This is a genomic window from Shewanella sp. YLB-07 (genome assembly GCF_009377275.1).
On the sequence record NZ_VOQB01000012.1, the window covers coordinates 1 to 216,902 of the forward strand.

The 216,902-nt window shown below is 45.9% G+C and carries 190 protein-coding genes, 1 rRNA gene and 1 pseudogene; 74 read left to right on the forward strand and 118 right to left on the reverse strand.

Annotation, left to right across the window (positions count from 1 at the left end; genetic code table 11):
- The first annotated feature begins 220 nt into the window (after positions 1-220).
- Both rrf and FS373_RS22495 read left to right on the forward strand, forming a co-directional pair.
- A 5S ribosomal RNA gene (rrf, locus tag FS373_RS22490) occupies positions 221-336 on the forward strand.
- Between the two features lie 1,144 nt (positions 337-1,480).
- Positions 1,481-3,988, forward strand: coding sequence for a putative bifunctional diguanylate cyclase/phosphodiesterase (locus FS373_RS22495; protein ID WP_227993153.1), 2,508 nt, complete (start codon positions 1,481-1,483; stop codon positions 3,986-3,988).
- A 15-nt stretch (positions 3,989-4,003) separates the two neighbouring features.
- Here FS373_RS22495 and FS373_RS22500 read toward each other — a convergent pair whose 3' ends face one another.
- From FS373_RS22500 to FS373_RS22615, 23 genes are all read right to left on the reverse strand, one after another.
- Complete coding sequence (locus FS373_RS22500; RefSeq protein ID WP_144044332.1) at positions 4,004-4,288, reverse strand: hypothetical protein; 285 nt, start codon at positions 4,286-4,288, stop codon at positions 4,004-4,006.
- Positions 4,289-4,336: 48 nt separating this feature from the next.
- Complete coding sequence (locus FS373_RS22505) at positions 4,337-4,771, reverse strand: hypothetical protein (RefSeq protein ID WP_144044333.1); 435 nt, start codon at positions 4,769-4,771, stop codon at positions 4,337-4,339.
- A complete protein-coding gene (locus FS373_RS22510; protein WP_144044334.1) occupies positions 4,768-5,778 on the reverse strand; it encodes a flagellar motor protein MotB in 1,011 nt (336 codons plus the stop codon). The genes FS373_RS22505 and FS373_RS22510 overlap by 4 nt, the downstream gene beginning before the upstream one ends.
- Positions 5,778-6,635, reverse strand: coding sequence for a flagellar motor stator protein MotA (gene motA / locus FS373_RS22515; RefSeq protein WP_144044335.1), 858 nt, complete (start codon positions 6,633-6,635; stop codon positions 5,778-5,780). Before motA ends, FS373_RS22510 begins: the two co-directional genes overlap by 1 nt.
- A gap of 16 nt (positions 6,636-6,651) precedes the next feature.
- A complete protein-coding gene (locus FS373_RS22520) occupies positions 6,652-7,374 on the reverse strand; it encodes an RNA polymerase sigma factor FliA (RefSeq protein WP_144044336.1) in 723 nt (240 codons plus the stop codon).
- 11 nt (positions 7,375-7,385) lie between these two features.
- Entirely contained in the window at positions 7,386-7,844 is a 459-nt protein-coding gene (locus tag FS373_RS22525; protein WP_144044337.1) for a flagellar basal body-associated FliL family protein, read from the reverse strand.
- Between the two features lie 14 nt (positions 7,845-7,858).
- Entirely contained in the window at positions 7,859-8,896 is a 1,038-nt protein-coding gene (locus FS373_RS22530; protein WP_152830676.1) for a flagellar hook-length control protein FliK, read from the reverse strand.
- Complete coding sequence (locus tag FS373_RS22535) at positions 8,886-9,212, reverse strand: hypothetical protein (protein ID WP_144044339.1); 327 nt, start codon at positions 9,210-9,212, stop codon at positions 8,886-8,888. Before FS373_RS22535 ends, FS373_RS22530 begins: the two co-directional genes overlap by 11 nt.
- On the reverse strand, positions 9,181-9,561 hold the full coding sequence (fliS, locus tag FS373_RS22540) for a flagellar export chaperone FliS (RefSeq protein WP_077750680.1): 381 nt from the start codon (positions 9,559-9,561) through the stop codon (positions 9,181-9,183). Before fliS ends, FS373_RS22535 begins: the two co-directional genes overlap by 32 nt.
- Before the next feature lie 18 nt (positions 9,562-9,579).
- Positions 9,580-10,941 (reverse strand): flagellar filament capping protein FliD, encoded by a 1,362-nt coding sequence (fliD, locus tag FS373_RS22545; protein WP_152830677.1) that lies wholly within the window; start codon positions 10,939-10,941, stop codon positions 9,580-9,582.
- A gap of 365 nt (positions 10,942-11,306) precedes the next feature.
- Entirely contained in the window at positions 11,307-12,113 is an 807-nt protein-coding gene (locus FS373_RS22550) for a flagellin (RefSeq protein WP_144044341.1), read from the reverse strand.
- A gap of 494 nt (positions 12,114-12,607) precedes the next feature.
- A complete protein-coding gene (locus FS373_RS22560; protein WP_227993156.1) occupies positions 12,608-13,651 on the reverse strand; it encodes a hypothetical protein in 1,044 nt (347 codons plus the stop codon).
- 14 nt (positions 13,652-13,665) lie between these two features.
- Positions 13,666-14,583 carry a flagellar hook-associated protein FlgL gene (gene flgL / locus FS373_RS22565; RefSeq protein WP_152830678.1) on the reverse strand — a complete coding sequence of 306 codons (918 nt, stop codon included), beginning with the start codon at positions 14,581-14,583 and terminating at the stop codon, positions 13,666-13,668.
- A 63-nt stretch (positions 14,584-14,646) separates the two neighbouring features.
- On the reverse strand, positions 14,647-16,011 hold the full coding sequence (flgK, locus tag FS373_RS22570) for a flagellar hook-associated protein FlgK (protein WP_144044344.1): 1,365 nt from the start codon (positions 16,009-16,011) through the stop codon (positions 14,647-14,649).
- Positions 16,012-16,069: 58 nt separating this feature from the next.
- On the reverse strand, positions 16,070-16,522 hold the full coding sequence (locus FS373_RS22575; RefSeq protein WP_077750685.1) for a rod-binding protein: 453 nt from the start codon (positions 16,520-16,522) through the stop codon (positions 16,070-16,072).
- On the reverse strand, positions 16,522-17,562 hold the full coding sequence (locus FS373_RS22580; protein ID WP_265575351.1) for a flagellar basal body P-ring protein FlgI: 1,041 nt from the start codon (positions 17,560-17,562) through the stop codon (positions 16,522-16,524). The genes FS373_RS22575 and FS373_RS22580 overlap by 1 nt, the downstream gene beginning before the upstream one ends.
- A gap of 184 nt (positions 17,563-17,746) precedes the next feature.
- A complete protein-coding gene (gene flgH, locus FS373_RS22585) occupies positions 17,747-18,409 on the reverse strand; it encodes a flagellar basal body L-ring protein FlgH (protein ID WP_077750687.1) in 663 nt (220 codons plus the stop codon).
- A gap of 34 nt (positions 18,410-18,443) precedes the next feature.
- Positions 18,444-19,229, reverse strand: coding sequence for a flagellar basal-body rod protein FlgG (gene flgG / locus FS373_RS22590; protein ID WP_144044346.1), 786 nt, complete (start codon positions 19,227-19,229; stop codon positions 18,444-18,446).
- A 41-nt stretch (positions 19,230-19,270) separates the two neighbouring features.
- Positions 19,271-20,005: a flagellar basal body rod protein FlgF gene (locus tag FS373_RS22595; RefSeq protein WP_077750689.1), complete on the reverse strand. Its 735-nt coding sequence runs from the start codon at positions 20,003-20,005 to the stop codon at positions 19,271-19,273.
- Positions 20,006-20,016: 11 nt separating this feature from the next.
- A complete protein-coding gene (gene flgE / locus FS373_RS22600) occupies positions 20,017-21,225 on the reverse strand; it encodes a flagellar hook protein FlgE (protein WP_144044347.1) in 1,209 nt (402 codons plus the stop codon).
- A 57-nt stretch (positions 21,226-21,282) separates the two neighbouring features.
- Positions 21,283-21,990 (reverse strand): flagellar hook assembly protein FlgD, encoded by a 708-nt coding sequence (locus FS373_RS22605; RefSeq protein ID WP_144044348.1) that lies wholly within the window; start codon positions 21,988-21,990, stop codon positions 21,283-21,285.
- A 1-nt stretch (position 21,991) separates the two neighbouring features.
- Positions 21,992-22,411: a flagellar basal body rod protein FlgC gene (flgC, locus tag FS373_RS22610; protein ID WP_144044349.1), complete on the reverse strand. Its 420-nt coding sequence runs from the start codon at positions 22,409-22,411 to the stop codon at positions 21,992-21,994.
- 11 nt (positions 22,412-22,422) lie between these two features.
- A complete protein-coding gene (locus tag FS373_RS22615; RefSeq protein ID WP_077750693.1) occupies positions 22,423-22,773 on the reverse strand; it encodes a flagellar basal body rod protein FlgB in 351 nt (116 codons plus the stop codon).
- A 190-nt stretch (positions 22,774-22,963) separates the two neighbouring features.
- Here FS373_RS22615 and flgA point away from each other — a divergent pair, with 190 nt between their 5' ends.
- The 3 genes from flgA (at position 22,964) to FS373_RS22630 (ending at position 24,476) form a co-directional block, all read left to right on the forward strand.
- Entirely contained in the window at positions 22,964-23,608 is a 645-nt protein-coding gene (gene flgA, locus FS373_RS22620; protein WP_227993158.1) for a flagellar basal body P-ring formation chaperone FlgA, read from the forward strand.
- Between the two features lie 122 nt (positions 23,609-23,730).
- Complete coding sequence (flgM, locus tag FS373_RS22625) at positions 23,731-24,015, forward strand: flagellar biosynthesis anti-sigma factor FlgM (RefSeq protein WP_152830679.1); 285 nt, start codon at positions 23,731-23,733, stop codon at positions 24,013-24,015.
- 14 nt (positions 24,016-24,029) lie between these two features.
- On the forward strand, positions 24,030-24,476 hold the full coding sequence (locus FS373_RS22630) for a flagellar protein FlgN (RefSeq protein ID WP_144044352.1): 447 nt from the start codon (positions 24,030-24,032) through the stop codon (positions 24,474-24,476).
- A gap of 24 nt (positions 24,477-24,500) precedes the next feature.
- On the opposite strand, the gene FS373_RS22635 is transcribed toward FS373_RS22630, so the two are convergent.
- The 8 genes from FS373_RS22635 to FS373_RS22670 all read right to left on the reverse strand — a co-directional run bounded on the left by FS373_RS22635 (position 24,501) and on the right by FS373_RS22670 (position 32,480).
- The gene (locus tag FS373_RS22635; protein WP_144044353.1) at positions 24,501-24,917 is read right to left on the reverse strand and encodes a flagellar FliJ family protein; all 417 of its coding nucleotides are present in this window, start codon (positions 24,915-24,917) and stop codon (positions 24,501-24,503) included.
- Positions 24,914-26,251 (reverse strand): flagellar protein export ATPase FliI, encoded by a 1,338-nt coding sequence (gene fliI, locus FS373_RS22640; protein WP_144044354.1) that lies wholly within the window; start codon positions 26,249-26,251, stop codon positions 24,914-24,916. Before fliI ends, FS373_RS22635 begins: the two co-directional genes overlap by 4 nt.
- On the reverse strand, positions 26,244-27,035 hold the full coding sequence (fliH, locus tag FS373_RS22645; protein WP_152830680.1) for a flagellar assembly protein FliH: 792 nt from the start codon (positions 27,033-27,035) through the stop codon (positions 26,244-26,246). Before fliH ends, fliI begins: the two co-directional genes overlap by 8 nt.
- Positions 27,036-27,102: 67 nt before the next feature.
- Positions 27,103-28,089 carry a flagellar motor switch protein FliG gene (locus FS373_RS22650; RefSeq protein ID WP_152830737.1) on the reverse strand — a complete coding sequence of 329 codons (987 nt, stop codon included), beginning with the start codon at positions 28,087-28,089 and terminating at the stop codon, positions 27,103-27,105.
- A gap of 86 nt (positions 28,090-28,175) precedes the next feature.
- Entirely contained in the window at positions 28,176-29,888 is a 1,713-nt protein-coding gene (gene fliF, locus FS373_RS22655; RefSeq protein ID WP_152830681.1) for a flagellar basal-body MS-ring/collar protein FliF, read from the reverse strand.
- 90 nt (positions 29,889-29,978) lie between these two features.
- Complete coding sequence (fliE, locus tag FS373_RS22660) at positions 29,979-30,317, reverse strand: flagellar hook-basal body complex protein FliE (protein WP_077750702.1); 339 nt, start codon at positions 30,315-30,317, stop codon at positions 29,979-29,981.
- 38 nt (positions 30,318-30,355) lie between these two features.
- The gene (locus FS373_RS22665; protein ID WP_152830682.1) at positions 30,356-31,657 is read right to left on the reverse strand and encodes a sigma-54 interaction domain-containing protein; all 1,302 of its coding nucleotides are present in this window, start codon (positions 31,655-31,657) and stop codon (positions 30,356-30,358) included.
- Positions 31,647-32,480, reverse strand: a complete 834-nt coding sequence (locus tag FS373_RS22670; RefSeq protein ID WP_227993161.1) for an OmpA family protein — start codon at positions 32,478-32,480, stop codon at positions 31,647-31,649. Before FS373_RS22670 ends, FS373_RS22665 begins: the two co-directional genes overlap by 11 nt.
- A gap of 737 nt (positions 32,481-33,217) precedes the next feature.
- On the opposite strand from FS373_RS22670, the gene FS373_RS22675 reads away from it, so the two are divergent.
- The 8 genes from FS373_RS22675 to flhA all read left to right on the forward strand — a co-directional run bounded on the left by FS373_RS22675 (position 33,218) and on the right by flhA (position 39,744).
- Positions 33,218-34,096 carry a FliM/FliN family flagellar motor switch protein gene (locus FS373_RS22675; protein WP_144044359.1) on the forward strand — a complete coding sequence of 293 codons (879 nt, stop codon included), beginning with the start codon at positions 33,218-33,220 and terminating at the stop codon, positions 34,094-34,096.
- Positions 34,097-34,175: 79 nt separating this feature from the next.
- The gene (gene fliN, locus FS373_RS22680) at positions 34,176-34,532 is read left to right on the forward strand and encodes a flagellar motor switch protein FliN (protein WP_077750706.1); all 357 of its coding nucleotides are present in this window, start codon (positions 34,176-34,178) and stop codon (positions 34,530-34,532) included.
- Position 34,533: 1 nt separating this feature from the next.
- Positions 34,534-35,262 (forward strand): flagellar type III secretion system pore protein FliP, encoded by a 729-nt coding sequence (gene fliP / locus FS373_RS22685; RefSeq protein ID WP_144048762.1) that lies wholly within the window; start codon positions 34,534-34,536, stop codon positions 35,260-35,262.
- Between the two features lie 59 nt (positions 35,263-35,321).
- The gene (locus FS373_RS31625) at positions 35,322-35,465 is read left to right on the forward strand and encodes a hypothetical protein (protein WP_185976928.1); all 144 of its coding nucleotides are present in this window, start codon (positions 35,322-35,324) and stop codon (positions 35,463-35,465) included.
- Between the two features lie 4 nt (positions 35,466-35,469).
- Complete coding sequence (locus FS373_RS22690; RefSeq protein ID WP_077750707.1) at positions 35,470-35,739, forward strand: flagellar biosynthetic protein FliQ; 270 nt, start codon at positions 35,470-35,472, stop codon at positions 35,737-35,739.
- Between the two features lie 2 nt (positions 35,740-35,741).
- Positions 35,742-36,521, forward strand: a complete 780-nt coding sequence (fliR, locus tag FS373_RS22695; protein WP_077750708.1) for a flagellar biosynthetic protein FliR — start codon at positions 35,742-35,744, stop codon at positions 36,519-36,521.
- Entirely contained in the window at positions 36,518-37,651 is a 1,134-nt protein-coding gene (gene flhB / locus FS373_RS22700; protein WP_144044361.1) for a flagellar biosynthesis protein FlhB, read from the forward strand. The genes fliR and flhB overlap by 4 nt, the downstream gene beginning before the upstream one ends.
- Positions 37,652-37,662: 11 nt before the next feature.
- Positions 37,663-39,744, forward strand: coding sequence for a flagellar biosynthesis protein FlhA (gene flhA / locus FS373_RS22705; RefSeq protein WP_144044362.1), 2,082 nt, complete (start codon positions 37,663-37,665; stop codon positions 39,742-39,744).
- A gap of 85 nt (positions 39,745-39,829) precedes the next feature.
- Here the strand turns inward: flhA and FS373_RS22710 are convergent, their stop codons facing one another.
- The 7 genes from FS373_RS22710 to FS373_RS22740 all read right to left on the reverse strand — a co-directional run bounded on the left by FS373_RS22710 (position 39,830) and on the right by FS373_RS22740 (position 47,740).
- Positions 39,830-40,825: an alpha/beta fold hydrolase gene (locus tag FS373_RS22710; protein WP_152830683.1), complete on the reverse strand. Its 996-nt coding sequence runs from the start codon at positions 40,823-40,825 to the stop codon at positions 39,830-39,832.
- Between the two features lie 137 nt (positions 40,826-40,962).
- On the reverse strand, positions 40,963-42,762 hold the full coding sequence (locus FS373_RS22715) for a DUF885 domain-containing protein (protein WP_144044364.1): 1,800 nt from the start codon (positions 42,760-42,762) through the stop codon (positions 40,963-40,965).
- A 197-nt stretch (positions 42,763-42,959) separates the two neighbouring features.
- Entirely contained in the window at positions 42,960-44,336 is a 1,377-nt protein-coding gene (gene hemN, locus FS373_RS22720) for an oxygen-independent coproporphyrinogen III oxidase (protein WP_144044365.1), read from the reverse strand.
- Positions 44,337-44,560: 224 nt separating this feature from the next.
- On the reverse strand, positions 44,561-45,028 hold the full coding sequence (locus tag FS373_RS22725; RefSeq protein WP_144044366.1) for a DUF2489 domain-containing protein: 468 nt from the start codon (positions 45,026-45,028) through the stop codon (positions 44,561-44,563).
- A gap of 76 nt (positions 45,029-45,104) precedes the next feature.
- Positions 45,105-45,650, reverse strand: coding sequence for a Der GTPase-activating protein YihI (gene yihI, locus FS373_RS22730; protein ID WP_144044367.1), 546 nt, complete (start codon positions 45,648-45,650; stop codon positions 45,105-45,107).
- A 48-nt stretch (positions 45,651-45,698) separates the two neighbouring features.
- A complete protein-coding gene (locus FS373_RS22735; protein WP_144044368.1) occupies positions 45,699-46,376 on the reverse strand; it encodes a class I SAM-dependent methyltransferase in 678 nt (225 codons plus the stop codon).
- Positions 46,377-47,119: 743 nt separating this feature from the next.
- Complete coding sequence (locus tag FS373_RS22740; RefSeq protein ID WP_144044369.1) at positions 47,120-47,740, reverse strand: c-type cytochrome; 621 nt, start codon at positions 47,738-47,740, stop codon at positions 47,120-47,122.
- A gap of 168 nt (positions 47,741-47,908) precedes the next feature.
- On the opposite strand from FS373_RS22740, the gene yihA reads away from it, so the two are divergent.
- On the forward strand, positions 47,909-48,610 hold the full coding sequence (gene yihA / locus FS373_RS22745) for a ribosome biogenesis GTP-binding protein YihA/YsxC (RefSeq protein WP_144044370.1): 702 nt from the start codon (positions 47,909-47,911) through the stop codon (positions 48,608-48,610).
- A 1,080-nt stretch (positions 48,611-49,690) separates the two neighbouring features.
- Here yihA and polA read toward each other — a convergent pair.
- Entirely contained in the window at positions 49,691-52,444 is a 2,754-nt protein-coding gene (gene polA / locus FS373_RS22750) for a DNA polymerase I (protein ID WP_144044371.1), read from the reverse strand.
- Between the two features lie 424 nt (positions 52,445-52,868).
- Here polA and elbB point away from each other — a divergent pair, with 424 nt between their 5' ends.
- Positions 52,869-53,522, forward strand: coding sequence for an isoprenoid biosynthesis glyoxalase ElbB (gene elbB / locus FS373_RS22755; RefSeq protein WP_152830684.1), 654 nt, complete (start codon positions 52,869-52,871; stop codon positions 53,520-53,522).
- Between the two features lie 35 nt (positions 53,523-53,557).
- On the opposite strand, the gene glpG is transcribed toward elbB, so the two are convergent.
- The 5 genes from glpG to FS373_RS22780 form a co-directional block, all read right to left on the reverse strand.
- Positions 53,558-54,397 (reverse strand): rhomboid family intramembrane serine protease GlpG, encoded by an 840-nt coding sequence (gene glpG, locus FS373_RS22760; RefSeq protein WP_144044373.1) that lies wholly within the window; start codon positions 54,395-54,397, stop codon positions 53,558-53,560.
- A gap of 26 nt (positions 54,398-54,423) precedes the next feature.
- A complete protein-coding gene (gene glpE / locus FS373_RS22765) occupies positions 54,424-54,732 on the reverse strand; it encodes a thiosulfate sulfurtransferase GlpE (RefSeq protein ID WP_144044374.1) in 309 nt (102 codons plus the stop codon).
- Positions 54,733-54,827: 95 nt separating this feature from the next.
- On the reverse strand, positions 54,828-55,853 hold the full coding sequence (tdh, locus tag FS373_RS22770) for an L-threonine 3-dehydrogenase (protein WP_144044375.1): 1,026 nt from the start codon (positions 55,851-55,853) through the stop codon (positions 54,828-54,830).
- A complete protein-coding gene (locus FS373_RS22775) occupies positions 55,854-57,047 on the reverse strand; it encodes a glycine C-acetyltransferase (RefSeq protein WP_144044376.1) in 1,194 nt (397 codons plus the stop codon). It lies immediately after the preceding gene.
- A 301-nt stretch (positions 57,048-57,348) separates the two neighbouring features.
- Positions 57,349-58,005 carry a TetR/AcrR family transcriptional regulator gene (locus FS373_RS22780; protein ID WP_144044377.1) on the reverse strand — a complete coding sequence of 219 codons (657 nt, stop codon included), beginning with the start codon at positions 58,003-58,005 and terminating at the stop codon, positions 57,349-57,351.
- 131 nt (positions 58,006-58,136) lie between these two features.
- Between FS373_RS22780 and FS373_RS31630 the strand changes: the two genes are divergently transcribed.
- Both FS373_RS31630 and waaA read left to right on the forward strand, forming a co-directional pair.
- The gene (locus tag FS373_RS31630; protein ID WP_185976929.1) at positions 58,137-58,313 is read left to right on the forward strand and encodes a hypothetical protein; all 177 of its coding nucleotides are present in this window, start codon (positions 58,137-58,139) and stop codon (positions 58,311-58,313) included.
- Positions 58,314-58,317: 4 nt separating this feature from the next.
- Positions 58,318-59,604, forward strand: coding sequence for a lipid IV(A) 3-deoxy-D-manno-octulosonic acid transferase (gene waaA, locus FS373_RS22785; protein WP_152830685.1), 1,287 nt, complete (start codon positions 58,318-58,320; stop codon positions 59,602-59,604).
- Between the two features lie 356 nt (positions 59,605-59,960).
- On the opposite strand, the gene FS373_RS22790 is transcribed toward waaA, so the two are convergent.
- The 4 genes from FS373_RS22790 to rfbC form a co-directional block, all read right to left on the reverse strand.
- The gene (locus FS373_RS22790) at positions 59,961-60,704 is read right to left on the reverse strand and encodes a 3-deoxy-D-manno-octulosonic acid kinase (RefSeq protein ID WP_144048763.1); all 744 of its coding nucleotides are present in this window, start codon (positions 60,702-60,704) and stop codon (positions 59,961-59,963) included.
- Between the two features lie 121 nt (positions 60,705-60,825).
- Positions 60,826-61,692 (reverse strand): dTDP-4-dehydrorhamnose reductase, encoded by an 867-nt coding sequence (gene rfbD / locus FS373_RS22795; RefSeq protein WP_152830686.1) that lies wholly within the window; start codon positions 61,690-61,692, stop codon positions 60,826-60,828.
- Entirely contained in the window at positions 61,689-62,759 is a 1,071-nt protein-coding gene (rfbB, locus tag FS373_RS22800; RefSeq protein ID WP_322619556.1) for a dTDP-glucose 4,6-dehydratase, read from the reverse strand. Before rfbB ends, rfbD begins: the two co-directional genes overlap by 4 nt.
- Before the next feature lie 2 nt (positions 62,760-62,761).
- On the reverse strand, positions 62,762-63,307 hold the full coding sequence (gene rfbC, locus FS373_RS22805; protein WP_152830687.1) for a dTDP-4-dehydrorhamnose 3,5-epimerase: 546 nt from the start codon (positions 63,305-63,307) through the stop codon (positions 62,762-62,764).
- Between the two features lie 184 nt (positions 63,308-63,491).
- On the opposite strand from rfbC, the gene FS373_RS22810 reads away from it, so the two are divergent.
- Entirely contained in the window at positions 63,492-64,523 is a 1,032-nt protein-coding gene (locus FS373_RS22810; RefSeq protein WP_152830688.1) for a glycosyltransferase family 9 protein, read from the forward strand.
- Between the two features lie 123 nt (positions 64,524-64,646).
- Here FS373_RS22810 and FS373_RS22815 read toward each other — a convergent pair whose 3' ends face one another.
- Positions 64,647-65,627 carry a WavE lipopolysaccharide synthesis family protein gene (locus FS373_RS22815; RefSeq protein WP_194165924.1) on the reverse strand — a complete coding sequence of 327 codons (981 nt, stop codon included), beginning with the start codon at positions 65,625-65,627 and terminating at the stop codon, positions 64,647-64,649.
- Between the two features lie 93 nt (positions 65,628-65,720).
- Positions 65,721-66,542 (reverse strand): glycosyltransferase family 2 protein, encoded by an 822-nt coding sequence (locus FS373_RS22820; RefSeq protein ID WP_152830690.1) that lies wholly within the window; start codon positions 66,540-66,542, stop codon positions 65,721-65,723.
- A gap of 140 nt (positions 66,543-66,682) precedes the next feature.
- Between FS373_RS22820 and FS373_RS22825 the strand changes: the two genes are divergently transcribed.
- Both FS373_RS22825 and FS373_RS22830 read left to right on the forward strand, forming a co-directional pair.
- On the forward strand, positions 66,683-67,756 hold the full coding sequence (locus tag FS373_RS22825) for a hypothetical protein (RefSeq protein WP_152830691.1): 1,074 nt from the start codon (positions 66,683-66,685) through the stop codon (positions 67,754-67,756).
- The gene (locus FS373_RS22830; protein WP_152830692.1) at positions 67,753-68,844 is read left to right on the forward strand and encodes a glycosyltransferase; all 1,092 of its coding nucleotides are present in this window, start codon (positions 67,753-67,755) and stop codon (positions 68,842-68,844) included. Before FS373_RS22825 ends, FS373_RS22830 begins: the two co-directional genes overlap by 4 nt.
- A gap of 58 nt (positions 68,845-68,902) precedes the next feature.
- On the opposite strand, the gene FS373_RS22835 is transcribed toward FS373_RS22830, so the two are convergent.
- The 3 genes from FS373_RS22835 to FS373_RS22845 are packed head-to-tail and all read right to left on the reverse strand — an operon-like array spanning position 68,903 to position 71,826.
- Positions 68,903-69,889, reverse strand: coding sequence for a WavE lipopolysaccharide synthesis family protein (locus tag FS373_RS22835; protein ID WP_152830693.1), 987 nt, complete (start codon positions 69,887-69,889; stop codon positions 68,903-68,905).
- A 12-nt stretch (positions 69,890-69,901) separates the two neighbouring features.
- Positions 69,902-70,969, reverse strand: a complete 1,068-nt coding sequence (locus FS373_RS22840) for an HAD hydrolase family protein (RefSeq protein WP_152830694.1) — start codon at positions 70,967-70,969, stop codon at positions 69,902-69,904.
- Positions 70,966-71,826 (reverse strand): phosphotransferase, encoded by an 861-nt coding sequence (locus tag FS373_RS22845; RefSeq protein ID WP_152830695.1) that lies wholly within the window; start codon positions 71,824-71,826, stop codon positions 70,966-70,968. Before FS373_RS22845 ends, FS373_RS22840 begins: the two co-directional genes overlap by 4 nt.
- Positions 71,827-72,584: 758 nt before the next feature.
- Between FS373_RS22845 and hldE the strand changes: the two genes are divergently transcribed.
- Genes hldE through FS373_RS22860 form a run of 3 tightly spaced genes read left to right on the forward strand, consistent with a single transcriptional unit; the run spans position 72,585 to position 75,989 of the window.
- Positions 72,585-74,015, forward strand: a complete 1,431-nt coding sequence (hldE, locus tag FS373_RS22850) for a bifunctional D-glycero-beta-D-manno-heptose-7-phosphate kinase/D-glycero-beta-D-manno-heptose 1-phosphate adenylyltransferase HldE (protein ID WP_152830696.1) — start codon at positions 72,585-72,587, stop codon at positions 74,013-74,015.
- A gap of 2 nt (positions 74,016-74,017) precedes the next feature.
- Positions 74,018-74,497, forward strand: coding sequence for a pantetheine-phosphate adenylyltransferase (coaD, locus tag FS373_RS22855; RefSeq protein ID WP_144044389.1), 480 nt, complete (start codon positions 74,018-74,020; stop codon positions 74,495-74,497).
- 7 nt (positions 74,498-74,504) lie between these two features.
- The gene (locus FS373_RS22860) at positions 74,505-75,989 is read left to right on the forward strand and encodes a capsule assembly Wzi family protein (RefSeq protein ID WP_152830697.1); all 1,485 of its coding nucleotides are present in this window, start codon (positions 74,505-74,507) and stop codon (positions 75,987-75,989) included.
- Between the two features lie 141 nt (positions 75,990-76,130).
- On the opposite strand, the gene mutM is transcribed toward FS373_RS22860, so the two are convergent.
- From mutM to FS373_RS22905, 8 genes are all read right to left on the reverse strand, one after another.
- Positions 76,131-76,946: a bifunctional DNA-formamidopyrimidine glycosylase/DNA-(apurinic or apyrimidinic site) lyase gene (gene mutM, locus FS373_RS22865; protein WP_152830698.1), complete on the reverse strand. Its 816-nt coding sequence runs from the start codon at positions 76,944-76,946 to the stop codon at positions 76,131-76,133.
- A 48-nt stretch (positions 76,947-76,994) separates the two neighbouring features.
- Positions 76,995-77,483 (reverse strand): hypothetical protein, encoded by a 489-nt coding sequence (locus FS373_RS22870; protein ID WP_152830699.1) that lies wholly within the window; start codon positions 77,481-77,483, stop codon positions 76,995-76,997.
- A gap of 340 nt (positions 77,484-77,823) precedes the next feature.
- Positions 77,824-78,810, reverse strand: coding sequence for a GTP 3',8-cyclase MoaA (moaA, locus tag FS373_RS22880; protein ID WP_144044394.1), 987 nt, complete (start codon positions 78,808-78,810; stop codon positions 77,824-77,826).
- An 80-nt stretch (positions 78,811-78,890) separates the two neighbouring features.
- Positions 78,891-80,690, reverse strand: a complete 1,800-nt coding sequence (locus FS373_RS22885) for a bifunctional molybdopterin-guanine dinucleotide biosynthesis adaptor protein MobB/molybdopterin molybdotransferase MoeA (protein ID WP_144044395.1) — start codon at positions 80,688-80,690, stop codon at positions 78,891-78,893.
- A gap of 14 nt (positions 80,691-80,704) precedes the next feature.
- Positions 80,705-81,295: a molybdenum cofactor guanylyltransferase MobA gene (gene mobA / locus FS373_RS22890; protein ID WP_144044396.1), complete on the reverse strand. Its 591-nt coding sequence runs from the start codon at positions 81,293-81,295 to the stop codon at positions 80,705-80,707.
- Positions 81,279-81,998 (reverse strand): energy-coupling factor ABC transporter ATP-binding protein, encoded by a 720-nt coding sequence (locus FS373_RS22895; protein ID WP_144044397.1) that lies wholly within the window; start codon positions 81,996-81,998, stop codon positions 81,279-81,281. The genes mobA and FS373_RS22895 overlap by 17 nt, the downstream gene beginning before the upstream one ends.
- Positions 81,999-82,001: 3 nt before the next feature.
- Positions 82,002-82,709 (reverse strand): ABC transporter permease, encoded by a 708-nt coding sequence (locus FS373_RS22900; RefSeq protein WP_144044398.1) that lies wholly within the window; start codon positions 82,707-82,709, stop codon positions 82,002-82,004.
- A 94-nt stretch (positions 82,710-82,803) separates the two neighbouring features.
- Positions 82,804-83,616 carry a substrate-binding domain-containing protein gene (locus FS373_RS22905; RefSeq protein ID WP_144044399.1) on the reverse strand — a complete coding sequence of 271 codons (813 nt, stop codon included), beginning with the start codon at positions 83,614-83,616 and terminating at the stop codon, positions 82,804-82,806.
- 272 nt (positions 83,617-83,888) lie between these two features.
- Between FS373_RS22905 and FS373_RS22910 the strand changes: the two genes are divergently transcribed.
- Both FS373_RS22910 and FS373_RS22915 read left to right on the forward strand, forming a co-directional pair.
- On the forward strand, positions 83,889-85,271 hold the full coding sequence (locus FS373_RS22910; RefSeq protein WP_144044400.1) for a sigma-54-dependent transcriptional regulator: 1,383 nt from the start codon (positions 83,889-83,891) through the stop codon (positions 85,269-85,271).
- 1 nt (position 85,272) lies between these two features.
- Positions 85,273-87,390: an ATP-binding protein gene (locus FS373_RS22915; RefSeq protein ID WP_144044401.1), complete on the forward strand. Its 2,118-nt coding sequence runs from the start codon at positions 85,273-85,275 to the stop codon at positions 87,388-87,390.
- Positions 87,391-88,699: 1,309 nt separating this feature from the next.
- On the opposite strand, the gene FS373_RS22920 is transcribed toward FS373_RS22915, so the two are convergent.
- A complete protein-coding gene (locus tag FS373_RS22920; protein WP_144044402.1) occupies positions 88,700-89,356 on the reverse strand; it encodes a 7-cyano-7-deazaguanine/7-aminomethyl-7-deazaguanine transporter in 657 nt (218 codons plus the stop codon).
- Positions 89,357-89,597: 241 nt separating this feature from the next.
- On the opposite strand from FS373_RS22920, the gene FS373_RS22925 reads away from it, so the two are divergent.
- On the forward strand, positions 89,598-90,341 hold the full coding sequence (locus FS373_RS22925; RefSeq protein WP_144044403.1) for a substrate-binding periplasmic protein: 744 nt from the start codon (positions 89,598-89,600) through the stop codon (positions 90,339-90,341).
- 39 nt (positions 90,342-90,380) lie between these two features.
- Here FS373_RS22925 and FS373_RS22930 read toward each other — a convergent pair whose 3' ends face one another.
- Positions 90,381-91,739 carry an isochorismate synthase gene (locus FS373_RS22930; RefSeq protein ID WP_152830700.1) on the reverse strand — a complete coding sequence of 453 codons (1,359 nt, stop codon included), beginning with the start codon at positions 91,737-91,739 and terminating at the stop codon, positions 90,381-90,383.
- A gap of 544 nt (positions 91,740-92,283) precedes the next feature.
- On the opposite strand from FS373_RS22930, the gene FS373_RS22935 reads away from it, so the two are divergent.
- Positions 92,284-93,462, forward strand: a complete 1,179-nt coding sequence (locus FS373_RS22935) for an HD-GYP domain-containing protein (RefSeq protein ID WP_144044405.1) — start codon at positions 92,284-92,286, stop codon at positions 93,460-93,462.
- An 89-nt stretch (positions 93,463-93,551) separates the two neighbouring features.
- Positions 93,552-94,193 (forward strand): paraquat-inducible protein A, encoded by a 642-nt coding sequence (locus tag FS373_RS22940; protein WP_144044406.1) that lies wholly within the window; start codon positions 93,552-93,554, stop codon positions 94,191-94,193.
- A gap of 11 nt (positions 94,194-94,204) precedes the next feature.
- On the opposite strand, the gene FS373_RS22945 is transcribed toward FS373_RS22940, so the two are convergent.
- Positions 94,205-97,393, reverse strand: a complete 3,189-nt coding sequence (locus FS373_RS22945; RefSeq protein WP_152830701.1) for an ATP-binding protein — start codon at positions 97,391-97,393, stop codon at positions 94,205-94,207.
- A gap of 397 nt (positions 97,394-97,790) precedes the next feature.
- Here FS373_RS22945 and FS373_RS31635 point away from each other — a divergent pair, with 397 nt between their 5' ends.
- Positions 97,791-97,940 carry a hypothetical protein gene (locus FS373_RS31635; RefSeq protein WP_185976931.1) on the forward strand — a complete coding sequence of 50 codons (150 nt, stop codon included), beginning with the start codon at positions 97,791-97,793 and terminating at the stop codon, positions 97,938-97,940.
- A gap of 50 nt (positions 97,941-97,990) precedes the next feature.
- On the opposite strand, the gene FS373_RS22950 is transcribed toward FS373_RS31635, so the two are convergent.
- Both FS373_RS22950 and FS373_RS22955 read right to left on the reverse strand, forming a co-directional pair.
- A complete protein-coding gene (locus FS373_RS22950) occupies positions 97,991-98,947 on the reverse strand; it encodes a YeiH family protein (RefSeq protein WP_152830702.1) in 957 nt (318 codons plus the stop codon).
- A gap of 312 nt (positions 98,948-99,259) precedes the next feature.
- Positions 99,260-100,216, reverse strand: coding sequence for a LysR family transcriptional regulator (locus FS373_RS22955; RefSeq protein ID WP_227993164.1), 957 nt, complete (start codon positions 100,214-100,216; stop codon positions 99,260-99,262).
- A gap of 96 nt (positions 100,217-100,312) precedes the next feature.
- Here FS373_RS22955 and FS373_RS22960 point away from each other — a divergent pair, with 96 nt between their 5' ends.
- The gene (locus FS373_RS22960) at positions 100,313-101,434 is read left to right on the forward strand and encodes an MBL fold metallo-hydrolase (protein ID WP_144044409.1); all 1,122 of its coding nucleotides are present in this window, start codon (positions 100,313-100,315) and stop codon (positions 101,432-101,434) included.
- A gap of 452 nt (positions 101,435-101,886) precedes the next feature.
- Here FS373_RS22960 and FS373_RS22965 read toward each other — a convergent pair whose 3' ends face one another.
- From FS373_RS22965 to FS373_RS22980, 4 genes are all read right to left on the reverse strand, one after another.
- Positions 101,887-102,813, reverse strand: a complete 927-nt coding sequence (locus FS373_RS22965) for an ecotin family protein (RefSeq protein ID WP_152830703.1) — start codon at positions 102,811-102,813, stop codon at positions 101,887-101,889.
- A gap of 661 nt (positions 102,814-103,474) precedes the next feature.
- Complete coding sequence (gorA, locus tag FS373_RS22970; RefSeq protein ID WP_144044411.1) at positions 103,475-104,830, reverse strand: glutathione-disulfide reductase; 1,356 nt, start codon at positions 104,828-104,830, stop codon at positions 103,475-103,477.
- A 146-nt stretch (positions 104,831-104,976) separates the two neighbouring features.
- Entirely contained in the window at positions 104,977-105,516 is a 540-nt protein-coding gene (locus FS373_RS22975) for a hypothetical protein (RefSeq protein ID WP_144044412.1), read from the reverse strand.
- A gap of 217 nt (positions 105,517-105,733) precedes the next feature.
- Positions 105,734-106,510 carry a hypothetical protein gene (locus FS373_RS22980; protein WP_144044413.1) on the reverse strand — a complete coding sequence of 259 codons (777 nt, stop codon included), beginning with the start codon at positions 106,508-106,510 and terminating at the stop codon, positions 105,734-105,736.
- 270 nt (positions 106,511-106,780) lie between these two features.
- Here FS373_RS22980 and prlC point away from each other — a divergent pair, with 270 nt between their 5' ends.
- The gene (gene prlC / locus FS373_RS22985) at positions 106,781-108,823 is read left to right on the forward strand and encodes an oligopeptidase A (protein ID WP_144044414.1); all 2,043 of its coding nucleotides are present in this window, start codon (positions 106,781-106,783) and stop codon (positions 108,821-108,823) included.
- A 168-nt stretch (positions 108,824-108,991) separates the two neighbouring features.
- Here the strand turns inward: prlC and FS373_RS22990 are convergent, their stop codons facing one another.
- Entirely contained in the window at positions 108,992-109,429 is a 438-nt protein-coding gene (locus FS373_RS22990; protein WP_144044415.1) for a hypothetical protein, read from the reverse strand.
- A gap of 258 nt (positions 109,430-109,687) precedes the next feature.
- On the opposite strand from FS373_RS22990, the gene FS373_RS22995 reads away from it, so the two are divergent.
- Complete coding sequence (locus FS373_RS22995) at positions 109,688-110,218, forward strand: thioesterase family protein (RefSeq protein WP_144044416.1); 531 nt, start codon at positions 109,688-109,690, stop codon at positions 110,216-110,218.
- Positions 110,219-110,244: 26 nt separating this feature from the next.
- Here FS373_RS22995 and FS373_RS23000 read toward each other — a convergent pair whose 3' ends face one another.
- Together FS373_RS23000 and FS373_RS23005 are read right to left on the reverse strand one after the other, a co-directional pair.
- The gene (locus tag FS373_RS23000; RefSeq protein WP_144044417.1) at positions 110,245-110,895 is read right to left on the reverse strand and encodes a glutathione S-transferase family protein; all 651 of its coding nucleotides are present in this window, start codon (positions 110,893-110,895) and stop codon (positions 110,245-110,247) included.
- Positions 110,896-111,106: 211 nt separating this feature from the next.
- A complete protein-coding gene (locus FS373_RS23005) occupies positions 111,107-112,000 on the reverse strand; it encodes a LysR family transcriptional regulator (protein WP_152830704.1) in 894 nt (297 codons plus the stop codon).
- 212 nt (positions 112,001-112,212) lie between these two features.
- Between FS373_RS23005 and FS373_RS23010 the strand changes: the two genes are divergently transcribed.
- The gene (locus FS373_RS23010; RefSeq protein WP_152830705.1) at positions 112,213-112,902 is read left to right on the forward strand and encodes a DNA-3-methyladenine glycosylase I; all 690 of its coding nucleotides are present in this window, start codon (positions 112,213-112,215) and stop codon (positions 112,900-112,902) included.
- A gap of 150 nt (positions 112,903-113,052) precedes the next feature.
- On the opposite strand, the gene FS373_RS23015 is transcribed toward FS373_RS23010, so the two are convergent.
- Both FS373_RS23015 and FS373_RS23020 read right to left on the reverse strand, forming a co-directional pair.
- The gene (locus FS373_RS23015; RefSeq protein WP_144044420.1) at positions 113,053-113,454 is read right to left on the reverse strand and encodes a hypothetical protein; all 402 of its coding nucleotides are present in this window, start codon (positions 113,452-113,454) and stop codon (positions 113,053-113,055) included.
- 9 nt (positions 113,455-113,463) lie between these two features.
- On the reverse strand, positions 113,464-114,804 hold the full coding sequence (locus FS373_RS23020; RefSeq protein ID WP_152830706.1) for a DHA2 family efflux MFS transporter permease subunit: 1,341 nt from the start codon (positions 114,802-114,804) through the stop codon (positions 113,464-113,466).
- 310 nt (positions 114,805-115,114) lie between these two features.
- Between FS373_RS23020 and FS373_RS23025 the strand changes: the two genes are divergently transcribed.
- Positions 115,115-116,017, forward strand: coding sequence for a LysR family transcriptional regulator (locus tag FS373_RS23025; RefSeq protein ID WP_144044422.1), 903 nt, complete (start codon positions 115,115-115,117; stop codon positions 116,015-116,017).
- A 199-nt stretch (positions 116,018-116,216) separates the two neighbouring features.
- Here FS373_RS23025 and FS373_RS23030 read toward each other — a convergent pair whose 3' ends face one another.
- On the reverse strand, positions 116,217-116,975 hold the full coding sequence (locus tag FS373_RS23030) for a TorF family putative porin (RefSeq protein ID WP_185976932.1): 759 nt from the start codon (positions 116,973-116,975) through the stop codon (positions 116,217-116,219).
- Between the two features lie 443 nt (positions 116,976-117,418).
- Between FS373_RS23030 and FS373_RS23035 the strand changes: the two genes are divergently transcribed.
- The 5 genes from FS373_RS23035 to FS373_RS23055 all read left to right on the forward strand — a co-directional run bounded on the left by FS373_RS23035 (position 117,419) and on the right by FS373_RS23055 (position 123,299).
- A complete protein-coding gene (locus tag FS373_RS23035) occupies positions 117,419-118,594 on the forward strand; it encodes an efflux RND transporter periplasmic adaptor subunit (RefSeq protein WP_152830707.1) in 1,176 nt (391 codons plus the stop codon).
- A gap of 15 nt (positions 118,595-118,609) precedes the next feature.
- The gene (locus FS373_RS23040) at positions 118,610-121,753 is read left to right on the forward strand and encodes an efflux RND transporter permease subunit (RefSeq protein WP_144044424.1); all 3,144 of its coding nucleotides are present in this window, start codon (positions 118,610-118,612) and stop codon (positions 121,751-121,753) included.
- Positions 121,754-121,942: 189 nt separating this feature from the next.
- Positions 121,943-122,374: an RDD family protein gene (locus FS373_RS23045; protein ID WP_152830708.1), complete on the forward strand. Its 432-nt coding sequence runs from the start codon at positions 121,943-121,945 to the stop codon at positions 122,372-122,374.
- 7 nt (positions 122,375-122,381) lie between these two features.
- Entirely contained in the window at positions 122,382-122,780 is a 399-nt protein-coding gene (locus tag FS373_RS23050) for an esterase/lipase family protein (protein WP_152830709.1), read from the forward strand.
- 213 nt (positions 122,781-122,993) lie between these two features.
- On the forward strand, positions 122,994-123,299 hold the full coding sequence (locus FS373_RS23055) for a hypothetical protein (RefSeq protein WP_152830710.1): 306 nt from the start codon (positions 122,994-122,996) through the stop codon (positions 123,297-123,299).
- Between the two features lie 149 nt (positions 123,300-123,448).
- Here the strand turns inward: FS373_RS23055 and FS373_RS23060 are convergent, their stop codons facing one another.
- A complete protein-coding gene (locus FS373_RS23060) occupies positions 123,449-125,035 on the reverse strand; it encodes an AbgT family transporter (protein ID WP_185977036.1) in 1,587 nt (528 codons plus the stop codon).
- Between the two features lie 1,084 nt (positions 125,036-126,119).
- On the opposite strand from FS373_RS23060, the gene FS373_RS23065 reads away from it, so the two are divergent.
- From FS373_RS23065 to FS373_RS23075, 3 genes are all read left to right on the forward strand, one after another.
- Positions 126,120-126,689, forward strand: coding sequence for a LemA family protein (locus tag FS373_RS23065; RefSeq protein WP_144044428.1), 570 nt, complete (start codon positions 126,120-126,122; stop codon positions 126,687-126,689).
- Between the two features lie 57 nt (positions 126,690-126,746).
- Positions 126,747-127,757 carry a DUF3137 domain-containing protein gene (locus FS373_RS23070; RefSeq protein ID WP_152830711.1) on the forward strand — a complete coding sequence of 337 codons (1,011 nt, stop codon included), beginning with the start codon at positions 126,747-126,749 and terminating at the stop codon, positions 127,755-127,757.
- Positions 127,758-128,063: 306 nt separating this feature from the next.
- On the forward strand, positions 128,064-128,753 hold the full coding sequence (locus FS373_RS23075; protein WP_144048768.1) for a lytic transglycosylase domain-containing protein: 690 nt from the start codon (positions 128,064-128,066) through the stop codon (positions 128,751-128,753).
- A 122-nt stretch (positions 128,754-128,875) separates the two neighbouring features.
- Here FS373_RS23075 and FS373_RS23080 read toward each other — a convergent pair whose 3' ends face one another.
- Positions 128,876-130,309: an MATE family efflux transporter gene (locus FS373_RS23080; protein ID WP_152830712.1), complete on the reverse strand. Its 1,434-nt coding sequence runs from the start codon at positions 130,307-130,309 to the stop codon at positions 128,876-128,878.
- A gap of 147 nt (positions 130,310-130,456) precedes the next feature.
- Here FS373_RS23080 and FS373_RS23085 point away from each other — a divergent pair, with 147 nt between their 5' ends.
- Positions 130,457-131,353: a LysR family transcriptional regulator gene (locus FS373_RS23085; RefSeq protein WP_144044430.1), complete on the forward strand. Its 897-nt coding sequence runs from the start codon at positions 130,457-130,459 to the stop codon at positions 131,351-131,353.
- Positions 131,354-131,397: 44 nt separating this feature from the next.
- On the forward strand, positions 131,398-131,775 hold the full coding sequence (locus FS373_RS23090) for a DUF4440 domain-containing protein (protein WP_144044431.1): 378 nt from the start codon (positions 131,398-131,400) through the stop codon (positions 131,773-131,775).
- A 98-nt stretch (positions 131,776-131,873) separates the two neighbouring features.
- On the opposite strand, the gene FS373_RS23095 is transcribed toward FS373_RS23090, so the two are convergent.
- Positions 131,874-132,716 carry a 23S rRNA (adenine(2030)-N(6))-methyltransferase RlmJ gene (locus FS373_RS23095; protein ID WP_144044432.1) on the reverse strand — a complete coding sequence of 281 codons (843 nt, stop codon included), beginning with the start codon at positions 132,714-132,716 and terminating at the stop codon, positions 131,874-131,876.
- 183 nt (positions 132,717-132,899) lie between these two features.
- Between FS373_RS23095 and FS373_RS23100 the strand changes: the two genes are divergently transcribed.
- Complete coding sequence (locus FS373_RS23100; RefSeq protein ID WP_144044433.1) at positions 132,900-133,676, forward strand: class I SAM-dependent methyltransferase; 777 nt, start codon at positions 132,900-132,902, stop codon at positions 133,674-133,676.
- A gap of 68 nt (positions 133,677-133,744) precedes the next feature.
- On the opposite strand, the gene FS373_RS23105 is transcribed toward FS373_RS23100, so the two are convergent.
- Both FS373_RS23105 and FS373_RS23110 read right to left on the reverse strand, forming a co-directional pair.
- A complete protein-coding gene (locus tag FS373_RS23105) occupies positions 133,745-135,661 on the reverse strand; it encodes an FUSC family protein (protein ID WP_152830713.1) in 1,917 nt (638 codons plus the stop codon).
- A gap of 2 nt (positions 135,662-135,663) precedes the next feature.
- Entirely contained in the window at positions 135,664-136,518 is an 855-nt protein-coding gene (locus FS373_RS23110; RefSeq protein ID WP_144044435.1) for an HlyD family secretion protein, read from the reverse strand.
- Positions 136,519-136,987: 469 nt separating this feature from the next.
- On the opposite strand from FS373_RS23110, the gene FS373_RS23115 reads away from it, so the two are divergent.
- A complete protein-coding gene (locus FS373_RS23115; RefSeq protein WP_144044436.1) occupies positions 136,988-137,464 on the forward strand; it encodes a peroxiredoxin in 477 nt (158 codons plus the stop codon).
- Between the two features lie 71 nt (positions 137,465-137,535).
- Here the strand turns inward: FS373_RS23115 and FS373_RS23120 are convergent, their stop codons facing one another.
- From FS373_RS23120 to ompR, 4 genes are all read right to left on the reverse strand, one after another.
- Positions 137,536-138,411 carry a hypothetical protein gene (locus tag FS373_RS23120; RefSeq protein ID WP_194165925.1) on the reverse strand — a complete coding sequence of 292 codons (876 nt, stop codon included), beginning with the start codon at positions 138,409-138,411 and terminating at the stop codon, positions 137,536-137,538.
- 82 nt (positions 138,412-138,493) lie between these two features.
- A complete protein-coding gene (locus FS373_RS23125) occupies positions 138,494-140,458 on the reverse strand; it encodes a methyl-accepting chemotaxis protein (protein ID WP_152830714.1) in 1,965 nt (654 codons plus the stop codon).
- Between the two features lie 135 nt (positions 140,459-140,593).
- Complete coding sequence (gene envZ, locus FS373_RS23130) at positions 140,594-141,904, reverse strand: two-component system sensor histidine kinase EnvZ (RefSeq protein ID WP_144044438.1); 1,311 nt, start codon at positions 141,902-141,904, stop codon at positions 140,594-140,596.
- A 64-nt stretch (positions 141,905-141,968) separates the two neighbouring features.
- Positions 141,969-142,694 carry a two-component system response regulator OmpR gene (ompR, locus tag FS373_RS23135; RefSeq protein ID WP_144044439.1) on the reverse strand — a complete coding sequence of 242 codons (726 nt, stop codon included), beginning with the start codon at positions 142,692-142,694 and terminating at the stop codon, positions 141,969-141,971.
- Positions 142,695-143,212: 518 nt separating this feature from the next.
- Here ompR and greB point away from each other — a divergent pair.
- The 5 genes from greB (at position 143,213) to FS373_RS23160 (ending at position 151,386) form a co-directional block, all read left to right on the forward strand.
- Positions 143,213-143,698: a transcription elongation factor GreB gene (greB, locus tag FS373_RS23140; RefSeq protein ID WP_144044440.1), complete on the forward strand. Its 486-nt coding sequence runs from the start codon at positions 143,213-143,215 to the stop codon at positions 143,696-143,698.
- Positions 143,691-144,584, forward strand: a complete 894-nt coding sequence (locus FS373_RS23145; RefSeq protein WP_144044441.1) for a class I SAM-dependent methyltransferase — start codon at positions 143,691-143,693, stop codon at positions 144,582-144,584. The genes greB and FS373_RS23145 overlap by 8 nt, the downstream gene beginning before the upstream one ends.
- Before the next feature lie 181 nt (positions 144,585-144,765).
- A complete protein-coding gene (locus tag FS373_RS23150) occupies positions 144,766-146,574 on the forward strand; it encodes a thiamine pyrophosphate-binding protein (protein ID WP_152830715.1) in 1,809 nt (602 codons plus the stop codon).
- Positions 146,575-146,668: 94 nt separating this feature from the next.
- Positions 146,669-149,011 carry a Tex family protein gene (locus FS373_RS23155; RefSeq protein ID WP_227993166.1) on the forward strand — a complete coding sequence of 781 codons (2,343 nt, stop codon included), beginning with the start codon at positions 146,669-146,671 and terminating at the stop codon, positions 149,009-149,011.
- Between the two features lie 320 nt (positions 149,012-149,331).
- Entirely contained in the window at positions 149,332-151,386 is a 2,055-nt protein-coding gene (locus FS373_RS23160) for an LTA synthase family protein (RefSeq protein ID WP_152830716.1), read from the forward strand.
- On the opposite strand, the gene FS373_RS23165 is transcribed toward FS373_RS23160, so the two are convergent.
- On the reverse strand, positions 151,383-151,892 hold the full coding sequence (locus FS373_RS23165; RefSeq protein ID WP_152830717.1) for a hypothetical protein: 510 nt from the start codon (positions 151,890-151,892) through the stop codon (positions 151,383-151,385). The two genes, FS373_RS23160 and FS373_RS23165, sit on opposite strands and share 4 nt — an antisense overlap.
- Before the next feature lie 78 nt (positions 151,893-151,970).
- Positions 151,971-152,756 (reverse strand): pimeloyl-ACP methyl ester esterase BioH, encoded by a 786-nt coding sequence (gene bioH, locus FS373_RS23170; RefSeq protein ID WP_322619557.1) that lies wholly within the window; start codon positions 152,754-152,756, stop codon positions 151,971-151,973.
- Between the two features lie 25 nt (positions 152,757-152,781).
- On the opposite strand from bioH, the gene FS373_RS23175 reads away from it, so the two are divergent.
- Complete coding sequence (locus FS373_RS23175) at positions 152,782-153,558, forward strand: ComF family protein (RefSeq protein ID WP_152830718.1); 777 nt, start codon at positions 152,782-152,784, stop codon at positions 153,556-153,558.
- 67 nt (positions 153,559-153,625) lie between these two features.
- On the opposite strand, the gene FS373_RS23180 is transcribed toward FS373_RS23175, so the two are convergent.
- Entirely contained in the window at positions 153,626-156,172 is a 2,547-nt protein-coding gene (locus FS373_RS23180; RefSeq protein WP_152830719.1) for a M14 family zinc carboxypeptidase, read from the reverse strand.
- A gap of 251 nt (positions 156,173-156,423) precedes the next feature.
- On the opposite strand from FS373_RS23180, the gene nfuA reads away from it, so the two are divergent.
- Positions 156,424-157,002 (forward strand): Fe-S biogenesis protein NfuA, encoded by a 579-nt coding sequence (nfuA, locus tag FS373_RS23185; protein WP_144044447.1) that lies wholly within the window; start codon positions 156,424-156,426, stop codon positions 157,000-157,002.
- Between the two features lie 107 nt (positions 157,003-157,109).
- On the opposite strand, the gene FS373_RS23190 is transcribed toward nfuA, so the two are convergent.
- Positions 157,110-158,447 (reverse strand): MATE family efflux transporter, encoded by a 1,338-nt coding sequence (locus FS373_RS23190; protein WP_144044448.1) that lies wholly within the window; start codon positions 158,445-158,447, stop codon positions 157,110-157,112.
- A gap of 21 nt (positions 158,448-158,468) precedes the next feature.
- Here FS373_RS23190 and FS373_RS23195 point away from each other — a divergent pair, with 21 nt between their 5' ends.
- On the forward strand, positions 158,469-159,530 hold the full coding sequence (locus tag FS373_RS23195; RefSeq protein WP_144044449.1) for a polysaccharide deacetylase family protein: 1,062 nt from the start codon (positions 158,469-158,471) through the stop codon (positions 159,528-159,530).
- Positions 159,531-159,578: 48 nt separating this feature from the next.
- Here the strand turns inward: FS373_RS23195 and FS373_RS23200 are convergent, their stop codons facing one another.
- From FS373_RS23200 to FS373_RS23255, 12 genes are all read right to left on the reverse strand, one after another.
- Complete coding sequence (locus tag FS373_RS23200; RefSeq protein WP_152830720.1) at positions 159,579-160,619, reverse strand: protein-glutamate methylesterase/protein-glutamine glutaminase; 1,041 nt, start codon at positions 160,617-160,619, stop codon at positions 159,579-159,581.
- A 73-nt stretch (positions 160,620-160,692) separates the two neighbouring features.
- A complete protein-coding gene (locus tag FS373_RS23205; RefSeq protein WP_144044451.1) occupies positions 160,693-161,529 on the reverse strand; it encodes a CheR family methyltransferase in 837 nt (278 codons plus the stop codon).
- Positions 161,530-161,779: 250 nt separating this feature from the next.
- On the reverse strand, positions 161,780-164,968 hold the full coding sequence (locus FS373_RS23210; RefSeq protein WP_152830744.1) for a methyl-accepting chemotaxis protein: 3,189 nt from the start codon (positions 164,966-164,968) through the stop codon (positions 161,780-161,782).
- 206 nt (positions 164,969-165,174) lie between these two features.
- Positions 165,175-165,750, reverse strand: a complete 576-nt coding sequence (locus tag FS373_RS23215; RefSeq protein WP_144044452.1) for a chemotaxis protein CheW — start codon at positions 165,748-165,750, stop codon at positions 165,175-165,177.
- Positions 165,751-165,818: 68 nt separating this feature from the next.
- Positions 165,819-167,918 carry a chemotaxis protein CheA gene (locus FS373_RS23220; protein ID WP_152830721.1) on the reverse strand — a complete coding sequence of 700 codons (2,100 nt, stop codon included), beginning with the start codon at positions 167,916-167,918 and terminating at the stop codon, positions 165,819-165,821.
- 40 nt (positions 167,919-167,958) lie between these two features.
- Positions 167,959-168,321: a response regulator gene (locus tag FS373_RS23225; RefSeq protein WP_144044454.1), complete on the reverse strand. Its 363-nt coding sequence runs from the start codon at positions 168,319-168,321 to the stop codon at positions 167,959-167,961.
- A gap of 2 nt (positions 168,322-168,323) precedes the next feature.
- On the reverse strand, positions 168,324-168,689 hold the full coding sequence (locus FS373_RS23230) for an STAS domain-containing protein (RefSeq protein ID WP_144044455.1): 366 nt from the start codon (positions 168,687-168,689) through the stop codon (positions 168,324-168,326).
- A gap of 343 nt (positions 168,690-169,032) precedes the next feature.
- Entirely contained in the window at positions 169,033-169,725 is a 693-nt protein-coding gene (locus tag FS373_RS23235) for an SCO family protein (RefSeq protein ID WP_152830722.1), read from the reverse strand.
- A gap of 69 nt (positions 169,726-169,794) precedes the next feature.
- Positions 169,795-170,709: a heme o synthase gene (gene cyoE, locus FS373_RS23240; protein ID WP_152830723.1), complete on the reverse strand. Its 915-nt coding sequence runs from the start codon at positions 170,707-170,709 to the stop codon at positions 169,795-169,797.
- Positions 170,710-170,771: 62 nt separating this feature from the next.
- A complete protein-coding gene (locus FS373_RS23245; RefSeq protein ID WP_144044457.1) occupies positions 170,772-171,755 on the reverse strand; it encodes a COX15/CtaA family protein in 984 nt (327 codons plus the stop codon).
- The gene (locus FS373_RS23250) at positions 171,755-172,300 is read right to left on the reverse strand and encodes a hypothetical protein (protein ID WP_152830724.1); all 546 of its coding nucleotides are present in this window, start codon (positions 172,298-172,300) and stop codon (positions 171,755-171,757) included. The genes FS373_RS23245 and FS373_RS23250 overlap by 1 nt, the downstream gene beginning before the upstream one ends.
- A 149-nt stretch (positions 172,301-172,449) precedes the next feature.
- Positions 172,450-173,286 carry an SURF1 family protein gene (locus FS373_RS23255; protein ID WP_152830725.1) on the reverse strand — a complete coding sequence of 279 codons (837 nt, stop codon included), beginning with the start codon at positions 173,284-173,286 and terminating at the stop codon, positions 172,450-172,452.
- A 132-nt stretch (positions 173,287-173,418) separates the two neighbouring features.
- On the opposite strand from FS373_RS23255, the gene FS373_RS23260 reads away from it, so the two are divergent.
- The gene (locus FS373_RS23260) at positions 173,419-173,637 is read left to right on the forward strand and encodes a DUF2909 domain-containing protein (protein WP_144044459.1); all 219 of its coding nucleotides are present in this window, start codon (positions 173,419-173,421) and stop codon (positions 173,635-173,637) included.
- Between the two features lie 107 nt (positions 173,638-173,744).
- On the opposite strand, the gene FS373_RS23265 is transcribed toward FS373_RS23260, so the two are convergent.
- From FS373_RS23265 to lexA, 6 genes and pseudogenes are all read right to left on the reverse strand, one after another.
- The gene (locus FS373_RS23265) at positions 173,745-174,620 is read right to left on the reverse strand and encodes a cytochrome c oxidase subunit 3 (protein ID WP_144044460.1); all 876 of its coding nucleotides are present in this window, start codon (positions 174,618-174,620) and stop codon (positions 173,745-173,747) included.
- Positions 174,617-175,186, reverse strand: coding sequence for a cytochrome c oxidase assembly protein (locus FS373_RS23270; RefSeq protein WP_144044461.1), 570 nt, complete (start codon positions 175,184-175,186; stop codon positions 174,617-174,619). The genes FS373_RS23265 and FS373_RS23270 overlap by 4 nt, the downstream gene beginning before the upstream one ends.
- A gap of 2 nt (positions 175,187-175,188) precedes the next feature.
- Positions 175,189-176,778, reverse strand: a complete 1,590-nt coding sequence (gene ctaD / locus FS373_RS23275) for a cytochrome c oxidase subunit I (protein ID WP_227993194.1) — start codon at positions 176,776-176,778, stop codon at positions 175,189-175,191.
- Between the two features lie 57 nt (positions 176,779-176,835).
- Positions 176,836-177,948 (reverse strand): annotated as a pseudogene (gene coxB, locus FS373_RS23280) (cytochrome c oxidase subunit II); the annotation flags it as partial.
- 433 nt (positions 177,949-178,381) lie between these two features.
- Positions 178,382-178,894, reverse strand: a complete 513-nt coding sequence (locus FS373_RS23285) for a cell division inhibitor SulA (protein WP_144044464.1) — start codon at positions 178,892-178,894, stop codon at positions 178,382-178,384.
- 32 nt (positions 178,895-178,926) lie between these two features.
- On the reverse strand, positions 178,927-179,544 hold the full coding sequence (gene lexA, locus FS373_RS23290; RefSeq protein WP_144044465.1) for a transcriptional repressor LexA: 618 nt from the start codon (positions 179,542-179,544) through the stop codon (positions 178,927-178,929).
- 481 nt (positions 179,545-180,025) lie between these two features.
- On the opposite strand from lexA, the gene plsB reads away from it, so the two are divergent.
- From plsB to bluB, 3 genes are all read left to right on the forward strand, one after another.
- The gene (gene plsB, locus FS373_RS23295; protein WP_152830726.1) at positions 180,026-182,449 is read left to right on the forward strand and encodes a glycerol-3-phosphate 1-O-acyltransferase PlsB; all 2,424 of its coding nucleotides are present in this window, start codon (positions 180,026-180,028) and stop codon (positions 182,447-182,449) included.
- The gene (mtr, locus tag FS373_RS23300; protein ID WP_152830727.1) at positions 182,449-183,705 is read left to right on the forward strand and encodes a tryptophan permease; all 1,257 of its coding nucleotides are present in this window, start codon (positions 182,449-182,451) and stop codon (positions 183,703-183,705) included. The genes plsB and mtr overlap by 1 nt, the downstream gene beginning before the upstream one ends.
- A 95-nt stretch (positions 183,706-183,800) precedes the next feature.
- Complete coding sequence (gene bluB, locus FS373_RS23305) at positions 183,801-184,451, forward strand: 5,6-dimethylbenzimidazole synthase (RefSeq protein ID WP_152830728.1); 651 nt, start codon at positions 183,801-183,803, stop codon at positions 184,449-184,451.
- A 3-nt stretch (positions 184,452-184,454) separates the two neighbouring features.
- On the opposite strand, the gene FS373_RS23310 is transcribed toward bluB, so the two are convergent.
- Entirely contained in the window at positions 184,455-185,465 is a 1,011-nt protein-coding gene (locus FS373_RS23310; protein ID WP_227993169.1) for an AraC family transcriptional regulator, read from the reverse strand.
- 214 nt (positions 185,466-185,679) lie between these two features.
- Between FS373_RS23310 and FS373_RS23315 the strand changes: the two genes are divergently transcribed.
- Both FS373_RS23315 and FS373_RS23320 read left to right on the forward strand, forming a co-directional pair.
- On the forward strand, positions 185,680-186,033 hold the full coding sequence (locus tag FS373_RS23315; protein WP_144044469.1) for an MFS transporter: 354 nt from the start codon (positions 185,680-185,682) through the stop codon (positions 186,031-186,033).
- A complete protein-coding gene (locus FS373_RS23320; protein WP_144044470.1) occupies positions 186,026-187,249 on the forward strand; it encodes an HlyD family secretion protein in 1,224 nt (407 codons plus the stop codon). The genes FS373_RS23315 and FS373_RS23320 overlap by 8 nt, the downstream gene beginning before the upstream one ends.
- A 70-nt stretch (positions 187,250-187,319) precedes the next feature.
- On the opposite strand, the gene FS373_RS23325 is transcribed toward FS373_RS23320, so the two are convergent.
- Entirely contained in the window at positions 187,320-188,525 is a 1,206-nt protein-coding gene (locus FS373_RS23325; protein ID WP_152830729.1) for a sensor domain-containing diguanylate cyclase, read from the reverse strand.
- Between the two features lie 162 nt (positions 188,526-188,687).
- Entirely contained in the window at positions 188,688-189,101 is a 414-nt protein-coding gene (locus FS373_RS23330; RefSeq protein WP_144044472.1) for a globin family protein, read from the reverse strand.
- A 163-nt stretch (positions 189,102-189,264) separates the two neighbouring features.
- Between FS373_RS23330 and FS373_RS23335 the strand changes: the two genes are divergently transcribed.
- Positions 189,265-190,074: a VOC family protein gene (locus FS373_RS23335; RefSeq protein ID WP_144044473.1), complete on the forward strand. Its 810-nt coding sequence runs from the start codon at positions 189,265-189,267 to the stop codon at positions 190,072-190,074.
- Positions 190,075-190,245: 171 nt separating this feature from the next.
- Complete coding sequence (locus FS373_RS23340; RefSeq protein ID WP_144044474.1) at positions 190,246-192,276, forward strand: methyl-accepting chemotaxis protein; 2,031 nt, start codon at positions 190,246-190,248, stop codon at positions 192,274-192,276.
- Between the two features lie 85 nt (positions 192,277-192,361).
- Here FS373_RS23340 and FS373_RS23345 read toward each other — a convergent pair whose 3' ends face one another.
- The 6 genes from FS373_RS23345 to FS373_RS23370 all read right to left on the reverse strand — a co-directional run bounded on the left by FS373_RS23345 (position 192,362) and on the right by FS373_RS23370 (position 199,598).
- The gene (locus FS373_RS23345) at positions 192,362-195,493 is read right to left on the reverse strand and encodes an efflux RND transporter permease subunit (RefSeq protein ID WP_152830730.1); all 3,132 of its coding nucleotides are present in this window, start codon (positions 195,491-195,493) and stop codon (positions 192,362-192,364) included.
- A gap of 94 nt (positions 195,494-195,587) precedes the next feature.
- Positions 195,588-197,111, reverse strand: coding sequence for an efflux RND transporter periplasmic adaptor subunit (locus tag FS373_RS23350; protein ID WP_144044475.1), 1,524 nt, complete (start codon positions 197,109-197,111; stop codon positions 195,588-195,590).
- Positions 197,112-197,133: 22 nt separating this feature from the next.
- Complete coding sequence (locus FS373_RS23355) at positions 197,134-197,547, reverse strand: heavy metal-binding domain-containing protein (protein WP_144044476.1); 414 nt, start codon at positions 197,545-197,547, stop codon at positions 197,134-197,136.
- 261 nt (positions 197,548-197,808) lie between these two features.
- Positions 197,809-198,249 (reverse strand): hypothetical protein, encoded by a 441-nt coding sequence (locus FS373_RS23360; protein ID WP_144044477.1) that lies wholly within the window; start codon positions 198,247-198,249, stop codon positions 197,809-197,811.
- A 216-nt stretch (positions 198,250-198,465) separates the two neighbouring features.
- Positions 198,466-198,897: a DUF2057 family protein gene (locus tag FS373_RS23365; RefSeq protein WP_144044478.1), complete on the reverse strand. Its 432-nt coding sequence runs from the start codon at positions 198,895-198,897 to the stop codon at positions 198,466-198,468.
- Between the two features lie 191 nt (positions 198,898-199,088).
- Positions 199,089-199,598, reverse strand: coding sequence for a hypothetical protein (locus FS373_RS23370; RefSeq protein ID WP_227993173.1), 510 nt, complete (start codon positions 199,596-199,598; stop codon positions 199,089-199,091).
- Positions 199,599-200,014: 416 nt separating this feature from the next.
- Between FS373_RS23370 and FS373_RS23375 the strand changes: the two genes are divergently transcribed.
- The 8 genes from FS373_RS23375 to FS373_RS23410 all read left to right on the forward strand — a co-directional run bounded on the left by FS373_RS23375 (position 200,015) and on the right by FS373_RS23410 (position 210,428).
- A complete protein-coding gene (locus FS373_RS23375; protein ID WP_144044479.1) occupies positions 200,015-200,578 on the forward strand; it encodes a NapC/NirT family cytochrome c in 564 nt (187 codons plus the stop codon).
- A gap of 241 nt (positions 200,579-200,819) precedes the next feature.
- A complete protein-coding gene (locus FS373_RS23380) occupies positions 200,820-201,722 on the forward strand; it encodes an AraC family transcriptional regulator (RefSeq protein WP_144044480.1) in 903 nt (300 codons plus the stop codon).
- 266 nt (positions 201,723-201,988) lie between these two features.
- The gene (locus FS373_RS23385; protein ID WP_144044481.1) at positions 201,989-204,157 is read left to right on the forward strand and encodes a TonB-dependent siderophore receptor; all 2,169 of its coding nucleotides are present in this window, start codon (positions 201,989-201,991) and stop codon (positions 204,155-204,157) included.
- A 58-nt stretch (positions 204,158-204,215) separates the two neighbouring features.
- Positions 204,216-204,932, forward strand: a complete 717-nt coding sequence (locus tag FS373_RS23390; protein ID WP_185976934.1) for a siderophore ferric iron reductase — start codon at positions 204,216-204,218, stop codon at positions 204,930-204,932.
- Complete coding sequence (locus tag FS373_RS23395) at positions 204,925-205,692, forward strand: ABC transporter ATP-binding protein (protein ID WP_144044483.1); 768 nt, start codon at positions 204,925-204,927, stop codon at positions 205,690-205,692. Before FS373_RS23390 ends, FS373_RS23395 begins: the two co-directional genes overlap by 8 nt.
- On the forward strand, positions 205,686-206,684 hold the full coding sequence (locus FS373_RS23400) for an ABC transporter substrate-binding protein (RefSeq protein WP_221937452.1): 999 nt from the start codon (positions 205,686-205,688) through the stop codon (positions 206,682-206,684). Before FS373_RS23395 ends, FS373_RS23400 begins: the two co-directional genes overlap by 7 nt.
- Positions 206,684-208,687: a Fe(3+)-hydroxamate ABC transporter permease FhuB gene (gene fhuB, locus FS373_RS23405; protein ID WP_152830732.1), complete on the forward strand. Its 2,004-nt coding sequence runs from the start codon at positions 206,684-206,686 to the stop codon at positions 208,685-208,687. Before FS373_RS23400 ends, fhuB begins: the two co-directional genes overlap by 1 nt.
- Before the next feature lie 313 nt (positions 208,688-209,000).
- Positions 209,001-210,428, forward strand: a complete 1,428-nt coding sequence (locus FS373_RS23410) for a tetratricopeptide repeat protein (RefSeq protein ID WP_152830733.1) — start codon at positions 209,001-209,003, stop codon at positions 210,426-210,428.
- A gap of 177 nt (positions 210,429-210,605) precedes the next feature.
- Here FS373_RS23410 and FS373_RS23415 read toward each other — a convergent pair whose 3' ends face one another.
- Both FS373_RS23415 and rsmD read right to left on the reverse strand, forming a co-directional pair.
- On the reverse strand, positions 210,606-210,899 hold the full coding sequence (locus tag FS373_RS23415; RefSeq protein ID WP_152830734.1) for a DUF1145 domain-containing protein: 294 nt from the start codon (positions 210,897-210,899) through the stop codon (positions 210,606-210,608).
- A gap of 77 nt (positions 210,900-210,976) precedes the next feature.
- Positions 210,977-211,558, reverse strand: a complete 582-nt coding sequence (gene rsmD / locus FS373_RS23420) for a 16S rRNA (guanine(966)-N(2))-methyltransferase RsmD (protein WP_185976935.1) — start codon at positions 211,556-211,558, stop codon at positions 210,977-210,979.
- 388 nt (positions 211,559-211,946) lie between these two features.
- Here rsmD and ftsY point away from each other — a divergent pair, with 388 nt between their 5' ends.
- The 4 genes from ftsY (at position 211,947) to rpoH (ending at position 216,608) form a co-directional block, all read left to right on the forward strand.
- Entirely contained in the window at positions 211,947-213,566 is a 1,620-nt protein-coding gene (gene ftsY / locus FS373_RS23425; RefSeq protein ID WP_144044487.1) for a signal recognition particle-docking protein FtsY, read from the forward strand.
- Between the two features lie 49 nt (positions 213,567-213,615).
- A complete protein-coding gene (gene ftsE, locus FS373_RS23430) occupies positions 213,616-214,311 on the forward strand; it encodes a cell division ATP-binding protein FtsE (protein WP_144044488.1) in 696 nt (231 codons plus the stop codon).
- 35 nt (positions 214,312-214,346) lie between these two features.
- A complete protein-coding gene (gene ftsX / locus FS373_RS23435; protein ID WP_144044489.1) occupies positions 214,347-215,312 on the forward strand; it encodes a permease-like cell division protein FtsX in 966 nt (321 codons plus the stop codon).
- 435 nt (positions 215,313-215,747) lie between these two features.
- The gene (gene rpoH / locus FS373_RS23440) at positions 215,748-216,608 is read left to right on the forward strand and encodes an RNA polymerase sigma factor RpoH (RefSeq protein WP_144044490.1); all 861 of its coding nucleotides are present in this window, start codon (positions 215,748-215,750) and stop codon (positions 216,606-216,608) included.
- Positions 216,609-216,902: the final 294 nt, after the last annotated feature.

Sequence of the window (216,902 nt, forward strand, 5' to 3'; positions counted from 1 at the left end):
GAGGCGTTGAGCTAACCTGTACTAATGACTCGTGAGGCTTAACCATACAACCCAGATGGGTTTGTGTAGTTAGTGTGTGTATTACTTCATAAGCACAAAAGAATACGAACTTGATTTAAGTCGAACCTAATTATTTATTATTTAGAGAAATCTAGATACAGCTTTCTAAATTCTTTTACCTTTAGCTTTTTTAAAAAGCTGAAAGTAATCGTCAAATTAGTCTGGAAACCATAGCATTGTGGCCCCACCTGAATCCATCTCGAACTCAGAAGTGAAACGCAATCGCGCCGATGGTAGTGTGGGGTCTCCCCATGTGAGAGTAGGTCATTTCCAGGCGCTCATTAAGTGAAAAAGCCACCTGAATAAGGTGGCTTTTTTGCGTCTGGGATTTAATAAAGTTTGGCTGAATAGCTCGAACTTACCGGTACAGATATCAGGTGACTTATCCACTTAGGAAGGCATGAATGCCTACCCCCGATGTCGCCCCGCCGCTGAGCGGGCTCTCCCGCTACGAAACGAAGTTTCTCCGCGTTCAATTAGGGCTGAATACTACGTATTCAAATCGCCGTAATTTCACCCCCATGTGTCCACTTCGTGGACTACGAGAGTAGGTCATTTCCAGGCGCCTAATTTCTCGTAAAGAGAGTCGATAAATCCTCAGCACTTAGTGTTGGGGATTTTTCGTATATACGCTCCGCGAAGGAGCTACTTCACATGCAGCCCAAAGCTGTTAATGCAGTGTGGCCGTTAATTGCATCCATGCATTAACGGCATTTCCGCCATCCCTGGCGGTCAGGGTCTCCAGTTCGATGACTACGTCATCTCTCGCTGCAAAGTAGCTGAATGCTACGCATTCAAAGCGCTACTTTTCCACCCCCATGTGGTTCGGCCTTCGGCAAGTATCACGACGATTTCAAGTTGAGCCATTGGAAGGCGCCTTCGCTCTTTGTTCTACGCATATACGCTCCACGAAGGAACTACGCTTGATGTCGCCACGCCACTGAGCTTGGTCAGAAATTGCATCCATGCATTTCTGACATTCACCACATTCATGTGGCTTGCTCCGCAGCTTGATGACTACGTCATTACGCGCTACAAAGCAGCTGAATGCTGCGCATTCAAAAAAGAACTGCTTTTTGGCCTCGGCCCTCATGTAAAAGGTTGAGGTTTGCGTCTTGGCTCTAGCATCCTGCTCTACCTTGTATGTCCTGCGGATACAGTTTGGCTATGTACCAGGCCTATACAAGGGAGTCATCACTGGATATTTGCTGTCTGTTTAACTTTATCTGTAACATTTTAATCGATAAATAGTGTATCTTGCTAAAGCTTAGCTTGTTAAAATTTACAGCTTCTCAGTAGATTGTTTGCTTGATGCACTTGTCTATTTGGTTTGATGTTTTCCTATTTTTATTCTGGAAGACTAACATCATTGATATAAGGCAATTGTCTGTTTTTACTTTAGGTTTAGGTGCTGTTGGATTTGTTTAAAATCAATCGACCGTCTTTGGTCTTTGTTGTGCCCATATTCACGTTTATTCTATATCTCTGTTTAATGTCTGCAGAATTTGTTTATGAGCGTAGTGAAAGCCAGGCGGAAGCCCTATCTCAGACTCAGGCTAGAATTGAGCAGCATTTGATTCGAATGAAGTATATTGTCGAGTCGGCATTGGCGATTCAGGATACTGGGCGTATAGAGCAAGAGATATCCTTGGCCGCTACAGATCTGGATGTCATGGTTTTCACTGTTTTATATCAGGAGGGCGAGATTAGGTTCGCTAATCATTTGGTATGGCGCGGGAGTCAGGCAAATTATGTCATCGATGGCTATGAGCCGAGTATTCACAGTAAAACCATTAAAGCAGATACACCGACTATTCAGTTTAATCCTGCTCGTTTATCAATTCAGGCATATTACCCTATTGATAACATCACGGCTCTGGAGAAAGACCAAGGCAATATTATCTATCTGGAATATGATGTTTCTCCTCTACTTTCAGAAGTTAAAGAGGCTCGTTTTCAGAGTGCAATTCGTTCATGGGGGGTGAGTCTTCTTTGTTTGGCTATATTTCTGTTTTTACTTCATTTTTATCTGATACGCCCCTTGAGACTTATGGCCAAGCAAGCTAAAAAGGCGAGTTATATCGTAAAAAATAATGGGTCTTTCCCTAAGTGGAAAGCTTCTCCTGTTAATGTGGTATTTAGTGAATTAGAGGCGATTAGAAATCATCTTATCAATTTTTCGGACAAGCTTGAACGTAGTGAAAAGCAATTAAGGGATAGCCAACAGAGGTGGTTATTTGCTATTGAGGTGTCTAGAAATGGTATATGGGATTGGAATTTTGCCACCGGTGAGGTGTTCCTCTCTGATCGCTGGAAAGAGATGTTAGGTTACTCTGAAGATGAATTAGCCAGCGAATTGTCGACCTGGGAAAATTTATTACACCCGGAAGACAAGAAGGATGCATTGCTTACCCTAAACCAATATCTAAATAACGAGCTGGATGAATTTGAGAGTGTCCATCGACTTCGACATAAGCTGGGTCATTATATATGGGTTTTAGATAGAGGCATGATTGTTGAGTGGGATGATAAAGGTAAGGCCACTCGAATGATCGGAACACATGCCGATGTAACCAGTGACATGAGAAATAAACAGGTTCTTCTCCATCAGGCAAAGCATGATTTGTTAACAGATTTACCAAATCGTAGCAGCTTACTCGATGCACTCTATTCTCTGAATGAGAGTAAACAAAAGGTATCAGCCGGTCTGTTTCTTATCGATTTAGATAATTTTAAGATGATCAATGATGCACTAGGGCATCACTACGGTGACAGGTTACTGATCCAGGTCGCGGCGCGTCTCTCCAGCTTTTTTGCTACTAATTCATTGATAGTTAGATTATCTGCCGATGAATTTGTCGTCCTGGCTAAGAATCTCCCTCAGGATAAAAACTCTGCTAAGCGGAAAATTCATGCGTTGGCCAGCCAAGTGCGTCAGATTATCGGCCGTAGTTTTCATATTAATAATCAGACCTTCAGTGTATCTGCCAGTGTTGGAGCTTGCTTCATCGATAGTCAGATTGAAATTGAGCCTGAGCTGTTACTCAAACAAGCAGATGTGGCCATGCATCAGGTGAAGGAAAGGGGAAGAGATGGGTACCTACTTTATAGCGCCGAGATGGAGGAGGTTGCCCAACATAGCCTGTTTATAGAGAGTGAGTTGCGAGGTGCTATTGCGGCGAATCAACTTTCTTTGGTCTACCAACCCATTGTCGATTTCAGAGGTCAGGTCGTTTGCGTAGAAGCCCTACTCAGGTGGAGTCACCCTCAGATGGGCAATATTCCACCATCGACCTTTATTCCTCTTGCCGAAGGCAGTGGTTTAATTGAAGAGTTGGGAGAGTGGATCCTGCTAGAGGCCTGTGGCTTCATCAATAAGCTTCATGCCAAAGGTGTGCAGCTAGATGCGGTAGCTATCAATGTCAGCGCCAGACAGTTTAATCAGGGGGTATTTGCTGAAAACCTGCTGAGGGTAATTGAGGGGCTCGGAGTAAAAGCAAATTCTATCGAATTAGAACTGACCGAGTATGCCCTATTGAGTAATTTAGACGTCGTTAAGCAGGCGATGGATAAGTTGAGTCTGGCTGGAATATCCATCGCGATAGATGATTTTGGCACCGGATACAGTTCATTAAGTTATTTGCAGAGTATTCCGTTATCTAGATTAAAACTTGATGCAACATTTGTCAGTAAGATCGATGTTAATGAGTCATCCAACGCCATAGTTAAGGCGATTATCGACATGGCCCATGGTCTGAATTTAAAAGTGGTGGCAGAGGGAGTTGAGACCCAAGCGCAATATGATTTTTTACTGCAGCATGGATGCGATTCATTTCAAGGCTATCTCTTCTCTCGGCCATTAAAGGAAGCTGACCTTGTTAATTATATAGAGTCGGTTGCTGTTAATGGGCCTATAGCTGTGAGTTAATATTAATTCACAGCATTAGAAAAAGAAGAAGTAGCTCATAAGGACAAATGAGAAAAGCGCTCCAGCTATCACAGGATAAATTAAGTAGCTATCTCCTGAACGACGCGCGCGGCGGATGCATAGGTTAACCAGAATCAGATTAAATACTGCTAGCATTAGAGATGCCATTGCACCGTGTCTGAATGGCATGTGTCTGATGTCCGTAGAAACGTAGAGCAATATAAACCAGTCGAGCAAAATGAGGTAGAGGAAGATTTTTTGTAGACCGTCCGGTCCTTTGCGCTTGTTGGGGCGTGTCATTGAAACCTCTTAAACAAAATCATGATCCGTTATGCATGTTTAATTGAGCTAGATATCTACAGACTTGTATGTGTTGTGTGGCGTGATGATATTGAGCATAGTGATAATCTCATTTTCATCCTGAGTAACCCAAGTCGCGCCGACAAAGTGGAGTCTGCTATTGATTGGCCAGCTTCTTGCCACTCGAATTTTTAATTGAGAGCCTAGATACTCGATATGTATCTCTTGAGCGGACGTCAAAGGAACTGTAGTCAAGAGTCCTAAACCTCCCAAGCCTATGTCCTTTATATTGGCCACACCTAACTTATGCTTTCGCCACCAACTTTTACGGATCAGATCTACTGTCACTCCATCGCAAGCCAGAGTCAGACATTCTTCCTCATTGGCTCTCAGGCTCAATCGAGTGTGAAGCCTAAGATTACTATCTGACTCTTTTGGCTGTTGTTTTTTGTCTGCGGGAATAAACTCTTCAAACAGCATCATTCGGTTGTCCACTGCTCTGGGTAACGTGTTCTGGGTCGATTGTCCTCGGCAGCCTTTTTAGCTTGGCTCAGCTTTGAGTCTGTGTCTGGCACTTTTTTAGTTAGTCCTGCCATCTCTCTTATTTGTGATTCAGCTGCACTGGTCAACACCAGCATTTCGATACGTCTATTAGCTGCGGCAGCAGGGTCATCACTGATATACGGCACTTGATCGGCCATCCCTGTAACCTGAATGACCTGATCGCGCTTTACACCACCATATTCCAGGACTCGTCTGGCTAATAGCGCCCGCTTGCTGGAAAGCTCCCAGTTAGTGAAAGTTTTTCCTGCGTAGGGGGTAGAGTCTGTGTGACCGGATATACTGATTTTATTTTCAACTTTTCCCAGAAGAGGACCTAAAGCTAGAAGGAGATCTTCAAAGTAAGGTGTCATGTTTGAGCTTCCTCGGGTAAACATAAACTGATGGACATTGTCGTGGATCAGAATTCTTATGCCTTGAGGTACGATTTTGATCTCAACATTGGCACTTAAATTTACTTGGGTGATGACTTCATTAACCTCTCTGGCTAAAAACTCCAGTTGAGATTGAGTCTCAAATTGTCCTGGCACTAAGGAGTTAAGCTCCGGGCCTCGGCCTGCCTTGGGGTTACTTTCGCCTGCAGGAATATGGTTATGCATGGCTTGACCCGCTCTTTCGACCCCAGTCCCCGTTGCCGGAATTATGGCTTGTTGTAGGGCGACAGAACCTTGTAAATCGATCATTGAAGGAGATTGGCTCAGATCGAAAGGATTTATAGAACCATCAGAAAACATATCACCTTTTAGATATTGAACAATCAATGTTCGCTCTTGCTGGTCGGCGATTTGTAAAATCCACAGCACCATAAACAGCGCCATCATGGCTAAGGTGAAGTCTGCAAATGCAACTTTCCAGGCGCCGCCATGTGAGCCTTTTGACTTTGTTCGCTTGCGGCGCTTGATGATAATTGGCTCGTTCTTTATTGCCATTAGCTTTTCTGCTCCACCATCCAACGTTCTAGCTCTACAAAGCTAGGTCTGTTTTCACTCTGTATCTGTTTTCTACCCGCATCAATGGCTAGCATGGGAGGCTTACCTTTGGAAAATGAGGTTAGTATTGCGGCGACACAGCGAAGTTGTGCTGATTTTCTATCGACTAAGTGCTCTAACGCTTTAGAAGCGGGTTCAAACAAACAGTAACAGGCAAAAATACCGATGAAAGTGCCGACGAGTGCCGCTGCTACCTTGACGCCAATCATAGTAATTGGACCATCTATGCTGGACATGGTGATAATGATGCCCATGACCGCGGCAAGAATACCAAACCCAGGCATAGCTTCGGCAACTCTAGCCAGTGCATGGGAAGGTCGTAACCTGTCTTCCTCAATTCGGTAAATCTCTTCTTCCAAAATATGTTCAAGATCGTATGATGAAATCTTGCCTATAGATTGCAGACGCAGGTTATCGATAAGAAATTGCAGCACATTCGGGTGCTCTAACACTGTGGGATACATTAGAAATAATGAGCTTTCTCTAGGCTTTTCTACATGTTCATCCAGCACTTTCATCCCTTGAGACTGGATCTGGCTCATTAACATCCCCATTAAACCAAATAGTTGAGGATAGAGTTCCGGATCTTCTTTTTCTACAGATATTAGTTCCTTTAACTGTGAAACCATATCTATCAGTACGGGTCTAGGGTTAGCAATAATAAGAGCACCAGCACCAGCACCAAAGATGATAAGTATTTCTGCGGGTTGCCAGAGGGAGCTCAGATTTCCACCTGCCCAAACATAGCCTCCAAATACCGAAAATAAAATAATCGCTAAACCTAATATCTTACTCATGTTCTCTTACCTGCCTCTACCGCTCCCAAAGTTGGTAAATCTCCTTAAGATGCTTCACCGCCTGTTTATGTAGCTGGCAGATCCGCGTCTCAGTCAATCCTAAGGTCCCGGCAATTTCTTTTAAATTGAGTTCATGTTGATAATAAAGCGACAGGATCACCTGTTCTCTTTTACTTAATTTAGATATTGCCTTTTTTAATGTTTGTTTGGATGAAAACTGCTCAATAACATTAGTCTTATCGGCGAAATGGCTACCTGCACTTAGCATGTCATCTAAGCTTTTCATGGACTCAGATTGAGAGGCATAGAGACGTTCTCTATATTGGTCTCTGCTTATCCCCATCGAATCAGAGACTTCTATATCTGTCGGATCACGCCCCAGCATTCGGGTGAGTTTACGCACAGCGTCATTAAGCTCGTGAGCTTGCTGCCTAACGGGCCTAGGACGCCAGTCCTGGCGTCTAAGCTCATCAAGAATTGAACCGCGAATTCGCTGTCCAGCAAATGATAAGAAGCCATTGTCAAACTCTCCGGGGTAGCGTCTCGAGGATTCGAGTAGAGCCATCATGCCAATCTGCTCCATATCCTCGACAGCAAGTACGGCTCCGCAGTGACTTCTAAGCTGAGAGACTGATCGCTTTACCAAAGGTAAATACTGCTTCATCACCTGGCTCTCACTGAGTCTGTTTACTGTCTTTTCTTCATTGGTCTCTTGGTATGCGAGTTGAGCAGAGTTCATGATGTCATTCCCTATTGTATAACCATGCGAGTAAATAGGACTTCATCGAGCTCTATCTCATAATTGTTCTCTGTCAATACGTTGGAGAGCAAGACAAGAGCTTCTCGTTGAAGATTTTCCAGTTGTTCAGAGTCATTGAGCTGATTGAAGTGCTTACGAGAGAACATCTTCATTAGTGAGTTTCTTACTAATGGATCCGCTTCTTTAAGAATTCTACTGACATTGGTCGAACGGCTTTTTAGCGCCATTTCAAGTAAGAGGTAGTGAGGTAAATTATCACCGGGCACAGAGATAACAAATCTATCTAAGGGATAGAATTTTGCTTTGTTGGCTTCTTCATCTTGTGTGACAAATGGACCACCGATAATACTTGGTGATTGCCAACCGACCCAAAATATAGTGGTACTCCAAAGGATAATGAGTAGTGAAAAAGACAGTTTTTTGCTTACGCTTGTTTTACCAAAAGCCATTAAATTACTCCTAGTTAGGCTAATAAATCGATTTGATTATTTTGCTGATCTTGTTGTTCGGTCTCAAGTTCAATAAGATCAACTTGAGAATTGGAAATGTTTACTGCATGCCTCTCATCCTGATGCTCACGTTTGTCGCCCTGACTGATATCCAGATCTATCAGGCCTCCATGATCCATAGCTAGCTCTTCTCTTAATCGGTCCAACCCCATTAATAGTGAATCTCTCACTGAAGCGTTAGCTGCATGCATTTGAATGTGTAAGCGGTCACCATCGAGGCGGATGTTGAGTTCTACTTTTCCAAGTGAAGGGGGATCTAACCTAATCTCCGCCTGTTTAATTTTCTGATCGATCTGGAATCTAAGCTGTTCTCTCAAAGGGGTTAGTATCTCTTGAGCTTGCATCGCCAGAGGTGCATTGGTTGTAACGGGGACTGGTCCCCACTGGCTAACCGCGGCATGAGTACGGTTGGCAGTGGTGATGGCCAAATGGTTTGTTTCGCCCTCAGTAATCTGCGTCGTAGCCTGAATAAGCTGGCTAGTAACCAAGTTAGCCTGCAGGCTTGCCTCACCTTTTTGAGTTTTTATTACTTGGTTCATATTAGGTATTGGCAAAGACAACTGCTGTGTTTGGGGTTGTGTAGCCCCTTTCTCAAGTTTCCCTAGTTGTAACTGCTCACTCTGACTTGTTGGCGGAGTGTGAGTGGGATTAGAAGATACGTTCAGTGGTTTATCAGGAATCCCTTCTCTGGATACGATAGGCTGAAACTGAGTCGATGTTTCTAATTTACTGGTTAGCTGTTCTGCATCCTGAGTTAGATTTGCCAAGGAGCTACCACTAACCTTTGTCCTCTCTTGAGCTATATCACTATAAATAGAGCTTAAGCTTGTATTGCCGCTGAGCTTCTCTAACTGAGATAGGCTGGCTGAGGCATATATGGCAAATTCAGCGGACTCTATGGAGAAAAGCTCTTCGTTAGCATCTGAAATATCACCTGTTAATTTCTCTGAATTATCTCTAGGTGAATGTAGATTAATAGAATTAGATATCATCACGCTCTCCACTCAGGCTAGTGAGTTGATAAGCTGCGATGCCATCTTGTTGGCTTTGGAACTGTTTCATCTCAACTTCCAACTTATCCTTCTCCTTTTTGAGCTGAGCCAATATGGCGGCATGGGTCTTTGCAAGTGCTTGTCTGGCGGTAAATTGAGGGCGTGTGTTAGCTTTACCCTCTCTCTGGAGCGCTTTGATCATGACTTCATTGATCATCACGACCTTGTCCCAATCCTTTGACTCTGAGTGCTTATTCAAAGCTGTTTCAAACTGGCCCCACTGCTCAATTGAGATTGGTCCAACCTTCTCTGACATCGCTAATTACCTTTATTATGGGATCTAATTTTTCCGAACTGTTTTCGACACTGGCGGAGACGAGTTGGCGGCTGCAGTACTCATAAAGGCGGTTAAGGCTGGTTGCTACTTCACCGCCATTCTCAAGATCCAACATGGAATCGAGACCATGAACTATGTTGAGGCACTTATTGACGCTCTTCCCTTTATCTTCGAAGCTTCTTCGCTCCATAAAGCCTCGGGTGCGTTCCATCTCCTCGAGTAGTCCGTCGAGTAACATGCGCACCATTTCATGGGGGTTTGCAGCAGCAGCTCTGGCATCGAGAGTGGTCTGTTTATAAGCGCTGAAGGGATCATGCTCATTCAACATAGTGTTTGGTTTCCTTAGTTAAAACAGCCCGCTGGCTGAACTCATTTTCATAATATTGGCTTCCATTGCAGTAAACTGGGCCAGGTAAACCTGATACCTTTGCTGCATGTGGTAGTCATGGCGTTCCATATTGTCCTCAATGCGAGACACCTGCTTATCCAGGTTGCCTTGCTTAAGATCCAGGTAACCATCGGATTTTGTGAAAGGGTCGATAATTTTGTCGAGTCGATCGACGTAACCTTCGTCATCAGTGAACATGGCCTTAACGGCCGAGGGATCACTCTTTAGGGCTTCCGAAAGCTTGTCGTCGTCGATCTTGAGCTTGCCGTCACGGGTCATCTCGATGCCGATATCCGATAGACGCATACCATTTGGGGACGGGGCGAATACCACCTGCCTCACGTTGTTTTGCAGCATGCGTACACTGGAGTCGCCTTTTAAGACGCCGAGTTGATCTTCAGTGATCGAGCTACTGCCGGACGATGAGTCATCGTCATCGTCATCATCGTCTTCTTTCTTATCATTGATTTCATCGGCCACTTCACTGCCCATGGTGCGAGTGAGCTTATTGATCTGATCCATCAATAAATTAAAAGCGTCGACAAAATCTTTTACCGCCTGCTCACTGGACTCAAAGTCTGTGCCTACAGTGATAGTGCTGGCTTGCCCTGATTCGTGAACTTTTTTGAGCTCTACGGTCATGCCATCGATGACATTTTCAAGGTAATTGCTGCTGCTTTTTATTTTGATGCCATTGAGCTTTGCTACTGCATCTTGAGCTTTACGGCGCTCGGTCATACCAAAGTCAGTACCGTTATCAAGCACGGTTATCTTACTTGCTTTTCCCGTTTCTGTTGAGGTCAGCATAAACTCAACACTGCCACCAGTGCGTACCAGGGATGCCTGTACACCAGGGTTATCCGCGTGGTTATTGATATAGTCTCTGAATTGACTGATGGTGATACTGCCATCACTATTGATTTCGCCCATATCTAAGGTGAGTTTTTCGCCTGCAATCTCTATGGTGAAGTCACCACTAGTAGGGAGGCCGGTGGCGTCTTCACTGGTAAATTTTTTTGTTAGTTGATGAGCCTGAGCAAGTTGTTTAACTATTAATTCATAGTTACCTTCTGGCGCATCTGAGCCCACGGTAACGGAGGCATTATCATCACTGACAGATACCGTTTTTTCATCGAAGGCATCGCTATCGATCTTATCCAGCTTACTGGTCATGCTATTTAAGCTTTTTTCCAGCACGCTGTAGGCATCAAGCTGGGCTTGATAACGATCCATTTGATTTTTATAGAGCTGATCTTTACCCATACGTTCGGCCATAATTATCTGTTCGGCGAACTGGGCGGCACTCATACCTGATATCATTGTGACTCCTCCTGTTAAAGGGGTATGGCAATCTTTATGCCAAAAGTTAAGTTGTTAATTTTCAACTTGTTAGCTTTTACTATTAATTCATCTAATCTAAAAGTTTTCCGAAAATGGAATGATTGAGGGAAGCAAGGCTTCCGCTTTAACTTGCTGACCGTTAGGCATTCGCTAAATAAATAAAGCGACGCTAGTTCAAAGAGATGAAGTGTAAGAGGGATAGATTGAGTAATTCTTTGTGATTAACGAAATACTGAATGCAGTTAGCAGAGAAAAATAAATGAAAAGGAGCCGTTAGGCTCCTTTTTGATGTTTGATAAATCGATACTCTATGTTGAAGAGTAAGGTTTAACGAAGAGCAGGGTTTATAGCAGACCCATAACCAAACCAGTGTTCTGGTTGGCAGAAGATAGGATGCTAGTACCGGCTTGAACAAGTAGCTGGTTCTTAGTCATGTTGGCAGTTTCAACGGCGAAATCTGCATCCATGATGCGGCCAGCAGCGGCCTTAGTGTTTTCGGTGACATTGGCTAAGTTAGAAGATGTATGACCTAGGCGATTGATATTTGCACCTAAGTTTGAACGCTCAACACCGACAGCGTCGATAAAGTCGTCTATGGCATCGATTGCCTTAGATGCATCGCCTATAACACTAATATCGGTAGCATCACCAGCAAGCTTAGCTACAACATCTGTTTTAACTGCCAATGTTTCAGCAGAGCCTGCACCGATCTGGAACTGTACTCCCGCATCTAAGCTAGTGAATAAGTTATTACCCGCGTACTCAGTACTGCCAACGATGCGATCAATTTCAGCTGTAAGCTCTTTATATTCAGCATTGAGTGCAGTTAGATCTTCTGCTGAGTTCACGCCGTTAGCCGCTTGTGTTGCAAGCTCTTTCTGGCGGTTAGCGATAGTGTTTAGCTCGTCCAGTGCACCATCAGCAGTCTGTAGCATAGAGGTTGCATCAGATACGTTACGGCTAGCCGTTTCCATACCAACAACGTTAGCGTTTAGGCGTGAAGCGATCTGTAGGCCTGCAGCATCATCTGAAGCGTTGTTGATGCGAAGGCCAGTAGATAGGCGCTCCATAGAAGTGGTAAGTAAGCTGTTATTTTTGTTTACAGCATTTTGAGCGACGTTAGAAGCATAGTTAGTATGAACAGATAACATGGTTAATTCTCCAAGTATTTTTAGTGTTATTTAGCTTCCGTTCCAGCTAACCACTAAAGCGTGTTTAGCTAGGAGAGAACAAAAGTTAAATAATTCGTTGTGTCTCATATTTGTTAAAACGACGCCCTGATTTGAAACTGAACTCTCGGATAGAAAAATAGTTAAAAATAATAAATGCAAAAAGCAGAAGTGGAAATCCTGAGGCGCTCACGTAGTTCGGCTGATGTTTAAAGTAAAGGGCAAAGCACTTGATGCTGCGTTTAGGGCTTTAGATATACGACTGCATGGATGCAGAAGTTAGGGCGAAACAGGATGCCAGAGCCGAGAATAACTATTAGCTTCAGCCCCCGCCTTGCCTACAGCGCTTTGAACTCCCGCAGAATGGTCAGATACCTAATGCAATTGGTATTTCGATGTGCGGGATATTCACATATAAAAAAACCGGCGCCAGGCCGGTTGAGTGAATCAAGTTATTCAATTAGGGAGAGACATGGTTATTTCAGTAATGAAGAGACATGGGCGCGTGTAACATTAGCCTGAGCCATGATAGACGTAATCTGTTTAGAAAATGGGTTGGCTTGCATTACTGAATCTAAGGTTTGTAAGGTCTCGATTACCAAGTTATCACTGTTGCGGCTGCGGTTGATTTTGTCTAGCTGACGCTGCACCTTTAGCTTGGCTTCGGTAAGATCCCTGAGTTGTTGATCGACTTTATGCAGAGACTTATTGATCTTGGCTATGGCCTGTCTGAGCTCATCATTACTGGTAAATTTCCATTCTCTTGGATCTTGCCAGGAGAGTTTTTCATCCAATTTGATATTTCTGGCTTCCCCGGCTGGTAGTCGTTGGCCTTGACCTGTCATCATTATGCCGTTTTTTAGTTGTTGCCATTGCTTATCATTGGTCGAAAAAATGGTTTCTTGTGTCGATGGGCTATCTTTGTGTGTGAAGACATCGATGCCAAGGACTTTCATCCCCAGGGCAAGTTGCTCTCTGAGCTGTTGACTAGGAGTTTTTGCCGGGAGAAAAACACTGGCATTTTTTTGGTTGTGCTGTAGCTGAATGTATTCATCTCTTGGCTTAGTGCTCGCGAGATCCACGGATTTCATCGTAAACTCTCGTTGCGCTGCCGGGCGACTTGGTGTGATCAGGTTCAGTTGATGATCTATGAGTTGTGTGTCTTGATACTCGACCTTTAGCTTTGTTAGCTGATTCTGTATCCTTTTAGCCATATTGGCTTTTTCTGTTTGTAAGCTGCCCTCAACGCTCAGTGCTTTTTGAGTCTGTTTCTTGAGCTGCTTCAGGATATGGGTTATCTGCCTAAGGCCTTGTTCGGCAACTTGAGAGGCTGAGACCTTATGCTGGCCTTGAGTCACTTTTGCCCAGCGGGAATAGCTCTCTAGCCTGTGTGTCGGGATATTGGATTTATGATTCGGCTCGAGCTGACTTTGTGCCTGCCGATCGTTAATCGGCGCGCTGAGAGGCTGGCTACGGTGTTGAACACTTAGCGCATCTGAGACTCCAGTTACCATAGCCATCTGCTTTTTCCTTGTTAAATCTGACTGAAGAGAGTGAGTTGGGTGATCTGCACGAAGGTCTGCTGTGTCACCTGTAGTGTGGTTAATTTCAGATTAAACTCGGCCGTTGCCTGGGCATAATCCAAACCTTCTGTTTCACCGATCACCTCCTCATTAAAGAGAATCATCTCTTCATGGGATTCTTCCATCAACATCAGGCTCTTCTGCTTACCCCCTATATCGGTAATCGCGCCGCTGATACTGGATAATGTGTCATTTAATGTCTCCATCATGGCCTTAGATACGTTATCAAATTCAGGTTCTCCGGGGGCTAAACTTGGGTCTTTAAGCACATCGATAAATTCTTGAGTCTGATTGAGGATATCTGCACTACCGTTCGAGAACAAAAACTGCTCTGCGGTGACGTTTGCTGTCATCCAGGATGAGCCAGAGGTCTGTACCTCTCTGTGATTATTATCGCCTTGATAGATATAGTTGCCGCTGGCATCTTGGGCTATAGGCGCTGTGCCAGTCTGGTTGCCGGAGAAGATATAGTTTCCGCCATCATCCTGCGCGTTGACCATGCCAACGAATGTTTCAAGCAACTCTTCCAGCTCTGCACCGTAAGCAGCTCTGTCTTCTGGGGATAGCGAACCATTACTCGCCGCTAATGTTACTTCGCGCATTCTTGACTCTATCTCCACCATGGAAGATAAATTGGTCTCTGCACGATCGAAACTCGTGCTCAGCGAGTTGATATTTTTAAGGTACTGCTCGGTGGCTGCGACTTCACGTTGGCTGGCTATGACTTTGACCGAACCAATAGGATCATCGGACGGACGTAAAATAGACTTGCCCGTTGCCATCATCTGATTGAGGCGTGCGATATCAGCGGTTGAATTTTGCAGGTTATGTAAGTTACTGGCATAGAGGTTGTGGGTACTGACTCTCATTGTGTATTCCTTAAATCTGATTCAAAAGCCCATACTTAAGTGGTGGGCAGCTGCGCCGACGGGTTAAATGTTGACTATGGTTTGAAACAGTTGATCGGCGGTGGCGATTACCTTGGCATTAGCTTGATAACTCTGTTGATAGATAATGAGGTTTACAGCCTCTTCATCCATATTGACTCCACTCGTGCTGGCCCATTGTGCCTGCGCCTCCATCTGAAGGCTGATGGCAGTGTCTTCACTGACCTGAGCCTGTCTCGATTCGGAGCCTAGTTTGCCCACCATGCTCGAATAGGCATCTCCCATAGAAGTCGTTACATCGATAGAGCCGAAGGTAAACTCAGTGTTAGCCAGCTCGATTAGCTCTTTTAGGTTGCTGTTATCTCCAGGCCCATCACCTTGACCGAAAGCAAGCATCTCTGCGGTAAAACCTTCGGTTACCTTGATGCTGCCAGCTGGATTATTAGGGTCATAGGTAAAGAGGTCTTGTGTCGGTGTACCACCGTTAAGATCGGTACCGCCAGCAAGAATGGCATTGAACTCATCGGCAAAAGTCATCGCTAGTTCATCGTTAAATGCCATGGATTCCAGCAGGCTATTATCACGGTAATCGAGCATGGCGCCTAAGCTACCACCTACGTTCTCATCTAACGGGAAGCTGGAATCGCCAAACTTAATCGTGACGGTGCTTAAGGCTGGATTACTTGGATCTGGCTTTACTTCCAGTGTCGAAGCGGTAGTGCCTGAGAGCAGTGGCTGACCCTGGGCCAGGGAGATATTGACCATGCCATTTGATTCTTCGGTGACTCTGATATCAACCAGTTGAGCCAGATCATCTATCGCCGCATCTCTGGCATCGAGCAGTGAAGCTGGAATATCGGTACCGGAGCGCTGAATTTCTTGGTTAAATTTAGCAATAGATTCGAGCTGGGAGTTAATCTCTTTAGCCGATGCACCTATCTGTCCCTCAATCTGTGAAAGTTGTGAATTGAGCGAGTGGCTGATGGAGTTGAATCTCTGTCCCATAGCCTTAGCTTCACTCAAAGCACCCTGACGATAGGCAATATCACTGGGTTGCTCTAGTGATGAGTTTAGTGAGGCAAAGAGTTGATCTAGGCCGTAAGAGATATTATTGCCTTTAGAGCCGAAGATCTGCTCCACCTGACTGTAGTAACTATTTGTGACTCGGGCATAACCCACACCGCTGGTGGTGTTCCATAGCTGCGCAACTTCATATTGATCTGAGATCCGGCGTACCCCATCGACCTGAACGCCGGCTCCGCTACCATAGATACCGCCGCCTACAGAGCTCATCATCACCTGCTGGCGAGAGTAACCAGGTACCATGGCATTGGCGACATTATTTGAGGTTGCATTCAGGGCCGCCATACTCGATGTCAGTCCTGACATGCCGATATTAAGCATGCTCATAGGGTTTCCTTATCTGTTAAATTTATAGGTAGCAGAAGTCAGCGAGTGTAAGGCATCTCTACTTATCGTTTGTATTGGTTAATTGAGGCACAATAAGTGCGGGTTGCATCGCCATTGTTGAGCCACTGTTCCCATTAAACTGAGCCGAGTTAGCCGCTTCACTTAATGGGGTCTCTTGTGTAGAGGCGACTGCTGTGGGTTGCGACTTAAGACCGACGCTTAATTGTTTTGTCATAACGCTGGCAAGGCCCGTGCTTTGCATCTGACTGAGGCGTCCTGCAAGTTCGGCGTCATGCCAATCTCGATACATGCCATCATTCTGCGAAGAGAGTGGACTATCACTGTCGGCCATTACGTCTGAGGCACTGCGCATCTGCTTAAGCACATTTTGTAAAAACTGAGCTTCGAATTGCTGGCTAACCAGCTCGAGAGCACCATGTTCACCATTGGCCTTGATCAAATCGCCTGCGTTGAGGTTGTTAAGGTAACTATGGGAGTTCTCTAACTTCATTATATAACCACCAGTTCAGCTTCCAGGGCGCCCGCTTCATCCAGTGCCTGAAGTATCGCCATTAGATCCATAGGGGAGGCCCCTAAACTGTTTACCGCCCTGACGACTTCCTCTAATGCTATGCCTTCAGGCCAGACAAACATGTGACCATCTCCGGTGCCTATATCGACCTTACTATCAGAAATGACGACAGTTTCACCTTGACCCTGGCCCCACATTGGTGCATTCGGCTGGCTAACATATTCCTGTTCTATGATAGATACTGTCAGATTACCATGGCTTACAGCGGCTTTTCTGACGACGACATCTCCACCCATGACCACAGTGCCGGTTCGACTATTGAAGACAACGCGAGGGGATTTTCGGCCTTGTTCTATCTGCAACTCTTCGAGCATCGACATAAAGGTGACACGTTCTCTATTTGATTGTGGTGCCCGGATCTTTACTTTAGCGCTACTGTCGGCCTGAGCTACATCCGGCCCAAATAGGGCGTTGACCTGGCGCTCTATATTGCGAGCGGTCATAAAACTTGGGGCTCTGAGATTAAGGACTATCTCCTCATTGTCATTGAAGTTACTCTCCATGGGGGCTTCCAACAGGGCACCATTGGGAATATTGCCGACAGTTGGCACATTGATAGTGACCGAAGTGCCGTTACGTCCTTGAGCTGATACGCCGCCTACTACTAAGTTACCCTGACCGACGGCGTAGATCTCACCATCGACCGCCCTTAACGGGGTCATCAAGAGTGTACCGCCACGTAGACTCTTAGCATCACCTATGGATGAGACTGTTATATCGATAGTCTGCCCCGGGCTGGCAAGTGGTGGCACTGTGGCATGAACCGCGACAGCCGCCACGTTCTTTAGCTTAGGGTCGATTCTGCCATCGACCTGTACGCCAAATTGTTTGAGCATGTTGACGATAGACTGGCTGGTAAATCGAACCTGAGTTCTGTCACCCGTGCCATCCAGGCCGACAACTAAACCATAACCAACAAGCTGGTTATCACGTATGCCTTGCACATCGACAATATCCATCAAGTATCGAGTCTGGCCTGTGGCTTGAACTGGCGTATGATTGATGGCAAATACGAGGATCACACTCGCAATAAATAGACTGATCTGTCTCATTGACTCACCCTTGTAGCAAGTGAAAGCTGTAAGCAAGATTCTTGCTTAGAAGTGTTCTGTATATCTTGTTTTGCATGGCTATTTTCTTGCTTCATAGGGGGAACCAGGGGCTATTAAAGTATCGTGCAGCCCATCCCATGGCGTTACTGTCGGCTATTGCACCTTGGCCGCCATAGATGATACGAGCATCGGCGATTCTCTGTGAGGATATGGTGTTATCGTTACCGATATCATCGGTGCGGATAAGTCCTAACAAACGCAGGTATTCATCTCCCTGATTTAGCCTCAACCACTTCTCGCCACGTATAAGTAAGGCGCCGTTGGGGAGCACTTTGGCGACAGTGACAGTGATAGAACCCGAGAGTTGGTTCTGTTGAGTGCTAGAACCTGAGCCTCTAAAGCCACGGGAAGCTGCGCCACTGCCACTTCCACTGAAGCTTTCACTGCCAGTAGAGGCCTGGCCGCCGAGAGACATATCTTGCTCTTTGTTTGCCTTAGTATCGGCACGCTTACTGGAGTAGGTTTTTTCATCCAGAGCGACGGTGAGAATATCTCCCTCTCTGAAGGCACGTTTATCTTTGAATAGGGTTAGCATATAACCATGTCTGTAAACACTGCCGTCTTTTGCGTCCGGTAGGCTATAGTCAATCTCTGGCGGTGCCCATTCAGGTTCTCCCGGCTTGGTTTCTGGCTCAGGGAAGTGAGAGATACATCCAGATAAAAGTAATAACATCCCTATCCATAAGTGGCGCATCTGTTGTCCTTATCTATCTAATTGAATAAAAGGCTTAAAGCGCCTGATTGAGGAACTTCAACATGTCATCTGAGGCGGATACCACCTTGGCATTCATCTCATAGGCACGTTGAGTCGAGATCATTTCAACCATCTCTTCAACCACGTTAACGTTGGAACCTTCAAGAGCCCCCTGGCGTAGCTGGCCGATGGCCTGATCGCCTGCTACCCCTTCAATTGCTGCTCCTGAGGCACTCGTTTCACGGTAAAGGTTATCGCCGCGAGACTCTAAGCCTGCTGGATTGGTGAAATTTGCCAAGGTGATCTGCCCTAGCTCCTGTGATTCTGCCTGACCCGAGATTTGTGCACTGACTACACCATCAGTGGCGATAGTGATGGTTTGTGCATCTTCAGGGATCTCGATATTGGGAACTAGAGGTAAGCCTTGTGAAGTCACCATCAAGCCGTCGCTGTTACGATAGAATTGGCCGTCTCGGGTAAATGACAATTCACCATTTGGTTCCTCTATCTGGAAGAAACCTTGACCTTCGATGGCAAGGTCAAGTTGCTGATTGGTGGTTAGCAGGTCGCCAGTGGTAAATACCTTCTGGGTGCCTGCTACTCGAGTACCAGTTCCAAGCTGCAGGCCTGAAGGTAGCTCGTTCAGTTCATCGACCTGACCGCCTGGCTGACGCTGTGTCTGATAGAAGAGATCGTTGAATGCCACACGATCACGCTTAAATCCTGTGGTATTTACGTTTGCCAGGTTGTTGGCTATGGTGGTCATCTTGATGTCTTGAGCCGTGAGGCCGGTTTTACTTACCCATAACGAGGATTGCATTTTTATTCCTTAATTCTTTAACTGATAAATGTGCCTATCTCTTAGGCGTTACGGATCAACCTGTTACCTGCTTCGGCTAACTTTTCTGCGGTCTTCATTAGTTTGACCTGAACTTCAAACTGGCGACTGAGATCCATTGAAGCGATGAGTTCATTGACCGCATTGACGTTACTGGCTTCTAAGAAGCCACTGTCTACTCGTACTTCTTCACTGGCTGGTAGGATGTTACCGTCACGGCTGTAAAACATGCCGTCCAGTCCTTTATCAACGGCATTCAGTTCAGGCTTGACCAACTTGAGTAGACCCACCTCTTCGATGATGCCACCTTCGGCTGCAACTACGCTGATCCTGCCATCATCACCGATAAAGAGTTGTCGATATTCGGGTAGAACTATGGGGCCATCGATGCCTGCCACAGGCCGACCATCTATGGTGAGTTGACCATTGGTATCGGGAACCAGATTGCCGGAGCGGGTGTAAGCTTCGCCTTGTTCCGTCATCACGGTAAACAAGCCTTGATCACGAATGGCAAGGTCTAAGGTTCTGCCTGTGGGGTTCATCGCACCAGCTTGTTGGCTAAAGCCACTACTCTCGGTTTGCGCCATCACCCGTGTGTGCAGACTGTTTCCCGTAGGAGCGAGTACCTTGGCATTGACGCGCTCAAGGTCGGCCTTAAATCCAGTGGTTTCGGCGTTGGCTAAGTTATTGGCACGTATGGTTTGTGCTTCCATAACCCTAGCCGCACCCGTTGCCGCCGTGTATAGCATCTTATCCATGGTCAGATCCTTTAAATGGCATTAAGCAGTGATTGTTGCATGCTGGCATTGGTCTGTAGAACTTTGGCATTTGATTGATAGTTGCGCTGGGCTGTCATCAGGTTAACCATCTCTGCCGTTTGATCGACATTAGAGCCTTCGAGGTAGCCGCCGAAAACACCACCGAAGGTCCCTGTTCCCGGAGTGCCTATCATGGGCTGGCCTGCGGCATTAGTGGCGGTCCAGGCGTTTTGGCTGGCCGGTGTAAGGCCGTTAGGATTGTTGAATGATGCCAATACCACCTGGCCTTGGGTTTGCTCCTGTCCATTGGTATAAGTGCCAAAAAGTATGCCGTCTTCATCGATGCGTATGCCGTTAAGGTCGCCCGAAGTATAGCCATTTTGTGTCAGGCTGGAGTTGTTGTAATCAGAGGCGTATTGGGTGCTCTTGTCATAGCTAAGTGCGAGACTCAGGGCTGATGCGCCGCCGACAATATCCGGGTCGGCAATATTAAGAGTCAGGCTGTCACCGGCTATCAGGTTACCGTCAGAATCAAACTCCAAAGAGTGACCACCCGGTGGAGTGACTTCTTCACCGTCCATCATGTAGTGAACCTGCCATTGGTTATCGCCGGTTTTGACATAATATTGGGTCAAAGCATGTTCTTTACCTAAAGAGTCATAAGCCGTGACAGTACCCGATGAGTGGTAAGTCGAGGCATCATCAGCATCGAATGGATTTGCCGTTTGATCAATTTTTTCGACTCGGGCATCTAAATTAGAGACCTGACCTATGTTGGTGGTCGCTTTTGCCGCGAGTGACCCCGAGTGAACCTGTAGATCACTCACATTACCCGTCTGTAGCTGACCATTAGCACCCACTGTATAGCCTTGAACCCGGTTACCGGCAGGATCGACCACATAACCGTCTGCATCTTGGTTGAACATACCCGCTCTGGAGTAGAGCGTAGTACCATCAGTGGCTGACAACATAAAGAAGCCATTGCCTTCGATGCCCATATCCAGCTCGCGACCCGTATAGGCTAAGCCACCGCCCATGGAGAAGTTCTGGCTGGTGGACATGACGTTGACACCACCTGGTTGACCGCCGTTATAAATGGCTGAAAACTCGCTGCGACCACCTCTGAAACCAACGGTTGATGAGTTGGCGATATTGTTACTTATGGTATTAAGATCTTGGGTGGTTGCTTGCAATCCACTCAGTGCAATATTAAATGACATTCGGTTTATCCTTGAATTAATCGTTATTGTGCTTTTTAATCTTTAGCTAACGTAATGTTATGAAACTTCAGATATATCCAATACTGATACTGTGCCTAAGCCATTACCAAGCTCAGCCATCATCACGCCGGATGCACTGACGAAGTGGACTTTTTCTATGGGAGCCTTGATGAAAGTATCGGCGGTGAGGGTATCTTCGCCATCGGTAGCCTTAGCTTTGATGGCATATTCGCCTGGAGGTAGGTCTAATTTGTCAGGATCTATGGTGAAAGCGATGTCACCGGTTTCCTGTGAACCTAAATCGATAGTGGCGACCACTTCACCATCTTCATCGGTGATCTCTAGCGTTAGCTCTTCAGTGGTATTTTCAAGATAGATCTTGCCATCAATCGCGTCTGTATCGATCTCAAACTCAGAGGCCGGGACCATGGCACTTTTACCAATCAACTGCGCCGATTGCACTATGCCTAGGTTCTCCATCATGATCATGCTCATCGCCTGATTGGCTCGCATCATCTCCAGACTTTCTACTTGAGATATTTGCGCCATCTGGGTGACAAATTCATTATTATCTACGGGGCTAGTCGGATCCTGATTTTGAATAGAGGCGAGCATCAAGGTTAAAAAATCATTTTTGATTGTTGCTGCATTACCATCTGACGAGCTAGTGCTGGTCGATTGTGTGGCTCCACCTGAGGATGCCTTTATCTCCGGATTGTTACCCTGCTTGGTTTCATTTTGATTTGAAACAGTATTGATACTCATCTTAATTGCTTCCTAATTGCAGCAGACCCTGTTGCATAGAGCGGGCACGGTTCATCACTTCTACATTGGTTTCGAAAGATCGACTCGCAGCCATCATGTCGGCCATTTCATCGATTGTGTTCACATTCGAATAAGCCACATAACCTTGCTCATCAGCGTAGGGATGGTTTGGCTCATAACGCATATCCAATGGTGCATCGGCTTCGACAATGGCAGAGACTTCCACATGGGCACCGGAAAGTTGCCCTTCCTGGGTTTGTTTGTAGATGGTTGAGAACACGGGCTTGAGTGCTCTGAATGCTGTTTCCGGTGTTTCAGCGGCGGCACCTGCGTTTGCTAGATTACTCGCGACTGTGTTGAGACGTATTGTTTGAGCGTGCATGCCTGCACCTGCAATATCGTAGATCTCTCCAAAAGACATAGTTACAGCTCCTACTGACCTTCGATGGCGGACTTAAGCCCGGAAATTTTCATGTTGAGAAATGTGAGACTGGTTTGGTAGTCCATCGCATTTCGCGAGTATCTAGCCTGCTCTTTACCTAGCTCAACGGTATTTTGATCCCCGGATGTCTGATAGGGCACTCGATAGGCTGCTTGATAACTTCTATCGTGGCCCATACCCGCATTGATCTGAGTCATTACTGTTTTGAAGTCGAGATCTCTGGCCTTGTAGCCAGGGGTCTCTGCGTTGGCTAGATTACCTGCCAGCATCTTGCTACGCTCGACGCGAAAATCGAGTGTTTGTGGGTGTATGCCAAGTGCGGCATCGAGGTTGATAGCCATCGCGACTCCTAGTAGTGTATGTTCGGTTTATTTCTTGTTGTTGCTACGTTACAAATTACGTGCCAATTATTTTTATTGAGGTTTTTTAATGGCTTGCAGTTATTTTTATAAATGGAACGGAACTCTTCTTTCCTGTTTGTTTATCTTGTTGTCGTCTCTGCTTCCGCTATCTTTGTCACAGGGAAGTGTCTTGTCGGTCAATGAACAGATCGAGGCTGAATTTACTCAGCTGATTGCCAGGGAGCTTAAGCAGTGGCAGAAGCAGACTGGAGTGAAGAGTCTGCATCATGAAGTTGCTATTAGGGTGCCTTCCGGAGCGGCAAATTTAGAGGTTTGTTCTGACGCTTTGACGATAGATGGAGCTACTGGGCTTGCTTTTGGCAACATTCAGAGACGTATTGAATGTCATCCCCAAGGTTGGTCTATGTTTGTACGTGCCAATGTCAAGGTAAGGGTTTCGATCCCTGTTGCTAACCGAGCAATGAAGCGGGGTGAATTGGTGAGTAGGAGTGATCTGGATTGGCAGTCGATCACTCTCCGTTCCTCTGACAGAAATCTAGCGACTCGAATCGATGAGATCGTTGGTCGGCAGGTGATCCGAGGCCTGCGTCGTCACAAGGCGATACAAGTTCAGAGTCTCAGTGCACCACAGTGGGTAAATATTGGGGATAAGGTCATTATCGAGGCTCGAAGCGATGGTTTCTACGCCAACATGCAGGGGGAAGCTTTGGAGTCTGGTGGAGAGGGGCAGGCGATTAGGGTCAAAAACTTAAGTTCTGGCAAGGTCATCACCGCTTATCCAACCGCCAAAGGCCGGGTGGCGACGCAGTTTTAATATTCAATGCTATAGCGGCTATAAAATCTGCCTTATTTATGAGTATTTGCTTCTTGTTTTTTTAGTCTAGATGCTTTTGGGTCGCTTTAAGGGAGTAACGACCATTACTTTCGGTGAAACAGATGGAAATTCAAAAGATAAACAGTGCTATCAGCACTGAAATTAGTACTAAGAAGGATCAGGCACAGCCCCTTGTAAAGCAAGATAACCCAGAGAAATCGATACAAGCTGAACATAAAGTTGTCAGTGATGATTGGCAATTACTGACAGGCTCTCAATCGGAACTTGAGCTACTTGAAGACGTTGATCAGGCAAGAATTGATGAAATTCGTCAATCACTAAAATCGGGGACATTTAAGCTAGATCTGGATGCGATCTCTGAGGCTATGTTGCAGCAGCACGGTTAAAGCGGGTCCTGTTTATGAGTTCTAAAAGAGAGATACTTCAAACACTTGTTCGTGGCATTCGACAGGATATCGAAGGCTATAAGCAGTTAAAGAGCTTGCTCAATCGGCAACGTGAGCTAATGCAGCGAAGAGATAATGATGGCCTTAGGCATCATAATCAGCATCAGACTCGGCTCTGTGATGAGCTGATGGTTAAAGCTAAAAAACGCAGTGATGCATTAAATCAGTTAGGCTTCAGTGAAGATGCTAACGGTATGAAGAAGCTGATCGATAAGCTACCTAAACAAAGTTCACTGCAGGTTAACTTGCTATGGGAGAATTTGTTAGCGCTCGTCAAAGAAAGCCAGCAGACCAATGAAGCGAATGGTAAATTATTGGTGTCTCAGCAGACTGTGATCAATAACCTGCTGAGTCGTGATACCGAGAAAAATGTCGATTACGGTGCTAGTAAGGGATTATAGGAAGCGTTAGCTTAATTATTCCTGCTATCCCTGGTTTTGATATCTCGATGAGAGATCATCTAACTGCTTTTGTTCCTGAGCATCGATAGCTTTACGTTGCTCCGATTTACGTTGCTCATAGAGCCAAGATAATCCCTTTTGGCGTCCGAGTTGCCTTCGCCATAGTCCATCCATTCGTTGATGTTCCCGTTGTAGCAGCACCTCTTGCTTATCGAGTTTGCTCTGTAAAGGCTTCAACGTGGAGAGCAAATTAGCATTATTTTGCAGTAACAGAGGATTAACTCTATGGCTGCTACTGCCATGATATTCATTGAGCATGTTATCGATAGCCTGACGCTGCTTGTGATTCTCTGTAACCCTAGTTTGGGCATCGGCTCTTTGGTTACCCAGTCGGCCGAGCTTTTTTTCTTCTTGCTGACAGAGTATTAATAGTTGCTTCATTGGTCCGCCTTAATAAGGTTGATGAGTTGCTCGAGTTCATTCAGGCTCTGAGTCAATTCAGACTTTTGCTCTATCTCTTGCTGTAGAAACTCAGCCATTTTGGGGTAAGCGCTAACGGCCAGATCCATTTGAGTGTCATGTCCTGCCTGATAACCGCCTAGAGGAAGTAATTCTCTGACGTCGTTATAGCGGCTATTGAGTTGCTTAAAGGTATGTCCCCAACTGATCACTTGCCTGGTGCTAACTTGTTTAGCTAAGCGACTCACCGAGCTGGCAATATCGATGGCGGGGAAGTGACCCTGTTCGGCCAGCTTTCGGCTCAGTACAATATGGCCATCTAAGATAGCCCGAGCAGAGTCGGCGATAGGATCTTGTTGATCATCACCTTCGGTTAATACAGTGTAGAAGGCTGTTAACGTACCAGTAGGGTGTTTGCCATTACCGGCAAGCTCCACAAGGCTTGGAAGCTGAGCAAATGCCGAAGGTGGGTAGCCTTTAGTGGCTGGTGGCTCTCCAAGGCTGAGTGCTATCTCACGTTGTGCCTGGGCAAAGCGAGTCAATGAGTCAACCAGTAGTAGTACCTGTTTTCCTTGATCCCGAAAGGCGGCCGCTATGTGGTGGCTAAGACGCATGCCTCTTAAGCGCATTAACGGGGTTGTATCGGCTGGAGCGGCAATCACAACCGCTCGGCGACGGCCCTCTTCACCCAGAGATTCTTCGATAAACTCCCTGACTTCACGACCGCGTTCGCCGATTAGGGCTACCACGACTACGTCGGCTTCGGTGAAGCGTGTCATCATGCCAAGCAATACGCTCTTACCTACGCCAGAACCCGCAAAAAGGCCTAAACGCTGGCCGCGTCCTATGGGAAGCAGGGCATTGATGGCACGAATACCCACATCTAAAGGCTCTCGAATCGGCTTACGTTGCAGTGGATTAATAGTGCGATTTGATGGCGTAACTGTTTGGGTATTATTGAGCTTGCCGAGATGATCTAAAGGCTGACCTAAACCATCGATCACACGACCTAATAAGGCACTTCCAACCGGGATTTGAGCTTGTTCTGCTACAGGCATCACCCGTGAACCCGGCATTAGGCCTGATGTGTGTTCGATGGGCATCAAGCAAAGCGTTTCTTTGTTAAATCCCACGACTTCAGCTTCTACCAAGCGTCCATCACGGCACTCAATATTACACCTGTCTCCCATGCCTAATTGGCAGCCAACGGCTTCTAATAACAGACCGTTGACTCGTGTTAGGCGGCCATATACTTGTGCTACCGGAATAGTTGGCCAGTCGAGGATCTCGGCGCTATTGGGTTGGGTATTAAGCATTCTCAAGCTCAATTTCAGGCATGTTTTCCGTTGAGGCTAACCCTTGTGATTGCTGGCTATCACTGGAATTAGTATCAGATATGTAAAGTTTAGCCTCTACCTGATCCATGCAGGCATTTAGGCGAGTTTCAACTGATGCGTCAGCATCTGACTTGTCACTGACAATACGGCAGCCTCCGGGGGAAATACCTGTGTCTTCAACCAGAGTCCAATCTTGAATCTTGTCTGCTGCCAGTTCTCGTAAGCGTTCGACTGCAGTTGGTTCCAGATGAATTTTTATCTCGGAGCGAGTATCGGGTAGCGAGGCAACCGTTTCTTCGACCAGAGATAATATCTGCTGTGGCTGCAGTGTAAGTTCACAACGAATGACCTGCTGTGCTACACGGCGTACCAAATCTAATATAAGCTGCTGTTGAGCATTTACCTGACTGAGGTGCCCATCTTCCAATAAAGACTTGAGTGCACCAAGAGGAGCAAGAAGACTGTTGAATTGGTCATCTATGGCCTCTTTTCCTTTCAGTTGGCCTTCTATTCGTCCCTGGCTAAAGCCATTCGCGTGGCCGCTTCGACGTCCCTCCTCGGAACCCGATTCGAATCCCTCCTGATGACCCTTAGACAGGCCATCATCGTAGCCTTTATCAAAGGCGGCTTGGTAATCCTGCCATCCAGGCTCACCATTGTTCTTTACTGTTTGATCGGGTATTAGAGGGCTAAACCTGTGGCGCCTAGCGAGATCACTTTTCAAGCGCCATTTAGGGTCAACACTTTTTTGTATAGATTTCATTATTCAACCACCTGTTCTTCGAAGTGCTGGGGCTCTATGATTGTGAGGTTATTGCTAGTTATTTTCATCACTCTACGACTTGCTCTTCGAACAACTGCAACTCAATTTCACCGTCATCCATCATCTGTTTAGCCAGTTCCATGATTTCTTTACGAGCTGTAATTGCTTGGCTAAGAGGTACAGCGCCGATAGCATCAACTTGTGTCTCAATTGCCGATGACATACGTTTCGGTAGGGCATCCAGTAGTGTGGTTTTAAGCTCAGTCTCTATGCCTTTGAGTGCAAGAGCTAGCATTTCTGGTGGAACAATTGCCATGATCTCCTGCAACGTCTCAGGCTTTTGTCGGCCAAGAATGATGAAGTCGAACATGTTATCGGCCACATTACTGGCTAACTGTCTGTCATGAAGTTTGATCATCTCCATCAACTGCTCCCGATCGCCTTCATAGCGATTGAGGATATCGGCAACCTGGCGGATACCGGCGACTTGAGTGTGGCTTTTCTCCATAGCGATTAACATACAGCGCTCGACCAGTTGTCTGAGTTCATCGACGACATCTCTATCTAATTCGCCCAATTTAGCGATACGAACCAGAACCTCATCTTGACCAGCTTCAGGCAAGCTAAGTAACACTTGGGCTGCGCTTTCAGGTGGTAATAGCCCGAGTAGTACGGCCTGAAGTTGGCTGTGTTCATTAGTGATCTCTCTGGCGAGTAGCTGAGGATCTACCCATTCGAGACGCTTAACTAATGTCTTAATCTCGTCACCATAGATACTATCGATCAAACTTTTTGCTACCCGATCACCGAGTGCAAGATCTAATGTTTTTTGTAGATATGATCGAGAAGCACGGGCGATGCCGGATTGCTCCTGATAACGCATAAAGAAGCGACCCAATACTGCCTCGGCTTCTTGCTGAGTGATACTCGATAGACGCGCCATTTTATGACTTAAGTGTTGAACATCATGTCTGTCTAGGTGCGCCATTACTTGAGCGGCACCTTTCTCACCCATACTCAGCAGCAACATGGCAGCCTGCCCCAGATTGTCCATTTTTATTCCAAGTTCACTCTTGTTCACAGTCTCTATCCTGTCAGTTAATCTGTTATTACACCAAGCTATCGATCTCTGGTTTGCTGCTATTTCTCGTTCTCGTTGTCGCCGATCCAATGGGCTATCACTTCTGCGACTCGCGCCGGTTCCTGATTCGCGAGTAAGCTAAGGTGTTCCATCTTCACCGTTAGCGGAGATTCTGGTGGTGGTAAACCTTGATTGCTGATCCAGTCACTGTTTGACATGTCTCTATCCAGTCCCATCAACTGATCGGCTAGGGCTTGAGAGTCACTAGCTTGTTCCTTATTCGCTAGCTGACTATGAGATGGTGAGTCTAACTCTGGGATACTTGTGGCATCATCTTGCTGAGTCTTAGGTTCGGCTGTTCGAGTTAGGTGAGACACAAGTGGTCTCAATACAAACAGAATTAATCCAAAGCCGAGTATGCCGCCGATAAAGTATCTTAGATAGGCTTGATAGCCTTCGGTTTGCCACCAAGGCACAGGCTCAAATACTGCTATTTGTACCGGGGCAAAGTCGAAGCTATTGATACTGAACTGATCGCCTCTCATCGCTGTAAAACCAATGGCGTCTTGCACCATAGCCCCAAGCTGAGAAAGCTGAGCCTCACTCCAGCCATTTTCGCCGGCGGCTTGGGTATTCAATAAAACAGAGACTGAGAGGTTTTCTAGCTGCATCTGTTGAAAACGCGTGTGTCTGACCGAGCGGCCAACTTCAAATTGGCGACTCTCTTGTTGGTTTAGGTTGCGGCGACCGTTGTCGTCACCCTCGGCATTAGCCGTGGGGGCTTGATTACTCAAGGCTCCTGGAATTCCCATGGCCATGCTTGAATTGGTCTCGTTTGAGCTCTGCTTTTCTTGTGAGACTACTGTTTGTGGATCCAGAGATTCTCGGGTTTCTTCGACTTGATTAAAGTTAACTTTAGCCGAAATTTGAATTTGAAAATTGTCCTGACCCAGTACAGGAGTAAGCATGCTTGATGCGCGGCTGATAAGACTCTGTTCCAGCTCTTGGGTATATTTAAGCTGCCTGTCTCTTGCCTGAGTGATGTCTTGATTCATGGCAAGACCTGAACTGAGGTGGTTGCCTTCTTGATCGATAATCTGTACACGCTCAGGTGTCATACCTGTGACACTTGCTGCGACTAAGCTAGCTATTGCTTCTATCTGGTTAGGTTGGATATTACTACCAGCATAAAGGTCTAACATCACAGAGGCTGACGGTAGTTCAGGCTGCTGACGGATGAACAGGGTGCGCTTAGGAATGGCTAGGTGTACCCGGGTCGTCCGAACCGGTTTGAGTGCCATAATTGTTCTGGATAGTTCGCCTTCAAGACTATGGCGATACTTAGCTTGCTCCATAAATTGGCTGGTGCCTATGCTTGAATTATCCAATGACTCCATGCCAGATGGTACTCTTGCTTTCACGCCTCTGGCTGCTAGCACCATACGTGCCTTTCCTAGCTTATCTTCCTGTACTAAGACGAGTCCGGTGTTTGCCTCTAGTCGATATTTTATGCCTTCAGCTTCGAGCACTTCGATAATTTCAGAGGTTTCAACTTGCTCCTGATGGCCATAGAGTGGACGATATCCTTGACTGGCAGTCCAAAGAAGTAGCACGATCACACAAGCAACAACACTGGCAAGTATTGCCAGAATCAGTACTTGCTTGTCGCCGTTGTTAAACTGTTGCCATTTACTTCTTGCCGTCGAGAGTAAGTCACTCTTCTCTGACACATCTGTAATAGCGGGGCTCGGTTGAGCTAAAGTTGTAGACATTGTTTAATCCTTACAAAAAATCGCATAGGCTTGCGGCTTTTCTAAAACTGATAAACGGGTTGATTCATTATGAATTGATCAACTTAGACGTTAGAGGGGCATTTTCATTACTTCATCAAAGGCCTGAACTAATCGATTTCGGATCTGGATCATGGTTGAAAACGAAAGACTTGCCTTTTGAGATGCGACCATAGCGCCGACTAAGTCATCACTTTCGCCACTATCGACCGCCCTCATTAAGGCTGATGATGCATTTTGATCTGTATTTACTGCCGCGACCTTACTCTCCATTAACTCGGTGAAGGAGGGGGCTTGTATGCCTAAATCTCTCGGGTTTTGAGGGATTTTTATGGCTCCTTTAGCCATCTCAGTGTGAATACTTAGAGTATTCATCATAGATTGAGGACTGATAATGGTTGAGTTTTGCATCTGTATTTCCTATCTAAAACAAATTTATGAACTGATATTTAGGCTGCTTTACCTAGGGCTAGATCTATATCTATGCCCTCTTCTCGCATTTGCGCTAGCTTGTATCTCAAGGCTCGGGTCGTCATACCTAGAGAGTCGGCACTCTGAATTCTGTGACCATTAAACTTTCTGAGGGTGTCCAGAATGTACTGAAACTCAGCTTGGCGTTTAGAGGCTTTTAACCCTTGCTTACTCTGCTCTTTTTGTCCGCAGTTGAGGGGGGAGTCTGTTTCAATACCGAGTTCTGCAGCTTGAAGTGCCTGACCTCTTCTCATGACTAATGCTCGTTGAATGGTGTTCTCCAACTCCCTCACATTTCCAGGCCAGTTATGAGAAGTGAGGCGTTGCTTAGCTGGTTCGCTGAAATAACACTGTTGATCACCTGCAAGGTGCTTGTACCTTTGTAAAAAATGCGCAGCTAACGGAAGAATGTCTGCGCGCCTGTCTCTTAATGGCGTAATTTTTAAGGGCAAAACATCGAGTCGATAAAACAAATCTTCTCTGAAACTGCCTGATTTAACCGCTTTTTTCAGATTTTTATTGGTTGAGGCAATGACTCGGATATTTAGCTTAATCGACTTATGCCCCCCCAGTCGCTCGACCTCCCTTTCTTGCAATACTCTAAGAAGCTTGGCTTGTAGCACTGCTGGCATTTCTCCAATCTCATCGAGTAACAGGGTACCGCCATTGGCCAGTTCAAACTTGCCAGGTTGATCGCAAGTGGCTCCGGTAAAAGCTCCCTTGTTATGACCGAAAAGAATCGACTCTAAGATGCTCTCAGGAATTGCAGCACAATTGACTGCGATAAAAGGTTTATCGGCTCGGGCAGAGTGGCGGTGAATATAGCGGGCTAGTGGCTCTTTGCCTGTGCCACTCTCTCCTGTGAGTAACACAGTCGCTTCAGTTGTCGCTGCTCTGTGGGCTAACATCATGAGTTGACGACTCACAGGTGATGCGACTATCAGTTCTGAGTCCAGCTGTTCAAGGCGTCTTAATCTCTGTGCAAGTGCACAAACTTGTGCAATTTCCAGAGGAAGTAATAAGTAGTCTTGAACGCCATACTGCATTGCTGTGGTTGCAAGCTCTGTCTGTTCAGGATCGAGTAGTGCCACCTGATTTCTAGCAGGATGTTGAGCTAGCTTTATGATGGCTTCTTCTGTTGTACAGTTTGAAATATTTATCATAGACAGCCAGAGGGATTTATCATCCGGTTGCCAAAGGTCGAAACCTTGATATTTCAACTGCGACAGTTCACTCGTTGATAAAGAGGTATCTACGAGCCTTATTTGATTAAGAACCATATTCAACTCCAGCAGTTCTTTTTGTCGCGATCTTGTTGGGGCGTTTTATTAAACGGATCATTACGCGGCGATTAGCATCCCTGCCATCCTGGGTCTTGTTAGATACTTTTGGTTCCCTGGCACCGTGATGCCTGGCTTGGATTAATCTTTTTGGCAAGCCTAGCTCCACTAACCTAGCTGAAATCTCATCGGCTCTCTCTTTACTTAGCACTAAATTTGCTAAGTGCTCTCCGTTATTATCTGCATGGGCATCGACTAACACTTGGGTGATAGAGCTGTCAGCTTTCACATATTGAGTGATCGCGTCGAGATCTGTTTCGTGAGCCATTGTGATTTGGCTCGAACCTGGACTGAAAAACAGCTCGACACTACGAACATAAGAGAAAGGCTTAGGTAAAAGTTGATGGCGACAAAGTCTAAATTGGTTGGCAACTTGGCCAGTGTTTACCGGACTGCTGCTGACCAAATATGACGCTGTTTCACTGCCGTCGATAATGGCCTGCCAGGCAAAGCCCTGTTCGAGAGCCTCTAGAAAAGGGTTGATACTGGTATTACTGGTGGCCTTATTGCCTTGCCATATTAATTGTGTTTCACCAAGTGCTGTGTGGCTTTTTTTCCAGGTGGGTGGGGTGATCTTAATTGAGCTTTGGGTTTGGTTGAGTGTCAGCCAGTCAGCCGTTAACTCTAATCTGAGTGTCTCACCTGGAAGCGCTTCCATCTTCATACTACCGAAGCCAGTTATTTTATGCTCTATCTGGCAGCTAAACTGGTCACCATTAAACGTCCATATGGCTTGTTCAAATGGTGTTTGGTAGCGAGTCATATTAGCTGCTGCTGGATTAGAAAGGCTTGTACTAATAAACAGCGAAAAGATTAATATATGAGCTGATGCTTTCAATGTTTTATTTCTCATTTGTTTTTAGAATATAAAACTACAAAGTAACTAACTGTATAAATATTATCTTTACAGTGGGTAGTTTATTGTCAGGCTTGTTTTCGGAGTGTAATTAAACATTAATCAATGAATATGTAAAATGTTTTTTCATTAATTTATTTGTTTTGTGAGAATAAGCTAGTTGAACTAATTTAATTCAGCTATTATCTTTTTCTGAATTAGAAATGGTATTAGAATATATCCACTGGTTGATGCTTTAATACGCTATTTATTACTGTTTTGATAAATCATGATACAAGTGTGTACCATTCGAATGTCATCTATCTATCTGTTTTTGTTGCTCTTTTGCTATCCATTTTACTGGTTGTATTAACTTTAAAAATAAATTAAAAATTAAATGAAAAACAATTAAAGTTATTGGTATTTTGTGTCGACTTAATAGGTTATTTTATTTTACACATCGGTTGTTACTTATATTAAGTTGGTGTTCATGTATTTGAGGTTGTTAATTGCAAAGGTTTAAATAGCGCCATAAACATGTCGATAGTCATTTTTTGGTTGCGTCATTAATATGGCAGTAGTCATTTTATTTGTTTGTTTGTCATATTAATTAATTAATAGACTTACTTAATTACTTAATTACTTAATTACTTGGTTGGATTTAAATGAAAACAACAGCGAAAGCAAGTTTACTGAAGTTGAGTCAGTGTGAGAAAGTAAGGCCAGTGGCTTTAATCCAAGAAAAGCTTGCTAGAAGTCGGTTACTGGTTCAGGTTGAGTCGTGCCAACGTTTAGTGCTAGATGCAGCAAATGGTGTGTTAAATCCAATTATCCGCCAAGGTCATCATGGGTTAACCAATATATCTTTGACCGATGATCAGCCGATAGAGCCAGAAGGAAAACATGCATGGTTTCGTCTTAGTTACCATAGATCCCTACTTGCCTGGTGGCGCATCGACAGATGCACGTTAGATCAACTTGCAAGTGCATATTATGGCAGTACTTCTAGTCCGTTGAAATCTCCTTTAAGATCACCTAGTCAGTCTGAGTTTAGGCTGGCCAGAAAGCTCATGCTTGCGGCACTGAAAATGCTACCCACTGTTGAGCTAGATGAAGAGGCTTTAGAGCTTGAGCTAGTTGCTAATAACACACCTATTCAAGCGCCAGTAAATTGGGCGCTTAAGTTTCCTGAAGAGTATATGGCACCTCCTATGCTGTTCTGTATGACTGAACATTTGCTAGGCTTGATGTCTGAGCAACCCAGCCAATATCAAGCCACTTCCGATCTGTCAGAAAAGCTAGCGTATCGACTAAAACAGATCCCTTTAAGAGTGCTACTTGAGCTAGGGCGACAAAATACTCCGGTGATTTCCCTTAGTGGTCTCAAACCTGGAGACATTTTGCCTATGAAACTTCATTCCAGATGTCCTGTAACCGTAGGGAAAAGACCGCTTTTTTACGCTGCGATTCATACCCATGAAGGCCAAATGGTTGCCAAGTTAACCCAAGATATATTTCAGCAAGATGATATGAAAACTGTTTAATTTCATTGTGATGCAATGATTTATTTGAATGTATGTGAATTTTTTAAGCTATTGAATAATAAATTTTTAGGAGCTAACTGTGTCAGAACAAACCTTGCTACAAGATGAAGACTTTCTACTTGATGATAATTTATTCGCTGATGAGGACGTTGAGCAGGAGGCCGTTAAAGCTAAGCCTGTAAAAGATATCTCATTTTTTCAGCAGTTACCTGTCCAAGTCACGCTGGAGTTGGCCAGCGCTGAGATGTCATTAGGTGAATTAACTCGTATGGGAGAGGGGGACGTTGTAGCACTGGATCGTATGGTTGGTGAGCCGTTAGATATTCGTGTTAACGGTGCGCTACTAGGGCGGGGCGAAGTCGTTGAGGTTAATGGGCGCTATGGTGTGAGATTGCTAGAGGTAGAGGCGATCAGTCTAACCGGAGCGAATGACTGATATGTGTCGAGTCCTGCTGCTCATCTTATTTCTGTTTGCCCCTAATGTGTTTGCCAATGAAGGTTTAACCTTATTTACGGTCAATGATGGTGATCAATCTCAGTCTGTGAACATCAAGCTTGAGATATTGGCATTAATGACAGTGCTGAGTTTTCTGCCTGTACTGCTGATGATGATGACCAGTTTTACCCGAATCATAGTCGTATTAGCTATTTTACGTCAGGCGTTAGGCTTGCAGCAGAGTCCCCCTAATAAGGTACTTCTAGGGATCACTCTGGTGTTGACCATATTTATTATGAGGCCTGTAGGGCAAGATATTTATGATCAAGCTTATTTACCCTATGACCAGGGCACGATTGAGCTCACTGAGGCTGTTTCTATTGGTGAAGGGCCCCTCAGGAAATTTATGCTGGCTCAAACCAGGGAGACAGATCTTGAGCAGATGTTGAAAATAGCCGATGAGCCAGTGACCTTGACCGCCGATGAGGTGCCTTTCTTTGTGCTGATGCCGGCATTTGTATTGAGTGAGCTAAAAACGGCATTTCAAATAGGTTTTTTACTCTTTCTTCCTTTTTTGGTGATCGATCTCGTCGTGGCCAGTGTCTTGATGTCTATGGGAATGATGATGTTATCGCCGTTAATTATCTCCTTGCCATTTAAGTTGATGGTTTTTGTGCTGGTTGATGGTTGGTCTATGACAGTCGGTACCTTAGTGGCGAGCTTTGGTTAGTGCTGTCACTGGCAGAACCAAAGATTATTTGAGCTAGTTATTAACCTAATTAGGTGAACATGATGGAAGTTTTACGAGAGATAGAAAAAGAGTTGAGCCTAGGTGACATGATCTATTTTCTGTTGTGTCTTGGGGTTTGTGGAATTGTCTTGTTCAATGGCTGGGAGTCATTACTTAGCATGTTAGCATCGGGTCTAAGGTAGATTTATGGACGTAAATGAGCTGACTTCGATGTTCGCCGATGCCATATTTCTTGTGGTTTCTATGGTGGGTGTACTCGTCGTGCCTAGTCTGCTAGTTGGCCTATTAATCGCTGTTTTTCAAGCGGCAACTCAGGTGAATGAGCAGACGTTAAGTTTTCTTCCCAGACTGGTTCTCACCTTGTTGATGGTGCTGTTTTCGGGCCCCTGGCTTTTACAACAGATCTCCGATCTCTTCAATCGTCTGTTTATGACGATCCCCCATATTATTGGGTAACTATGCTCTCACTTACTTCAGTTCAAATCAGTGCATTTATAGGAACATTCTGGTGGCCATTCTGTCGAATAATGGGTGCCTTTATTGTAATGCCATTCTTGAGTAGTAGTTATATCCCGCCTATGGTGAGAGTACTATTGGCTGTGCTTATCTCTGCCTTGTTATCACCTATGTTACCGCCTGTGCCTGCTGTGGATGCTATTTCTATTGGAGCACTATTTCTTGCCATAGAGCAGCTGTTAATTGGTTTCATGTTAGCGCTATTTACGTATATTTTGATCCATGTAATGACTCTGTTTGGTGCCATGATGTCGATGCAGATGGGCTTGGCAATGGCGATTATGAATGATCCTGCAAATGGCAGCTCAAATCCTATATTAAGCCAATGGTTTCTCCTCTATGGCACCTTGTTATTTCTAGCCCTAGATGGTCATTTAGTTGCAATTGGTATTATCGTCGATAGCTTTAGATTGTGGCCAATCGGCACTGGTATTTTTGATTTGCCCTTGATGGGATTAGTTGGCCGGTTCGCCTGGTTATTCGCGTCGGCATTTATGTTAGCAATTCCCGCAATACTGGCCATGTTGATGGTTAACCTCACCTTTGGTGTATTGAGCCGCGCCGCACCATCTTTGAACGTTTTCGCTCTCGGTTTCCCTATGTCCATGTTGATGGGCCTGTTATGTGTGTTCTTCTCGTTTAGTGGCCTGCCTAGTCGATACAGTGATCTTTGTCTGGAAGCTTTATCTGCCATGTATCAGTTCATCGGGGGGATCACATGAGTAAAAAAGATACCGGGCAGAGTAAAACCGAGAAGGCGACACCGCAGAAGTTAAAGAAAGCCAGAGAGGAGGGCCAAGTTCCGCGCTCTAAAGATCTGGCCTCTACGGCGCTTATTATCGGCTGTTCTATGATGTTATTTCTGAGTGCCGATTGGTTTGCTGCTCGTGTTGCTCAATTGGCGCAGTTTAATATGTCTATCACTAAAGAGGAGTTAGATCGCCCCGGTATGATGCTAGAGCACCTTGGTACGACTCTGGTAGAGATGCTCAATATTCTTGGCCCCTTGTTCATTATGGTGGCGATTATTGCCATGGTTGCAGGTGCTATGCCTGGTGGACCGGTATTTAGCTTTAAGAATGCTCAGTTTAAGTACAGTCGTATCGATCCCATTGCCGGTATTGGCCGTATGTGTTCAGTGAAATCTCTGGTTGAGTTGGTTAAATCTATTCTCAAGATCACCCTGCTTATTGGCATCATGTTTATTTTCTTAGAAAATAATTTACAAGTATTACTCACCTATAACCAACTTCCTATCGACGAAGCGGTGAGTAAGGGCATCAATATGCTGGCGCTTGGGATCTTGTATTTGGGTCTTGGCCTGCTGGTTATCACGTTTATCGATGTGCCATATCAATATTGGCATCATCATAATGAGCTTAAGATGTCGAGGCAGGATGTTAAGGATGAGCAAAAACAACAGGATGGGAAACCTGAGGTCAAGGCTAAAATCCGTCAATTACAGCAACGCATGGGGCGAGCTAGAGCAGAAATTGCTATCCCACAGTCCGATGTCTTGTTGGTTAATCCGACACATTATGCCGTTGCACTCAAATATGATGTTGAAAAGGCCGATGCACCTTATGTATTGACCAAGGGAACAGATGAAGTCGCCCTCTATATGCGACAAATTGCCAAGCAGCATGATATTGAGGTGATCGAGCTGCCACCACTTACCCGTGCTATCTACTATTCGACGAAAGTTGAGCAACAGATCCCCGCCGCACTTTTTATCGCTATAGCCCATGTATTGAGTTATGTATTGCAGATAAAAGTGGCCAGAGATGGTAAGAAGAAACGCCCGGATCCACTACCAAACTTTTTTATTCCGAAACACTTAAGACACGATTAAAGGTACTTTCCATGAATTGGTTATCTCGAACATTTGCTGGAAATCGTAGCTATATAGGTATACCTATCATGCTACTGACTATTCTTGCTATGGTGATCCTTCCGCTGCCGCCCTGGTTGTTGGATATTCTCTTTACTTTCAACATTGTCCTGTCTGTGATGGTCTTGTTGGTTGCGGTATCAATAAGGCGGCCGTTGGAGTTCTCTGTTTTTCCGACAGTCTTGCTGCTTGCTACCTTGATGAGACTGACATTGAATGTCGCTTCCACTCGAGTCGTGCTGATTGAGGGGCATCAAGGGGGAGACGCTGCAGGTAGAGTGATCCAGGCCTTCGGTGAAGTGGTCATTGATGGCAATTATGTGGTCGGTGCGGTGATTTTCTTAATCTTGATGATCATAAACTTTGTGGTGATCACTAAAGGTGGTGAGCGCATCTCTGAGGTATCAGCTCGGTTTACCTTAGATGCGTTACCCGGTAAGCAAATGGCTATTGATGCCGATCTTAATGCTGGGGTGTTAAGCCAAGATCAGGCGAGGCTTCGTCGCCAGGAAGTTACCAGAGAGGCAGATTTTTATGGCTCTATGGATGGTGCTTCTAAGTTTGTTCGTGGTGATGCTATTGCCGGAATACTGATCTTAGTTATCAATATTTTGGGTGGTATTGCCATCGGTATGTTTATGCATGACTTAAGTGCAGGTGATGCCTTTAAGACTTATGCCTTGTTGGCGATTGGTGATGGACTGGTCGCTCAGATCCCATCTTTGTTGCTCGCTACCGCCGCTGCGATAATCGTGACTCGAGTCTCAGATGCTGAAGAGATGCCAGCTCAGTTGACCAAGCAGTTACTGGCTAACCCTAAGACCTTAGCCACAGCATCTGTGATCATGGTCATTTTTGGTATTGTGCCTGGCATGCCTGCCTTGGTGTTTCTCCCATTTGCTGCTGTTTTAGGTTTTTCCGCCTGGAAGCTGAGCCAGCGAGTAGAAGTTAGGCCTGAAGAAAAGATTGAAGAGAAACTTGAAAAGAGTCTATCAGAGCCATCACTGCCAAGCTGGGAAGCATTGCCTTTTACGGATCTCATTGAGGTGAGACTTGGTTATCGTTTGGTACACCTTGTCGAGCGCAGTAAGGGTGCCGAGTTGCAGAAACGCTTAACAGGCATTCGGCGAACCTTGTCCGAGCAAGCTGGATTCTTGTTATCTGAGGTGCGTGTTCGGGATAATTTAGCCTTGGCACCTAATGCTTATCAAATTAATTTAATGGGTAATCCGGTGATCACCGCTGAATTAGAGCCCGAAAAGTTGATGGCGATCAAAAGTGGGCCTGTCTTTGGAGATATCGATGGCATCATCACTAAAGAGCCCGCTTATCAGATGGATGCCTTGTGGATTGAACCTGATTCTAAGGCGAAAGCCCTGAATTTAGGTTATTCGGTTGTCGATAACGCAACCGTGATTGCGACCCATGTGAGTAAACTTATCCGTGAATCTTTGCCGGAGATGTTACAGCACGATGATGTGATGGCATTGAGTGATCGCTTAGCTAAGCAATCACCTAAACTGGCGGAATCACTCTCTACGGCTTTGACGCCGATCTTACAGTTGAAGGTGTATAGACTTTTGCTCAAGGAGCAAGTGTCACTCAAAGATATTCGCACCATAGCCACGACTTTGCTCGATTGCAGCGAGGAGAGTAAGGATCCTGTGCTACTCGCTGCCGACGTACGTTGTGCGCTTCGTAGCAGTATATTACACACCATTGCTGGTACTTCGCAGCAGTTGAACGTCTTGACCCTAGCGCCAGAACTGGAACAAACCTTGCTCACAGCGCTTAATCAATCACAGCAGCAAGGTAAGGTTTCTTTAGACAGTTTTCCAGTGGAGCCTCAGTTGCTTGCTCAGCTACAGCAGAAGATGCCCCAGCTGCTGGCCCAGGCAAAAGAGCAAGGTCACAGCCCTATGTTGCTTGTCTCGCCACAGCTAAGGCCTATATTAGCCCGTTATGCGTTGGCTTTTGCCCGAGGTTTACATGTTCTGTCATATAACGAGATCCCCGAGAGTCGTGAGCTGCTAGTTGCAGGCCAGTTGGGCTAGTTCTGACAACAAATATGCTGGATACGTCCAGTTAGAAGAAAGGGAGCCAGACTCCCTTTTTAATGCTGATTGTTAGTGTTTGATTTTAGCCTGTGTGGTGTGAGGATAAGAACTTAAGCAGTTCTTCTATGGCAAAGTTACGGCTTTCATCTTGTTCCATAAAAATCTCGTGACGGGCATCGGGAATATTGATCAGTTCGCATAAACCACCTACAGCATGGTACTGGGCGAAATTATCGACAACCGTGTCTTCATCAGCCTGAAGAATCAAAATTGGCGTCTTAGTTTCTTTGGCTGCTTTTACCGTTCTGGCACCTGCGTCGATAGATTCGACTAGCCAATGGTTTGTTGGCGAGCCAAGTTGTAGCTCAGGACGTTGCTGATAAAGCTTACGGTAATCTTCATAACGCGGCTGGCTCTTAGTCAGATCATTCTTGGCGAACTCATCGCCGTGGTAGTCTTTACCGCCGATAATATAGTTAGGCTCTTCACCCTGTTTAGTGTCTAACAGGCTTGCCAGCCAACGGATAAAGCGTTTGCTTATGGGAAGTTTTATGCCGTACATGGGGGCTGAGAAAACGGCGGCGGTGAAGGTGTCAGGATACTTGTCAATATACAGAGTGCCGATGGCCCCTCCCATGGAGTGACCCACCAGAAAAAGGTCTTGATACTGTTTAGGCGTCACCACAGTGTCGATAAAGAAAGCAAAATCATCGACGTAAGTACTAAATTTATCGATATGACCGTGATGCGGATTACTTGTGGTACGAGTCGATAGGCCCTGGCCGCGATGATCCAGTGCGAAAATACTGTAGCCTTGATTATAGAGGTCGAAGATAAGTTCTTTATATTTAAGATAAGACTCGATTCGGCCATTGCTGATCACTATGGCTCGCACACTGTTCGGGTGTTCAATATACATGTAGGCGAGAGAAATATTGTCATCAGTTTTTATTTCTGATTCTGTCACTCTGCCCCAAAATACCTGCTGCTCATGGGTATTAAGCATCTGCTCAGATGAGAGCGGCTTAGCTTGAAGGTTAACTTGATCATTCATTTGTGATTCGACGGCTATCGACATGATATCTACTGGTCTTATGTATGCTGCTTGCCAGTGTAGCACAGAGTAAAAAGCCGCCGCGAGTCACGAGTATCGTCTTGAAGCTGAAGCTCCCATTTACTGAATACTCGTGACACTGTTACTTAGTTAACTCTTTGCTAGGTTTTTTGAGAGGAGATAAAGTCTGCGATCTGTTGCTCTAGCACTGACATGGGCACAGAGCCATTTTCTAAGATGGCATCATGGAAGGCTCTGATATCAAACTTTTCACCTAGCTCCTCTTCAGCCTGAACTCGCAGACGCTTGATGGTGAGCTCGCCAATCTTGTATGACAGGGCTTGGCCCGGCCATGAGATATAACGATCTATCTCTGTGGTGACATTGTGCATGGACAGAGCCGTGTTACCAGCCATAAAGTCCAGTGCTTGCTGTCGACTCCACCCCTTAGCGTGCATGCCTGTGTCGACGACCAGGCGAGCCGCACGCCACATCTCATAGGTCAGGCGACCAAAGTTGCTGTAGGGGTCTTGATAGAAGCCTGCTTCTAAGCCCAGATACTCGGAGTAGAGTCCCCAGCCTTCACCGAAGGCCGAAATATAGCTATAACGGCGAAAGTTTGGCAGTTTGATGAGCTCTTTATTGAGGGAGATCTGTAGATGATGGCCGGGTACGGCTTCGTGCAAGGTCAGGGCTTCAAGTTCATATAGAGGCCGTTTATCTAAGGCGTAGGTGTTAACCCAGTAGTAACCCGGTTCATCGTCACGGTTGGATCCTGAGTAACGCCCTGTGGTGTACTTAGGCGCTATCTCGGCCGGGACGGCTTGAATGCCGTATGGAATTCTTGGTAGCTTGCCGAAGTATTTAGGTAGCATGGCATCGGCTTTTTTGGCGATGAATGCAGCTTCTTTCAATAGTTCTTCGGCCGTTTTAGGATAAAACTGAGGATCGGTACGCAAAAAATGTAAGAAGTTGGCGAAACTGCCCTCGAAACCGAGATCGTCGATAATGATCTGCATCTCTGCGCGGATACGTTTTACTTCTTTAAGGCCGAGTTGGTGAACTTCATCGGATGTCATATCGAGAGTGGTGTAATAACGGACTCGGTTTTCATAGAAGGCGGCGCCATCGGGCAGGCTGGCACAGGCGATATCTGTACGGGCACCGGGAATGTACTCCTCGGTCATGAAGTCATAAAACTGCTGATAAAGCGGCAATATCTGCAGTTCTATGATTTTTTTGCCTCGGGCCGTCAGGTCATCTTTCTGAGCCTGAGTAAAATGCTTTGGGTAGTGGGTGAAAGGCTTGAAGTAGCCACTGTCTTCCACGGGAACCGTGAAGGCGCTGATACTGTCTTCGAAGCCATTGAGGGTGACTTGTGGCGGAGTAATCCCTGACTCTAAGCCCTGTTTCAGCCAATAGGTTTGCTGAGCGAAGTATTTAGGTAGGTTAGATAACTTGGCTATATAGTTTTCGTAATCTTGCTCCGTTACGAATCTTGCCTTAGCAATGGAGGCGATATAAGCATGAAAACCGCTCTCGGCTGTGATGGGCAGATAGTGATCCTTGTATCGATACAGGTCGACACTGTTTTGCAGCTGTCCCTGGAGGATCTGGGCGTTAATCTTGTCCTCTTTCGAGAGGGTATCTCTGTCTAATGCTTTGAGTTTAGTGAGCTGCGCCTGTTTACGATGATTGAGTGAGGCTAAGTTAGCAGGAGATAGATCGGATAATTTACCGGCTGCACTGGCATCACCCTCGAAGAAAGCCTGTGATGGATCACTATCGAGTTGAATCTGCCAGTCAGCTTCGATAATCGATTTAAGCGTTAAATCGCTAACTCCCATAGTTAGTGGGCTCTCGGCAGATGTCATAGACTGAGTTTGTTCGGTTGAGACGGAGTTGATTTGGCAAGCACTGAGAGACACGGCGAGTAAACTGGGAAGTAAAAGCTTAAACATTACTGAGACCTTAATGGCTATTATTGATTATTATGTCTTCGATTATGCCTCAGACTCGCTAAAGATAAAAAGTGTATACAAAAATAGTTACAAAATACAAAACAGAGAGGTAAATCTGAGAGACAAAAAAGCCGACTAGATGTCGGCTTTCATTTAGCTATCTCATCGAGAGCCGTCGAAACAGTCCTTATTATCTATTAAATTACTCGAGAGAACTGTTGTTGGCGGGCTTTTTCCCGGTAATAGACGTCGAAACAGATACAGATATTACGGATCAACAGTCTACCCGTCGGGCTGATGGTGATCTTCCTATCGGTGATGTCGACTAGCTTATCATCGATAAATGTTTGCAGTAGTTTGAGATCTTCTGTGAAGTAGTCTTCGAACTTAATCCCTAGCTTCTCATCGATTTGAGCCATATCCAATTCGAAGTGACAGATAAGCTGTTTAATGACCACGCGGCGGATTTCATCGTCACGGTTTAGACCACAACCTTTCCATAATGCATGACCATTAGCATCGATAGATTCGAAGTAAGGGCGGATATCTTTCTGGTTCTGGGCATAGCAGTCGCCAATCTGGCTGATCGAAGAGACGCCCAGGCCTAATAGGTCACATTCTTCCTGGGTGGTGTAACCCTGGAAGTTTCTGTGGAGTCTGCCTTCATTTTGCAAGATAGACAGCTCATCATCGGGCTTGGCGAAGTGATCCATGCCTATGTACTGATAACCGGCACCGGTTAAGGTTTCGATTGTTTGGTGCAACATCTCTAGTTTCTGTTGCGGTGAAGCCAGATCTTCATCTTTAATTTTACGCTGAGCCGCGAAACGAGAAGGCAGGTGCGCATAGTTAAATACAGAAAGACGATCCGGATCCAGATCTAAGACTCGCTGCATGGTTTCAGCGAAGGTTTCCGGTGTCTGGTGAGGCAGACCATAGATGAGATCTATGTTGGTAGAGACGAAGCCCAACTCTTTGGCCTTAGCCATAAGATCGAAGATGAACTGCTCGTCTTGCTCACGGTTGACGGCAATCTGTACTTTCTTATTGAAGTCCTGAACGCCGATTGAGATGCGATTAAATCCCGCCTCTTTAAGCGTATCTAACATGGTGAGTTCGATTTCACGGGGATCGACTTCAATCGAATATTCGCCGACGTCGGCTACGTTGAAGTTGGCCTTGATTAGCTCTGATAGATCGAGGATCTGATCTGGACGTAGAAAGGTCGGTGTTCCGCCGCCCCAATGGATCTGGGTGACGAGATAGTCCTTAAACAGAGGTGCGCGTTTGACAATTTCAGCTGCCAGATACTCAAGATATTGGTCGGCTTTATGCTGGTGACGAGTGATGACCTTGTTACAACCACAGTAGTAACAAAGCTTGGCGCAGTATGGAATATGGATATAGAGAGAAAGCTTATCACTCTTGCTGTTCTTAATCGAAGTCAGCAGCTTTTCTTCGGTGAATGAGTCATCGAACTCAAGCGCCGTCGGGTAAGAGGTATAACGGGGACCGCTGTAATTGTATTTCTCGATCATTGACTGATCCCAACTAATTTGGGTGGGCTGCTTCAAGGCGTGTCCTCCGAAGTGATAGTTTAGCAACATGTAAAGTATGCATGGTTATTGGCTAAATAACCTTGATCCATGTTGTATAAATTGAAGCTGAATAATTAATTCGAGAATTTCAGTTGGGGAATATCCACGAAAATAGAGCACTTGTCTGTGCTCTTATGGGGAATTTGTGCACAGACTCACGGGATAGGACTATTTATGCAGAGTAACAGAGCTTAACCGAGTTAATGCAGTGGACTTGGTGTAAAACTGGTTAGTTGTTTCGCTTCTTCAAGAATATCGGTTTCGAGTTCAGCTTCAGAGCGCATGCGGGCAAAATCCAGCTTCATGCGTTGTTGCTTCTCCAGTTTTTTTCGTTGAGCCATGATGGGATGATCTTGGATCACCGCAAAATGTTTGAAAATAGCCGGATATTGAGCTTCTACCTGTTCCGACATAGATAAAAGACTGAACAGTTTGGCTATTCTCATTACGCCTTCTGAAAGTTCGCAGCGATCTTCTAACATAGCGGTGGCAATGTAGCGGATGCTGTTCAAATGCTCGTCTAGGCGTGCCTGGTTTATGGCTTTTAATTCTTGTTGATGCTTCTTCTTTTGGATGCTTTGTTTACGCAGCTTAAGCAACAAGGCTGTGGCGTAGCCAGCAAGGGTGGTAATGATGATAAAACCTATGACTATAAGCGCTGTTGTCATGCTTTGTCCTGTCGGTATAGATAACGAATACTAAAAAATGGCATCGATAAAATGCCATTTTTTAGAAAGCTAAGCGTTAATCTTTATTCTGATAGTCTTTTAGCAGATCTGCACCGGATTCAAACTTGTCCAACAGGTCGTCATCGCTCACTGCAGCTGCTGACTCAATAACCTGACCAAGATCATCTTCCTCGGTGATCCCTAAACGCTCCATCAATGCTTCTATCTGATTAAGCGTCTTGTTGAGCCACTTCTGATCGTCTTGGCTTAGATCTTTACCCTCTTCGAGCATATCGAGTAGCTGGTTTAGTCTTGGATCTTCTTCGAGTTTGAATAGCTTCTGCTCATCGGTCAGTTTTGGACCTTGCTCTTTTTTCGGGGCGATCACTTTGACTTGGCTTGGAAGATCAAGTTTTATTGTCTTCTTGCTACCATGTCGTGGATCTTTCTTAGTGGCAGCCGAACCCTCTTTTCCACCGACAATATTTGAATTGTGACGGCTTCCTGCCTTGTTTCCTGATTTTTTCTTCTTGCCTTCAAGACCACGATCACTCTTCTTGGTTCTTGGAGCTAACTTAGGCGCATTTTCATTGGCTTTACGGGATTTCTTAGAGTGTGACATGGTTTTTCTCAATAACTGGTAATACAAATTTAGATATAAATGCGCTGATTACAGATCAATAAGCGAACTTTGGCCGCGTTTTATATCAGATCCTGATGGTTTTTGCACCAAGATGAGATCATTTGCTGCGAATAATAGCCTAAAACCTGCCTGCTCGGCTAGAAACTCGAAGGTGTCTGCCTGATAAAAGCTGACATGAGTCAGGTTGTTCTTGTGATGCCACCTATCGAAAGCGTGGGCTTCGGTGAGTAATTTAGTGTTTATTGCTAGCCATCCTCCGGGTTTCAAGAGCTTACACAGCAGTGACCACTCCTTGAATGGGGAGCGGAAATGTTCGAATACCCGATAACAGCAGATAAAGTCATACTCTTGCTGCAGGAGGTTATGGTCGGGGGCAAAGTAAGGATCATATTGCCGTAAATCATGTCCCTGGGCTTTGATTGTCTCGAGTGTGTGAGTGTCGGTTAAGCGGCCAAAGTTAAGTCCAATTAATGCTTGATTGGTTTCTTGTGCGATCTGCTGTATCAGGCTGAGCAAGAACTGTCTAAGGGGCTTTTGGTATTTGTTGGCACTCAGTTGGTATCGCTTTTTCTCTATCTGGGGCGGGAGATGAGAGGTAGCGTCGGAGAATACCAGCTGACAGTGGTGACAAGTGTAGATACTGCGTTTTCTGTCTTGATAAAATAGTGAGGTATGTTCATTGTGACAAAGAGGGCATCTAAGCATATAGGTATGGATCTGCTCACTATCGATAGTAATGGTAATATTTTGCCATAAAAAAAGGCGACAGTACGACTGTCGCCTTCAAAAAGTGTCAGAGACACCAATTCTTATTTCAAGTATCCGTACTTGCTATGCGACTTTCCCGGTCAATTTCCATCTTTTTTTAGTCTGCTTTCCATGCATGCTTTTTTAGTTTTCGGTCTTCCAGACGCTTTCTTAATAGTCCTGAGTCTTCCTGACCACAGCTTCCGTAGATGGTCTTCATGACACATCACAATCCTATCGTCATCTATGACGCCAAATGTAACCATCCCTGTTAGTTTTATCGTTAGTTCAGTGATTTAACGCTCTAAAACCGATAATTACTTATCCGCGAAGCGATGTTCTCTGAGCCTGTAAGGTAGTGCTATTACAGCTAAATGGCCTTCCTAACCAAGTTCCTTACGAATATTTTTCTGACCTGGATTTCAATCGAAATCACGACTCTTATTATTTTTAGTGAGTGGTCTTAATTATATTATTATTATTGAATTTATTTATTCTTATATCTTAAATGTCACAAATACCGAAAACTGTAAGTTATTATTTAATATTTTATACAAACAGATGGGTTCATCTCGGTACGGGCTTAATTAAACCTAAATCTGTGATCTCTGTCAAGTATGTTTTTGCAGGTAGTTTACGTAAAGGTAAATGTGGTGATGTTAAAAAAGGTGGAAACACCACCTTCTTTAACATGCTTAAAGTTACTTAAGGCTTGATATATATTTAGATAATGCCTCGATATCATCGCTGGTAAGTTTCTTCGCGATATCTTGCATCATGCCATTTAAGTCGTTGTTACGATTTGTATCGCTAAACTTGTTAAGCTGTATTTTAAGGTAGTTGGCATGTTGACCACCGATATCTGGGAAGCCTGCTAACTCTATACCAGCGCCTTCCGGGCCGTGACAAGCGATACAAGCAGTAATTCCGCGAGTCATATCACCACCCTTGTATAGTTGCTCACCTAGAGTTGGTATATCTTTTACTTCGGCTACAACTTTAGTCTGTGAAGAGTAGTATGCAGCGACATCTTCGATATCTTGATCGCTGAGCATGAGAGCCATACCACCCATAATCGGATCGTTACGACCCTCTTTACCGCCTGTTTTAGCTGCACTACGGAAATCGTGTAGTTGCTTAATCAGGTAAGTGGTTTGCTGTCCAGCAAGTTTTGGGTACATGTCTATCATGCTGTTACCATCAACACCGTGACAGGCAGAACAAACAATTGCTTTAGTTTTTCCCGCTTCAGCATTGCCTTCAGCCATTACAGGCGAAGAGATACAGGCTAAGACTGATAGCGCAAGAGCTAACTTTTTCATGGCGTTCCAACTTATTGTTAAATTTTTTGTCCTGAGCTTACTAGCTGAGCCCGCAAGCGTGATAAAATGCTACTTATGTGATCGGGGTAATATTTTACACGAAATTGTGAAAATGTAAGCAACTCTTCGATATTTATAGTGCAAAACCTAATATTTTTGGAGTCAGTAGTGACTGAATCTCGTATTGATTTTCGTAAAGCCAAGTTTTTAATCAGTGCCCCCGATATCGCACACCTAGACGAGTATTTACCTGGGGATGCTGGAATCGAAATCGCTTTCGCTGGGCGTTCGAACGCAGGTAAGTCTAGCGCCCTTAACCTTCTTACAGATCAAAAGAGTCTGGCTCGGACCAGTAGGACTCCGGGAAGAACGCAATTAATCAATGTGTTCGAACTGGATGAACATCGTAGGCTGGTAGATCTTCCTGGTTACGGTTTCGCTCAAGTGCCACTGGCGCTCAAGAAAAAATGGCAGCAATCTCTGGGGGAATATTTACAGAAACGTCAGTGTCTAGGTGGCATGGTGGTCTTGATGGACATCAGGCATCCATTGAAAGATCTCGACATGCAGATGATCGAATGGGCCGTCGAGAGTGAAATACCTGTGTTAGCTCTGTTAACAAAAGCAGATAAGATGAGGCAGAGTGATCGCATGAAGATGGTCAATGAAGTCAGAAAGCATCTGGGTGATTTTGATGGTCGGGTTAAGGTAGAGCCTTTCTCATCGCTTAAAGGCATAGGTAAGGCCAAAGTTTTAGGCATTTTAAATACCTGGTGTCATCCGCAATGGTTGATTGACGCATTAGCTGAAGATGAAGCTAATGGGGCTGAAGACGAAAGTTCTGCCACTGATTCTGCAATTAAGGGTTAACCTTACCTTCAAAGCCGAAAGCTAGTATTAATACCAGTTCCATTAAATAAGTGATCATTCAGCGGGAATTAAAAACGCTGTAGGCAAGTAAGGGGATTGAAGCTAATAGTTATTCTCGGCAACAAGCTCCTGCGTTGCTCTACCTCCAGCATCCATGCAGTCGTATTGCGCAGCAAAAAGTGTTTTTAAACCCGCACTAGGTGAGCTTCTCAGGACTTCCACTTCTGCGTTGCATTGCCTCAAAAGGGAATAACCATTTCCTCAGCAATGCGCCTTGAATTTAAAGCCCTGAGAAAGCTCTGAATAGGTCATACATTTAATGAAATTGGTATATAACAGCGCTTGCCATTTTTCATGGCAGGCGTTTTTTTTAGCCTAGATTGGTGAACTTGCTGGAAATTAACTTGGGTTGTGAGGAATTACAGGCAAAAAAATAGCCGACGGAATAACCATCGGCCTAATTAGCTCTTTTGGGGAGAAGCTAAATTCAACAAGACTCAAGCGCCATTAAGATAGACTCAATGACTCTTAATGGCGACAGCATAGCGCGAATCAACTCAGATTTAAAGTAAATACTCTAAAATTTATTTTGGGCGAAAAAAAGCCCCAGCAAAATACATTGCTGAGGCGCCATAATTTGGCTGTTCATTTAAAAAATGAACTAAAAAGGTTTGAAAGATAGAACATCTTAACCTCTGTACCCTACGCAAAGAATAATACCCCATTGGACGTTATTAGGAAAACAGTTTTTTATAAAAGGAGTCAATATTGTGACTTAGATCTAACATTTTCGTTGATGAAATGTTGTTTTATGATCCATAATTATCGTTTTAGTGATTGAAACTGAATCACTTAGAGGCTTAAGGATGAAAAGACATCATTTACTGATCTTTTTTCAACATTCTGCGTATTTGATTAAGTAAATTGGAAGGTTTTACTGTTTTAACAAGCGAACACATGTCTCATCATTTATGATGAGCCTATAGAGGTAATGAAACTAATGAGGCAGGGTTATAAACTATAAAGCCTCTGGTAAGTATCAGAGGCTTCTTAGTTTAGGTTATATGTGTTTGTTTAGGACTAGTGTGCCTGTTCCCAATTGTCACCTATTCCAGCTTCCGCAAGCAGTTCGACGTCCAGGCTGACAGCATCGGCCATCAGCTGACAAACCTTCTCTTGCATCTGTTCAGCCTTATCGCTGTCGACTTCGAACACGAGTTCATCGTGCACTTGCATGATCATATCGATCTCACCCTGAGTCTCGGTAGCGATCCAATGGGCTATGTTGATCATGGCTTTCTTGATTATATCGGCTGCAGTACCTTGCATCGGTGCATTAATTGCCGCCCGCTCTGCGGCTTGGCGTCTCATGGCATTTCTATCTTTAATGGCGGGTAGATAAAGTCGGCGACCGTAGAGGGTCGAGACGTAACCAAGATCTGCGGCTTCGGCACGAGTCTCTTCCATATACTTGAGCACACCCGGGTAACGTTTAAAGTAAGTATCGATATACTTTTGAGCCTCAGGGCGAGGAATATCTAACTGTTTAGCGAGTCCGAATGCCGACATGCCATAAATGAGTCCGAAGTTTACCGCTTTGGCGCGACGGCGTTGTTCTGTAGTGACGTCATCGAAGTCTACATCGAATACCTCGGCTGCGGTTGCCCTATGAATATCCTTACCTGCGGCGAAGGCCGTGAGTAGACCCTTATCTTGAGACAGGTGAGCCATGATACGCAATTCGATTTGTGAGTAATCGGCTGCGAGTACCTTCTTACCTTCTCGTGCAATGAAGGCGTGACGTATTCTACGGCCCTCTTCGGTACGAATGGGGATGTTTTGCAGGTTGGGCTCACTGGAAGACAGGCGTCCGGTTGCCGCATTGGCTTGATGGTAACTCGTGTGTACCCGGCCACTCTGAGCATTGACCATGAGGGGTAACTTGTCCGTGTAGGTACTCTTCAGCTTAGCTAAGCTTCTGTGCTGCAGTATAATCTTAGGTAGCGGGTAATCTAAGGCTAACTCGACTAATACTTCTTCGGCAGTCGAAGGTGCCCCCTTAGGCGTCTTCTTGATAATGGGATAGCCCAATTTTTCAAAAAATAGTGCCTGAAGCTGCTTAGGTGAACTTAAGTTGAATTTCTCATCCGCGATCTCGAAGGCTTTTTGCTCTAATTCATCTATGGTTCTGGCGAGCTCTTCACTCTGTTGCCCTAACATCATACTATCGATTAAAACGCCTCCACGTTCAATATCTGACAGTATTTGTATGAGTGGTAGTTCAATATCGGTAAATACCGAAGCCAGTTCCGGCTCTTTCTCTAATCTTGGCCATAAGTGCTGGTGTAATCTAAGGGTAATGTCGGCGTCTTCGGCAGCGTAGGGAGCGGCGGTTTCCAGGTCGATCTGATTGAAGGTGAGCTGTTTGACACCTTTGCCTGCGATCTCTTCGAAGCTGATATTCTTGTGACCCAGATATTTAAGTGCCAAATCATCCATGTTGTGCTTAGTTGCGACTGAATTGAACACGTAAGACTCGAGCATAGTATCGAAGGCTATACCTTGTAGCTTAATGCCCACATTAGCAAAAATACTGATGTCGTATTTAAGGTTTTGGCCTACTTTTTTAAGCTCGGAATTTTCAAGCAAAGGTTTGAGTTTTGCTAAGGCTTCAGCCTGATCCAGTTGCTCTGGTGCATCTAAATAATCGTGGCCTAGCGGAAGGTAGGCAGCCTTACCCACTTCAATCGCGAAGGATATACCGACTAACTTGGCCTCCATATAGTTGAGACTGGTCGTCTCTGTATCTATGGCGATGAGCTCTGCATTCGCGAGTTTATCTATCCAGAGATCTAACTCTTCATGGGTGTATATAGTGGTGTATTCGGTCTGAATATCTTGCCTGGTTACCTCTTCATCGGCTGCTGTCTCGCCTTTACCCGAGCCCGTCTTATTATCGAGTACTTCGGCTAACCAACGCTTGAACTCCATTTCACCGAAACATTTTATCAATTCATCCCGGTCTGCCGGCTTGATAGTGAGCTCTTGCCAGTCTTGTTCGAGCTCAACATCTAACTTAATCGTCGCCAGTTCATAGGATAGCTTGAGTATATCCCTGTGTTCGGCCAGTTTAGCTGGCATGGTCTTAGCGCCTCTGAAGCCGAGTTCCGGCATCTTCTCCGGAGCGGCAAGAATCTTATCTATGCAGCCGGCACCGGTTAGCATGGCTACGGCAGTTTTCTCGCCTACACCAGGAAGCCCGGGAATATTATCGGCTTTGTCACCCTGTAGGGCTAATAAGTCGATAATGAGCTCGGGTCCGACACCAAATTTTTCGGTGACTTCGTCCGGCCCCATGATGGTATTGGTCATGGTGTTGATCAGGGTGACATTCTCATCGACAAGCTGGGCCATATCCTTATCGCCGGTGCTGATAAGCACGGCTCTACCCTCTTTACTCGCTTGGGTAGAGATAGTCCCGATAACATCGTCGGCCTCGACTCCGGAAATACATACCAGAGGGAGTCCCATAGCGCGTATAATTCTATGAAGAGGCTCTATCTGAGTGCGAAGATCATCTGGCATAGGCGGCCTTTGGGCCTTGTAATCTTCATACATGTCGTTACGGAACGTTTTACCTTTCGCATCGAAAATTACCGCCATCTGAGTCGGTTCATACTGCTTGAGAAGGCTACGTAACATGTTAATTACGCCATAAACAGCGCCGGTGGCTTCACCCTTAGAGTTGGTAAGATGTGGTGGTGCATAATAGGCACGATAAAGGTAGGAGGAGCCATCTACTAGAACTAACGGATTTTCGGCAATTTTAGGCATAATTTAGGTTTCGATTTAGGTTTCGAGAGCGGCGAATGACTCTGATTTTGAGTGCATTTTTGATAGTGATGCTAGCATGCCACAGAAGGGGAATTTCAGCCACGTCAAATAACGCACAGCCTGTGGATAAGTCTGTGAATTAAACTTTTGATTCGTTGTGGAACTGGGTTATACGGTAGAAGTGGTATGGTTGTAACTTATTGATTGTAAGGTGAAACTAAAAAAAGTGTGAACTAGACATTAGTTTCTTGAAAATCATCCTAATTTGTGGACTTAATTATTCCCCTGTCTTTCCAGACTCAATTATTGGTTAAATATTCAGCGCCCGGTAAAGTCGATGCACTAACTTAGCACGAAAAACAATCGGATCAAGGGCTTTGTTGTGATCTTGTTAAAATAAAAAGATATATGGAGATTAGTTTTAATGAACAAAATAGCAGTCTTATTGAGTGGTTCGGGTGTATTCGATGGTAGTGAGATACATGAATCGGTTTTAGCTATGTTAGCGCTTTCAAAGCTGGGCGTGGATTACCAGTGTTTTGCGCCCAATATTTTACAGATGCATGTGGTTAATCATTTCTCTGGAGAGGTGGAATCGAACCAAATCAGAAATGTTTTAGTTGAATCGGCTCGTATTGCCAGAGGTGAAATAAAGGTGACCGAAGAGCTTGAACTCAATGAGTTTGATGCTTTGATCATTCCTGGTGGTTTCGGGGCCGCGAAAAATTTATGCAATTTTGCCACTAATGGTAGTGATTGCGTTATTGCGCCGGAAATCATAAGTTTTATCGGCCAGTTTGCCACTAGTAACAAGCCTGTTGGCTTTATCTGTATTGCACCGATAATGATCCCTCTTTTATATGGCGAAGGTGCCATAGGCACTATAGGTTATGACAGCGAGACTGCACAAGCTTTCAACTTGATGGGGGGACAGCATCAGGAGGCCGCAGTTCAGGACATCATAGTCGATGAGATAAACAAGGTGGTGAGTACCCCTGGCTATATGCTGGCGGGTAATATCGCCGAAGCGAGCCTTGGTATCGAGAAGCTAGTGAAGAAAGTGGTTGAGATGGTATAAGGTTCTAGATCCTAGGGCTTAGAACCTAGGATCTGCTATCCCTTAATTCTTTTACTATCAATAAATCCTTGTGCAAGTCCGACGAGTAATCCGCCTATGTGAGCACCATTGGCGATAGAGAGTCCGAACATATCGGTGAAGCCAAACACTAACCAGACTAACATGAAGCCAATGTAGGCAGGCGGCAGGCCAATGCCTAATTCGGGGCGTTTAGTGCCCATGATCCAGGTGTAACCGACGACGGCATAAACTACACCGGATAGGCCACCGAAGTTTGGTCCACCGACGAAGTACTGGACTATATTAGGTAAAGTCCCCGCAACTATCAGTAAGGTGAGTAACGGAATCAGGCCTAATTTATTCTCTATTTTTCCTCCCAGAGACCACCACCAAAGCAAATTGAAAATAATATGCAGGGCGGAGAAGTGCAGTAGACTTGGGGTGAACACTCGCCAAAATTCACTTAGGCTAGAGCCAGGCACGGCATTAAAAAATGACAGGTGTTGGTATATTGGCTCGGCAAAGCCCAGATTAAACCCCGCAAACACTAAGATGCAGATGAAGATAATACCTAAGGTTAACGGACCTGCGCCGGTAATAAACTGTGTGACGAGTTGCAGAGAGGGGGAGCCGTAGTCTAGTTTAAGCTTGCTATCACCATTATCCCAAGAAGCCTGTAGATACTTAGGGTCGTGAGGGTTGTGGGTAAAGCGTTCAAATTCCTGTCTGGCACGAATACTATGATGGTCGTTGAGGACACAGATACTGACGCCCTGTTCGGCAGGCAAAATTTTACACTCAATCTTCTCGCCTTTAAGGTAATCGATTAGCGCTAGAGCCGCTCGTTCGTTGGGGAGCCTACCTATTTCAATCATAGAGTGTCCTTAAGGAACTGATCTGTTTATGCGTGTGCTTGGTGCCAAGCTTGGTAGCCACCATCTAGGCTATAGACATCATCGAATCCCTGCTCGACTAAATATTGTGCTGCGCCCTGGCTGCTGATGCCATGATAACAGACAACAATAAGAGGTTGATCCATATCGGCCTCTGCTACAAAACTCGCAAGATTTTCGTTATTGAGGTTGATTGCGCCTTCCACATGACCAGATGCAAAGCTGGCTGCGTCGCGAATATCAACGATCTGAATATCTGAGTGACTCTCTGAGAGTTGAATTAATTGATTGACGCTAAAATGTTGAAAGTTAGACATAGAACCTTACTGCAAAAAATGAGGGTATAGATTAATTGTGCGATAAGGGGCCGTAATAGTACAGCCCCTTAATATAGCATTCACAACGATAAAGGTTAATCCCAGCTGAGGATAACTTTGCCCGATTGACCCGAACGCATGGCGTCGAAGCCTTGCTGGAAATCATCGATCTTGTAGTGATGGGTAATGATAGGTGAGATATCCAGACCCGATTGGATCAGACTCGCCATCTTGTACCAGGTTTCAAACATTTCACGGCCATAGATGCCTTTAATTATCAATCCCTTAAAGATAATCTTGCTCCAGTCGATGGCCATCTCATCGCCAGGAATACCTAGCATGGCGATTTTACCGCCGTGATTCATGGTCTCTAGCATAGAGTGGAATGCACTTGGTACTCCAGACATCTCTAGTCCGACATCGAAGCCTTCTGTCATGCCGAGCTCAGTCATGACATCTTCCAGCTTCTCTTTAGCAACATTAACCGTACGAGTTGCACCCATCTTCTTAGCCAGTTCGAGTCTGTATTCGTTGACATCGGTGATCACAACATGGCGAGCACCAACATGACGGCATACTGCGGCGGCCATGATACCTATGGGGCCAGCTCCGGTGATCAATACATCTTCACCGACCAGGTCAAATGATAGCGCGGTATGAACGGCATTACCGAAAGGATCGAAGATAGCGGCGAGATCGTCTGAGATATCATCGGGGATTTTAAACGCATTAAACGCCGGAATAACCAAATACTCCGCGAAAGCACCGTCACGATTTACACCAACACCTGAGGTGTTTCGGCATAGGTGAGTTCGGCCTGCACGACAGTTACGACAGTGGCCACAGGTAATGTGTCCTTCACCAGAGACTCGATCGCCAATGGTAAAGCCACGGACTTCCTGGCCTATGTCGACAATTTCACCCACATATTCATGGCCGACAACCATAGGTACCGGAATCGTATTTTGCGACCAGGTATCCCAGTTATAGATATGTACGTCGGTACCGCAGATGGCTGTCTTGCGGATCTTGATCAAGAGATCGTTATGCCCTAGCTCTGGCTTAGGTGCTTCGACCATCCAGATACCTTGTTCAGGCTTTAACTTGCTTAATGCTTTCATTTAAATAATGCCCATCTCTTTGGCGATGCGAATAAATGACTCGATAGCTTTATCCAGCTGCTCTTTAGTATGAGCGGCAGACATCTGAGTGCGGATACGCGCCTGTCCCTTAGGGACAACAGGGAAAGAGAAACCAACCACATAGATGTGCTCTTCGAGTAGACGATTAGCGAAGTCACCAGCCAGTTTTGCATCGCCAATCATCACAGGAATGATTGCGTGATCGGCGCCACCTAAGGTAAAGCCTGCTTCGGTCATTTTTTCACGGAAGTAGCGGCTGTTTTCCCAGACGGCTTCACGCAGTGCCTGTCCTGTTTTTAGCATCTCCAGCACATGGATGGAGGCCGTGACAATCGAAGGTGCTAAAGAGTTAGAGAATAGGTAAGGGCGTGAACGCTGACGTAGCCAGTCAACGACCTCTTTCTTGGCCGCGGTGAATCCACCCGAGGCTCCACCTAATGCCTTACCTAAAGTTCCCGTGATGATGTCGACACGATCCATCACTTCACAATATTCGTGAGTACCTCGGCCATTTTGACCGATAAAGCCTACTGCGTGAGAGTCGTCGACCATGACTAGTGCGCCATATTGGTCGGCAAGATCACACACGCCTTTAAGGTTAGCGATAACACCGTCCATAGAGAACACGCCATCGGTGGCGATCAAAATGTTACGTGCGCCAGCTTCTTTGGCTGCTTTAAGTTGCTCTTCGAGGGCGGCCATGTCGTTGTTGGCGTAACGGAAACGTTTCGCCTTACAAAGACGAACACCATCGATAATAGATGCATGGTTTAGGGCGTCAGAGATAATGGCATCTTCCGCGCTAAGCAAGGTTTCAAACAGACCTGCATTTGCATCGAAACAAGATGAATAAAGAATAGTGTCTTCCATGCCGAGGAATTCACTGAGGCTAGCCTCAAGTTGCTTGTGTATGTCTTGGGTGCCGCAGATAAATCTGACCGAAGCCATGCCGAAACCATGATTGTTTAAGCCGTCTTTCGCCGCCTTGATGAGTTCAGGATGATTCGCTAAACCAAGGTAGTTATTTGCACAGAAGTTCATGACTTCTGCGTCATTAACCCGGATTTCGGTCTGCTGAGGAGAGACAATTATGCGCTCGCTCTTATATAAGCCTTCGGCTTTCACTTCAGCAAGTTGTTGATTGAGCTGGTCGTAGAATGAGGTCGTTGCCACCTGAATTCTCCTTAATTAGCATTATTTTGAGTATTGGAGTGGCGGCATTTTAACCTTAAAGCCGCTCGCCCTACAGCCTTTTTTTTACCAGTGATAGCAAGATGAATTAGATTAGGCCTAGTGATGTTTTCACATCAATAAAACTAATCCGTAACAAGTAGGCAAGTTCAGTTTGATTTATTAATATAAGCCTTGATTGTAGAAGGAATTTTAAAGTTTTGATGGTTTTATTGTGATTAACATTCGAGGAGGAATATCGCCAACATCTAGCCGGCGATATTTGCCTTATTACCGATTGGCCTTAGGCTGGTTCTTCGAGCGGGGCCGCGGCTAATTCTTGATAATGCTGTTCGAGTCTGACAAATGTCGCGTGGGAATTTGGCGTCGAATATGCCTTAGACAACATCAAGATCCTCAGCAGCCCTTCATAGAGGGATGATTTAGTGATCTTGGTATCCGGGGAGTGGGTCTGCTTATAGCTGATCCAGAAGCAGACAATCATTCTGATGGTTTCTGCCAGAGGGGGGATCTCATCTTGCTCGATAGCGATCACACCATCTTGCTCGAGTTTACTCAGGACATGGCTGCAACGGGTGAGTACTTGTTGCTGCACCTGTAAATATTGTCTCTTAAGCTCATCATCACGGCTCAATATATCTGTGAGGTTGGCATACATAAACCTGAACTCCCACATGGCATAGAAGATGGCATCGAAGTAGCCTATCAAGAGATCGATAGTGACGGGTTTGCCTTCATAGGGCTGAAAACTGGTCTCAAGGTGGCTCTCGTAAAGGGAGAAGATAGAGCGAATAATGTCCTCTTTATTACGGAAATGGTAATAGAGGTTACCCGGGCTAATACCTAAGTGCGCGGCGATATGATTGGTGGTGATAGTCCTTTCACCATGCTCGTTAAACAGCTCCAGGCTGGCATGTATAATTTTATCGCGGGTTTTCATCTTCGTCCTAATGGCATTTTACTTAATAACTTAGTTGACAAACATACTAGCATTGACGGAATTCATCAGGCAAAACTCATTTGTCAGAGACTGTAATATTGGTTGCTGCTAGTAGAAGGATATTAGGTGAGATGAAAAGAATCGCTGAACCGACCAGTAATTGTATCGAGATCGCAGGCCATAGAGGATTAAGTTGTAAGCATCGCGATGCCAGCTTGACCGCTAGCGACTCGCCCCGTGACATTATCTCTGGGTTTAGTGCTGTGATAGCATTGCATATTCAACTGCCAAATATTTTAAGTACCTGATCCTATGAATCGTTTTATCTACTCCGCCTTGCTCTATCTGTTACTGCCGTTATTGGTTATTTATTTAGCCATACGTGCAATGAAGAGCGCTGACTATCGTGGGCGCTGGGGTGAGAGGTTTGGCCTGACATCACTTAAGCAAAGCGATCTGTTAATTCATTGTGTGTCCATGGGGGAGACATTGGCGGCGGTGCCCTTGATTAAAGCGATTCAGCAAGCATTTCCCCAGCTGACGATTACTGTGACCACCACTAGCCCTACTGGTTCTGCCGAAGTGGTAAAGGCCTTTGGTGATAGCGTGCAGCACTGTTACTTACCCTTCGATATCTCTGTCTGTGTCAGGCGTTTTCTCAAACAAGTCGCGCCTAAATCTTGCATCATCATGGAGACCGAGCTCTGGCCTAACCTGCTTCATCAGGCATCGAACTCTGGGATTAAGTTGATGTTGGCAAACGCCCGCTTATCTGATAAATCGGCGGAAAAGTATCGAAAACAAGCAACTCTGACCTTGCCCATGTTACAGAGCCTAGATCGGATAGCGGCTCAATCTAAGCTGGCGGCGGCGCGTTTTATCGATTTAGGCGTTAAGCCTGAAAATATCAGTGTCTGTGGGAGCCTAAAGTTCGATCTCAGTATATCGGCAGATAAAATAGCGCAAGCAAAAGCATTGCGCCTGGCGTGGCAGAAAGATGATAGTCCTATCTGGGTGGCGGGCAGTGTGCATCCGGGAGAATTTGATGCCATCTTGAATGCTCATCGCCAGGTATTAGCGGATAAGCCCGATGCCTTGCTTATCATGGTTCCTCGTCATCCAGAGCAGTTTAATGCCGCCGCAGGTAAGATTGCTGGTGCTGGATTTAATTTAGCTCGTCGCAGTTTAAATGAGCCGCTACAGCCAAATACTCAAGTACTATTAGGCGATACCATGGGGGAGTTGCTCACCTTCTATGGCGCCGCCGATCAGGCCTTTGTCGGTGGCACCTTGATCGATAACGGTGGTCATAATCCATTGGAGCCTGCTGCATTGGGGTTACCTGTGTTTGTCGGTCCACAGCATTGGGATTTCGCTGAGATAACGGGTTTACTTCAAGATGCCGGGGCATTGAAGGTGATCGCTTCGGATAGTGAGCTTGCAGGTGAATTGCTCAATAAGTTCAATGACCAGTCGGCCTATGAAGCCGCCAGTGAGGCTGGGCATAAGGTTGTCGCCGCTAATAGAGGCGCACTGAAGCAGCAGTTTGAGCTTGCGAAACAATTGATCCGCTCACAAGAATGGTCCCAAAATAAATAGTTATTTGGTTTTTCGATGGGCTTGTATCAGGCATAAATTCATATAAAAGTTCCAGACCTGCTTCTTCATGCGTAACTGATATAAAGCCTGTTAATTGGGATAATGCACCTGATTTGTCAATAGAAGTTCGCAATCGGTAGCGAGTACTGAGTCGTAGTTTGGTTAATCCAGGTGTAGGTACGGCTGTGAGCTTCGGTTTCAGGGATGAAACTGCAGAGCGCCCAGGGAAGGGTTTACAGCGTCTCACAGAAGCACCTGCACATTTGCCTCGCTGGAGGCGATTAATGCAAGTGCAGCTTTGGGAGCGTTAGGCTCTGCTAAAGAATTAATGAGCTGATACTAATGAATATTTCGATCTAAGGTTTCGCATAACCTTTTAATAAGTCCTGCCAGTTAGATTCGGTGAATGCTAAGGCTGGGAGTTTTCCCTTCTCCTTATTGAACGAGCGCAATAAGCGGTCAAGGTTTGCAGCTTGCCACTTAGTATTAGGCGCTCGGATCTCCCCTCTGTCGAAATCGATAAGATAGAATTCATCATCTGTGATGAGGATATTTTTGGCGTTGAGATCGGCATGATAGACGCCGCGCTGGTGGAACTTAGCTATGCAAGTCCCCAGCTGTCGCCACTGCTCGGCCGTCATGACTTCTGTGCTTAGCTTGGCCACCAGATCCTGTGCCCCTGCAACACGCTCGATAATGATATCGGCGCGATAGTACAGGCCGCTGCGTTCAACATTGGCGGCGATGGGTCTGGGTACGGCAAAGCCTTCATTAAACAGTAGGGTCAGTAGAGCCAGCTCTGCCACCGCTCGTGTCTTGTGTAACCCGGTGAACAGGTATTTGTCCTTGCTTAGCTTCTCTATCAGGCCGCCGCGATAGTAATGGCGTAACACCCATTCACTGTCTTTATCTACTTGTGTTTCATTCTGAGATGCTTCGAGATCAGGCTTCACAAACCAGGTGATATAGCGTCCCTTAGATGAACCTGTGACGGCGGATTGTTGCTGCCAAAAACTAACATCGAACCATTCGGTGGTGATCGCTTGTGCGGCGGTAACGCAATATGCGATAGCGCCTTGGCTGGTCTGTTTTATCTGCATGGTCATCTTGGGCTGATCTGCTTGAACGTTAGCTGGCATAGAGTCTGACTTAAGTGATTAAAATTAAAGTGAAGCTTTAGGGCTGAGCTTATTCTACATCAAGTTGTATGATTCGAAAAAATTATAGCTGTTGCAGCACTGATGTTAGATTCTCTCGCCAAGGTTTAGCCGTCATTATTTGCCGGGAGGCCGTTATATCGAGCAAGCTAAATTTGGGGCGTGATGCGGCACTGGAGAACTGACTGGATGAGATGGGCTCAATGGGGATACGAGTATCAAGTTTACCTAAATTCAGTGCCATATCTTGAATGGCCAAGGCGAATTCATACCAGCTTGCCTTCCCTGCATCGCTCCAGTGATAGATAGGGGCTAACGTTTCTTGTTGGCTCAGACTCCAGATAAACTGGCCTAGCTCAGATGCCGAAGTTGGGCAGGATGTCTGGTCATCAATCACCGATAATTTGGGCTGCTCAGTCATGAGCCTGAGCATGGTCTTGACGAAATTAGTGCCAAATTGGGAGTAGAGCCAGGAGCTGCGTACTATGCAGACTTCCTCATATTTAGTGGCTATGACCGCTTGTTCTCCGGCTAGCTTAGAGGCGCCATATACATTGAGTGCACTCGGCTCATCATCGACGCAGTAGGCCTTGTTTTGCTTGCCGTTAAATACGTAATCGGTCGAAAGGTGGATCAGGCGAGTCTGGGTCCGTTTCGCCGCCAATGCGATATTGTCAGCGCCGTCTCGATTGACTGAGAATGCTTGGTCTCGTTGAGATTCAGCCATGTCGACTTGGGTATAGGCGGCGGTATTGATGATGAGCTCGGCGCGGGTCTGTTTAATTGCGGCTATGATTGACTCTAATGAGCCGATATCGACATCATCTCGGCCCATGGCTGTGGCAATAATCTTGTTTGGCTTGCTGGCGATTAAAGCCTGAGCCAGTTGACCATGTTTGCCTATGATGAGTGCGCGTGATATCGACTTCATCGAGTCAGACCATCAGGTTTATCTGAACTTATGAGCTGTTGGTACCATGCGGGGTTATTGATATACCAGTCTAAGGTGCTGGTTAAGCCAGATGCAAAACTTCGCTCTGGCTGCCAGCCCAGTTCTTGCTTTATTTTACTGGCATCTATGGCGTAGCGTTGATCATGACCTGGCCTATCAGTCACAAAAGTGATGAGTTGTTTGAAGTCATCAATACCTTGGGGTTTATCTAAGATGCGTGTGTTTAACAGCTCACATATTTTCGTCACTACTTCCAGATTAGTCCGCTCGTTACCGCCGCCAATATTGTAGGTTTCACCGAGTTTTCCCCTTAAGGCTACAAGGTAGAGTGCCCGCACATGATCTTCCACATGGAGCCAGTCTCTGATCTGTTGACCATCTCCATATATGGGCAGGGGCTCGCCAGCTAAAGCCTTGTGCAATACCAGAGGGATGAGTTTTTCAGGGTCTTGATAGGGGCCATAGTTATTCGAGCAGTTACTTAGCACGACCGAAAGTTTATAGGTGCGACTCCAGGCCCGCACCAGGTGATCTGCCGCCGCCTTACTCGCCGAATAGGGCGAGCTAGGTTGGTAAGGGCTGTGTTCGGTAAACAGCCCTGTGTCTCCTAACTCACCGAAGACTTCATCGGTTGAGACATGGTGAAATCTAAATGTCGCCTGTTTTTCGCTATCTAGTCGCGCAAAATAATTACGGCAAGCCTCCAGGAGGCAGTATGTGCCGACAATATTGGTCTGGATAAATTCAGCCGAGCCGTCGATGGAGCGATCCACATGACTTTCGGCCGCGAGGTGCATGACGATATCCGGATTGTATTGAGTCAATAAGCACTGGATAAGCTCGCTATTACAGATATCCCCATGGATAAACCGGTAGCGCCGATTGGCCTCGATGCTCGTCAGCGATTCAAGGTTGCCTGCATAGGTCAGCTTATCTAAGTTGATGACGCTATGGGGCGTCTCGTTTATCAGAAAGCGTACTAACGCCGAACCGATAAAGCCCGCACCGCCAGTAACTAAAATTGTTTTGTTGCTATGAGTATCCACAATCACAAGCCCTTGGTTATGGCATCGAAGGAGAGTCCCATATTATCTTTGCTTGATAATATAGGTAATTGCCCCTGAAGAGGCCAGTCAATCGCTAAGATTTCATCGTTCCAGGAGAGGGTTTGCTCGAACTCGGGGGCATAATACTCGGTACACTTATATATTATCTCCGCAGAATCTGAGGTGACATAAAATCCGTGGGCAAAGCCTGGCGGGAGCCACATCTGCTGACGATTTTTTGCCGATAGATAGGTGCCGAACCATTGGCCTAAACTTGGACTGTCTGCGCGTAGATCGACCGCAACATCGAATATCTCGCCAACGACCACACGTATCAACTTGCCTTGGCTGCGTGGCGATTGAAAATGTAATCCCCTCAAGCAGCCTTTTATCGACCGGCTATGATTCTCTTGCACGAAAGTAACATCGGCTATCTGCAGCCTAAACCAGGAGTCACGAAAGGTTTCGCAGAAACAGCCGCGCTCGTCTTCATGGACGCGAGGCGAAAGAAGTTTTAGATCTGCAATTGGCGTGTCGGTGATGTTCATAGGACCATTATGTTCTGAGCTGAGTGTCTCTGTAGTTATAATAAGGGAGTTTGCTCTCAATGTTGAGGGGCATGTGGGTGAGAGTTAAGATTTTGGCTATATTCGGTGGAACTTGATTGAAAGCTTGGAACCTAATCCAGATCTCAATTAAACTCTCTGGATTCATATCTCACTCTCTGGCCTTATGAGCTTAAAACTAGATAATATCGATTCATTGTGTTTGTTGCGCTTGTCTGCAATCGGTGACGTGTGTCATGCCGTGGCTATGGTACAGGCGATACAGAGGCAATATCCAAAGCTTAAGATCACTTGGGTTATCGGAAAAATTGAATATCAGCTGCTTAAGCATCTGGACGGCGTCGAGTTTGTGATTTTTGACAAGTCACTGGGCTGGCGTAGCTATTTCAAGTTACGCAGGGATTTGGTGGGAAAAAAGTTCGATGTGCTGCTACACATGCAAGTGGCCTTGAGAGCGACCATAGCTTCACTGGCGATATCCGCGAAGGTGCGGATTGGCTTCGATCGGGCACGAGCGAAAGAGGGCCAATGGCTGGTGACGAATAAGAGTGTCGAGCCTCTTGCCACTCCCCATGTGCTCGAAGGCTTCATGGGCTTCGCTAAAGCGATAGGGGTGACAGATCTCACTCCAAGCTGGGAGATTCCAGTACCTCTCGCCGATACCGAATTTGCAAAGAAGATGATCCCAGGTGGCGATAAAACCTTAGTTATCTGCGCCGCCGCCAGTAAAGCCGAGCGCAACTGGTTACCTGAGCGCTACGCCGCGGTGGCAGAGCATGCGATATCTCAAGGTTTTAGAGTAATACTTTGTGGCGGACCTGTTCCTTTAGAGCTTGAGTTAGCCAAGCGCATTGAGCAAGCCTGTGCAGTCCCCCTCGAAAACCAGGTGGGCAAGACCTCGCTGACTCAGTTATTAGCCGTATTAAAGCAAGCCTCTATTGTTCTGGCACCCGACACCGGACCAGCGCATATGGCAGTGACTCAAGGCACGCCTGTAATTGGGCTTTATGCCCATTCAAATCCGCGAAGGACGGGTCCCTATACCTGTTTGGACTCGGTGGTTAGTGTTTATGATGAGGTGATTGCAAAGCAAAAAGAGGGCGATGTACCTTGGGGAGCTAGAGTAAAAGGGACTGAGTTAATGAGCTTGATACAAATTGATGAGGTTGTTTCAAATTTTGATTCGTTATTGCTGTAACTATTTACTGCAATAGTCCAACTCAATTATGTTAACACCTTGATGTGTATTTTTGATGTCGTCTAGCATCTTTTATAAGGAATGTTAGACAGTTTTAATCTGTGATTTTCTTAGTAATATTTTTTAGGTTTGGCCGAGAGGATGTTGCTTACGGCTAAAACGTTTCTTTAATCTGGAAATTGGAGCTTTAGCCCAACGAAAAAAGAAGGTTTTGGTTATTACTGCTATTAAACTTGCGGGGTAATTTTTATCGCAATATTTTTTATAATGCCATTGCCATTCAATATGAGACATCTCATTGACACGGTATTTGAGGGTATCTAACCGTTTTATAGAGCCTAACCCTAAGTTTTTTGCATCTTGAACAATGAGATTATTTAGTAAAATTTTCATCCAAATATCATGATCAGTCATATCAAAATGTGTTCTCATTGGACTAATTTCGGGACGAAATTTACTTATCCATCGAGTTGTGAACTTTTGTTCTGTTGAAGTTATTCTCTGCGGGGCGCCGAGATATTGTGGGCGTCCTAATAGGTTTGGGTTGAGTTTATAATCTTCAAATAATTCAATATCCCACATATTGATTAAATCTTGAGTTCTTCCATAGGCAAAGAAATCACATATATGCCGACTGATTTTATAGCCGTCAGTCATCATTTTTGTATAGCGGTGAGCAACCACAACCCGTTCTTTCAAAAATGAAAAATTTGGTTCGCGCACTGGGAAGTCTTGTTGTTGGGCTATGAAACCATTGCCCGTAAGGTAATTATCAGTTCTTAATTTTACTGCATATTCAGTTTTTACTCGCTTTAGACCCTCTCTTATTCCCACTATTTGACGATTAGAGTTTTCTGTAAATGGGTACCCATTTGCATCAAATGCGATAATGTTACATCCGGGATCTTCACTAAGTATTATTTCATCCACATCGAGTTTATCTACAATTTGATCTCTCCAGGTAGATAAAATGATATGAGAGCCGGGCAGAAACTCTCTAATGGTGGCAATAGCCTTTTCAGTTATACCTAGTTCCATCTGACGTTGCGCGGAAGAGCGTACTGGACCGTGTAAAACAACCGTAATTTTACTAAAATTATCCATTTTCCTATTCCATTTAGGTTGGTTTAACATGGGGTAAAGTCTTCAGTTTTCCAGCCATATATAATAAGAACTAATTTCCCAGCTGCACTACTTTTATTTGGATTGCTCAAGCCCATTTTTACAGCGTGTAAGCTGGTTTGAGACTGTATTTTGATAGATCTGTTGGTTTTTATCTAACATTTTTGTTGAGCTTAATTTGTGAAAAATATGAAAACAGGTGGCTTTAAGTCTCAAAGATTTGCACTTCAGCCCTGAATTTATTAGTCTTTGGCAAAACTCTAAATCTTCGGGACCCCAGCCTTCAAAGTCATTGTTGTAGCCATTGACCTTGATGATATCCTCTCGCCAGAATGCACAATTCCCTCCCAAGCCTCTGTTGATATGGCTCTTTAGTTTTTCAGTAATGAAATTTGGAAGAAAAGAGAGTCTAAACGCCTGATCTCTATGTCTTAGCCCCTGCATTAGAGGGTGGGGTATAGCATCTGAAGACAGTAACTTCTTACTGGTTTTTTCATTTATATAGGCTCTCTTGCCTTGTACGAAATAACCCTGTTGGGCTGAAAGCCTATGATCTTTAGTAAAGGATGGATTCAACATCGTATCGCCATCGACAAAGATGATGTAATCCCCACTACTCTTGGCTATGGCCTTGTTGCGGCTGAGCGCGAGTCTGAAACCTGAATCTTCTTGCCAGCTATGGTGCAGTGAACAAGGAAACAGGGCCTTATATTGTGAGATTAAATCAACTGTTCGAGAATCTGAGCCATCGTCGGCAATAATCACTTCGTAGGGATATTCAACCTGTAACTGAATACTATCCAGAACCTTTTTCAAGGCTTTTGGCCAGTTATAGGTGGTAATGATCAGTGATACTTTGATGTTATTTCTCTGTCTTTGTATTGTCAGTTCTTTCACTATTGCCCTGATACATGATTTTTCTAGGAGGAAAATGGATTGGATTGTAGCAAATTTGCCTGTAAGTACCTAGGTGGATAATGAAAAGGTGTTACCATGCGTACTTTCAACTCATCTTAACTATTTTCATCATAAAGCTTATGAGTACTAAATCGCCTAAGTTCCTGTTTGTGCCAGTATCTTCTCCTGAGGGGATTGGCGAATATATGCGATCAATTATTATTGCGACTGCCATATGCGAGAAATGGCCCGAGGCTGAAGTTGAGTTTATATTGAATAAGCATACTCTCTATGCTGCAGATTGCCCTTTTCCTGCTCATTTGTTAGATGATACACCGACAAAAAGAGTGAAAGAGGTTAATGATATAGCCTCAAAGTTTAAACCTGACTTAGTGCTTTTCGATGCCTCTGGTCGTAAGTCACAGTTAAAACATGCTTTTGACCTTGGGGCGAAGGTTGTGTTTATTAGTCAACATAAGCGTAAGCGTAGCAGAGGGATGAAGTTATCCCGTGCCAGAGTGACTCATAGGCATTGGGTGGTGCAACCAGAATTTGTTCTCGGTGATATCAGTTGGATTGAACGTAAAAAACTGCAGCTGATAAATAGGCCTGAACCTATTTTTATCGGTCCAGTCTTCAGTCAGCCAAATGCGGAAAAACAGCATGAAATCTTGTCAAGGTATCAGCTATGTGAGGGGGAGTTTGTTGTCTTTAACTCTGGTTCTGGTGGGCACATACTCTCTGGTGAATTAGCGGCAGATATCTTCGCAGCGGCAGCAGCTAAAAGCTATCAGGAGATTGGTTTAAAATCTGTGATGGTTTATGGTCCGAACTACCCTAATGAGATGCAGCAAGTGGAGGGGGTTATTGCAATTAAGCAGGTCGAGAATACCGAGTTTATTAACCTTGTTAACGCTTCAAGGTTTGCAGTGTTAAGTGGTGGAGACACTTTATTGCAGGCTATTGCGATCAATAAGCCAACTTTAGCGATTGCGGTATCAAAAGATCAGCCGCCTAGAATCAAGGCGTGCTCTGAGCTAGGCTTGATCCACGGGTGCGACAGTGATGTCGATTCAATTTTGAATGGAATTCAATCAATGCAGCGACCACAACTTGTGGCAGGTTTGTTGCGTAATATGAAGGCTAGTCCAAGTTTTAATGGGCTGGCTATCTGTTTGAATGAGATATCGGACCTACTGGAGGGTAAATTATGACAGCAAAGCGTATAGCTATCGCGATTGACACGTTAACAGGTGGTGGCGCTGAAAAAGTGATGTTAACGCTTGCTAAAGCACTTCTCGCACAAGGCCATCGGCCTCACTTGCTGGTGATGCAAGATGAGTGTTTGCACGATATTCCAGATCTAGTTCCCGTTACATTCTGCTTCAATAAAAATGATAAAAACTTGACTGGGTTCAGTAAACTGTCTCGATCTGTTGTTGTGTTGGAAAAAGTGATTGCAGATATCGAGAAAAAGGCGGGTAAATTTGATCTGTTCCTATCTAACTTAGATCTAACTAACCTTTTGATGTCAAAAACATCTGTTACCCCACTCTATTTCGTGATCCATTCATCCGTTGAGGAGTCACTTAGTAGGCAAGCTAAGCTGGGACCATTTGCTTATTTTAAAATGCTAAAGGCGGTGAAGGCGCTAAACGGTCAAAACTTGGTAACGGTTTCGAAGGGAATCGAGAAAGAGATAGTGAAAGTCGGCCGCATCCAACCAAAAACGATTCGTACCATTTACAATCCTTTTGATATCGAACATATCCTTGAGTGTTCAGAGCAGCAGAATGATGAGATACCCGATGGGGATTTTCTTATTCATGTTGGTCGTTTTGCAAAAGCCAAACGACATGATGTGTTATTCCAAGCTCTCAAACAGATCGATAGTCAGATTCCGTTAGTTTTGCTTTGTAAGAATCGCAAGAAAGCCCTTAAAGTGGCGGATAAGTATGGTGTTAGGGATCGATTGATTATTCCAGGGTTTCAGACTAATCCTTTTCCTTGGATTAAACAGGCCAAACTATTAGTTTTAAGCTCTGATTATGAGGGCTTACCGACAGTCTTAATCGAATCATTAGCTTGTGGTACACCTGTAGTGAGTACCAATTGTAATCATGGCCCAGATGAAATTTTAACTGGAAAATTGGCTCATTATCTGGTGCCAAGACGAGATCCTAAAGCTTTAGCGGCAAAAATCGATGAAGCCTTATTCACACCACCTAACATTGGTGAGCTAGAGATCTTTAATCAAGTATCTGCTGAAGTTGTAGCTAAATCTTACCTAAAACTTATCTAGTGATTAATACCTATTGGTAATACCAATGCCGAGCAATATTGCCCGGCATTGGTGAAAATTACATGCCTAAAGCATCTTTCTTACGTTTCATTTTGAGCTTTAATTTAGCCAGTGGTGCTTTCAGCTTTCGATACCAGATTTTATCGAGTCTTAGCTGCCAGCGTGGGGCAAAGAAGTCGGGAGCACAATATTTTTGATACAGCACTTGCCATTCGGCATGGGAAATTTCATTAGCTCGATAACGGGTGCTTTTTAGCCTGCCTATGGTTTTTAAACCAAGGTTATTGGCTTCAACGATAACTAAATTATTCGCCATGATGAGTTCCCACTCTTGCTTGAGGTCTCCGTTGTAATCAAAGTGACCCTTTAGGTATGAGGAGCTAGGGTTTAACTTAGTGATCCAGCGAGAGGCGAAGTGCTGCTCAGCCGATAAAATTCGCTGTGGCGCACTCATATGTTGGCCCTGACCAAGCTTACTTTTATCGAATGGAAAGTCTTCGAACAGCGGTAGATCCCACATTTTTAACAGATCTTCTGTTAACCCATAAGCAAAGAAATCGCAGAGGTGACGCACTATCGGATAGCCATCTGAATAGAGTTTAGTGAGCCGGTGTGAAACTACGACCCTCTCTTTAAAGAGCCGTAGATCAGGGTTATGCAATGGATATGCTTGCTGCCAACCAATAAAGCCACTATGGAGTAGAAAATTATCAGATCTTAGTTTGATAGCATACTTAGTCTTTACCCGTTTCAATCCCTCTCTGATTGCAACAATTTGGCGGTTGTTGTTTTCTTTTAGCGCGCTACCATCAAAGTCATAGGCGATGATATTCTGCCCAGGGTCTTGATTTAATACTAGCTCATCAATATCGAGACCGTCTGTTGGCTGCCCTTCCCATGTCGAGAGGAGAATATGAGCTCCTGGCAGGTACTTACGAATAGATAGCAGTGCTTTTTCTGTTATACCAGGTTCCATAGGCCGATCAGGATTAGCTTGAACAGGCCCATGCAGAACAACGGTAATATTGTTTATTTTATTACTCATCAAATAGTCTCGCTATAGCATAAAGCCAATAGTCCCTTCTAGCTTGTCTTTAAGGTCTTGAGAATCGCGTTTTAGATTGATGGCATCGCAACTTTTGTAGGGATTGGTTTTAGCATAATCATTAATAACAATACGCTTTCCATGAACTAAACCATAAATGATTTGATCGAACTGTAGGCCGATTCGACTTAGCTGAGCTAAAGTTTGCTTTTTAAAAGAAGGCTTTCGTGAAGTGGTAATGATGACTTCTACTTTACCTGTTTCATGGAGCCTGTTGATGGCTTGGACATTGTCAGATAAAGCTTCTGTTTCTCCCCATTTAGGTGTGGAGTACTGTCCTGAATTTTTTACTAGTGTGCCATCTAGATCAATGAAGAGTGTAAAATATTGGGCTTTATACTCATTCCATTCTTTGATTGTTCCCCAGTCACAATACTCTGAAACCTTTAACACTGAAAATTGCTTACTATCTAATATCATTGAAAAAATAATATCAGAAATGTAAAGGTCATCATTTTCTAAGCGTTCGAAATATTCACAAAATTCACTGGCATGCTCAAAGGCATATGCGCCAACACAAAACTGAGAACTGACAACTTTCTTCTCAACAATATTGTCAATTAACCCATGTTCATTCAGTTCGACATAACTTTTGTTAGATGCATTTATCTTTGAGTATTCATTGAGATCGCTAACAGCAACTGCATTGCCTTTAACACTTGGAAGTTTAAAGAAATTATCAGAATCTTTGATAATAATCTGACCTTTAATCTTAGCTTGTTTTATACCTGCATAGATGGTTTCCGGCTGAGAATTAGTGGTGTTTTCGAGTAAAATCAACTCAGATTTTTCTAAAATACCGATCTCATCGAGTTGCTCGAGCAGGGCTTGTTTTACGTTAAACTGCAGTTCATGAGATTTCAGTCCGATGAAGTAAATATGGTCAAACTCTTCAAAGTTAATACCCTTGATGGCTTCAACAACCATCATATACCCCATAGGATGGGTAAGCATCCACTTAGGTTTCATATCGGGAAAGCGTGAAGATTGACCAGCAATGGGGATTAATAAGTTGATCATTTTTTAGCTCCGAAATATTGATTGATGAAGTTTATAACTTGCTCTGAGTGAGCGTAGGGAATAATTCTTAAAATATTTATATCTTGGAAAAAATCGTAGTGCTCATTAACCCAGTCAAACTGGCTAAAAAATGGCGCTAATTGCTCATCAAGATAGGTTAGTGCTTGAGTTGTTCTGGCATTATGCCTCAGCTCTGACTTGCATCGACTCCAGCCGTGTAGTGTGTCTTGGCGAATTTTACAGATATCAATTATGGGAGATTCAATAAATGAATCTAGAAAATCAATAACATGAACTTTTTTATTGAGCTTAGAATAAATTAAATTACTGAGAGTCAGATCGCCATGACATATTCCTTGAGGAATAGTTCTGTCAACATTAGCTTTTAAGGAGGCATCTTTTAAAGCGCGTAATGTCGAGTCTGTGAGTTCGCCAGAGGCGATTATTGCTTCGGAGTTTTTAATAACCTGCTGTACTTTAGTTTGAAAAATATGGGCTGGTACAGTCGTTATCGGTGATCTTTCAATCTCATAGGTTAGAAGCTCTTTTAATGCGTCTACTATCTGATCTAGAGTTTGCTTTCCGCATTGCAAAGAGAGTTCATCGAAGCCTGAGCCGTGAACGAACTCCATCGTAAACTCAAAATTCTCCGCTTCACTGAGACTCGTGATTATATTGGGGATTACAATATTTTTTAGATCACACTCTTTAGCAAATAACTCTTGCTTTTGCATCTGTAGCTTTAGTCTAGAAGAGTAATGTTTCGAAGATGAGCGCTTTACGACAGCGAGTTTATGATTGATTTTGGAAATACTGAGCTCACAACCAGAATTACCAGCTATACCAAGTTCAAACATACTACCTTTCCTGCTGAGGCTATTTTTATAATGTGGTATTTTACTGCTAAAATGAAAAAAATACAGTAGTTAATCTTCAGTTCCTATGTCTGTATTTATACTTCGTAGTTTAAGCAGAAAGACAGAAAGTCTGTCGTAGTAATCTATTGCAGATATGTATGAAATAATTCACTTCTTGAATTACAAAGTCTTATTTATGAAGTGAACCGGCAAGGGGTAAGCCGTAAATTATGTAAAGTCATTTATCTAGTGCATGTTGAGCAAATGCCGCGAGTACTTCTCAGCTAGAAAATGTTGTAGTAGTGGGTTTTATACTAGTCCCATTAAATATCTGTTCAGTTCAGAGCCACTGAGGCTTTTCAATTCAAGGTGCATTTTATGCAGCGTTACATGTTCTCAATATACGACTGCATTATCTATTTTTTCCATACAAAACATGACACTTCCTCCCTCGTATGGAGGTAGGGCGAAGCTGAATGCCAGAGCTGAGAATAAGATTATAAGATTAGCTTCTAATATTTGCACGCCACACGGACGTGATGAATGTCTATCTTGTACGACTATTATGCATATAGTAAGTAGAGTGACGCAGGAGCAGTTACCGAGGAATAATATCATGATTTCTAGTAAATATTTTTGAAGCTCTTGGCTTGGAAAAAGGAGATTTAATACTTGAAAAGGAAATCAGAGGAAAGGTGACAGTATTTAGTAAATTTAGGTACAATCATGCCTAATTTTACAAAGATGATAAGAGTGTTATGAAGGTTTCTCTGCCTGCATTTGAAAAAGCTAAGGTCCTAGTTGTCGGTGATGTCATGCTAGATCGTTACTGGACGGGGCCTACTGGGCGTATTTCTCCAGAAGCACCAGTGCCTGTAGTTCGCATCAATCAGATAGAAGATCGTCCTGGTGGAGCGGCTAACGTTGCACTCAACATTGCTACACTCGGCGGACAGGTCTCATTAACTGGTATTGTCGGTCAAGACGAAGCTGCCGATGCATTAACTACGGGCGTACAAGCCCTGGGGGTTGAGCCTAAATGGCATATCGTTACCGATAAACCAACCATCACTAAGCTAAGGGTTATGTCCCGTAGTCAGCAACTGATCCGCCTGGATTTTGAAGAGCCGTATCCTGCAGCTGAGAGCCAAGCCTTACTAAATGCAGCACTTGAACAGCTTTCATCCGTCGATCTCGTCGTGCTATCTGATTATGCCAAAGGTGCCCTTGCTGACCCTCAACCCTTCATTCAACAGGCTAGAGCGCAAGGAGTTAAGGTGTTAGTCGATCCAAAGGGGAGTGATTTTTCCCGTTATCGCGGAGCGACACTGCTTACACCAAACCTGAGTGAGTTTGAACTGGTTGCTGGCGAGGTTACTAGCGAAGCCGATCTTGTTGAAAAAGCACATAAACTACTGAAACAGTTTGAGCTTGAGGCCTTACTCGTTACTCGCTCAGAGAAAGGCATGACTCTGATCACATCAGATAAGCTTGAGTTACATATCCCTACCATTGCCCGAGAAGTTCATGATGTGACTGGCGCTGGCGATACTGTTATCTCAGCACTCGCTACAGCACTGGCTGCAGGTAGCTCACTGCCGGAAGCTTGCGCTATTGCCAACACGGCAGCGGGAATAGTGGTGGCTAAACTGGGTACCTCTACGGTTAGTCGAATTGAGTTGATAGAGGCTCTTTCCCTTAGCCATGGTGAGATGGGGTTTGGTGTGGTTTCAGAGGAGCAACTCGCTTATGCACTGGAACAGGCGAAATTACGCGGTGAGCGTGTTGTGATGACCAATGGCTGCTTCGATATTCTCCATGCTGGACACGTGAGCTACCTGAAGGAAGCGAAAGCTTTGGGAGACAGGCTCATTGTCGCAGTCAATGATGATGATTCTGTAAAACGTTTAAAAGGGGACGGCAGACCGATTAATCCTCTCGATAGGCGCATGGCTGTACTTGCAGGCCTAGCTTCGGTTGACTGGGTGGTACCTTTTAACGAGGATACCCCCCAGCGGATCATCTCTCACCTGTTACCTGACATGTTAGTGAAGGGGGGTGACTATAAAATTGAAGATATAGCTGGTGGCAAAGAGGTGATGGCTGCCGGTGGTGTCGTAAAGGTCCTCTGTTTTGAAGATGGTATCTCTACCACCAAGATCATCGAAAATATAATGGCGAAAGGCTAACTATGCACACAAAAGCTATTTACCCTGGGACATTCGATCCCGTGACAAATGGTCATACGGATTTAATCGAGCGAGCGGCCAAGTTATTTAAGCATGTGGTTATCGGTATCGCGGCCAATCCTTCTAAGCAACCTAAGTTTTCATTAGAGCAACGTGTGGAACTGATTAAACTGGTCACTTCACATTTACCTAATGTTGAGGTGGTAGGCTTCACTGGATTATTGGTGGATTTTGCCAAGGAACAACAGGCCAGTGTGTTGGTCCGGGGTTTGAGGGCCGTGTCTGATTTTGAGTATGAATTTCAGTTAGCCAACATGAACCGTCGCCTTAACGCAGATCTGGAGAGTGTATTTCTTACACCGGCAGAAGAGAACTCGTTCATCTCATCAACCTTGGTTAAAGAGGTGGCTTATCATGGTGGTGATGTCAGTCAGTTTGTACATCCAGAAGTCTCTAAGGCTCTGTTAAAGAAGGTTAAGTAATTAAGTCATGATAAAAGTAGTTAAATTATTTCTTGCCAAACTTGGATTAGTTTTAAGTCTGGTTTTCTCATCCTCCCTGTTGGCTGCACCTTGGGTCGATGTCTCTGATATCTATCTGCGGGCAGATATTCAAGCTCTTGCCGATGCAGGTGTTATTACCGTACCTGTCAACACCTATCCTCTAATGTGGTCTGGTATCGGCGTCGATCTAGCTAAGACAGAGCCATCGATTCTGACCCCTGCCTTGGCCGAGGCATACGCAAGGGTGAACTATTATTACCGCAGTGCCGTCGGCAACCGAGGCAATACCCGCATCAAGGCGGCCGCGGCAACCGATGCGGCGCGCTTTCAACATTTTGGTTCAGATTATCGTGAGCAAGGAGATCTGCAAGTTTCCCACGAATATATGGGCGATCGTTTTGCATTCAAGGTGTCGGCATCGGCTCATTACGATCCTGCTGATGGTGAAGAGTTCCGTCTTGATGATTCATATTTCGCTATGGCTCTGGGTAATTGGATGATCACTGCCGGGGCGGTCGAACAGTGGTGGGGACCAGGGTTTGACTCTGCATTGCATAGATCGAACAACGCCCGTCCCTTGCCATCACTCATGATTAGCAGAAATAATGCCGCCGCTTTCGAAACGCCTTGGTTGTCTTGGTTAGGCCCCTGGACGCTTACCGCTGGTATCAGTCGGTTAGAGGAAGACCGCGCCGTCGCTAACCCGTTATTATGGAATTTTCGCAGCTCGATTCGCCCATTTCGCCAGCTAGAGGTGGGTTTTTCTTGGTCTACTCAGTTTTGTGGTGAGGGCGAGGACTGTAGCTGGGAGACCGCACTGAAATCGATAAGTGGTCAGAAAGATTGTAGCGGCGGAGGTTGTACAAATTATGGCAATCAGATGGCGGGCTATGATATTCGTTTCAGCGATACTTGGTTCAACATCCCATTCGGTATCTATTATGAAAAAACCTGTGAAGATAGCAATGGTTCAGCGCCTTGGGATATTGTCGACTGTGGTCATTTTGGCGGTATAGATACTCGATTCAACTTCGACAATGCTCAGTATAAGTTGTTCTTCGAGTATACAGATACCATGGTTGCCTGCGGTGAAGATGATAATAGCTTCAACTGTATGTATGAGCATTCAACTTATCAATCAGGCTCGCGCTATTACGGTAAAACTTACGGCAGTACCTATGAAAGTGATGCGATAGTCTATGCCTTAGGCTTAATTGGGCAGTTTAAAGATAGCAAAGGTATCACTTCGATTCTCAGATATGCCCAGTTAAATAAAGATGGTTCTAGCCCTGCAAACGCTTGGGTGGCACAAAGGCCGAAAGAAGACCTGTTGATGTTGGAGCTTAGCTATCGTATGCCTATCTGGAAAGGCATGATGAGTGTCGGCGGTACTGTGTCACGCTCCGAGTTTGATACCCAGGAGAGTGAGTCCGATGCCAGCTTATTTGGCACTTATGAGTATCGTTTCTAACAGAAGGTGCTAGGTAGGAGGTGCGAGCGGTAAGGTTCGCACCTCCTACCTAGTTTCAGCGGCTCGCTGCGCTCTTGCAGTGAGCCTGCGAACGTCCTCGTAGCCACATAGTGGCGTTCTCGAAGGCGTTTTTTCAGCCTTCTACCTCGTCTGGCATATGCCGCAAAATACCGTAGCCCTTTGCCCAAGCTTTATCTCACTGAGTAGATTGCCGCATTGGGTGCAGGTGTCGCCGCCGCGACCATAGACATGCAGTTTCTGGGCAAAATAACCAGGCTTACCGTCGGCATTAGTGAAGTCTTTTAACGTCGTGCCACCTTGTTTGATGGCACTAGCGAGTATCAACTTAACTTCGGTGACTAAGATAGTCAGGCGTTCGATGTCTAGTCTTCCTGCTTCGGTCTGTGGATGGATCCCCGCCGCAAATAGCGCCTCGTTGGCGTAAATATTACCTACACCAACCACGATATGATTATCCATCAGGCAGAGCTTGATCGCTTTTTTCTTGTTCTGTAGCGAATCAAACAAATACTTGGGGGTAAAGTCATCTTTGAGCGGCTCAGGCCCTAATTTTGATAACAGTGGATGGGCTTCTTCTGGCAGTTCACACCAGAGCCAGGCACCGAAACGACGGGGGTCGTTGAACCTGAGTATCTTACCGCTGGCAAGCTCGAGATCGATATGATCATGCTTCTCCACTGGAGTACTTCTTGGCACTATGCGTAAGCTGCCTGACATGCCTAAGTGGACAATCGTGGTGCCGGCGTCAGTGTCGATAAGCAGGTATTTAGCCCGGCGACGCACATTACGTATCACCTGACCGACTATCTGCTGGGCTATCTGAGGCACTGGCCAGCGCAGGCTGGCATTACGTACCACTAAGCCGATGACTTCCTGATCGACAAGATGTGGAGTGATTCCTTGGCGGGTAACTTCAACTTCGGGCAGTTCGGGCATAATGAGTTCTCTGGAGATAGATATGTGATTAGCTGCTTGTCTAAGCTGCTAATTGTCGATTACAGCTTTGGCTTTAATTATCGGTGATAGGGCTTCACGTTGACTGGGGGGGATCAGATACCAGTTGTTGGCTGGCGACTTGAGCAGGCCGTGCTTAGGGTAAAACTGCCATAACTGCGGCTGTTGTTTATCGGCTATCTGGATAACGACTCTCTGTGCACTCTGCTTATCAATATCTTCATCAATAGCTGCAAGGATATCAATACCCTGCCCTAGGGCTGACAAATGAATTTCACTCCATGCCTTAGCCCAAAATTGGCAGTTGAGTACATCAGGGTGACATTGCCAGGCTCTACTGCCCTTGTTGAGCCAGAGAGCGTCGAGTTGTAGCTGGACTAAGGGCGAGTTGTCGTCGAATAGCGGGTGGGCATCGTCGGGGAGTTTTGCCGTCTTCTGATCTAACAGGGTGAGGATAGATATCATCATGATCGATGCGAGAATAATGATATTGTTCCACTTTTTCCGTGATAGCGCCATGATGTCCGGTTTCAGTTTTGAGGTAACTAGAGGAGATAGGCGCAGTTTAGCATGTCATAAAACCAGCGGCTAATACCGCTTAGCCTCCAGTCGCATTCATGAAACGTTTCGCCTTCAGCGTCAAATACGTGCTGATTAGCCTGCAGTCGCATTCATAAACCTCAGCATCTGTACTTAGCCTTCCACGGCAAATACATGTTTCTCAGCCACCGGTCGCATTCATGAATCTCAGTATCTGCACTTCGCCTTCCACATCAAATATATGCTCTTTAGGCTTAAGTTTAATCGCATCTACAATAGGGTGGTTTTTAGTTTTCTATGTCGGCGGGCACTCTCGAACTCAGCCACCGGTCGCATTCATGAATCTCAGTATCTGCACTTCGCCTTCCACATCAAATATATGCTCCTTGGGTTTGAGCTTAATCGCATCCAAGATCGCGGCTTTTAACTTCTCTATGTCGCCGGGAAACTCACGCACTATGACCTTGAGATCCACCGAGTGTTCATTGCCGAGACAGAGCAGTAAGCGCCCCTCGACGGTGACACGTACTCGGTTACACTCATGGCAGAAGTTATTGCTATGGGGCGAGATGAAGCCAACATGGATCGAGCTGCCGGGCATAGTGTAGTAACGCGCCGGGCCACCGGTGCGTTTATTGGAGACGCTGAGTTGATAGCGTTTGGAGATAATCGATTTGACCTCGTCGCTGCTGCAGTGACGGCTCTTCTTACGCTCATCGATAATGCCCAGTGGCATCTCTTCGATGAAGGCGATATCCAGCTCACGATCGCGACAAAACTCGATAAGGTCTAACACCTCATCGTCATTCTGACCGCGGAGGATCACTGCATTGATCTTGATACGCTTAAATCCGGCGGCCTTGGCGGCATCAATACCCGCGATGACTCGCTCGACCTTGCCATTGCGGGTGAGCTCGGTAAACAGTTCAGGCTTGAGGGTATCCAGGCTTATATTGAGCCTGCTTAAGCCTGAATCTCGCATCTTTTCGGCAAACTTAGTTAGCCGAGAGCCATTGGTAGTCATCGACAATTCTGACAAGCCTGGCAGTGCACCGAGTTGCTTGACCAGTTTGTCGCAGTCGCTACGAACTAGGGGCTCGCCACCTGTGAGGCGGATCTTGCTGACGCCGAGTTCGGTAAATGCTTGCCCAACCCATGCCAGTTCTTCAAGACTAAGCACCTGCTCTCGCTCTAGAAAGCAAGGGTCTTCACTCATACAGTAGACGCAACGGAAATCACATCTGTCGGTGACAGAAAGGCGCAAGTATTCCACCTTGCGACCAAAGGTATCGACCATCAAACTCATACTAATTACCTACAACGGGGCGCTAAGCTAACGGCGCAAATTTCTGCTTGCTTCAGACAATATGCAGTGCATATTCTAAGTTACAGAAGATCAGCAAAGGGTTGAATATAAACGGTATCACCAGAGTTTAACTGATCATCTTGCTCACCTATGATGATAAGACAATTGCCTTTAACCATAGAGCTCAACATCCCAGAGCCCTGTGCGCCTGTTGTGGTCACGTGTAACCTGCCATCCTGATCTAAGTGGTAGACGCCGCGGATAAATTCTGTGCGTCCCTCACGGCTGCGCATTTTGCAATCGGCAATCGCGGGAACTAGGCTAGGCTGCCAGTTTTTCTCACCGGCTAGCTTACGTAGAGCCGGTTGCACGAATTGGATGAAGGAGACCATGACTGCAACCGGATTACCCGGTAAGCCGAAGAATAAACTGTCGCCAATCTGACCGAAGGCCAGCGGTCGTCCCGGACGCATATTGATACGCCAGAAGTTAATTTTACCGACTCGATCTAAGGCAAGCTTGATGAAGTCGGCATCGCCGACCGATACGCCGCCTGAGCTTATGACCATATCCGCATCCATGGCGGCCTGTTGCAGTGCTTCGGCGAGAGCATCTTCTGAGTCGTGAATGATGCCTAAATCGATAACCTCACAACCTAGTTTACGCACCATGGACTTGATGGTGAAACGGTTAGAGTCGTAGATACAGTTCTGTTTTAATGGCTCGCCGGGTTGGCAGACTTCATCACCGGTGGAAAACACGGCCACCTTAGGGCGTCTAAATACCGGCAGCTGACCGAATCCTAAGGATGCCAACATGCCTTGCTCCGGCGCCTGCATACGCTTATGGGCTGCCAGTGCTGTCTTGCCTTTAGCGATATCTTCTCCGGCTAAACGCACATGCTGGCCCAAGGTTATTTCTCCCTGGAAGCTGACATTTGTGCCTTGTTCATTAGCAAGCTCCTTGGCCTGTATGGTGTCGGCGCCAGCGGGCAAGGGTGCACCTGTCATGATGCGTACGGCTTCGCCGTCCTGCAGCGTGCCTTTATAATGATGTCCGGCCATCACGTCGACGACTATGCTGTAGCGCTCGAGCCTAGGCTCGGAGAGCTTGAATGCATAGCCATCCATAGCCGAGTTGGTATTCTGCGGTACATCTACGGGAGAAATTGCATCTTCGGCGAGTACGCGGCCGCTAAGATCATCTAATGCTAACCGCTCGGTGTCGGTGATTGGCTTTACAAACGAGAGAATATTATCTACGCCTTGTCTGACGGAGAGTGTCTCACTCATCCCAAATTCACAGCCAGAAGAGGGAGCTAGTGGTAGAGGGGCTGGAGATACTTGCCACTTGCCGATATATTCGATAACAAAGTCGGCTATCTGAGCGACATCGTTGATATCCAAACGGTGCAATTCACCAGGGACTTGGGTGTCTGCACAACAGGCGATAGCCTGGATATTATCATCTTGAGTATGAATAAAGGGTTTGCCGTGGGCGGCTCTGTGTAGTTCGATCTTGGGTAACTCAAGCTTCTTGAAGCCTTCGACTAAAACAATGTCGACCTTATCTTGTTCTATTTGTTGCAACAGATGTGGCAGCTGAGGATCTCCTTCGACCGCATCTTCGGTCATAAGAGCCCAGCGTACATGGGAGGCGACTAACATCTGGCGAGCACCCGCTTTGCGCATCTCGAAGCTGTCCTTTCCCGGAATATCCACATCGAAGTTATGGTGGGCGTGTTTAATCACCGCTAACTTAACCCCACGACTATTTAACTCAGGAATGAGTTTCTTGAGTAGGGTGGTTTTTCCTGTGCCGCTATAGGCACAAAATCCGAGTACAGGGATCGATAGCGGATTGGTAAAAGGGATGCTCATTTAGACCTCGAAATTTATTTGGCAATTGCCTCAGCAAGTTGTTGTTTTTGTTCTGGCGTATTTACGTTAACAAAGGCATTGGGTTGATCTGAAAAATCAGTGACAACACAGTGATGTTTTGCGTACCAAAAATCTATTTTTCGTTCGCCAGCATCTAAGAAGGCTTTCATTGAGTCTCTTAAACTGGGCTTGAGCAACAAGACCACGGGTTGCTCTCTCTTACCGTCACTGGCAACAGCTAACTCGGCACCTTGGCTCTCTACTTGTGTCAGCATGCGTGACACAAGATCGGTTGGTAGCAAGGGACAGTCACAAGGTACGATCAACAAGTAATCTGCCTGGGTATTTCCCATGGCGGTGATCATTCCCGCTAGTGGACCTAAGTAACCTGTATCTTCATCGCTGATGACAGGGAAACCAAACTCAGCATAACGGGTTTGATTACGGTTTGCGTTGATCAGGATCCCCTTAACTTGAGGTTTTATCCGATCGATTGTATGTTTTATCATAGGTTGTGCATTTAGCTCGACTAAGCCTTTATCGTTTCCACCCATGCGTCTAGCCATCCCGCCGGCTAAGATCACGGCATCAATTTGCAATGACATATTGAGAGTCCTGTATGTTTATTGGAGCTGTATTCGCTGGATTAACAGCGGCGCCCGACGATATTATCGTCTGATCTTTTATAATCCAGGTTTGATTACATAAGCTGGTCAGCACGCAAGCCTGATGGCTACTGATCAACATGCCTGTACCAAACTCTTGCAGTTCACTGATCATAGTGAGCACCAGCTGTTGAGAATATTTATCCATGTTAGAAGTGGGTTCATCTAACAGTAATAACTTGGGTCGCATTATCCAGGCTCTGGCGATGGCGAGCCTCTGCTTCTCGCCGCCGGATAGGCTGGAGGCAGTCTGTTTACACAGATGCGTTAGCTGGGCCATCTCGATCGCGGCAAGAGTGCGTTGATTGAGCTCTCTGGCTGTCATATCGCTGAATGTATGTGGGAAGCGTAGGTTATATTCAACGCTACCATCGAACAGGTAAGGGTGTTGATGCAAGTAAACCGCCTTACCTAGCAGAGGATTGGAACGCCACCATGGCAGTGGGGCAAAACCTTCGGCAGTAATAGTACCGCGGCTTGGCTTCAACAAGCCAGCGAGCAGTTTCATTAAGGTGGTCTTGCCACTGCCGTTATCACCCTGTAGGTATATGGTGTTTCCCTCTGACAGTTGTACTCTGTCAATAGTGAATAGCTGTCTTTCATCGAAGCACATCTCGATATTTTGCGCTATCAAGTTGGCCATAAGTTAGTGGCTCCTCGGTTCGGCTTTGCCTCTGAGAATACCTAAGGTGAAGTTAAGCACCAGAGAGAGTATGAGCAAGACTAAACCTAAGGCTATCGCCTGGGCAAAATCCCCCTTACTGGTTTCCAATGCGATAGCGGTGGGGATATTGCGAGTCACGTCGGCAATATTACCGCCCACCATCATGGAACAACCTACCTCGGTCAAGATACGACTGAAGCCTGCCACAATGGCCATCAGCAAGGGAACTTTCAACTCTCTGCACAAGGTCCAGATAGATCTAAGCCAGGAGGCGCCTAAGGTGCGGGAAGTTTCCCAGGCTCTGCGGTCAACACTGGTAAAGGCGGCTTGGCTCATGGCCACCAAAACCGGAGCACAGATGAGTATCTGGCCTAAGATCATGCCTTTTTGAGTGAACAACCACCTAAGATCACCCAGAGGCCCCATACGGGTTAGCATCAAATAGACGAGTAAACCTATGACCACTGTGGGGATAGATTGCAGAGTTTGAATGAGATTGGTGATAAACCAGCGACCGGGAAAGCGTCCGAAAGCCAGCACAAATCCTAGTATCATAGAGGGCAGCAAGGTGATCAATAACGCTGCAAAAGATACAGAAAAAGAGACGGAGACGATGGACCACACTTCGGGGTCCAATGAAAACAGCAGGCTCAAGGCCTGCTGTAAAAGGGCTAACCAGCCTTCATTCATCTGTGATAGACCGATTCAGATAACGGCATATTCAGACCTTCAAATGTGTCTGCTGTATCGCATTTTAAAAAGCTGTTTAACCAGAACCTTAGAGTCATTCGCTATAAGTTGCCTTAAATAGTTGCTCACCTTTAACGGTATAACTATTGATCATGCCTTGAGCTTCGGCACCGATCAACCAATCACTTAGGGCTCTCGCGCCTTTGTGGTTAAGATCTGGGTATTTAGCTGGATTTATCAGCATGATCTGATATGGGTTAGCTAATGCTTGTCCGCCATCGAAATCGATTGTCATATCCAACTTGGCCTTATAAGCCACGAAAGTACCTCGGTCTGACAGAGTATAACCTTGTAATTCATTAGCCATGAGTAAGGTCTTACCCATGCCTTGACCTACTGACTTATATCCTTCGAAAGAGGGATCTACTTGGGCATTGTTCCAGATGATCAACTCTTTCATGTTAGTGCCTGAATTATCCCCACGAGAGATAAACAGCTCACCTGACTCGGCTATTTTAGCAAATGCCTGTTCAACTGTCTTACTGCTACGTATGTTTGCCGGGTCATTTTTAGGGCCCAAGATCACAAAGTCGTTCATCATGATGCCGCGAGGGAGCAGACCATAGCCTTCATCGACAAATTTTGCTTCGGCGGCGGGGGCATGAGTCATGATGACATCGACATCGCCTTGGCGAGCGAGCTTTAATGCCTTGCCTGTACCAGTTGCAATGACCTGCACCTGGTAACCTGACTCGGCTTCAAATTTTGGCAGTAAATTTTTCAATAAACCAGAGTTTTCGGTGCTGGTGGTGGTGGCTAATTTTATTATCTCTTCGGCGTGGGCTGGCATGCCCGTTATTAACGTCGCGGCTAATGCAATACTGAAGATAGATTTTAGGTTTAACATGCATACTCCTTGGCTATTCTAATAAGAGGACCCCCTGCCATATGGAGTCATCCAATAATTTGTTTATAACTAGCAATTTCAATGCCAAGTAACAGCCAGTTACATCCGCTTCACAAGATGGCTAAAAGTGCGAGTCGAGTCGCAAATTTTGTCAGCGCTAGGCAGACATATTGTCCCAAGCGTCGCATTCTTTGGTTCACAGTGACCTTTCTGCCTAAACTTGATGCTAGAATCATCATTAAAATGAGTCAAAATGTCCTAAAGTAGACAATATGAGCCAATTAAAGAAAGATTCCAAACCACTTCCCTCTGCGGTGTCTGTGCTGATTGTAGATGATGAGCCGGGAATGCGTAGTTTCCTGAAAAAAGCCTTATCCAAGAAGTTTGCCTTAGTGGAGACGGCCGCGAGCGTCGAAGACGCCGAACAGCTGAGAAGTCGTTGTCACTTTGATCTGCTCATTGTCGATATACGCTTACCAGGGCGCTCAGGCATCGAATGGCATGAGGCACTCGATGATCAGGAGCGTCGCTCAGATATCATCTTTATGACAGGCTATGCCGATATGGATGTCGCCATTAAGGCGCTGCGAGCCGGCGCTTCCGATTTTATCATGAAGCCATTTCACTTAGAGCAGATGATGAAGGCGGTCGACCGCTGCATAGAGAGGCGTCTACTCAAGCGTGAAAATTTGATGCTGCGTCGGGAAGTCTCTATCGGTCAATCTTCTACCATAATAGGTAGCAGCGATGCCATGCAAGAAGTTAAACACGTGATCGAGCGTGTCGCACCAACCAATGCGGTGATCTTGATTGAGGGAGAATCCGGCACCGGTAAAGAGCTGGTGGCCAGGCAGCTTCATCTCCTCAGTGGTAGACAGGGGCCCTTCGTGGCGGTGAATTGTGGCGCTATCGCTCCAGACCTGTTGGAGAGTGAGCTTTTTGGTCATTCGGCCGGTGCTTTTACCGGTGCTAAGGGCAGTCGCGAGGGCTTATTTAGTTTCGCCTCTGGCGGGACATTGTTCCTCGATGAAATTGGTGAGATGCCACTCAAGATGCAGACGGCCCTATTAAGGGTTCTGGAGCAGAGAACGATACGTCCCGTAGGCAGTGAGAAAGAGATTAATATCGATGTCAGGGTGCTAGCGGCGACGAACAGAAGGCTGGCGGAAGAGGTTGAACAAGGTAACTTCAGACGAGATCTTTATTACCGTATCAATGTATTAGATATTGTCATCCCTCCTTTGCGAGAACGGCCCGAAGATGTGGTCGAACTGACTCATCATTTTACCTTGCAGCTGGCGGCCGAGCTCGGGGTCAAGGAGGTAGTTTGGAGCCATGAAGACATGCTTAAATTACAGCAATATAGCTGGCCCGGTAATATTCGTGAGCTGCGCAATATGATCGAGCGTTGCATCTTATTAGGTAAGCCGCCGGCAGAATATTGGAAGCAGCAGCCTAAGAGTGAATCGTCAAACGAATCGGGCTACCCTCTGGACTGGAGCCTAAAGGAAGTAGAGAAGCACCATGTGATGCAAGTTGTTGATATACATCAGGGCAATAAATCTGCCGCCGCCAGAGACCTAGGGGTGTCGCGAAAGACCTTAGATCGCAAGTATAAAGAGTGGTTCAGTACACATAAAGAAGAGGAAAATTAAGGTGTCTTTTTTCCCTCGGGTATTCGGTGTTAATTGGAAGCAGATGCAAGCTAAGGTACGCTATCGAATTCTTATTCTAACTCTGTTACCTATATTATTGACCTTAGTCAGTTTAGTGTTTATCACTATCTACTGGAATATCAGTTATACTGGTAAGCAGTTGTTTATGAAGGTTAAGGCTGACCTCACGGTTGCTAGTAATACCTTGGTTTCGGTGCAGAAGAGTCAAGAGAAACAGCTAGAGTTAGTGATGAATTCCTGGAAGTTCCAGAATGAGTTCAGGCAGTTTGACACCAGACAAGATGACTCCCGTCAGCGGATAGATGTCTTCCTGGAGGCACAAAAACGAAAATTGGATTTGGATTTCCTCAGTTTGGTCAGTGTATCTGAAGCCGCTGCAGATCCGGATCTTCGCTTGATGTTGCCTAAGGTTAAGGGGAGTGATGCCTATTCTGGCATGATGGTATTGGGTCCAAATCGACTTGCCAGAATTGACCCTGATCTGGTTGCGGCTGCCAATATTATTTTGGTTGAAACTCCCAGATCTCAGAAGCTTACTAAGACGGTTGAAGATAGGGGCTTACTCAGCCGTAGCTTGTTACCTATTCCTGACGCTAGTGGCAATATCGCCTGGTATCTGGATGGTGGCATTCTATTTAACCGCGATACTCGCATAGTCGATCATATTCGTGATCTGGTTTATGACAAAGGTACCTTGCCTGAGCGCTCTATAGGCACAGTGACCATCTTCCTCGATAATATTCGAATCAGTACCAATGTCCCCTTACATTTCTTTCCTAAGGATGGCGAAACCGAGGGACGCGCTTTGGGCAGCCTGGTATCGGAAGAGGTGAAACAGCAAGTATTGTCCCAGGGCCTGCTCTGGGTCGACCGAGCCTTCGTGTTTAATGATTGGTTTATCTCGGCATATTCACCATTGGTAGATATTCAGGGTAACCGCATCGGCATGATTTATACCGGTTTCTCAGAATCGCCGTTTATTCATAATTATCTGCTGAATATCATAGAGTTGGGGACTATCTTAATGTTGGTTCTCTTGGTGTCTGGACTCTTAGTCTATCGCGGCGCTTACAGCTTGCTGCAGCCGATAGAGCGAATTCACCATGTGGTTAAAGCGGTCCAGTCCGGGCGTAATTTACGCATCGGCTCTTTGGGCTTAGAGCGGGATAATGAACTCTCTAACTTAGCCGAACAGTTTGATCGTATGTTAGACCTGCTGCAGCGTAGAAATTCGCAGATCCAGGCGGCATCAGAGCTATTAGAGGATAAAGTCGAGGAGCGTACCCGTAGCTTGCAAGAGAAGACCGAAGAGCTGCAGAACAACGTGGCACTATTAAACGAGACTCGACAGCAGCTGGTTACTAACGAAAAATTGACTGCCTTAGGCGAACTGACCGCCGGGATAGCACACGAGATTAACAATCCGACAGCGGTGATCTTAGGCAATATGGAGCTGCTTAAGTCTGAACTCGGTGATAATGCAGACATAGTCGAGGAAGAGATAGATCTGGTTATTCAGCAGGTCGGACGTATTAGTACCATTATTCATAGTCTATTACAGTACAGTCGCCCCGGAGAGTTCAATGCGCCGCTGGAGATGCATCAACTGACCCCTATCATCGAAGAGATGTTGGTGTTGGTGAGGCATTCGATTCAGGAGCAGGAAGTTATCTTGAACCAAGAACTCAATGCCAGTTATCCCATTGAGGTGAACCGGCCTCAGCTGCTACAAGTTTTGATTAATCTGGTGGTTAATGCAGCCCATGCTATGGATGAGCAGGGACGGATCTGGATCAGGACCTATGATTGGGTTTATATGGATGAACCTATCGGCGTCAAGATAGAGATTGAAGATGAAGGCAAGGGGATACCTCAGGAGCAACTGAGCCGAATTTTCGATCCCTTCTATACCACTCGAAAGGACGGTACAGGTTTAGGCTTATCTCTAAGCTACGGCATCATCAAACGTATTGGCGGCACTATCGAGGTGAGTTCTACAGTGGGCAAGGGTACCTTGTTCACCATAGGTTTATATCATAAGGCTAAAGAGGAGCGGACAGATACGCCATATGAAGGGCTACACTTCAATGGCACGTAATTGTCCTCAGGTTATAGGACAAATCATAGAAAAGGTTGGAAGCTGCTAGCGTGTGAAGAGCAAGTTGGAGTGTAGAGGCTAGCGCGTAACAGGCAAAAAAAAGCCTGGAAAATATAATCCAGGCTATAAAGAGTGTGTGAGCAATGTCGTGCTTGAAAACTCAACTTCATTATGACCTATGACATAAAACATAGGCTGAATCACATAAGTAAGTATGAGTCCTTGGAACGCATGCAAATAATAATCATTATCATTTGGTTGTGCAAGTGTTTTGTTGGTATTTTATATTAATAAGGCTTGAGTTAACGTTTACCACATTTAAAATCAATTGCTTACCTTGTATCTTGTTGATTGGAATTTACAAACAATTGTTTTGTCGTTTTATCAATTTGAATCTTCTACAAGCAGGACATAGGCTGATATTGGCCTTTCCTTCCTCTTGATACTCATTAACTGATAATGCATGGCTATTGGTTATGTTGATAGGACTGTTGCCGCTTGGTAGGAACATACTCACTCGTTGCCTTGCCTCTGAAGCGCTAAACTCTCGCTGAGTGACCACATCTTTATACGAATCGGTAATTGGCTTCAGTCAAAAATTTTAGGCAAAAAAATACCGGGATAAAAATATCCCGGCTATAAGAGTGTGTGAGCAATGTCGTGCTATGCGAAACCCGCTTAACTTTCCTATTGAGTTAACTCTTTAACAAAAGTTAATTAAATAGTGAGCTAATTAAAACAGAGATGAAGTGTTTACCTTAGCTTGTAGAGTGAGTTCTTGGAACGCACGTAAATAGTAATCATTATCATTATCGTTGGCAAGTTTTATTTGTGTGATTTTGGGTTTATTTTGTTGTTAGTTTGCTGCAGGGTGAAAATCAGGCAAAAAAATACCGGGATAAAAGATATCCCGGCTATAAGAGTGTGTGAGCAATGTCGTGCTATGCAAAACTCGCTTAACTTTTCTATTTAGTTAACTTTTGATAAAAGTTAACTAAATAGTGAGCCAATTAAAACAGAGATGAAGTGTTTACCTTAGCCTTGTAGAGTGAGTTCTTGGAACGCATGCAAATGGTAATCATTATCATTAAGTTTGGCAAGGTGTTTTATTGTAAAGATTTGGATAGTGGGCATGTTATTGATTTAGATGTTACATAAGCTTTTGTAAATAAAGATTATTAAGTGAAATGTTATTGCTGTTTTTATATCAATTAATTATTGATAATCACTTTAGGGGGAGGGCGACATCTCATGGATAAAATTGAGTGCCGCCATTTTAATGCATTGAAGCAGACATGGTCAGTGAATGCTATCTGTTCGACATTTGTCTTATATTGACGATTCTTTGTTCTAAAACCTTTAATAAAATGCCGTATGCAGGTAGGAACAGGCATAAGCTCACGATAAGTTTGAAGCCATAATCGACACTGGCAATCTCAGGCCAGTGCTCTGCCATAAAGCTATCGCTGGAGGCGTAAAAAGCGATGCCAAAGAAGACGATAGTATCGATCAGGTTACCGACTAATGTTGAAGCGGCTGGGGCTACCCACCAGGACTTAGTATCCCTTAATTTAGCAAAAACGGTGATATCCATTAATTGGCCAACAAGATAGGCCGCAAAACTCGCAAATGCGATCCTAAATACAAAGCTATTAAATTCTGCCAGTGAGCCAATACCTTGAAAATTAGCCTGGTGAAACAGGACACCCATTAAATAAGAGATCACTAAAGCGGGAAGCATGGCCTTAAAAATTATTTTTCTCGCATTACTTTGGCCGAAAATTCTTACGGTCAGATCTGTAGCAAGATAAACGAATGGGAAGCTGAATGCTCCCCAGGTTGTATGTAAGCCAAATATTTGAAACGGCATCTGAACTAAATAGTTACTGGCGCATATGATCAATATGTGGAAGCCGACGAGCAGAAGCAGTGCACGACGAATTTGTGTTGTCGATAAGGATAACATTTTGTGACCTTTTTATAGACTAAGCTTTGATACGGGGTGAGGGAACCCGCTGGTTATGGTTAACACTGAATTAAGTGGCTAATGGAATAGGCGTCTTAGTGAGTGTTTTTTGATTATTTTGCCCCGGTAGGGGCGGCACAGTATATAGGTGTAGAGGGTACTGGCAAGTAAAAATCCAGCTTAGTGATCAAATAGTAACTTTAGCATCTAAACTTAAGCTAGGTTTCTCGGGGCTAAGGCAATGCAGCAGCTAATTTGCAGATTGATTTTGATTGTACTCAGCGCAATACCCATCAGTGGTCTAACTGAACCTGCCCGCATACATATCGTTACCGAAAATTGGGTTGGATATACTAATCATGATGGCAGTGGTTATTACTTCGATATTTTAAGACGAATTTTTCCCGCTGAAGACTGGCTGCTGGAAATAGACATGGTGCCTTTTTCTCGGGTCAGGTATTTACTACATCATCATAAAGCGGATATGGCGCTTGGCTTCTATCCCGATGATAAAGCCAACTCAATATACAGTGATATTCCTATTGAAGTCGATACCGTAGATGTGGCGGTAACGCCGGAGTTAGCAGCATTGTGGCAGGGCATAGGCAGCTTAGCTCAAAAGAAGGTGCAGGCACTGTTAGATTATCGCTTCGATGAATTGATCCCCGTTGCTATGTACTATGAAGAGAGTGTTAACTTGTTGGATCTGCTTAACCGGGTAAATCAAGGGAAAATCGATGCGGTTCTCGACTATAAGCCCGCCATGCTCACTAAAGTGGCTGAGTTGAATCAACCAAGGCAGTTTGTCATTATAGAGGATGTATTTCGGCTGGAGGTCTATTTTGTATTTAGCAAGACGGACAAGGGGGAGCTGCTAAAAACTCACTTCGATAAAGAGCTAACAAAATTGATAGCCAGTGGCGAGCTTGAACAGCTGTTTCGTCATTATGTAGGTGAGAATGCCGAACGCCTCTCAGCTAAGTGACACAAACCAATAAACCCGCTAAATCACCCACCTAAGCATTTAGAGTTCCGTTAATATCGAGAGTATTGTGGTGAGCTTATTTTCCAGCTCTAGCCACTCATCATCAGCCTCGGAGCCGGATACTATGCCTGCACCGGCGAACAAATTTATCCGCCCAGGTTCAATCAGCGCGCTGCGAATAGCGACGGCAAATTCACTTTCATATTTATTAAAATATCCACAAGCACCAGCATACCAACCTCTGCTATATCCTTCTCGTTGACGAATAAAATTCATTGCCGGTTCTCTGGGGAGTCCTCCTACGGCTGGAGTTGGATGCAGGGCAAGTAATAGCTGAAAATCATCTACGCCAGGTTTTAACTCGGCGCGAATAGAGCGGTGTAGGTGCTGAATATGACTTAATTTAAACACCTTAGGTGTCTCTTCTGCGCCGACATAGTTACTTAAGGGAGTGAGAACATCGACGATATGCTGTCTTACTAACTGATTTTCATGGCTATTTTTGCTATCTTCCATTAGCTGTTTTGCGAGTAAGGCATCTTCTTCTTGATTTAGCCCCCGTGTCGTCGTGCCAGCTAATGCCTCGGTAAATAGCTCCCTCTGACGGCGGCGAAATAGTCGCTCCGGCGTACAGGAGATAAAGGTACGATCCGGGCTAAACTGAAAGCCAAATTGAAAACTATTTGGGTTACGACCTTGCCAGCAGGCAAGCAACATCCAAGGATTTATCTCTTCATTGACTTCTAGTTGAGTCAGGCGAGATAACACTACCTTGGGGGTCTCTTTGATAAATTTAGGGTGAGTGACCCGATTAACTAATTCTGTCCAATGATAGTGATCCGGCCTGTCACTACGACCTAGCAAACTGACTTTATTTGGCGGTGGTAGTGGTCTAGGGGCGGTTAAGTTAGCTAAGCTCTCGATGGCATTTCGGCGCTCAGATTCGGTATCCTGGTTTTCACAATTTAAATTAACCAGTAGCTTATATTCAGTACCACTGCGTCTTAACTCTATTCTGGGTAAAACAAATCTGGCCCTGCCAAATTCTGGCCAGGACTCAGTCGTTCTGTCGAACGCGACACCGCCGTAATAGCGAATGTCTTGATTATTGGTTAGTGTGCGTTGTTCCTGGTACGCCATGGCGAGCTGGTTATCGTCTACAGCCTCGTCATAGAAGAAGTCTTTGCAGCTACCAATAGCGGAGACCTCTTCTTCGGTATCTCTGCCTTTCCAATAGATCCTTGGATAAATTGGTTGAGCTGATAACCAGGCTATAACGGGTAAGGCTTTGATACTGACAGACAGTTGAATGATGGGATCGCTAGGGGACTGGAAATTAAATTGTTTCAGCTTATCGGTAAGAGACGAAATAGCCTGTGACAGCAATAGGGCAGCCAATAAAAACTCCAAACAGATCAGAATAGTGAACGCTCATGTAGCGACATGAACTCAGCTATTAAGACTCATAAAAACAATTGGTAATAAGAATCTTTACCACAAAGTAAAGGGCGAGCCGAAAAGTGTCAAGCTGTAGGCCTTTAAGCTGTGAACTTGGGCTTTAATTCGACAGTATTCAGCCCTTATGATGAAGATGCTTAACTCGATGGTATTTTATGGAACCAGCTAATATTACAGACTAACATGTATGGGGTTGCAACTTGTTTCTTAGGTTTATCTCTATGGGTACTTGAAATCAACTGGTTACTTAATTAGTTGGTATGATCGTAGTATGTTTTTAAATCGAGCGGTTCTGTTATTGATATTTTAAAGTGGTGATTTAAGCTTTCTAGGAATAGAATGCCCCCTCTCGCCAAGTTAAAAACAAAATGTCGATAAGGCATCTGGCGTACTAGAATACTTATATGAAGATGTATCAAGGTAAAGAGTCTAATTTTTAATAACAAACTCTAGGCCAGAAGGTCATTTGGGGGGATGTGAGCACATGGTCGGTTCGGCGGATTCTAAAGCATTAGTTAAATTTCCTGTGTCTAAATTGGACATAGGTATGTTTGTGTCGGCCATAGACCAGAAAGGTCAGGTAGCCATAGCCAATGCTGGACAGATCCGTAATCAAAATTCGATTATTAAGCTGAAGAAGAGTGGCATCGAATATGTGTGGATTGATGTTGAACGTTCGGCCGATAGCTGTGGACTCAAACGCGCCATTTCGCCTAAACCTGTAGTCAAGAAAATCAAGCCAAGTAGAGATAAGTCTCAGCTACATGCTAAGAAATTGATCCTTGAGGCGAAAGTTCTGCTCAAGAAGGTATTGTCAGAGGTCTTCGAGGGCAAAGCCATCGAGGTCGCGCCATTTGAAGCACTAGCCGATAATATGATCGAATCTGCATTGCTCGACGATGATGCTCTCAAGTGTGTATCGGCCCTGAGAACGAAAGACGCCTATCTGTTAGAGCACTCGATCAACGTCGCATTTCTGCTGGTAACCTTCGGTAAATACCTCAAGATGGATAAAGAGATCCTCAGGCAGATGGCCGTGGGTGGGATCTTACATGATATCGGTAAAATTAAGGTCGATAATAAGGTGCTTCATAAGCCGGGGAAATTAACCCCTCAAGAGTTTGAGCATATGAAGCTACATCAGGTTTTTGCCATAGAGATTATGGCCGAGACCAAGGGATTATCGGACCTCAGTAAAGATATTTGTCTGATGCATCATGAGAAGCTGGATGGTAATGGTTATCCTCGAGGTCTTAAGGGAGATGAAATCCCCCTACATGGGCGCATGAGCTGTATCGTAGATATATTCGATGCCCTCACAGCAACACGTTGTTATAAGGAGGCCATGAGCCCGGCTGCGGCCTTCAAGATCCTCCTCAGCCTGACACCGTTTCATCTGGATGAAAAATTAGTTTACGATTTTATCCGCTGTGTGGGGGTATATCCAGTGGGCTCTTTGGTGGAATTATCGGACGGTCGAATAGGCATAGTCTGGGAAGCAAAGGACAGGGATGCGCTACACCCCGTACTCAAATGCTTCTATTCCATCAAACTTAAACGCTATACCAGTGTGACAATGGTCGATCTACTTAAGTCTGATTTGCATATCGAACGTGGTGTTTCCCCAAGCAGCTTGAATGTCGATCCCGCTCCATTTTACTAGTCTCAGAGCCCTCTTTTAAATTAGGCTCTTTTTGATCTGCCTATTACATCACAGGTATAATCCGGTATTCACTATCTGCTGAGCACAACATGAAACGTATTTTACCTGCAATCGTTATTTTACTCTCTCTGGCCTTACTGGTCCCAGGTGTGACACTGCCCATTCTAAGCATCAGTGGAAGTATAGAGAAATCTGAGCTGGCTCAGGCGGGGATCACCCATCTGGCCGATGGTAGTGGTAGCGCTAGAGATATGCTAACTATGATGTCGAGCATGTTAGGGCTAGACACGATCCAAGGTGAGGTCGAGGTTTTTCAGAAAACGCGCAGCATCTGGGGGACTGTCGAGGAGCTGTATCAATCCGGGAATATCTTGGTGGCTCTATTGGTAGGGGTATTCAGTGTCGTTATTCCAGCATTGAAACTTATCTTGATGTTGATACAGCAAACTCCTATTGCACCTAAGGCTAAATTCAGACTCGGTCAGTTTACAGGCATCATAGCAAAATGGTCGATGGCCGATGTGTTCGTGGTGGCACTTATGGTGAGCTACATGGCGGGGAATGCCTCCGCGGGAATGGGAGAGCTGTTAAAAACCACAGCGAGCTTCGATGTGGGTTTCTACTACTTCTCTGCTTATTGTGTGTTTTCTATTCTCAGCGGTTATCTAATGCGCCGTACAAGTGAAGCCGTTAACACCACTGATGAGTCAGGGATGGGGGCGAGAGCTTAGGTAATGCTGCCTTAGTCTTGATGCGACTTGATCAAAGACTCTATCTCATCTTCGATGAGGGGCAAGATTTTCTTGAGGGTATCGAGTTGTGATTGAATCAGCTTTCTCGCTGAATCCTTATCTTCTTGTTTTGCTGTCATCTCTATGGTCTCACAGTGCACACCTATGCAGGTGACTCCCACCATCTTAGCGGAAGACTTGAGCTTGTGGGCTAGCTCGCCTATTGCCGAAACTCCAAATTCACGCTCTTTTGCCATGGTTTTTATTTGTGGCAGGCTAATCTCCAGAAAATCGATCAATGAGGCGGTATAGTCTTGCATATCATCGGCAAAAATAGTCCTGATCACCTCTGGATCTAAATAGCTTGACCCTGGCCTAGGTGTTTTTCTCTGAGTCGCTGGCTTTTTAGAATTAGCTAGCCACTTTTGTAACATCTTGCTGAGCTTTATCAGCTCTACAGGCTTGGAGAGATAATCATCCATGCCTGCGGCAATGCACTTCTCCGATTCGCCCACTAAGGCGTTGGCAGTGATGGCGATAATTGGAACAGATGTTCCTGACTTGGCTTGGATGTCTCTAAGGACTCCGGCTAATTCATAGCCGTCTCTTTTGGGCATATGGCAATCGGTCAGTACCATGGCAAATTGATAATCAGCATAGAGCTCTTCGGCATGAATGCCGTCGTCGGCTATGATACAAGAGTAACCTAGTTTGTTGAGCTGACGTTTAATCACCTCCTGATTGGTTTGGTTGTCCTCCGCGACTAAGATTAACCGTCCTGCGTCCTCGGCTTCCTCGAGGGGCAGATGAGTCCTCTCGAGTTTATGACTCTCGTGGGCGACCATTTCTAAGGGACTCTCTCTGCCCAAGACGACATGAAACCCATAGAAAAGGGTACTCATCTTGAGAGGTGAAGCAGCGATCGCGAAGGAGTGCTCATTGAATATTCCTTCGCCTCTGGAGGATTGATTTAAAACCAGAAAACGTATGCTACTTCTTAATTTATCATTTAGATGTTGCATCAGTTGGGCTTCACAATACTCAAAGTCATCTGTGATCATCACAGTTTGCATCGAGGGTGAATGGTTATCACGGATAAAGTCAGTTATTTTCGTGTAAGGGACTGAAATGATATTGATTTTCTTAGCGGTAAAATATTCCTCGATACACTGGGATAACCAGCTCGATTTGATATCCTGAATGACTAAGATGTCTCGATAGTTTTCAAGTGGTAATGCCTGTTCATCTTTATAGGGGAATGACATAAATACATTGAAGCTTGAACCTTCATCTGGTGTGCTAGTGACTGTTATTTCCCCTCCCATTAATGTGATCAGATTATGACAGATGGCGAGCCCGAGTCCGGTTCCGCCAAAGCGGCGGGTGGTTGAAGATTCTGCTTGGGTGAAAGGTTGAAATAATCCTTCAAGATTTTCTGGGTTAATGCCTATGCCATTGTCTGTCACCTCTATGTTGAAAGAGACAGAGTCAAGGGTCAGTTCATGTTTCTTAAGAGACACTCTAACCAGGCCATTGTCATCTTGGTTAGAAGAGAACTTCACCGCATTACCCAGAAGGTTAAATAATATTTGTCTTATCCTAACCGGGTCACCAATAATGTGTTGGGGGATACTAGGGTCGGTATAGAGTTCCAGGCTGACCATTTTTTCATCGGCACTCGGTGTGATGGTATCGACGACGCTTTCGAGCAGACCTGCAATCGAAAAATTAATGTTTTCCAGCTCTAATTTGCCAGCTTCAATTTTAGAAAAGTCGAGTATATCGTTAATAATATTGAGCAGTGAGAAGGCTGAATCACGAATTGTGTTGGTCATATTGCGTTGGTCACGATTCATATTTGATGTCAGCAGTAGATCTATCATGCCTATGATACCGTTCATGGGAGTACGGATTTCATGTGACATAGTCGCCAGGAAGCTGGCCTTCGCCTTAGACGCTTCCTCTGCATTATCTTTGGCGCTAACCAGCTCCAGTTCGGCTCGATTTCTTTCAATTATATTGATTTTGAATATATCTATCGCCTTTGCCATGTAGCCGACTTCATCATTGCGTTCCAGATATATGACTTCTACCTCGGTATCGCCATCGGCCAGCTGTTTCATTGTGCCACTCAGCTTAGTGATGGGCTGGGTGATACTACGATATGAAAAATAGATGATACTGGCACACAGTAACAGTACCAAGATCAGGGAGGTAATGAGCAGGTATTGATTCGCTGCGGTGATCTCTCTCAATCCCAGCAGCTCACTATTGGCAGCTTCAGTTGCATCGAGAGAAACTTCATCGAGTAGCCGTTCCAAGCGGGCAAATATTTGGTGTTCCAGATCATCGATGGCCGTGATAGCTAAGGTCTTATTGGAAGAGTTGTAGCGTTGAAAGACCTCGAAGCCACCATCTCTGAGCACCTTATACAGGGCTTCAACTTCCTTTAACTGAGAGATCTCTTCTGGTTTCATCTCCAGAGGCTTCAATCTGGTCAGGTATTCTTCGAAGTTTTGTGCATTCTCGACGAAAGACTCTTTAGCTTGGTACGTGCCGGTGACATATTCGCTAAGGTCGGCCACCATGTCCCCGGCTTCATCGACCAGCTCCAGATAGTAACGAACACCAGGTAAATCATCGTATATCACCTCATCGAGTTCTGGTTGTGAACCAACATCTTTTATTTCGCTCTCCTTTAGGCTATCTAACAGTAATTCTAGCTTGTGTCCCGTGACTGCGTTAAGGCCCTTAACCCTCTGCCTAGCCCATTCTTCATTATTTGGATTGTATCGGTTGAATACCTTAACCCTTGCTGTGGTGTGAAAAATTTCGAAGAGATCTTCAATTTCATCTATACGTTTGTCGTGGATGGTCTGTGCCTGCTTCAGATTTGTCAGATAAAGCGTAAATTCCTCCTGGTTGCGATCGAAATCATTTCTTTCATCTACTTCACCCAGAGCATATTCGAGAATGTTGGCATTCATATCACCAATCTCGTCTAGCATGTTAATTGCGGCTATGGCCTTGGGGATCTCATGGGTGCTCACATCTGTGGTGCCTTCCTTTACTCGGGTATTTATTAGAAAGTTGGAAGCCGATAGGAGGAGTACCAAGAGGCTGATGCTCACCATAGATAAGATGACTTTACTGCCGATAGAGTTAAGAGAGAGCCATTGATATAAATCCCGAAAAGACATATCTGATAAATCCGCAGCAGTGACTAGACACTCTCAAGTGTAGAACAGGGGATCAGGCTTTGAAGGCTGAACTCGATGCTGGGCTTTTTATATTCAGCAATTTAGGGGGAAAGCAGAGGTGGAGCGTATCGGGCATTTGACTGAATATCACTGGAATGATGATGCCAGTGATGACCCTTATGTGGTTAAGATCTCGCTATTTTCAATTCAGCCTTAGCCGATCTAGCTATTTGTTAGTAAAAACGGGTATTTGGGATTAAATCGCAATTTGATAAATAATAACCACTTCAGATAGATCTGCTTCGCATTTCTATTTATGCCACTTTGTGGCGTTATTTGGGCTATATCCAGAGTCGTTGAGCTCCAGCCCTATTCAAAGTCTGCCGGAGGTTAGAGTATGAAACAGTGGTTAATTATCTTATGTTGTGCAGTCTTCGTTCTCGCCTCAATGCTAACCAGTGGCCTAATCAGAGCCTTAATCGATCTTGCCGCCTTCGCGTGCTTGTTATGGATCGTACTCGGATATAAATCCAGTGAAGCAGTCTAAGCTTGTCGGTGGGAAATAAAATTAGGGTTGAAAGAAACTAGGTCCTTCTTTTAAACATACAAAATATACAGCAGCGAACCTGTGCCGATCGACAGCCAGAGTGTCACCCCGAGTATCAAAGGTTTAGCCCCAGCGGCTCGCATCTTACCCACAGTGATCCCCGCCCCTATCAAGAACAGACACAGAACCAATAATCGCTTGGATAGCTCGAAAATGGCCTGATAGGCGGTTTGCCCCTGGGGAAACCAGTGGGCGATAGCGATGGCTAAGCAGTAGAAGCCGATAAAATAGGGGATGGCTATCTTTTTCTTGTCACCGCCAAACAGCAGGGCGCTGATCAGTGCGATAGGGATGATCCATAATGCACGCGCTAGCTTGATGGTGGTTGCTGTTGTGAGGGCTTCTTCGCCATAGGCCGAGGCCGCTCCTACAACGGAGGATGTATCGTGTATTGCTATTGCACTCCATACACCAAAGTCATATTGGCTCATGGCAAACAGGTGACCCAGGGCGGGAAACAGGAATAGGGCGACCGAGTTAAGAATAAATACCGTGGCTAAGGCAATAGCCGATTGCTCGCTCTTAGCGTTGATGGCAGGTGACACCGCTGCGATGGCACTGCCGCCACAGATAGCCGTGCCAGCCGATATCAAGTGTCCCGTCTTAGCATCGAATCCCAGTGCCTTAGTCAATAAGTAGCCTAAGACTAAGGTGAAAACTATCGAGCCTAAGATCAACGGCAGATTGTCTAAGGTGGCAGATATTGCGGTCTGCAGATGAATACCGAATCCTAAGCCTATGATCGAATATGACAGTAAACGCTTAGTCAGTGAGGCTATATCTAGGTTGGCAGGTACTAAGCCAAGACTCGCTAAGGTAAAGCCGAGTATTAAGGCGATAGGCGAGGAGATGACGGGGAGCAGGCATAGGCATGTGATTAAGAAAAAAGGCAGATACTCTTTAATTAAAGGGTATTTTTGCTTCAATGTTTGTTTGTCGGCTGCCATAGGATCGAGTTGAAGTAAAACGGCTAATGATTATAGCCAGAGAGCTAGTGTCAATAAATTCAATTAATTTTAGCTATAGATTCAATAAAATTGAATAAATATAAAAAGGAGTTTGGCTTATTGCCTCCATCGTCATCTTAAAAACAGCCACAAAAAAGCCCGCTGCTATGGAGCTCTATTGGTATTAGACAGCAGTTGGGTTGATAACTATTTTTATTAAGCATTATCTTATTGTATCGTTCCGATTATTTAAATTTTTAACTTTGTTAAAACACCTGAGCACGCTACTACAATCCCTATTGAAACAATGTATTAGTCAAACTTATGGGTCGCTATGGCTTTAAGCTCATTTCGGATCCATTGGTGAATAGGGCAGTGGTGGTGAATTTTGTGCCAAAATTGTTCAACCAGAAAATCCGGCGTCTTAAAAGGTAAATCTGTTACGTAAAAATCGTCTCTTGGTTTTAAGTGATTGACCATTCTACGAGGCATGGTGGCGATAAGGTTGCTATTTTTCACCACGTCGGGAATAAGAGAGAAGTGAGGAATCGCAGACACGACGTCTCTTTCATATCCCCGTGTTTTTAGCTCTATATCAATATCGGTCGTGGTTAATCCATTCCCAGATACAATCACATGGCTGCTTTGGATGTAGCTTTCTAATGTTAATCCCGTACTCGAAGAGTCCACCTCTTTAACTAATGGGTTGTTTGCGCACATGATCACGGCATAATTATCGTTAAACAAACGTTGCTTAAAGACATTAGTTGGGCTTGCGTCTGTGGAGTACAAAAGTAACTGAGTGACCTGTTCTAGATATTTTCCTAACTCTATAAATGGATTGTGTTGGATAATTTGTATCTTTAATTTTGGAGCTTTTTTATGTACCACAGACAACAATTTGGGTAACAACATCATCATCTCGAAATCCAGCGCACTAATAGTAAACACGCCGGAATATTCTGAAGGGTCAAACTCATCAGCTTGCAACATTTGCCTTACCACACTCAGCATTTGAGTGATTTGTTCACTTAACCTCTGTGCCTTAGGTGTTAATTGATAACCAAAACTGGTTTTGACTAATAATGGGTCTTGAAATTGCTCTCTCAGCCTTGCTAGTGCTCGGCTCACCGCTGGCTGGCTCATATTAAGCGCCTTTGCTGCGTGACTGATGTGTTTATGAACAAATAGTTGTTCGAGCACCGTAAGCAAATTCAGATCAACAGAGCGAAGATTAATGTCTGGTGTGACCATAGTTATTAATTCCATTTTCTTGCGTTTTAGTTATAAACGTTATAACAATCTTGCATTGTCTTAATTATTTGTCCTCCTTTATTGTTTATTCAAACAAACTAGGAGAACACCATGAAACCATTTTTGACACTTGCTCCACTGGCGCTTGCACTGTTGACGGCGAACGTTCATGCATCGTATTACACTCAAAACACGGAGCAGCAACGAATTTATTTTCCTGATGAAGTGAGACCCTTGGTCGAAGATTTTGTTGCACCTTCGTCCACAAAATCATTGGAACCTGGGCAGAAAATCGATCACTTATTCGATCGTCAGTTTAACGGCACAGAAGCGACCATCCAAAAATTGGGTGACCAAACGTACTGGATTGGCGTTAATTATTACAGTGCGACGGTTATTATCAATGAAGCTGGCGTGTTAGTTATTGACCCACTAGGGGATCATCGCATTGATCCTTTAATTGAGGCTATTAAATCGCTGACCGATAAGCCGATCACAGCCATTATGTATTCTCATTACCACCTTGATCATGTTGGAGGCGGTAATCAGCTAAAAGAAGCCATAGAAAGAGAGTACCCAGGCGTTGGACCATTGCGGATTATCTCTGGTAAACAAGTGGCAAAAAAAATTAATGAGCATTCCGTGGTTAACGAGCAAGGCATTAGGGAACCCAAAGTCCCTGCACCGAATGAAGTGTACGACTTAACCCGTCCACAGAGGGTTAAATTTGGTTCAAGATATATTCATTTGATTGCACCAATTGGCTCAGGGCACACACCAGACAATACACTAATTATGATCCCAGAAGATCGTGTTGTGCATTTTGCCGATATGATCAATCCAGACCAATTGCCATTCTATAATTTCGCTGGTGCGGAGAATTTTCATGGATATGAAAAAGATCTAAGTTCCCTTCTTGGGAAGCGCTTAAGCTCGCACTGGGATTTCATTAATGGTGGTCATGGTAATATTGGGTCCAAACAAGATGTTAAAGCTTTGCTTACCTATATCGAGGATTTACGTACGGAAGTGGGTAAGCAGCTTGAAATCGCACCTTATACTCCGTTGGAATCTGATGGTAATCACTTTATCTGGGCAAAACGTTGGCAAGATGAGATCACATCAAAAGTTCAAGATGCACTAGAACCCAAATATGGTGACAAGTACGGCTTTAGCTCAGGCGTAGTTGAAACTCACGCGGCTATGGTACTGTCCGATATGATCGATCATTAATTCTTTTACACTGAATAAAGGCCGCAATGCGGCCTTTATTCAGGTAAACACTATTGCGTTCATCCAGTTTACTTTTCTTTTGACTTACTTGAAAACTCCGCCAGTTTTAACAGCACTCAAGCCTTCTCTTTTTAATGTAAGTAAAGGTAGTTGATCCCTCTTGATTCTAATGGAGGGTTATAGGGGGTGGTTGTTTCACTTACCATTAGGTATGAAATAAACTAATATCACTGTTGATATTAATCGTGCCATATACTTAAATATAGCTAGTAACTTACATTCAAGTGTACCTTAGGTATTAACTAAATCAGAATGGCACTATTAATTTGGCTTTGTTAAGTATAATTTAATGTAAATGTTACGCGTTAAATCATCTTGTAAATGTGGATTTTATTTTGGTGGGACTAATATAATAGTCCCACCAAAATGACGAGTAAATATCGCGGTTTTATTTAACGGGTAATATACCGTGTTTTTATGCTAACCTCTAAATCCTTTGGTGCATAAACGACAAACGGTTTGCTGCTGTCATAAATATAAACTTTATCACTCTCTATTGTTAAGAACTCTTTACGAACAGATTCTGCCGGACATGCCATTAATGTATGTGATATCGAATAACTAGCTAGTTTATAAAATGGGTAATCAAAACCTGTTTCTATTTTCTCAACATTGCCCTCTAATCCATAGGCATTACAGTCCACTTGATGGTGCTTACCAATGACAATCTCAACTAAGTTATTGTTTTCTTCCGTTAGAGGGTCAAGTATAAATTCGTGACGAGCTAATTCATCAACATTTGCAGCATTGCCTTCTGTTTCTGGCACTATGGGATTAGACATAGGTAATTGCACACACATATTGTGTATTGGCTTGGGCTGAGGTTTTAACGTTAACAAGAAATCATTAAACAGCATATCAATGGGATCTGAAGATGGCTTTTCTTCAATAAATTCTTCTTCAATAAACGGTTCAAGGTTATTTTTTACTATATACATTGCTCTAATTCTTACGCCTGATCCATAAGCTCTTACGCTAGTCCTTCTTGGTTCACCATTATAATTAGCTAAAAAATCAGGAGACTTGTATTTCCTATATCGACTTTTATCTCCAAAGCCAAGAGCCACCACATCAAGTAGGCTGGCACGATCATAGAGATTGGCCTTCCTAAATTCATCTGGAAGTTTATTCATATGTTCGGCAGTGGGGACATGATAATTGGAGCCTAGAGCCTGGCAATCCCGCTGTACCATTGCCAAGTCGGTATGATTACTGCCTAAATCAACCCAATGATGATTAATAAAACTATCTGAATTATCTTGAGCGAAAGCAGACCCTGAAGCAGCAATAAGAGCTGCCATAATTATACTAGTTTTCATTTATGATTTATCCTGAGTATAAATTCGACTTTATACTGGTCGGTTAATATGGAAATAATGTAACTCACTAATTATGGTTACATATTTATTGTACCGATCGATAACATACTAGACAATTGTAATGGTTTGTTATTACATCTGTATTTTTGCGGGTTACATTTTAAAATTATATGAAGCAGAATAATACATTTTCCGTTGTAACCCTTGATGTGGTTAGGCTGTCAATTAACGGTGTGTTCATAACCGGAAGAATTAACCTCGTGGGATTTAACTTATTAACGCGTAGGGGTTTACAAATGATTTACTCAATGTTTGTTGGTTTATTGTAGGGATGCACGAGGCTGTTTCATTTGACTCTTAATTTGGCTACAAATTGTCATCAATCTAGTTTCAACTTATTTATTGAAATATGGTTTATAACATGCCCTGTACTGTTTATCGGTCTTCATTCCTATTTTTAAATTTAAATATATTAATCTGAAATTATTTTTTAGGCGGGGAAAATAATAGATCATATTATGAAATGATGATGATTTTCACTTAAGGGGAAGTTTAGCTTATTGACTCCATCGTCATCTAGAAAATAACCACAAAAAAGCCCGACGCTTTGTATACCTATCGGTATTAGATAGCAGTCGGGCTGATAACTATTTATTGAGCTTTATTTCATGGTAACGAATTCTTCCGCACCCGTTGGGTGGATAGCCACTACTGCATCGAAGTCTTTCTTGGTCGCGCCCATCTTCATGGCTACGCCGAAACCCTGTAGGATCTCATCCATGCCATAGCCTAGGCCATGTATACCGACAACGGTCTCGTTCGGGCCGGCACAGACCAACTTCATCTTACAGGCTTGACGATGAGCAGTGATTGCCGTGTACATGGAGGTGAAGCCAGAGACATAGACTGTGACATTGTCTTCGCCATACTCGGCAATGGCTTCAGGCTCGCTGAGCCCCATGGTACCAATCGCTGGGTGACTGAATACGACAGTCGGAATAAGCTTATAATCCATCTTGGCATCGGTCATGCCATTGAACAGACGTTCAGATAATAAACGGCCAGCCTTAACGGCAACCGGAGTGAGTTCGACGCCACCTTGGATGATATCACCGACACAGTAGATACCCGGGTTGGTGGTATTTTGCTGTTCGTCGACGATGACATAGCCTTTATCGTTAAGCTTCACTTGAGTGTTCTCAAGACCGATATTACCGGTAGAAGGCTTGCGGCCGATAGCCCAGATTAGGGTATCGACTTCATAGCTTTCACCATTTTCAAGCTTAAGGGTCAGGCTGCCATCGGCATTCTTCTCTACCGCTTGCGGTGTGCTGTGGATGTGCAGGCTAGGGCCATCTGTAGCCATAGACTCCATCAAGGCTTCACTTAGCATAGGGTCGAAGCTACGCAGTGGCGCGTGTTTACGCACGAATAGATGAGTCTCGCTACCTAAAGAATGCAGTACACCGGCTAGTTCGACGGCGATATAACCGGCGCCGATAACGGCAACACGTTTAGGCTGCTCTCTGAGCGCGAAGAAACCATCGGAATCGATACCGTGTTCGGCGCCGGGAATATTTGGGATTGTTGGTGAGCCACCCGTGGCGATAAGAATATTATCGGCAGTGTAGTGCTCGCCATCGACTTCTATGGTGCGCTGGTCGACGAAGCGGCCATAGCCACGGACTAAGGTGACCTTGTTGCTTGCCAGACCGCGGTCATAGGCGCCGTGGATGCGGTCGATATAGGCCTCACGGCTATCGACTAAGGTGCTCCAGTCAAACTTATTTACCGTGACATCGAAGCCATAATCTTTGGCGTAAAGATGCAGAGCTTCGGCGACTTGTGCGCCATACCACATCACTTTTTTGGGTACACAGCCCACATTGACACAGGTTCCGCCGAGGGCTTTAGCCTCGATAAGAAGTACTTTAGCGCCGCGCATAGCCGCACGATTCGCCGATGCAATACCACCACTACCTGCGCCAAGACAGATATAGTCAAAATGTTGGGCCATCTTTATCTCCAAAAAGTCTTTAAAAGGTTGCTCGAAAAAAGCATGCCTCATTGTAGAGGGAATTTATGTCTTGAACCAGTGCTCTATCTTCAGACCCGAAATACAGAGAAAAAATTGCAATCTTACCTGTAAGACAGAAATTGCAGTTAACGCCGATACTGGCAAGAGTCATGATCTTTCTGGTTTGGCCCCTCTGCACCACACTTCATGCACAGCCACTCCCTATGTCTTATTTTTAATTCATCTCGATGAAATCCATAGTTTGTTTGGTTTCCTGCGAAAGACAGGCTCTTCTCTAATTTATCCATGCGCTTGTCGAGCCAGCGGCAACCTGGATCGTTGGCGACATTGGTTCTACTGGCCAACTTCTGCTTTCTCGACAGGGTTTTGGCACTTTTTTTCTTAGCACGTTTAGTGGGTTTACTTTTTTTACTCTTGGTTTTTTTAGATGTGTGGATCTCTGGTGGGTGATACTCAAGGGCACTTCTCGTGGTGGGGATGGCAATCGGTTTCCCTTCACTGTCTAAGGCAACACCTATGCCCAGAGGAGGTGCATCGGCATTGGTGAGTAAGGTCCTGCCGTTAGCTTGGCAAGGAGAGTTAACGAACAAGATCAGCAATACCCATATAGGCTTGATTAACCAACGCTGACGCGCAACGAGTTTGTGGATATTGAAGAGTGACATTCCCTGTTCCTCTATTACTCTGTATTGCTAGCTTCGAGTCTATATGCTTGATGCTTCAAATATAGATTAGGCTAACGGCGTTCCCTGCCATTAGTGTAGATTTGGTGAGATGATTTCTCACCATCCATTTTTAACTATAAGTTAAGGGTAAATTTAGACGATAAAGAGAGGTTTAACCAAGTTTATCTCTACACAGTTTTGCTTAGCCATATTTAGGTTAGAAATTCCAAGTCAGATGAATGCCTGCATAGGTCTGATCCAGATTCGTCTCATTACCATCGGCTCTGGCCTCAAGTTTGATATCTTCCTGGGCTAAGGTGTGGCTGAAATGGCCCGATAGTGTGAGTCGGTCACTAATGAGGCATTCGGCTTCTACACCGAACTGAAAATGGTTAACCCCCTGATGTTCTTCGGTGACATATTGGAAGTCAAATGCCTGAGTAATGTAGGGAGTAACGGTAAGACCTTGGCTCAATGTCCAAGGGCTATGTATGCTTGCTTCGACGAAATAGCCGCCTGCCTCGGTTGAGTAGGTGTAGCTAAGGCTGGGGATTAACCAGGTTTTCGCCTGGTAAGTTAAGCTTGCGAACAACTCATTATCACTGCAGCGCTCATCACCATAAAATTCGAGCCTCTGGTAACCTAAATTGACCCCGACAGTGTCTGAAAGTGAGATATTATATTCCAGACCAAAGTTCCACTCGGTGTAGTCCTGGCTATCGGCGCGGCCGCCGGTTGCATACACATTGAGATCGCCGTGCTGAACGGCAACTGTGCCCCAAGTTATACCGCCTCCGTCGAGATTATTACGGCCTTCAGACACGTATTTAGAGTCCCAGCCTAAGTCTACAACTAACTGAGTTTCAACCTGTTTTTTTGCTGGAAACTTATTGATGCTATGAGAGTCATCTATGTTTGAAATATCATCTGCATGGGCGGAAAAAATGGCAATGACTAGGCTGGGTATAAGCGATAATTTAACAATCTTGTGCATAATTAAACTGATTTAGGCGAAGTGATGTCTATGGGATGATGATATTCCTTACTCTTTGAATGTAAATGAGAACGTGTTTCATTTGTGGGCTGGTTATCAATAGCTAAAGTGTAAATTATGAGTAAATCAATATTTTGAACCAGATCAATGTTCTCTATGGTTTCGTCTGCTAGGTAAGCATTTTATACCGGAATTTAGTGATTCTTCTTGAATATGACTCACTTCGCCCATATCTCATAGACAGACTCGTTAATTTGCTGAGGAATAAACATGAGCAACCCTTTGCTTACCAGCACCAAGTTACCCCTATTTTCGAAGATTAAACCTGAACATATTCAGGTAGCTGTAGAGCAAGGTATCGCTAACTGCCGCAGTAAAATTGATCAAGTGCTAGCCCAGTCGACTCCCTTTACCTGGGATAATTTAGTTGCCCCTCTAGAAGAGGTGGACGATGAGCTAGGCAAGATTTGGTCACCAGTTTCTCACATGAATTCTGTTGTCAGTAGTGAAGAGTGGCGCGAGGCCCATGATGCCTGTCTGCCTCTGCTGTCTGAGTACGGCACTTTCGTCGGTCAGCATCAACCACTCTATGAAGCCTACAAGTCATTGAGAGCGTCGAGTGAATTCGAACAGATGAGCCAGGCCAAGAAACAAGTTATCGAACATAGTCTGCGTGACTTTGAGTTGTCAGGTATCGGCCTCAGCGATGAAGACAAACTCAGATATGGTGAGCTGGTCAAGCGTATGTCTGAGCTGACTAGTCGCTTTTCGAATCAGCTACTCGATGCCACTCAGGCCTGGAGTAAACTGATCACTGATGAGGGCGACTTAGCCGGTCTTCCTGAGTCTGCGATTGCCGCAGCTAAAGCCATGGCAACAGCCAAGGAGCTAGAAGGCTGGCTATTTACCTTAGATATCCCATCCTATCTCCCTGTTATGACTTACAGTGATAACCGTGACCTACGTGAAGAGTGCTACCGCGCCTTTGTGACTCGTGCATCCGATCAGGGACCCTTCGCCGGTGAATATGATAACGGCCCCTTGATGGATGAGATTGTCGCTCTGCGCCACGAGCTAGCCCAGTTGTTAGGCTTCGAGAGCTTTGCGCATAAGTCATTGGCCACTAAGATGGCCGAAACACCTGAGCAAGTGCTGGCGTTTCTTAATGAACTTGCGAGCCGCTCTCAAGAGCAAGGCAAAACTGAGCTGGCTGAATTGACTGAGTTTGCCAAGCAAGAGTGCGATGCAAGTGATCTTCAGCCTTGGGATCTAAGTTTCTATGCCGAGAAGCTGAAACATCACAGATATGAGATTTCTCAAGAGTTACTGCGTCCATACTTCCCTGAAGACAAGGTACTTTCGGGTTTGTTCTATACCGTGTCTCGTCTATTTGGCCTGAGTGTTAAAGAGCAGCAAGAGTTTGATAGCTGGCACAAAGATGTGCGCTTCTTCCATATTACCGATAGTGACGGTGTACATAGAGGAAGCTTCTACCTAGACCTTTATGCCCGTGAAGGTAAGCGTGGCGGTGCCTGGATGGATGATTGTCGTGGCCGTCGCCTGACACCAAATGGTCTGCAAGATCCTGTGGCTTATTTGACCTGTAACTTCAATGCACCAGTGGACGGCAAGCCTGCCTTGTTTACTCACGATGAGGTGACCACCCTGTTTCATGAGTTTGGTCATGGTATTCACCATATGCTGACCAAGATAGATGTTGCCGGAGTTTCTGGTATCAATGGTGTGCCTTGGGATGCGGTAGAGCTGCCTAGTCAGTTTATGGAAAACTGGTGTTTTGAGGAGGAGGCGTTAGCCGAGATATCCGGACATCATGAAACGGGTGAGCCGTTACCGAAAGCCATGTTAGATAAGATGTTAGCGGCGAAGAACTTCCAATCTGGCATGGTGATGCTGCGTCAACTCGAGTTCTCGTTATTCGATTTCAGGTTACATCTGGAATACAGCCCTAAGCAGGGTGCCAAGATTCAAGCCAAACTGGATGAAGTGCGTAGGCAAGTTGCCGTGGTCAAAGCCGCCGACTTTAATCGCTTCCAGCACAGCTTCGCCCATATCTTTGCCGGTGGTTATGCCGCAGGGTATTACAGTTACAAGTGGGCCGAAGTGCTTTCTGCCGATGCCTTCTCGCGCTTCGAAGAGGAGGGGATATTTAACTTAGGAACTGGTCGTAGCTTCCTTGAAAATATCTTACAGATGGGCGGCAGTGAAGAGCCTATGGTCTTGTTTAAACGCTTCCGTGGGCGTGAGCCTAAGATAGATGCTCTGCTGCGCCACAGTGGTATCGGCGGCGAGTAAAAAGCTGGCTTAGCTTCTATGCTGTACCAGTTATTAAAATGCCAATCGGTTTTCCGATTGGCATTTTTATTGGCTGTTTAACGATGATTTGAGTCGGTAACTTAGCGCTTTGGGGCGTTTTTTAAGATAGGAATGTTGAGACATATACCGACTGGAATGAGATCTCGATCAGTCGAGCCTTTCTAAGGTGAAAACTTTCTTGGATTGAGTTTCAGTGACTGTTCCGTCTTCCTGAGTATTACTAGACCAGGATTCAATGCCTCCTAAGATCACTTTTTCATGGGGTACAAGTTTCAGGCTTGTCATGATTTGATTACTGAATGCAAATTCTGGCTCTGCACCTGTTTCAGATCCAGGTAGTGATTCTATGGAGTGGCGGAAAAATTTAGCATCAACATCAAAAGTATCTTCTCCCATATTTCTGATGGTGATGTCATGTTTTTGGTCTTTAAACGTTAACTCTTCTCCGAATAGGCTTGCTGATATCTTGATGTCTACAGATGTCGCTGTTTCATAGAGGTATATCTCGGTCTGTCTATCCTGCGCATTCGAATTTAGCGTGATGAACAGCATAGATAAAACCATTATCATAAGTGTTGATTTCATAAAATAATAATCTTATATCGGAGGCTAAATGGCTCTTGGTTTTTTTAAGGAAGTGATAAATACCATTTAACACTGATAAATACCAGAATGCTGCGATTAAATCTTAAGGCTTGGATATGCCCTTACTCTTACATTAGCAACTTGTGATCTGGTATGACCTCTGTTAGCCTTTCGAGCTCTTTAAAGTAGCATGTATTAAATGCCGTTTTTTAAGTATCGTTTTAAGTATGTTTTAAGTATTAGTTGTAAGGACTGTGAATGAATCTCTATTTCAGGTTAATTTGGCTTTTTGTCTGGCGAGTACGCCATTGTAATTCTATCGGTTTCCTCGACACCAGCCGTATCACCTATCGTGCCTTGCCCTTTGATTGTGATATTAATTTGCATGTGACTAACTCAAGATATCCGGCATTTCTGGATCTTGCCCGTACCTATATGATGGCCGAGATGGGGTTCCTGAAGAAGTTCATCAAGATGAAATGGATGCCAATCGTCAATGCCGCCGAATTTACCTACATCAGAGACATCAAGCCCTTCACTAAGTTCGAGATAGAGACCAAGCTGGTGGGCTGGGATGAGAAATACTTTTATATCGAACAAAGGTTTGTCAGTGGCGCTACCCTACACTGCATCGTACATGTACGCGGCGTGTTTGTGTGTCGAGGTAAGCAAGTCCCCATAGAGACGATGATCAAAGAAGTTAACTTCGAAGGTCCGGCCCCGGAACTTCCCCCGGAAGTGATTAAGTGGAAGCAGTTTCTACAACTGAAGAAAGAGCGGAATATTTAAAAGTTACTAGAATCTAGGTACTTATCCTAAGGTATTGGCCTCCTTCCTGAGAGGACTTCTATTTGTGCCAGAACGACCTCTTCTGTTACCTGTTGAAATGCGCCTCTTAATTGAGCCTGATGCCAGTATCTGTCCAAGTTGTCATATTCAAATAACTTAAAATGGTCTTGTGCGCAATACAGGCACGGGAAAAGCGCGCAGTCTGCCAAGGTTAAACTATCGCCACATAACCAGTGATTATGTTCTAACAAGGCATCTAAGTAATGAAGAAAGCGGTTAATGTCATTTTCTAAATACTTAATGCGTATCTGATTATTGTCACCAGACTCGAGTTTTTGGCGTTCGAGTTCAAATAATATATTACTGAAATCTTGATCTATCAGGCGGTCTTGTAAGCGCGTATCCAGAGCGACTTTCTGTTCTCTAGGTAGCAAGCGAGTGCCAGTGGAAAATTCATGATCGACATATTCTATAATAATGCTCGATTCAGGAATTAACTCTCCGGCCTTGGTCTTGAGGAGTGGCACCTTACCCGGAGGATAAAACTGACTGAACTCTTTGCGGGAAAAAGGATCGGTGAGTTCTATGATTCTTGGGTAGAAGTTGGCTTGTTTTTCGTAGAGGGCAATAAGGACTTTCTGTGAATAGCGGGAAAGTGGATGATAAAACAGCTCCATCAGCTATCGCCCTCAAAGATAAAAGTAAGTCCTATAGATAACTTTAGTCGCTACAGTTTAGAGCGCAAACCCATAAGCTATCCGAGTATGATACCAATTCCATTAAATTTATGATTAATTCAGAGCTTTCTCAGGGCTTTAAATTCAAGGCGCATTGTTGAAGAAATGGTTATTCCCTTTTGAGGCCATTCAGCCTTTAGCCGTTTTTCAATTAAGCCTTTAGCCGCTCTTCAATAAAGTCGAGAAAAGCCTTCACCTTAGGTGGTACCACATCGTTGAACGGGTGAGTTGCGTAGATGACTCCCTCTTGTAGATGATAGTCGGACAAAATGTGCACCAAGTGTTTGCTGGCTATCTGAGGCTGGGCTAAATAACTTGGTAATATTCCAATGCCGAGCCCTTGCTTGATTAGGCTCATGACCCCTAAGTTACTATTACAGCTGATAAATGGATTGATATTGAGTGTAAACTTATCGCCATAGCTATTTTTGATCTGACATCGTTTAGGGAGTTGATTCGACGCCTGCAACACCCATTGGTGCATCTGTAGCATATCCGGGTGTAGTGGCGAACCATGTTGTTCAAGGTATTGCGGACTGGCGACAAGATATTCATCGAATTGTGCTAGTTTGATGGCTTCTATTTGTGGAACTATCTGGGCATCAGCCTGAATCGCTATGTCGATCTTATTCTCTCGAAGACTCATGTGTCGATCTTCGAGCTGTATCGAAATGTGTATCTTAGGATGAAGTCGATGAAACGCCCCTATATGCTTGATCAGATCGTGTTCACCGAAACAAACCGGAGCTAAAATTTTAATACTGCCATGTAGCTCAATGTCATCGGGGTGAGTCGCATTTTCGGCCTGTTTGGCCAGCTGAAGCAGTTCGGCACAATAATAATAGAAATTTTGACCCTCATGGGTGAGCGCCATTTTTCTCGTGGTTCTCTGAATCAACTGTGTTTCACATCTTAGCTCTAATTTCTTCAGATGTTGACTGACCATGGATCGACTAATACCCAGTTCCTCAGCTGCAGCGGTGAGGGATCCTTGTTCGACGACGTTTGCAAAGACTAGCATTCTATACAGTTGCCCAGCGTCCATAGATTCTCCCAATGACAAAATAACCGATAGTTAAATCGTAGTAACTAAACTTGCCGATAAATATTGATTGTTTATTAATTGGCTCGTTATTAAAACTAGATGTTTGCTCGGTTTTTGTCCAGTATCATTGGAGTCTCTAAGGGAAGTCATTGCTTTCTGTATTATATTTCTTACTATGGACAGATTATTTAGTTAGGAATCGATATTTCAATATGAGTCGACAAGAATCTTTCTCTGCCATCTATCAAAGATCCAGTGACCGCAAAGGTGGTGATGAAGGCCTGGAAAGCCTGCTAGAGGTGACTCTCAGTGTCGATGAGATAGGTGAGTATAACGATGCTCAACTGCTGTCTGAGATGAGCAAGAAGGTGTTTCAGTCAGGGTTTGTTTGGCGCATCGTCGAGAATAAATGGCCTGCCTACGAGAAAGCCTTTTTCGGTTTCGAGCCTATGAAGGTGCTGATGCTATCGCCTGAGCAGTTACATGATAGGGCCAGCGATGTGACACTTATCAGACACATGAAGAAGACCATGGCCATCTATGATAATGCGCTGATGATTCAAGATATTGCCAGAGAGCATGGCAGCTTGGCCGAATATATCGCCAACTGGCCTGGTGAGGATATTATCGGCTTATGGGCACAGCTTAAACGCAGAGGCACTCGACTTGGTGGTAATACGGGTCCCTACTTTCTGCGAGCCATGGGCAAGGATACCTTCCTGTTAACCAGTGATGTGCAAGCTTATATGAAAGCGCACAAGCTGGTGGACTTTGGTTTCAGCTCAAAGAGTGGGCTCAAACAAGTGCAAGCAGTATTCAACACCTGGCAACAAGAGTCAGGCCGTAGCCTTGCCAATATCAGCCGCATTCTGGCCTGTGGCGTAGGGGATAATAGGGTTTAGGTTTTTTCTACGAGCTGTAAGTTTTAAGTGAAAGAAAAGCTTGAGGTGGCTATGTAGTGTTTTACTTGGTTATGAACAGACTACTATGATGCAGGCTTGATAGGTCATTATCTAAGCCTGCTTGAAATATGCGATGAGACTAAGTGCTAATTATGGACTGACAGGCGTTTCATGTAGATAAAGCCAACGTAATTTCTCACCAGTTGTATCAATGATTGCTGTTCCAAGACGCTCTGTAGTCTGAGCATATTCATGGTGGATTTCTCGGTAGCGGATCGTCACTATGCCATTCTCGTCGAAGACTGGCATAACATCCTTAATGATTATCTCTAACTCAGGGCGTTTTCCTAAAGCACTATTGAACAGCTGTGTTACCTGAGGTAAACCGACGACGATGCCTTGTTGAGTGATCATGGTAAATTTCGGATCGAAATACGTTAGTAGCTCGGATAAGGCGTTTTTTCCTCTTTCTTTTGAATGAGTAAAAACCTGATGGATCAATTGATGGATTGTGTGCACGCTTTCTGTGGCGAGTATTTTTGTATTTTTCATTGAAGTACCTTAGTTTAGATTTTTGATGTACAAGAGTGGCAATATGCCAATCAGGGCGGCGATTAAATATGTAAGGTGATAGGCTTCGATTTTTGGGAGCTGCAAGGCAACACATAGCAGATTAAAGACCATGGTAAAGAAAGCTGCTCCGACGCAGAAAGATACCTGTCGATTGATGTTCCAGATCACGCTGCCTTTTGACATTTGATGTTTATCAAAATCCATCAATGCGGTTGTCTGTGCACAGTTAGCTCCTAAGCCTCCGCCAATGCCCATCAGTGTGTACGCCAGCATGATTACCATGAGTGGTGAGCCTGGGTGAACCCATAGCAAGGTAGATATACCTGCGCTGTGTAGTATTAAGCTACTGATAAATAGCTTGTTTGGTCCAATTCTGTTGTAGCTCCGGCCACAGAACATCATGGCAATAAGAGCTCCAAAACCATAGAGAATCATAAACATACCGGTTTTATCTGCGCTGAAATTCAATATGTCTTGTAAGAAAAATATATTGAGCAGATTAACGCCGGTAAATACCCCAGGAATGGCGTAATAGATGATGACCGACAAGGTCAGCTTGTTATTTTTGAGTAGGCTTAGGTTAATAATGGCGTCTTCATGGTTTTTGTCGTGTTTGATATAAAGTAGGGTAAGTGCCGCCACTGTGAGCAGGGTGAATACCCCAACTAAGCTATTTTGATCGTTAGCATAAACTGACATTCCCATTAGCAGTGCAGTTAACGCTACACTTACAAGTAGCAACCCCCAGATATCTGGCTTTGAGACTGCGGCCCTTCTTTCATTTCGAATCCAGTTCCATGCTAGCAGGCACACCAGTATTGAGAGCGGAGCATTACTGAAAAATACCCAGCGCCAAGAGAAGTGTTCGACAATAATCCCTCCTATCATTGGTGAGATTGCAGGGGCAATTAATGCTACCGCCATCACTAAGGTAGAAACTTTGGCTCGCTGACTATTTTTGAATTGGCTGAAGGTCAGTGATTGTCCTATGGGGATCATAAGGCCCGCACCTAATCCTTGGATAAATCGCCAGCTGACGAGTTCATAAAAACTGCTTGAAAAACCACATAAGAGCACTGAAATGGTAAATAAGGCCATAGATAGGCTGATAATATTCCTTGGCCCAAACCGGCTGGCTAACCAAGGGCTGATGGGAATGATTAAAGTCATTCCCAGGATATAAGCATTGGCAACCCAAGCTACGGTTGAGGTATCGGTGTGGAATTCACTGGCAATCGAAGGCAGGGCGATTGCCAGCATGAAGATATTAATGCAGTCGATAAAGAAACCGAGTAAAAAAACCAGTGTTATTTGGTAGCGATAAGTCATCTTGTATGCCTCTTATGTGTAAGGTGAATGTATAGGGGGATCAGATGACCAGAGAGATCTGAACACTGAGTCTTCGAGTTTTCATAGTGCGGCAGACTGGATTAGTGATTTTTAGCTAATCTAGTCCCGAAGGTTCTAGTTCCCTCATTACTGGCTTGGTCTATCACTCTATTTTCTTCTACGGTTATGAGCGCCATAAACCATCCTCAATGTTGGATTTATATTGTCGGTAGATTAAATGGTTCAATAAATGTGAGCAATAATCTAAAATTCACAACATTAGTGATTAATTCTGAACAATGAGAACGTCATGGATCTTCTTAAATCGATATCTACCTTTCAATTAGTGGTTGAATATAAGAGTTTCTCCGGTGCGGCCCATGCTATGAATTTAGTTCCCTCTGCAGTGAGTCGACAGGTGAGTGAGCTAGAAAAGTGGTTGGGAGTACGCTTATTGCAGCGGACAACGCGGAGCATAGGCTTAACTAGCGAAGGGCGAAGTTATTTGGCACAGATGGCGTTGATTAGCCAGAGCGTGGCGGAGCTAAAAGGGGCGATTCCATCCAGTACAGAATTAAAGGGCGACTTAAGGATTACGGCGCCATTAATTCTAGGGAAATATGTTTTGCCATCTGTGTTATCGCAATTTTCAAACCAGCATCCAGAGGTTAACCTGTCACTTTTTTTGACGAATAGAAACGTAAATTTGGCCGAAGAGGGTTATGATCTGGCACTGCGAGTAGGTAATTTACCTGACTCAGGTTTGATTGCGCGCACGCTAGGAGAGTACCAGATCAAAACCCTCGCATCTCCCAGCTATCTGGAGCGTTATGGCGTCATTCTTACCCCACAGGAACTGAAAGGTCATCGGTGTTTGATTAATAATGCGAGACATACTCCGAGGCGCTGGCTTTATCAAATTGACGATAATCCTATACAAGTAAAAGTGCATGGCGACATTGAGTCGAATGATTCTGAATGCTTACTGGAATTTTGTTTGCAAGGTCAGGGGATCATACAGTTGCCGACTTTCCAAGTTAGGCGCTTGATCGAACAGGGAGAATTGGTTGAACTAATACCTGAGTACAGCGCTCCCCCTCAGCAGGTTTCTTTACTATTTACCAGCAATAAGCTGATGGGGCCAGTACAGCGAGCCTTAATTGATTTTCTGGTAGATTTTTTCCATAAAAATCCGGTAGCAAGGGGAAATTAATTACTCATCTCAATAAATTATCTATGAGTTGCATAGTCCTTTTGCTTTATCTGGAAGGGTACAGCATAAAAAAGGCCAGCCTGGAGTAGGCTGGCGAAAGTTTGTCAAAAGTTAAGCAATAGATAGCGACGTGTATTGAACTGTGTATTGAGCTAGGTTGCAGGGTAAAACTGTTTCTAAGCACTTATATAAAACTATTTTAGAAGCTTTTGTTGATGCCGATAACGAATCTGTCATCAAAAATTTTGGTTTGAGTGCCGTAAACCTTGTGGGTTTCATCGACTGTGCTGCCATGGTATCTAAGGTCGAATTTAAGTCCTAAATAGACCTTACTTACACCCAGATTCCAGTGCCCCCAACCTTCGGCACCTTCGCCGTCTAAGTCTTGATAGCCCACGGAGCCGGAAACGTTCACGCCGTTACTGAATTCATAACTCGGATGAATGGCGTAGTTAACCCCTTGCCAGCCGTCGACACCAAACCAATCATCGATTGTTGGGGTGACTTCCAGTTGAATATTTGCCTGACCGAATTGCTTGCCGACTTTTAGCCATAATTCTGTGTAGTTCGAATATGAAGCACCTGCATAGAGATAAGAGAACACCATGACATCATAGGTGAATCCGCTATCGCCGAATTCGCCAGCTTTCCCGATGAAAGGCGCTGTGACAATTTCTAGGTTAGGATCGGCAAATTTGATGTTTGATGCGAATATACCGCCATACCAACCATCATCATTCCCCCAACCTAAGGTGCCCTGTACCACAGGAACGTCACCGTCCATAGTCTCAGATTCGCCACGAAATACGTAGTCGGAGGCAAAAGTCAGGTTACCTGTGATGGTGCCACCCAAGACTTCTGAACTTGAGTCCGACTCTGCTGCTTGTGCAAAGGAGGAGGCTGAAAGTAATAATCCGCTTAGAAGCAAGGTGTGACCTAGTTTCATCTTGACTGTCATGTTCGTAATCTCACATAAATAGAATTTGTTAGCGCAGTTACATCATAAGGGGGAGATGTGAATAGAATTGACTACTTGGATGAATCAAAAGCGAAAAGATATGAACAAATATGAATGAGTTAGCCGATTTATCTTGCTGGTAATAATGGTGATATCGCTAATTGTTTTTTCTGCTTGGATTGAGAGATGTCACAAGTCGAGTGTGATCTGAGTCACACAATTAGGGTGTTTTAACCTGCTCGTAACATAAGTTCATGATTATCAGCCAAAATTTGCATTAGCTTACAAATTTACAGTTAGTTCTCCTTGTTGACCTTGTTTAGTTATGAGATAAAGGCACGTTCAAATCTTACACAATAATTTATGCTTCCAATTATACCTGTAATAGTCGTTTCTATTGTTCGGAATACCATGTCTGGTCGGTTGCTTTGATAGGAGTTCTCATGCGGCAAATAGTGAAAATTGCCTCTTTTTTAAGTGTGGCGTTATGGATAACTGCTTGTGGGCAGAATGGAGATGCTAAGCAAGGTCATGGACCTGGAATTGCTGAAGTCGGCGTCATTAAGGTTAAAGCCCAGTCTCAGGATATTCAAGTCGAGCTGCCAGGACGGAGTAAGGCATTCCTCGAGGCCGAAGTTAGACCCCAGGCCTCAGGCATCATCACCGAACGTACGTTTGTGGAAGGCAGTGATGTTAAGAAAGGCCAGTCTCTCTATCAGATTGACTCGGCAACCTATAAGGCGGCCGTGATCAGCGCCGAAGCCGACTTGGCCAGTGCTAATGCCAGTCTGGTGTCAGCAAAAGCGAAAGCAGCACGCTTTAAAGAGTTGATCAAGACCAATGCCATCAGCCAGCAAGACTTCGATGAAGCTGATGCCTTGTATAAAGAAGCGCTAGCCAATGTGATAGTTGCTAAGGCGGCCATTAATACCGCCAAGATTAACTTAGTCTACACGGAAGTTAAGGCGCCTATCTCAGGCAGGATCAGTAAGTCCAGCGTCACTGCAGGTGCGTTAGTGACAGCGAATCAGTCACAAACGCTGGCAAAGATTCAACAGTTGGATCCCATCAATGTGGATATTGCTCAGTCCAGCGCTCAATTATTGCGCTTAAAAGCCAAGCTTAGGCAAGGTAAGTTGCAGGCAACCGATAATGCCGATGTGCAGCTTATTCTCGAAGACGGCACGACTTATGCCCATGCGGGTGTATTGCGCTTTGCTGAGGTGAGCGTCGATGAGAATACTGGTTCGGTAACTTTAAGAGCCGAGTTCCCTAATCCGGATGGCCTGCTATTGCCTGGTATGTATGTGCGTGCAGTGCTCAATGCAGGTACAGATCCGCAAGCGATTCTAGTGCCACAGAAAGCGATCACCCGTAATACCAAGGGACAGGCCGTTGCTATGTTAGTCAATAGCGAAAACAAGGTTGAATCTCGAGTCGTGATGACTGCAGAAGTGATCGATCATCAATGGCGTATCACAGATGGTCTTGCCGTCGGTGATGTTCTCATTGTCGAAGGATTACAAAAAATTCGCCCTGGCGCTTCAGTTAAATCTGTAGCTGTTAGTTCAGATGATTCGGCGAGTACACCTGCCAGTCAGTCGGCTAACCAGAAATAAGAGTAAGGTAGAGTTATGGCACGTTTCTTTATCGATCGCCCTATTTTTGCTTGGGTGATCGCCATCATTGTGATGCTGGCCGGGGTCTTGTCGATCTTCGGGCTACCCGTATCTCAGTATCCGAGTATCGCACCGCCATCGGTTGTGATCAGCGCCGTTTATCCTGGTGCATCAGCTAAAACCATGGAAGATTCGGTGACTCAGGTCATCGAGCAGCGAATGACGGGTCTGGATAACCTGCGTTATATATCATCAACCAGTGATAGTTTCGGTAATGCGCAGATCACCTTGACCTTCAATGCGGAGGCCGATCCTGATATTGCTCAGGTACAAGTGCAGAACAAGTTACAACTTGCTATGCCGTTGTTACCTCAGGAAGTACAGGCTCAAGGTGTCAACGTCAGTAAGTCGAGCGCTGGTTTCTTGATGGTATTGGGCTTCGTTTCCCAAGATGGTTCTTTGGATAAGAACGATATCTCGGATTATGTGGCTTCTAACATACAAGATCCCATGAGTCGTGTAGCTGGTGTGGGTACTATTCAGCTATTTGGTGCTCAGTATGCGATGCGTATCTGGTTAGATCCCTTCAAGCTGACTCAATTTAATCTGACTAGCATAGACATCATGGCCTCTATACGTGAGCAGAATGCTCAGGTATCTGCGGGTCAGTTAGGTGGTGCTCCATCAGTTGGTGGACAGGAGCTTAATGCGACTGTATCCGCTCAGAGTCGTTTGCAGACAGTAGATCAGTTCGAACAGATCATCATCAAGTCAGATTCCAGCGGTGCGAATGTGTATCTCAAGGATGTGGCTCGGGTTGAACTCGGTGCAGAGGACTATTCGTCGGAGTCGTTTTATAACGGTAAGCCTGCGGCGGGTATTGGCATTCAATTAGCGACCGGTGCTAATGCATTGGCAACGGCTAACGCAGTACGGGCTAAGATTGACGAGATGAAGGCCTTCTTCCCTCAGGGGCTTGAAGTGGTTTATCCCTATGATACAACGCCATTCGTAGAGCAATCTATCGAAGGTGTTGTGCATACCTTGCTCGAAGCCATTGTCCTCGTCTTCCTAATCATGTTCCTGTTTCTGCAAAACTTCAGGGCGACACTCATTCCGACCATAGCCGTGCCTGTGGTGCTATTGGGGACCTTCGCTATTCTGTCGGCGGTCGGTTTCTCCATCAACACCTTGACCATGTTTGCCATGGTATTGGCCATCGGCTTGCTGGTGGATGATGCCATCGTGGTGGTGGAAAACGTCGAACGTGTGATGCAGGAGGAAGGGCTAAGCCCCGTCGAGGCCACCAAGAAATCCATGGATCAAATCACCGGCGCCCTGGTGGGTATCGGTTTGACCCTATCGGCAGTATTCGTGCCTATGGCATTTATGTCTGGCTCGACCGGTGTCATCTATCGCCAGTTTTCGGTGACGATAGTGTCGGCCATGGGGCTCTCGGTGATGGTTGCCTTGATTCTGACTCCCGCTCTGTGTGCCACCATGCTTAAGCCAATGAAGAAAGGTCAGACGCATATTGACACTGGCTTCTTCGGTTGGTTTAACCGCAGCTTCGACAAGATGACATCGCGTTACACCGACAGCGTCGCAGCCATGATTAAGCGTACAGGCCGTGTCATGTTGATCTATCTGGCACTCGTCGTCGCCGTGGGTTGGATCTTCATGCGTATGCCCACTGCTTTCCTTCCCGATGAAGATCAGGGCATCATGTTTACTCAGGCTATCTTGCCTGTGAACTCGACTCTGCAAAGTACTCAGAAGGTGATGGAAGATGTCACCGACTTCTACCTCAACGAAGAAAGTGAAAATGTGAAGTCTGTATTTACTGTATCTGGCTTCAGCTTCGCGGGTAACGGTCAGAACATGGGTATCGCCTTCGTCAGTATGAAGGACTGGGCTGAGCGTGAAGGTGCCGGACAAGATATTCAATCAGTCGCAGCTCGTGCCATGGGTAAGTTTATGCAGATGAAGGAAGCCTTCGTATTTGCATTCGTACCTCCTGCGGTTATCGAACTAGGTACGGCAAACGGTTTCGACTTCTATCTCCAGGACAGAAATGGCCAAGGCCATGACAAACTTGTGGAAGCGAGAAATATGTTGCTCGGCTTGGCATCACAGAACCCTAACTTGACAGGCGTACGCCCGAACGGTCAGGAAGATGCGCCTATGTACCAAATACATATAGATCAGGCTAAGATCCGTGCCTTGAGTGTCGATATCAACTCGGTGAACAGCGTGCTGGGTACGGCCTGGGGTGGTTCATATGTGAATGACTTCATCGATCGTGGTCGAGTTAAGAAAGTGTATGTACAAGGTGAAGCCGAGTACCGGATGCAGCCTGAAGATCTTGATTCCTGGTATGTACGTAATACCAAAGGGGAGATGGTACCTTTCTCGGCTTTTGCCACGGGAACTTGGGAATATGCATCGCCTCGACTGGAGCGATTCAACGGTCTGCCTGCGATGAACATCCAGGGTGGAACGGCACCTGGCTATAGCACGGGTGCTGCCATGGTCGATATCGAAGAGATGGTGAAGAAGTTACCACCGGGATTCGGTGTCGAGTGGAATGGTCTATCCTATGAGGAACGCCTATCAGGTAACCAGGCTCCGGCTCTGTATGCCCTGTCTATCGTAGTGGTATTTTTGGTACTGGCGGCGCTCTATGAGAGTTGGTCTGTGCCTTTCGCGGTGATCTTGGTGGTGCCTCTGGGCATTATCGGTGCGCTTATAGCCATGAATGCCCGCGGTTTGCCTAATGACGTATTCTTCCAGGTGGCGCTATTAACGACGGTGGGACTGGCGACGAAGAACGCCATTCTGATCGTAGAGTTTGCCAAGGAATATTACGACAAAGGGGCGACTCTTGTTGATGCTACCTTGCATGCGGTACGGGTGCGCTTGCGTCCTATTCTGATGACCTCTATGGCCTTCGGTCTTGGTGTGGTACCTCTTGCCATCAGTACCGGTGTAGGTTCAGGTAGTCAGAACGCCATAGGTACAGGTGTATTGGGCGGCATGATGAGTTCTACCTTCATGGGGATCTTCTTCATCCCAATCTTCTTCGTGGTTGTCGAGCGTATCTTCAGCAAACGAGAGAAGAAGAAGGCAGTCGAAGCCGAGACCAGTGCTACGCTGTAGCATAAGATGATCTCGATTTGATAATGTCATAAAAAACCCGGCAATAACATTGCCGGGTTTTTTATTGGGAGCAAACTTAGCTACACCTCAGGATAAACATTAGTTAACTGTTTTTGTTCCTGTGGGTGATATACCTTATCAATGCTGGCTTAAAAAAGGATATCGATTAATTAAGGAGAGAAGTACTTTATGGATAATCAAAACTATGCAGGACTTAGGGTAAGGTTTTTTGCTGCACTCATTGATCTTGTTATCATGATCCCCCTAGTCTATATTCCTTTGAGCCTGATCTATGGCGGCGAATATTGGGAGGGCGAGCAAGTCTTATATGGCTTCTGGGATCTCTTTTTAGGCTATGTCCTACCTTTTATTGCCACGATTTTCTTCTGGTTGAAATACCTAGGCACGCCCGGAAAGATGATCACTAAGTTAAAAGTGGTCGATGCAGAAACAGGTAACAAACTCACCGTTATTCAAGCACTAGGGCGATACTTTGGGTATATCCTTGCAGCACTTCCTTGCTTTATTGGCCTAATCTGGATTGGGGTAGATGAAAGGAAGCAGGGTTGGCACGATAAGTTAGCTAAAACTGTGGTGATCCGAAACACAGAAAGGGCATGAGGTTCAGATGAAGCTCGCACTACTACTCTCAATATTCCTGTTAAGTGCAGCTTCTACTCATTCGTTTGCTGACGAATGCGTCGTGTTGCTTCATGGCTTAGGTCGCAGCGCCGCCTCAATGGAAAAGCTGGAAGACAGGTTAAAAGATCATGGCTATGTGGTGGCCAACATCGATTATCCATCCCGAAAGATGTCAATTGAATCTCTGGCTAAGATTGCAGTGGTGGAGGGATTGGAAACATGCACCAAAGCAACAGCGAGACAAATTAACTTTGTGACTCACTCATTGGGGGGCATTTTAGTCAGGCAGTATTATACCATTCCATATAAGTATCAGGTCAGTTCAGAGACTCTCAGCTTTTTCAATTCAAGGCACATTGATGAGGAAATGGTTATTCCCTTTTAAGTCAATGCAACACAGAAGTGGAAACACTGAGAGCCTCACGCAGTGCGGGTTTCAAAGCCCTTTATGTTACGTTGAATGTTTTCGATATAGAATAACTATTAGCTTCAAACATTCGCCTTGCCTACAGTGCTTTGAACTCCCGCTGAATGATCAGATACTTACTCGGAATGGTATTATAGCCAACATAGCGCAAGTGCTGTTAATCGAGTCGTGATGTTAGGCCCGCCCAATCAAGGTAGTGAGATTGTAGATAAGCTGGGTTCAATACCTGGCTATGAGCTGATCACTGGCGAGGCTGGGACTCAACTTGGTACCGACCCTTACAGTATTCCTAGCCAGCTTGGAGCGGTAAATTTCGATTTAGGTGTGATTGCAGGTACTCAATCGATTAACTTGATTATGTCTAGCATATTACCTAATCCTGACGACGGAAAGGTGTCTGTGGCGGCGACTAAAGCGGAGGGAATGAATGATTTTTTTTGCATTGCCAACGATACACTCACATATGATGAAAAATGATGCTGTGATCAATGAAGTTGTAAATTTTCTACTCCACGGCAGGTTTAATCAAGGTCAACAGTAACAAAATCTCGCCTTCCCTAAAGCGACGAAGTCGCGCCCTCGCAGGGCTTTCGACCTCGTCTACCGTTTCTAATTCCTAGTCTCTCCTAAGGCGTATAATACGTCGCTGCGCCTGGTCCCACTGGCATCTCTAATACGAACACCCAAAGGAAGAAGAACAGTGTCCAACCGATAAAGAACACGATGGAATATGGCAACATGGTGGCGATAAGCGTACCTATGCCTAAGTTCTTTTTATACTGGGAAGCAACCGCAAGGATCAGACCAAAGTAGCTCATCATGGGGGTGATCAAGTTAGTCACAGAATCACCGATCCTATAGGCTGCCTGAATGGTTTCCGGGGCATATCCAATCAGCATCAGCATGGGCACGAAGATGGGTGCTGTTACTGCCCATTGAGCCGAGGCGCTACCTAACATCAGGTTGATGACACCACACATCATGATGAAGAGCAGAAACACCAAGGGGCCGGTCAGGCCGATGGCGCTGAGCGCGTCTGCGCCGGAAACGGCCAGCACTGCGCCTAGGTTAGTCCACTTGAAGAAGGCGACAAACTGCGAGGCGAAGAAGACCAGTACGATATACATACCCATGGAGCTCATGCTGTGGGACATGGCGTCGATGACATCTTTATCACGTTTCATGGTGCCGACGACTTTACCGTAGACCAGACCCGGAATGGCGAAACAGATAAAGATAAAGGCGACGATCCCTTTAAGGAAGGGGGAGTCGGCCACTAAGCCTGTTTCTGGATTTCTCAGTGGTGCACCTTCCGGGACAATAGTGAGTGCCAGCAATGCAGAAAGCAACAGTATGGCAATTCCCGCGGCTTTAAGGCCACGCTTCTCCAGAGCACTGACTGAGTCCATCTTCTGATGGCTTAAGTCGACTGCGGCTTCACTGGCATCATATTTACCTAGTTTAGGCTCGACAATCTTCTCGGTGACAAGTGCACCTAAGATAGTAATTAGAAAGGTAGAGACGAACATGAAGTACCAGTTGGATTCCGGCCCTACCGTGTATACCGGATCGATCATCTGAGCCGCAGCCTCTGTGATACCAGATAGTAGCGGATCGACTGTGCCTAAGAGTAAGTTGGCACTATAACCACCGGATACCCCAGCGAAAGCCGCCGCAAGGCCCGCAAGCGGGTGGCGTCCCAGGGAATGGAAGATCATCGCCGCCATAGGAATGAGTACCACGTAACCTAGTTCGGCTGCCGTATTCGATATGATACCGGCGAATACTATGGTCAAGGTAACCAGACGCTTAGAGGTGCCCATTACCAGAGAGCGCATCGCTGCCGAAAGCATGCCAGAGCGCTCGGCAATTCCCACACCTAGCAGGGCTACCAGTACTGTGCCTAGCGGGGTGAAACCGGTGAAGTTTGTCACCAGATTCGAGACGATCATTCTCAGACCTTCGGCGTTCATCAAGCTGACAACATGAATGAGGCCGTCTTCACTGCGTCCCGATGAGCCAACTGGGCGAGGGTCGGTAATCGAGAGTTCGAAGTAACCTGCGATGCCGCTTATGACGATAACGGCCATACAGAGCATGGCGAAAAGTGTGATGGGATGAGGAAGTAGATTACCTAATCGCTCGACAATATTGAGAAAACGCACGAAAGCGCCGCTTTGCCCCCCAGATGGTCCCGATGATTTGAGAGGCATATCTATGCTCTCATCTTTATTTAAACCCATACCCTGCTTCCTTCAATGTTGGCCTCTTTGGGCCTTTTTGACGCCACTTTGTAGCTGGCTTTTTTGGTTTTTAGACTCGGGATTTCCGAGTCGACCGGTAATAGTGTCTTAGTAGGTTTAACTGAAGCTTAATTTCAGGCAAAAAAATGGACCCAAGTATGGGTCCAAAAGGGATATTTGATTTGCACTAACAATTACAAAATTAGAGAAGTACAAGCAAGTAGTTCGAACAAATGGGGTCATGCTCTCGCTGCTTGCTTGATTGCTAATGTAGCAAGGTGCTGCTGTACAGAAACTGAATGATAAAGTTATTAGACTCAGTAGCTTCATTAAATTTCAGGCAAAAAAAAGCCTCTATTCTAAGAGGCAAAAGGGTTCTATGTTTACTTAACGACTAGTTTGGTGCTTAAGAACTAGTTGTTAGGATTCTTTCCGGCAAAGAGAGTTTAAATCCAGGGAGAATTATTAACACCGTTTGCTTAACAACTAATCTACTCCATCTTGTCTGTATGAATGCTGAATCATGATGTAGAGAGTACAAAATCCTTATTTCAATTTATAAACCTCTCCCCTTTGATAAAGGTAACTTCAAACGTTCTAAACGGATTTTCTTATTAAAAGCCTCAAAATATGTCAGTCAGTATTGAATACTTCTCTTAGTGAGCATTAATTAGAGTTAATTACTCATATATCCACGATTTTCTACTTGTTTTCTGACCACTTGGTTATTCTTTATCACATGGTGATTTATATATTTATTAATTAAATTAGATCTTTAAATTTAATTAACGAAATTTATTTAATTTATAGTCTATTTTTTAGCTTTACTCTCTATTTGAGTGAGAACCTAAGGTATTTACTAGGTTTAGTCGATTTAAAGCACTATAAATAGCTAGGGTTTCTTAAAATAGTTCAATAAGCACCCTCTAATTATTCATTGGCCTTTGACATAAATGTATGGAAATAGAGGGGAAAATAGGTAAGAGTAAAGGGTTAAAGCTTAATCAAAAAAAGCTAAGTAAATTGTCGCGAAAAAGAATAATAAGGACATGAGATGGAAGGATTGCTGTTAGCTGTGGGATTAGTCGTGATTATTGCCTACCTTTGGTATGTCAGCCTGGTGAAAAAACGCAATACGGGTCGTGAAGCCTTGTCAGGTATCGATGTGCAGATCAAGAAACGTTCGAATCTGGTGCCGAATATTTTGAAAATAGCTCAAAAATTCATGGAGCATGAGAAAGCTCTGCTCACGGACATCACAGAATTGAGAGCGCAAGCAACTAAGTCATATGACACCAATGATGTGGCCGAGATTAGGGAGCATCTTGCTGCTGCCGAGCAGCTTAATAGCAAGATGGGCCAGCTTATGATCAACGTTGAAGCATACCCTGAGCTTAAGTCTGACAACACCATGCTACAGGCTATGCAAACTTATAACGAAGTAGAGGCCCATATCTCGGCTGCGCGTCGTTTTTATAATGCGGCTGTGACTGAGCTGAATAATGCGGTAGAGATATTTCCTGGTTCTATCATAGCTTCCATGGCAAATATCAAGGTTATGCCTTTCTATGAAGCCGATGAGGCCTCGAAAGCGTCCATAGATGCGGCCGACTTCCTTAAATAATTTGATGTCGCGGTCTCATGGACCGCATTCCTCCCCTGTAAACTAGTTTGATAGCAAATGAATATAGTCAGTTTTATTTTGGGTGCTCCCATTAAGCCTAAAAGGCAATCACAACGGCTTGTGGCTGTCCGTGGTGAGATTGAATCGCTAAGAGCCCATTATAATGAGCATATCGAGCCACTCACCCGTAAATTTGAGAACCGCCGAGTGGCTTGTCTGAAAATGCTTAGACAACGTATTTATATGAGTATTGGCCTTTTCGCGGCTATTGTTTTTGTGGTCTATCTATTCGATACTCGCCAGCGGCTGGATATCCCCTGGTTTCTCTACCTCTTACCTGTGTTACCACTTTTCTGGTGGTCAAGCAGGCCCGTTAAGCGCTATAAGAGTGATGTTAAACAGCGGGTATTCCCTAAAATATTCAGTTATTTTGGTGATGACTTCATCTTTAGTCCGACCCATAGCATGAGCTTGTCGGTACTCAAGCGTTCAAAACTACTTCCGCATTATGACGATGCTAAGTTCGAAGATTATGTTCAGGGCACCCATAAGGGAGTGGAGATAGTGATCAATGAGCTGCAGCTGACCAAAGAGGTGAGGCGGAATAAAAGCCGCGACACTGAGACAGTATTCAGAGGTGTGATGGTTCAACTCAGCAGTCATAAGAAGTTTAATGGCCATACCCTTGTGGTGAAAGCCCGTGGAGGACTGATCAATTTCCTGTCTGATTCATGTAACAGCCTGTCTCGAGTCAAGCTGGAAGATCCGAGGTTCGAGAAGCGGTTCGATGTATTTTCCTCGGATCAGATCGAAGCGAGATACTTGCTCACTGTGAGTTTTATGGAGCGCCTGCAGGAATTGGCTAGCTGTTTCACTGGTAAGATACAGTGCGCCTTCTATGATGATAAGCTACTAATCATGCTTGCCAGTCGTGATAATCGATTCGAGTTAGGCTCAATTTTCAATGGTGCTACCTTCGAGTATGAGTTCAGCCAAATAAACAAAGAGATGCAACAGCTATTTGCTATGATTGAAGTACTTAAACTCGATGAGTACACAGGACTCTAGATGATAAAAAGGCATGGAGACTCGATTGAAAGCCTACAGAGGCAAGAGTGTTTGATAACATTTTCAATCTTGAGTTTTATAATAGGTATCTTGCTCACCGTGGGCCCAGTTCAGGCGGGGGATGAAGCCGAACTAGAACTACAACCACAGTTACAACCACAGCATAAACCTCACTATAAGGCTAGTTACTCAGAAACCGGGCTGGTCGTGACTCAGCAAGCCAGTGAAGAAACTCGCTTTAATGAAGCAACGGGTACTCAGAATTCGGGAACGTGGATAAAAAGCGTTCATTCGACCCGTACTGTAATGTCGACAACTGCTAAAAGAAGTCAGCCCCATATGTTGGATAATAACAGCCTAATTCAAGCACCAAGTACTCCCATACCCAGCTATTTACAGTCAAGCACCTCTAAGGCTCGAGGGGTATCGACTGGCATAACCGAGAATGGCAGCGAGCAACTTAAAGTCTATCAGTATAAACAAGCCAATGGCGTGATGGTTTTTGCTGATCATGCTCCGGGTGGTAATGATTATCAGGTGCTGCTCTATGACTGCTATGCCTGCCGTCCGGATTCAGATCTGGATTGGCGTAGGATGCCACTGTTTTCCCATGACTATGATGAGTTGATTGGCCAAGCGGCTAAGAGACACAAGCTAGATCCGGCGCTTATTCGCGCGGTGATCCACGCAGAGTCTGCCTTCAATGTGTTTGCACTTTCCCGGACGGGAGCCATGGGCTTGATGCAGTTGATGCCGGAAACCGCCAAAGAGTTAGGTGTGATTAATGCCTTTAAACCGGATCAAAACATAGATGGTGGCGCAAAATATTTAGCTCAGATGCTAAAGCGCTTCGATGGTGACATAGAGCTTGCCTGCGCCGCCTACAATGCTGGCCCCACCACGGTCACTCAGTATAATGGCATTCCACCGTACCCAGAGACCCAAGCCTATGTAAAACGAGTTAAGATCCTTCTACAGAGGTATCGTAAATCCTAGTTTGAGCCGAGTCAAAGCAAGCTAAGAAGGGTATTGCACACTCTACCCAGCCGAGACCCAAGCCTATGTAAAACGAGTTAAGATCCTTCTACAAAGGTATCGTAAATCCTAGTTCCTAGGTTCTAGAGTCTAGAGTCTAGGAACTGATTAACCTCGCGATTCTTATCTGCTCTCAGATGATGCCAAACCATAGGCGCCACTATCATAAACATCAGCACATTAGAGATCGGCATGGCGAGCCATACGCCTTCGACACCGAGCCAGGGGGGCAAGAAGTAGAGGAAGGGAAGTTGGATTAACATATTACCTATGGATATTCCTAACGCCTTCTTTCCCTGATTAACGGCCATGAAGAACATGATAGCTAACACCAGGTAGCCATCGAGAAACATGGCAAACAAGTGTAGCCGTATGCCAGATGTGGCCTCCTGTATCAGGCTGGTATCCTCTGCGTTAAAGAGTCCAATGATGGTACTCGGGAACAGATTCAAGATGAGTAACCAGGCTATTCCCGCTGTGATGGTGACCTTAGTCGCTAGGACCAGCACCTTCTTGATGTTCTCCGTCTGCTTGGCCCCGAAGAAATAACTCACTGGCGGTTGCATCCCTTCCCCTAATCCCTCAGCAACAAAGTAATAGAGCACCATCAGGTAGCCGACAATGGCAAAAGCGCCTACGGTGACTGGTGAGCCATATTCCATAAATAGGCGGTTATGCAGTGCGAATACGAAGCTGGTGTAGAGGTACATGACAAAACTCGATGAGCCTAAGAGCAATATCTGCCTGGCTAATTTTATATCAAAGCGCATGTTTGCGAAATTAAGCGTTAAGTTGCTGACTTTCATCTTGGTAAAAGAAGATAGGAAATAGATGACTCCGCAACTTGCCACCGCTATCTGGGCTGCTACCGTCGCAATTGCTGCGCCGTGAAGCGCCATGTCCAGCTGCACGATAAAAATATAATCCAGCAGAATATTGAGACAAGCTCCCATCACCATCAGGCCTGTGGCTAGGTTTGGGCTCTCATCGTTGCGAATTAAGATCGGAATCGCCGAGGCCAGGATAGTAAAAGTGACACTCCAGCTAAAGGGAGCTAGGTATTGTTGGGCCAGTATCAAGGTGTTACCGGTTCCGCCTTGTGCCAGTAACAGGCTGGTTCCGCTCATAAACAACACCAGCGAGCCTAACAGGCCGAAACCTAAAATCAGGACTGCCGCGGTGGCTAAGGTATGGTTTGTCTTGAGTGATTGGGCGAGTGTTCCCTTGTTAGTGCTGGATGAGGCTTGTTCTTGCCCTCGGTTAATTGATAACAGACTACCGGAACCCATGCCGATCATCAGGCCAATGCCGGCAAAGATATAGATGATTGGCCAGGCCATATTGATGCCGGCCAAGCCTTCATAACCCACGTATTGACCGATAAAAATGCCATCGACAATCTGATAGAAGCCGTTAACCAGCATGGCTGCTACCGACGGAATAGCATAACGCCAGAAGGTGCGGTTAATGCTCTGTTTCGAAGAGTCGGATATTGGATGGGTCGCGTTGGCCTGCATAGATCACTTCTGAATGTTAAGTATGGAATCTGGATGTGGTATTAGGTTACCCTTAATTTTCGGATTGATTAAGTTAGTTTGTATCCGATAATCGGATATATTGCTTATTTAGAGACGATACTAGGATGAGAGAAAAAGGGAAATGATATGAACTGGACGCTTTATCAGCTGGAAGCCTTTGTGCTTGCGGTGAACCATGGTTCGTTCTCTGCGGCAGCAAGAAAGCTGGGTAGGGCACAATCCAGGATCAGTACGGCGATTGCTAATCTGGAGGTCGATCTGGGCTTTGAGCTATTCGATCGCAGTGCCAAGTTACCTGTGCTTACTAAGCATGGAGAAGATATGTTTATTCAGGCTCAAGCCGTACTCGAACAGTGCCAGCGATTACAATCTCGTGCCATGACTCTCAGTACCGGTCAGGAAATCGCGTTAACTGTGGCGATGGATGAAGCGGTTCCAGTTAACGCTTTCGAGCTCTTGTTCGAGCAAGTCGCAATACAATTTCCTCTGTTGAAGTTGACGATTATCAATGGCTCAAGAGATGATATCGCCTCATGGGTCGATGAAGGTAAGGCCGATATGGGCATCGTTTTTCATGTGAGGGAGTTACCGGGTTCATTAGAGTTTATGTCTATCGGCCAATTCAGGCAGTCACTGATAGTGTCACCTAAACACGCATTAGCAAAAATTTCGTCTCCAAGCATCGCCGATCTCAATCAATATCGTCAGCTAGTGATCCGTGATCGTGTCGGCGATAGCCTGGCCAAAGCGCTATCGCCGAACCATTGGTATATCGATAGTTACTATTATATGACGGCACTCGTTATACGTGGCGTTGGCTGGGCACTCGTGCCCGAGCATGTGGTCAATGCCGAATGGTATTCAGGCGATGTTGTCGAACTGTCGACGGAATATATTCCTGATCCTTTATTAGTTGAAATGGGTGTGGTTAATCGCCGAGATAAAGCCTATGGCCCAGTAATGGAGTGGTTTTTTATCGAAATAGAGTCCATGTTTAAGTCAAATAGCCTTCAAAATTATTGATTTGTGCTAACTTAAGTTTAAGTACTGAGAGAAGGAGGGATTGCATGTTAACTAGTTTAAAGCAAAAACTCGTCGAGTTAGAACTCTACTTGCTTAAGTCCGATGTCCGCTCATCACCCGCGGAGTTAGATCTGCTCATTCATGAAGATTTTCATGAGTTTGGTGCGTCCGGTGCCAGTTTTGGTAAGCGGGAAGTACTCGAATGTTTACCTAAAGAGAAGTGCCCAAACTTCTGTGCCACTAGTTTCGAGCTGATAATGTTATCAGAGGATCTCGCTCAGCTGCGGTATCGGGCCACGATGAAGAAGCAGGATGAATTTACTGTCCGTTACTCACTGAGAAGCTCGCTGTGGAAACTCAATGAGGATATCGGCGAATGGCAGATGATCTTCCATCAAGGGACATACTGTGAGCAGTTTTAGTGTCAATCTTCTGCCGATGTTCAGCGCAAGTTTATGTTTAACCAAAATAAAGCCGCATAATAGCGGCTTCTTTGTTTTAAAGTGTTTGAGTTAGCTGGTTATTCGCCGACTTCCCATTTTACTGAGACTTTGCCGCCGCCTTGATTAAGCAAGGGAGCGAGATAGTCGAGCATCTCTGTGGCTGTCTCATCTAACTGCCAGGGAGGGTTGATGATCCAAAGGCCCGCAGCTGTCATGCCAAATTCATCACTGTCGGCTTTCACCGCTTGTTCGATTCTAAGCTGACGTTTGATACCACTGCCGATGAGCATCTTAAGCATCTCTTCGGTCTGAGCTCGTTTTACTACAGGATACCAGAGCATGTAAACGCCAGTTGAAAAGCGTTTATAGGCTTTGATTAACGCGTTGGGAACATCCTGGTAGTCGGTTTTCATCTCATAACTAGGATCGATCAGCACAACACCGCGGCGCTCCTGCGGTGGAACAGCGCTTATCAGCCCAGCTAAACCATCGCCTTTGATGACGCGCACTTGCTTATCTGCGCCGAGTTGCTCGTCAAGCAGGGCATGATCGGCACCGTGTAGCTCATGTAATACCATGCGATCTTTCTGGCGCATGTTCATATCGACAAAAGCTGGTGAGCCGGGGTAGAAGCTTAATTCTGACTTACCTTGGTTGAAGTGCCTAACATCATCCATATATTGCTGTAGTGATTCTGGTAGATCCTCCTTGTCCCAAAGCTTAGCCACACCGTCCAAGTATTCTCCGGTTTTTTGGGCAAACTCATCGGTAAGGGCATAACCACCTGCACCTGCATGGCTATCGATATAGGCCAGTGGCTTATTTTTCTTATGCAGTGATTTCAGCACTTGTAGTAAGAGCGCGTGCTTTAATACGTCGGCATAATTTCCGGCATGATAGCCGTGGCGATAACTGAGCATGAGAGTTCCAAAATTTAGCTTGAACCTAAGGTGAGAGACTTGAAAGATTAGATTCATTCGAGTGATTGTGCGCATTATAGTGGCTTAACCTCCGCAGGTAAATCAGCTTGCCGAGAAGCTCTTGTATTCACTGGGCAGCGCTTTTGGCATAATGGAGAGATAATCGTCCACATTCGAGTTAACGTGATCAAAGACAAGCCAGCCAATCCCACTCTAGGCATTTTCTTCAATGCTCAATATCCATCGCTAGAAGCTATCTGTCAGCGCTGGGGGCTCACTTTCGATAAAGATGCTGAGTTTGAGCTGGTTTTTGAACATAATACCTTGATCCTCAATAAGCGTGACGAGCCCAAACTCAAAGGGATAAGTGTCGATTTTGTTTCCGGCGCCGTAGCTCACCGGCGCAAATTTGGTGGAGGACGCGGTCAATCTATTGCTAAGGCTGTAGGCTTGAAGCAAGGAGTTAACCCTAAGGTTGTTGATGGCACAGCGGGTCTTGGACGTGATGCATTCGTGTTGGCAGGCCTGGGCTGCATCGTGACTATGGTTGAGCGTCACCCTGTTGTTGCTGCGCTTCTCGAAGATGGTTTGCGTCGTGCCTACGAGGATGCTGATATTGGTGACTGGATGCGTGAGCGGATGATCCTGGTTCATGGCTCTAGCCTGGAATCTGTTAGCGAGCTAGGTAACGAGGTCGATGTGGTTTATCTGGATCCCATGTATCCCCATAGAGAAAAGTCGGCTCTGGTAAAAAAAGAGATGCGGGTGTTTCAATCTCTGGTCGGTGCCGACATGGATGCCGATGGTTTACTTGCCCCTGCTATGGCACTCGCGAGTAAGCGAGTGGTAGTCAAGCGACCTGACTATGCGGAAGACTTAGATGGGGTGAAACCCTCTATGGTGATAGCTACCAAGAAAAATCGCTTCGATGTTTACGTCAAAGCCGCTATGACAGGCTGAGCAGTCATTGGCAGCGTCTAAATGTCACCTCTTTTGTCGCTCTGGCGGCGACTGCTATGCGTGTAAATTCAAGGCTCATTTGGCTCAGTTATCATACTTTGGCTCACACATAATCGTTTCAAGGCTATGTTGAGTTGCCACCAGGCACTGTACGCTTGGTGGTCGCTAGCTTGATTATGTCGCTGCATATTAGTTTCGGCTATTCGCTGTAGTTGTCTTATCTTATCTTCATTATGCCTGTTCTCTAAGATGCTAGAGAGTAACTGGCGGATGAGGACTCGATTGTCATCGGTTAATAGATCGAGTTCGCTCAACTTAAAACATTCACCGATGGAAATAAGTCGATCTATGTATACCTTGGTGTGGTCTTGCCGTACCAATACCGGGTAGGCGGACAGGATCAAGTCGGATGATAGGTCTGAATTTCCGCTATTAGGTTTGAGTTTTTTGAGGGTTCGTTTGATTGAGTGGATCACAATCTCAGTATCTTTGCGACTGGGGATTATCATATAAACCGCCAAGATCATCATTACCGCAAATACATTGGCCATGGCGGTGTTAAGAAAACCGCCGAAATCCAGCGTCGGGATATTGCTTAAGGGTATGTAGCTGGACCAAAAAATAAGCATATACCTCCAGACTGACTTGTTAGCGCTGGTGCATACTACAAACTGATAGGAGGTGATGAGCAGATAGACGAACATAACAGGGAACATGATTTTGGGTTCAAGCAAAGGAGCTATGGCAAACGTGATCAAGAATCCGAAGGCAACCATGATCAGCTGAGCCAGCAATACTTTGGTATTACCTATTTTAGCGTTAGGCAGTGTTGCGTTCATCGAGCACAACATCCCCGCCATCAGCATGGCATTCATGCCGTGCTCCCATTGTCCTTCAATCCAGATAAAAGAGATACCAGATAGAAGTAGAGCAGCCCTGAGCATGCTACGAAGCACATCTTGCAGATCCGTATGGGTGAAAAAACGGCTTACCTGCCTTTTGAACCGCTGGGACTCAACTGCGATCCTGTCTGAATTAAGCCAGATTAAATTTTCGATCAGTACCGCGAGATGCTTATTGATAATGTCAGCCTGAATACCTTTCTCAATCTGTATTTTGTCTTTGCCATCAACAATTATCTTTATCTTGTCGAACAGCAACTGAGTATCAAGTTCACCTCCATGAATCTCTTCGATGATCTCGGCGATTAAATGCTCGAGTTTGGTATCATCGGCGGCTCTGAGCATATGTCTGATCTTGATGGCGGCAATGGCGAGTGAGACACAGTGGAATAACGCATCTCTTTGTGATTTTATGAGTTCCAGAGAAGCCTTGCTACCGACTAAGCTATTAATCGGTATTTGTTTATTATTGCTTATTAAGCCCAGATACTGAGAGAAGGCTTGCTGTGACTTTTGAGGTGTCGAGCCAGAGAATACCTTGGCAATAAACTTGAGTGTGGCCTTCTTTATGGGAAGTATGCGTTTTATGTCATCCTCATAGGGAATCACTGCAGTTACTATGATTGAAACGGCTATACCGATCAGAATACCAAAACACCTGGCCTGTACATTGTCAAACACTGAGATTATCTCAGGTGAATATGCCAGGGGAAAGCCGATCACTGCCGCTGTCATACCGGCCATGCCAAAAACATAGGAGACACTATTTTGCAGGTACGCGGCTAGCCCTACACAAGTCACGATCCACAGAATCATAAATCCATTGAATAGCCATGCATCTATCAATGCCGTCGAAGAGACGAAAAGGACGAATGCACTGGCCAAAATGGTACCGACAGCACGGTAGAAGGACTTGATTAGGTTGGCACCATGACTGCCAGCCATCAAGATTATGATGATTGAGATCATGGCCGCACTGGTGGCTTCTGAGTTGAGCCTTAAACAGATCAACCAAGTGACAATGACACTTATTGAGACTCTTAAGGCGAACTGAGTCGCCTCTTTATTCCCCCAATAATTCATGACTAGTCTTTTACTGTGACTGTAACTGTGGTGCCGGCAATGAGTCTGTGTTCTTTGAGTATTGATCTGTCGATGGTGATTTTGACGGGTACTCTCTGGCCTAATCTGACCCAAGGAATCGTTGATTGCACATCAGGCAGTAGACCTGACTGATCGGCACTCTGGTCTACTATGGCTCTGCCAATACTCTGAACCTTACCTGAAATCACTTCTTCACTGGTGTAAGGCAAAATATCGACGCTTTGACCCGCTTGTATAAATTTTATCTTGGCTTCAGAAAAGTAACCGAGAACATAGTAAGAGTTGGCTTCGACCAGGGCAACAAAGGTTTGGCCCGTGTTGATGTAGTTGCCTACCCGCTGTTTTAGGTTGGTGATGTAGCCACTCTCTGGGGCGAATATTTTTGTGCGTGTTAGGTTCAGCCTAGCGACTTCGAGATCTATTTGAGCCTGGTCATAAACGGCCTGTTGAGCCTTGACGTTAAGCTGCTCATTAGTCACTTGTTTTTCAGAGACTAAATTATTGGGGAGTAAGTCTTTATCGCGATTGTAGTCATTCTTCGCTTGATTCAGTGTCGCCTGTGATGCTGCTAATCTGGCTTCAGCTTGCTTGATCTTATTGTCATAGTCGGTCATCTCAATCTCGAAAATTAAGGTCCCCTTGTCAACATAATCATTATCCTGCACATGTATCGCGATGATTTGTCCCGATACCTTAGGGGCTATCTGGATTATCTCTGCCCTGATCTTGGCGTCTCTCGTCCAAGGGGCATTCATGTACATATTCCATATGCTGCTGCCCATAAAGCTTGCAGTAATGATTAATATTAAGGGGATCACAAATCTTGTTAGGGGCATATCACACCATATAGAAAGTTAGGACTAGGTATAAGGTAATAGTAAAAAAACAACAATCACATAGGGATGGATGCCATACTTTTAACTTGGTGAGTATAGGTGAATAGAAGTTTCTCGATAACAACCATATACCGACAGATAATATAAAAACGTTGAGAAAGGCCGGTAAGTAGTAGGAGTCGAAGAAAATCACATCTTTCATGAGTCAGTCATACCAACAGAGATAAGCTAACTTCTTAAACTAGCCGACAACAAGTTGAATCACAATAGTAAATCGTTAAATTTAGTGAGTTTTAGGCCTGATGATGTGATTTAAAGTCATTAATCGCCTGGGGTCATTTTCTGTGAGCATAAGTTTGGCGTTCTCTAGGTGGATATTGAGCCGAACCAGGTTCAATTTTCTCTGTATATTTTTTGTCAGAATAGCACTAGCATTGAACCTAACCATTTAATGAAAAGGAAACATAAGATGATCGAGCAAGGACAAGTGTTACCCACAGACGTTATGTTAGGCGAGTTGACCAATGAAGGCATGGTGACTCATAACGTGGCCGAGCTATTCTCTGGCAAGAAAGTGGTGTTATTTGCCGTTCCGGGTGCATTCACACCCACATGCTCAGAGTCTCATCTGCCGGGCTATGTGGTATTAGCCGATCAGTTTCAGGCTAAGGGCGTCGATATCATCGCCTGTGTTTCTGTCAACGATGCGTTTGTTATGAAAGCATGGGGCCAAGCTCAAAATGCATCTGAGTTGATGATGTTGGCCGATGGTGATGCCAGTTTCACTAAGGCGCTAGGTTTAGAGATGGACACGGCAGGTTTTGGTGGCGTACGTTCGCAACGCTATGCCATGGTTGTCGAAAATGGTGTTGTGACTCAGTTGAATGTCGAAGCGCCTAAGACCTTTGAAGTGAGCAAGGCTGAAGCGGTATTGGCGGCTCTGTAATAGCGTTTAAAGGACGAAATAACCAAGGAGCCTGATGTTTCCTTGGTTATTTATAGACATATGTTCGGTGATTAAAAATAGTGAACGTATTCGACTGCCACACGGTACAGGGTGTCTTTGAAGCCGAGAAGGTCTAACTCATAGTCACGATCTATGTATTGGCTGGTGAAATGCAGCAGGTTGTTTTCATCGGCAAGTGGTATAACGGCGCCAAATGTGAGTCGGTCGACAGTATAGAACTGACCTTTATCATAGGACCAGTTGCCGTCATAGCGGCTGAGTTTTGCAATCAGCTGAACACCGGTATGGGCGAAAGTGTAAGCGTTGCTCCACTCGAAGAAGTAACCAAACCCGGCCCGATTAAGCACATCTTCACCATGGCCCATCTCTTCGCGGGGCCAATCATCATCTTTTTCTTCTTCGCTATAAGCTAAGCCTAATGTCAGCCCAAGATCATAGTGATTGACGTCGGTGAAGTGGGTGTTAAGGGCAAGCCCTGCAACAACAAGCTGTTCAAACTCTTCTAGTTGTTGACTGTTGTAGTGGCCTTCATAGCGTCCATGAAAACTGAGCAGGTATTCTTGTTCTTCACCGAAGCTGGCAAAAGGACGTTGATAGTTGAACTTCAGATCTGCGGAGTTTCTGAATCTGTCTTCATCATATTTTTCTGAATCAAGTTCGTAATAATAAGTGCCACGAACTCTGAAGTAATTGGTGTCTAGTTGATAGGTATTATTGTAGCGCAAGTCATCCCAAATAAATGATAATCCTCCCCCCCGAGACATGGAGCTGGATTCAGAGTCGGGATAAGATTCTAGCCCAGCTAAAATAGAGACAGCGTACGGATTTTGTGTCGTCTCTTCAGCTGCTTGAGCTGATTTTATTGTTAGAGCTGTGGTCATGCTCGCCGTGATGGCAAGTCCGGCTAGCAAGTGAGTATGCTTCATCTTCATCCTGAAAAATGTTAAATGCGACTTAATATTATCGAGATATTAACATTAAAATTAACACTAGAGTCTACAAAAGAAGCTATGCGGCTTGTGCTAGTCCTGTTTTAGGGGCTGAGATCCCTAAATTAGCCTCGATATCTTGCACGCTCTGTTGCACTTCACCGCCAATCACTTGGCTCTGCTTCGACGCTGACTGGGCTTGAATTTTGAGTAAGCTCATGGCGTGTACAAATTCATCCAGATAATTGACCTGCTGTTGCGCATTGATGGAGCCTTGCTTTGCCGTCATCGCCATCTCGCTCGCCTGAGCCTGCACAGATAAAGCTACAGTGGATAAGCCTTGAGCTCGTTCCCTCTGCCTTTGTGTGGCCTGCTCTATGCCAGTCATACTGACCTCGAGTTCGCTATTGGCCTGATTCAGTTGATTTAGAATCGTCATGATCTCTTTCAATGAGTCCTGAGTCCTATGGGAAAGATTCCTGACCTCACCGGCGACCACAGCAAATCCTCGGCCTTGTTCTCCAGCTCTTGCGGCTTCGATGGCGGCATTGAGCGCGAGCAAGTTAGTTTGCTCGGCGATATTACCTATCACGTCGATGATCTTGGACACATCTTCCACAGATGTGGTCAGACTAGACAATGATTGATGGGATTGAATTACGGCTATTTGTGTTTCTTCGGTTGCCTGCAGCATAGCTTCGGCCTCTGTCTGACTGGTTTCCATCTGTAACATGGTTTGTTCGGCGCTACTCTCCACTAGGGCTGATGTGGTGCTTACCTCATGTGCCAGGTTGCGTATCTCATCGGTCTGAGTTTGTGCCTGACTAACCACGTTCTGGGTCTCATCTGCGCTATGGGTTATCAGAGAGATCCGTTGGACTAACCTGGATAGGGATTGAGATACCAGTGACATCTGTTGACGCTGGGATTCATCTTCATCTTCGAATCTTTGTAGCAGTTGATTGAAGTGGCCTGCTATCTGCCCCGTCTCACATCGTCTATTGATCTCGAGTCGTTCACGGCTATTGGACTCGCTAAGTGTTTGGAAGGCGTGGTTAAGGCGTTTCAAGGGGGATACAACTCGGCTCTGTTGCAACATTAAGTAGATGACAGCGAACAGGGCCAATAGTGAAACGACGGCATAGAGAGCGAATTGCAGTTCCTGCTTCAGCCTTTGATTTTGCTCCGCTTGAGTGGCGCTAAGAGTGAACATAGCCAGCTCTACTTCGGCGATAGAGCTCCTGAGTTGCTCCTGAATTTGCTGGTTATCCTGCAGCAGGTTATAGGTGTTGCTGATCTCTCTATTGTATCTGTTACTCAGGCTCAGTAACTCAGATCTATAGTTCTCACCGATTTCGACCACTTCCTCATCGGCACCGCCTAAGGCAAACTCATCGACCTCCAAGGTGTCGAAGATGCCGAACAATGGCAGCGAGTCTAGCTGGTCATGCCAAAGATTAAGTTCATCGATTGTGCTTTGCAGAATGGCTTGTAGTCGAAGATCCTTGCCGATGAGATAGTCTTGAGTCAATTGTGAAAGTTGATAAACCAGAGGAGGCAGCTGGCGAGTCAAGCGCAGATATTCATCAGAGAGCGAGTCATTCTCTCCCTGACCAATATAGGCATAGTCGGCCAGCTGGCGATTGTTGTCCAGCATCTCAGCTTCTGCAAAAGCCAGAAGTTGTCTCGGGTTACCAGCAAGTTTACCTGCAGCTCGATAGTCAGTGTCCAGACTTTGAATAAACTCTTGTAGTAACACTCTAAGGGAATCCACATCTGGATCCTTATTTTGTGCTAACGATGATTCTATCTGCTCCAGTTGAGTTTTGGCGCGTTCTAATTGGCTGGCATCCCCACTATGTAAGTAGCCGTCAAGCTCTCGTCTCACTTCAACTAAAAACATCTGTTGTAACTGTTGCAGTTCATTTGATTGTGTTTCAATAATTTGGCGTTGCTCATTACTCCAAACCACTACTGTGGCTAGCAGAGCAGCAAGTAAGAGTAAGATGGCAGAAGCTGAAAGTGATAGGGTGGATATTTTCATCGGTATCACGCCAGGCAAGGATATTTTCCGCAAGACTAGGGGATTAGCGTTACAGATTCATGTCACTAGTGTGACACTTACTCAGCTGATTATTTTTATAATCAGCTGAGTACATATTGATCTTGGATGAGTGATTTATTCGAGGGGTAACCAGACCTGAGCATGTAAACCGCCGGCGACTCTGTTAGTCAGTACAATTTCGCCTTGATGGCGATCGACGATACGCTTGATGATGGCCAGTCCCAGGCCCGAACCTACACTTCCTCTGGCTGTATCGCCTTGAGTGAAAGGTTGAAATAACTTAGGGATCTCAGATTCCGGAATACCCGGGCCATCGTCTTCTACGCTAAATCCTACACGCCGTCCGTCGAAGTGAGAGCTTAGCCTGACCCAGCCATTGCCATAACGGAAGGCATTTTCTACCAGATTACTCAAGATACGTTTAATGGCAATGCTCTGAATCGGGATCTCCGGACACTCGTTGAGTACCACTTGGATCTCGCCTTCCCGATTGGATTCGGCCTGGGCGACATCTTGGATGAGATAATTGATCTGTTCCTGCTCACGAATGCTTTCCTGATCTTGTCTGATATAGGAAATGAACTGACTGATGATGGCATCCATATCTTCTATGTCGTGGACGATACCATCCTTTAGATATTCATCATCGGCAACCATCATCTCTGAGGCTAGCCGAATGCGGGTCAGAGGGGTACGTAGGTCATGGGAGATGCCCGCCATCAACAGCGCTCTATCTTGTTCTAACTGTTTCATGCTGTAGGACATCTGGTTGAATGCGTTAGTTACTTCGACAATCTCGGTTGAGCCGCTCAGGGGTAAGGGCTCAGGATATTCACCCATAGAGACAGAGATTGCCGCCTTTTGCAGTCGTCTGAGCGGCCTGTTCTGCTGTCTGGCAAACCACCAACCGCCAGCGACACTCAAGGCGCCAATCACCATCAGGTAGAGGGTGAGGGGCGATAGGTCGTATTCGTTGAATCCGGTGAGGGGGATCTTGATCCAGACCGAAGGGGCCTGAGGAGGGCGGATCCAGATCTCAAAAAACTCACCTTGAGCGATTCTTACTTCGGCTTTACCGCCTAAGTGTTCCGACATCTGCGATGAGAGCAGAGCATAATAAGTGGCTTGTTCTATACCAGCTTCACGAGCTTGTTTCTGATTATAGATATGCATACCATCGTCGGGAACCTTAGCATTGAGGGCGTCGACCATAGTGAGGTGTTCGCGACCCACATCGACACCATCGACAAACAGTAATTTTACCTGACGTGCAATTAACTGGTTGATCTGCTGATAGGTGGGCTGGATGAAATAGGCCGCGACCGAGAGATAGGAAACCAGTTGATTGATCAGCAAGAGACTGCCAATCAGAACTACTGTTTGGCTAAATGCACTACGGGGTAAAAGTTTTTTCAGCCACTTCATGTAACTGGTTTACCCCTTAGATAAGCAAATAAGTGAGACTGGTGACATTAGATATCACGCTATCTTAACGACGCGAGGTGCCATCGGGCACGAAGACATAACCGAGTCCCCAAACCGTCTGGATATATCTGGGGTTGGCAGGATCTTTTTCAATTAAACGTCTCAAGCGAGATACCTGTACATCGATAGAGCGTTCGAGGGCCGAGTAATCTCGCCCTCGGGCTAGATTCATCAACTTATCGCGAGACAGAGGCTCGCGTGGGTGGCTCACAAGCACCTTAAGTACTGCAAACTCGCCACTTGTGAGGGAGATAGCTTCTTCACCATGATACATCTCACGTGTTGCAAGATTGAGTGTAAACTCGCCGAAGGTGATCTCCTCCTCTTGTTGAGTCGGTGCCCCTGGGACATCCTGGCTCTGTCTACGCATCACGGCCTTGATTCTGGCGAGTAATTCACGAGGATTAAATGGCTTAGGCAGATAGTCATCGGCACCGAGCTCCAAGCCTATGATACGGTCTACTTCATCACCCTTAGCCGTCAACATGACGATAGGAATAGTATTGCCTTGCTGACGAAGTCTGCGGCAGATGGAGAGGCCATCTTCGCCGGGTAGCATTAAATCCAGCACGAGTAGGTGGAAATTCTCACGCTCGAGTAACCTATCCATCTGCTCGGAATTGGCAGCGCTGCGAACCTGGTAACCTTGCTCCATAAGATAACGCTCGAGTAAGGCTCTTAGTCTCATATCATCATCGACGACGAGAATTTTAGAGGTTTCCTGTCCCATGCTTATTATCCTTTTTCTTGGAACCCGATGGTGATCGGTAGCCAACTGGCTGATATTGAATATAATTAAACGTACATTTAGCCGCTAATATAGCCGCTTTTTAATCCCTCTTACCAGCGACTCTTTACACGGATACAGATATTATCTTGTTCTAGTGGCGAAAGAAATGGCGTAATCCATTGAAAATAAATGGCTATTAATACTTTTTCAGTATAGCTGTAAAATTGTAACAATTGGAGTTTAGGGATTTTCTCGATCATGATGAGGTATTCTTGACAGTATTCGATTGGTAACCAAGGACGTGTTTAGCCTAGAGGAGCTGATGGTGTGTGTCGGTCAATGAGGGATTAACTTGTCGCGATATGGCGCTAGATGTATATAAATGGGAAGTTATAATTTGATGGAAAAACTATCTTATTTGGGTTCGTGGCCCGAGTAGTCTTTTTCCATCGAATAAGTGATAATTGGGCGCTGCAACATCCCATGATGTTGTCCGATAGATTTAAAAGAGATCGAAAATGAAAGCGTTATTAATCACCCGTAAAGGCTGGCAGGCTCTGGACAGGGAGCTTAAGTACCTTTGGAAAGAATATCGTCCGGAGATCACTAAGAAGGTACAGGAAGCTGCGGCTCAAGGGGATAGATCCGAGAATGCAGATTACACCTATAACAAACGTCTGCTGCGGCAGATAGACGGTCGTGTTCGCTATCTGGTGAAGCGGGTCGAAGAGCTGAAAATCGTCGATTATTCGCCTCAACAGGAAGGTAAGGTGTTCTTCGGTGCCTGGGTAGAGCTGGAAAATGAGGCCGGTGATGTGGTGCAGTATCGCATCGTAGGTAAGGATGAGCTGGATACTAAGCTAGGTTATATCACCATAGACTCGCCGATGTCCCGTGCGCTTATCGGCAAACAGGTCGATGATGAAATCGTGGTACAAACCCCTTCGGGTGCCAAGGAGTGGTACGTGAACAAGATCCAATATAAGGCATTTAAGGATGAATGAGCGGGTCGGTATAAGTGATGCAATTCTCGATCCTGTCATTTTAGATTGGCAGAACATCGAGTTGCCTCGCACTTGGGCCGATGAGATCAATTTTAAGACCCGGACCAATGTGGGCAGGTTATTTCGCAGTCTTTTTAAGAAAGGCAATGGTCGCGCGGAAATCCCGGACAGTTTCCCCGATGGAATATTGGGTAAACAGAGCCTGCCTAAATATCTACAGCAGGAGTTTCACGGCATACCTAACGGTAACTATTCCAATAACATTACCCGCGGCTATATCAGTGCTTTCGATGCAAGTATGCTGGGTAAGATGAAGCCGGTGAGACGAGATATAGCCACTTGGTTAAACGGCTGCAAACGTGTCTTAGATCTCGGCTGCGCCGGAGGTCAGATGGCCGCGGCCCTCAAGGATGAAGATATCACAGATGTTTGGGGGTTAGATCCTTCGCCTTATCTGTTAAAACATGCGGCCAAAGCCTATCCAGAAGTGAAATTTGTTCAAGGGCTAGCGGAAGAGCTTAAGTTTTCCGATAAGCGTTTCGATGGCATTACTGCGAGTTTTTTGTTTCATGAGATGCCGCCTAAGTATATCGATTTGGCACTAGATGAGTGTCGCCGGGTGTTAGATGAGGGGGGCTTACTGGCGATCTGTGAGCCCTCATCGATTCAGTTCAAGTCTGGTTGGTGGAAGATGTTTAAGGGGTTTGGCTTTACTGGACTTTATTTTAAGTGGTTGGCCGGTCATGTGTATGAGCCTTTTGTGCCTGCCTGGCATAAGCAAGATATCGAACAACTATTGCAACGCCATGGGTTCGAGGTACTGATCAACCGAAGAGGCATGCCTGAACATACCGTGCTGGCGAGAAAGTGCATTTCTAAGCTGTAAAGCTTAGTCTACATCTTTAATTGCCAGTAGAGCTCAATGCTCAGAGGGAAGTAAGCTAGTTTGTAATCTTAGCTTGCCACTTAGTCATCTTCACTCATTTTTTCTAATATGATCTCGATCAACTCGCGTCATTCCTATAACTACTAGCCTGCCGATAATACCAATCAAGAAGGATCGGATCATGGCGACATCAATTGAGAAAAATTTTGGCGATGAATATTTTCGTCAATTACCCCAGTTTGGCGATAGCTTAGGTGAACTGTTAACATTTTTCGGGGTCAAGCGCACCTATGGTGTCGGTGGTGATTTCGTTGCTAATTTGATTAATGCCCTAGAACCCCATATCGATGTATTACCGTCGAGTAATGAGATGCATGCAGGCTTCAGTGCCTGCGCCCAGGCTGAGTTAAACCCACTAGGTGTTTGCATGACCACTTATACAGTAGGCAGCTTACCTTGTGTTAGCGCTGCGGCGTTGGCGAGAACCGAAGGATTACCCGTGGTGTTTATCTCTGGTGCTCCTGGGGAGAATGAGGTAAATAGTCATGTATTGCATCATAGCGTTCACCCGCATACTGCTTGGAATACCGATCTTGACGCAGCACTAAATGCTTTCCAGGCTCTTGGGATCCGCGCAGAACGCCTTCAGGGTCAAAGGCAGAGTGGCCAGCCCAATATTGCCGCCGAGCAATGTTTGCAGCTGTTAACTTATGCTTATTTAAACCGCCAACCTGTGTTTATTGAGATCCCCAGAGATTTGATCTTTCAGCCGACTCAGTCTTTGTGCCTACCGGGTCATTTAACTCAGTTAGCTAAGGTTCAGCAACTGAATTTAAGTGGTGCAGAGCTGATAGCCCAAGAGATAGTGACTAAGCTCAATAAGGCTGATTCACCTTTAGTGTTTCTGGGAGAGAAACTCAGGTTGAACACAGACCTACTCGCGAAAATAATCACATTCTGCCGTAAGCAAGGTCTGCCTTATGCCATCAGCTGGTTTGGTAAGGGCATGTTGGATGAGAGCGATCCACTCTGTTTAGGAAGTTATAACGGGGTATTCAGTGAGCTAGATGGCCAGGGTTACATCGAGTCTGTGGCCGATTATGTGCTTGAACTTGGGACTGCCATATCACCGAGTGACACCAACAATGCCTTTGGTAGTCAAACCCATGCCGTGGATCGCCACCCTAATAAGACTATGCTGAAGGGAACCTCGAGGTGGGAGCAAGATATCTCTGTGGTTATGGATATACTGCAGTCTTCTAGGCTAACGCCCCACAAACTTTTCAGTGAGCCTAAAGCCGATGTGGAGTCACCAAAGCCAAAGAGTGAGATGCTTGGGTATCATAATCTGGCTTCGACGATTAATCTTGCTCAGAGAGAGCTCGCTAAGCCCTATATTTTCGTGCCCGAGGTGGGGAGCGCTCTGTTTGCCAGCTTCGAGTTGGATACTCTTGGCAGTGATATTGGGCGAAGTTATCTGGCTAACCCTTGGTATGCTGCAATGGGAACCAGTTTGCCCTATGCCAGAGCCATTGCCGATCAGTTAGCCGAAACTGGTAGCTCACAACCTATCTTGGTATTGACAGGAGATGGTGGCTTTAATTTTCAGGCTAACGAGTTGATCAGTCTGCAGAAACAGGGCGCAAACGTTACGATTATCTATATGCGTAACAATATCTTTCATTTAGGTAAGGCGGGAGATGCGCCTGTGTATGCCTGTAATCATAAAGAGTTCGATCCTAGGTTGTTGATAAAAGCCTATGGCGGTTATGGTCATTTATGTGTGACCACAGGGCAGCTGATGGATAGCCTTGCCCAAAGTGCAGTTAGAGGCGGGCTGCATCTGATCGAAGTGCCGACTTCAATCGACTCCGAGTATCAGAGTGAGATCACTAAGAAGCTCAATACCTACATAGGGTTTAGAAATGGTGTCGCCGAGGCGATATTTGCCTGGAATAACTTGTGTGGTCGCAGAGAAAGCTGTCACTAATTCAAAGTGTGTAGCTTTCACATGCAAGCACACCTTAGCCTGTGGTATCTTGATGCTCATCAGAATCTTTTACTCCAGGCACGACCATACTTTTATGCAAATGACGCAAAATATTGCCCAGATCATTGCTCAGGAACTCAATGTTCGTGAGCAACAAGTCAGTTCGACAATCTCCCTACTCGATGATGGTGCCACTGTGCCTTTCGTCGCTCGTTATCGTAAAGAGGCGACCGGAGGCTTAGATGACACTCAGCTGCGTACACTAAATAGCAGGTTGAGTTATCTGCGTGACTTGAATGACAGACGCGATGTGATCATCTCGAGTATCGATACACAAGGTAAGCTGACTCCTGAGCTAAAACACGCATTATTCGAGGCTGATAGTAAGACGCGTCTGGAAGATCTATATCTGCCCTATAAGCCAAAACGTCGCACTAAGGGCCAGATCGCCATAGAAGCAGGTATCGAGCCCTTAGCCGAGCACTTGCTGAATAACCGCAATGCCGATATCGAACTAGAAGTCGCTAAATATATTAAGGCGGAAGCAGGTTTTTCAGACAGTAAACTCGTGCTCGATGGCGCTCGTTTCATCTTGATGGAGCGCTTCGCCGAAGATGCTGCCCTGTTGCAGAAAGTGAGACAACACCTCAGCCAAAACTCTGTTCTCGAAAGCCGCATGGCTAAGGGGAAAGAGAAGGAAGGGGCTAAGTTCCGCGATTATTTCGAACACACGGAAAAATTAAGCAAGATACCTTCTCATCGCGCCTTGGCCATGCTGCGTGGGCGCAATGAAGGCATGCTGAGCCTCAGCATGAACGCAGATCCAGGCAATGAGTCTAAGCAAGGCAGTTATTGTGAGGTGATTATCGCCGAGCACTTTAAACTAAACTTGGGCATCGGTGGTGTCGACACATGGTTGAAAACCGTAGTCACGGCTACCTGGCGAATCAAGATTTCGCTGCAGATGGAAACTGAGTTTATCGCTAAGATGCGTGAGCATGCAGAGTCTGAGGCGATAAATGTATTTGCCCGCAACCTTGGAGATCTCCTGATGGCAGCGCCGGCGGGAGCCAAGGCAACCTTAGGACTAGATCCTGGACTGAGATCTGGCGTTAAGGTGGCTATCGTTAACAATACAGGCAAACTCGTTGCACACACGACCATCTTCCCCCATGCGCCACAGAAGCAATGGGATAAGTCGGTACGCACCTTAGCCAACCTTGCCAAGATGCATAAGGTGGAACTGATTGCCGTGGGCAACGGAACCGCTTCGAGAGAGACGGATAAGCTGGCAGCTGAATTGATTGCCAGTGTCCAATCTGAGCTGCCAAGACTGACTAAAATCATGGTGAGTGAGGCCGGAGCATCTGTCTATTCGGCTTCCGAGCTCGCGGCCAATGAATTCCCCGATCTCGATGTGTCTATTCGTGGCGCCGTTTCAATCGCTCGTAGACTGCAGGACCCTCTCGCCGAATTAGTCAAGATCGAACCTAAGTCTATCGGTGTAGGCCAGTATCAGCATGATGTGAGCCAGAGTCAGCTTTCCTTGTCACTGGAAGGCGTGGTGGAAGATTGTGTGAATGGTGTTGGGGTCGATCTGAATATGGCATCTGCGCCGCTATTGGCTCAGGTGGCTGGTCTTAATAAGACATTAGCCCGTAATATCGTCAACTATCGAGATGAAAATGGTCAGTTTACTCAGCGTAAGCAGCTACTGAAGGTGGCCAGGCTCGGGCCTAAAGCCTATGAGCAAGCCGCAGGCTTCCTGCGTATTTTCGACGGTGATAACCCCTTGGATGCCTCTTCGGTTCACCCTGAAGCCTATTCTCTGGTTGAAACGATAGCTAAGGCGAAGGGACAAGGGGTTGAGGCACTAGTCGGTAACACTGAATTATTGCGTAGCTTGTCGGCGGCAGAGTTCATTACAGATAAATTTGGCCTGCCCACTGTGACGGATATTTTAGTCGAGCTGGATAAGCCGGGACGGGATCCTCGTGGTGAGTTTAAGACGGCCATATTTAAGGAAGGCGTGGAAAAAGTTAACGATCTTAAGCCTGATATGATCCTCGAAGGTGTGGTGACCAATGTGACTAACTTCGGTGCCTTTGTCGATGTCGGTGTTCATCAGGATGGCTTGGTACACATCTCATCTTTGACCGATAAGTTTGTCAGCGATCCCCATAGCGTAGTCAAGGCCGGGGATGTGGTGAAAGTGAAGGTGATGGAAATCGATGTGGAGCGTAAGCGTATCGCTCTCACCATGCGTCTGGATGAAAAGGCCGGTGATAAACCAGCGCCGAGAGCCGCTCAAAGGCCGAATTCAGCTGGTAATAAGCCGAAGCAACAAGGTAAGTCACAGAACAAGTCTCAGCCTAAGCAAGCTAATGCGGCCATGGGGAATGCGTTTGCCGATGCTTTTGCTAAACTGAAAAAATAACATGTAAGCGAGTTCTTATACCAAATGCTATGACATCAATGTCGGAAGAGTTTTCTCTTTCGACATTTTTTTTACACTCCTTCCGCCAATCTATGTTTGGGTTGGCACGCTTGTTCGTTTTGTGTGTCCTTAGTGTTTCATGCTTATTAATTTAAGGTGAACTTTTGTGGCTGAGTTCTGTCATAATATTTGGCTATTACTCCGAAGAGGGTGAAAACCATCATGGACACTCTAATCTAGAGTAAATCGCGCAAGGACCACTCCATAGTTCTGGATGCAGAACTTTTGGATTTTTACACTAAGTACATTTTGGGTGCTCTATGGCCTCTCGTCTTTCTTTTTTGGGTCCCTTTAGATCCATTTTAAGTTTCTGCTTAATTGCATTAATTATCGTCACCCTGAGTCGTATAGGCTTAGGACTCTGGCAAATCGAGCGTGTTTCGGCCGTGGATGGCTGGTCACATCTCTTGCTGCAGGGCCTAAGGGTGGATCTGGCTACCTTATGCTGGTTGTGGGGCATTGCAGCCCTTGGCACAGCCATTTTTTCCGGTGATCACGCTATTGGCCGTGGTTGGAACAAGATATTACGTATCTGGCTGACTCTAGGACTCTGGTTGATTCTATTCTTGGAAGTCTCATCTCCTTCGTTTATCCAGGAATATGGCATTCGCCCAAATCGTCTCTATATCGAATACCTCATCTATCCTAAAGAGGTGATGTCCATGCTCTGGGGGGGGCGTAAGCTTGAGGTGATCTTAGGTTTCCTTATCAGCGGTGCAACTCTTTTTAGTGGCTGGAAGCTCAGTGGTTACTTGCTGCGAGATCTCATCTATTCTCGCTGGTACTGGCGTCCGGTTATCGCTGTTGCTGTGATTGTGCTGACTTTGATCGGTGCCCGTTCGAGTTTAGGCCATAGACCGCTTAACCCGGCACTTGTTGCTTTTGCCGATGATCCTCTGGTTAACTCTCTCGTGGTTAACTCTGCATATTCCCTCTTTTTCGCCATCAATCAAATGGGCAATGAAGCTAATGCCGCTAAAATTTATGGTCGCATGGATGAGCAGAAAATTATCGACACAATCAGGCGAGAAAGTGGTCGAGATCCCAGTGAATTCCCGTTAGCCGCAGCGCCTAGTGTTTCTTTTAATCCTGCCAGTTATCAGGGCAAACCTAAGAACTTAGTGATCATCTTACAAGAAAGTCTGGGAGCTCGCTTCGTGGGGAATCTGGGCGGTCTTCCTTTGACGCCAAACATAGATGTGCTCTCTAAGGAAGGCTGGTCATTTGAGAATCTCTACGCCACAGGAACGCGTTCGGTTCGTGGTATCGAAGCCATCACTACTGGTTTTACACCTACGCCGGCACGCTCTGTGGTTAAGTTAGGCAAGAGCCAACAAGGTTTCTTCTCTATCGCCGAACTCTTGAAAAGTCATGGCTATGAGACTCAGTTTATTTATGGTGGAGAGAGTCATTTCGATAACATGAAGAGCTTCTTCCTCGGAAATGGCTTCAGTAATATTGTCGATGAAGATGATTATGAAGATCCCTCTTTTGTGGCTTCTTGGGGGGTATCGGATGAAGATCTTCTGCGCCGGGCTGACCAGGAGTTTAAGCAATTCCACAAAGAGGGTAAACCGTTTTTCAGCTTAGTATTTAGCTCGAGCAACCACGATCCCTTCGAGTTTCCCGATGGTAAAATTGAGCTCTATGAGCAGCCTAAACAGACGGTGAATAATGCGGTTAAATATGCGGATTACGCTCTAGGAGAGTTTTTTAAATTAGCTAAGAAGTCTGATTACTGGAAAGATACGCTATTTTTGGTCGTGGCCGATCACGATAGTCGTGTCGGGGGGGCGAGTTTAGTCCCTATTTCTCGCTTCAGGATCCCTGGAATTATTCTAGGTGATGGCATCGAGCCTAAGAAAGACCAGCGAGTGGTGAGTCAGATCGATATGGCACCGACTCTATTGTCTATGATAGGCATATCCGACAGCTATCCCATGTTAGGACAAGACTTGACTCGAGTCAGGGATGATTGGCCTGGACGCGCCTTGATGCAATATGACAAGAACATGGCATATATGCGAGGCGATGATGTGGTGATATTGCAGCCAGAGCGTGAAGCCGCTGGCTTCAAGTACGACTTCGATACTGGGACGCTCAATGCACAAGCTCAATCCGATGAGATGAAGCAAGCAGCTCTATCTTGGGCATTGTGGGGCAGTATGGCTTATCAGCAAGGCCTGTATAGGACTGCTTCTCAAGAAGAAAGGCTAGCGTTTAAGCAGGCTGAGGATGATGCTAAGCTGCAGCTGGCCTTGGAAGATGAGAAAGATAATACGAATAGCCAAGCGAGTGAAGTGTTACTGCGTTAAACAAAAGATGAGATAGTAGGCTCTGTTTTTGGAAGAGCCTGCTCTTGATAGAAGTTAGTTATATGCAGGGAAACCGCCTGATAAAAATCTTTGGGCTGAGCTACTAGCTCGCTCTTCTGAGGCTGGGTTTGTTTGTGGTCACGTGCAGAGTTCGGCTGCTGGGCAATGCGAATATCACGCCTGTTTAGCGCGGGTCTTCCTCTGAGGGGATCTCTGGCTATGTTGGCTACTTGAGTCGGCTTTTCTGCTTCTTTCTGCTGCTTTTCTTCCTGTTTCTGCCCACCACCTTGGTGTTTTCCCAGCGTTCGTTCATTGAGTCTAGCTTGAATCTCTGGCTGTTCGGCTGTGCGCTCGTGTTGCGGAGTGAAGGGGCGTTCTTCGTGGCTCTTGACTAGTTCAGGTGTAGGAACGATAGGCGGTCTTTGCTGGCTATCCACGCGCGCGGCATCGGTAGCGGGGTTTGTCGTCGCTATTGGTACCTGAGGATAGTTTGTGACCACTAACATAGATAATCCCTTAACTCTTGTGGTTAAATAATAACCTTCATTAGGTTAAAGATAAAGCTATGTGAGTTCGTTGAGGGCTTAATTCGAAATTTCTTCTATCCAGGTCACAAAACCGACTAAAAATTCATCTTTGTGAGAGAAAAAGGGCGCGTGAGAAGCCTTCGGCAGTATGAGATCTTGGTAAAGCGTGTCATTCACCGGCATGAGAGGAGGTACGCGTCTGGGGACTAGTCCATCTAACCGACCCCAGATCCTCAGCCAAGGCTGATTAATCTGATCTAGCTTAGGTCTGAGATCGACACACTCCAGCATTTTTAATCCCTGAACCAGGGCTCGGGAGTCTGGAAGTGGCCTTGAGAGCACCAAGTTTTTAAGTTGCTTGATATCTTCTTTCGCCGTTGCGCTGCCAATTGCCTGAATCGCCAGGAATCGTTCGATTGTCTTACCGAGATCTTTATACAAGGATTCTCCAAATTCAGTCAGGACTTGGGGTGGGATCCCAGGCCATTTCTCCTCTTTCCGGGCCATAAAGCAGGGGGATGAAGCTATGGTCACGAGTCCTCTGACTCTACCAGGGTAGTTTAGTGCTGCTAATGTAGCCAGGAGTCCTCCCAGAGACCAACCTACCCAGATAGCCTTATCTGGGAGGTGTGTAATCAGTGCCTCCAGCCAATCATAGATGTCGCCTTCTATGGCTGAGCTATGGCCAAAGCCGGGCAGATCCACATAGTGCACCCTATACTCAGACAGAGACAGGTGAAGTGGCGTAAAGACAGCGCTGTTCATTCCCCAGCCATGAAGCATGACAATTTGCGGAGCAGATACCGGGCCTATAGATTCTATATGCAGTTGTGCTTGACTCACTTATCTACCTCTTAGTGGGAAATTGATGAAAACAGCTAAGCTCACCAGACTAAAGCCTTATGGAGAGAAAGCCCTACAGAGGGGGCTAGAATGCGTGAAGCAGTGGCTGGCGGCAAGTTTACCCAATCGTTGTCTTATGTGCCATCAAAGCGTGACTCTTCCAGGTACCGGGATCTGTACTATCTGTTTAAATTCTGGCCTCTACCAACAGCCAGTGTGCTTAGGTTGTGGACGTGGTTTACAGATCCAATCGCGCTATTGTGGTGTGTGCTTGTCAACTGAGCCCCTGCTGGTTATCTCCCCTTGTAGTTATCACCAAGGTTTAGGCCGATGGGTAGGTCTAATCAAGTATCGAGCCCAGTTCGCGGGACTGCCCGCTTTATCCGGTGCACTAATTGCGCGTATTCATAAATTAGAAGCGGCAGGGTTAATTCAACGTCCTCAGGTTCTGGTGCCTGTGCCGCTACATGAGAAGAGGCTAAAGGCCCGTAGTTTCAATCAGGCCTGGATAATTGCCGATACTCTTAGTAAGCAGCTCAATATTCCCATCGAGACTCATGGTCTAGTGAGAAGGTTAGATACTCAGTCTCAGGCTGGTTTAACCGGTAAGCAGAGACGTAAAAACCTTAAAAGTGCCTTTCATCTTGATGATAATTTTCCCTATCAGCGCATCGCCTTAATAGATGATGTGGTGACGACGGGCACCACGGCAAAAGAGATTGCCTCCCTGTTCGAGAGGCGGCATATTCATGTGCAGGTATGGTGTTTGGCGAGAGCAGAAGCACCAGGACTCTTAGATTAGGTAAATAATTATAAATAGGTCAGTTTCTAGATTCTAGGAACTAGGAACTAGGAACTAGGATCTGCTATTAATTCAATGCGGGGACGAAATAGAGAGCATTGGCGTATATTTTTTCTGAGCCTAGCCAGATGTTGCGGAACATCAGGTTATCGGCGAGGCCGACTATGGCACCTTTGCCTCGAGTCTCCAGGACTATGGCTGGGTTATTAGAGAAACTGGCCTGATATTCTTTGGCAAGATAGCCGCTGAGCAGAGGTTCATCGGCGTATTTAGCCGCGACAGTGAAGGGGGTCGAGCTGGTGGTTAATCCTATAGCCTTATTCTTTAATATGGGAAGTCTATTGCCCCGTATGCCAAAGTTTATTGGACTACTGGGGTCGAGTGCGAGTTCCACTATGGCGCCGCCTATGGATTGCCGTGCAGCGAGTTTTTCCTTATCTCCATAGCTTAAACCTCTGGTGTCGAATAATTGTTTATAGAAACGTTTTCCTTTGATAGCACTCTTGAGCAGGTTATTTTTATTCAACCAAGTTAACGCGCCTTTCTGAGCGATCACTGTGCCACCATCTGAGGTGAACTGACCTAATTTTCTGGAAAATTTCTCATCTAAAGAGGAGTAGGTTCCACCTGCCATGATCACATGTGTGTATCGGTTTAACTTTATTTTGGAAATATGACCCGCATCGATTAAGGTCACGGGGACTGCAAGTTTGCGGTCCAAGTAATACCACAGTTCACCCACTTCGGAGGCATCTGTGCCCCGACCCGTGATTAACAAAGGTTTTATGGGTTTTATTACCTTGAAGTTAGGGCTGCCCAAGTCGATGCCGGATATGGCGGCGCTAGTCGTAACCGAATACAAGGTCAGTGGATATTGTTTGCTCAACTTAACTAGCTTGTTATTGATCTCATCCAGAGAAATTCCGGGCTGTTTTAGTGGTATTTGCAAGGTGCCAGCAGGAAATTTATGAGCCTTTCCAGCTACCTCTATAATAAAGGGTTTCTTAGCAAATTTGACGGTCACATTATCTTGTAACAAGGCCTGCAGCATGGGGGCTGCCAAATCTTGCTGCCAATTGACGAGTACTGCTACGGCTTGTTCATTCACCTGAAAATTGAACTTAGCAGGAGCTTGTCTGGAAAGTACATCTATATCTAATTTGCTGTTGCGTACCATTTGTAGATGATAGGCGTGTTCCAGATTCCAGCTTGAGACATCGTAAAAAGTTGGGTCTTCGAACTCTGTGCTGTTATCAAACAGGGCTAAAAGTAGGCTCTTTTGGGGCTGATTGATAGGGATAAACACGCTGCTATTGGCTGCAAAGTCCTGACTTCCTTGGCGAACTGTTTCAGTCAGATAGTAAAATTTGATCTTGTGTTGGGTCAACACTTGGGTGAGATCTTCAATACGTTCTCGGTTAGCGGGAGCACCAAGAAGGAAGCCTGTTTGACGACCTCGCTGTAGGACCTTGTCTCGCCCCTGATAAAACTCACTCTGGTATTCAATCAGCTCATCTTTTAATTCCAGACTGCCTTTTAGACTCGATATAGAGGTGGCGACTTGATTATTGATGGCTTGGCTGAGTCTTAGCTTGCCGTTTTGAGTAATTTGTACCTGTCCTCTGGGGCTAGCTTGTTCGAATAAGATGCCAACAGAGCCGTTGATATCCGGATAAGTTGAGCCCTTACCATAGTAAAAGTCGTCAAACGCCTCACGACTGAAATAGCTCTGCTTTAACTCATCTAGGGCTGCTCTATGGAAATGAGCCAGCTTCTCCGTCAGAGCCTGATTAGTCTTCGGGGTCGCAGGGTTGGTGCGCGATGGAACCCCGGGTTGGAAGAAGTAATTCCTATCCCGACCCATCTCATGAAAATCTCCTACATAGTGAGGTTGCCATTTATGGAATAGAGCGACTCTACCTCGGGTTTCTGGGTGTCTGAGGAACAAGAGATCACGATTAAGATCGGCAAAGTAGTGGTTGGTTCTGCCATTGGGCCAATTTTGTCTGTGTTCCTTATGGTTGCTATCACTGACATCGGTCTGGCCGCGGTAGTTATTGGTCCAGGTTGAAAACCTGTCCATGCCATCCGGGTTCTGACTCGGGGTGATCAATACAATGGCTTCATCGAGCAAGTCTTCAACCCATTCATCTCTGCTGGAGGCTAGAAAATAACTGAGGGCCAAGGCGGCATGGGCACCACTGGCCTCATCCCCATGAATGGAATATGCCAGCCAGATGACTAAGGGACCATCCTGTGTCGCCCCGGATTTAACGGCTCGACGCTGTGTCAAAATCTCGTCTAACTTTGCCTGATTCTTACTCGAAGTGATAACGGCCGTGAGTTGTTGCCTGGCTTCATGGCTTTGACCCGTATGCTCTATGGATACCTTGTCACTATCGCTGGCAAGTTGCTTCAGGTAATAGTTGACTTGGTCATGACGCAGGTGCCATTGCCCCAGCGGGTAGCCTAAAAAGGAGTCCGGCGAGGTGATCACAGGATCTAAATTCGAATTTGAGAGCGGGATCACCTTCTGTAAATCTGCCGCTATGACAGGAGAAGCCAGGCTCAGTGAGCAGAGTAAGGTCAGCAGGAAAAGGCCAGTTTTAAACATATATGGTGTTCTTTATACTTGTAATATAAGGTTAAATTATCAGTTGGCGTAGATTATTGCCACAGTTAAAGCTAGGTTATCTCTGAGATAATGCCGAATAAAAACTGACATCTAGCTGAAAAATTCTTCCATTGTCTCTTTTAAAAGGTCAAAGCAATTTACAAAGGGACTACAAAGCTGCCCTGAGTCGGAGTATCATACCTCTATATCTTACTAAAACAGTCAAGTTTTACCAGACGGAGCATGTCTTAATGATCACCATTTCCGATGCAGCTCAGGCTCATTTTGTTACCTTGTTAGCAGATCAGCCCGAAGGAACTCATATTCGTGTATTTGTAATCAGTCCTGGTACTGCTACTGCTGAATGTGGCGTCTCATATTGCCCACCAGATGCCGTTGAAGCCGATGATACTGAGCTAGAGTTTACAGGCTTCAATGCTATGGTCGACGAGAAGAGTGTACCTTTCCTTGAAGATGCCAGCATAGATTTCGTTACCGACCAATTGGGTTCACAACTTACCCTCAAGGCACCTAATGCCAAGATGCGTAAAGTTAGTAGCGATGCCTCACTTAACGAGCGCATCGAATATGTGATCCAGTCTGAGATCAACCCACAACTCGCAAGCCATGGCGGCAACATCATGCTAATGGAAGTGTCTGAAGAAGGCGTGGCTATTCTGCAGTTCGGTGGTGGTTGTAACGGTTGTTCTATGGTCGATGTGACCCTGAAGGATGGTATCGAAAAGCAGTTACTCGATATGTTCCCAGGCGAACTAACAGGCGTTAAAGACATTACCGAGCACCAGGCTGGCGAGCACTCGTATCAGTAAAGGAAGCTTCTAGATTCGAGGGCATAAGCCCTTGTTCCAGATTATAAAGAGTAACAAAAAAGCGAGTCGGCTATTAGCCTACTCGCTTTTTTATTGTCTGCTAAAACCTAAAACTCTGCATCTCTCAATTTATATCGATAATGCAGTGTCAGGGTTATGCTTCTGGCTAGCATAAAGCAGCTCATGGCGGCCCATAGTGCATGATTACCATTGTCTTGCAGGAAAAACCATACCGGGAAAAATACGCCAAATGTCGAGATGATCATGCTATTTCGCATCACCTTGCCCTTGGCTGCCCCTATGTAGACGCCGTCGAAGAGATAAGAGCCGAAGGAGAGGATTGGGAGTAAAACAATCCAAAATAGATATTCATCGGCGACCGAGCGCACCTCTTCAATGTTGGTCAGCATCTTGATGATACTTTCTCCGCCGAAGGCGAATACTAAGGTGAATAAGATTGCCGAAATGGCCGACCAGAACCAGGCCAGAGTGACAGCTTCTCGCATCTTCGTCTTATTTCTCTGGCCATAGGCCTTACCCACCTCGGCCTCGGCGTAATAAGCTATACCGTCCAGGGCATAGCTTATTAGCAGCAAGAGGTTGAGCAGTACGGCATTAGCGGCGACGGTGTTGTCCCCTAAGCTGGCACCATGAAATGTCATAAAGGCAAAGGCGATCTGCAAGCAGAGACTGCGAACGAATATGTCGGCATTGAGGCTGAGTAGTTTATGGTAGCTGGTTAAGCTGAGGCTCTTACACAGCTTGAAAAAGTCGAAACCACCCGTTTTCTGAACTTGTTTATAGACCATGGTTAAGGCAACCAGGAAGCCGGACATATCGGCAAACACAGAGGCCAGTGCAGCCCCTTGAACACCCCAGCCCAGGCCGAGGACAAACAGCAAATCCAGGATTATATTGGCCAGATTGGCGACGATTAACTGCCACATGGCGGCCTTAGGTTGCTGCCTGCCAAGTAGCCAGCCCAATAGCACCAGATTGAGCAGGGCGAAGGGAGTCGACCAGATCCTTATCTCAAAATATTCCCGGGTATACCTCTGCACTTCGAGACTTGCATCGGTGAGCATCAGGGCGGTATTGAGAATGGGGAGTTGCAGAAGTACGGCGCTTAGCCCTAGAATAAGCGCTAAACTGCCAGCTTGTAGCAGTAATTTATATTGGGCTTGTGTGTCTCCGGCGCCATAAGATTGGGCGACTAGCCCTGTGGTTGCCATACGAAGAAAGCCCAGCATCCAAAGAATTAAGGTGATAATCGTTGACCCAACAGCGACCCCACCCAGGTAATAAGCATTGCTTAGGTGGCCCACGACTGCCGTGTCTACCAGGCCTAGCAGGGGCACAGTGATATTGGACAATATCATGGGCAGGGCGAGTGCCAGTAGCTGTCTATTTTTCTGTTTGTTACGGATCAGTTCGACAGGGGTCATATCATCTCAGAGGTTTTAATTATGTTTAAGAATGTCATGATAACGCTTCTGGTGTTATTCAGTTTATCGTTTCAGGCCTTCACGGCTCAGGCTGCGGTGATCTTACAGTATCACCATGTGTCGGAGGAAACTCCGGCCATCACCAGCGTGACACCAGCTCAGTTCAAGGAGCAGATGCAGTACCTGGCCGATAATGGTTTTATCGTGACGCCATTGTCTCAGGTTGTGGACGCGATTAGAAACCAGAAGGCGATAGCGGAAAACACTGTAGTGATCACCTTCGATGATGGCTATAAGAGCATTGCCGAGACGGCGCATCCTATCTTAAAGGAATACGGTTTTCCCTACACGCTATTTGTCTCGATTGAGCCTATCAAGGCTAAATACAGTGAGATGATGAGCTGGGAGGAGTTGATTGAACTCTCGAAAGAGGGGGCCGAGATAGCCAATCATAGCTGGGGGCACGAGCATCTTATTCGTAAGTCGGCAGGAGAATCAGAAGCTCAGTGGATGTCGCGTATCGAGACTAATATTCTCGAGACCGAAGCCGAAATTAGCAAGGCCACAGGACAAGATCACAAGATGTTGGCTTATCCCTATGGTGAATATAATCAGGCTCTCGAGGATATGCTCAGTCGCAATGGCTTTGTTGGCTTAGGTCAGCAGTCTGGTGCAGCCGGGGCGTATTCGTCTCTGACGGCCCTGCCGCGTTTCCCTGTTGCAGGTGTCTATGCCGATCTCGCGAGTCTCAAGGTGAAGATGCACAGCCTGAATATGCCTGTCTTATCGATAACACCTAATGACCCTGAACTTAAAGATGGAAATTGGCGACCTGAGCTCAAGATCAGTTTGGATATGAGTGATATCTATCCCCATCAGATGATGTGTTTCATTCAGGGTCAAGGCGCTAAGAAGCCACTCTGGTTGAGTGAAAACGAATTTTCCATTCGTGCTGAGTTTGATCTGCCACCGGGAAGATCCAGATATAATTGCACTGTGCCGAGCAAGAGCAAGTCTGGGTATTACTGGTTTTCTCAGGCTTGGGTGCGTCCCGAGGACGATGGGTCATGGAGAAAGGAATAGGGGAGAGAGGTCCTAGTTCCTAGATTCTAGAGCCTAGGAACTCATGTTTTAACTCGCCTTACTGTTTTCCGTCTTCAGCAGGAATAGTAGTTTTTGCGGGATCTTATCCAGATGCATCTGCTCGTGATGAGCGTCCAGATCTACCGCTGCTCCAGGCATTCCCCATACCACCGAACTAGCCTCATCTTGGGCGATAGTGTAAGAGCCCTTGTTTTTCAGGTTCAGTAATCCTTTGGCACCATCTTTGCCCATTCCGGTCAGAATTATGCCTATGGTGGATTTAGCGGCGGACTCGGCGACACTATTAAACAGCACGTCAACGGAAGGTTTATGGCGGTTAACAGGGTCACTGTCGACGAGTTTGGTGAAGAGTAAGCCGCCTTTACGTTCGATTATCATGTGCTTGCTGCCGGGGGCCAGGTAGGCGGTTCCAGGCTTGAGCTGTTCTCCCCCCTGAGCCTCTATCACTTTCATTGCGCAATTGTTGTTCAGACGCTTGGCAAATGAGGTGCTAAATGCTGCCGGAATATGTTGAGCTATCACCACAGGTGGTGTGTTCGATGGCATTCGCATGAGCACACTCTGGATCGCTTCGGTGCCGCCAGTGGAGGCACCTATGGCTATGAGTCTGTTACTGAACATTTCACCATTAAGCGGCTTAATCGTTGGAGCAGATCGGGACTTGGGGCGCGCGTTACTCTTATAGGCGAGGCGAACCTTGTCTATGAGTTCTTGCTTATAACCCATAAGTTGATTGGTGAGATCTGACTTAGGTTTTGAGATAAAGTCGACAGCACCTATCGAGAGCGCCTCTAAGGTAACTGCTGCCCCCTTGGCCGTTAGGGTCGATACCATGATCACAGGCATAGGCCTGAGTTTCATGATATTTCTTAAAAAGGCGATGCCGTCCATTTTGGGCATCTCGATATCTAAGGTCAGCACATCTGGGTTGAACTTCTTGATCAAATTGCGCGCCTCATAGGGATCTTCTGCGGTGGCGACAACCTTTATATCGTCGGCATCGTTTAACAGATGACTGAGCAATTGCCTTACTAGTGGAGAGTCATCGATCACTAACACGCTAATCATAGTTTCATCCTTGTGGTCTAATCTGCATCCTGGCTTTGGCCAACGGTCATAGTCATAAGCTTGCTTGTTGTTTTTAACCCGTAAGGGCTTTTTTTCTCTCTCCATGAATCTTGGCGTGACCGCCTCGTAGTGGCTGATACATGGTTTGGCCAATAAGCTCGAATTCATCTGATATATTTGTCAGAGTTTCTGAATGTCCGATGAAGAGCAGTCCGTCCGGGGCGAGCAGTTTTCTAAATTTAGCGATGATCTTGGCCTTGGTTTCATTATCGAAGTAGATGAGCACATTACGGCAAAAAATCACATCGAAGGGACCAGTCATGGGCCACTTTTGCAGCAGATTGAGTTGTTTGAAGTGGATCTTCTTTTGGATACTCTGTTTCATCAGGATACCATTTGGGGTCGTTTTTATATACTTTTCACGATATCGCTCTGGTAGACCTGTGATACTGTCCTCGGCATAACAGCCTTTAGCTGCCTTGCTTAGCACATTAGTATCGAGATCTGTGGCCAGTATTTTTAGATCCCATTCGGCTCCGGAAAAATGATCTGCCAGTGTCATGGCGATGCTATAAGGCTCTTCGCCGGTTGAGCAGGCTGAAGACCAGACCCGTAAACGCTTGTTGCGTCGTCTTCTCCATAATGGTGCTATCTCTTTATCCAGGTAGTCGAAATGGTGCTCCTCTCTGAAGAAAGCGGTTAGGTTCGTGGTCAGCGCATTAACAAAATTCATTAACTCGCCAGGTTCGCTCTGTACATGGTCACAATATTGATTAAAATTTTTCAAACCTAAATGGCGGAGGCGTCTACTGAGTCTGGAATAGACCATATGTTTCTTTCTTTCAGGAAGAACTATCCCAGTCTCTTGGTAAGCAAGACTCTGAATAAAATCGAAGTCTTGCTGTGTCATAGAAAATTCCTTTTCGTCTATGATCTCCAATGTCGATACCTCCTTTTTTGTAATAACCTGCTGCCGTTACAGGGAATAGGTAGACCTTGATAAATAGAAGATTTTTTTCGTCTATGGTCTTCAGTTTAATGTCGATATCTACTTTTTGTGATATCTGAAATAAATCACCTGCAGTCACAGAAGATAGACAAACCCTGCATGAAAACAAGGTCTGTCTATGGATCAAACCCTACCTGTTATGAACTAAGTGTTAAAACTCGTTCCACTCCTCTTTACTGATGCTGAGGTTGCCGTGGGTGTCTCCAGAGACCAGGGCCAGTGGCGCAGATGCCATACCTGAGCTCGTATTGCCACTAGTCTGGAAGAAGCCAAGCTGGGTTTTCATGTTCCTGGCTTGGTCGGCCATGGCTTCACCCGCTGCCGAGACCTGCTCCACCAGTGCGGCGTTCTGTTGGGTCATCTCATCCATCTGGGAGATGGCCTTGTTAACTTCTTGAATACCAGCAGACTGCTGATCCGAGGCGATACTTATTTGGCTTATCATGTCGGCGACTTTAGTGACCGCCTGCACGATATCTTCCAGGGTTTCACCAGACTGGTTCACTAACTGGGTACCGTCGGTAACCTTGCCCACACTGTCACGGATAAGCTCCTTGATCTCCTTGGCAGCGCCGGCACTTCGTTGAGCAAGATTACGCACCTCGCCAGCCACTACCGCAAAGCCGCGTCCCTGCTCGCCCGCTCGTGCAGCCTCGACGGCGGCGTTAAGCGCGAGTAGGTTGGTCTGGAAGGCTATCTCGTCGATAACCCCGATAATATCGGATATCCGCTTACTAGAGTCGTTAATGGCTTCCATGGCTGAGACGGCTTGTTCAACCACCTTGCCGCCATGTTCGGCCTTAGAGTTAGCTTCCTGGGCCAACTCATTAGCCAGGGTGGCATTCTGGGCGCTTTGGGTGACTGTCGCCGTCATCTCTTCCATGCTGGACGCTGTCTCTTCCAGAGATGCGGCCTGCTCCTCGGTTCGTTGACTCAAGTCTGCGTTGCCCTGAGCTATCTCTTCGGCCCCTGAGGTTACTGTGTTGGCCGACTCATTGATGCCGCCTAAGACTTCGGTGAGTCTGGATACGGTCGCGTTGGCATCTGTTTGTAGCTTACCGAACTGGCCTTCGTATTCACCGTTTATCTGACGGGTAAGATCCCCCTTAGCTAAGCCGTCGAACATGTTGACCACATCCGAGATGACGTTATCTGCGATACCCACTAAGCGGTTTAGGCCGTTAGAGAGGTTGAGGAAGAAGCCGTCCTTGCCTTCGGTGGAGACCCTATGACTCAAGTCACCAGCCGCTGCCGATGAGATGATGGTATCTATCTCATGTTCGATGGCAACTTCTGCGGTGCGATCGGTCCATTCGACGACTGTGCCTATGCGTTCACCATTGTCATCCTTGATGGGATTGGCCACCACCTTGAAGGTACGCCCTCCAACGGATAGCTGGCTCGAATAGGTGGATGTGAGCCCACCAAGCAGGCCTCGTTGATGGGCCGGATTCTTATGGAAGTCATCGATATTAACCCCCATAAGATTATTGGCATCGAAGTTAGGCAGATCTTTGACTATGTCGGACTGTGCATTTCTGAACATGTTACCCACGGCATTGTTCATATAGATGATGTTAAGATCGGCATCTGCCACCATGGTATTGGCGGAGACATTGTCCAGTGCTTGCTTGATGCGGGCATTTTCTGCTGCGAGCTGCTGCTCTTCGGCTTCTCTGGCTAACTTGACGGTCAAATCTTGCCACTCGACAACGGTGCCGGTGCGCTCGCCATTATCGAACACTGGGGTGGCGATGAGACCGAAGGTGAGATCCGACACCTCTATATTGGTCTCGAAGGTTTCCGTGAGCCTATCCAACATGCCGCGTTGATGAGCTGGGTTCTTATGGAAGATATCGATATTACTGCCCATCAGAGTGCGCATATCGAAGCGACTCAGGCTCTTCTTCAGGCTCTTCTCATTCTCGCTGAGCATCTCGTTGAGTGATTCGTTGAAGTAGATGATGTTGTAGTCCGCATCGGCCATCATGACATTTGCCTTACATACATCCAGTGCCTGCTTGATACGGCCTGTCTCTGCGGCCTGCAGCTGCTCCTCTTTCTCTTTCGCCAACTTAGCGGTGACATCTTGCCACTCCACCACAGTACCTGTTCGGACACCGTTATCGAATACCGGGGTGGCGATGAGCTCGAAGGTGAGTCCGGAGACTTGTATGCTGGTTGCATAGGTTTCCGTGAGCCTATCTAACATGCCTCTCTGGTGAGCCGGGTTTTTATGGAAAATATCGATATTGCTGCCCATTAAGGTCTTCATATCGAACTTGGCTAGGCTCTGTTTTAGCGTCTTCTCATTTTCGCCGAGCATCTGGTTGAGGGAATCATTGAAATAGATGATGTTGTAATCGGCATCGGCCATCATCACGTTGGCTTTACACACGTCCAGTGCCTGCTTGATACGGTTGGTATCGGCGGCCTGTTGCGCCTCCTCTTTCTCTTTGGCTAGTTTAGCCGTGACATCTTGCCATTCGACTACGGTTCCTGTTCTTTCACCATCATCGAATACTGGGGTGGCGATGAGATCGAAAGTGAGTCCTGATACTTCTATGCTGGTGGCGTAAGTGCTGGTGAGCCTGTCTAACATGCCTCTCTGGTGAGCGGGGGTCTTATGGAAGATATCTATATTAGTGCCCAATAATGTCTTCATATCGAACTTGGCAAGACTCTGCTGCAGTGTGCGCTCGTTATCGCTGAGCATCTCGTTGAGTGATTCGTTGAAATAGATGATGTTGTAGTCGGCATCGGCCATCATGACGTTGGCTTTACATACGTCCAGTGCCTGCTTGATGCGATTGGTATCGGCGGCCTGTTGTTTCTCTTCGACCTCACGGGCGAGTTTAGCCGTGATGTCCTGCCACTCAACCACGGTTCCAGTGCGAACACCATCGTTGAAGATAGGGTTGGCGATCAGGTTAAAGTTAAGTCCAGCGACCTGGATGGTGGTTTCATAGGTGGTAGTTAAACTGTCGAGCATGCGTCTCTGGTGAGCAGGGTTCTTATGGAAAATATCGATATTCTGTCCGACTAACTTTTTCACATCGAAGCTAGCTAGTTCGGTCTGTAGCGTCTTCTCATTCTTGGTCATCATGACGTTGACCGCGTCATTGAGGTAGGTGATGTTGTGATCTGCATCGGCCATCATGACGTTGGCGTTACAGATGTCTAATGCCTTCAGACTAGTCTCGTCCCGCTGACGTTTCTGATATAACTCGTCTATTCGGCTGGTGAGAAGTTCCCAACCAGGCAGGGATAAGTCTGAAAATTTAGGTGCTTCATTGCTGATCAAGGCGTTACTGACCTCGGTTAACGCCTGTTCAAACATCTTATGCCAGCGGTTAAACTTGATGACGCCGGCGGCTATGAGTACGATTGCAATAATTTGGGTTGCTGCAACCCAGCTTCCTGCTTGTCCTGCAAATGATAACCCTAATGCAACGACGCTGACCACCAATCCGGCAACTGGTAAGCTGTTTACATTTGATAGGTTGGAGTTTTGTGCTTCCATTCGTTTATCCTCGTTATACCAGTTTACGCATTAACCGCTTGCTGCTGGCGAGCATCAAGCGTATTGATTAAGTTAGAGAGTTGTTCTGCCTCGGGTAAGATTTCACTACCGAGTAATCTATTGATATCAAGTAAAATAACCATCTTCTCACCGGCATTGGTCAAGCCCTTGATGAAAGATAGATCTGTGTCTTCACCGAAATTGGGTGCGTCACGTACATCGTCATTATTGACGCTGAATACATCGGAAACCGCATCGACGACTATGCCTATGACCTTATGTTCGTTAGCCATGGCAACTTTGACCACGATAACGACAGTAGTAGCACCATAATCTAAGACCTCGATGCCGAAGCGTTGGCGGAGGTCTATGATGGGAACTATGGTGCCCCGCAGATTAATTACCCCCTTCACATGACTGGGTGCATTGGGGATCACTGTGGTGGACTCCCAGCCCCGGATCTCCTGTACCGATAGTATTTCGACTCCGTACTCTTCGTTGGCCATGATGAAGGTCAGGTACTGCTGGCTGTCTTCATCGTTATCTTGCTTTATCCCCTGCTCATATTGGGGCTGCATACTTTGAGTTTGCTCTGTCATTGCTCCAAGCTCCATCTTCCTTAATTTGATATCTTTAGCGCTATCTAGCGTGTTAATTCTGAGCCTTGTTAGGCTGCGTCTTCTTTCATACTGGCAATACCGGCCATACTCACTAATCCGGTAACATCTATGATGAGTGCGACCGTGCCATCACCGAGAATCGTGGCGCCCGATACGCCTGGAACCCGGTTGTAGTTATCTTCCAGACTCTTGATGACCACCTGTTGCTGTGACAAGAGTTCATCCACCAGTAGACCTATCTTCTCGTTATTGGAGTCGACTACCATGACCAGGCCGTCTTTGATCTCTTTGGCATCAGAGGTGTGGCAAAACTCTTGGTACACCTTGATCACCGGCAGGTATTCGTTTCTGAGTTGTATCAGTTCATGGCCGTCGCTGAGACGGTTTATTTTGCTAGGTTCAACCTGTAATGATTCATGAATGGAAACCAGAGGCACCACATAAATATGCTTGCCCACCCTGACTAGCTGGCCATCGAGTATGGCGAGTGTCAGAGGTAACCTGATGGTGAAACGGCTGCCTTTATCTTGGCTGGATTTAAGTTCTATGCTGCCATTGAGTTCATTGATGTTTCGTCTGACCACATCCATGCCCACACCGCGTCCCGAGAGATCTGAGACCGCATCGGCGGTGGAAAACCCCGGCTTGAAAATTAACTTGTGGATTGCCTCTGTGCTGAGTTCTTCCTCCTGACCGACGAGCCCTTTCTCTCTGGCCTTGCGAAGAATTCTGTCGGTATCCAAGCCAGCTCCATCGTCTATGATCTCTATGATGATACTTCCGCCCTGATGAAAGGCGTTGAGGGTGATAGTGCCAGCTTCTGATTTGCCCTTGGCGAGGCGTTCTTCCGGTGTTTCCAGGCCATGATCCAATGAGTTACGCACCAGGTGTACCATAGGGTCGACGATTTTCTCCATCACAGTCTTGTCTAGCTCGGTATCTTCCCCTTTCAGCACTAGATTCACTTTCTTCCCTAATTGCTGACCGATATCGCGGACGAGCCTGGGGAAGCGGTTGAAGGCGAAGCTGATGGGGAGCATTCGGATTTGCATGACGCTCTCTTGCAGATCCCGGGTATGGGTGGCGAGTTGCTCCAGTCCCTGTTTGAGTGATATGAGTGACTCTTCGTCTATCTTATCCTGCTGGCCTATCTGGCCAAGCATGGCTTGGGTGATAACCAGTTCACCTACCATGTTTATCAGCAGATCTATCTTGTCTATGCTGACTCGAATCGAGCTGGTCTCAGGAGTTTTAGCCTGAGAGACCGCCTTAGGTTTGGGCCCTTGGGCCTCATCGACTTTATTACTCTCTAACTCTCTCTGGACTGCTTCGCTTCCTTGCTGTTCCTGAGAACTAGCCGCTTCGGCGGGGTCTCTATTTGAGAGTTCATCATCTTGCTCGGTATTATCATTAATGACAGGGCTAGAGGAATAATTGATGGTGCACTCATCTTCGACCCATTCGAATACCTCTTTTAGTCGCTCTAAGGGCTGGTCTGTAATGAGTTCGAGTTGCCAATTGAGATAACAAGCCTCGGGATCTATATCATTAAATTCAGGTGACGAATGTCCGGCCAAGCAGACACTGAGTTCTCCCAACTGCCTGAGTTCGTTGAACATGAGGTAAGGATCATTGCCACATCGCAGTATGTCGATACCCGCCTGAAAATCAATGACCCAACGTAGGAGACCGGGCGTTTCTTGTTCTGCCAATGTATCGCTACTAGAATCCAGCTCTTCAGAGACTGAGCCCTTAGTGCCTTTGTCTATTTCGATAGTAAATTGCTTCTCTAGCTGAGCGAGGAGGGGGTCGTCGAAGTCGATTTTTCGCATCAAGGCATCGAACATATTTCGCAGCAGATCGACGGAGAGCAGTAGCATGTCTTGATGCTCGCTGGTCATCTGTCTGCGGCCATCACGGATCTCATCGAGTAGGGTTTCCAGCAGATGAGTGTAATTAGCGACCTGGCTGAAACCGAAAGTAGCACTGCCTCCCTTGATGGAGTGCGCTGCACGGAAAATGGTGTTGATAGCTTCCTCGTCGGGGTTATTAACGTCGAGGTTAAGCAGTTCAGACTCCATGGCGTCTAAGCCTTCTAGACTTTCCTCGAAGAATACCTGACTGAATTGACTGAGATCGATTTCCATATTAAATGTCCGTTAGATCCATCTGATGATTTGGAGTTTTTTAACCAAGCACCTTACGCACGGTTGCTAATAGCTGATCTGGGTTGAAGGGCTTCACTATCCAGCCGGTAGCACCTGCGGAGCGACCCTCTTGCTTCTTGTCTGTACCTGACTCAGTTGTCAGCATCAGCAAGGGGGTAAATTTATAGTTTGGTAAGGTGCGTAGATTACGAATTAAAGTGAGACCATCCATGATGGGCATATTCACATCCGAAATGACCAGGTCGTATTCGCCTTGTTGGGCGACTTTTAAGGCCTCGTCTCCATTACAGGCTTCTGTGACGTCAAATCCAGCCGTTTTTAGGGTGAAACAGACCATCTGACGCATGGAAGCCGAGTCATCTACAGCGAGTATTTTTTTCATCGTTACTTTTCCTCATCCAGTTCGGCTTGTAACTCTGGAATAGTTATTTCTGAAATGTTTATACTCAGATTTTCCAGTTCGGCTTGTAACTCTGGGATGGCTATTTCTGGAATGTTAATACCCAGGTTTTCTAAATTGATTTGAAGCTCTGGCTGGCAGTCTAACCAGTTGACTCTTAGGGAGCGGGAAGCACATGTTTGGGAAAATAAGTAGAGGAGCTGGGCCCCAGCAGTATCGACCCTGGTCAATTGACTTGCATCTATATGCAGTTCTTCGTCATGGGTTAATAGCTCTGAAAGCTGTGCGAAAATGGGCTGAATATTTCGAATAGTTAATTCAGAATCCAATTTAATTGTTTGTTCCGACATTTAATTTTCCTTTGGATAGCTTTACTTCATCCCTGCAAGATCAAAAGATAGTCGGCAAACTTGAGTATTTCCTCTTTTGTTGGTGTTTTTTTGATTATTTAGCCGAGAAATAAAATAGTGGGTAACGGGGAAATAAAATGCCATTCAGGTTAGGTAGTCGTAGGTATACGCCCTGTCAACTATTTTGTCATCACATTGTATTAAAAGGTTTTTATATTTATATCGAGGGTTTTACGAGGTGGGGTGACCGAGATTAGTATGCTTGTAAGGTCGACATTTTTAGTTACAAATTGGCACAGTTAGTTGATAGCTCCTAGGTTATCGGTCCTGGGAACTTGGCTCTCTAGCTTCTAGGGGCCGCCTTATAATTGGCTATTATGGTTTGAATATCAGTAATCAGATTTTTATTGGAGATCTGTGGTAATTTTCCAGGAGCCAAAGACTTAGGTTTTATTATGGCCACCTTATTTCCATCGGGTGATATTAGTGCCATAGATGCACTGTGGTCGACTTGATAGTCTTCTCCTTCGCCGACCATGGCATAGACGAAGCCTAAGTCTCGAGTGAGCGGGAATAGTTGGGCATGCCCCCCTGTGATGGCGACAAATTCAGGGTTGAAGAAGTTCATATAGCTTAAAAGTTTAGCTTGAGTGTCCCTCTGAGGATCTACGGAGAGGAAAACCACTTGTAGATCCGCATTTTCTAGCAATTTAGGGTAAGCCGCGGTGAGTTTGCCCATAGTCGTAGGGCAGACATCAGGGCAAGAGGTGTAGCCGATGAAGAACAGGCTCCATTTATTGCTTAACTGGTTATTGGTAAACGCATTGCCATGTTGATCCGTGAGGGAGAAAGGTGCCAATGGCTTAGCCATTGGAAACACGAAGCTGGTGGCAAGATCCAGCTCTGTGTCCTGTAGGGAATTGATGATGGCATTGGTCTGCTTATTCTTCTGCAGCTGAACAGCGGTCACACCGCCGAGGCCGAGTAAGACTAAGCCTAATAGCGCCACGGCGATTATCCTAAGCTTCTTTGCCATATTGGAAGGCTCCATTTTCTACTTTGAATCTATATAGCACTAATGAGCTAATCATTTAGAACTTCAGGTTTATACCCAGAGGTAATGATCGACCAAGAGCAGGATAAATAAGATCATCAGATGATAGATGGAGAAGCGAAACACCTGCATTGCCAATCCTGGCTTGTCATCATATTTAAGTTCCCATGCCTTATAGATGAAAGCGCAACTCAATATTGTCGAACCCACCAGATAGATGGGGCCGCACATTCCCACGATAACAGGTAGCAAGCAGGCGATAGCAAGCAGCAAGGTATAGAGCAAGATGCAGGTCTTAGTGAACTCGACGCCATGTGTCACTGGTAGCATTGGAATATCTACCTTGGCGTATTCCGCTTTCCTGTGAATGGCAAGAGCCCAGAAGTGTGGTGGGGTCCAGGTGAAGATGATGATCACTAATAGCAGCGCATGACCATGAAACTCTCCGGTTATGGCCGTCCAGCCAAGGAGTGGCGGCATAGCTCCGGCGAGTCCGCCGACGACGATATTTTGTGGGGTGGCCCGCTTGAGGTAAGCGGTATAGATGATGGCATAGCCCACAAGACTGGCAAAGGTGAGCCAGGCGGTAAGCTCATTGACTAAGGTGTAGAGTAAGGCGAAGCCCAATAGCGCCAGGCTAACGGAGAAGATGAGAGCCTTAGTGATAGAGATGCGCCCCTTAGGCAGAGGGCGATTATAGGTGCGGGCCATCAGACCATCTATGCGTCGATCGATGAGGTGATTAAAGGCCGCGGCCGCACCAGCCATCATACCTATACCCATCATGCCAATAATTAAGGGCTGTAGAGGCACAGACCCAGGTACCGCCAGACACATACCGACTAAAACCGTGAGCAGCATAAGTGCAACCACCTTAGGCTTGGTCATCTCATAATATGCGCGCCACTGAAGTGGTTCGCCGTTGGTCTTAGGCTCAGTTACTGATATTGAAAGTGGTTTTGCCATGGCTTTTCCCTCGCTAGGCTTTACGCCCTTTAAATTATTATTCTTGTCGATAGCTTCTTATCTCAAGCTTTTCGCCATAGGGCGTAGTTGATGAAGACTAATGTCAGTAGCAACATGGCCGCTCCGGCATTATGAGAAACGGCTATGCCCAAGGGCAGGTGCAACACAACATTGCTGATCCCCAGGCCTACTTGCAGTATGACTAAACCGGTCAAGACCAGTGATGCTCGCTTCAACAGTGCCGATTGGGAGCGAGTAAAAAGTTGATAGGCAAGCCAGAGCAAAATTCCTGTGGTTAATATTGCGCCAAATCTATGGGCGACATGTATGGTCATACGTGAAGAGTAGTCGAGTACGCCAAACTCGTAGGTTTCGTGCTCGCCTTGAAACGGATTAAAAGCCTGAGTGAGCTGTAAATTCTTATACCAGTCCCCTTCGCAGATAGGCAGTGAAGTGCAGGCTAGGGCTGCATAGTTTGATGAGGTCCAGCCACCGAGTATGATCTGTAAGATTAAGACTCCCATGCCAGCCAAGGCTAATGGAGCGAGTTTTCTAGCGACAAAATCCCCTCCAGGGATCCTCAGTGGCTTAGTCCTGAGATAGAGCAGGAGTAGCAGAGAGATTAAGGTGAAGCCGCCAATGAGGTGAGACATGACCACAACGGGCATGAGTTTCATGGTAACGGTCCACATTCCCAACGCGGCTTGAAACAGGATCAAGATGGCAATTAATGTAGGTAGCTTCTTAGGGGCATCTAGTTTTTTTAAACAGAGGATGAAGATTACCAATACGAGTAATCCCAGAGCTCCGGCTATATATCTGTGGATCATCTCTAGCCAGGCTTTCTTTGGCTCAATTTTCTGACCAGGGAAGGCATCTTGTGCCTGCATAAGCTCACTGTGTTGGCTGGGGACTTTCATCATGCCATAACAACCAGGCCAATCGGGACAGCCCAAGCCTGCATCGGATAATCGGGTATATGCTCCCATTAAAATGACGCAAAGAGTGAAGACAAGGGTGATTCTGAGTAGATTTTGGATCCCCATTAGCCAACTCTCGATAGTTTTAGCATCTTTCTTAAGTCAACAATGAGTGATTTCCCCTGCATGATCTGCTTGTCGATGCCATTCACCGCGGGATATCGCATGACCAAACTGCCCAGTGGGTCGACCACTATCATCTGCTGGCGATCCAGCATTTTTATGATGGCGTCATTGGCCTTCGCCGTTTCGAATTTGTATGAAGCCAGGGCATGGAGATCGCTATCTTTGCTCAGTAATATCAAGGTGTGAACTCTGTCTTGATCTCGGCCTAAGGCGATATGGCTCTGTTGTAGGATGTAGAGATGATCCTGACATTGCTGATCACACTTGTTTGGTAGCAGGTAGAGGAGTTGCCACTCTCTAGGCTTAGGGTTGTCCATCTTAAGGCTCTGGTAGCTAGTGCCAATAGGGAGTAGCACTCCCTTATTAGTTGCACCGCCTTGATAGAGGTCTAAGCTGAGCACGATTTTGGCCGCGGCCACAGGTAGGACGAAGACTAAGAAAAGTAAAATTAAAGGTTTAGCGCCGCTCTTTTTGGGGGAGTTCATACTCTCTCCTAAGAAAGCTCATATGAACGCCTGTGCAGGCTAATAAAATTCATATGAGTCATACTCATTCAGTTTCCCGAGACGGCTAGGAAACGCATATTTGATAGTCACTTCTTATGGGTCGAAGTTTTTACTGCTTAATCTCTAACCTACTTGGTCTTGTTTACATTGGCAACTGTCATTTCATCGATATTGGTCCGATCAGGATTATTATTCTTTCTAGATTCATCTTGTTGTTTTTTTGGAGTTTTAACTCTTCTGCTATAGATGAAATATAAAATAAGCAGGGCAAAAGCCAGTGCCATGGAAAACCACTGTAAGGCATAGCCTCTATGTTTCTGTGAAGAAAGCGGTATCGGTGTCCAGGGATGGGGTAAGTTAATTCCATCGAGATGATCCGGCTGCAACACGGCAGGAGCTAAAGGTTGACCTAGTAGTTCGCTAATCTCAGCAAGGTTAAGGTTTTGGATACGCTTGGGCCAGCCTGATTCAGGCATTAATGCCGAGCTCATAGGGTTCGCTTGTTTCTGATACAAGCGACCATTCAAGCTGACCTCTTCCTCGATGACATCAACACCGGGCAGTATTCGTCTATCTAAACCAGCAGCAATGAAGCCGAGTTCTACTAGCATCCAAGGTCCATCGGGGGTTATTTGCATGGGCTGTAGTGCTAAATAGCCAACCCTTCCTCTAAAGACCTGGTTATCCAATAGGAATATTTGACTCGATGCAGGAGATGCCAAGACCGAGAGACGGTAACCTGTGACTTGCTCTGCGGGGGGGAATGAAACCAATTGTGCATATGTCAGTGGCGCAGATAATTGGCGATGGGTCAATTCAGCTTGCCAGCGCTCCTTCATCTCGGCGCGATCGAGTTGCCAAAACCCTAGTTTCACTAAGATGAGAAACATAGTTATCGAGCACATAGCCACTGCTGTTCTAGTCGCCCATAAATACTGACTGCTGTGTCGAGAGAGGCTAGTCATTATATTTTCTCCCGTGTTTTCAGAAGACACCTAAGTTGCAAAAAACCTAACTTGACCAAATGGATAAACAGCTCCAGAGTAGCTATAGCGAACAAGTCCCTAGCGCTCCATGACTCAATGCGAGGAGAACCGATGAATCTATTAATTATCTTTAAAATCGTCTTAGTACTACTACTGCTATTCATTATGTTTAATCTGGCCCGAGCCCTGTTTATCTTGGTTAAAGGTGAGAGTGAGACGCCTGTGAGTCATTTCCTGGGGCGTAGGGTTATCTTCTCTGTGCTGGTGGTCTTATTTATCCTAGTGGCACTAGGCACAGGTGTTATCACCCAGAACCCAAGACCTTATTAATCTAGGAACAATGTGAAGGAGCCATGGTGATGGCTCCTACTTACTCGATGAAATTTTTTATACTGAACTTCACGTAGTGACATACATAGAGAAGCGCAGCGGCTCTATTAGAGGACGTAGACGAAGATAAACAGACACAACCAAACTACGTCAACAAAGTGCCAATACCAGCTGCCCGCCTGGAAGGCGAAATGCTTATCCGGGGTAAAGTGACCCTTCAAGACTCGCAAAAACAACACTATAAGGAATACCGTTCCTAGGGTGACGTGCATGCCGTGGAAACCGGTCAAGAGGAAGAAGGTATTACCGTAAACGCCAGAGGCCAAGGTTAAGCCCATCTCCTGATAGGCGTGAATATACTCTTCGACTTGTAACGTCAGGAAACTCATGCCCAGCAAGATGGTGATACCCAGCCAGACTGTGATTGCCGAGCGTTTACCTTTCTCCAGACTCACGTGAGCCATATGCAGAGTCACAGATGATGTGAGTAGGATGATGGTGTTATACAGCGGCAAGCCAGTCCAAGGCATTGCCTCAGTTTTTGTGCCATCGGGTGTGGTTAATAATGGCCAAACGGCTTCAAATCCAGGCCAGAGCACCTCATTGGTCATGGCGTTATTGGAATCGCCACCCAACCAAGGCACAGCAATCATTCTGGCGTAAAGTAAGGCACCAAAAAATGCACCGAAGAACATCACCTCGGAGAAGATAAACCAGCTCATTCCTTGGCGAAAAGATCTGTCCATCTGCTTGGAATATAGGCCGCTCATCGATTCGGCGATAACGGTTCTAAACCAGCCAAAGATCATAAATATAATAACGGCTATGCCAGTGAGTAAGATTATTCCGCCACTGCCGCCATCGGATTTGAGTTGTTGTACATAACTTCCGGCGCCAAATGCGATGAGGAATAATCCTACTGCCCCTATGATGGGCCATGCACTCTGTGCGGGAACGTAATAGGGTTCGTGCTTAGTTGTCATCTTGCTGCTCCTTGCTCAACTGAGCCGACATAACCACGGTCGGTGATGTTGTAGAGGGTATAAGAGAGAGTTAATGTGGTTATGGAATCGGGAAGATCCGGATCCACGAAGAAAATAAGTGGCAGTTCGGCGCTTTCTTTGGCCGTTAGTCTCTGCTGGTTGAAGCAGAAACACTCGGTTTTATTGAAGTAAGCGGCTCCCTGCCCAGGTGAGACCGAGGGGATGGCCTGGCCAATGGTATCCTTTAGAGACAGATTTTTCGCATTGAAGTTAGTGCGAATCAGCTCTCCGGGATGCACCTGCATACGTTTGACCTCGGGCTTAAACTCCCAAGGCATATCACTCTGGATCTGCGCCATAAATTCTATGGTAATGGTGCGACTCTCATCGATTGTGATCGGCTTGTAAGTGCTGGCACTGTTCTGGGTTTTGCCATTGATGCCCAATTGTTCGCAAAGCACATCGTATAAGGGCACCAAGGCGAAGCCGAAGCCGAACATGCCCACGGCACCAGCAATCAGCATGCCGATGAGTCTTCGATTAGACTTGCCCTGGTTATTGCTCATATCTACTTTATCTCGGGTGGTGTAGTGAATGAGTGATAGGGTGCCGGGCTAGGCAGTGTCCACTCTAAGCCTTCAGCGCCTTCCCAAGGTTTTGCCGCTGCCTTCTCGCCACCGCGTATACACTTGATGACCAGCGCGAGGAAGATAAACTGAGACAGTCCGAAGGCGAAGCCGCCTATGGAGACTATCTGGTTAACATCGGCAAATTGCACCGCATAATCGGGGATACGTCTTGGCATGCCCGCTAAGCCTAAGAAATGCATAGGGAAGAAGAGCACATTGACCGATATTACTGAACACCAAAAATGTATCTTGCCTAACCTCTCGTCATACATGTGACCTGTCCACTTCGGCAGCCAGTAATAAGCGGCGGCCATGATGGAGAAGATGGCACCCGTTACCAGCACATAGTGGAAATGTGCCACCACGAAATAAGTATCATGGTATTGGAAGTCTGCCGGGGTGATGGCCAGCATCAGGCCCGAGAACCCCCCTATGGTGAAGAGTATGATGAAGGCGACTGCGAACAGCATGGGCGTCTCGAAGGTGAGAGAACCTCGCCACATGGTCGCCACCCAGTTAAACACTTTCACCCCGGTGGGGACCGCAATCAACATGGTGCAATACATGAAGAAAAGCTCGGCGAATACCGGCATACCTGTGGTGAACATGTGGTGTGCCCAGACAAGGAATGAGAGTATTGCTATGCTCGAAGTGGCGTAAACCATTGAGGAGTAGCCAAACAGCCTCTTACGGCTGAAGGTGGGCACTATGGCCGAGATGATACCGAAGGAGGGTAAGATCATGATGTAAACTTCGGGATGGCCGAAGAACCAGAAGATATGCTGGAACATCACAGGATCGCCACCACCTGCGGCATCGAAGAAGCTGGTGCCGAAGTACTTGTCCGTTAGCACCATGGTCACAGTGCCAGCGAGTACTGGCATCACGGCAATCAAGAGGAAGGCGGTGATCAACCAGGTCCAGACAAAAAGTGGCAACTTCATCCAGGTCATACCCGGGGCGCGCATATTCACTATGGTCACGACCACATTAATCGCCCCCATGATGGAGCTGATTCCCATGATATGGATAGAGAAGACAAAAAGTGCCGTGCTGTCAGGACTGTAAGTGGTCGACAGTGGTGCGTAGAAGGTCCAGCCAAAGTTAGGTCCGCCCCCTTCCATAAATAGAGAGCTCAGCAGGATGGCGAAGGCAAAGGGTAAGATCCAAAAACTCCAGTTGTTCATCCTTGGCAGCGCCATGTCCGGCGCGCCTATCATCATAGGTATCAACCAGTTTGCCAGGCCAGTGAAGGCTGGCATGACGGCACCAAATACCATGATAAGTCCATGGACTGTGGTCATCTGATTGAAGAAATTAGGCTCTATCAGCTGCAGCCCTGGTTGAAATAGCTCTGCACGTATCACCATAGCCATAGCGCCACCGGTGAGGAACATGATAAAACTGAACCAGAGGTAAAGTGTGCCTATGTCTTTGTGATTGGTGGTGAACAGCCAACGTTTAATGCCCGAAGGGTACAGTTCTTGATGTTCATCATGGTGGTCGCTGGCTTCTTCAACCTGGACCATTTCCATATTAGGTTCCGCTTCGCGGGTTAAAGTATTCATATTTACTCCCTATTGGCCATGCTGACTGACATCAGCTGCCTGAACCGTATCGCCTGTGTTGTTGTCCCATGCGTTACGTTCATAAGTAATTACAGCGGCAATTTCTTGCGCGGTTAATTGCTTTCCAAAAGCCTGCATCGCAGTGCCCGCCTTCCCATTGATAACCATCTCTAAGTGATCAGTTAATGGTCCTGTGGTGATTGGGCTGCCTTTCATTGGAGGGAATACACCGGGTAGACCCATGCCGTTAGGCTGATGACATGCTGCACATCGGGACATGTATACTTGTTCACCTTGGGCCATAAGCTCATTCATGGAGAGGGATTTACTCAAGGAAGCCTCAGCCTCAGCTGCGGCAGTGCTGGCCTGATTTTTTTGTTCGGCTACCCAGATGTCGAAGTCGGCTTGGCTCAGGGCTTCGACCACGATTGGCATGAAGCCATGATCTTTACCACAGAGCTCGGCACACTGGCCGCGATAGGTACCTGGGATATCGATACGAGTCCATGCTTCATTGATGAAACCCGGGTTAGCATCTTTCTTGACGGCGAATGCGGGAACCCACCAGGAATGGATCACATCTTCAGATGTCATCAGGAAGCGAACTTTTTTATTGATGGGCAGCACTAAGGGCTTATCGACCTCGAGGAGATAGTTCTCTCCCTTCTCCTCGGTTCCTTCTATTTGTGCTCTCGGGGTTGAGAGTAAGCTATAGAATTCTATATCTTGATCGAAATAGCTGTAATGCCATTTCCATTGAGAGCCTGTGATCTTGATGGTGATGTCGGCATCACTAGAATCTTCCATGGCGATTAAGGTTTTAGTCGCTGGAATTGCCATAATAATGAGTATGATGAAAGGTGTAATGGTCCAGGCTATCTCGACCTTAGTACTTTCGTGGAAATTGGCTGCTACGGCACCCTTAGACTTTCGGTGATTGATCATGGAATAGATCATTACTCCGAAAACCACAACACCGATGGCGCAACAGATATACAGGATGATCATGTGCAGGTTGTATACCTGTCCACTGATATCCGTGACACCCTTGGTCATATTAAGGGGCATTTCTGATGCCAAAACGTATGGCGTAAATAGCAACGCCAGAAAAATATACAACACTCGCTTCACTAGACTTCTCCTCTGTCAAAAATTAAGACAAAGAAGAGTCACACAGTAAGTCTCTGCTCTATGCAAACTCTTCAGTTCCCAAAAAAGCAACGATGACTTCAAAGTGCAGTGGCGGTTCACTTGTTATTTTAGTTTGGCAGTCACTTACTACCAGAGTTAACCACGCTCGCACCTACGGCTGAATATATCAGTACCGACTTCAGCGAGGTAAATATCTGGCCTTACACAGATGGCAGGGCTTTACTACGCCGACTACTAAATCGTTTGGATATAACAAATTATCGTTGTTATATCCCTAACTTACTTGGTGTTGAATTATTGATCAAGATCACTTTTAATGAATTTTTTAAAAATTTCGAATAAAAATCAAATACAAAAAAGTCCCTTGCGGGACTTAAATAATCATTTTTCTATTGGCTACATTGACTGGAGATTAGTGCAGAGATCCAAATAAACAGGCTTGATTGAAGTGAGCATCTGTTTGTTCATGGGCTTTAGCATGTAAGTGACTATTCGCATCTTCGATGACAATGCCAAGGGCGCGAGCGCTCTTTTCTACGAGTCTGAGTCGTCGGTTGTCACGGGAATCTAGGACCTGAGTCCAGCAGATGACGGCACTGGATGTACCACTTATGAGTGCTTTTTCCATGGCCCATAAGGTTTCGATTTCGTCTTTAGCATGAACCAACAATACTCGGTCCATCCTAACACCGGCTTCGGCTAACATCTGCTTGTAACCTATGTTGGGAGGACTGATCAATACGATCCATTGCCCCTGATGGCTCAATGTGGCGAGCCGATTACTCACCTTTTTCAGTTCCACCCGGCCCTGAGTGTGGGTACTTACTGTAGTGATACTTCCACACTCTTGGGTGATGGACGCTTGGTCAAGGGGATTCGTCCATAAACCTGGGTGTCTAGGGCTATTTCCGATTAAATTTTTCATTACCAAGCTCCTTCGCCAATGTGCGATTTCATCTATTGCCAGTTGCCGTTACGGATCACACCGACTGCCAGCCCCTCAATGCTCAGGCTCTGACTGGTGAGATCGACCACTATCGGTGCATAGTCTTCATTTTCAGCATGGAGATAAACCATGCTGCCCTTTTTCTCGAAGCGTTTTACTGTGACATCCTCTTCCACTCTAGCCACGACAATTTGGCCATTCTTGGCTTGTGAAATCTTATGCACTGCGAGCAGATCACCCTCGAGAATGCCGATATCTTTCATGCTGTCGCCGCGCACCCTAAGTAGAAAGTCGGCACAGGGACGAAACATGCTTGGGTCGACCTGATAATGTTGTTCTATATGTTCCTGGGCAAGGATGGGTTCGCCTGCGGCAACCTGGCCGATCAATGGCAAGCCTAAATCTTCTGGCTCCGCAGCTTGTGTGAGTCGGATGCCGCGGGACGTACCGGGAATGATCTCTATGCGACCTTTCTTAGCCAGTGCCTTAAGATGTTCTTCGGCAGCGTTGGCGCTCTTGAAACCTAGTCGCTTAGCTATTTCGGCTCGAGTCGGAGGCATTCCTGTATCGGAAATATTACGCTTAATGAGTTCTAGAATCTCGGCTTGTCTTGGTGTCAAAGGTCTCATGATGAATCCTGTCTTTCTATACAGTTACTGTTAGTATATACAGTATTTTAGTCAGTGCAAGGATTAACCAAGATTAGTGAGTATGCAAAAAAACTCTCAATCGCAAGCCCATGGTTTATATTTATTATTTTGGTGTGACTACTCGGTGCTTATATAACGTTAAAAATAGGTGGTGGGCATGGCCTCCTTGAATTATATATCTTTTGTGCTGGTGGTTATCTCTCTAAACTGGCTTATTTTATGTTCTAGGCTATCGAGATGAATTGTACCTATACCTAATATTATTAACTTATGTTGCCTTATAAATGTGAACACCCGTAAAGCTATCTAATATTAATTTTTTTGAAAATTATATTCAATCTCAAGTGCTTTGAGTGTCGAATCAGGCATGCGGGGGATTTTGCTGACTACTATTAGGGAGATCTCTCTTTTATCTGGTATTCTATGCCGTTATTAAGAAGACTCACATTGTATAAGAAAAATGTCAAAAAAAGACTCTCTTTGGTATAAATCCTTACGTTGGATTCAGAAAAAGCTGGTACAAACAATAGTTGTACCCCATGACCCCTTCGCCGATCTCAACTTAGATCCAGATAAGCCTATGGTTTATGTGATGAAGACTGAATCTCTCAGCGACATCGCTTCCTTAAGTGAAATCACTAATAAGTATGGGCTTCCAAGCCCTTATGATGAGTTGGTTGTCGATGGTGAGTACACGCCGAGGGTGGTGTGTCTGGAAGGTGCCAAGCCGCTATTTGGCCAAAGAGAAAGTAACGAGTTTTTCTTAAATAGCTTTATGGATCTGCTCAAGGTACATAGGCAGAAGCCTGAACTGGATATACAGCTAGTGCCGGTTAGCCTTTACTGGGGGCGTACTCCAGGTAAAGAAGACGATACCATGAAGGCGGCGGTATTTGAGCGTCAAAATCCTACCTGGCTGCGAAAATGCCTGATGATCCTCTTCCTGGGTCGACATAATTTCGTTCAATTTTCTAATGCCGTCTCAATTCGTTATATGGCCGACGAACACGGCACCGACAAGCGAATTGCTCATAAGTTAGCTCGTGTTGCTCGAGTCCACTTCAGCCGTCAACGTAAGGTCATGACCGGACCTGTTTTGCCTAAACGTCAGGTGCTATTTCAAGACCTGTTAAATTCAGAGTCCCTGAAGAAGGCGATTCTGGAGGAAGCGGCGAGCAAGAAGATCTCCGAAGTCGAGGCCAGAGCAAAGGCGATGGAGTATCTCGATGAAGTTGCGGCGGATTACTCCGAGAGCTTTGTGCGCATCGCCGAGCGTTTCTTGGCCTGGCTGTGGAACAAGTTGTACAAGGGTATCAATATTAAAGGTGCCGAGCAGGTAAGGCAGCTACATCATGATGGTCATGAGATCATCTATGTACCTTGTCATCGTAGTCATATGGACTACCTACTACTGTCTTATATTCTTTATTATGAAGGCATGGTGCCACCGCACATCGCTGCGGGTATCAACCTCAATTTCTGGCCTGCTGGGCCTATGTTCCGCCGTGGTGGAGCCTTTTTCATTCGCCGTAGCTTCAGGGGTAATAAGCTCTATACAGCGGTTTTTCGTGAATATTTGGATCAGCTGTTCACCAAAGGTTATGCGGTAGAATACTTCACCGAAGGTGGGCGTTCACGCACCGGGCGTCTGCTCGCACCTAAGACTGGCATGATTGCCATGACGCTCAATAGTGTGCTGCGAGGCATGGAAAGACCGGTAACTTTAGTGCCTGTGTACTTAGGTTATGATCATGTGATGGAGGTCGCCACCTATCATAAAGAACTTAGCGGCAAGAAGAAAAAGAAAGAGTCTGTTTGGCAACTGTTTGGAGCGCTGCGTAAGCTAGGTAACTTCGGTCAAGGCTATGTGAATTTTGGTCAACCCATCACCTTAGACATCTATCTGGACGAGCAAAGACCCGATTGGAAGCAGGAGATAGCCAAAGATCCTGAGCAGAAGCCGAAGTGGCTGACTCCTGTGGTGAATTCCTTAGCTAATCGGGTTATGACAAGTATTAACGATGCGGCGGCGGTGAGTTCGGTGACTCTGACCAGCTTGGTTTTACTCGCCTCTGAGCAACATGCTCTGGAGCGTTCACAGCTTGAGAAGCAGCTAGATCTCTATTTAAAATTGCTCAAAGATCTGCCCTATACCGAGTTCACCTCGGTACCCGAAGGTGATGGCAAGTTACTGGTACAGCAAGGTTTAGAGCTAAAGAAGTTTCAGCTAGATAGCGATCCGCTTGGTGATATCATCTCAATAGAGGATAGCCTTGCTGTAGCTATGACCTATTACCGTAACAATATCATTCACCTATTGATTGTTCCCTCGCTGATTGCAAGCTGTTTGACTCAGCATGATCATGTCACCAGAGACGAGATTGTCGCTACGGTAAAAGATTTCTACCCCTTGCTGAAAGCGGAGTTGTTTATGGGTATTGAGGACATAGAAACTCATGTTACCCAAGTTTTGGATCTATTTATTGCTCAAGGTTTAGTGACCGAATCCGGATGTCTCTCACCTGTCGAGAGTCAGATCAACCAGCTGTTACTGCTTGCGGGTACCGTGAGTGAGACTATGCAACGCTATGCCATTATATTTAATCTGCTGGCAGTCTGCCCTAAGATGGAGCGCTCTGAACTTGAGCGCGAGAGTCATAGATTGGCACAGAGACTGGGTGCGCTCCACGGCATCACGGCGCCTGAATTTTATGATAAGAAGCTCTACGGCACCCTGAGTGTCAAGCTAAAAGAGCTAGGTTATATATTAGATAGCGACAAGAGAGGGGAAGTCGAACGGATTAGACTGCGAGCCAATGGCCTGCTGCGTTCATCTGTCAGACAAACCATTGAAGATAGCGTCGCTGCGGAGCACAAAGCGTAATGGCTAATCATATGAATGCGGCTAAGAGTGGGACTGAGCGTCGTTCCCTGCTGGGTGGAGCCATGATCATTGCCGGAACCGCAGTCGGGGCTGGCATGTTTTCTTTGCCAGTCGTCGGTGCAGGAATGTGGTTTAGCTATTCGATATCCATGCTGATCGGCGTCTGGTTCTGTATGTTAGTTTCGGGTCTTCTACTGCTGGAAACTAACTTACATTTTGAGCCTGGAGCCAGTTTCGATACCTTGACTCGTGAGACCTTAGGTAACTTTTGGCGAATTGTGAATGGTCTCTCCATCGCCTTCGTGCTCTACATCTTAGCCTACGCATATATCAGTGGTGGCGGGTCTATCGTTAATCATAGTCTCGAGGCGGCCGGAATCGAGCTGCCTCAGAGCGTGGCTGGTCTGGTTTTCGCCTTAGGTTTGGCATTCGTCGTATTTATCAGCACCAAAGCGGTAGATAGGATCACCACTATCATGCTGGGTGGCATGATCATCACCTTCTTCCTCGCCGTGGGTAACTTACTGATAGATATCGATACCGTGAAGCTGTTTAAGCCAGATGGTGAGGAGACATATCTGCCATATCTGTTGGCCGCGCTACCTTTCGGTCTGGTGAGCTTCGGTTATCACGGTAATGTACCTAGCTTGGTTAAATATTACGGAAAAGATCCCGCCACGATTATCAAGGCGATCGTCTTAGGTACCCTGATAGCATTCGTTATCTATGTCTGTTGGTTAGTCGCGACCATGGGCAATATCGCAAGAAGCGAGTTTGTCGACATCATAGCTCAGGGCGGTAACATGGGGGTCTTAGTCGGAGCCTTATCTGGGGTGATTGCCAGCGATTGGCTAACCAGCATGTTGACCCTGTTTGCCAACTTAGCCGTTGCCTCTTCTTTTCTTGGGGTGACTCTGGGTCTGTTCGATTATCTTGCGGATCTGTTTGGTTTCGACGAGTCTCGTTCGGGGCGTTTGAAGACAGCTACGGTTACTTTTTTACCGCCGACCGTATTGGGTCTGCTCTTTCCTGATGGGTTTCTGATTGCTATCGGCTTCGCTGCGCTTGCGGCTACGATATGGGCGGCCATTGTACCTGCCATGATGGCCCATAGAGTGAGAAAAATGTATCCGCAACATGAAGGTTTCAGAGTGCCAGGTGGGACACCCGTGATCGCCATAGTGATCTTGTTTGGCATCATCACCGGAGCCTGCCATCTTCTGGCTATGGCAGATCTGTTACCCGTGTTTGGCTAAACTGATCAGCAATAGCAGAGCCCTTATACCAATCGGTATTATATGGGCTCTGTTTTTTTACTGTATATCAAAATAATTAAAAGAAGATCCCTGCATTGAAAATAACCCAAGCTGAGCGAGATGCCGTCTATAAAACTATTTTCAATCGTCGTGATGTCAGAGCCGAATTTAAGTCAGATCCTATCCCGGATGATGTACTCAAGCGGATCCTTACCGCGGCTCATCACGCTCCTAGCGTGGGTTTCATGCAGCCCTGGGATTTTGTGATTGTCAGAAGCGATCAGACTAAGCTGAAATTGAAACAGGGTTTTACTCAGGCTAATGCAGAGGCTGAAGCGCTTTTTGAGGGGGATCGCAAAGAACAGTATAGTACCCTCAAGCTTGAGGGGATTCTGGAGGCGCCGATCGGTATCTGTGTCACCTGCGATAGGACAAGAAGCGGCCCTCTGGTCTTAGGTCGCACTACTAATTTAGATATGGACCTCTATAGTTCCGTTTGTGCCGTACAGAATTTGTGGCTTGCCGCTCGCGCCGAGAACATAGGCGTCGGTTGGGTGAGTATCATACATGATGATGTATTGCATCAGACCTTAGGTATCCCGAAACATATCGTACCCATTGCCTATCTCTGTCTGGGTTATGTGAGTCAGTTCTATGACCAGCCTGATCTGGAGAAACGCGATTGGCTCAAACGTCAAAACCTGGACTCTCTCATCCATGAAGAACAATGGCAAGCTAAGTTATAGCAGTTATGGTTTTATCCTTTCCAGATATTGTTGTGGCGTACAGTTTCTGAATCGTTTGAATGCCTTACTAAAACTCTGCTTATTGGCATAGCCAAGTAACTGAGTAATTTCCTCGATAGATCTATCATCTAGCATATATTTGATCGCTTGATTACTGAGAATATAGCCACAGATGCTAGTAAAATTAAAACCATGAAGCTGCAATCTGCGCTGTAGTTGCTGCCTGGAAATATTAAACAGGGCTGCGACACTATCTACCGTGGGTAGGCCATAGTATCTGGCGTAGTTGACCATCTCAAACAACACCTTTGGAGTATCATGGGGTTGGGGCATATCCAGATACTGTTCGAATAGGGAACGGGGCATAGAAACCGTACTGTTTTCCGCTGTCAGCAAGTTTGCTTGTTGTACCAAGGCGTCCGTGCCTATCCAGATCTCTGTCTGAGGGGCGTTCCAGATGACTGGACAATTAAACAGAGATTCAGCTTCCTGTCTACCGACAGCCGGTCCACTGATGTGGATCTGCAGCGGTCGGTAGTCACCACCCAGAAAGTGCTTCAATGTATTGAACAACATGATGGCGACTCGCAGCGAGTCATGGGTCTTGTGTTGATTAAACGCATAGGGGTTACGGTAACACCACTTAATGATTTTCCCAGACTGGATGATGTAGTAACTGGCTCCCGAGTGGAAACTGGCGATGCCATAATTTATACGCCTTACACTCATGGCTAAGTCTGTGGTTGCCAGAAAACTGATCCCGGGAATATTCAAACGAGAAAAATCCAGGTATTGAGCTAATCTCAACATGTAAGCCGAATCTTGAGTGACTTGTTCTAGCCGCTCTAACCAGTGACATATTTGACCAAAAGGAATCAGTGCCATGGGTTCATCCATCAAGGCCTGGGGGATATTCAGCTCTTTCGTGCTAATGCCATACACTCGCTCCACCCCGGTGAAAACTGTGCTTATGTAGCAGGCTCGGATGAATGAGGTATTGAATTTCATGGTCATGGCTCAAGACTTTAGTTAGGTCTAATTAAATCATTTACGGTGATTTTTTGATACTAATAGACTCACTATCTTGCTCCTTATTTCATAAGAGGCAGACTGGATACAAGATTTAACACTTCAATGTAAGTTCCGGCTCGAGTAGCAGAACAATGACTTACCTCGTTTGAATCATTTTCTCGTTAATCCATTTTGCTTACATGGGATCACTTTATTTATGAGTTTAATTAGTATGCCGTTTGTGGACTCGGGTCTGGATATTACGCTACATGTTGTGGCGGCAGTGGTGATGATCACGACTGTGGCCGCCATGGCTATCGGCTTCTGGAAAATCCATGAGCTGCCAATCAACAAGGCGCATAAGGAGGATCACCATCAGATTGGCTTGATCACCGCACTGACCTGGATAGGTTTCCTATGGCATTGGGTTTGGGTATTGGCCGTATTGGTGGCATTTGTCGATGGCGAAAAGGCCCTGCGGAGGATCAGAGACGTTTGGCATGAGGATAAGCTGCCTGAGCCCGAATCCAAGCAGTATCAGGTTAAGGGCGAGGAGGCTAACAATGCTTGAAGGTTTAGCGGTTTGGGCCCTGTTTATCTATCTGCTTAGAATGGTGGGGATGCCATGGAATAAATACAGTAAAAGCTTCGCCTATCTTGGCGGCGGTGCTTGGTTGTTATTCGTATGGATAGGCTTGATTAACTATACGCCTATGGATATCTCAGGGGGCTCCATAGTCCAGTCACCTCATATTCAGCTCAGGCCAGCATCGAGTCAGGTAAAGGGGCTGGTTAAGCATATCTATGTGGTGCCAAATCAGACTGTCGAAGCGGGTCAGCTGATCTATGAACTCGATGATAAGCCTTATCAAATAACCTTGAACAAGTCTGTGGTGGCTCAGGAGTCGGCCGAGCTCGATCTAGCCCTGTCTAAAGAGGATGTTAACTTAGCTAAGAAGGCTCACCAGGCTGCACTGACCGATATCGAAATAAGTGAAAATCAGTTGCAGGCGGGGATAAAAGATCTCAAGTGGAAACAGAAAACTCTGGCGCGCTTTATGGAGCAAAATAGAGTGGTGCCGGACACCATCACTAAGAGTCAGCTCGATGAGCAGAATAATGATGTGGATATCGCTCAAGCTAAGGTGAACGCCTATGCCTCTCAGGTCGATAAGGCTAACCTTGCGGCTAATAGGACAGAGTTGGACATCGGTAAGGCTAAGCTGAGCGTTCAGAGTCGAGGTTCAGATCTGAAAGCCGAAGTTGAAAACCTTGCTAAGGCTCAGTGGGATCTGGATAGTACTAAGGTTTATGCTCCGGCTAACGGTTATGTGACTAACTTCATCATGCGAGAGGGGCAATTTGTCGGCCAGATTCCACGTATGCAGATGTATACGGAAGAGAAATATGTGTTGATGCGAGTCAATCATCAGGCCATACGTAATGTTAAAGTCGGTCAGAGGGCGGAATTTACATCAGCGGTTTACCCCGGCAAGGTGTTCAACGCCGAGGTAGAGGGGATCATAGAGGCAACTGGGGAGTCCCAGGGCAGCCTTATCGCCAGAGATGACAATGTACGTCAACTGACGGGCGCTAATGTGAATAATAAACACCACTTCGTGCGTCTCAAACTCTATGAAACAGGTGATTATGATATTCCTGTAGGGGCGGTTGGACTGGCTTGGATATCGGGTGAGAAACCTATCGCTTTCCTTGCCTTCTTAGATGTGATCAGGGGAATAGTGATCCGCATGAAGTCGCAAATTTACTACTTCTATTCTATGTAGCCTAAATTGAAATAGTCGACTCCACCTCTAAATCATGGTGGAGTCTTTTCTATCTGATAGAGTGACTGAGTCAGAGGCAGATCTGGTTACGACCTTTCTTCTTGGCTCGATAGAGGGCCAGGTCGGCTCGTTTCATGGCCTGATCGAAGCTTTCACCGCCGAGGCGTTCGGCAACTCCGATAGATATAGTTACACTGACCGTCTTCGTTTTCGCATTTCTCGACTTGCTTCGTTTGGCCTTGGCCTGGGTATTACTCTTATTCTGACGTTTATCCTCCCTCAAGACGATACGATAATCTTCTATCGACTCTCTGACATCTTCTAAGTCATCAAGAATCGTTTGCGCATCTTTACGAGGGAAGACGATAGTGAATTCCTCACCTCCGTACCTGAATACTTTACCGCCTCCGGAAACGCGGGCCATCTTTGCCGCTACGAGTCTAAGCACCTGATCGCCAACGTCATGGCCATAAGTGTCATTGAACTTCTTAAAATGATCGATATCCAGCATGGCCACGCTGTATTTCCTTCCTAGGGAGAGTACCAGATTGTAGAGGGCGCGTCGGGATGCGAGCCCAGTCAGCTCGTCTCGGTAGGCCAGAAAATAGGAGTCAATCAAGATGGTAAACAGGTAGATCACGGCCAGAGATGACAGGAGGACGGCTAGGGGAAACGTGTCAGGTTGCAAATAGTAAAATATCCATATCCCTAAGGTCGTTAATATGGAGGTACTGACCAAGTTTGCTCGCCAGATTGCGCGGAAAAGAACGAAGACGAAGCAGAACATAATGGGAACGAGTGTGAGGGCTTGATATGTCATACTGACAGGAGAGTTTGCGATAATTGCGGCTTGAAAGTGCTCTACAGCTTCGAGCCAGATAAATCCCAGCCCCAAGCCGATTATAATGCCTAAGGCTCTCAAGATCCCATGGGATGAGACTAACCCCCTGTCTTTAATGAAGGCAAACCAGCTGATAAGGATGGACCCGCCGATAAATAGCTCATCTGAGTAGTTATTTAGCGTGGTAAACACTTGAGCCGAGCTCTGTTTACTCACATAAAATACCAGTAGCAGAAGAGCTAAGTAGGCCAAGCGACTGCGATTAAATTGTAATGCCATCGCCGCGGCTATAGATAGCAGCCAATAAGGCAGTTGTCTGATTATTTCATCCCAGATCTGCCAACTGGCCTCTGTCACTTGAATAACAGTGAGCGCCATAAGAGTAATAAGTAGTGGCAGGATGAAATAACGACATCCATGTAAAAAAGATGACAAAACAAACCTCAGCAGTGATCTTATATCTGGGATAACAAGGAACACGAGTTCCCGAATACTCAAACGTGCAGAAGGTTGAGCTTAACAATATAAGTCGACATTTTTCTTCTATTAGTAAAGCAGTATATGAAGTTTATTTAGTGAATAACACTTGTTTAACGATCACTCTTTAATCTCTGGTTTCATGGTATCGGCAATGATATGTATGACAGATACCCAAGCCTGTCTGACTTCTTCGGTAAAGGCATCGCCCAGGCCAGTTTTTAATGTGTGAATCAGCGCATTTCCGACCGGAGTAAAATGGCTTCTCTTGGTGCCATAGGCATTATGTCGCTGAGCAAGCTGTTGCAAAGCCGGGACTAGTGCCTCGAGATTGTCTAGGCCATCTACGGCCGCCTTTAGCATGGTTATCAGCTTACGCCCCTGTACTTTCATGTCATTGCGAAATAGAGGTTTCAGTGAGGGATCTATGCTAAACAGGGCATCATAGAATATTTCGGCGGCTTTCTCTGCGATGGGTTCAACCAGACTAAAGGAGTGTTGTACTAGATGGATCTGTTTCTGTGTCAATGCCATTGTGTCATCCTTAATTAGGCTCTGTTCATCCTGATCTCTATGACATCAAAATATCATTCAGGGGATCTGAGTTAAAAATTTCTATCACATTCAGCATAGACAGAAAATAGAAAACAAGCTTAACTAAATGCGTCTTTCTCTTTATTTACCAAGGATGTTGTCTATGAGAGTGAATCAATATATTCAGGGCTTACCCTGCTGGGTCGAGCTGGCGAGTCATGATGCATTGGCTGGAAAGCAGTTTTATGCGGAACTTTTTGGCTGGAAGACTCAAGATATGCCGATTCCGGATGGCCTATATACCATGTTCGGTCTATCGCCTGAGCCTGATAGCGAGGGGCAAGATGATATTGGTGCCGCCTATCAGATGCCAAAAGATATGTCTGACCAGGGAGTGCCGACGACTTGGTTAGTTTATTTTTCCGTCGATAGTGTCGATGAAACAATAGAGAAGGTGAAAGCTGAGGGTGGCAGCTTGTCTATGGGTCCATGTGATGTCGGTACTGCGGGTAGGATGGCCATGTTCAGTGATCCCGAAGGTGCCAGATTTGCCGTGTGGCAGGCGGGGGATCATATCGGCGCTCGGCGCCAGGGTGAGCACGGCACCCTATGCTGGGTCGAGCTTGCCAGCAGAAATCCAGAGTCCGCCAAGAGGTTTTACCCCAATGTTCTACAGTGGACTAGCCAGACTGGGGATATGCCAGAGTTCGAATATACGGAATGGCTAGTAGGTGATAAACCCATGGGAGGCATGTTACAGATGAATGAAGAGTGGGGAGAGATACCTCCACACTGGATGCTTTATTTCGCGGTGGATAACTGTGATGAAACGGTAGCTAAGGCCAATGCATTGGGAGGCGAGATATGTGTGCCACCGACCGATATCGCCAAGGTTGGCCGATTTGCCGTGATCAATGATCCACAGGGTGGTTTCTTCTCTGTAATCACCCTTAATCTAGATGAAAGCGACTAGTTATCGGCTGAAATAAGTAAAGTTGTTTGCCGGAAGAATATGGTGGAAATTTTCTTTCCACCATATTCTGATGCAGCCCTTGGCCTTACCTGTCCCCAATGTGCCAATACAATTCCCTGCTAAACTTTAATGAGTTAAACCAGTCTGTACTCAACAGATGGATTTCTTGTTATGAAGCAGCTTTCTATTCGGCAAAAAATAATATTGGGCTTTGGTGCCATAGGTGTACTCCTGATTACGGCGAGTAGCTTTTTTTATCAGTCTTTGAGACTGATCAGCCGAGCTAATCTCGACATCGAAACAATAGCCGTTCCCGTGCAGAAGCAAAGCAATGCATTACAGCTTAAGCTGCTACAGATGGTAAAGCTGGTAGCCGTGGCCAATACTCAAAAGACCAAGGCAAAGATCTTGAACAGCCAGCAAGAATTCAATCAACTCAAGCTTAGTTATTCTCAAGCATCCAATGCACTGGAAAGTAAGATCTCAGATCAAACACAGATGCAGAGCGCTCTGGAACACTCAAGTGATCTCTTCAATGGTTTTATCGAAGCGAGTGATGCAATGATTCGCGCGAATCTTGAAAGTTTGGCCGCTAATGAGGCGTTTAAGCAAGATTTCGAGAAGTTTAATGATGCTCGTCTTGGTGCCAGTAATGCCATGTTAGATCTTGAACTAGTCTCTGCGCCAGAAGAGCAACAAAGGCTGTTAGAGGAGGTCGTTGGTACAGGAACACGCATTGATGACATGCTATTTACCATGGGCAACACCATGGCGAGTTTAATGCGTGTCGAGGAACTCGATTTATTGCTTGCTCACCAAGAGGATATGGCATTTCTACTTAGTAACCTTAAGAGTAATTTCGATTACCTTAAGAGACAGGCTGAGCCTCTGGATAGTCAATATCTGCTCGATGAAGCCAATGAAAAGCTTAACCTTGTCTTTTATTATCTCGAGCAACCAGGGGAATTGTATCGGTTACAGCGAGAGGTGATAGCTCAAGATCGAGATGGGCAAGCTGCATATGGCCAAGTGCAGCAATATTTTTCTTCGAGTTTAAGCGAACTAGAGCGGTTAGTGACGTTGGCAGATGAGAGATTTATGGTTTTGCAGCAAACGGCTAAAGATGAAATCGCGACGGGAAAGACATTAGCCATAGTGCTAGCCGTAATTTTTGTCATCATGGCCAGTCTGATCTCCCTGATGACGACTCGTGCCATGTTACGGCCGCTGAATTCCGTCAACAGGGCGCTAGCGCGAATAGCTAGCGGTGATTTGAGTCGAAGAGTCACTAAGGTGAATGATGATGAATTCGGTACTCTTATCGATAGCATCAATAAGCTTTCGGAAGATCTCACTCAGTTACTCAATAACATTGGGCAAAATGCACATAGATTAGATGAGTCGGCGATATCCTATAGTGATCAGAGTAAAAGGATCGCTGCTGTGGCGAGTGTTCAAATTGAGCGAATAGATGAGGTAAAGAGAAGCGCCGAACAGATGTCAGCTAGCTCAAATACGGTTAGGGATGTAGCCGATACCTCGGCAACAAATGTGTCCGAAGCCACCAAGCATAGTCATGAAATTAAGGACATAGCCGATGCTAATAATGCCAGGGTTACACAGCTGTCTCAGCGGTTACTCGGGGCCGTTGAAATAATGACCAGGTTGAGTAGTCATAGTAAAAATATTGGTGGCATCTTAGACACCATAGTGTCGATCGCCGAGCAGACTAACTTGTTAGCCCTCAATGCCGCCATAGAATCTGCCAGAGCCGGTGAGCATGGGCGTGGGTTTGCCGTGGTGGCCGATGAAGTCAGGACCTTAGCCATGCGAACTCAGGAATCTACCGCGGAGATTCAGGTAACGATTAGCGCCTTGCAGCAGGAGACGGCCAGCGCCGAGGAAGAGATAGGTATGGCACAGTCGCAGGCCTCCGAGTGTGTAGATCAAAGCCAGGAATTAACTCGGGCAATAGAGCTGATGGATAGATCCTTGAGCGTAATAGAGCAGATGAGCAAGAATATTGCCCAGGTTGCGCAAGAACAGTTATCCGATAGTGAGAGCATAGTCTCTGGGATGAATGAAGCCGCCGAGGCCGCGGAGAAAAATGCTGATGAGTCCACCGAAATGTCGAAAGGCAGTACAGAGATGAATGAGCTGGCTCAATCTTTGACGAGTTCAGTGGAGCGATTCCAGCTTTAATTTTATCACTTTATACCTTCAGAAAAGCGTGCATAAAAAAACACCCAGCATTGCTGGGTGTTTAGTATTACAGAGCGCTTAGTTTCTACTTGCTCAGCTTACGTGAATAAACCAAGAGATAGAGGGCTGGTAGTACGAACAGTGATAACAGAGGTGCAGTTACCATGCCACCGACCATAGGTGCGGCGATCTTCTGCATCACGTCATTGCCGGCCCCGGCGCCCCACATGATGGGCAGTAGGCCGAAGAAGATGGTAGCAACCGTCATCGCCTTGGGTCGAATTCGCATCACAGCACCTTCTATCAAGGCCTCTTTCAGATCGCTTACCGCTTCATATTTACCTTTCTCTTTTCTATGCTTGATGGCGTTGTTGAGGTAAACCAACATCACCACGCCAAACTCTGCTGCTACCCCTGCTAAGGCTATCATACCCACGGCAACGGCAACTGACATATTGAAGTCCAGAGCATATAAGAGCCAGGTACTGCCAACGAGTGCGAATGGTAAGCTGAACATGATCATGCTGGCTTGAATTGTCGAACCGAATGTCATCATCAACAAGATGAAGATGACACCCAAAGCCATAGGGATCACTTTTTTCAGCTTTTCATCGACACGCTGCATATATTCATACTGGCCTGCAAAGTCGTAGCTGTATCTTGGCGGCACTACTAACTCGTTTTCTAAAGCTGACTTAGCTTGATCGATATATTCACCAATAGAGGTTCCTTCTATATCGACAAACACCCAAGAGATTAAACGACCATTCTCACTCTTGAGCATAGGGGGGCCGTCGGTTATCTCTATATCGGCTAAGTTACGCAGCGGCAGATAATGCCCCGTCTTAGTGATCACCGGCAGTTCTCTGAGTTTCTCGATATTGTCTCTGAGTTCCCTCGGGTATCTGAGATTGATAGGGTAACGTTCCGCTCCTTGAACAGACTCACCAATATCCATACCGCCGATGGCGTATCGGACAACATCTTGGATATCGGTCAGGGTCATGTCATAGCGAGAGGCCACATCTAGCTTAGGTGTGATATCGATATAGCGGCCACCACCTACACGCTCGGCATAGGCCGATTTAGTGTTAGGCAGTTTACTGAGTATGGCTTCGATATCTGTACCTATCTGCTGCAGTTCATTTACGTCGGCGCCGGTGATCTTGATACCCACCGGAGTCTTGATCCCGGTGGAGAGCATGTCGATACGCGTCTTAATGGGTTGAACCCAAGCATTCGTCAGCCCTGGTATTTTAACGGTTTTCTGCAGCTGATCTATGACGTCCTTTAGGGTGTATCCTTCACGCCACTCATCTCTGGGCTTGAGCATTATGGTGGTTTCCAGCATGGTCAGTGGCGCCGGATCCGTCGCCGTTTCTGCACGGCCGACCTTACCGAATACCCGCTTCACCTCGGGGACTGTCTTAATCAACCTGTCGGTCTGTTGCAGTATTTCGGCGGCCTTACTGGCACTGATACCTGGCAAGGCTGTAGGCATATAGAGTAGATCGCCTTCATCCAGCTCGGGCATAAACTCGCTGCCTAAGTTGCTCATTGGGTACCAGGCGCTCATCAGGGTGATTAATGCGACTACCAGTGTCATCTTTGGGAACTTAAGTACCAGAGTCAAAGAAGGCTTGTACAGGGCGATCAGGAACCGACTGATCGGGTTGCTGGTTTCCTTAGGGATTTTTCCTCGGATAAAGAAGCCCATAAGGACAGGCACTAGGGTAATGGACAGCACCGCTGCCGCAGCCATAGCGAAGGTCTTTGTGTAAGCCAGTGGACTAAATAGTCTGCCCTCCTGCGCTTCCAAGGCAAATACCGGCATGAAACTCAGGGTAATGATAAGCAAGGAGAAGAAAAGCGCAGGACCGACTTCGACCGAGGCTTCTGTGACCAGCTTCCAGTGCTCCTTCATATCCGGTCGACGATTATTTTCCTGTTCGAAATGCTCCAAGTGCTTATGCATATTTTCGATCATGACGATCGCGCCATCGACCACTGCGCCGATGGCAATGGCGATGCCTCCTAAGCTCATGATGTTCGCGTTGACGCCCATCTTATTCATGATGATGAATGCAATGAGTATTGCCAAGGGCAGGGTGATCACGGCGACTAAGGTCGAACGTGCGTGCATAAGGAACAACATGCAGACCAAGCCAACGACAAACATCTCTTCGATCACCTTGTGGAACAGGTTTTCCACCGAGCTTTCGATCAATTGAGATCTGTCATAGGTAGGGATGATCTCTACGCCTTCGGGCAGACCAGCTTTGAGCTGTTCTAGCTTCTCTTTAACGGCTTCTATGGTGGCTAAGGCATTTTCGCCGTAACGCATGACTATGATGCCGCCGACGACTTCACCTTCACCATCTAGCTCGGCGATACCACGGCGTGATGAGGGCCCTTTACGTACGGTGGCCACGTCTTTGAGTAACAAGGGGGTTCCCGAAGGACTGGTTATTCCGAGAGGGATCTCCCTAAAGTCATCCAAAGTTTGACGATATCCTTTGGCGCGCACCATGTATTCGGCTTCTGCCATCTCGATAACCGAGCCGCCGGCTTCAGAATTCGACTTAGAGATGGCATCTTTTATCGCAGCGATATCTAGCTTATAAATGGCCAACTTATCGGGTTCTATGACTATCTGATAGCTAAGTTCCATGCCGCCAACAGTGGCGACTTCAGAAATACCGGGAACGCTCTGAAGTTCAAGTTTCAGATACCAATCCTGCAAACTCTTTAGCTGAGAAAGATCTAAATTCCCCGTTCTGTCCACCAGAGCATATTCGAAGATCCAACCGACTCCGGAAGCATCTGGCCCCAGCGATGGCTGCACCCCTTGGGGGAGGCTACTACCCACTTGATTCAGATACTCCAACACTCGAGAGCGGGCCCAGTAGATATCTGTGCCATCTTCGAAGATGACATAGACATATGAGTCGCCGAAGAAGGAGTAACCGCGAACCGTCTTGGCTCCCGGAACAGCCAACATGGCCGTAGAGAGCGGATAGGTGATCTGATCCTCGACCAATTTAGGTGCCTGACCCGGGAAAGGAGTCTTAATAATTACCTGTACATCCGAGAGATCCGGTAAGGCATCCAAGGGTGTATTTCTTAGCTCCTGCACACCCCAGACGGTGATCATTATGGTGACAATCAACACCATTAATCTCTGTCTTATAGAAGCTTCAATGATTTTTTTAAGCATGAGTAGAGCCTCCCGGTATCAAGCCGTAGTTAGGGATAGTTCTGTTACTAATAGAGGCTTCGTAATTAATATTTTTAAGCATGAGCAAAACCTCCTAGTGCTGATGACCGCTACTCAGGCGCATTAAACTGCCCTTGAGACTGGCTTCTGAATCGAGTAAGAATTGACCCGAAGTGATCACGAGTTCGCCTTCGCTCAGCCCATCGAGAATCTCGGCCTTGCCTTGGCTTAGCATACCTACAGTGACCTTACGTGCAGTAAAACTGTTATTTTCAAGCTTCACTATGACGCGGTTTTCTTTGCCCGTTTGGATCAAAGCCTCTTGAGGGATCACCAGAACATCTTCGTTGGGGCCCCCGAAGATGTCTATCTTGGCTAAAGTGTTTGGTCTTAGCTTTGTGTTGTGATTTTGAACCACAATTCTGACCCGTAAGCTACGGGTCACAGGATCGAGTTCCGGATAGATATAATCTATCTTACCTTCGATGCCCTTGATCCCCATGGCAGGTACAGAAACTTCGGCTTTTTGGCCCACTGCGAGCCAGCTTTGCTCGTTTTCAAATACATCGGCGATCACCCATACATTAGAGAGGTCGACGACGGACATCACCTCGGTAGCAGGCTGAATATACATACCATCTCTGATAGTAAGCTCTTTTACTATGCCGTCACTTTCGGCATAGAAGGGGACTCGATATTGAGTCTGTTTCGATTTTGCCAATGCTTTTATTTGGCTCTTTTTCAAGCCTAGTAATTCTAATCTTAAGCCTGCTTTTCTGAGTAAATCTTCGTAACTGGCATTCTTACCAGTACGTCTCAAGGTGTCTTGGGCGAGCAGGAAGTCATCCTGTGCATTGATCAGATCAGGTGAGTAGATTTCATACAAGAGTTGGCCCTTAGTGATCTTGTCGCCGACAGATTTGATAGTCAGCTTCTCGATCCAGCCGGTAACTCTAGCGTGGATATGATTGATCTTACTCTCGTCATAATCTATCTGGCCTACGGTTTGAACAAACTTCCATAGGGTATCTTTTTCTACTTTAGCGACTTTTAGGGCCAGGGCTTGTTGCATGCCACCAGAGACATCTATCTGGATCTCTGTACCGCTGCCACCTACCTCGACCTTCTCCAGGTTCATGCCACAGATAGGACAGGTGCCCGGAACGTCACTGATAATGTGTGCGTGCATCGGACAGACAAACTTGATCGTGGCACCTTCATCGAGTGAAGCAGGCTTAGCACTGTTAAATACTGTATCAGCAGGAGTGAGTGCCGACTGAGCCGTATGCTCGTGCCCCGATTGGTCTTCCGGGATTGATTCGCTCATATTATGGGCCGAGTGATCCATACTCCCTTTCTCTTCCTCCTCCTCTTCCACGAGGAACATGTTACAGATTGAGCAACGGCTACCCGGCTCATGGCTGGTTTCTTCGGGATGCATAGGACATGAATAGGTTATCGCTTCATGACCTTGTGTCTGGCTATGCTGAGCATGCTCTGTCGCCGGACTCTGGGCAATCAGTGACTGAGAATGGACTAACTGGGGTGTCACAACCATAAATAGGCTGAGCAGGTAGGCTAGTTTTTTACGTTTATTGTTCATTTCAAATTGACTCATGATGCCTCATCTCCACTCAAAATTAGTGTTTGTGGTGAACTGCTGGTTTAGTGTCAGCCTTCGCTTGCATAGGCTCTAGGTTCATTCCACATTTCGGGCATGTATCACCCTCTTTCCCTGTTATATCTGCGTTCATAGGGCAGGCATGGGTGTCAGCAGATGCACTGTGTTCATGAGCCGATGTCTTATGGTGCGGGCAATTATCACAACTTTGACCATTAGAGGCGCTTTTGACAGCAGTTAAGTTCATACCGCATTTAGGACAAGTATCACCTTTTTTTCCTGTTACCTCAGGATGCATAGGGCAGGCATGATCGGCCTTCATTTCATGGTGTTGAGCATGTTCTTGCTGCTGAGAATGATCGTGTGCAGATACGGTTGGCGCAACTGAAATCAAGATAAAGGCTGATAAAATAAGGCTAATAAGGGTTTTCATTTATAAATTCCATCATATAGACGGCCGTCTAGATTTGATCTAATAGATCGAAAATAAGTAACGGCTAATATAAAACTAATCACAATGAATAACAGTCTTAATTAAGCATAATAAGTCGATAGTCTGACAGACAGAACAAATCGTGCTGTTAAGAATTTAATTATCAATCGGATCGATACAAATAATTGTTTTAAAGATATAGCTTTGCAAGCAGTCGATAGGACTACTGGATTTAAGATTAAAGCATCTTAAGTCCTATATTTAAGCTATGGGAGGTCTGATATCTTTAGAGATTGAGATTGAATGGAAATGAGGCATTTGAGTGGCCAATGCTAACTCTGAGGGACTAAATCCTGGCCAAGATTTAGTATCGAAAAGAGTGCCTGTCATCGAGATAACGAGACAATGATTACAATCACCCTGGCAGTATCCGTTGCCGTCACAGCAGCTCTGAGCTTCGTCGGGAAGCACATCGTCGAGTCGCTCTGAGTCGCAGCAATGGGGGATGTTATCTGTCTGTTCCGAGTGGCAAGCAGCTCCATCTTTCATACTCATCATTTGTGAATGGTGTGAACCAGACATCATGGCTTCATGTGCTTGTGCTTTTCCTATCATCATAGACCCATTAGATAGCAGCCCTTGGCTCAGCATCGCGAGCAGGGTAAAGGCTATTAATGTGTGACGACGAAAAAACGTAAACATAAAGTTTCCAATAATGAGTTGTGGCTAGTCTAACATGAGTAAGTAATAGTGCATTGACAGAATTCACATTTATCGACTTTGGCTAGTTGGACTCTTCGATATATCTGCTGATGAATATTACTCATTCAATTTTGCTTCATTAACTGTATTCGGACAATCGTCATCTAGCCAATTCAATAGGTCTTGATATTGAATTGGCTTAGATTTTATCAAGAGTTATTCTCTAGCCAGTAGAAGCTGAGCCATCAGTTGGTGGTGAGTAAGCAAGGTGACATCTTTACTCTCTCCTTGGGTTTCTTTTAGGGTGATCACTGGATTATCGATAAAGTCATGGGCTTCTTCTTCGGTATATATCACAGGTGTTATGGCCTGATACTGTACCTGCTCGTTCGAACTCAAGATGAGGTAGAGAGGCGCCGATTTTACCCAGGCGCCCGAGTCATCGGCATTGACTTCGAAGATGTCGTGATACTTAAGCTCGATGAGATTCTTACCCTCGGCAAGTTGAATCTCGTGGGTGCCAAACTTGGTTTCACCATTGATGCCGGTAACCGAGAGCGAATCGGGGAAAGAGACACTAGCGGCTGAAGATGAGAAGCTAACTAGACTGGCAAAACTCAGGGCTGCGATTGTGATTAATGTTTTCATAATAGACTCCAATTGGAACTATGCCGAGACAGAAATAAGATCCAGAAGGCTGTAGACTATGTGGGCTCTAAGATAATAGTGAAGAGCACCTTCATAGACACAGGAATTTGGCTCTGTCTTGAGGCAAAAAATATAATAAATTGTTTTGGGTGTGCCTCTAGCAATATGCCAGAGCGCCGAGCTGATAACTGTTAAGTTAAGCTTATCCAAATTGGAGGGGGGTTAAACGTTGCGAGGTCTGCGGTCTGCGTCGACCATGATAGAGTCTGAACTTTACCACTGGATTCTGGTGATGACAGAGAAAATTGAGCTTGAATTAAGATGCCACTAGCGCTGGCACAGTGAGAGATACATCCTCCTGCGCCCATCATCTCGCATAGGGCATCACAGTCGATAAGAATGTCGCTATCACTCGTCGACATACTAGCGACCATCATGTCACATTCTTTCTCCCCATGGGTCATAACCATCTCAGCTTTCGAGCCTGTGTCTGAATCAGAGAAATATGTAACTTGTGATTCGATCGTTGAACTCTGTAGGGCTTGGCCCATGGACATCTTCATCGGTATATTTGAACTGTCCATCTCTGACATATGAGCATGAGTAAATGCGTGCAAAAATCTTGGCATAGCCATCACTGGTGTAAGCATAAATTGCCCCACTAAAGAGATGATTAATACAAGATGTGTAATTTGCTTCAAGATTTCTCGCTCTTAATTCGTTAAATGAATAGTGTGTCGTTCTAATAGACCCAGCAATTATATAAAAAGTTTCAAACTTTGAAAATATTTTTTTGATCGAGGTCAATAAAGGGGGGAATATAAAGTTTTGATATTTGAAGAAATGTAAAAGCTCTGCTTTATCAGTGGATTGAGGTCATTACCTTGCTAAATACATGGGTTTGGCTTAACTTTAGCTAGAGTGAATATAAATTGAGCTAAGTGCTATTTTCTCCATTTCGCAATATAGAGTTAGAGCTAGATCTCATTTGTACTATTTCTCTCAGATCAGACGGTAAGATCTGGTTTATAATTTTTGCCATAGAGATGAAGTAAAAATAAGTACTAAACATAAGTATTAAGTACTAAATAAAAATCATATTTTACGGAGAAGAGTGATGAACTGGCGTGCCCTATTTAAACCAAGCGTGAAATACTCAATATTAGCCCTATTAGTGGTTGGTGTTGTAGTCGGTGTTGTTGGCTACTTTGCTACACAACAAACTTTACACGCGACAAGCTCAGATGAATTTTGTATGTCTTGTCACAGCAATCACTCTTTGAAAGATGAAGTGTTGGCTTCAGCACATGGCGGAGGTCGTGCGGGCGTGACTGTTCAGTGTCAGGATTGTCACTTACCTCATAATCCTATTGAGTACATGATTAAGAAGATCATCGTATCTAAAGATCTATATGGGTTCCTGACTATCGATGGCTTTAACACTCAAGAGTGGTTAGATGAAAACCGCAAGGAACAAGCCGAACACGCGCTTAAATACTTCCGTGCTACCGATTCAGCTAACTGTCAGCATTGTCATACTCGTATCTACGAGAACCAGCCAGATACTATGAAGAAGATGGCGAAGAGAATGCATGAGCGCAACTTCAAGAAAGAAGCCGATAAGCGCAAGACTTGTGTAGACTGTCACAAGGGTGTTGCACACGTTTATCCTAAGGGATAAGCCTTAAAGCTTAGTGCCGATACAGAGTAACCTTGAAAGTCCCATAGTTAGCACTATGGGACTTTTTTATGCTTGTTCATCTATAGGCATAAACAAGCGACTTTTATTAGGTCCGTATGAGTCTGTACCAGCTTGTATCATTATGAGTTAATATACTCAGAAGGTAATTACTTATCTCTAATGTTCCTGCTTTTTTCAGTTAAATGGATAGGTATTCAACTTACTTCTACAGGGGAGGTCTATGTCAAACCGTTCACCTCTCATTCGTATCGAGGGAGTATTGGCGTATATTCACGATAATTTGCATAAGAGCCTGTCGTTAGAGGAGCTAGCCGAGCAGAGTTGCTGGTCCAGATGGCAGCTGCAGAGGGTTTTTCAGGGGCAAACTGGTTTGAGTGTTGCTCAATATGTCAGAGAATTGAAGCTGAGCCTGGCGGCTGAGCGCATGCTCACCGGCGGCGAGCGTATGCTAGATATCGCCTACGAGTTGGGATTTAACTCTGAGGTGAGTTTTAGTCGTGCTTTTAAACAGTTTTTCGGTGCTAGCCCGCGGGAATATAAGCTCAGAGGTTTGAGAGTGGGCTTGAGAAACCCACTGACCAAGCTAACAGATTTGGCCTCAGGCAGTGTGGTAGACAGCGCTTTTCTGCAGACCCGTATCGAATACAGACCCGCATTCAGCATCCTTGGAGTATCTTCGCCCATCAAGGGGGTGCTCTCAGATTCTCCTGATTTCTCTACTATAGTCCCGGAAACTTGGTGTAAGTTACATAGTGCTCTGGATGCAGGCTCTATTCCTGCCAGCGGGCTAATAGGTGTCGTCGATACCCGTATGATTGGCGAACCGCTTATCAGCTATTGGGCTGGAGTTGAAAGTCAGGCTATCAAACTTGGTGGTCAAAAAAATCACCAGACATTGGGTTTGTTAGAGATACCAGCCCAAGAGTATGCGGTTGTCTCCTATATCGGTGCCATCAGTGGTTTTTCTCATGTGGTTGAGTGGTTGATCTGTACCTGGTTACCCGAGTCCGGATACTCGGGAGTCGAAGGCTTCGAGCTCGAGACCTATGGTGCCATAGAAGATCGTGGTAATGAGGCCTGTACCGAGATGGAATACTGGCTGCCTGTAGATAAGAAAGCTTAAGCCTGCTTTGCCTGAACAGTAAAACTTTAATACTGTGTAACTAAAGTTTAGCTGGCTCGACTGCTTCCCCCTGTCCCTATAGATATTGTGATTTTCCTCTCGAAATGACCAACAAGTTTAATATTTACATTCCCATGCACCAAATTGTTAATTTTATCTCCGTTAAAGACTATATCATTCATTTCTGATAATCATTCTCATTTATATTCTCATAAGCAACTTGGTGTGCTGTTGAGAAAGCTAACCTGAATTTAGTAGAGGGCTCCATGGTCTCAAGTAAGCGTAATCTGGTATTTCATCGCACCGTTCTGGCCACAGCAATTATGGCTTCACTGTCATTCACGCAGTTCGTCAACGCGGAGGAGTCTGATGAATCTGTGGTTGAAACTCCTCAGATGGAGACCATTACCGTACTCGGTCAAGCATATCGAAACACGGCGACTAAGACTTCGCTACGCCCGGAGGACACCCCCCAGGGGATCACAGTTATCGACAGTGAGCTGTTGAAAGAGCGCGGTGTTAAGTCTTTAAATCAGGCCCTAAGATATGTTCCTGGCGTGACTACCGAGCAAAAAGGTGGCGCGGTGACCATGTATGACACCTTTAATATTCGTGGTTTCGATGTTAACCAGAGCTACTATGACGGCCTGGTGCTGCAGTCGCTGACGGGCTGGAACCTGCAACCTCAGATCGATCCTATTGCTATCGAGCAGGTGGAGGTATTTAAGGGGCCGACCTCTGTGCTGTATGGTTCTATGCCGCCGGGTGGCATGGTCAACATGATAGCTAAGACGCCACAAACTATGCCTAGCACAGAGATCACGGCAGCCACAGGTTCAGATAATTTGATGGAAGCTTCGATCGATACCACGGGCCAGATTGGAGACAGTAACTTCTCATATCGCATCGTTGCGTTAGCGCGTAAGAAAGATGGCCAAGTGGATCATACCGAAGAGGAACGCTACGTTTTTGCGCCTTCTTTGGACTGGAATATCTCAGATAGCACCTATATTAACTTTAATCTCTATTATCAGAACGATCCAGCCATGGGAATGAACTCTTCATTACCATCTTCTGGGATGATCTATGATAATGCTGCGGGTAGTACCAGCCCGTCTACCTTCGCCGGTGATAAGAATTGGAGTACCTTCGAGCGTGAGTTCTGGATGGCAGGTTATAAGCTAAATCATGACTTCAACGATAATTGGTCTTTCCTACAGAGTTTCCGTTATCTGGATGCTCAGCTGTATCAGGAAAATACCTATCATGTGGCGGATAACTTCGACCCGGTCACGGGCAACTTAGACAGAAATATCTACAGTACCGATGAAGACTCTAGCGGTTATACGGTCGATAACCAGCTATCGGGCAACTTCTATACCGGTAATCTAGAACACAATGTGTTGATCGGGGTCGATTACCAGAGGATGAGTGGAACGTCTGCATACTCTGAGTTTGGTACCACTAGCCAGTTTGGTGATTTCAATATCTTTAATCCAAATAATGACATGATAGATCCGAGCAAACTGACCTCTACCTATGAAGCCAGAGACAATGTAAAACTTGAGCAGTTAGGCTTCTACTTTCAGGACCAGCTACGTATAGACAAGCTTATCCTGATCGCCGGTGGCCGTTTTGATGACTTTAGCGCTTCGAGTCAGTACACCGATAGTGATGCCAAGACTGAAGCCAATCATAATCAGTTCTCTTACCGTGTCGGTGCCATGTATGAGTTCGATAATGGCGTCTCTCCCTTTATGAGCTACGCCACGAGTTTCGAGCCTGCGGCCGGCACTAAGTCCGATGGCAGCACTTATAAGCCTGAACTCGGTGAGCAGTTTGAAGCGGGGCTCAAGTATATCTCGCCGGCTCAGGATATGACGGCCAGCGTCTCCTATTTCAACATAGTGAAGAGCGACGCCCTGATGGCTGATCCGAGCGATCCCTGGGGAAATAAACTCCAGGTCGGTGAGGTGCAATCCCAAGGACTTGAGCTCGAGGGGCAGTGGTACCTGACGGACAGTTTCGATATTTTAGCCAGCTACACCTATATAGATATGGAGATCACTAAAGACAGTGGTAACGATCTTCAAGGGAAGACGCCCATCTATGTACCCGAGCATACGGCGACATTATGGACTAATTATTACATAGATTCTGGCGTCCTCAGCGGCACGCGTATCGGTGGTGGTGTACGTTATGTTGGTGAGATGCAGATGGATGCCAATAATACAGACAAGGTCTCTTCATACACCTTAGTTGATCTCTCCCTTGGCTATGACTTGAGTACATTGAGTAGCAACTTAGCCGGTGCCAGCATGACGCTTATCGCTAATAACCTATTCAATGAGGAGTATTATACCTGCTACGACTCGATGAACTGTTGGTATGGTGCAGAGCGTACCGTCGAGTTGAACGTTAAATATAACTTCTAACCTGCTATCTAGGTTGGCGGAGAAAGGGAGCTCCGTCAGCCCTATTTTGGAGAAAAATGTGAGCCAAGCGGATTTTGAACTGCTCTTTGAGCAATGTAAGCGAGTGACGCCTTATCTGAAGGGGGAGCTTGGTCGTTCGTTCAAGGGGATGATTTCCCAGCATGGCTCAAACCTGCCGCAGATTAAATCTCTCTATCGTGAGTTACAAATCAGTACTCCCGAGGCCGAAAAGGTATATTGGCTGACACGCAGCTGGGATCTGTTGACCTGGCAGCCTCTCTATCTGGCATTTGTCGCCATCTATAATATGAAGTCGCTGCCAAACCTGGGTAATATGGCCCAGTATCATAGAGGCGATCTCATCGCCGGATTCAGGTTCGATAACACTGAGTGTATTCAAGGTGATTATGAGGGGCTGATAAGCCGAGCGGGTCAACAATTGTCGCAGATGTTTGAGCACTACAGAAGCGAACTCGATTTATGGATACGTTGTCGTCCAGGGTTTGTGCAGCATCTGCTAGCCGACGCCTTGCTGGCTAAGCTAATCCAAGTACAGCAGCGACATAGGGAGATGACCGATGGCTTTATCTTGCACCACGCAAAACTTTGGTTAGCGGCATTTAATATCTCAGACAAGCATTTGGCATCTCTGTATCTGTCTAAATTAGATAATAAGCTCAGATTAAGCCGCACCAGCTGTTGCTCCGTATATAAGACTAAATCGGGTGTCCTGTGTGACAATTGCCCGCGTTTAAGAAGAAACAAAGATGTATGAATTAACCGATGTCAAAGTGATACGTGGTGAACGTACCATTTTGGATATAGATGCCCTACAGATAGATCCCCATGCCCTCACTGTGGTGCTGGGCCACAATGGTTCCGGCAAGTCGACCTTGGTCAACCTGCTCGCTAATCAGTTTCCCCCAGAAGAAGGCGAGGTAACATTAGCGGGTAAGCCACTCATCAGTTATAGCCCCAAGCGGTTAGCACAAATCGTGGCTTACTTGCCACAAAAATTGCCTGAAGTGGCAGGGCTGAATGTGGCAGAATTAGTACGCTTGGGGCGCTTCCCTTGGCGCGGTGCTTTAGGACGCTGGCGTAAAGAGGATGATGAGATCATCGCTCAGGCCATGGCGGAAACCGGAGTCGAGGCGTTTAAAGATACCTTAGCCGATCAACTTTCCGGTGGTGAGCGTCAACGAACTTGGGTCGCCATGTTGCTGGCACAACAGGCTGATTTGTTGATACTGGATGAGCCAACTTCGGCCCTAGACATTCATCACCAATATCAATTGATGGAGCTATTGAGTGAGTTAAACAAGAATACAGGCAAGGGCGTGATCGTCATCCTGCACGATCTCAACCTAGCTTTGCGCTTCGCGACTCAGATAGTGGCGCTTAAAGCGGGCAAGATAGCCTTTAAAGGGGAGGTGGATGTTTTGCTCGATGAGCAGCTGCTATCAGCTCTCTACTCGACCCCCGTCAGGCTTATCGATCATCCGGAGCTAAATCATAAGGTCGCGGTCGTATGCTAGCGGCTCAGTTAAGCGCAATATTAGCCAGAACGATGTTGATTACAGCAATAATATTGGTGTCTTGGGGGAGTCAGGCAGAGATTCAAGTGCCTGTTCAGGTCCAGGATAGTCGAGGACTGCAGATGTTAGCTCAGGTGCCAAGTCGTGTCGCCGTATTGAATTGGGATGTGGCCGAGCAAGTGCTGGAGCTGGGTATCACTCCTATCGCCATGCCGGATATTGCCGGATATCGTGAGTGGGTAATGGAACCGCAAGTCCCCGAATCCGTGCTGGATATCGGCACCCGAGTCGAGCCTAACTTTCAGCGTTTGGCTGCCTTGAAGCCCGATGTGATCATTATAGCATCGCCTCAGCTCGACCTCTTACCTAAGCTTGAGCTGATAGCGCCAGTGCTGTTTTTCCAAACCTACAGTGAACATCACGATAATGCCAAGGCCGCCATCGACAATTTCAAACAGATCGCTAAGGCGCTAGGGCGAGAGGATATCGCTGCTCTGAGATTAGCGAAAATGTACGCCAATATAGAACAGATGAAGGCCAGATTAGAGGCGGCATATCCAGACAGCTTACCTAAAGTGACCACTTTCCGTTTTGCCAGCATGACCTCCATCTACCAATATGGTGATAACTCTACCTCGCAATATGCTCTCTCTTTACTGGGTATCGAGCCCGCGATTGCTCAGGGCCGAACTCAATGGGGCGCGAGACAGAAAAGATTGAAAGAGTTGCGTCATGTGGATGATGGTATCGCCTTATATTTTCGCCCCTTTGCTCAAGAGTCTCAGCTGGATGCTAGCGTGATGTGGCATGCAATGCCTTTCGTTCGGGCTAAGAGAATGAACTGTGTCGAGTCGGCCTGGAACTACGGCGGTGCCATCTCTATCGAATATATGGCTCAGGCGCTGACCAATAGCTTGCTTGAGATTGCGCCCGTTAAACCGGAATTGACCCGAGTCTCAATATCAAAACAACAGGGTGAGTTAAACCAGTAATGCACAAATATCAATTTTTCCGCTATAGCACGACTCTGTTATTTTTACTGCTCATGACTGCCATGTCCGCCCAGGTCGATACTCAAATATCACTATCTAGCCAATGGCATCTGCTGGTGGATTTTTCCCAGCGTCACCTATTGGCGAACAGCTTCGATGAGATCATGTTTGTCGAGTCTCAATTGCCCCGTATTGTGATGGCCATCATGGTGGGAGCTACTTTAGGCTTAGTGGGTAGTTTGATGCAGCAGTTAACCCAAAACCCCCTGGTTTCTCCACTTACCTTAGGTACCGCTTCGGGAGCCTGGCTAGCCTTAGTTGTACTCAATGTATGGTTTCCCGGCTTTGTCGGTGAATACGCTTCACTGGCTGCCATGATTGGCGCCATCTTGACCTTGGGTCTGGTGATCTTGATCACAGGTATTCGTAACATGTCAGGATTGCCTGTGGTACTTGCTGGCATGGCGGTAAATATCTTACTCGGGGCCATAGCGACGGCGATTATTTTGCTCAATGATCAATACGCAAAAAACTTGTTTATCTGGGGTGCCGGAGATCTGGCGCAAAATGGCTGGCTGCAAGTACAGTGGCTAGCGCCAAAGCTCTCTGTTGCTGTGCTTATTTTTATCTTTGCACCACGGATTTTATCATTACTGCGTATGGGGCAAATTGGCGCAGCAGCAAGAGGCCTTAATATTGTTCCTGCTTTTCTTGGGCTCTTTGCCTTGGGGTTGTGGCTGGTGGCTTCATCTATCACTGCCGTAGGGGTGATCAGTTTTATCGGCCTGCTTGCGCCAAATATCGCCAGGCAACTCGGGGCCAGAACTCCGAAAGATGAATTATTTTTCAGCATGTTGCTCGGTGCTCTGGTGCTGGTGGCTACCGATGCCCTGGCCATGTTGCTGAGTACCTATACCTTCGATCTGGTGCCGTCGGGGACGGCCGCCGCTCTGATTGGTGCGCCGGCACTTATCTGGTTCACCCGGCGCAAGATGGGAGCGCAAGATCAACTGTCTCTTTCTTTACCTAAGAGTCGTTATCAGATGAGCCCCAAGGCCCTGCCCTTGATGGCATTATGCTTACTGGCTCTGGCTGTCATCTCGCTGTTTATCTCTAAGGCAACCGTGGAGCAGGAGATTGTCTGGCTGTTCTCTTTCCCTGATGCCTTCGGTTGGCAAATACGTTGGCCGAGATTGTTGACCTCGATAGCATCGGGTGCAGGCCTTGCGGTTGCGGGCGTCTTGCTACAGAGATTGATCTACAACCCGTTAGCGAGCCCGGACATATTGGGGATCTCGGCCGGGGCAACATTGGCCTTAGTGGGTGGGACTATCTTCCTGGGATTGAATATCTTCGACGGTACTCCGGCCATTGCGTTTATCGGAAGCATGTCTGTCTTGGGTCTGCTGCTGATTTTGGGGAAACGACATCAATACGCGCCCTCCATGCTGGTGTTAACTGGCATAGCTTTGACCGCGCTTATCGAGGCCATGGTGCAGTTCGCTCTTGCACGAGGCGATGAGACCTCTTATACCATCTTAAGTTGGCTCGCTGGCTCAACTTATAGAGTCACCCCCGTATCGGCACTGGTGCTCACCGCTGCCGTGGCGCTATTAATTTGCTTTGCTTTGTTAACGTCGCGCTGGTTGACGCTGATCTCGGCGGGGCGAGAGTTTGCCAAGGCCAGAGGCCTAAACGTACCTGGAGCCTTTATCTCGTTACTCTCTTGTGTGGCACTCCTGTGCGCCATAGTCACAGCTACCATGGGGCCGGTGGCTTTCGTCGGCCTGCTTGCACCTCACATGGCGGTGATTTTAGGCGCGAAGAAGGCTGAGTTACAGATCCCGACTGCTGCTTTGCTCGGTGCCAGCTTGATGGTGTTTTCAGACTGGTTAGGCCAAAATTTGGTATACCCATCCCAGATAGCGGCTGGCACTTTAGTCGCGATCGTTGGCGGACTCTATTTTATTGCTTTGCTAATCCAAGGGAGACGCACTGCATAGTAAGGATGCAGGTTTCCTTTGTTACGTTGCGGGAGCTCTCTTCTATTGAGTAGGCGCTAATTAAGGCATAAGTAGACTGTAATTAATTGCTTGCAGCAGGCTTATATATAACTACTTCTATGACTCGCAGCGAGTACGGTCCCTGTATGCTCTGCCAAAGCATCCCTGTTTTGGAAGGTCATAGCCGCAGTTACATGGAGTGTTTTCTCTTCGATGATACGGTGTTGTATTTTTACTAGTTGCAATAAAAAAACTTTTACTTTCATGTTGTTATTGATATAAAGGCTGCATCATTTAACAATTGATTGTCGTTATGAGTATTCCCCGCACTAGATATCATTTTATCTTAGCAACCATGCTTATTTTCATATCTGCTTCAGCGATAGCGGATACTTCCAGTTCATCTCCCGTTTTTACTGCTGAGCAGCAGTTAGTACTCGAAAAATATACTCACGGGATCGATAGCAAGGTCGGAGACGTCAGTAATAAGCTTGTTCTTCTTGAACAAAAAATTGATGCTGACAATGATGCACAGACTATTAAGGACAATGCAAAGCAAGCGGCACTTGATAGCCAGTTGGCACTTTATAAGCAGGAAAGTGAGACTAAGAATACTTCGTTGACTCTAACGAGAGAAGCTCTTGAAATTAGCCAGCGCTCTGTTGATCTCTGGTTAGGGTTCCTGAGTTTATTGCTTGCGGCTGCGACTTTCTTTGTCTGGCGTATGAGAGCGACAATTCAGCAGGAATGGGATAAACAAAAAAATCAAATCTCAGCAGAACATGGTGCGGCAATACAAGATATTGATAGATCCAAAGAGGTCCTTACAAGAGAGGTTAAAGAGTGCCTAATTGAAGCTAGAGAACGCATAAAAGAGTTACGCGAAGAGCTAAATCATGCGCGTTCTATTAATGGAGATATCGGAAAAATTCACGATAAAGCAGAAGCTACTTTGATTAGTGCGAAAGATAATACTCCTGAACAAATTGATGATGTTATTCGCAAGAATAAGGCAAAGGCAGATGAATCCGCTCAATCTGCTTTAGTGGCAATAGCGATGGAACTAGAGCAAGGAAGTGATTGGGAAGCTGCAAGTAACAGGTGGCTAGTATTGACTGAGCTATCTCCTAGTAATGCCGATTATTGGTTCAATTATGCTTATGCGCTTTATAAATCAATACAATTAAAAAAATCAGAAAATAATACTAATCGGTTAAATCTGGTATGCGATGCCTATCGTCGGGTAACCGTATTAGATCCAAGTAGTCATGTTGCATTTTATAGCTTGGGGATTTTACTTGGAGAAAGAGCTAACAATTTGAAAGGTGTAAAACAGCAAGTTTGTTTTAAAGAATCTGTTGAGATGTATTATAAGGCAAGCATATTAAGCCCCAATGATGCTGATATTTATTATCATTGCGGAACAGTTTTTTTGAAGTGGGCAAGGACTCTAGAAAATGATTTTAGAGACAGTACTTTATTAGAAGCGGAGAATGTTTTATTTAGAGCTCTAAAACTAAAGCCTGAGAAAACATATAATTTAGCTTGTTTAAAGACTCTTCAGGGGGAGTTCGAAGAGGCAAGAAGCTTTTTAGAAATCGCAAAAGTTAGTGGGGATTTACCTGATTCAGAGCATCTTAGAGCTGATTTAGACTTAGAAAACTTACATAAATTATCTTGGTTTCAAGACCTACTGGCTGAGGTTAGTGAGTTACCAGAGTCCGGAGATACAGTTTGTTAACCACTGCTCTGATACAGCTGTGGGCGTCGGTAGCAGGGATGCTACCGCCGAGCTTATAGGGACATACTTGCAGCGTTCCACTGAAGTATTAGAGCATTAAGCCTGCTGCAAGCAATTCAATGAAGGTATTTTTGCCGTATAGAAATAGCTAGAAACTACCAAAAGTTTGACTGAAAGTTATTTACCTTTGTTAACTGACAAAAGGCTCTGTTGTCGATAACTTAATAGGCTAAATATGCCGAAGGCGAACACGTTTAGGTAATCACTTTTGTGCAGAGTAAGCCGAGATTTGAATCGAGTATGTAAGATGACGACTTGAAAGCTGTGCATAAAAAGGGTCACGGCAAATAAGATATTCAGGATAACGGTGGTGTTACCTTCGAAGGGCTGAACTAGATTGTAGGTCATCATCAACCAGGCAAGCAGGGTGATAGCCTTACCCGTCATTATAAAAACGTTATTAAACTTCATTTTTTCTCTTAAAATGCTTTTTTAGTTTCAAATAGCGGCGCTAATCTGCGTAGCTCGTAGCTCGTAGCTAAGAGCCTTTAAGGCTGATATTGATACAGACGGTAGATGACTTGACCCGCCTTCTTCTCTTTTAACTGCACCCAGTCAGACGGTACGCTTAGTTGGTCCAGCTCGCTTTCAGTCTCCACATAGATCTGAGCATTTTCTTTGAGCCAATTATGTTCAGCGATTAATTGAATACTTTTTTCAGCGAGATCTTTTCTAAATGGGGGGTCAATATAGACGATATCGAAGCCTTCCAAGGGCTCAACCGTTAATAACTTAAGGGTATCGCCTTTGATGACATCGGCCATCGATGAGTCACACTTGAGGGTTTTTAGGTTCAGTTTGAGTTGCTCTGCCGCACTGGCTTGGAGCTCAAAAATCTTGGCATAGCTTGCGTAGCGGGAGAGAGACTCGAAACAGAGTGCGCCACTACCGCCGAAGCAATCCAATATTCGAGCGCCGCTGAGGTCACCAGCAAGCCAGTTGAACAGTGTCTCTCTGACTCTATCGGTTGTGGGCCTTAAGCCTTCGAGATCGTGAATAGGTAGACGTCTCGAGCGCCACTGGCCCGCGATGATTCTAACTTGGCCACTGGAAGGTCTATTTTTTGCCATCTCTTTACCCATCTGTTTAGCTGATTTTTGGTCTTAAGGGAGAAAGTGATAGACTATTTCGCCCAATGAAAGTCGATTATTTTACCCCAAAGCTAGTGGAAATGGTGAAAACCTGAGGTTATTGCTGGAAAAGGCTTGTTTCTCTGCATATTTACCCCTTTCTTGTGGTTATAATGTGGCCCAAAATTAGTTTACTTGTATTGCATCGCAAAAATAATTGTTTGAATGATTATTTACTGGCGAGCAATGGATAAGTAGCAGATAACATCAGATAAAAGTAGATAAACAAATACATGATTGGATGGTTTCATTGAGCTTTTATAGCAACAGAATCAGTAGTTCATCCAGTTTAAAAGTTAAGTCCGTTAGTTGAGCATTGGTATTACACATGGCAAAGAAAGGTTTTTTCTCCTGGTTTCGCAAAGATAAGTCAAAAGATGAAGTTGAGGCTCCAGAGGTAGAGGTTGCGGATAACGCTGCAGAGCTGGCGACAAAAGAAGCCGAGGCTCTTGTTTTAAAAGAAGCTCTAGTTTTAAGAGAAGCTGAAGCTCTGACAGAGGGTGAGGCCGCAGCGCTTGCAGAGAGAGAAGCTGCTGAACAAGAACGTCTTGCTGCACAAGCTCAAGCTGAGATAGAAGCGGCTGAACAGGCTCGTCTTGCTGCGGAGGCTCTTGCCGTGAAAGCGAGACAGGAAGCTGAGGCTCTAGTTTTAAGAGAAGCAGAAGCTCTAGCAGAGAAAGAGGCGGCAGCGCTTGCAGAGAGAGAAGCAGTTGAACAAGAGCGTCTTGCTGCTGAAGCTCTTGCTTTAAAAGAGGCTGAGGCTCTAGTTTTAAGAGAAGCTGAAGCTCTAGCAGAGAAAGAGGCGGCAGCGCTTGCAGAGAGAGAAGCGGTAGAACAAGAACGTCTTGCTGCACAGGCTCAAGCTGAGATAGAAGCGCAAGCGAGACAGGAAGCTGAGGCTCTTGCTTTAAAAGAAGCAGAAGCTCTTGCAGCACAAGAAGCTGCAGATCTTGAAGATGCTTCGGTGACACAAGAGGCGGAAAAGCAGCCTGAACCACAGGCAAAGCCGGTTAAAGAGGGGTTCTTTGCCCGGTTGAAGCGTGGCTTGAAGCGTACCAGTGAGAATATTGGTAGTGGTTTTATAGGGCTGTTCAAGGGCAAGAAGATCGATGATGATCTTTTCGAAGAGCTCGAAGAACAATTACTTATCGCCGATGTAGGTGTCGAGACGACCACTCGCCTGATCGAGAGTTTAACCGAGCAAGCGAGCCGTAAGCAGCTTAAAGATGGTGAGGCCCTATATGAACTACTGCGAGAAGAGATGCAGAAGACCTTAGAGCCTGTATCTATTCCTTTGGTTCCGGATAATGCCGATGGTCCCTTCGTGATCTTGATGGTGGGTGTCAATGGTGTCGGTAAGACAACGACCATAGGTAAGCTTGCCAAACAATACCAGGCCGAGGGTAAATCGGTTATGTTAGCAGCGGGTGATACTTTCCGTGCAGCGGCCGTCGAGCAGTTACAGGTCTGGGGACAGAGGAATGATATTCCGGTTGTGGCGCAGCATACTGGAGCCGACAGTGCTTCTGTGCTGTTCGATGCACTTCAGGCGGCACGCGCCCGAAATATCGATGTCTTGATAGCCGATACTGCAGGCCGTTTACAGAATAAAGCGCATCTGATGGACGAGCTAAAGAAAATCGTTCGGGTGATGAAAAAGTTGGATGAGAATGCTCCCCATGAGGTGATGTTGACCTTAGATGCGGGCACAGGGCAAAATGCAATTAGTCAGGCTGATCTGTTCAAAAAAGCCGTTGGTGTGACGGGTATTACGATCAGTAAGCTGGATGGCACGGCGAAAGGCGGAGTGATCTTTGCCATTGCCGATAAGTTCGGTATCCCTATACGTCATATCGGTGTCGGTGAGCAGATAGATGATCTACGCACCTTCGATGCAAAAGACTTTATCGATGCGCTTTTTACCCAAGACAACGAAGAACAAAAGTAATTTATTTAGCGCCTAGGCCAGGACTCTTTTCAGAGGGAAATGAGAACAGATGATTCAATTTGAGCAGGTAAGTAAAGTTTATCCGGGTGGGCAGAAAGCCTTAACTGATGTTAACTTTCATCTTAAACGAGGTGAGATGGCATTCTTAACCGGTCATTCGGGTGCCGGTAAGAGTACCTTGCTTAAGTTAATTACTGTGATTGAGCGTGCTAATGCTGGCCGGGTGTCCATTAATGGACACAATCTTGCCAACTTGTCTCGAAAAGATGTGCCGTTTCTTCGACGAGATATCGGCATGATTTTTCAGAACCATCACTTGTTGATGGAGAAGAGCGTTTTCGATAATGTCGCCCTGCCACTAGTGATCGAAGGCTTTTCCCATGGCGAGATAAAAAAGCGCGTGTTAGCGGCGCTGGATATGGTTGGACTCTATGGCAAAGAGCGCCACCACCCCATCATGCTCTCTGGTGGCGAGCAACAACGTGTGGGTATCGCCCGGGCGATTGTAAATAAGCCACCTCTGCTGTTGGCCGATGAGCCAACGGGGAACTTAGATCCTAAATTATCTATGGATATTTTGCGCTTATTCGAGACATTTAATGACTCAGGCACTACGGTACTGATAGCTACACACGACTTAGGACTTATCGCTAGAATGAAATATCGCACCTTGACCCTAAAGCAGGGGCGAGTGTTAGGAGGGGAGGAGCTTACTTCTGCTCCGGCAAGCCAATTTACCTTTTAAATCAATATGATGTCTAATGGCACACAGGGAATGACATGAGCAAGAAGCCTCAGCTAACCAGAAGCAAGTTACCCATCTCAGGTCGTATTGTGATGTTCTTCATTCGCCATATACAACATGCCATGGGAAGTATGGGCGAGCTCTGGCGTAATCCTGTCTCCTCTATCATGACTATGGCTGTGTTGGGGGTGAGTCTAAGCCTGCCGGCCGCACTACAAGTCTTAGTTAAAAATGCCGAGACGATAACTCAATCCTGGAACAGCGCCGCCGAGATATCGCTATTTGTCGACGATGCTCGTAGCGAGAGAACAATTCAAAGCTTAATTACCCGGATTAAGGTTTACCCTGAAGTCAGCGAAGTGAATTATATCAATCGTGAACAGGCACTCGAAGAGTTCCAGTCTCTGTCAGGATTCGGTGAAGCCCTTTCTTATTTAGATACTAACCCACTGCCGGCAGTAGTAACAGTGACGCCGAGTCTCAGATACTCGAGCCCTACCGGCGCACGTGAGTTGCTCAAGAAGTTAGAACTGGAGCCCGAAGTGAGCTTTGGCCGACTCGATATTGAGTGGCTGGAAAGACTACAGGCCGTGGTGAAGTTACTCGAGCGTACTGTGTTAGCCATTGCCGCCTTATTAGTGTTAGCCGTTGTACTCGTGATAGGTAATACCATACGTTTAGCCATCATGAATCGTCGTACCGAGATTGAAGTCATGAAGCTAGTAGGCGCGACGGAGGCCTTTATTCAGAGACCCTTCCTGTATACGGGGATCTGGTACGGCATCATAGGTGGCATCTTAGCTTGGATTATCATCAATCTTCTGGTCTGGTATCTCGACAGTGCATTGGCTGAATTATTGGGCTTATACGGTAGCCAGCTGCAGATGCAATCTCTGTCTCTGGCGGAGCTTGGCCAGCTTGTGGGGCTTGCCTCTTTCTTAGGTTGGTTGGGGTCATATCTCTCCGTTCGTCATCATCTGAGGGCGATCGAGCCTTCATAAATAATGCTGGAGGGTTTGTAACCTTCCAGCATTATAGCTTCCTATAAGAACAATGAAGCTTTATGAACTAATCTTCACTTGCCTTGTCTATTCACTAGAGGCGACACTATCGAGAAGTAAAACTTCTTTTAAAGTGGTCCTTAAAAATTCTGAAGACTCACTTTGAAGCTAGTTTGAAAAAGTAATTCGGAAAAAGCCGGAAAAAGAGATAAGTTAGTCGCAATTATTTCATCTTAGGTGTGTTGACATAAGTTGTCAGATCACCGATAGTTCTTCACCCTGCCCTTTTACCTCGGTATTTAACAGAGGGCAAACCGCAACAAATACTTTCATCTTGTTGAAATAAGTCGGTGCTACACTCTGTCTTGTATATCGATGAATGTATTGTTAGCAGTATTTGTTAGACGAGTAAGTTGAGAAAGAATAGGAGCGTGAATGACTGATCAAACGCAATTAATGGCACTTGTGGTTCCTCATGGAAGCGGTAGCCTGGAAGCTTATGTCCATTCGGCACACAACATTTCTATGTTGGAAGCCGAGCAGGAATACGAGTTGGCTAAGCGTTTACAGGAAACTGGTGATATACAGGCAGCGAAGCAGCTGATTATGTCGCATCTTCGTTTTGTTGTTCATGTTGCTAAGGGTTATGCCGGTTACGGCTTGCCTCAGGCTGATCTTATTCAGGAAGGCAATATTGGTCTGATGAAGGCGGTTAAGCGTTTCGATCCTAATGTTGGGGTTCGCTTGGTCTCTTTTGCCGTTCATTGGATTAAAGCCGAAATTCATGAGTATGTGCTTAAAAACTGGCGCATAGTGAAAGTTGCTACCACTAAGGCACAGCGCAAGCTGTTCTTTAACCTTCGTAAGGCGAAGAAGCGTCTTGGTTGGTTTAGCGATGCAGAAGTTGGTATGGTTGCCGAGAACCTGGGTGTATCTAAGGCCGATGTGACCGAAATGGAGTCACGCATGGCCGCTCAAGACCCTGCGTTCGACCTTGCCAGCGATAGCGACGATGACATTCAGGACTATGCTCCTGCCCTGTATCTTGAAGATCACTCTTCAGATCTTGCGAGCCAAGTCGAAACTGATAACTTAGAGGCCAGCAATCAAACTCGCCTTCTGGCTGCCATCAAGACCCTCGATGAGCGTAGCCAACATATTCTTCAGGCTCGTTGGTTGAATGAAGATAAGACGACGTTGCAAGAGCTAGCCGCAACTTATCAGGTTTCTGCCGAACGTATCAGGCAACTTGAGAAGAATGCCATGAACAAGCTCAAGGGCCGAATGGAAGTGTAAAGCTTGCTAGCCTAAATAGAGTCAACGAAAACCTGCCGCGGCAGGTTTTTTTATGTCTGGAACATTTATGCCGATAGCCCATAGCCGAGATGACGCTTCGCTGGTGGTGCTGAGATGACGCTTCGCTGGTGGTGCTGAGATGACGCTTCGCTGGTGGTGCTGAGATGACGCTTCGCTGGTGGTGCTGAGATGACGCTTCGCTGGTGGTGCTGAGATGACGCTACGCTGGTGGTGCTGAGATGACGCTACGCTGGTGGTGCTGAGATGACGCTACGCTGGTGGTGCTGAGATGAC

Excerpts from the sequence above, each read along its gene's own strand:
- ftsE (WP_144044488.1), top strand. The coding sequence starts at position 213,616 with ATGATTCAATTTGAGCAGGTAAGTAAAGTTTATCCGGGTGGGCAGAAA.
- FS373_RS22945 (WP_152830701.1), bottom strand. The coding sequence starts at position 97,393 with ATGTCTTTTCGGGATTTATATCAATGGCTCTCTCTTAACTCTATCGGC.
- yihI (WP_144044367.1), bottom strand. The coding sequence starts at position 45,650 with ATGTCACACTCTAAGAAATCCCGTAAAGCCAATGAAAATGCGCCTAAG.
- FS373_RS22825 (WP_152830691.1), top strand. The coding sequence starts at position 66,683 with ATGAGTACTAAATCGCCTAAGTTCCTGTTTGTGCCAGTATCTTCTCCT.
- FS373_RS22780 (WP_144044377.1), bottom strand. The coding sequence starts at position 58,005 with ATGAAAACCCGCGATAAAATTATACATGCCAGCCTGGAGCTGTTTAAC.
- FS373_RS22975 (WP_144044412.1), bottom strand. The coding sequence starts at position 105,516 with ATGTCACTCTTCAATATCCACAAACTCGTTGCGCGTCAGCGTTGGTTA.
- FS373_RS23145 (WP_144044441.1), top strand. The coding sequence starts at position 143,691 with ATGAATGAGCGGGTCGGTATAAGTGATGCAATTCTCGATCCTGTCATT.
- FS373_RS22575 (WP_077750685.1), bottom strand. The coding sequence starts at position 16,522 with ATGAAGTTAGAGAACTCCCATAGTTACCTTAACAACCTCAACGCAGGC.
- FS373_RS22885 (WP_144044395.1), bottom strand. The coding sequence starts at position 80,690 with ATGAGCATCCCTTTTACCAATCCGCTATCGATCCCTGTACTCGGATTT.
- FS373_RS22790 (WP_144048763.1), bottom strand. The coding sequence starts at position 60,704 with ATGCAGATAAAACAGACCAGCCAAGGCGCTATCGCATATTGCGTTACC.
- flhA (WP_144044362.1), top strand. The coding sequence starts at position 37,663 with ATGAATTGGTTATCTCGAACATTTGCTGGAAATCGTAGCTATATAGGT.
- FS373_RS23070 (WP_152830711.1), top strand. The coding sequence starts at position 126,747 with ATGAATATAGTCAGTTTTATTTTGGGTGCTCCCATTAAGCCTAAAAGG.
- FS373_RS31625 (WP_185976928.1), top strand. The coding sequence starts at position 35,322 with ATGATGGAAGTTTTACGAGAGATAGAAAAAGAGTTGAGCCTAGGTGAC.
- fhuB (WP_152830732.1), top strand. The coding sequence starts at position 206,684 with ATGCACAAATATCAATTTTTCCGCTATAGCACGACTCTGTTATTTTTA.
- waaA (WP_152830685.1), top strand. The coding sequence starts at position 58,318 with ATGAATCGTTTTATCTACTCCGCCTTGCTCTATCTGTTACTGCCGTTA.
- FS373_RS23150 (WP_152830715.1), top strand. The coding sequence starts at position 144,766 with ATGGCGACATCAATTGAGAAAAATTTTGGCGATGAATATTTTCGTCAA.
- FS373_RS22900 (WP_144044398.1), bottom strand. The coding sequence starts at position 82,709 with ATGAATGAAGGCTGGTTAGCCCTTTTACAGCAGGCCTTGAGCCTGCTG.
- FS373_RS22675 (WP_144044359.1), top strand. The coding sequence starts at position 33,218 with ATGAAAACAACAGCGAAAGCAAGTTTACTGAAGTTGAGTCAGTGTGAG.
- FS373_RS23120 (WP_194165925.1), bottom strand. The coding sequence starts at position 138,411 with ATGAAGCATACTCACTTGCTAGCCGGACTTGCCATCACGGCGAGCATG.
- lexA (WP_144044465.1), bottom strand. The coding sequence starts at position 179,544 with ATGAGACCTTTGACACCAAGACAAGCCGAGATTCTAGAACTCATTAAG.
- FS373_RS22955 (WP_227993164.1), bottom strand. The coding sequence starts at position 100,216 with ATGGAATTAATAACTATGGTCACACCAGACATTAATCTTCGCTCTGTT.
- FS373_RS23245 (WP_144044457.1), bottom strand. The coding sequence starts at position 171,755 with ATGGGGATCCAAAATCTACTCAGAATCACCCTTGTCTTCACTCTTTGC.
- FS373_RS22525 (WP_144044337.1), bottom strand. The coding sequence starts at position 7,844 with ATGGCTTTTGGTAAAACAAGCGTAAGCAAAAAACTGTCTTTTTCACTA.
- FS373_RS22990 (WP_144044415.1), bottom strand. The coding sequence starts at position 109,429 with ATGAAATCAACACTTATGATAATGGTTTTATCTATGCTGTTCATCACG.
- FS373_RS22505 (WP_144044333.1), bottom strand. The coding sequence starts at position 4,771 with ATGATGCTGTTTGAAGAGTTTATTCCCGCAGACAAAAAACAACAGCCA.
- FS373_RS23285 (WP_144044464.1), bottom strand. The coding sequence starts at position 178,894 with ATGAAAAATTTAATCGGAAATAGCCCTAGACACCCAGGTTTATGGACG.
- FS373_RS22905 (WP_144044399.1), bottom strand. The coding sequence starts at position 83,616 with ATGTTAAACCTAAAATCTATCTTCAGTATTGCATTAGCCGCGACGTTA.
- FS373_RS23125 (WP_152830714.1), bottom strand. The coding sequence starts at position 140,458 with ATGAAAATATCCACCCTATCACTTTCAGCTTCTGCCATCTTACTCTTA.
- FS373_RS23060 (WP_185977036.1), bottom strand. The coding sequence starts at position 125,035 with ATGCCTCTCAAATCATCGGGACCATCTGGGGGGCAAAGCGGCGCTTTC.
- mutM (WP_152830698.1), bottom strand. The coding sequence starts at position 76,946 with ATGCCCGAACTGCCCGAAGTTGAAGTTACCCGCCAAGGAATCACTCCA.
- FS373_RS23345 (WP_152830730.1), bottom strand. The coding sequence starts at position 195,493 with ATGCTTAAAAAAATCATTGAAGCTTCTATAAGACAGAGATTAATGGTG.
- FS373_RS23225 (WP_144044454.1), bottom strand. The coding sequence starts at position 168,321 with ATGAAAAAAATACTCGCTGTAGATGACTCGGCTTCCATGCGTCAGATG.
- fliI (WP_144044354.1), bottom strand. The coding sequence starts at position 26,251 with ATGCTTAATACCCAACCCAATAGCGCCGAGATCCTCGACTGGCCAACT.
- FS373_RS22940 (WP_144044406.1), top strand. The coding sequence starts at position 93,552 with ATGAAACGTATTTTACCTGCAATCGTTATTTTACTCTCTCTGGCCTTA.
- FS373_RS23115 (WP_144044436.1), top strand. The coding sequence starts at position 136,988 with ATGATCGAGCAAGGACAAGTGTTACCCACAGACGTTATGTTAGGCGAG.
- FS373_RS22595 (WP_077750689.1), bottom strand. The coding sequence starts at position 20,005 with ATGGATAAGATGCTATACACGGCGGCAACGGGTGCGGCTAGGGTTATG.
- mtr (WP_152830727.1), top strand. The coding sequence starts at position 182,449 with ATGGCTAATCATATGAATGCGGCTAAGAGTGGGACTGAGCGTCGTTCC.
- fliS (WP_077750680.1), bottom strand. The coding sequence starts at position 9,561 with ATGTTGAATGAGCATGATCCCTTCAGCGCTTATAAACAGACCACTCTC.
- motA (WP_144044335.1), bottom strand. The coding sequence starts at position 6,635 with ATGAGTAAGATATTAGGTTTAGCGATTATTTTATTTTCGGTATTTGGA.
- FS373_RS23360 (WP_144044477.1), bottom strand. The coding sequence starts at position 198,249 with ATGTTTACGTTTTTTCGTCGTCACACATTAATAGCCTTTACCCTGCTC.
- FS373_RS23415 (WP_152830734.1), bottom strand. The coding sequence starts at position 210,899 with ATGAAGTTTAATAACGTTTTTATAATGACGGGTAAGGCTATCACCCTG.
- glpE (WP_144044374.1), bottom strand. The coding sequence starts at position 54,732 with ATGTCTAACTTTCAACATTTTAGCGTCAATCAATTAATTCAACTCTCA.
- FS373_RS22830 (WP_152830692.1), top strand. The coding sequence starts at position 67,753 with ATGACAGCAAAGCGTATAGCTATCGCGATTGACACGTTAACAGGTGGT.
- FS373_RS22840 (WP_152830694.1), bottom strand. The coding sequence starts at position 70,969 with ATGATCAACTTATTAATCCCCATTGCTGGTCAATCTTCACGCTTTCCC.
- FS373_RS22740 (WP_144044369.1), bottom strand. The coding sequence starts at position 47,740 with ATGAAAAAGTTAGCTCTTGCGCTATCAGTCTTAGCCTGTATCTCTTCG.
- FS373_RS23250 (WP_152830724.1), bottom strand. The coding sequence starts at position 172,300 with ATGAACTCCCCCAAAAAGAGCGGCGCTAAACCTTTAATTTTACTTTTC.
- FS373_RS22650 (WP_152830737.1), bottom strand. The coding sequence starts at position 28,089 with ATGGACAATCTGGGGCAGGCTGCCATGTTGCTGCTGAGTATGGGTGAG.
- FS373_RS23200 (WP_152830720.1), bottom strand. The coding sequence starts at position 160,619 with ATGATTAGCGTGTTAGTGATCGATGACTCTCCACTAGTAAGGCAATTG.
- FS373_RS31630 (WP_185976929.1), top strand. The coding sequence starts at position 58,137 with ATGAAAAGAATCGCTGAACCGACCAGTAATTGTATCGAGATCGCAGGC.
- mobA (WP_144044396.1), bottom strand. The coding sequence starts at position 81,295 with ATGTCATTGCAAATTGATGCCGTGATCTTAGCCGGCGGGATGGCTAGA.
- FS373_RS23190 (WP_144044448.1), bottom strand. The coding sequence starts at position 158,447 with ATGACCCCTGTCGAACTGATCCGTAACAAACAGAAAAATAGACAGCTA.
- FS373_RS22920 (WP_144044402.1), bottom strand. The coding sequence starts at position 89,356 with ATGTTATCCTTATCGACAACACAAATTCGTCGTGCACTGCTTCTGCTC.
- FS373_RS23270 (WP_144044461.1), bottom strand. The coding sequence starts at position 175,186 with ATGAGCAATAACCAGGGCAAGTCTAATCGAAGACTCATCGGCATGCTG.
- FS373_RS23350 (WP_144044475.1), bottom strand. The coding sequence starts at position 197,111 with ATGAGTCAATTTGAAATGAACAATAAACGTAAAAAACTAGCCTACCTG.
- coaD (WP_144044389.1), top strand. The coding sequence starts at position 74,018 with ATGCACACAAAAGCTATTTACCCTGGGACATTCGATCCCGTGACAAAT.
- FS373_RS23035 (WP_152830707.1), top strand. The coding sequence starts at position 117,419 with ATGCGGCAAATAGTGAAAATTGCCTCTTTTTTAAGTGTGGCGTTATGG.
- FS373_RS22550 (WP_144044341.1), bottom strand. The coding sequence starts at position 12,113 with ATGTTATCTGTTCATACTAACTATGCTTCTAACGTCGCTCAAAATGCT.
- ftsX (WP_144044489.1), top strand. The coding sequence starts at position 214,347 with ATGAGCAAGAAGCCTCAGCTAACCAGAAGCAAGTTACCCATCTCAGGT.
- FS373_RS23205 (WP_144044451.1), bottom strand. The coding sequence starts at position 161,529 with ATGACACAGCAAGACTTCGATTTTATTCAGAGTCTTGCTTACCAAGAG.
- greB (WP_144044440.1), top strand. The coding sequence starts at position 143,213 with ATGAAAGCGTTATTAATCACCCGTAAAGGCTGGCAGGCTCTGGACAGG.
- FS373_RS23215 (WP_144044452.1), bottom strand. The coding sequence starts at position 165,750 with ATGACAGAGCAAACTCAAAGTATGCAGCCCCAATATGAGCAGGGGATA.
- FS373_RS22605 (WP_144044348.1), bottom strand. The coding sequence starts at position 21,990 with ATGAGTATCAATACTGTTTCAAATCAAAATGAAACCAAGCAGGGTAAC.
- FS373_RS23040 (WP_144044424.1), top strand. The coding sequence starts at position 118,610 with ATGGCACGTTTCTTTATCGATCGCCCTATTTTTGCTTGGGTGATCGCC.
- FS373_RS23045 (WP_152830708.1), top strand. The coding sequence starts at position 121,943 with ATGGATAATCAAAACTATGCAGGACTTAGGGTAAGGTTTTTTGCTGCA.
- FS373_RS22810 (WP_152830688.1), top strand. The coding sequence starts at position 63,492 with ATGAGCTTAAAACTAGATAATATCGATTCATTGTGTTTGTTGCGCTTG.
- FS373_RS23320 (WP_144044470.1), top strand. The coding sequence starts at position 186,026 with ATGCTTGAAGGTTTAGCGGTTTGGGCCCTGTTTATCTATCTGCTTAGA.
- polA (WP_144044371.1), bottom strand. The coding sequence starts at position 52,444 with ATGCCTAAAATTGCCGAAAATCCGTTAGTTCTAGTAGATGGCTCCTCC.
- FS373_RS22500 (WP_144044332.1), bottom strand. The coding sequence starts at position 4,288 with ATGACACGCCCCAACAAGCGCAAAGGACCGGACGGTCTACAAAAAATC.
- moaA (WP_144044394.1), bottom strand. The coding sequence starts at position 78,810 with ATGAGTTTGATGGTCGATACCTTTGGTCGCAAGGTGGAATACTTGCGC.
- FS373_RS23095 (WP_144044432.1), bottom strand. The coding sequence starts at position 132,716 with ATGCTCAGTTATCGCCACGGCTATCATGCCGGAAATTATGCCGACGTA.
- flgK (WP_144044344.1), bottom strand. The coding sequence starts at position 16,011 with ATGAGCATGCTTAATATCGGCATGTCAGGACTGACATCGAGTATGGCG.
- rsmD (WP_185976935.1), bottom strand. The coding sequence starts at position 211,558 with ATGGCAAAAAATAGACCTTCCAGTGGCCAAGTTAGAATCATCGCGGGC.
- FS373_RS23310 (WP_227993169.1), bottom strand. The coding sequence starts at position 185,465 with ATGACCATGAAATTCAATACCTCATTCATCCGAGCCTGCTACATAAGC.
- ftsY (WP_144044487.1), top strand. The coding sequence starts at position 211,947 with ATGGCAAAGAAAGGTTTTTTCTCCTGGTTTCGCAAAGATAAGTCAAAA.
- FS373_RS22530 (WP_152830676.1), bottom strand. The coding sequence starts at position 8,896 with ATGATATCTAATTCTATTAATCTACATTCACCTAGAGATAATTCAGAG.
- flgE (WP_144044347.1), bottom strand. The coding sequence starts at position 21,225 with ATGTCATTTAATATTGCACTGAGTGGATTGCAAGCAACCACCCAAGAT.
- ompR (WP_144044439.1), bottom strand. The coding sequence starts at position 142,694 with ATGGGACAGGAAACCTCTAAAATTCTCGTCGTCGATGATGATATGAGA.
- fliF (WP_152830681.1), bottom strand. The coding sequence starts at position 29,888 with ATGTCTACAACTTTAGCTCAACCGAGCCCCGCTATTACAGATGTGTCA.
- FS373_RS23335 (WP_144044473.1), top strand. The coding sequence starts at position 189,265 with ATGAGAGTGAATCAATATATTCAGGGCTTACCCTGCTGGGTCGAGCTG.
- FS373_RS22715 (WP_144044364.1), bottom strand. The coding sequence starts at position 42,762 with ATGTTTAAGCTTTTACTTCCCAGTTTACTCGCCGTGTCTCTCAGTGCT.
- FS373_RS23105 (WP_152830713.1), bottom strand. The coding sequence starts at position 135,661 with ATGAATTATTGGGGGAATAAAGAGGCGACTCAGTTCGCCTTAAGAGTC.
- FS373_RS23230 (WP_144044455.1), bottom strand. The coding sequence starts at position 168,689 with ATGTCGGAACAAACAATTAAATTGGATTCTGAATTAACTATTCGAAAT.
- FS373_RS22670 (WP_227993161.1), bottom strand. The coding sequence starts at position 32,480 with ATGACTCGCTACCAAACACCATTTGAACAAGCCATATGGACGTTTAAT.
- envZ (WP_144044438.1), bottom strand. The coding sequence starts at position 141,904 with ATGAAGTGGCTGAAAAAACTTTTACCCCGTAGTGCATTTAGCCAAACA.
- FS373_RS22635 (WP_144044353.1), bottom strand. The coding sequence starts at position 24,917 with ATGAAGCAACTATTAATACTCTGTCAGCAAGAAGAAAAAAAGCTCGGC.
- FS373_RS23260 (WP_144044459.1), top strand. The coding sequence starts at position 173,419 with ATGAATCTATTAATTATCTTTAAAATCGTCTTAGTACTACTACTGCTA.
- FS373_RS22895 (WP_144044397.1), bottom strand. The coding sequence starts at position 81,998 with ATGGCCAACTTGATAGCGCAAAATATCGAGATGTGCTTCGATGAAAGA.
- FS373_RS22710 (WP_152830683.1), bottom strand. The coding sequence starts at position 40,825 with ATGTCGATAGCCGTCGAATCACAAATGAATGATCAAGTTAACCTTCAA.
- FS373_RS22980 (WP_144044413.1), bottom strand. The coding sequence starts at position 106,510 with ATGCACAAGATTGTTAAATTATCGCTTATACCCAGCCTAGTCATTGCC.
- FS373_RS23195 (WP_144044449.1), top strand. The coding sequence starts at position 158,469 with ATGTTTAAGAATGTCATGATAACGCTTCTGGTGTTATTCAGTTTATCG.
- FS373_RS23065 (WP_144044428.1), top strand. The coding sequence starts at position 126,120 with ATGGAAGGATTGCTGTTAGCTGTGGGATTAGTCGTGATTATTGCCTAC.
- FS373_RS23110 (WP_144044435.1), bottom strand. The coding sequence starts at position 136,518 with ATGCCCCTAACAAGATTTGTGATCCCCTTAATATTAATCATTACTGCA.
- FS373_RS23235 (WP_152830722.1), bottom strand. The coding sequence starts at position 169,725 with ATGGCAAAGAAGCTTAGGATAATCGCCGTGGCGCTATTAGGCTTAGTC.
- FS373_RS23155 (WP_227993166.1), top strand. The coding sequence starts at position 146,669 with ATGCAAATGACGCAAAATATTGCCCAGATCATTGCTCAGGAACTCAAT.
- FS373_RS23255 (WP_152830725.1), bottom strand. The coding sequence starts at position 173,286 with ATGACTAGCCTCTCTCGACACAGCAGTCAGTATTTATGGGCGACTAGA.
- FS373_RS23085 (WP_144044430.1), top strand. The coding sequence starts at position 130,457 with ATGAACTGGACGCTTTATCAGCTGGAAGCCTTTGTGCTTGCGGTGAAC.
- FS373_RS23010 (WP_152830705.1), top strand. The coding sequence starts at position 112,213 with ATGAGTCGACAAGAATCTTTCTCTGCCATCTATCAAAGATCCAGTGAC.
- FS373_RS23340 (WP_144044474.1), top strand. The coding sequence starts at position 190,246 with ATGAAGCAGCTTTCTATTCGGCAAAAAATAATATTGGGCTTTGGTGCC.
- fliR (WP_077750708.1), top strand. The coding sequence starts at position 35,742 with ATGCTCTCACTTACTTCAGTTCAAATCAGTGCATTTATAGGAACATTC.
- FS373_RS23160 (WP_152830716.1), top strand. The coding sequence starts at position 149,332 with ATGGCCTCTCGTCTTTCTTTTTTGGGTCCCTTTAGATCCATTTTAAGT.
- FS373_RS22665 (WP_152830682.1), bottom strand. The coding sequence starts at position 31,657 with ATGGTTCTTAATCAAATAAGGCTCGTAGATACCTCTTTATCAACGAGT.
- FS373_RS22735 (WP_144044368.1), bottom strand. The coding sequence starts at position 46,376 with ATGCTTAGATGCCCTCTTTGTCACAATGAACATACCTCACTATTTTAT.
- nfuA (WP_144044447.1), top strand. The coding sequence starts at position 156,424 with ATGATCACCATTTCCGATGCAGCTCAGGCTCATTTTGTTACCTTGTTA.
- FS373_RS22910 (WP_144044400.1), top strand. The coding sequence starts at position 83,889 with ATGAGCCAATTAAAGAAAGATTCCAAACCACTTCCCTCTGCGGTGTCT.
- FS373_RS23375 (WP_144044479.1), top strand. The coding sequence starts at position 200,015 with ATGAACTGGCGTGCCCTATTTAAACCAAGCGTGAAATACTCAATATTA.
- prlC (WP_144044414.1), top strand. The coding sequence starts at position 106,781 with ATGAGCAACCCTTTGCTTACCAGCACCAAGTTACCCCTATTTTCGAAG.
- rfbC (WP_152830687.1), bottom strand. The coding sequence starts at position 63,307 with ATGAACATCACCGACACGCCAATTGCAGATCTAAAACTTCTTTCGCCT.
- FS373_RS22950 (WP_152830702.1), bottom strand. The coding sequence starts at position 98,947 with ATGGCAGCCGACAAACAAACATTGAAGCAAAAATACCCTTTAATTAAA.
- FS373_RS22560 (WP_227993156.1), bottom strand. The coding sequence starts at position 13,651 with ATGGCTATGGTAACTGGAGTCTCAGATGCGCTAAGTGTTCAACACCGT.
- FS373_RS23410 (WP_152830733.1), top strand. The coding sequence starts at position 209,001 with ATGAGTATTCCCCGCACTAGATATCATTTTATCTTAGCAACCATGCTT.
- FS373_RS23395 (WP_144044483.1), top strand. The coding sequence starts at position 204,925 with ATGTATGAATTAACCGATGTCAAAGTGATACGTGGTGAACGTACCATT.
- FS373_RS22860 (WP_152830697.1), top strand. The coding sequence starts at position 74,505 with ATGATAAAAGTAGTTAAATTATTTCTTGCCAAACTTGGATTAGTTTTA.
- flgC (WP_144044349.1), bottom strand. The coding sequence starts at position 22,411 with ATGTCTTTTGGAGAGATCTACGATATTGCAGGTGCAGGCATGCACGCT.
- fliH (WP_152830680.1), bottom strand. The coding sequence starts at position 27,035 with ATGAAATCTATACAAAAAAGTGTTGACCCTAAATGGCGCTTGAAAAGT.
- plsB (WP_152830726.1), top strand. The coding sequence starts at position 180,026 with ATGTCAAAAAAAGACTCTCTTTGGTATAAATCCTTACGTTGGATTCAG.
- FS373_RS23385 (WP_144044481.1), top strand. The coding sequence starts at position 201,989 with ATGGTCTCAAGTAAGCGTAATCTGGTATTTCATCGCACCGTTCTGGCC.
- FS373_RS22925 (WP_144044403.1), top strand. The coding sequence starts at position 89,598 with ATGCAGCAGCTAATTTGCAGATTGATTTTGATTGTACTCAGCGCAATA.
- flgG (WP_144044346.1), bottom strand. The coding sequence starts at position 19,229 with ATGCAATCCTCGTTATGGGTAAGTAAAACCGGCCTCACGGCTCAAGAC.
- FS373_RS23400 (WP_221937452.1), top strand. The coding sequence starts at position 205,686 with ATGCTAGCGGCTCAGTTAAGCGCAATATTAGCCAGAACGATGTTGATT.
- FS373_RS22870 (WP_152830699.1), bottom strand. The coding sequence starts at position 77,483 with ATGGCGCTATCACGGAAAAAGTGGAACAATATCATTATTCTCGCATCG.
- FS373_RS23020 (WP_152830706.1), bottom strand. The coding sequence starts at position 114,804 with ATGACTTATCGCTACCAAATAACACTGGTTTTTTTACTCGGTTTCTTT.
- FS373_RS23265 (WP_144044460.1), bottom strand. The coding sequence starts at position 174,620 with ATGACAACTAAGCACGAACCCTATTACGTTCCCGCACAGAGTGCATGG.
- FS373_RS23180 (WP_152830719.1), bottom strand. The coding sequence starts at position 156,172 with ATGTTTAAAACTGGCCTTTTCCTGCTGACCTTACTCTGCTCACTGAGC.
- FS373_RS23075 (WP_144048768.1), top strand. The coding sequence starts at position 128,064 with ATGTCGACAACTGCTAAAAGAAGTCAGCCCCATATGTTGGATAATAAC.
- FS373_RS22725 (WP_144044366.1), bottom strand. The coding sequence starts at position 45,028 with ATGACAACAGCGCTTATAGTCATAGGTTTTATCATCATTACCACCCTT.
- FS373_RS23380 (WP_144044480.1), top strand. The coding sequence starts at position 200,820 with ATGTCAAACCGTTCACCTCTCATTCGTATCGAGGGAGTATTGGCGTAT.
- FS373_RS23315 (WP_144044469.1), top strand. The coding sequence starts at position 185,680 with ATGAGTTTAATTAGTATGCCGTTTGTGGACTCGGGTCTGGATATTACG.
- FS373_RS23365 (WP_144044478.1), bottom strand. The coding sequence starts at position 198,897 with ATGAAAACATTAATCACAATCGCAGCCCTGAGTTTTGCCAGTCTAGTT.
- FS373_RS22815 (WP_194165924.1), bottom strand. The coding sequence starts at position 65,627 with ATGGATAATTTTAGTAAAATTACGGTTGTTTTACACGGTCCAGTACGC.
- FS373_RS23005 (WP_152830704.1), bottom strand. The coding sequence starts at position 112,000 with ATGGACGCTGGGCAACTGTATAGAATGCTAGTCTTTGCAAACGTCGTC.
- FS373_RS23165 (WP_152830717.1), bottom strand. The coding sequence starts at position 151,892 with ATGTTAGTGGTCACAAACTATCCTCAGGTACCAATAGCGACGACAAAC.
- FS373_RS22615 (WP_077750693.1), bottom strand. The coding sequence starts at position 22,773 with ATGGCTATCAACCTCGATGCCGCACTTGGCATACACCCACAAACACTC.
- FS373_RS22630 (WP_144044352.1), top strand. The coding sequence starts at position 24,030 with ATGAGTTCTAAAAGAGAGATACTTCAAACACTTGTTCGTGGCATTCGA.
- FS373_RS23000 (WP_144044417.1), bottom strand. The coding sequence starts at position 110,895 with ATGGAGCTGTTTTATCATCCACTTTCCCGCTATTCACAGAAAGTCCTT.
- cyoE (WP_152830723.1), bottom strand. The coding sequence starts at position 170,709 with ATGGCAAAACCACTTTCAATATCAGTAACTGAGCCTAAGACCAACGGC.
- flhB (WP_144044361.1), top strand. The coding sequence starts at position 36,518 with ATGAGTAAAAAAGATACCGGGCAGAGTAAAACCGAGAAGGCGACACCG.
- flgH (WP_077750687.1), bottom strand. The coding sequence starts at position 18,409 with ATGCGCCACTTATGGATAGGGATGTTATTACTTTTATCTGGATGTATC.
- hldE (WP_152830696.1), top strand. The coding sequence starts at position 72,585 with ATGAAGGTTTCTCTGCCTGCATTTGAAAAAGCTAAGGTCCTAGTTGTC.
- FS373_RS23080 (WP_152830712.1), bottom strand. The coding sequence starts at position 130,309 with ATGCAGGCCAACGCGACCCATCCAATATCCGACTCTTCGAAACAGAGC.
- fliE (WP_077750702.1), bottom strand. The coding sequence starts at position 30,317 with ATGCAAAACTCAACCATTATCAGTCCTCAATCTATGATGAATACTCTA.
- FS373_RS23355 (WP_144044476.1), bottom strand. The coding sequence starts at position 197,547 with ATGAAAACCCTTATTAGCCTTATTTTATCAGCCTTTATCTTGATTTCA.
- FS373_RS23055 (WP_152830710.1), top strand. The coding sequence starts at position 122,994 with ATGTTAGGCCCGCCCAATCAAGGTAGTGAGATTGTAGATAAGCTGGGT.
- flgL (WP_152830678.1), bottom strand. The coding sequence starts at position 14,583 with ATGAGAGTCAGTACCCACAACCTCTATGCCAGTAACTTACATAACCTG.
- FS373_RS23030 (WP_185976932.1), bottom strand. The coding sequence starts at position 116,975 with ATGACAGTCAAGATGAAACTAGGTCACACCTTGCTTCTAAGCGGATTA.
- fliP (WP_144048762.1), top strand. The coding sequence starts at position 34,534 with ATGTGTCGAGTCCTGCTGCTCATCTTATTTCTGTTTGCCCCTAATGTG.
- FS373_RS31635 (WP_185976931.1), top strand. The coding sequence starts at position 97,791 with ATGAAACAGTGGTTAATTATCTTATGTTGTGCAGTCTTCGTTCTCGCC.
- FS373_RS22845 (WP_152830695.1), bottom strand. The coding sequence starts at position 71,826 with ATGTTTGAACTTGGTATAGCTGGTAATTCTGGTTGTGAGCTCAGTATT.
- FS373_RS22995 (WP_144044416.1), top strand. The coding sequence starts at position 109,688 with ATGAATCTCTATTTCAGGTTAATTTGGCTTTTTGTCTGGCGAGTACGC.
- FS373_RS23015 (WP_144044420.1), bottom strand. The coding sequence starts at position 113,454 with ATGAAAAATACAAAAATACTCGCCACAGAAAGCGTGCACACAATCCAT.
- FS373_RS23025 (WP_144044422.1), top strand. The coding sequence starts at position 115,115 with ATGGATCTTCTTAAATCGATATCTACCTTTCAATTAGTGGTTGAATAT.
- ctaD (WP_227993194.1), bottom strand. The coding sequence starts at position 176,778 with ATGGTCCAGGTTGAAGAAGCCAGCGACCACCATGATGAACATCAAGAA.
- rfbD (WP_152830686.1), bottom strand. The coding sequence starts at position 61,692 with ATGAAGTCGATATCACGCGCACTCATCATAGGCAAACATGGTCAACTG.
- FS373_RS23330 (WP_144044472.1), bottom strand. The coding sequence starts at position 189,101 with ATGGCATTGACACAGAAACAGATCCATCTAGTACAACACTCCTTTAGT.
- FS373_RS23175 (WP_152830718.1), top strand. The coding sequence starts at position 152,782 with ATGAAAACAGCTAAGCTCACCAGACTAAAGCCTTATGGAGAGAAAGCC.
- gorA (WP_144044411.1), bottom strand. The coding sequence starts at position 104,830 with ATGGCCCAACATTTTGACTATATCTGTCTTGGCGCAGGTAGTGGTGGT.
- FS373_RS23050 (WP_152830709.1), top strand. The coding sequence starts at position 122,382 with ATGAAGCTCGCACTACTACTCTCAATATTCCTGTTAAGTGCAGCTTCT.
- elbB (WP_152830684.1), top strand. The coding sequence starts at position 52,869 with ATGAACAAAATAGCAGTCTTATTGAGTGGTTCGGGTGTATTCGATGGT.
- FS373_RS22965 (WP_152830703.1), bottom strand. The coding sequence starts at position 102,813 with ATGAAAACTAGTATAATTATGGCAGCTCTTATTGCTGCTTCAGGGTCT.
- FS373_RS22690 (WP_077750707.1), top strand. The coding sequence starts at position 35,470 with ATGGACGTAAATGAGCTGACTTCGATGTTCGCCGATGCCATATTTCTT.
- FS373_RS22580 (WP_265575351.1), bottom strand. The coding sequence starts at position 17,562 with ATGGATATTGTCGATGTGCAAGGCATACGTGATAACCAGCTTGTTGGT.
- rpoH (WP_144044490.1), top strand. The coding sequence starts at position 215,748 with ATGACTGATCAAACGCAATTAATGGCACTTGTGGTTCCTCATGGAAGC.
- FS373_RS22960 (WP_144044409.1), top strand. The coding sequence starts at position 100,313 with ATGAAACCATTTTTGACACTTGCTCCACTGGCGCTTGCACTGTTGACG.
- FS373_RS22535 (WP_144044339.1), bottom strand. The coding sequence starts at position 9,212 with ATGTCAGAGAAGGTTGGACCAATCTCAATTGAGCAGTGGGGCCAGTTT.
- FS373_RS22510 (WP_144044334.1), bottom strand. The coding sequence starts at position 5,778 with ATGGCAATAAAGAACGAGCCAATTATCATCAAGCGCCGCAAGCGAACA.
- FS373_RS23210 (WP_152830744.1), bottom strand. The coding sequence starts at position 164,968 with ATGTTTGAACAGGCGTTAACCGAGGTCAGTAACGCCTTGATCAGCAAT.
- flgM (WP_152830679.1), top strand. The coding sequence starts at position 23,731 with ATGGAAATTCAAAAGATAAACAGTGCTATCAGCACTGAAATTAGTACT.
- glpG (WP_144044373.1), bottom strand. The coding sequence starts at position 54,397 with ATGATTGAAATAGGTAGGCTCCCCAACGAACGAGCGGCTCTAGCGCTA.
- FS373_RS23220 (WP_152830721.1), bottom strand. The coding sequence starts at position 167,918 with ATGGAAATCGATCTCAGTCAATTCAGTCAGGTATTCTTCGAGGAAAGT.
- tdh (WP_144044375.1), bottom strand. The coding sequence starts at position 55,853 with ATGAAAGCATTAAGCAAGTTAAAGCCTGAACAAGGTATCTGGATGGTC.
- fliD (WP_152830677.1), bottom strand. The coding sequence starts at position 10,941 with ATGATATCAGGTATGAGTGCCGCCCAGTTCGCCGAACAGATAATTATG.
- FS373_RS22935 (WP_144044405.1), top strand. The coding sequence starts at position 92,284 with ATGGTCGGTTCGGCGGATTCTAAAGCATTAGTTAAATTTCCTGTGTCT.
- FS373_RS22520 (WP_144044336.1), bottom strand. The coding sequence starts at position 7,374 with ATGAACTCTGCTCAACTCGCATACCAAGAGACCAATGAAGAAAAGACA.
- FS373_RS23090 (WP_144044431.1), top strand. The coding sequence starts at position 131,398 with ATGTTAACTAGTTTAAAGCAAAAACTCGTCGAGTTAGAACTCTACTTG.
- FS373_RS22835 (WP_152830693.1), bottom strand. The coding sequence starts at position 69,889 with ATGAGTAATAAAATAAACAATATTACCGTTGTTCTGCATGGGCCTGTT.